The following is a 224,735-nucleotide window of genomic DNA, read 5'->3' on the forward strand; positions in this document are numbered from 1 at the left end:
TGAGCATGGGTGTTGGGAGGTTGGCGAGTGAGGCTGATTCGGTCATGTTTTTGATCGCCTCCATGACTCCGCTGTTGAGCATGGGTGTTGGGAGGTTGGCGAGTGAGGCTGATTCGGTCATGTTTTTGATCGCCTCCATGACTCCGCTGTTGAGCATGGGTGTTGGGAGGTTGGCGAGTGAGGCTGATTCGGTCATGTATTTGATCGCCTCCATGACCCCGCTGTTGAAGGATGTTGAGGCTATAAGCTGTCCCACTGATGACTTGACCGTGGCGGCTGTAAGTGCGGCTGTACTCAGCCCGGCTAGATCGAGTATGCGCTCCAGCAGTTCGTCACCGGCGCCGTATGGTGTGCGGTTGGCGACATGAGCCAGTTTTTCACGCAGTTTCGAGAAATCAAGTATGCCGGAGCGGTGCCCATCTCTTACGGCATCGGCTATGTGGGTAAGGTCGTGACCGCTCCGGACAAGATCAGCAATTGTCCGCTCGGGCGTTGTCGTAGGAAGAGCATCGACGAGAACGACATCGTCCGCGCTGAGGGAGAGCCGATGCAGGCGAATGGCACGGACAGTTTGTTTCCGTTGTCTGGTGGTGATCTCAGGAACGTCGTGCAGCAGATCTCCCATGGAGTGCAGTGCGGCTGCTGAAGTATGGGATGCCACGATGGCTTCACGGGACCTGGTTATCCGTTGTTCTACTGTGTTCCCGGGATCGAGGCTAAGCCACGATGCGTGAAGGGATCGAAAGTTATCCGTCGTGCTTGAGGCCATGGAGTAAATCCCTTGGTCTACACGATCAAGCAGTCCAGCTCCTACCAGGCGGACGAGTTGCATGCGTGTAACGCCGTGTGCTGCCGCTTGACTGGTGGTTAGCAGTCCCCATTGGGCGGCCGCGAGCTCGCTGACCGTCGCCAGAACATCCTTAGACATACTGAGATTGTATCACCTAACGTTACAAAATCAGCACTCAGGAAGATCGATAGATTCCTTATGCTGACTTTGTCCCCTTTATAGGTTACAAAGTCAGCATGAAGGGTAGTAGCGTGCCCGCCGTGCCTACACTCGTGTTCGAAGGGGCCTCTCGCCGTCCGTTCCTGGACGATCAGTTGCCAACAGGAAGCTGATTGACGGCAGTGCTGCGGCAAGACAATTATTGCTCGCTGCAAGTAAGAGGCATTCTCGCCGCGACTCACAGTCTGCAAATTGTGTGAGTCTCGGTGTGAACACCAGCCACGGTAGATGCCAGAGCGCGGGCACGACTCAGAAGTGCCACGTGCAAGGGACTGCGTGCGGACTCGGATTTATTGAGGCGTCTTGCATCCCATGGGTTGTGAGACACCGTGAAAGAGACAGTTTCGACGACGGAGTTTTCCCAGCGTTGAGTGTCTTGCAGCGGTGTAGCAAAAGTCCTCATCTAGCCTGTGGTGCACTCTTTGGATGCAAGACACTCTTGCTTTGACTGACTGGAAACCGAGAGTGGAGTCCAGTCGCTCCTCGAGATTGTTCGATTAATCGAGCACCTGGTCGCTCTTGACGTGACCCCCACCACATGCCACCCTCATCATATACGATTTCGTACTTGATCCAGGAGAGACATGGGCAACGACGCCACCACGGACACGCTCAAGCAGGCCGGCAAGGTCATCGCCGTCCACATCAACTACCCCTCGCGGGCAGCAGAACGCGGACGCACCCCGGAACAGCCCTCCTACTTCCTCAAGCCCAGCTCCTCACTGGCTCTGACCGGCGGCAGCGTGGAACGCCCGGCCGGCTGCGAACTGCTCGGCTTCGAAGGCGAAATCGCCCTCATCATCGGCAAGACCGCCCGCCGCGTCAGCATGGCAGACGCCTGGAGCTACGTCGGGGGAGTGACCGCCAGCAATGACCTGGGCGTGTACGACCTGCGCTGGGCCGACAAAGGCTCCAACCTCCGCTCCAAGGGCGGCGACGGCTTCACCCCCGTCGGCCCGGCCATCCTCAACGCGGCCGACGTCGACCCCGCCGGCCTCCGCATCCGAACTTGGGTCAACGGGGACCTCACACAGGACGACACCACCGCGGACCTGCTCTTCCCCTTCGCCCAGCTGGTGGCCGACCTTTCCCAGCTGCTCACCCTGGAACCGGGCGACCTGATCCTCACCGGCACCCCCGCCGGTGCCTCCGTGGCCGTCCCCGGCGACCGCCTCGAAGTGGAAGTGGACGTCCCCGGCACCGATCAGACCACCGGCCGCCTGGCCACCACCGTCACCGACGGCACGACCCCGCTCGCCCCCTTCGGCGCGCAGCCGAAAATCGACGACAAACAGCGCGAAGAAGCCTGGGGCTCCGCCGAAAAGGCCGGCCTCGCGCCGCAACAGGAAACACAGCAGGACCAGCTGCAAACCTTCACCCCGGAACTGAAGGCCAAGCTCGAATCCGTCGCCACCGCCACCCTGTCCTCGCAGATGCGGGTCCGTGGCCTGAACAACGTCTCCATCGACGGCCTCACCGGCACCCGCACCGGCCGCAAGGTGGTCGGCACCGCCCGCACCCTTCGCTTTGTCCCCAACCGCGAGGACCTCTTCAAGACCCACGGCGGCGGCTACAACGCGCAGAAACGCGCCATCGACTCCGTGGGCGAGGGCGAAATCCTGGTCATGGAAGCCCGCGGCGAAAAGGGCACCGGCACCCTGGGCGACATCCTCGCCCTGCGCGCCAAGCACAACGGCGCCGCAGCCATCATCACCGACGGCGGCGTGCGCGACTACTCCACCGTGGCCGGCATCGATCTGCCCGTCTACTGCGCCAACCCGCACCCCGCCGTCCTCGGCCGCAAGCACGTCCCCTGGGACACCGACATCACCATCGCCTGCGGCGGCGCCACCGTGCAGCCCGGCGACATCATCGTGGCCGACGACGACGGCATCCTGGTCCTCCCTCCGGCCATCGCCGAGGAGCTCGTGGAGGCCAGCATTCGGCAGGAACACCAGGAAGAGTTCATTGCCGAAATGGTGAAGGCCGGCCACGGCGTGGACGGGCTCTACCCGATGAACGCGGCCTGGAAGGAAAAGTACGAGGCCTGGGCAGCGGAACAAGCATGAGTGCAGCAGCCAGCAGCAACGGACAAGCCCCCAGCGCCGCACCCATCAGCGCGGGACAAACCAGCACCGCCACCGGCTCCAAATCGGAGCAGGCCTACACCCAGCTGAAGGACCGCATCCTCGGCGGCGAGATGAGCCCGGGCTACCGCTTGGTGCTCAGCAGCATCGCCACCGAGATGGGCTTCAGCGTGGTCCCGGTCCGCGAAGCCATCCGGCGGCTCGAAGCCGAAGGGCTGGTGCACTTTGAACGCAATGTGGGTGCGACCGTGGCCGGCATCGACCCGGACCTGTACCTGCACACCATGCAGACCCTCAGCATCATCGAAGGCGCCGCCACCGCGCTGGCCGCCCCGGACATCAGCGCCGAGGAACTGGTCCGGGCCAGGGACCTGAATGACCAGATGCGTGAGCTGCTGGCTGCCTTCGACCCGGTCCGCTTCACGCAGCTAAACACCGAGTTCCACGCCCTGCTCTACGCCCGCTGCCCCAACCCGCACATCCTGGACCTGGTCCACCGCGGCTGGAACCGGCTGGGCCGCATGCGCTCCTCCGTCTTCCGGTACGTGCCGGACCGGGCCCACGCGTCCGTTGCGGAACACGCGGCGCTGCTGGATTTTATCGAGGCGCATGCCGCTCCGCGCGTCATCGAAGTAGCCGCCCGTACGCACCGCACCAACACGCTGAACGCGTTCCTGGCCCAGACCAACCAGCCGCCGTCGCCGATCTAACCGCCGCCGATCCGACGAGCCCCGATCCAAACGGCCGCTGATCCAACGAGCCAGACCCAAACACCCCGCCGAGTTCGAGACCAGAGGAAACCATGAGCACGCACTTTGTCCCGGAGAACCTGCCCACCCACATCCAGCACTTCATCAACGGCAAGTTCGTGGACTCCGCCAACGGCGCCACCTTCGAGGTGCTGGATCCGGTGACCAACAAGACCTACGCCACCGCCGCCGCCGGGCAGAAGGAAGACATCGACGCCGCTGTCGCCGCCGCCCGTGAAGCCTTCGTGAACGGCCCGTGGCCCAAAATGAAGCCGCGCGAACGTGCCCGGGTGCTGAATAAGATCGCCGACGCCGTCGAGGCACAGGAAAACCGCCTGGCCGAAATGGAAACCTTCGACACCGGCCTGCCCATCACCCAGGCCAAGGGCCAGGCCCTGCGCGCCGCGGAGAACTTCCGCTTCTTCGCGGACCTGATCGTCGCGCAGTTCGACGACGCCATGAAGGTTCCCGGCTCGCAGATCAACTACGTGAACCGCAAGCCCATCGGCGTGGCAGGGCTCATCACCCCGTGGAACACCCCGTTTATGCTCGAATCCTGGAAGCTTGCCCCGGCCCTGGCCACCGGCAACACCGTGGTGCTCAAGCCCGCCGAATTCACCCCGCTCTCCGCCTCCCTCTGGGCGGACATCTTCACCGAGGCCGGTGTTCCCGCCGGTGTCTTCAACCTGGTCAACGGCCTGGGCGAGGAAGCCGGCGACGCGCTGGTGAAGCACCCGCAGGTCCCGCTGATCTCCTTCACCGGCGAAACCACCACCGGGCAGACCATCTTCCGCAACGCCGCGGAGCACCTGAAGGGCCTGTCCATGGAGCTCGGCGGCAAGAGCCCGTGCGTCATCTTCGCCGACGCGGATCTGGACGCCGCCATCGACTCCGCCCTGTTCGGCGTCTTCTCCCTGAACGGTGAACGCTGCACCGCCGGCTCCCGCATCCTGGTCGAGCGTCCGGTCTATGACGAGTTCTGCGAACGCTACGCCGCCCGCGCCAAGACCATCGTCGTCGGGGACCCGCACGATCCGAAGACCCAGGTGGGCGCCCTCGTGCACCCCGAACACTTCGAAAAGGTCGCCTCCTACGTGGAGATCGGCAAGACCGAAGGCCGCCTGCTCGCCGGCGGCGGCCGCCCCGAAGGCCTGGAGGAGGGCAACTACATTGCCCCCACAGTCTTCGCCGACGTCGCCCCCAACGCCCGGATCTTCCAGGAGGAAATCTTCGGCCCCGTCGTCGCCATCACCCCGTTCGATACCGAAGCCGAAGCCCTGGAACTGGCCAACAACACCAAGTACGGCCTGGCCGCCTACATCTGGACGTCCGACCTCACGCGCGCTCACAACTTTGCGCAGAACACCGAGGCCGGCATGGTCTGGCTCAACAGCCACAACGTCCGCGACCTGCGCACCCCCTTCGGCGGCGTGAAGGCCTCCGGCCTGGGCCACGAGGGCGGCTACCGCTCCATCGACTTCTACACCGACCAGCAGGCCGTGCACATCACCCTGGGCAAGGTCCACACGCCCAAGTTCGGGACCGACGACGCCGCCAAGGTTGACGGCTAAAGAATCCCGGACACATCGCCTTACTTTTGCAAAGGAGCAAAACCATGGAGATTGAAAACCCCATCCCCACCCCCAGCATCAACCCGCCGGACATTGTCCGCTGCGCCTACACCGAACTGGTGGTCACCGACCTGGAACGGTCCCGCCAGTTCTACGTGGACGTCCTCGGCCTGCACGTCACCGAAGAGGATGAAAACGCCATCTACCTGCGCTCCCTGGAGGAGTTCATCCACCACAACCTGGTGCTGCGCAAGGGCCCCGTGGCCGCCGTCGCCGCCCTGTCCTACCGCGTCCGCACCCCCGAAGACGTGGACGTAGCCGAGGCGTACTACAAGGAGATGGGCTGCCGAACCGAACGCCGGGCGGACGGCTTCGTCAAGGGCATCGGCGACTCCGTCCGCGTGGAGGACCCGCTGGGCTTCCCCTACGAGTTCTTCTACGAAGTGGACCACGTGGAGCGCCTCACCCAGCGCTACGACCTCTACTCCGCCGGCGAGCTGGTCCGCCTGGACCACTTCAACCAGGTCACCCCGGACGTGCCCCGCGGCCGCGCCTACCTGGAGGACCTGGGCTTCCGGGTCTCCGAGGACATCAAGGACTCCGATGGCGTCACCTATGCCGCCTGGATGCACCGCAAGCACACCGTGCATGACACCGCCCTGACCGGCGGCGACGGCCCGCGCATGCACCACATGGCCTTCGCCACGCACGAAAAGCACAACATCATCCAGATCTGCGACAAGATGGGCGCCCTGCGCATCTCCGACCGGATTGAACGCGGCCCCGGCCGGCACGGCGTGTCCAACGCTTTCTACCTCTACATCCTCGATCCGGACGACCACCGCATCGAGATCTACACGCAGGACTACTACACCGGCGACCCGGACAACCCCACCATCACCTGGGACGTCCACGACAACCAGCGCCGCGACTGGTGGGGCAACCCCGTGGTCCCGTCCTGGTACACCGAGGCCTCCCTGGTCCTGGACCTGGACGGCAACCCGCAGCCGCTGACCAAGCGCACGGAGACCTCCGAAATGGCGGTCACCATCGGCGCGGACGGGTTCTCCTACACCCGCGAAAACGACGAATCCGGCAGCTACAAGGGCGAGGCCGCCAAGGGCTTCAAGATCGGCTCCCAGCTCTAGCCCCGGCCCCGCCGGAAAGGCCCGACGACGGCGCGGTAACGACGACGGCGCGAGCCCGGCGCCGTCGTCGTCCTCCCGAACGCTGGTCCCACCACGCCCCACCCTTAGTTTTACCGAACAGAAAGCAGCACGGTGCTAGATAAAGAGACCCTGAAGGCGGTGGCCAACGAACTGGTCGAAGCCAAGCGGACCCGGACCCCGGTGCCGCTGCTGACCGCCCGCTATCCCGAGATGACCGTGGAGGATTCCTATGCGGTGCAGAACCTCTGGGCGGACCGGCTGCTGGCCTCCGGCCGGAAGCTGGCCGGGCATAAGATCGGCCTGACCTCCAAGGCCATGCAGGCAGCCACCGGCATTACCGAGCCGGACTACGGTGTGATCCTGGATGACATGGTGCTGGAGAACGGCGCCGTCCTGCAGTGGGATGCCTACACGCATCCCCGCATCGAGGTGGAGCTGGCGTTTGTGCTGGGCAGGCCGCTGGCCGGCCCGCACTGCACGCTCTTCGACGTCCTGGACGCCACGGACTACGTGGTGCCGGCCCTGGAGATCCTGGATTCCCGGATCCAGATGGATGGCCGGACCATTGTGGACACCATCTCCGACAACGCGGCCATGGGCGCCATGGTGGTGGGCGGCAACCCGGTGAAACCGGCCGACGTCGATCTCCGCTGGGTCTCCGCCCTGCTCTACCGCAACCAGGGCATCGAGGAAACCGGTGTTGCAGCAGGCGTGCTGAACCACCCCGCCGCCGGCGTGTACTGGCTGGCCAACAAGCTCGCCGTGCACGGCACCTCGCTGCAGGCAGGGGAAATCATTCTTGCCGGATCGTTCACCCGGCCCATGTGGGTCTACCAGGGCGATACCGTCTTCGCTGACTACGGACCGTTGGGAACCATCACATGCCGCTTCGAGTAGAGGAAACCTTCGGGGCCCGGCTTGCCGCCGGCGGCCGCCAGACGGGCATGTGGGTCTGCTCCGGCAGCCCGCTGGTCGCTGAAATCTGCGCCGGCTCCGGCTTGGACTGGCTGCTGATCGACGCCGAGCACAGTCCCAACGGGATTGAATCCCTGCTGGCGCAGCTGCAGGCCGTGCATGGCTACCCGGTCACCGCCGTGGTCCGCCCGCCCATCGGGGATGCGGTGCTGCTCAAGCAGTACCTGGATCTGGGTGCGCAGAACCTGCTGATCCCCATGGTGGACACCGCCGAGCAGGCCGCTGAACTGGTCCGCGCCGTCCGGTATCCGCCGCACGGGATCCGCGGGGTGGGCAGCGCCCTGGCCCGTGCCTCCCGCTGGAACCGGATCGAGGGCTACCTCGAAAATGCCGCCGAGTCCGTGACGCTGCTGGTGCAGATTGAGTCCGTGGCCGCCGTCGAGAACGTCGCCGAGATTGCCGCCGTCGACGGGGTGGACGGTCTGTTTCTCGGCCCGGCCGATCTGGCCGCCTCCATGGGGCTGCTGGGCCAGCAGGAGCACCCGGACGTGGTCTCCGCCGTCGAGCACTGCATCCGGGTGGTGAAGGCCGCCGGCAAACCCGTGGGCGTGAACGCCTTCGCCGAGGCCACCGCCCGCCGCTATATCGACGCCGGGGTGGACTTTATCCTGGTGGGCGCCGACGTTGCGATGCTGGCCCGGGGGAGCGAGGCACTGGCGGCGAAGTACATTCCCGCCGCGGATGGAGGGACGCGGGCCAGTTACTGAGCGGGCCGGAGGGTTCGCGGGAATCGAGAAGGCACAAATTACCGTTTTTCGGCTGAAAATCGGTAATTTGTGCCTTCTCGTTTGGCTGCCAACCTCGCGGTGACTCGGTTTTCCCACGCTCTGGTGCAGGTGGGGCGGATGTTTCCCCAAGCGTCGCACCAGTAACACTCCGTGGGAATCTGTGCGGGCCGGGGAGAGTCCCGGCCTGGAAAATCGACCGGTTCGGGAATCTGCTGCCGGTTTGGTTTTTTGCTGCCCGTTTAAACCGGCAGCACAAACCCAAACCGGCAGGGAATGCACAAACCGGCGGCAAAGTGCCGGGCCCGCACAGCCAGCCTGCCAGCCTGCCAGCCTGCCAGCCTGCCAGCCTGCCAGCCAGCCCGCCACCCACCGGGGCACCGTGAGCCGCCACGCACCCGCAGGGTATCCGCAACCCTTCGTCCCATGTATATTGTTTCGCATGCGAAATAATGACGTGACCTCGATCACTGCCGAACGGATTTCCATCCCGGTTCCCGCCGGCGGTGCGGTGGCCGGAACCCTGCGCCTACCCGACGGCGCGCCCCTGGCCGCCGTCGTCATCCATCCGGCAACGGCGGTGGCGGAACGGCTCTACACCGGCTTCAGCGAATACCTGGCCGAAAACGGGTTTGCCGTGCTGACCTATGACTACCGCGGCACCGGCGCCTCCGGCAGCCCCAAGGCCAACCGGCAGCTGAGGATGCGCGACTGGATGAACCAGGACGTCCCGGCGACGTCGGCCTGGATGAGGGACCGTTTCCCCGACCTGCCGCACCTGGCCGTGGGCCACAGCCTCGGCGCCCACGCCATGGCGCTGAACAACGGGCTGGAGGACCTGCGCGGATTCGTGGGCGTGGCCTCGCACGCCGGTGTCACCAGGGCCATTGAGGACCGGAAGGAACGGTTCCGGGTGGGACTGATCCTGAGCTTCCTCGGTCCGCTGACCGGCCGGCTGCTGGGTGCCGTGCCCGGCCGGAAGCTCGGCCTGGGGGAGGACATGCCCGGTGCCGCAATGCTGGAGTGGAGCGGCTGGAGCAAAAAGCCCAACTATTTCTTTGATGATCCGAGCATGGACGCCGCCCGGCGCACCGCGCAGGTGAAGACCGACGCCCTGGTGATCGGGTTCACCGACGATCTCTGGGCGACGCCGGGGCAGATCAACGCGGTCTTCACCCACCTGGTCAACGCCTCGGTGGAGCGGCGCACCTATTCACCTGCCGACGCCGGCATTCCGGCCATCGGGCACATGGGCTTCTTCCGCCGCAGTTCGCGTGAGAAGCTGTGGCCGGAGGTGCTGACGTGGTTGACGGAGAAAGCAGGGCTGAGCCCGCAGTAGGCGCGCCCCGCCGGAGTGCCGGGCCGGGGGAAGCAGTGCGTACGGCGAAACCGCCGCGCCTGTTTTTCCTTACGCTGACTGCCGAGCGCCGGCTGCGCCGATGGATTGCCGGCCGGGGCAGGGAGCATGGCATCAGTGCCTCCGCGGGCGGGGTGCTCCTGTACGTTGCCTCCCATCCCGGCGCGAGCACGGGCGAAGTGGCGGACGCGGTGCAGGCTTCCCCGGCCGGGATGAGCGGGCTGCTGGCCCGGATGGAGTCCGCCGGGCTCATCACCCGTGCACCTGATCCGGCCGATGCCCGGACTATCCGCCTGTCCCTGACGCCGGCCGGAACGGAGGCGCTCGGCGTCGTCCACGGGGCCATCAACGAACTGAATGCGCGCATCAATGACGGCTTCACCCCCGAGGAACTGGAAACGGTGGCCCGCTGGCTGCGGCACGTTTCCACGGCGTTGGACTGAGCGGGGCGGCCAAGCAACCGTAAATACGGATTGCTTGGCCGCCCCATGAGTCAGCCGCCTGGCTAACCGGCCTATTGTTCGCCGGAGACCCAGCGGATGATGCCGTCGAAGATCTGCTGGTATCCCGGCCATTCCTCGCAGAAGGCCACCGGAGCCCAGTGCGGGGAGCAGTCAGACGTGAAGACAGCGCTGCGTCCGGAACCATGCTCGGACAGCGCGATCAGCGGATCACCGTTAATGGATGCCACCAGCTCGGCACCGGGACGCAGCGTGGTGCGGTTGTAGCCCAGCAGTGCCGGCCACTGTTCGCCGGCGCTGCCCAGCACGGAATGCCCGGGCATCTCCACCTTGGCGGTCAGACCCGAGGGCAGCTCCCACCGGTCGTCCTCGGCCAGCATGCCAACCGGCAGCACCTCGGCGATAGCGGTATTGCGGAACGCGGCACGGGCCTGGAAGCCGGAGAAGGACAGGTAACCGCCGATCATCACCAGCCCGCCTCCGGCGCGGGTCCAGTCGGCGAGTGCCTGCAGCCGGTCCTCGCCCGGCGTGAAGCGTTCAAAAACACCGGGGGCGAGCTGGATGGAGTTGGCGCCGATGTCCGAGAGCACAACGACGTCGTAGCGGCCCAGCGCCTCGGCGCTGCCGGGAAACTCTGTCGGCACCAGATGGGCCGGCATGTGGGTGACCTCGTGCCCGGCGGCTTCCAGGGCGTTCTTGAGCGGACCCACACCTTCCACGTAGGAGTGCACGGAGAACTCGTCGACGCCCTTGACGTGTGTGGAGGTGGTCATCCAGCTTTCGCCGGCAATTAGTACTTTGGCCATGATTCCTTCTTGGATAACTAGTGGTCTTGTAACTGGTGGAGTGGTTTATGCGTGGTGTGAATGGACAAACAGCTGCGCCGGATTCCTGGTCATCAGTTCCCTGGCGGTTTCCCCGGATACCCCGCGTTCCGCCAGGAAGCGGGGGAAAACGGAGGGAACAAAGCCGAAGCCGTTGCCGCCGTAGCGGCTGAGCATCCCCTTGAGGAATACGTCGTGGCTCAGCAGGATCCGGTCCCGGTAACCTGCCTCGATCAGCCGGGCCACCGCGCCCGCAGCCTGGTCCGGGGTTGGCGAGATTCCTTCGCCCGGGTAGCTGTACGGCATGCCGAGCATGTCGAAACAGAGGTAGGTGCCGCGTTTCGCCAGCTCCAGCTGGTAGCCGGGGTCCTCCGATGAGGGGTCCATGTGGCACAGCACCACTGCCTCGGGCCGCACCCCGCATTCATCCAGCACGATGTCCAGCACCCGGTGGCCAACCCGCAACCAGCCGGGGAGATGGATAAACAGCGGCACCCCTAACTGCAGCTGGGCACGGGCGGCGGCACGCAGCGATTTTTCCTCCGCTGCGGTGAACGACGGCGAGACGCCGATTTCCCCGATCACACCGGGACGCACGCCCGGCCGCTCGAAGTCGGCGAGAATCTGTGCGGTGAGCTCCTCCTCGGAGGCCGCCAGTTCCTCACCAGCCTGGAATTTCTGCAGATACCATCCCGAGCCCATCACTACCCGGACCCCGGAGGCCTCGGAATACTTCAGCAGGGCCTCGGGATCCCGGCCCAGGCCGGGCGGAGTGAGGTCAATGACCGTAGCCCCGCCCGCTGCCCGGAAGGCACACAGATCCTCAACGACTGCTGCGGGGTCATGCAGGCCGCAGTTGTCTTTGCTGTTATACGGATGTTCGCGCAGAACCGGTGCCAGTTCTGCGGTCACCGGACCCGCCAGCAGGGTCCGGATCTGCGGGTCCTCAGCGGGAGTGAAGGCACGCGCCAGATCGTTTGCCAGGTGCTCGTGCGGCAGGACAAGCCCCAGCTCGGTGTGCTCAACCGGGCCGCCAACCGTCTGGACAGTGGTCATTTTCCGCTCAACCTGCTGACGAGATCGGAGAGTTTCTTGCCGCGCATATTGATCCAGATCGCGGCGAGGAGAACGAGGCCGGTAACAATCGGGGTGAGGAACGGACTCATGCCCACCAGGGTCAGGCCGTTGGCGATCAACCCGGTGAGGATTGCCCCGATCAGGGTTCCCACAACCGTGCCGCGTCCGCCGAACAGGTCGGTACCGCCGATGACGACGGCGGCGATCACCGTCAGTTCGAGCCCGACGGCGGAGTTCGCCGAACCTGACCCCAGGCGGGCTGCGATCATCACACCGGCGATGCCGGCGGCCAGGCCGGAGAGGGCCATGACCAGCATCTTGATGCGGCGGGTATTGACGCCGGCCCGGCGGATCGATTCCTCGTTGGAACCGATGCCGGTGACGTACTGGCCGAAACGCATCTTGTGCATAAGGATCAGTCCGGCGATGAAGACAACAATGCCGATCCAGGCCAGCCAGGAAATCCCGAGGAAGGACCCGGAACCGATCTGCCGCATCACGGTCTGCTCGCCGATGGGAATGGAGAACCCTTCGGTGGAGAGCAGCGCCAGCCCGCGGATCACGGACATGGTCGCCAGCGTGACGATGAAGGCCGGGATGCCCTGGTAACTGACCAGGTAGCCGTTGACCAGCCCCCAGGCGAGCCCCATGAGGCAGGCCAGCAGGATGACCACCGATGATTCCATGCCCGTGGCGATCAGTTCGGCACTGGTGGCTGCGATGAACGCGGCAATGGCGCCGACGGAGAGATCGATCTGTCCGGCCGTGATGACGAACGTCATGGCCACGCCGATCACCAGGACCGGAGCAATCTGGGTGGCCAGATTGGCCAGGTTGCCCAGCGACAGGAACGCCGGGCTGGCGATGGAGAAAATCACCGCGATGAGCACGGTGACCGCACCCATCAGCAGCGTGGGTTTATTCGAGCGTTCCAGCCACGAAGGGGAACTGGTCCGGACGGCGCGTGCGGTCGGTGTGGGGGTAGTCATCAGGATGCCTCCGGGTACTCTTCGTCCGACCGGGTGATCATGGCGACGAGGGATTCAATGTTCAGGGAGCTGATGGGCCGGTCATCCACGCTCTGGCCCTCGTACATGGCGGTGACCCGGTCGCAGACCCGGAAGATGTCCTGCAGCCGGTGGGTAATCAGGATGACGCCCACCCCCTCCGCAGCAACCTGGCGGATGAGGCGGAGGACCGACTCCACTTCGGCCACGGCGAGGGCCGCCGTCGGCTCGTCCAGAATCAGCACGTCCGGCTTGAAGGAAACCGCCCGGGCGATGGCGACAGTCTGGCGCTGGCCGCCGGAGAGGGTACCGATTTCCTGGTGGGTGGACTTGACCCTGACATGCAGGTCATCCAGGACCCTGGCGGCCTGTTCATGCATGGTCCGCCGGTCCAGGAACCTGCCCTTGACCGGCTCACGGCCAAGGAACAGGTTGCTCGCCACATCGAGGGTGTTGCAGAGGGCCAGGTCCTGGTAGACGATGCCGATGTTTTCCTTCTGCGCGTCACCGGGGCTGTTGAATTTCACGGACTTTCCGCGGATCAGGATTTCGCCTTCATCGTGCTGTTCGGCGCCGGCCAGTACCTTCATCAGCGTGGATTTGCCGGCGCCGTTGTCCCCCACCAGGCCAAGGACTTCGCCGCGGTGCAGTTTGAGGTCCACGCCCTGCAGTGATTTCACCGGACCGAAGGACTTCTTGATGCCTCGGAGTTCAACGAGGAGTTCGGGAGAGGTCATCGGGATCACTTCTTCAAGTAGTAGAGGTAATCGTCGACGTTCGACGGGGTGACGATCTGGGTGGGCACGGGAATGGTGCTTTCCACTTCGCGGCCGCAGCTCAGGTCCACGGCGGCGGTCATGGCGTCATAGCCGAACTGGAAGGTGTTCTGCTGGACCACACCCTTCACGTAGCCCTCCTGCAGGCCGTCAACCGCGGCGTCGGACAGGTCCCAGCCGACAATGCTGACCCGATCCTGGGCATTCTGGTTCTTTACGCCGGAGACGAGGCCGATCAGTGCCGGCTCACCGGTGGCATAGACGTATTCGAGGTTGGGGTTTCCGGTCAGGAGGTTTTCCGCGGAGCTCTGGGCGGTTTCCTGCACGTTCTTGCCGTCTACAACGGTGCCCACCTCCATGCCGCCGGACTTGATCGCGTCTTCGAATCCCTTCTGGCGTTCAAGCTGGATGGTGGAGTTCAGGGCGCCGACGATGCCGACGGGCCCGGCATCGCCGTCAGCTGCTTCCAGCAGGAACTCACCCATCTGGGCTCCGCTTTCCTCATTGGACGTGCCCACCTGGGTGGAGACCGCCGGGTCCTCGACGATGCCGTCAACGGCAACAACCTTCACCCCGGCCGCTGCGGCAGCCTTCAGCGCGGGCTTGATGCCCTCGGTATCGATGGCGGCCACGATCACTGCCTGCACGTTCTTGGCAACCAGGTTTTCCACGGCGTTGGCCTGCTGGATGGGGTCATCGTTGGCGCTGATGATCTGCAGGTCCACGTCCGCCTCATCTGCGATGGTCTGGGCGCCGGTGTTGATTTGGTTGAAGAACAGGGCCTGGAGATTCGGGGTGACCAGACCGATCCTCAGGTTGCCGCCGTCGGGGGCCTCGCATGTTTCGGGGATCCGTTCCGGCTGGGGGATTTCGGCAGCAACGGCGGCACCGGTGGAATCGGGGGTGTCAGCGGCCTCCGACGAGCCGTCGCAGGCCGAGAGGGTCAGGGCCAGAGCGGCGATGGACAGGGCGGCAGTAAATCGCTTTCGCATGGTGGGTCCTTTTCAGTGGGTGCCGTGGGTGGCAGGAACGGTCTGGAGGGTGGCAAGAAAGTCGCGAAGTTCAGCTCGGCCCGGTGATGCGCGGGCGCCGCGGCGGGTACAGGCCAGCGCTGCTGCGGCGGCTGCTGTTGTTGCAGCCGCAGCCGCGGTTTGTCCGAGGGCAAGTTCAGCGACATAGACTCCCGCGAAGCAGTCTCCTGCGCCGGTGTCGTCGACGGCCTCGACCCGGACGGCCGGAATATGGCGGACCGGCCGGCCGGGCTCGAGCAAATCCAGGCCGCCGGCGCCGCGGGTGAGCACAATGGTGGTTTCTTCGCGGCGGGACATTTCCTGCAGCTCTTCCAGTGAGAGCCCGCAGGTGTCCTCGAAGGTGCGGCGGCTGCCCAGCAGGTGCCCGGCGGCAGCGGCGGCATTGCGGACCTGGGCTGCAGTGTGACATCCGTCGATGTCCACGACGATGCGGGCCTCGGTGCGTGCCGGGAGCGGCTGTTCCCAGCGGTAACCGTCCACGTACAGCCAGTGCCCGCTACCGGGGTGGAGCCTGCCCAGGACGGCCTCGAGGTCATCACCGGTCAGGGCGTCATCCTCGCTGACGACGGCCCGCTCGCCATGCCGGTCCAGCAGGACGACGGCGTGGGTCAGGAAGGCATCGGTGCGGGACCAGGCGGTGGAGACACCTTCACGTTCCAAGGCGGCGAGGAACGCAGCGGATTCGGGATCCGCTCCCACCGCCCCGGCGAATACCGCGTCGGCACCGAACCGGGCTGCGGCCACGGCCGCATTCGCTGCCATGCCGCCGTCGTACAACCGGATAGACCGCGCCTGGAGGCGTTCGCCCGGTGACGGCAGCACGTCCATCTGCACAATGACGTCCCGGTTCGCGTAACCACAAAAGGCAATCATGGTTCCGGCTACATCCCGGCGGCTTTTGCCACCGCGCGGACTTTGCTGCCTTCGGCCCGTCCCCACCAGCGGCCGTTGTCCTTTACCGATGACGCCACAATGGCTCCGTTGCATTCCCCCAGCAGCTCAGCGGCGTTCTCAGCAGTGATGCCGGATCCGATGATGACGGGCAGGACAGTGCAGTCGCGGATACCGCGCACCTCCTCAACGCTGGCTGCATCCCCGGTCCGGGAACCGGTGGCAATCAGGACGTCAGCATCAAAGAACTCCGCGTCCTCGGTCTGCTCGGCGAGTGTGCGGTCGGCCACGATGGCATGGGCACCGTGCTTCACGTGGACGTCGGCGAACACCCGCACGCCCTGCGCCTGGATCCGTGAGCGGTAGCGCGTGGTGGCCGCGGCCTGGCCTTCGATGAACCCCTCGTTGGCGACGTAGGCGTTGGCCCACTGGTTCACCCGGATCCATCCTGCGCCGGCGGCATGCGCGGCAGCGACGGAGCACTCGCCGGCGTTGGAGAGGATGCTGACCCCGATTCGCGGACCGAATTCCTCCACCACGCGGCGCGTGATGACAGCCATGGCTGCCGCAGTTTCGTAACCGTGCTCGCCGGGTTTCTGGAACGGAATGTCCCAGTGGTTTTCCACAATCGCGGTGCTGAAACCGTTCTCCAGATAAGTGCGTGCCTCCTGCAGCCCGTAAGCCGCGATCTCCTCGACGGGCTGGCCGCGGTAATGCGGGCTGCCGGGCAGCGGCGGCAGATGAATGGCGCCGACGAGAACCTTGTCCGCGGCGAAGAGCTCGGCGATGGCGGACGGTTTGGGTGGGAACACGCCCAGTGCTGGTGTCGACATGGGAGCCTCTCGGAATAGGTGAGAAAACGTTTCCTCGGTTTTGGACGATGCTAGGCCGAGAGCCCGAAACGGTCAATACATTTCTTTTCCGCGTCGTCACATGTAAGTTCGTTGTAACGCCCCGGAAACAATGGTCAAACGAGGGATTTTTCCTCGGCTGGTTATCTCACCTGGAATGGGCCTAGTATCAGAAGACGTTTTCACAGCAGGGGGCTGAATTTGGAAAGGGTGACCATACGGACGGTCGCTGACGATGCAGGCGTTTCCATCGCCACGGTGTCCAGGGTCCTGGCAGGAGCCGAGACTGTGGATCCGGCACTGCGACGTGCCGTGCAGGTGTCAGTCCGAAAGCTCGGATATTCGCGCAACACCATCGCCAGCGCATTGCGCAGTTCCAAAACCCGCACCATCGGGATGGTCCTGCCGGAAATCGCCAACCCGTTTAATACGGACCTGGTGCAGGAGGTCGAAGACGCGCTGCACGCCCGGGGCTTCCAGCTGCTTCTGTGCAACGCCCATCAGGACGTCGAGCGGGAACGCGAAGCACTGCAGTCCCTGCTGGGCCAGCAGGTGGACGGTTTGATCGTCAGCCCCGTGGACGCGACAGGCAGCATGGAAGCCGTGCAGGCTGCCGCACGTGCACGGCCCCTGGTGCAGGTTGACCAGCGGATTGAAGGACTCGACGCCGACTGGGTTGGCGTGGACGATGAGCGGGGCATCCGGCAGGTCCTCGAACACCTGGTGGAGCAGGGGGTCACGTCAGTGGGCTTCATCGGAGCCCGGGAAACAGACTCCTCCGGGGCCGCACGCCATCAGGCCTTCCGCAGGCTGTGCCGGCACTTCGACCTGTCCTTTTCCGAGAACTGGATAATGCTGGGTGAGTACAGTGCCTCCTTCGGCCGGAGCGCGATGGCATCGATGGCCGAGCAGGGGACTCTCCCCGACGCGCTGGTGTGCGGAGCCGACATTATTGCCATTGGCGTGCTGCAGACCTGCCACCGGTCAGGGATTGCCGTGCCAAAGGATTTACAGGTCACGGGCTTTGACGACATTGAATTCGCCGATCTTTGCACGCCCCGGCTGACCACCGTCCGGCAACCGCTGGAAGCGATGGCCCGGCAGGCGGTGCGCCTGCTGCTGGAGGACGGAGACGAAGCCTCTGTCCGGCTCGCGCTGGCTCCGGAAATGACACTGCGGGAAAGCACCGGAAAACCCGCCTCCTGAATCAGCGGGCGGAACTACAACGAAGAGCAGCAAGGAGCGTTGATGACCGAGGAACAGACCGTGCAGCTCCTGCAGGATCTGGTCAGGAGACAAACAGACTCCGGCGACCACGCGGCGCAGGAAGCACTGCAGGGATTTGTGGCCGATCTGGTGGCTGCTTCGGCCCGGAATGTCAGGGTTCGCCGAAGCGGACCGGGCGAATATCCCTGGACCCTGCTCACCGCAGGCGCAGGGGACGGACCGGTCCTGCTGTTCGCCTGCCACGTGGATACCGTGCCCGTGGGGGAGCCGGCCCGGTGGAGCCAGGCGCCCTTCGCGGCACGGATCGCTGACGGACGTCTGTACGGACGTGGCTCCACGGACATGAAGGGAGGGCTTGCCGCTGCGGTGGCGGCCCTGCTGGAAGCGGACCGGCTGGGCCGCAACGTGGGTCTGCTGATGACTGCCGACGAGGAGATTGGCAGCCTCGGAGCCCCCGACGCCGCTGCGGGGCTGGCCGGGCTGGATCTGGGGGCGGTGATTATTCCGGAGGCTACGCAGAACCGGATTGTGCTGGGTCATCGCGGGGCGTTGTGGCTGCGGGTCACCGCAGAGGGTCTGGCCGCCCACGGAAGCACGCCGGAACGGGGCGTGAACGCCGCGCTGAAACTCGCCGATGTCCTGGTGCGTGCCGGCAAGGAACTGCCCCTGGGAGCAGACGGGTTCCTCGGCCCCGAAACGTGGAATCTGGGGACGTTCTCCTCCGGAACCGCACCGAACATTGTCCCCGACGCAGCCGAAGCGGTGATCGATATGCGTATAGCCGGTGAGGGCACCACACTGCTGCAGTGGTGGCAAAGCCAGCCGGAGATCTCCGGGGTGGACGTGCTTTTGGCGCTGCCCGCGCTGCGCTCTTCCGTTGACGGGATCGAAGCGCTCGCCGCCGTCGAGGTTGATTCCAGCCCCGCGCCCTACTTCACTGACGGTGCGGTGCTGGCGCAGGCGGCGCCCGGTGTGCCGGTGCTCGTCTGGGGGCCGGGATCGCCTGCCCAGATGCACGCCGTCGACGAGTTCCTGGAGCTTACGGCGCTGGAGGATGCTTCCAGGATGTTCCGCGCCCTGGTCGGCCGCTGGTCCTGATCCAGCCCTTCGGCGTTTCAACCTGATGCTTGGCACTAAAACCGGGGGAGGGCCAGCCTAGGATGGGCCGCATGAGTCAGAACCCCGCCGACTGGAGCCCCGCCACCACCCAGCATTTGCTGCTGCGCCGGCTGGAACGCACGGACTACGACGCCGCGCTCCGGATCCATACCGACCCCCGCACCAACCTGCACAATCCCGTGACGCCCACCGCGCAGTCCGCGGCGAAGTTGCTGCAGGATTTCCTGGACCACTGGGACCGCGAAGGGTTCGGCTACTGGGCCGTGGCGGAGCGGGACGCCCCCGGCACCGTCATCGGCTTCACTGGGCTGCAGCGGGCATTGGTGGATGACCGGGAGATCCTGAATCTCTACTACCGGTATGACCCCGCCGTCTGGGGCCGGGGCTACGCGAAGGAAGGCGCACGCGAAGCCGTCCGCCGCGGCCGGGAACTACTGCCGGAGCTGCCGGTGCTGGCCCGGACCACCGCGTCCAACATCCTCTCCCAGCGGACCGCGCAGGCTGCCGGGCTGCAGCACCGCCCGGAACTGGACCGGCATTATGCCGGGCTGCCGGAGGTCTATCTGGTGCTCGGCTGGCCGGAGGGCTCCGCTGACGGATCCGCGGAGACCGGAGCGGTGGCCCAGAAGGCCAGCGCCGCCACCGGCAGCACCACGCCAAGCCCGGTGAACAGCTCCAGCGCCACCGGCCCCTGACCGCTCACCGTGCCGGTGAGCATCATGGTGACCGTGATCGAGGAGAGCATAAACACCGGCACCAGCGCCACCAGCAGGGCCGTGCCCGCAGCACGCACCCCGGCGCGCCGCCGTCGTACCGCCACCCAGAGAGCGGGCAGAATCAGTGCGATCCAGACCCAGTGGTGGAACCAGGAGATCGGCGAAATGGTCAGCATCACCACGGCATTCGCGCTGATCGCCGCCACGGCATCGCCGCGGGCGTCCGAGCGCCGGATCGCGAGGAACCCCAGGACGACGACGGCGGCGGAGGCGAGCAGCCAGAGCGGACGCTGCAGCGCCTCGGGGGTGCCGAAATGGGCAATGAGCGAGTTCAGCGACACGTTGTACATATCCGTCGTGTCGCCGACCCGGTCCGCATTAAACAGCGAGTCGAACCAGAACGTCCGCGCCTGCTCCGGGGAGGCCAGCCAGCCTGCAGCCACGGTGGCGGCGAAGGTCCCGCCCATGGCCAGGATGGCCCGCCAGTCCTTCCGGACCAGGAAAATCAGCCCGAACGCCAGCGGCGTGAGCTTGATGCCCGCCGCCAGGCCGATCAGGATGCCGCGCGGGAACCTGGCGGACGCCGGGCGGAGCAGGTCCGCGACAATCAGCAGCATCAGCATCGGGTTGATCTGGCCGAAGCCCAACCCCTCCCGCCACGGTCCCAGCACGCCGATCAGCAGCACGGCCAGGACGGCGGTGCCGGCGCTGCCGCCGAGGGCATGATGCAGCTTCGCCGGGAGCACCTCGTTGCGTTCCAGGTAGCGGGCCACGAGGAACCCGGTGACCAGCAGGCAGGCGCACGAGGTGGCCGTGATCAGCACCAGCCCCACGGCTTCGGGCAGGAACGCGAACGGGGTCAGCAGCAGGGCGGCGAAGGGCGGATAGGTGAACGGCAGCCCGCGGGTATCCGTCTGCACCAGCGCCGGGTCATACAGCCGGTGTTCGCCCAGGCCCAGGAACGCCCGGGCGCCCTCACGGTAGACGGTGAAGTCCAGCCCGTGGATCTGCGCGCCCAGCACCACCAGCAGCAGTGCCACCGGAAGCCCGACGGCGAGCCAGAGGACCTGCGTGCGGGTGCGGGCGCGGGGTTCCGCCGTCGTTAGTGCCATGCCTGCCAGTTTAGTGGGCGGTCTCCTGCCGGCCGGGGACGGGGAACCGTCCGGAGGTATCCGCGTCCAGGGCCATGAACACGCTGTGCGGGTCCTCGGTGTAGCTGCCGAAGGGCGGGCATTCGGTGAACCCGTGCCGGGCGTAGAGCCGGCGGGCCGGGGCGAAGAAGTCCTCGGTGCCGGTTTCCAGCAGCACGGACCGGTACCCGCGCGCCTGCGCCTCGGCCAGGATGCCCTGCAGGATCCGGGTGGCGACGCCGAGCCCGGGGGCGGAGGCGGCGGTGCGCATGGACTTGATTTCACCCTGATGCGGGTTCAGTTCCCTCAGTGCGCCGCAGCCCAGCAGCAGGCCGTGTCCGCGCACGGTCCAGAACGTGACGGACGGATCGCGCAGTGCTTCCGGGTCCAGGGCATGCACGCTTTCGGCCGGGGAGGTGGCGAACATGTCTGCCAGGTGCTCCTCCAGCAGGGCCAGCACGTCCGGGGTGCAGGGGTCATCGAGCTGCAGGTTCACGGTTTGCCTGGCCTTCTCAGCGCACCGGCGGCCGCGCCGCCATGGCCCGCTGGGCGGCGAGGATGGCGGTCAGAGTGCCGGGCTTGGCATGCTCCCGTGCGGCGGGGGCTGCGGCGGCATCGGCCGTCTCCGCCTCCGCTCCGGCTGCGGAGGCGGCGGGCTGCAGGTCAAGGCGCATGAAGATGCTGCCCGGATCCGCCCGGTAGGTGCCGAACGGCCGGCAGTCGACAAAGCCGTGGCGCTGGTACAGCCGCCGGGAGGAGGCGAAGAAGTCCTGGGTTCCGGTTTCCAGCAGCAGGCAGGCGTAGCCGCGGGCGCTGGCATTGCTGATGATCTGCTGCAGCAGCACCTGGCCCACACCCAGTCCGCGGGCGTACGCGGCGGTGCGCATGGACGTGATTTCCCCGCACAGGCCGGTGGTGCCGCTGCCGGGGACCGGCGGGGTAAGTTCCTTGAGTGCGCCGCAGCCCAGCAGCGTGCCGTTTTCGCGCACGGTCCAGAAGCTCACCGACGGGTGCTTCAGGTAGGGAGGGGTCAGCCCGGCTGCGCCGGCTCCCAGCCCGGGATACAGCAGGTCGCGGTTCTGGGCCAGCAGCGACATAACGTCGGATTTGGCCGGATCATCGCGCAGCAGGGTCACCTGGCGGGCCTTCTGCCCGGCACCGTTCTGGGCGGAGCGGATGGTGCGCAGTGTGTCCGGCAGGAAGGGCCGGGGCGTGCCGCCCATGCCGGGCCGCTGTCCCGCGGCGGCCGGCTGTACCGGCAGGGTGACCTGCTGTGAGGCGGGGGTGAAGGGATGCATTTCTACTTCTTCCGGGAACGGGGCCAAGACGGGCTCCGGAAGGGTATCCGGCCGCCGGAGGGCCGGTATTTCTGTTGTAGTCCCGGGCCCCCGCCGCGTCTTCTGCGCTGATTCTAACTGCTGCCCGGGCCAGGGACGCGGTGCCGGTCCAACGTGTCAGGGCAGCGTCATAAAACGGCGGCGGCCGGGCATCGGCGCGGTGCCAGCTTCGGGCGGGCAGGGCTTACCGGGCTGCCATGACCGACTCGAGAACCGCCTGGAAGTCCGGGCCCACCCTCACTGTCAGGCCGCCGTCGTCGGACACCTCGGTGAGCTGTTCATAGCCCGTTCCGTTCCACCAATAGACGTGCGGGCTCAGCGGGCCGGGCGAGTTGGTGTATCCGGCCGCGGCGAACCGGGCCATGCCGCTGACCGCCCCGATCACGGAGTCATCCTCGATGACGTGCCAGGCGACCTGGTGCCGGTTCGGAATGCACATCAGCCAGCCGTAGTCCTCCCGGATCTGTTTGCCGGTGAGCTCGGTGGCCAGCCCGGGCAGCAGCAGTGCACGGCTTGCGGTGTAGAAGGACTCGCCGATCAGGGCGGTGACCGTGCCGCCTTCGGGTGGGGTCATGTGCTCCAGCCGTTCAACGTCCAGGCCGTGCAGGTTCGCCAGGCCCTGCTCCCGCAGCGCCGCATAGCCGCCGTAGGTTCTGGCGTTTTCATGCCGGAACACCGCGACGGTGTCCGGCAGGTCCAGTGCCAGCATTTCAATGACTCCGGGCGCGAATTCGCGGTGCGGGTGGCCGTCGAGTTCGGGAACCACGGATTCTTCATACAGCCGGGCGAAGGTCCGGCCCGGGATGTCCGCCGGGGACAGGCCCTGGAACGGGTCAGGGGTATCGAAGCTGGTCAGCAGCCGCTGCAGGTGTCCGCGGATCAGCCCCGGCCACACCTGATGAGGCTCGGACTGGCAGACTGCGGCGATGTTCCAGAACCCGAACTTTCGGCCCGCACGGTCCACGGCGTGGTCCGGATAAACATCAACCTCGTAGCCGAGCTCGGCAAAGACCTGCCGGGTTGCCGCCCGGAACTCGTTCGCGTCGGAAACTGAAAAGAATGTCAGGTGCGAATCCGGAGTTTCCGTTCCGGCGGACTTGTTGCCAAAAATACCCACAGCGGTTTCCTCTCAACCCGGCACCCCAACCTCCATTGGGGCCTCAGCCTAGGGGGTTCTGAGTCCTGCACGGGGAAAGACATGCCGGGCGGGGGGGCGGCGGGGGCCCCCCCCGCCACAGTGTCAGCTGTCCAGCAGGTCCTTCGCGGCCGCGGCAATCTGCGTGATGTGCGGGTTCAGCTTCTCCAGCTCCGCTGCGTGTTCCGCAACGGCGGCCTTCTTGGCCGCCAGGATCGACGCGGCAAATTCCTCCCGCACCCCGGTTTCCACGGAGCAGTTGTAGTACTTCACGGCCAGGGCCGCCTCCGCCGGGGTGGGCTCGTAGGAAATTTCGGTATCCGCGGGAATGATCTCCACCCCGGCGGACTGCTTCGGGCCGCTGCGTTCCGGGTATTCCACCGGGGCGCCGAGCTCGACCCCGGGCGCCATGCCGAAGAGCTGGTCCGGTGCGGCGGTTACCGGTTCCCCGGCGTCGGCCAAGCACTGCACCACTTTCGCCTGCAGCGGCTGCAGATCATCCATGGTGGGCTCGAAGATGCCCGAGAGCTTGCTGGCGAGCCGGTTGTAGTCGATCAGGGTATTCTCGGCGTCCTTCCCCAGCGCGGCCCAGGCCTTGGTGTCGCAGGCGGCGGCCACGGCGTCGAAGGCTGCATCGTGCACAAAGACTTTGGCGGGGGCGGGCGGCTGCGCCTCGTATCGCAGACCCCGGTCCGTGGCGTCCTGCACGCTGCCGAAGAAGGCGTCGGTGACGGTCAGCTGATCCAGCAGCTCGCTCCGGTACTGGGTCCGGGGTTCGGTGGGGATGAACTGGGCGTACTCGGAGTAGCCGTTGTCCGCGTAGCACTGGAAACGGAGCACGTCCTGGGCGAAGAACGCCTGGTCCATTTCCTCGGCCAGGTAGGCCTCGAACGGGTCGGCGGAGGAATCCGCCACCACGGTCAGCCCGGCATCAGCGGAGCAGCCGGCCAGTGTTGCCGTGCCGATCAACAGTGCGGAGCCGAGGCCGGCGAGATAACGACGACGGCGGCCGGGCGCCGGGGATACAGAGCCCTGGGCGCGGTCCGGCCGGCGGGAAGGTGTGCTCACGGAGCGGTTCATGATGTGCCTTTCGAGACTGGTGCGGGTGTGCGGCAGTACCGGACCGGCTCATCGGGAGCGTGTCCGTGGAACGTTATTCGGGAGGGAATGCGGTGGTGCGGGTAAGGCGGGTGGGCTCAAGCGGGCCACACGTCTTAGGTGGTGCGGGGGAAGCCTTGCCTACGGCGGGAGCCGATGCTTCCGAGACGCAGGCCGACGGCGGTCAGCGCCGCGGCCACCGGAGCCAGGAGCAGGAAGCCCCCGCCCCAACCGGCGTCAGCCGGCAGACCGGAACCGGTCAGGGCCGCGTCCAGTACCGCGCCGTCCAGCAAACCGCCGTCCAGCAGACCACCGGACCAGAGCCGGACCAGTAGGGGCACGGCAGCCACGGCCAGGCCCACGGTCCAGGGCAGGGCGCGCCGTCCGCTGGCCAGCAGCATGCCCGCCAGGAGCATCAGGAACACCGCCGCCAGGGTGAGGGAGCGGGCATCCACGGCCACCAGGCTGTCGGCGTCGTAAAAGAACAGGGCGGCACCGCCGGGGAGCCGGCTCACCGCGAGCATCACCCCACCCCATGAAACACCGGCGGTGACAACCGCCAGCAACAGCCGTCCGGAGGTAGTGGTGGCAGGGTTGCCGGCCAACGCCAGCAGCGCCAGTGCGCTCACCCCCAGCATGGGAACCAATGGGGGCGCCAGCACCTCCATCCAGGTGCCGGCCAGACTGACCAGGGGAGCCGCAGCTGCGGCGCTGAGGTACAGCGTCCGGCGCAGAGCCCGCTGGCCTGCCAACGTAGCCAGGAACCCGGCGATCAGTGCCAGATACACCACTGCGGCCGCCGTCGTGAACGGTCCCAGCGGCAACAGGGACTCGCCGAACCCTTCACCGGTGGGCCGCCAGCGCAGGGTTCCCGGGCGGACCCATGGTCCCCACTCGCCCAGCAGGGTCAGGGTGAGGGCCAGGTGGGTGGCCAGCACCGTGGCGGTGAAGGCGATGCCGTTGCGGCGCGTCCGTCCCACCGCGCCGAGCAGGGCCAGGGCGCGAGCGGCCAGGCCGTTGCCCACCAGGTTAATCAGCTCTGCCGGAGTGGGGTGGGTACGGTGTTCACTGCGTGCGACGTCGAGCAGCACGCCGATCATTTCCGCACCCTGTTCCCGGCGCCAGCTGCCGGGGTAGGCATACAGTGCCCTGGCGTAGGCGGCCTCCAGTGCGGTGGTGTCCCTGCCGGTTTCAGGAGCTGGGCTGCCGTGCGCCGGTCCGGATGTGCCGTGCGCCTGCCGGGAGGGGCGGGCGGCCTGCCGGGGCGCGCCGCCGGTGTTCATGCGCCGGCCTGCGCTGCGCGCAGCTTCAGCTTGGACATGGCCTGCCGGGCATTGGCCGCCAGCCGTTCGGCTTCGCGGCCCAGCGTGGCGGCACCGTTCTCGGTGATCCGGTAATAGCGGCGGGCGCGGCCGTCCACCACATCCTCGCCGGAAATCTCCACCAGACCGTCTTCGCGCAGCCGGTCCAGCACGCCGTACAGGGTGCCGGGCTGCAGCTTCACGCGGCCGCCGGAAAGACCCTTTGCCTCGGAGATCAGGGCGTAGCCGTGCTTGGGCCCGTCTGCCAGGGCGGAGAGGACCAGGAAGGTCGGTTCGCGCATCTCATGCTTGCTCATGCCCAGAACAATACTCAGGAAAACTGAATATAGGGAACAAATATATATAACGGTCGGGTCACGGTTTTGCCGGGCGTATTCCGGCCCGCGTCACTCATCCAGTTTGGCCAGCAGCGCGGCCAGTGCGGCGCGTTCATCCTTGTCCAGGGCGGCCAGCAACCGCTGTTCGGTGGCCACGTGGTCGGGGAGGGCGGCATCGACGGCGCTCCGGCCCGCATCCGTCAGCGAGACCAGCTTGCCCCGCCGGTCGGCGGAGCTGGGGGAGCGCCGCACGTACCCCTGTGCCTCCAACCGGTTCAGCCGCTGGGCTATGGCGGCGGAGGTGACCATGGAGCTGGCGCTCAGATCCTTGGGGGTGAGTGTGTACGGCGGGCCGGAGCGGCGCAGTGTGGCCAGGACGTCAAAGGAGGCCGCGTCCAGGCCGTGGCTGGCGAACGTTTCCGCCAGCTGTTCATCGAAGCGGCGTGCCACCCGCGACAGCCGCCCCACCACGGCCATCGGTGAGACATCCAGGTCCGGCCACTCCGCTGCCCACTGCTCCAGGACCCTGCCTACGTGATCAGTCATGATTGCACCCTAGCAATTTGCTAAGCACTTAGCTACATTAGCTAAGTGCTTAGCAAATCCTTGATCCTGACCCTAACGACGGCCCTGGCACCGATTGTTTGGGGAACCACGTACATCGTGGCAGCGGAACTGCTGCCGCCGGAGCGGCCCCTGCTGGCCGCCTTGCTGCGCTCCCTGCCCGCAGGGCTGCTGCTGCTTCTGCTCGTGCGGCGTCTGCCCCGCGGCCAGTGGTGGTGGCGTTCGGCGGTGCTGGGAGTGCTGAATATCGGGCTGTTCTTTGCGCTGCTGTTTGTGGCCGCCTACCGGCTGCCCGGCGGGGTGGCCGCCACGGTGGGTGCCGTGCAGCCGCTGCTGGTGGCGCTTTTTGCCTCGCGCTGGATCGGGGAACGGCTGACCGGACGGAAACTGGCGGCAGGTACCGCCGGGATGGCCGGCGTCGGGCTGCTGGTGCTGCAGGCACAGGCCCGTCTGGACGCGGTGGGTGTGGCGGCTGCGCTGGGAGGGGCGGTAGCCATGGCCGCCGGGGTGGTCCTGACCAAAAAATGGGGTGTCCCGGATACGCTGCTGGCCTCCACGTCCTGGCAGCTGATCGCCGGCGGAGTGTTCCTGCTTCCGCTGGCGCTGCTGGTGGAAGGACCGCCGCCCGCCCTGACCGGCATCAACCTCGCCGGTTATGCCTATCTCTGTCTGATCGGCTCCGCCCTGGCCTACAGCCTGTGGTTCCGCGGCCTGCACCGGCTTCCGGCGTCCAGTGCCGCATTGCTCGGGCTGCTCAGTCCGGTGGTTGCTGCCGCGGCCGGCTGGCTGCTCGCCGGGCAGGCGCTGAGCCCCGGCCAGTGTCTTGGCGCGGCTGTCGTTCTGGGTGCACTGGTGCTGGCCGGTCCGGCCGGCAGGGCACTGAGGAAGAAGCCCATCGGTGGGGAAAATTCCTCCACTTTGGGAAAACGCCTCCAGTTTGGGAAATCCCTCCGCTGCAAACCGGCAGCGATTTCCCAAACTGGAGGGAAAACGGACAAAGCGGAGCGAAACGCCATCAGCCGGAGGGGCTGAGCTGCACCCACCGGCCTGCCGCCGGGGCGCGGCCCGGCGCGCCGGCAGCCCTACACCGCCGGAGCCGGAGCGTCCCGTTCGCGCAGCCCGGCGGCCAGATTCCCGGCAGCCTGGGCGTCGCCGGACTGTACGTCGCCGGAATCCTCCCGGGCCGCCCGCATGCCCAGGTAGATGGTGTCCCGGGCAAACGGCAGCCGGGCGAACCGGATCCCCGTGGCGTCCCGCAGGGCGTTGGCCAGGGCGGGAGCCACCGGGTTGAACGGGCTCTCGCTCATGGACTTGGCGCCCATCGGCCCCAGCGCATCATCGGTTTCCGCGAAGAAGACCTCCGTGCGCGGCACATCGGCGAACGTGGGGATGTGGTACTGGCGCAGGATCCGGGTTTCCACCGTGCCCTCGGCGTCAATTCGCACCTCCTCATACAGGGCAGCCCCCAGGGCCTGGGCAATGCCGCCCTCAATCTGGCCGCGGCACTGCACCGGGTTCATCACGACGCCGGCGTCCGCGGCATGCACGCTCTGCAGGATCCGCAGCTCGCCGGTGCCGGCGTTGACCGCCACCCGGAAGCCCTGCACATTGAAGGCCACCGAGCGCGGCGTTCCGCCCCAGCGGCCCTCGGCGGACAGATCGATCTCCTCGGCCCGGGCGCGCGCGGCAACCTCGGCCAGCGGGATCCGCTCGCCGTCGCACTCCACACAGTCGGCCAGCAGCTGCACCTGGGCCGAGGTGTTGGAAAACAGGGACGCCGCGAAGCCTTTGAGCAGGGTGGCCAGTTCCTGGGCGGCGGCCAGCGAGGCCTTGCCCGCGACCACGGTGCCGGTGGAGCCGTAGGCGCCGGTGTCGTGGTCCACCAGATCGGTGTCCGACTGCCGGATCACGATCCGGTCCGCGGTGGTATGCAGTGCGGTGGAGGCCAGCTGCGTGTGCACGGTGGTGGTGCCGTTGCCGAACTCGGAGGTGCCCACGTTCAGCCCGTACCGGCCGTCCTCCTGCAGGGAGATCTTTGCGTGGCTGATGTGTCCGCGCGGCGGCACGGTGTCGATCATGGCGACGGCGGTGCCCTCGCCAATCAGCCAGCCGTCGACGTCGTCAGCCCCGACGTCGTCCGCCCCGCCGTCCTCCCCGGAAAGCCCCGACGCCGCGGGCAGCTGCGCCCCGGAGGTTTCCGGCCGCTGCCGTCCCTCGGCCAGGGCGGCGGAGACCAGGTCAATGCACTGGTCCAGCCCGTAGCTGCCGTAGTGCACGTCCTCGGCCGGTTCGGGGGCGGTGGAAACCATGTCATCGCCCTTGGCCACCACGTTGCGGCGGCGGAACTCCAGCGGATCCATGCCCAGCCCGCGGGCCAGCTCGTCCATGGCGGATTCGATGGCGTAGATCATCTGGCTCAGCCCGTAGCCGCGGAATGCGCCGGAGGGCAGCGTGTTGGTGTACACCGAGCGGGCGTCCACCTTCTTGTTCGCGCATTTATACACGGCCACGGATTCCCCGCAGCCGTGGAACATCACGCCGGGCGCGTGGTTGCCGTAGGCCCCGGTGTTCGCTGTGACGTCCACCGCGAGGGCGGTCAGGGTGCCGTCCGCCGCGGCGCCGGCGCGGACATGCACGGCAAACGGGTGCCGGGTGGTGGTGGCGGTGAACTGTTCCTCGCGGGTCAGCTCCAGCTGCACCGGCCGGTTCAGCTTCAGGGCCGCCAGGGCCACAATGTCCTCGGTGAGCATTTCCTGCTTGCCGCCGAACCCGCCGCCCACCCGGCCGGTGAGCACCCGCACCGAGGCCGGCTTCATCCCGAGCACCCGGCACAGTGCGCGGCGGATCAGGAACGGAACCTGCGTGGAGGTGCGCACCACCAGGCGTCCCTTCTCATCAAAGGACGCGATGGAGCCGTGCGTTTCCATTGCCACGTGCTGCAGCCGCTGGCTGACGTAGGTGTTCTCGTGCACGACGGCGGCCGCCGCAAGTCCGGCCTCCGCGTCGCCGAGCTCCGAGTGCAGTTCCGCCACGATGTTCCCGGCCGTGCCGGGGTGGACCTCGGGGGCGCCGTCGGCCAGTGCGGCGTCGGTGTCCAGCACGGCGGGCAGCAGCTCGTACTCGACCTTCAGCGCGCGCACGCCTTCCGCGGCAGCACCCACCGAGGCGGCGACGACGGCGGCCACCCGCTGGCCGCGGAAACGCACCACGGTGTCCAGGATCCGGGTGTCATCGGGATCGTCGGTGTGCAGTTCGTGCTGGGCGGTGGAGAAGAGCTGGTCCGGCGCGTCCTCGTGCGTGAGCACCGCTTCGACCCCGGGCACGGCCAGGGCGGCGCTCGCATCGATGGAAACAATCCGGGCGTGCGCGTGCGGGGAGCGGAGGATCTTCATGTGCAGCAGCCCGGGCAGGTCGGCTGCCGGAACGTCCATGGTGTAGCGGGCCCGGCCGGTGACAATGTCCGGGCCGGCCGGGGCGGGCACGCTGGTGCCGACGGTGCGCGGCGCAGGGGTGCTGGCTGCGCCGTCCTCCGGATCCGGGGCGCCGTCGTCGGGCACGTCCACATGCCGGTGCCCGCAGACCGCGTCCCCGATGGCGCGGTAGCCGGTGCAGCGGCAGAGGTTGCCCTTCAGGTTCCGCGGCAGGTTGGCCTTCTGCTCCTCGTCGAAGGTGGCGGCGGTCATCACCATGCCGGCGGTGCAGAAGCCGCACTGGAAGCCTTGGGCGTCCAGGAACTGCTGCTGCATCGGGTGCAGCCCGTCCTCACCGGCCAGGCCTTCAATGGTGGTGATTTCCCGGCCCTCGGCGCGCACCGCGGGGTAGAGGCAGCTGTGCACGGGTTTGCCGTCAACGTGCACGGTGCAGGCGCCGCAGTCCCCGGCGTCGCAGCCCTTTTTGACTCCCAGGTTGCCCTGTTCGCGCAGGAAGGTGCGCAGGCACTGGCCGGGGAAGGGGGTGGCCTCCACCTCGGCGTCATTGATCCGGTAGGTCACAGGGAACCCTCCTTCGGGGCAGGGGTGTTGGCGGAAGCGGAAGCAGCGGGGGGAGCCGGAGCGGCGAGTTCGGCGCGGATTTCCTCGGCCAGCCGGTCCGTCATGTAGTGCCGCCATTCGGGCAGGCCGTGCACGTCGTCATGCCAGAGCGCGGCGTCGATGCTGCGGTCCAGCTCGGCGCGCAGCTCGGCACGGGTGGGCACGGCGGCGAACCGCAGCTGGACCGGACGCTTGGTGGCGGCGGTGACGGTCAGGACAAACGTGCCGTCCTCATCCAGCCGGCCGATCACCAGCACCCCGGAGCGGCCAAGGTTGGTCAGGGACAGCCGCCGGAACGCGGTGCGGGCCCGCAGGGCGGACGCGGGCAGGGTGACGCTGCGCAGCAGTTCGCCCGGAGCCAGCGCGGTGCGGCCGTCGCCGATGACCAGCTCGGTCACGGGCAGCCGGCGCGAGGTGCCGTCCGGGGAGTGGACCAGTGCGACGCCGTCCAGTGCCGTGGTCAGCGACGTCATGGGTCCGGCGGGCAGGCCGGTGCAGATGTTCCCGCCCACGGTGGAAACATTCCAGACCTTAAAGGAGGCGACAAAGGAATCACAGCACAGCGGAATCAGGCCCAAAGCCGGCCACTGCTCCCGGGCCGCGGCCGGGGCGGCGCCGGGGAAGGCGAACAGCTCGGCGATGGTGCAGGTGGCGGCGATCTCCAGGCCGTCCCCGGACACGGTCAGGGATTCCCAGCCGGCGGCGGTGATATCCAGCAGCCGGGCCAGCGTGTCCGAACCGTAGGAGAACAGCACCGTGCCGCCGGCCATCCAGGCATCCCCGGGGCGCCACTGCTGCGGATCCGCGGTACGGATGACGTCGGAAACGGTAGGCATGTCCATAGGGGTCCCTTAGCTGGCGTGAAGTCGGTTGTACGGATGGATGGGCCCGCTGCGGGTCCGCAGCGGCTGCCCGCTGGCGGCAGCCCCGGAGCGGGCGGCAACAATTTCGGCGAAGACGGACAGGGCGGTTTCCTCCGGTGTGGCGGCGCCGATGTCCAGCCCGATGGGGGAGTGCAGCTTCGCCAGCTCGCGGGCGGTCAGGCCCGCGGCGCGCAGGGCGGCCATCCGCTGTTCGTGGCTGCGCCGGGATCCCATGGCCCCCACATAGGCGAGGTTGCCCCGCAGGGCCTCGGCCAGCACCGGGACATCAAACTTGGCGTCATGGCTGAGCACGCACACCACGGTCCGGGCATCCAGGTTCCCGCCTGCGGCTTCGCGGCGCAGGTACTGATCCGGCCACTGCACCTGTACATGGTGCGCCGCGGGGAACCGGTCCGGGGTGGTGAACGCGCGCCGGGCGTCGCAGATGGTCACGTGATAGCCCAGCAGCCGGCCCTGCCGGGCCAGCGCGGCGGAGAAATCATTGGCGCCGATCAGGATCAGGCGCGGCGGCGCGAGCCGGGATTCCAGGAACAGGACGGGGCCACCCGGCTCGCACACGGTATCCGGACCGCCGTCCGCCGATGCGCCCAGCTCCGGTACGCCCAGGCCCGGACCGTCCAGTTCGACGACGCCGGTCCGTCCGGCCGCGAGCAGCGGGGCGATCCGGGCAGCGGCACGCGCCGGATCCATGCCCAGCATCGCGGTCAGGGCCGCGCCGTGGGCGGCGAGGAGACCGGCATCGGTGGCACCGGCCGGGTCGGTGACAAGCAACGGGGCAGCAGGTACGCCGTCGGACGCTGCGGCGTCGATCCGCCGGATCAGGGCACAGGGGGCGTCGGGTCCGGGGATAAGGGGAAAGGTGCCGGCGGCGACCGGCTGGATCAGGACCTCCAAGGTGCCGCCGCAGCTGAGGCCGACGGCGAAGGCATCGGCATCGCTGTAGCCGAAGGCCTCCACCCGGGCACGGCCCGCGGCGAGGACCTCTTCGGCGGCGGTGACGACGGCGGCCTCAACGCAACCGCCGGAAAGGGAACCGGTGATCTCTCCGGTTCCGCTGATGAGCATGGAGGTGCCGACCTGGCGGGGCACGGAGCCGGACGCCCGCACAATGGTCGCCACCGCGCATGGGGCACCGTCCGCCGTGGCGGATGCCAGCGCATTGAGCATGTCCAACACTGCGGCCTACCCTCCAGCAACACCTGCCGGCGGCAACCGCCACCGGCTAACCCAGTAACCAAAGCGGTGAGTTCCCCCTGCCGGGAGAACCGGGCAGGGGCCTTAAATCCGCAAAACAATGACTAAAAGCGAAACATATTACGGCGCGCATTGATCCGCCCTGCAGGCGGAAAAGAATGCATATTCCGGCACCGCCGGGAAACGATGAATGCCGCAATTGCTCCGGTAATTGCACGGAAGCCTACCACGGTGTCCCGGCACGCGGGACACCCCGCCGGTTATGACGCGTACGGCTGCCCGGCCGCCTCGCCCCGCCCGCCCGGGCGCGTGCTGCACTGGAGACCCCTTGGACCGGAAACCCCTTGGACCGGAAACCCCTTGGACCGGAAACCCCTTGGACCGGAAAGTCCGCTGCGGGAAGGAGGGGCACAGTCGTTTGCTTCACATTTTCCGGGATGGCACCGTCATCTGGGTAGGGTGGGGCCGTGCGGACGGTCAGGCCACCGGCGCACAGATCGTCCGGCCCGCCGCCTGCGCGGACCGGAATGCGGAACCGGCCTCTTGGATCAGCAGACAAGCCCACTGAGCTGGCCCCGGGAGGGGTCTGTCTGCCCAAGGTTGTTCCATGAACGCTTCCACGCCCGCCTCAGCACCCACCGCCTCAGCACCCGCCGCCGTCGTCGTACCCGATTCACCCCGCGCCCGCCTTTGGATCAGGAACCCGCTGGCCGCCTTCACCGCCAACGGACTGGATGCCGCCGGCGGCCTGGTGATCGAGAACGGGATCATCGCCGAGGTGCTGGCGGCCGGGCAAACCCCGTCCGCGCCCTGCTCCGAGGTCTTTGACGCGTCCGGCCACGTGCTGCTGCCGGGGCTGATCAACACGCACCACCACTTCTACCAAACCCTCACCCGGGCCTGGGCGCCGGTGGTGAACACCCCGCTGTTCCCCTGGCTGAAGAACCTGTACCCGGTGTGGGCCAGGCTGACCCCGGCGGACCTGGAACTGGCCACCACCGTCGCGCTGTCCGAACTGCTGCTGTCCGGCTGCACCACCGCCGCGGACCACCACTACCTCTTCCCCGACGGGCTCGAGGACGGCATTGACGTGCAGGTGGACGTGGTGCGGAAACTGGGCATGCGGGCCATGCTCACCCGCGGCTCCATGACCCTGGGGGAGGACGACGGCGGCCTGCCGCCGCAGCACACGGTCCAGGCTCCGGAGGTGATCCTTGAGGACAGCCGGCGGCTGATCCGGGACTATCACGAACGCGGTGACGGCGCCGTGATCCAGATTGGGCTGGCCCCCTGTTCGCCGTTCTCGGTGACCCGGGAGATCATGCGCGACAGCGCCGCGCTTGCCGAGGAACAGGACGTCCGGCTGCACACCCACCTGGCCGAAACCATGGACGAGGAAGCCTTCTGCCTGGAGATGTTCGGGCTGCGGACGGTGGATTATCTGGAGAGTGTCGGCTGGCTGGGGGACCGGACCTGGCTGGCGCACGGCGTGCATTTCAACGACGACGAGATTGCCAGGCTGGGTGCGGCAGGCACCGCCGTTGCCCACTGTCCGACGTCGAACATGCGCCTGGCCAGCGGCATTGGCCGGATGGCGGAGCTGGAGGACGCCGGTGCCCCGGTGGGGCTGGGTGTGGACGGCTCGGCTTCCAATGACGCTTCGAACCTGATCCTGGAGGCCCGGCAGGCCCTGTATCTGCAGCGGCTGCGCTACGGCGCCGAAGCCATCACGCCCGAACGTGCACTGGGCTGGGCCACCAAGGGATCAGCACGGGCCCTGGGCCGGAAGGATGTGGGCGAACTGGCGCCGGGCCGGCAGGCAGACCTGGCGATGTTCCGGCTGGATGACCTGCGTTTCTCCGGCAGCCATGATCCGCTCTCGGCCCTGCTGCTCTGCGGCGCGGACCGCGCGGACCGGGTGATGGTCGGCGGTGCCTGGCGCGTAGTCGACGGGCAGCTGCCCGGCGTGGACCTGCCGGAGCTGATTGCCCGGCACACCGCGGCGGCCCGGCGGATGATGGCCGGGTAACCGGGCGGGGTGTGCCTGTGCGGTCGGTGCGGCCGGTGCTGGGGGCCGCGCCGCACAGGGTCCCACCGGGTGGGGTGCGTGTTGCCCAGTGGGACCACTCCAGTACCACTGGCATCAGTGGGTGGGAAGGTGCGCAGGGGCCGGCCGGTGCTGGGGGCCGCGCCGCACAGGGTCCCACCGGGTGGGGTGCGTGTTGCCCAGTGGGACCACTCCAGTACCACTGGCATCAGTGGGTGGGAAGGTGCGCAGGGGCCGGCCGGTCGGGGGCGACAGGAAGGTGTGCCGAAGCCCGGGATTGTCACCGAGACCCGGACGCTGGCGCAATACTTTCCCGGAAAAAGACGCACGGTTACCGCCGAATTTACCGGCGGGAAACATAAATCAGTTTTATTCCGCCGGAATGACATGTTTCTTGACAGATATGACGTACCTCACCCAGACTGACCGGCATATCAATTCCGTTTGCAGGAAACATCGAATCAAGTCGGCGCCGCCGATGGTCAAGGGTGTTCAGCGCCGGCAACGGACGAGCTCTACCTGAAAGCTGACACCCGTGCCCTCAGAACTCCGCCCCGACGACGCCGCCCCGGACTTCCTTACCGCGTTCAACGCCGCCCGGAGGGCCGATGCCGAAGCCATGCTGCGCCCCTGTGCGGACATCCCGCGCTGGTGCAACGAGGTAGCCGCAGCCCGCCCGTTCGCCTCCGCCGGAGAACTGCTCAGCTTCGCCGAACTGGCCGCCCCGGACTTCACCGAGGCGGAGATCGAAGCCGCGCTGGCGCACCATCCCCGGATCGGCGAGCGCCCGGCAGGTTCCGGCACCGAAGCCCGCTTCTCCCGCAGCGAGCAGGCCTCCGTCAGCGGACTCGAGGATGTGCAGGACCGGCTGCTGGCCGGCAACCGCGCCTACGAGGAGAAGTTCGGCCAGGTCTTCCTGATCCGCGCCGCCGGCCGCAGCGCCGAGGAAATCCTGGCCGCCCTGCAGGAGCGGCTCGGGCATACGCCCGCGGAGGAAGTCCCCGTCATCGCGGCCCAGCTGCGCGAAATAGCCATTCTGCGTCTGGAAGGACTGCTACACCCATGACCCGCAGCCACGTCACCACCCACATCCTGGACACCGGCGCCGGCCGGCCAGCCGCCGGCGTCGCCGTCTCCCTCTGGTCCGCCGGCGGAGACGGCTGGGACCGGGTAGCGGAGGGCACCACCGACGCCGACGGCCGGGTGTCCAGCCTGGGCCCGGAACAGCTCACCCCCGGCACCTACCGGATCGACTTCGCCACCGGCGACTACTTTGCCGCCACCGGCACCGAGACCTTCTTTCCCAGCGTTTCCCTCACTTTCGCCCTGACCGACGCGGCCCAGCACTATCACGTACCGCTGCTGCTGAGCCCCTTCGCCTACTCCACCTACCGAGGAAGCTAAACCCATGACAGAAACAACCCAGGCCACCACCGCAGCCCAGATTGTCCTCGGCAGCAACCAGTACGGGAAGGCCGAGGTGCGCCTGGTGAAGGTCACCCGCGACACCGCCCGGCACCAGCTCGAAGACCTCAGCGTCACCAGCCAGCTGCACGGTGATTTCGAGGCAGCGCACACCGAGGGCGACAATGCCCACGTGGTGGCCACCGACACCCAGAAGAACACCATTTACGCCTTCGCCCGCGACGGCGTCGGCTCGCCCGAGGCGTTCCTGCTGCGCCTGGAGCGGCACTTCACCGGCGGCTTCGAGTGGGTTTCCGGCGGCCGCTGGGCGGCTGAACAGTACTTCTGGAACCGGATCAGCGACCATGACCACGCCTTCGCCAAGGACAAGTCAGAAATCCGCACCGCGGTGCTCGTCTCCGAGGGCGGCCGGCAGCACCTGGTCTCCGGCATCAGCGGCCTGACCGTGCTGAAGTCCACCGGCTCCGAGTTCCACAGCTTCCCCCGGGACCGCTACACCACGCTGGCCGAAACCACCGACCGGATCCTGGCCACCGACGTGACCGCGAAGTGGCGCTACGCCCCGGACACGGACCTGGACGCACTGGATTTCAACGCCCTGTACGCCTCCGCCCGGACCCTGCTGCTGGACGCCTTCGCGAACACGCATTCCCTGGCGCTGCAGCAGACCATGTTCGAAATGGGCAAGGCCGTTATCGCCGCGCACCCCGAGATCGCCGAAGTACGGCTCTCCCTGCCGAACAACCACCACTTCCTGGTGGACCTAGCGCCGTTCGGCCTGGACAACCCCAACGAGGTCTTCTTCGCCGCGGACCGCCCTTACGGCCTGATCGAAGCCTCCGTGCTGCGCGAAGGCGTGGTTGCGGACTCGCCGGTCTGGAATACCGTGGGCGGTTTCTGCTGATGAGCCGCAAACACAGCCCCGCCACGGCCGGCAGCGCGCCCGCCCGCCCGGAAGACGCCAAACTGCCGCTGGGCAGCACCTTCGCCTACGGCTTCCAGCATGTGCTGACCATGTACGGCGGCATCATCGCCCCGCCGCTGATTGTCGGTACCGCCGCCGGACTGGATTCCGCCGACGTCGGCATGCTCGTCGCTGCCTGCCTCTTCGTGGGCGGCCTGGCCACCCTGCTGCAGACCGTCGGCATTCCGTTCTTCGGCTCCCAGCTGCCCCTGGTCCAGGGTGTGTCCTTCGCCGGGGTGGCCACCATGACCGCCATCCTCGACGGCGGCGGCGGCCTGCAGTCCGTGTTCGGTGCGGTGATAGTCGCCTCGCTGATCGGCCTGCTGATCACCCCGGTCTTCGCCAAGGTGATCCGCTTCTTCCCGCCGGTGGTCACCGGCGTCGTGATCACCACCATCGGCCTGACGCTGATGCCCGTGGCCGCGAACTGGGCCATGGGCGGCAGCAGCGCCGCCCCGGATTACGGCAGCGTCTCGAACATCGGCCTGGCCGCGCTGACGCTGCTGCTGGTGCTGCTGCTGAGCAAGCTCGGCAACTCCACCATCTCCAGGCTCTCCATCCTGATCGCCATTGTGCTCGGCACCGTCTTCGCCGTCGTCACCGGCAAGGCCGACTTCTCCGCCGTCGGCAGCGGCGCGATCTTCGCCGTCCCGGAACCCTTCGCGTTCGGCATGCCGACCTTCGAGGCCGCGGCCATCATCTCCATGGTGATCGTGATCCTGGTGACCCTGACCGAAACCACCGCGGACATCATTGCGGTGGGCGAAATTGTCGAAACCAAGGTGGACTCCAAGCGCATCGCCAACGGCCTGCGCGCGGACATGCTCTCCAGCGCCCTGTCCCCGGTGTTCAACTCCTTCACCCAGAGCGCCTTCGCTCAGAACGTGGGCCTGGTGGCCATCACCGGCGTCAAGAGCCGGTTTGTGGTCAGCGCCGGCGGTCTGATCCTGGTCATCCTGGGCCTGCTTCCGGTCCTGGGCCGGGTGGTGGCAGCGGTGCCGACGCCGGTCCTTGGCGGCGCGGGCATTGTCCTGTTCGGCACCGTGGCGGCCAGCGGTATCCGCACCCTGGCGAAGGTGGACTACCGCAACAACATGAACTTCATTATCGTGGCCACGTCCATAGGCTTCGGCATGATTCCGATTGCCGCACCCACCTTCTATGACGAGTTCCCCACCTGGTTTGGCACCATCTTCCACTCCGGCATCAGTTCCGCCGCCGTGATGGCGATCCTGATGAACATCCTCTTCAACCACATCCGCTCCGGCAACCCGGAGGACCCCTCGGTCTTCGCCGAAGGATCCAACCGGATTGTGCGCATTGAGGACCCGGCGGCGCTGAAGGATGGCGACCACATGCAGGACGGAAAACTGCTCGACGCCGACGGCCAGGAAGTCCCGCTGGCCACCACCGGCAGCACCGAAAACGACCCCCACTAGGACCGTGACCGTGAAACCCTCCACCGCCCCCGCACCCGCACCCGTCCTCGGTGACGGCCACCTGCACCGGCTGGACGCCGTCCTCGCGGACACCGACCGGCTGCTGGCCGCCGCCTACCCGGGCGACGCGGGTACCCGGCAGCCCGTACACACCGTCTACATTCCCGCCGACCGCTGCGTGCCGGCCCTGCCTGCCCACTGGGGCCGGGAGGGCCTGGCCGCCGCGGCGGCGCAGGGGTCGCTGACGGAGCTGGCAGAGGTGGCGGGGTTGGACGCGGACCTGGCCGCCGCCGTCGTGCCCCTGGTCGAGGCCAAACTGCAGACTGAACCCATCGAGGACCTGCGGCTGGACTTCGAGGACGGATACGGGATGCGGCCGGACGAGGAGGAGGATACCCACGCCCGGCAGGCTGCCGTCGCTGTCGCTGCCGCGGTGGCGGACGGCACCGCCCCGCCGTTCGTGGGTATACGGTTCAAGTGCTTCGAAGCGGCCACCCGGGCCCGCGGCGTACGCACCCTGGACCTGTTCCTGGCCGGCCTGCTCGCGGCGGGGGAGCTGCCGGAGGGCCTGGTCCTGACCCTGCCCAAGGTTTCCACCGTGGAGCAGGTGGAGGCCATGGTCTACACCTGCGAACGCCTGGAGGAAGCGCACGGACTGGAACCGGGACGGCTGCGGTTCGAAGTGCAGGTGGAAACCCCGCAGCTCATCCTTGCCGCCAACGGCACCGTGCCGGCGGCCCAGCTGATCCACCGCGGCAAGGGCCGGATCTCGGCGCTGCACTACGGCACCTATGACTACAGCGATTCGGTGCAGATCGCCGCCGAATACCAGTCCATGGAGCACCCGGCCGCGGACTACGCCAAGGCCGTGATGCAGGTGGCCGTTGCCGGCACCGGCGTCCGGCTCTCGGACGGTTCCACCAACATCCTGCCACTGGGCACCCCGGAGGAAATCCGCGCCGCCTGGCAGCTGCACGCCCGGCTGGTGCGCCGTTCCCTGGAACGCGGCTTCTACCAGGGCTGGGACCTGCACCCGGCCCAGCTGCCCACCCGCTTCCTGGCCACCTACGCCTTCTACCGGCAGGGGTTCGACGCCGCCGCCCGCCGGCTGCACACCTACGTTGCCAAGCTCGAGGGAACGGTGCTGGATGAACCGGCCACCGCCCGCGCGCTGGCCCGGTTTGTGCACCGCGGACTGCTCTGCGGCGCCCTGACCGAGGCGGAAGTGGCGGACGGCACCGGGCTGACCGGCGTCGAACTCGCCGCCCTGGCCCACCCCAAGGCCGCCGCAGCGGTCCCGGCAGCGCCCTCCGCACCGTCCACTTCCCGCCCCGCCCCGTCCTGACCGGCACCAATTCCCCACCCCAAAGAAGGTCCGCTAGATGAATACCCCCCAGTCCGACACCCCGCGCTACTACGCAGCCGCCGGCGGCCTGCCGGGCCAGACCGAGCTGCTCACCGGACGCGCCGTGGTGACCGAGGCCTACACCGTGATTCCGCGCGGCGTACTGCGCGACATTGTCACCAGCGTGCTGCCCGAATGGACGGACACCCGCACCTGGATCCTGAACCGGCCGGTAGCCGGCGGGGCCACCACCTTCGCCCAGTACCTGGTGGAGGTGGCACCCGGCGGCGGATCCCGCGCCCCGGAACCGGAACTGACGGTGGAATCCTTCGTGTTTGTGCTGGAAGGAGCCCTCACCGTCCGGCTGCTCGGCCGGGACCACGTGCTGACACCGGGCGGTTTTGCCTACCTGCCGCCGGAAGCCCTGTGGAGTGCCTACAACGAGGGCGGCGAGCCTGCGAAGTTCCAGTGGATCCGCAAGGCCTACCAGCCGCTCGCCGGCCACACCCCGCAGCCGGTCTTTGGCAACGAGCAGGACATTGAACCCGCCGCGATGCCCGGCACGGACAACAAATGGCGCACCACCCGGATGATCCCGGTGGATGACGTGGCCTATGACATGCACGTGAACGTAGTGACGTTCGAACCCGGCGCCGTCATCCCGTTCGCGGAAACCCACGTGATGGAACACGGACTGTACGTGCTGGAAGGCAAAGCCGTGTACCGGCTGAACCAGGACTGGGTGGAGGTGGAGGAGGGGGACTACATGTCCCTGCGCGCCTTCTGCCCGCAGGCCTGCTACGCCGGCGGCCCGTCCAACTTCCGCTACCTCCTGTACAAGGACGTCAACCGCCAGGTCCTGCTCGGCGGCCGGTAATGACGGCGTCCGACGGCGGCCCGCTGGCCGGGTACTCGGTGAACTGCTCCACGCTGTTCACCGAACTGCCGCTGCTGGAACGCCCCGCCGCCGCGCGGGCCGCCGGGTTTGGCACGGTGGAATTCTGGTGGCCGTTCGAGGAGCCGGTACCCGCCGAAGCGCAGGTCCGGGAGTTCGAAGCAGCCGTCCGCGACGCCGGCGTGCAGCTGGGGGCACTGAACTTCTACGGCGGGGACATGCCCGCCGGTGAGCGTGGCGTGCTGTCCCTGCCGGACCGGGGTGCGCAGTTCAGGGCCAATGCTGCGGTGGTGGCCGGGATCGGGAAGCGCCTGGGCTGCCGGCTGTTCAACGCCCTGTACGGGAACCGCAGCACGGACTTCAGCCCGGAGGAGCAGGACGCGGAAGCACTGCGGAACCTGCGTGCCGCCGCCGCAGCCGTGGCGCCCTTCGGCGGGACAGTGCTGCTGGAACCGCTCAGCGGTGCGCCGGACTATCCGCTGCGCACCGCGGCGGACGCGGCCGCAGTCCTGCAGCAGGCGCACGACGCCGGGGCGGAGAACACGGCGCTGCTTGCGGACTTCTATCACCTGGCGGTCAACGGCGAGGACGTGGCCGCGCTGATTGCCGCCGACGCAGCCCGGTTTGGCCATGTGCAGATTGCCGACGCACCAGGCCGTGGCGCCCCCGGCACCGGCAGCCTGCCCCTGGCCCGCTGGGTGCGGGAGCTGCGCGCCCGCGGCTACGCCGGGGATGTCTCGCTGGAGTACTTCGCGCCGGCGGACGGCCTGTCACCGGGCACGTTCCTGCAGGCGGCGGATTTTTTGGTAGCCGGTGACACCTCACCGGATGGTATTTCTTCAACGGAGGGTTCGTGATGGGTATGTCGTCAGCACAGGAAGCAGGGCACTTCGACCTGGTGATCCGCGGCAGTGCCGTGCTCACCCCGGAGGGGACCATTCCCGCCGAAGTGGGGGTGCGGGGCGGGGTGATTGCCGCCGTCGTACCCCTGGGCACCGGACTCGACGGGGACCGGCTGATGGAGCTGGCCGCGGACGAAACCCTGCTGCCCGGCCTGGTGGACACCCACGTACACGTGAACGAGCCCGGCCGCACCGAGTGGGAGGGCTTCGCCTCCGCCACCCGTGCCGCCGCGGCGGGCGGGGTCACCACGCTCATCGACATGCCGCTAAACAGCATCCCGCCCACCGTAAGCGTGGATGCGCTGGACACCAAGCGCGCCGTCGCCGCACCGCAGGCCGCGGTGGACGTGGGTTTCTGGGGCGGGGCCGTGCCCGGCAACCTGGCGGATCTGCGCCCGCTGCACGAGGCCGGCGCGTTCGGCTTCAAATGCTTCCTGGTCCATTCCGGCGTGGACGAGTTCCCGCACCTGGAACCGGCGGAAATGGAAGCGGCGCTCGCCGAACTGAAAACCTTCGACGCCCTGCTGATTGTGCACGCCGAGGATCCCGCCGCCATCGCGGACACCCCGCCCGGAGCACAGTACGCCGGGTTCCTCGCCTCCCGCCCGCCGGCCGCGGAAAACACCGCCATCGCCGGCGTCATTGACGCGGCCCGGCGCACCGGCGGCCGGGCGCACATCCTGCACCTGTCCTCCGCCGAAGCGCTGCCGCTGATCCGCACGGCCAAGGCCGACGGCGTGCGGCTGACCGCCGAGACCTGCCCGCACTACCTCACGCTGAAGGCCGAGGAGATTCCCGACGGCGCCACGGCCTTCAAATGCTGCCCGCCCATCCGCGAAGACGCGAACCGGGAACAGCTGTGGGCCGGCCTGGCAGACGGGACCATCGACTGCATTGTCTCCGATCACTCGCCCAGCACCCTGGACCTGAAGGACCTGGAGAACGGCGACTTTGGCGTGGCCTGGGGCGGGGTGTCCTCGCTGCAGTTGGGCCTGGCCCTGATCTGGACCGAGGCACGCACCCGCGGGATCAGCCTGGAGCAGGTGCTGCGCTGGATGTCCGCCGCCCCCGCCGACCTCGCCGGGCTGGACCACAAGGGAGCCATTGCCGAGGGTAAGGACGCAGACTTCGCCGTCTTCGCCGCGGAGGACACCTTCACCGTGGACCCGGCAGCCCTGCAGCACAAGAACCCGATCACGCCCTACGCCGGAAAGCAGCTGACCGGCGTTGTGCGGCGCACGCTGCTCGCCGGCGCCGATGTGGATCCGGCGGCACCCGCGGGCCGGCTGCTGCGCCGCGGCGAGGCCCGGAACAGCTAGGACCGGGTGACCGCGGCCGGGGACCGGGTCCTGGCGGCCGCGGTCACACGGGTGATGGTGGCCACATGACGCCCGTCGCATTTTAGTAACTGCCAAGCCTGAAAGTAGTGTCTTCTTATGGCCCCATTTCGAAACAGCCGCGCTGCTGCGCTCCCCGCGAAACTTTCCCGTTCCTGGCTGCTGGCTTCAGCAGCCGATGAAGCGAACTTTGCGCCGGCGCTGGCGTCCGAGGCCGATTCCGTGGTCTTCGACATGGAAGACGCGGTGCCTGCGGATGGCAAGGCCGAAGCCCGCGAGCGGGTGGTGGAGGCACTGTCCACCGGCATGACCGCCTGGGTGCGTGTCAACGGCATCGAAACCGATTACTGGGCCGATGATCTGGCCGCACTGTCCAAGGCCCCGGGCCTGCGCGGCGTGATGCTCGCGATGACCGAAAAGCCGGAGCAGGTCACCCACACCGCCATGCGGCTGCAGGCCGGCACCCCGGTGCTCGCCCTGGTGGAGTCCGCACTTGGCATTGAAAACGCCACCGCCATTGCCAGTGCTCCCGGCACCTTCCGGCTGGCCTTCGGCGTCGGCGATTTCCGCCGCGACACCGGCGCTTCGGATGATCCGATGGCGCTGGCCTACGCCCGCTCCAAGCTGGTGGTTGCCTCACGTGTGGGCCAGCTGCCCGGCCCCATCGACGGCCCCACCGTGGGTGCCGTGGGCGAGCCGCTGCTGGAGGCCTGCAAGGTCACCCAGAGCATGGGCATGACCGGCAAGCTGTGCCTGATGCCCGAGGCCACGGACTACATCAACCGCGGACTTTCACCGAGCGAATCCGAAATCACCTGGGCGCACGAACTGCTGGAGGCCCACGCTGCCGGCGCCGTGGTGGGCGACGGTTCCTACCTGCCGCGCCTTGCCCGTGCGCAGAAGATCTCCTCGCTGGCGGACTCCTACGGACTCTGGAACGCGTAGGGATCCCTTCGCCTGAACACAGAAGCTGCGGCACCCCGTGCGGGTGCCGCAGCTTCGGTGGTTAAGCGTCCCGGGGTTCCGCGTCAGCGGGTTTTGCGTCCGCGGGTTTTGCGTCCACCTGGTCCAGCAGCTGCAGCACCATCCGGGTGAAGGCGAAGGAGGCATCCATGTCAAAGTCCGGCTGGCTGATGTCCGCGAACAGGTGCGAAGCGCCCATATAGAGGATCAGGTCTGCGTCCGGGCTGGATGCGGCCAGGTTTTCCGCGGCGTCCAGGTCCCCTTCCTCCGCGAAGTACGGGTCCGCGTCCATGCCGTGGATCTGGACGGGCACACCGGCCGGCCACGTATCGCCATAGGTGCCCAGCGGGAGGCAGGCGCTGACCAGCACCGCACCGCGGGCGCCGGGCCGGGTCTGTGCCAGCCGCTGCGCCGGCATCACGCCCAGGGAGAAGCCGATGTAGACCATGTCCGGCGGAAAACGGCCGGCAATCTGCACGCCCAGTTCCTCAATGGCATCCATCCCGATCTCGGACGCATGCGCCACGCCCTCCTCCAGGTCACCGAACACGTGGCCGTCGTAGAGGTCGGGCACCGTGACCATGTGTCCGGCTTCGCGCAGCACGTCGGCAAAGGCATCCATGCCGGCCGTGAGGCCGAGCGCGTGGTGGAACAGCAGCACGTTGGCCACGGGGACTCCTAGGGTTCGACGAGGATGCCGTCCTCGTCGGCAAACAGTGTCGCGCCGGGACGGAAGGTGACACCGCCGAACTCTACGGGCACGTCCACCTCGCCGACAGAGTCCTTGGCGCTCTTGCGCGGGTTGGAGCCCAGCGCCTTGACCCCCAGCGGCAGCTTGGCGACGGCGGTGCGGTCACGGATGGGGCCGTTGATAACGACGCCGGCCCAGCCGTTCTCCACGGCGGCGGCGGCAATCATGTCCCCCATCAGCGCGGTGTTCAGTGATCCGGCGCCGTCGATCACCAGGACGGCACCGTTGCCGGGGGAGTTCAGCAGGGACTTGATCAGCCCGTTGTCCTCCAGGCACCGGACGGTGCGGATGGGGCCGGTAAAGGCGGTGTGTCCGCCCAGGTCCTGGAACTGCAGCGACACGGAGGCCAGTTCCTCGCCGCGCTCGTCATAAAGGTCAGCTGTGCTCAGTCGGGTTTCCATGGCTTCTACTGTGGCAGAGCGCACAACGCGATGCCGTCCTGCCACGCCGGACGCAGCGGCGTTGGCCAGGGGCTACGCGCTGGTCTGCTGGGCGTGGGACTTCAGCAGGTCCACCACTTCGAGCAGTTCGGGCACGGAGCGGGAACGGTCATTGCGGTGATCCTGCGGCCAGCCGCCGGGCAGGCCCTCGTTGTAATACAGTCCGTCCGCCAGGAGCATGATGGCCCGGGAAATGGCAGGGTCTCCGACCTCCTGCTGCACCAGGTCAAACCAGCTGCGGTGGATGTCCTTGAGCAGGTCCGAGGCCACCGGATCCGATGCCTGCGCCAGCCGCACCACACCGATCAGTGCCCGGTCCAGGTCGCTGCCCACGTAGACCGAGCCGCGCACCAGATACCGGGATGGTCCTTCCGGATCCTCGCGCATGGTCTGCAGGTCCGCGGCGGCCAGCTCGCGAAGCTTTTCGATCAGGGCACCGGCCATCGCTTCCTTGTTCTTGAAGTGATAGAGCAGGCCTCCCTTGGAGACTTCGGCGCGGGCAACCACGGCATCGAGGGTGGCGCCGCGGGGACCTTCATTGATGAGCAGCTCTTCATAGGCGTCAAGGATGCGGTCCCGGGCGGGACGAGGGGTGGACATGCTTTTACGCTACGCCATCAGGGCCCGGAAAGTCGGCAATTTGAGAACCGTACAGTCTAGACGGTACAGTAGCTAGTCGGGGTTTTCCCGTGCCCAAAAACAATGCTGATGTTTCAAGAAGGAGGATGCCGTGCTGGCCGTCCAGGAAAAGCCCGCAGTAACGCGTGCAGGTAAGCGCGAATGGTGGGGGCTCGCTGTCCTGATGCTGCCTGTTCTGCTGATCTCCATCGACAACAACGTCCTGAGCTTCGCCATTCCGTCGCTGTCCCAGGCGCTGGCGCCCACCGGCGTCGAACTGCTGTGGATCGTTGATATCTACGCCCTGGTCCTTGCCGGACTGCTGGTCCCCATGGGCAGCCTGGGGGACCGGATCGGGCGGCTGAAGCTGCTGATGATCGGCAGTGCCGGCTTCGGTGTCTTCTCCCTGGTGGCGGCCTTCGCGCCGTCGGCAATGCTGCTGATTGTGGCCCGCGCCCTGATGGGTGTCTTTGGCGCCATGCTGATGCCCGCCACGCTCTCCCTGATCCGCAACATCTTTGTGGACCCCTCCCAACGCAGGATCGCCGTGGCCATCTGGGCAGCCGGCTTCTCCGGCGGCGCGGCACTGGGCCCGATTGTGGGCGGCGTCCTGCTGGAGCACTTCTGGTGGGGTTCGGTGTTCCTGCTCTCCATTCCGGTGCTGCTGCCCCTGCTGATCTTCGCGCCGATCCTGCTGCCCGAGTCCAAGGATCCCAGCCCCGGAGCCGTGGACCGGCTCGGCGTGGTCCTGGTGATGGCCGCCATGCTCTCGGTCACCTACGGCATCAAGACCTTCGCGCACGACGGCGCGGGTGCCGGCCTGCCGTTCATCGCCGCCGGTCTGATCCTGGGCTTCCTCTTTGCCCGCCGCCAGCTTTCCCGCGAGAAGCCGATGCTGGACGTCCGGCTGTTCCAGAACCCCGTCTTCACCGGCTCCATTGCAGCGAACCTGCTCAGCCTGTTCGCCATGGTCGGCTTTATCTTCTTCCTGTCCCAGCACCTGCAGCTGGTGGTCGGCCAGACACCCATCGAGGCCGGTCTGACCATGCTGCCCGGCCTGGTGCTGACCATCATCACCGGCCTCGCCGTGGTGCCCCTGGTCAAGCGGGTCCGCCCGGCCGTAGTGGTGGCCGGCGGGCTGCTGTTCAACGCTGCCGGGTACGGCCTGGTCTTCGCCTCCGGGGAGAACGTCACCGTGATGACGCTGGTGGTTGCGTTCCTGCTGCTTGGTGTGGGCGTCGGTGCGGCTGAAACCATTTCCAATGACCTGATCCTGGCCAGCGTCCCGCCCTCCCGTGCCGGATCGGCCTCGGCCATTTCCGAAACCGCCTATGAGATCGGCTCCGTTCTGGGCACCGCCGTGCTGGGCAGCATCCTCACCGCCGCCTACCGCAGCGGCGTCTCCGTCCCCGGCGGACTGAGCCCGGAGCAGAGTGCTGCCGCCGGCGAAACCCTGGGTGGTGCGGTGCATGTGGCCGAGGACCTGCCCGCGGATCAGGCGGCATCGCTGCTGCATTCGGCCCAGGTGGCCTTCGATTCAGGCGTCAGCGTCACCACGCTGATCGGCGTGATCACCATGGTGCTCGCCGCCGTCGGCGCCGGGATCCTGATCCGCAAGGTGCCGGCCCACCGCTAGCGGATTGGGTTGGGGCTCCGGGGTCCGGGCGCGTGTCCGGGCCTGCCTGCACGGAGGTGCCCCGGTCCTGGTCCGGAGGTGCCCCTGCCCGCCTGCCCCGGAGGTGCCCCGCGCCTCTAGTCCCGGTGCGGCCGGGCAATCAGCACCGGGCAGTAGGCATGGGCCGCCACGGCCGTGCTCACCGAACCCAGCAGCAGCCCGGCAAACCCGCCGCGTCCGCGGTTGCCCACCACCAGCATTTCCGCTCCGCGGCTGGCCTCCATCAGTACCCGTGCCGGCTGTCCGGCCACTGCCTGCCGGGTCAGGCCGTCCGGAACCTCAGTGTCCGCAAATGCGGCGTCCACGGCCTCGGCCAGCGCATTCTCCGCCTCAATTCGCGGAGAGAACTCCGTGGTGGGAAACGGCGTTGCCAGCATGGCCGGGTATTCCCAGACAATGAGCGTCTCAATCCGGCAGCCGAGCAGCTCGGCCAGCCGGGCCGCCATCCGCAGTGCCTGCACGGACTCTTCGGAGCCGTCCATACCAACAACAATCCGTTTCCGGGGTGCCTCAGCCATGGGGTTCCTTCCCGAGGTTGGCCAGATATCCAGTAGTCTGCGCGTCATGCAGGCGTAACGGCCAGAGCAGGGCCGGGCATTGTTCCTAAGATGGCGTATATGTCCGCCCTTCGCCGTTCCACCGGCCCCGCCACCATGACCACGGGACTGCTGCTGGTCCTGGCACTGCTTTCGGCCACGGGCCCGTTCGCCACCGATCTGTATCTGCCGTCCTTCCCCCAGATGGCGGACGAACTGGGTGCCACCGCCACGGGTATCCAGCTCACCCTCACGGCCTTTTTGATTGGCATGGCGGCCGGACAGCTGTTCTTCGGCCCGTTCTCGGACCGGTACGGGCGGTTCCGTCCGCTGCTGATCGGCTCCCTGCTGTTTGTCCTGGCCTCCGTGGTCTGTGCCGTGGCGCCGAACCTGCCGGTGCTCATTGCCGGCCGGCTTTTCCAGGGCCTGTTTGCCTCCGCAGGCGTGGTGATTGCCCGCGCCGTCGTGGCGGACCTGACCTCCGGGCAGTCAGCGGCCCGCACCTTCAGCCTGCTCATGACCATTGGCGGCGTGGCGCCCGTGCTCGCACCGACCGTGGGCGGCATCCTGGCCGGCAGCATCGGCTGGCGCGGAGTGCTCTGGGTCCTCGCCGGGCTCGCGGCGGCCATGCTTGCCGGGGTGGCCGGTGTTGTCCGGGAGACCCGACCGCCGGAAAAGCGCAGCAGCGGCCCGTTCCTGGGCGGGCTGGCTGCGGTGCTGCGCCGACGCCGGTTCGTGGGTTATGCGGTGCTGTTCGCCTCCACTTTCGGCGTGCTGATGGGGTACATCTCCGCCTCGCCGTTCATTTACCAGAACCTGATGGGCCTTTCCCCGGCCGGGTACGGGGCGGCGTTTGGCATTAACGCGCTGGGCCTGGTGCTGGCCGGGTTCATTTCCGCCCGTCTGGCCCGAACGGTGCCGCCGCGACGCACCGTCAGGATCGCGGTCCCGGTGCTGCTGGGTGTCTCCGCAGTCCTTCTGGTGATGATCCTGCTGGACGTTCCGCCGCTGCTGCTTGCCGTGCCGATCTTCCTGGCCGCCTCCTCGGTGGGCTTCATCATGGGCAACACCACCAGCCTGGCCCTTGCCGAGGCAGGATTCGCAGCCGGCAGCGGCTCCGCCGTGCTGGGCAGCGGACAGTTCTTCTTCGGCGCCCTGGTCTCCCCGCTGACCGGCATCGCGGGGGAGGACACCGCGCTGCCGCTGGCCCTGGTGATGTGCGGCTCGGCATTGGTGGCGGTCCTGGCACTGCTGGCGACCCGGAGTCCGGACCAGCCGGACGGGGAACGACGCCGGCTGGCGCGGGGAGCGTAGGCACCGCTGTCGTCGTGCGCCGCCCGGGAACGCCCGCCGCGGCGTTGTTGTACCGGCCGCCGTGGTGCCGCCCCGGGGACACAAGCTGCGGCGTCGTAGTGCCCGCCGCCGTCGTGCGCCGTCGTCGTTGGGCGGCACCCCGACTTGAGCCGGACCGACCCTCGGGCATAGGGTAGTAAGCATACTTACGTAAGCGTGAGTGACCGCCTTTTGCGGCGGCCCCGACCGGACCGCCCGAATGGACTGACCTACCGAAAGTGGGAACTTCTATGACAAACGGCAACAACTCGGATCAGTACACCTTCCAGAACCCGGTGGACCGTTACCCGTCCATCGCCCCTCCCGTCCAGGACCAGTCCGAGCCCGGACTCGATAAGGACATGACCCCGCACGTGGACCACGGCGAGGACACCTACCGCGGCACCGGACGGCTGGAGGGCCGCAAGGCGCTCGTGACCGGCGGCGATTCGGGCATCGGCGCTGCCGTGGCCATCGCCTTCGCCCGGGAAGGCGCCGACGTCGCCCTCTCCTACCTCCCCGAAGAGGAACCGGACGCGCAGCACATCGCCGAAGTCATTGAGAAGACCGGCCGCAAGGTGGTTAAGCTCCCCGGTGACCTAAAGGACGCCGAGTACTGCAGCCAGCTCGTGGAAGATGCCGTAGCCGGCCTCGGCGGGCTGGACATCCTGGTCAACAACGCCGGCAAGCAGGTTGCGGTGGACAACCTCGAGGATCTCTCCGACGAACAGCTGGACCACACCTTCAAGACGAACATCTACTCGTTCTTCCGGGTGACCAAGGCCGCCCTGAAGCACCTGCCGGCCGGTTCGAGCATCATCAACACCACCTCCATCCAGGCCTATGAGCCGTCGCCGAACCTGCTGGACTACGCCAGCACCAAGGCTGCGATCAACAACTTCACCAAGGGCCTGGGCCAGCAGCTGGCTCCGAAGGGCATTCGCGTGAATGCTGTGGCGCCGGGTCCGTTCTGGACGCCGCTCCAGCCCAGCGACGGGCAGAACAAGGAAGACCTGCCGGAGTTCGGCCAGAGCGTTCCGCTGGGCCGCGCCGGCCAGCCGACCGAGCTTGCCCCCGCTTACGTTTTCCTGGCCTCCCCGGAGTCCAGCTACGTGATCGGCGAGACGCTGAACGTCAACGGCGGCACGCCTTCGCCGTAACCGTTTGGTTACACACCGTTGCACCCGGGCCCCGCGTTTGCGGGGCCCCGGTTTGTTTATACAGCGGGTTAGAACAGGTGCCGTGGACGATGATGTGAGGCCCGGCTCCAAGGGTTATGCAAGGTAGTACTGGTCGGGTGCACAGCATCCCACCCAGTGGTGTCGGTGGTACCGGTGAGGTCACAGCAGCCGCAGGGGTACCAGAGAGTGGGAAATCCTGCGGATCGGGCAGCGGAAAACCAGCCGCAAACCACCCGGCCACACAAACCGGCCGACCTACGAAAAACGGCCGCTGCACCCCCGGAAACCGGGAGGAGCAGCGGCCGTTTTGGATCCGAGGGCGCTCCGCTTAGCGGGTGACGGTGTCTTCCGTGCGGAAATCGGCACGGTCAATACGGCGGTGGAAGCGCATACCGGCCAGTCCGCCCAGCACGGCGCCGAGCAGTGTAACCACCAGGCTCGCGGCCACGGCGATCCAGGTGCCGGGGCTGACGTTGTTCAGATCCTCCGGCAGCGGAGCCACGGAGTTCAGCTGGCTGATGCTACGGATATCGCTGCCGTAGATCAGGCCCAGGATAATGACGACGGCGGCCGCGATCAGCGCCCACAGCCACACAGCCAGGCCCTGCTTGAGACCGTTGAAGCGTGCCATTCGGCCGGCAACGTAACCGCCGGCAAAGTAGGAAAGCAGCAGTACTGCGAGCATGATGACGGCGCCAATAATACCGGCGGACTGGTTGGCGGCGGCGGATTCGAGGGCCGCCCCCAGATCCGTTTCGGCGGAAAGGTTGATGGCGGCGCCGATCGCGGCGGCCAGCGCCGTCAGCAGCACCACCATACCGGTGGCCGTCAGCCAGCCGAAGAACGCCGAGCCGAACTTCATGCCGCCGAAACGTTCCTTTTCCAAGGCCAGGAGGGCGTCCCGGTTCGGCAGGGCGGCGTCGCCCGCCACACCGTCGCTGTGCCGATCGTTCCGCGCGTTCCTTGCATCGCCGTCCTCCGCAGTCCTGTGGGCGCGGCGGTCACCGCCGGAGTCGCCGGGCAGGTCGCGGCTTGCCGTTACCGGAGCGACCCGGGTGGAGGTGTCCTCGCCGGCGGTGTGCGTGGGGACGGCCCGGGTGCGGGTGTCCTCGCCGGTGGTGTGCGTGGGAACGGCCCGGGTGGAGGTGTCCTCGCCGGCGGTGCTGTCGTTGCGCATCTCTGCTGCCGGGACTGCGCGGGTATCGTTGCGCCCGCCGTCCGGATCCGTGGCGTAGCTACCGGCGTGGCTGCCCGTATGCCGGCCCGGTACCTGACCCTGATCGGCAGCTGAGGCGGAGGCTGCGTCGCTCACCCGTGTGCCGGTGTCTTCAACCCTACGACCGTCTGCGGGAACGGTGCCCGCGGTCTCAGCAGCTGCGGCAGACCGTTCCGAGCGGTCCCGCAGAGGGCCGCCGTCGTTGGCGCCGCGGCCGTTCGAGGAAGTGTTGGCGGGGTTCTCTGGGTCGGTGCTCATTACTGCATCTCCTGTTTCCGTCCGGGGAATCGGGCTGAAGATGCCAGCTTATAAGCCTCCTTACTAATTTCTCCACCTGAGGGAGGCAGTGCGTCCGGGTTTAGGGGGCCCTAGGAGCGCGATAACACTACGTTTGGGGATGAATCTGCCGGTTTGGGAAATCCCTGCCGGTTTGCAGCGGAGCGATTTCCCAATCCGGCAGCTGAAACCCAACCCGGCAGCAGGGCATGACCGTCCGGTGTACACATAACGGGCTTATTCGGCGGGTTTAAGCCCTGTATCTGTACATTCGCCGGCGCCGAACCACCCGAAAGGAAATACGCCGGTCGCGGGGAAGCGGTGCAAGACTGATGGAATGGATCCCGATCTCCTTGTAACCCTTGCGGCTGCCCTCGTGATTGCCGTGGGACTGACCGGCATAGTGGTGCCCGTGCTGCCCGGCAGCATCCTGATCATCATTGCCCTGCTGGGCTGGGCCTTCGGCGTGCAGAGCCCGGCAGGCTGGTGGGCTTTCGGGATCGGTGCGGTGCTGCTGGTTGCCGGTATGCTCGCCAGCTTCTTTCTCACCGGGCGGCGGCTGAAGCAGCGGCAGATTCCCACCCGCTCCATCGTTGCCGGCGTGGTGCTCGGCGTCGTCGGAATGTTCACCATCCCCGCCGTTGGCCTGTTCGTCGGGTTCGCCGCCGGCCTGCTGCTGAGCGAATGGCAGCGGCAGCGGAACCTGTCCACCGCCTGGTCCTCCAGCCTGGCCACCCTGAAGGCGATGGGGATCGGCATCCTGGCTGAACTCGCGTTGGCGCTAACCGCGGGCGGCATCTGGGGTGCGGGCGTCTGGGTGCACTTCGCCACCCGCTGATCATGTATAGGGTGTGGCGGTATGAGCGAACCCTCGATCAACCGCAGGATGCGGTCCGTTGAAGACCTCCTCGACCTGATGGACGGGCTCTTTGCGCGTGAATCGGTCCGCTGGACCAGCGACGCCGGGAGCGCCTGGTGGAACAACTTCTACGCAGACCGCACCCGGCCCGTTCCGTTTTTTGCGGACAAGCCCGATGAGAACCTGGCGCGGTGGGTCCGCGAAGGCGTGCTCTCGCCGACCCGTGTACTGGATCTGGGTTCGGGGCCCGGGCGCAATGCCCTCTTTCTTGCTGAGCGCGGATACGCCGTGGACGCCGTAGACCTCTCCTCGGCTGCGGTGAAGTGGGGGCGGGAACGGGCTGCAGACCGGCAGCTGGACGTCTCCTTCACCTGTGGCAACGCTTTCACGCTTCCGCCTGATGCGTTGCCTGGACCGTACGGACTGGTCTACGACTCGGGCTGTCTGCATCACCTTCCCCCGCACCGCCGGATCAGCTACCTGCAACTCCTGCAGCGGACCCTCGCGCCCGGCGGGTATTTGGGGCTGGCCTGTTTTGCCAGGGGCAAGATGGGCGCAGAAGCACCAGACGAGCAGCTCTACCAAGATGGGGAGTTTGAAGCAGGGATAGCCTTCAGTCCGGACGATCTTCGGTGGGTTTTCGCAGACCTGGGCGAGATCGAAATCCGCCCAATGGCAACCCAAGACCGGGATTCTCCGTGGTTTGGCGAATCTTTCCTGCTTACCGCCCTGTTCCGCCGCCCGGAGTGACTGCCGAGCCCTAAGCGCCGGCGACAAACTCCGCGAGATTGCGCAGCTGGTCCACCCGGCACTCCGGCTTGACGTACATCATGTGCCCGGCCTCGTAGTAGTGGTGTGAGAACCGTGCCCGGGCATCCTCGTCCAGGCGCATGTGCGCCCACACGTACTCTGCGGCGAAGTGCGGCGTGGCGCCGTCGTAATAGCCGTAGTCCACGTGCACCCGCAGTGCCGGGTTGTGCACCAGCAGCCGTTCCAGCGTGCCGGTGACGTCCACGGGAACCCCTTCAAAGTTCTTGTAGCTCCACGGCTGGACGCGGCCGGTGAGGATTTCGTACGGCAGGTCGTTCTCGTACCCCAGCTCCGCACGCACGTAGTGGTTAATCGCTGCCGAGTACGGCCCGTTGATGGCGGTGAGGCTGGGATCGTCCCAGTTGATCCAGTCCTGCTGGTGCGCCGGGGCGGCAGCGAACCGGCCGTCGATGCGACCCACGGACAGGTTCTCCCCGCGCAGCAGTTCGGCGGAGAACATGGCATAGTCCCAGCGCAGGTTGGTACGGCGGATGAAACCCTCGTCCAGGGTGGTGATTTCCGCGAGCCGGCGGACGACGTCGTCGTACTCCCCGGCGTCCAGCCGCGCCCCTTGGTGCAGGGCGTACACGTAGTCGCGGGAGGCGTACTCCTCGGCTTCGCGCACGACGTCGGCCAGTTCCCGTCCGGGATGGCGGCCGTGATAATGGGCAATGGCGGCATAGGTGGGCAGGTGCAGCGGATACGGGGTTTCCCGCCCGGGTGCGAAGTCCAGGGTGGCCATGTTCAGTACGGTGGAAATCAGGCCGAGGCCGTTGACCGCCAGGCCGTACGCGTCAAAGAGCTTCCCGGCCACAGCGACGGCGCGCAGCGTGCCGTAGGACTCGCCCACCAGGTACTTGGGGCTCAGCCAGCGGTTGTTGCGGGTGGTCCAGAGCCGGATCACCTCGGCCACCAGGTCCCGGTCCTCCTCGAAACCGTGGAACTCGCCGGCGTCGTTGCCGTCCACCACGCGGGAGAAGCCGGTGTTCACCGGGTCGATCATCACCAGGTCCGCGTGCTGCAGCAGGGTCTGCGGGTTGTCCACCAGGCCGAAGGGCGGCGGTGTGAGTGCCCCGGCGTCGCCCGAGTCCACCATCCGCGGACCCAGAAGGCCCATGTGCAGCCAGACGGAGGCGGACCCCGGCCCGCCGTTGAAAGCGAAGACCACGGGCCGGCGGTTGGGTCCACTCTCCGGGGCATCGGCGGCATAGGCGGTCATAAAAATCTCCGCCTTGGGCTGGAATCCGTCCGACTTCCCGTCCTTCACCTCCTCCTTCCGGAACACCAGCCGTCCGGTGGTAGTGGTGTAGCCAAGTCCTGAGGGGAGGGTGTGCCGGCGGACCGCGAAATCGTCGGTGACCTGCGGTGATGCACCGGCTGGATCGGAAGGCGGTGCGGGCGGGAGTTCGGGGGAGACCATGGCAAGCAGACTACCCGTGCCGGGAGCAATTGGCCGGTACCTGAAACGGGCGGTTCCCGTCTGGCCGCGGAAAGGGGCAGGTTTGCTCTTCCCTGCCTCCGGACACCGGTCTACGTTGGGACCACTGTGACCGGCCACGGCCCCAACAAACGGAGGCTCGTCTCACGCGGCGGTCCACAAGGTGCGGAGGAATGACATGTTTTTCCATAAGCAGGAGCTCCAATTCAAATCCACCCCGGACAAGCCCGACGCCGTTTATGCCCGGAAGCTGCAGGAGGTTCTGGGCGGACAATACGGTGAAATCACGGTGGCCATGCAGTACGGCTTCCAGTCCTGGAATTCCCATGTGCCGGGCAAGTACCGGGACCTGCTCTACGGCATCGCAGCCGAGGAAATGGGCCACGTGGAAATGCTGGCCGTGATGATCGCCCAACTGCTGGAAAAGGCCCCGCTGGGCATCACCAATGACGCGGTGCAGTCCGATCCGACGGTGGCCGCAGTGATGGGAGGCATGGATGTCCAGCACGCCATTGTCGCTGGTGCCGGCGCCCGCCCGGTGGACAGCAACGGCAACCCCTGGACCGGCGGCTACATCACCGCCAGCGGCAACATGCTCGCGGACTTCACCTCCAATGCCAACATCGAAATGCAGGGTCGCCTCGCGGTCGCCCGGCTCTATCACATGACGGATGACCACGGCGTGCGGGATCTGCTGTCCTTCCTGCTCGCCAGGGACACCATGCACCAGAACCAATGGACCGCTGCGGCCCTGGAACTTCAGGCGGAGAATATGGAACAGCTTCCGGTCCCCAGCAACTTCCCGCTCAATAAGGAATACCGAGAGGTTTCCTACCAGTACCTGAACTTCTCCGACGGCGAGCATGCTTCCGAAGGCTCCTGGGCGTCCGGACCCACGCCGGACGGACACGGCGAGTTCAGCTACCATGACGGGCCCACGACGTCGGCTCCCATGCCTCCGCCCACCCATCCGGACGCACGGTTCTACGGGACCACGGACGTGCCCAATGTGGTGGAGAAGGCTGCCGGAGCGGCGCAGGACAAACTGAAGAAGGAATAGCCCGAAGCCGGCCCCGGCGCGGAGGTCACCGCGCCGGGTCTTGGGCTGCCCAGGCTTGGATGGGCTCCCGCGACGGGTTTTTTGGGCTGCGCAAGCTCGGACTGGGCTGCCGCGTCCGGCCCGGACTGGGCTGCCTGCAGATGCTGACCGGCCAGCCTCCTACGCGGTCCGCCCGGATATGGCCGTGTCCGGTCCGTTCGCGGGCCGATCCGCTTTGCCGAAGTACCAGGCCAGGAAAAAGCCCATGGAGACGGTCCCCGCCAGTAGAGCGGCGCGATCGCGGGGTCCGGTCACACCCCCGCCAAGCAGCGCGGCGCCGCCTGCGGCGTTGAGGGCACTCCACGTGGCGTTGGCCAGGGGGCTGGAGAGCCCGACGCCGGGCGGGGAGGCAAACGGGGTGGGGAACTGCTTGCCCTGCACGGCACTGACGCCGTGTGGAACGGCGTTGGCCAGGAGCACCCCGGCGAAAAACTTCGAGACGATAGTCATGGCGCGAGCGTACCCGCCGACGCCGGTTTTACGGCCGATAAGCATTCTTTCGCACTATTTGAATTCTTTCGCGCAGTTTGGACTGGCTGAAAAAACGCAAACCGGTCGATTTGCCCACCGGTCGATTTTCCCGCCCGCGGCCGGACCAGCACCCGCCCGCCCGCGGGACCCTACGCCCCGCGGGCCCCGGCCGCCCGGCCGAAGTCTGCTAGGCCGCGGTGCTCTTTGCGGCATCCCCGCGGGCACTGCCGGGGGCGCCGCGGGAAGTCAGCTCAGGGGCCGGCTTGGCGTAGAACAGTGCCGCCAGCAGGGCCACGATGATCACGGCGGCGGGCAGGTACAGGGACTGGCCCATGGCCTCCGAATAGCCTGCCTTGAGCGCCTCCGGGAACGCACCGGCGGCAGGTGCCGTCCCGCCGTCGGCCGCCCCGGCGCCCAGGAGTGCGCTGAGGCGGGACTGCATGATGGCGGCGATGGCGCTGCTGCCGATCACGGCACCGAACTGGCGGGTGGTGTTGTAGACGCCGGATCCCGCGCCGGCGACATCAGCGGCCAGATTGCGGGTGGCGGTGAGCGAGACGGAGGGCCAGATGCAGGCGTTCGCGAAGCCCATCAGGAGCATCGGGAGCACGAGCTGCCAGTACGGCACATCCGGGCTGAGCAGTGCGCCGAGCCAGATCAGGGATGCCGCCATGGAGGCGAAGCCGACGACGGCGATGAACTTGGGGTTGCCGCGTTGCACGGTTTTTCCCGCCAGCGGGGCTAGGACACCGGACAGGACAGCCATCGGGGCCAGCAGCAGGGCGGCCTGGGTGGGGCTGAGTCCGCGAACGTTCTGCGCGAAGAGGATCAATGGCAGGGAGAACGCGGTCACGGCGAAGCCCATGCCGGTGATGGAGATATTGGCCAGCGAGAAGTTGCGGTCCCGGAAGAGCTTCAGCGGCAGCAGCGGTTCGGCACGGTTCAGGCGCTGCCAGAGCACAAACAGGGCCAGCAGGACAATGCCCGCAATGATCAGCGACCAGACCGAGATGGGCCCGGCGATGGTGCCCCAGTCATAGCTCTCGCCTTCCTGGATACCGAAGACCAGCGCAAACATGCCCGCCGCACTGAGCAGCACGCCCAGGTAATCGAAGCGGTGCACCGAGGTGGAGAGCCGGGGCACCAGCCGGTAGGCGAGGATAAAGCCCACCACACCCACGGGGATGTTAATGAAGAAGATCCATTCCCAGCCCAGGCCGTCCACCAGGACGCCGCCGAGGATCGGTCCCACCAGGGTGGCGACGCCCGCCGTGGCGCCCCAGAGACCCAGAGCGGTGCCGCGCTTTTCCGGTGGGAAGATCCGGGTGATCACGGACATGGTCTGCGGGGTCATCAGTGCCGCGCCGAAGCCCTGGAAGACACGGGCCAGAATCAGCGCATCCACGCTGTTGGCAAAGCCGCACCAAAGGCTGGACAGGGTAAAGACCACCAGTCCGATCAGGTAAACGCGGCGGGGACCAAAGCGGTCGCCCAGCCGTCCGGTAATCAGCAGCGGCACCGCGTAGGCCAGCAGGTAGGCACTGATCACCCAGATCACCTGGTCCAGGCCTGCGCCAAGGTCTTCCATGATGGCCGGGGTGGCGATGTTTACGATCGTGGAGTCCACCAGGATCATGAAGAAGCCGATGACCAGGGACCACAGTGCGGGCCAGGGCCTGACCGTCTCCGGGGAAAGGTTTTTCAAGGTGCTTGCTGCCGTTCTGGAGAGTGGGGGTGCCGGGCCGGGATGTGTCCCGGGACGGGCCGTAAAAGAGCCGAAATCCATTGTGCACTTAGGCTCCCTTAGGACCAACCCGGGACTGTCCTTCGGTATTCCGGCTTTCAGAAGCAGCGTCGGTGACCCGCGTCCAGCCCGCGTCGAGCCCGCGCCTAACCCGCGTCGAGCCCGCGTCTAACCAGCGTCGAGCCCGCGCCTAACCCGCGTCGAGCCCGCGTCTAACCAGCGTCGAGCCCGCGCCTAACCCGCGTCGAGCCCGCGTCTAACCAGCGTCGAGCCCGCGCCTAACCCGCGTCGAAAACCTCTCCGTTGCGCGGCAGCCACGGTCCGGCCCCGCCTCCGGGATGCAGAAAAGCCACCGGCAGGCCGCGGCAGGTGCCCCAGTCCATAGAGTCCGTGACCTGGAGATGGACATGCGGTTCGGTGCTGTTGCCGGAGTTTCCGCAGGCGCCAATCCGGACGCCTGCCCGAACCCGGGCACCCGGCACCGCCTCCACGGAGCCGCAGGCCAGATGCGCGAGCAGCACAAAGGGGCCCTCCGGTTCCAGGGCAATCACCACAGAATTGCCGGCAATTGCGTTCGGGCCCTGCCGCACCCGCCCGCGCTGCGTCAGGGCGTAGGCGAGCAATGCGGGCTGGGAGCGGCGTGCCTGATGGTCCGGTTCGCCGTCGTGCACGGAGACCACGGTGCCCGACGCCGGCGCCAGCACCGACACCCCGAAGCCGTGGAAGATCTCCGGCGCCTCCGTGGAGAGCAGGGACCGCCATCCGGGCGGTCCGGACCGGCCGTGTGCGTCCACGGCCACGAAGTCGATGGCGTAGGCGGTGCCGAACAGGTCGGTGCCGTGGCTGGGGACGCGGTTGGCAGGGCTGTTCTGCGTCAGCCAGCGGCCGGTGAACGGCAGCCGCAGGATGGCCGGTGCTGGTGGTGCTGCCTCGGACACGGCATCCCTTTCTCCCCGCCGGTGTTCCCTCTGTTAGGCCCGGTGTCTGTCAGGCCCCGGAGCGTGGACGCGCCAGGACCCCGATTTCGGTGCCGGCCTGGTTGTAGATCCGCAGGGTGTCGCCGTCGACGTCGGCCGCTGTACCGGCGGAAAGCCATTCATCCACGTCGTGGCAGAGCATCATGGTGGAGGCCATGTCCTGCAGGGTGACGCGGGTGCCCTCGATGCTCCAGTGGCCCATCAGCCGGTTGCAGCCGTCGGTGCCGCTTACCCGCCCGCCGGGATCAAACTCCAGCGACGGTGCCTTCGGGTTGGCCGTGTCTCCCCAGGCCCCGGTGACGTCGGCGTCCGGGGCGGTGCCGCCGTCGTCCGGTGAGGCGCTGTTGGCGGCGTCCCCGCAGGCCGCCAACAGCAGGGCGGCGGGCAGCACCAGTGCCAGCAGTGCCCGGCCCGTCCACCGGGACATCACAGCCACTTATTCCGCTTGAAGGTCAGGTAAAGGACTATCCCGGTCACCAGCATTCCCAGCAGGGCCAGCGGATAGCCGAACTGCCAGGACAGTTCCGGCATGTTCTCGAAGTTCATGCCGTAGACGGTGCCCACCAGGGTTGGCGCAAACAGGATGGCGGCCCAGGAGGAAATCCGTTTCACCTGCTCGTTCTGCTCAATGCTGGTTTCGGCCAGCCGGTTCGAGGCCAGCGTGGAGGACAGGGTCAGTGCGTTTTCCAGGATGGCGCGGTACGCGTTGGCCCGGTCGATCAGCCGCAGCACGTGGTCCAGTACATCGCCCAGGTTGTCCCGCAGCTCAGCCGGAACGCCGTACTGGTCAGCGTTGTTGCGCAGTTCTCCCACTACGGTTTGCAGCGGGGAGATGGCGCGCTGGAACTGGATCACCTCGCGGGAGAGTTCGTAGATGCGGCGGGAGACTTCGGCGTCGCCGCCGAACAGTTGGTCCTCAATCTCGTCAATGTCGTTTTCAAGTCCGGCTGCCACCGGAGCGTACTCATCCACCACCTGGTCCAGTACGGCGTACAGCACCGCCTGCGGCCCGAGCATCAGCAGTTCCGGTTCCTGCTCCAGCCGCTTGCGCACCCGGGCAAGGTCAGGGGATTCGGCGTGTCGGACGGTGACCACAAAGTTGGGTCCCACAAAGAGGTGCAGCTCCCCGAACTCCACGCGTTCGACGTCGTCCAGGTAGCGGGCGGGGCGAAGCACCACAAACAGCTGCTCGTTGTACTGCTCCAGCTTGGAGCGCTGATGGCCGGCCAAGGCGTCTTCGACAATCAGCAGGTTCAGCCCGAACTCTTCGGCCACGGCCAGCAGCTCTATTTCGTCCGGCCGGTAGAGGCCAATCCAGGCCATGCCGCCGGAGGTTCGGGTCAGCTCGAAGGTCTCGTCCAGGCTGTCCGGGTCGTGACTGCGTTTGCCGTCCACGTAGACCGCATTGTCGACCAGCGTCATGGACATTCCCCTAGCGTCGAAACCCTTAGTGCCGGCAGCATTACCGGCAGCGGTCCGGGCGCCGGACCATGGCCCATTATCCTCGTTCCCGCCCTGTTGCGGCCATCGGCGCCGCACCGTTACCCGGGATCAGGCATTTAGGCCCGGCGCCCCGAAAGCTCAGAACCGCCAGATGAGCGGCACGTACAGCACTGCGGCGGCGAGGAAAACCAACGAGAGCGGCAAACCGAGGCGCCAGTAGTCTCCGAAGCGGTATCCGCCGGGCTGCATCACCATGAGGTTGGCCGGGGTGGCGATGGGGGTGAGGAAGGCGGCGGCCCCGGCCACGCTGAGTCCCATCATGAAGGGCAGCACGCTGACCCCGAGCGTTTGCGCGAAAGTCACCGCTACCGGCCCCATCACAAGCACGGTGGCCACGTTTGAGATGAACTGGCCCAGGATGAGGGCGAGGACGCAGATCACCAACAGGGCCAAATGCGGGGACACGTCGCCGGCTGAATCCAGGACCAGAGCGGCGATCCCATCTGCCGCGCCCGAGGAAACGAAAGCCGAGGACAGCGGGATAAGCGCGCCAATGAGGACCACGGTGCTCCAGGAAATGGCCCGGAACCCCTGCGGCACGGTCACCACCCCCAGGAGGACCAGGGCGGCTGCAGCCAGCAGCCCCACCATTACCGGCGGGAGGAGGCCGGTTGCCAGCAGCAGGATCGTGGCGGCCAGCACGGTAAGGCAGCGGCGCCATCCGCGTCCCAGCGGTACGCCCCGCTGGAGGATATGCGGCGGTTCGACGGCGATGACATCAGCGGACTGCACGTAGCGGCGCAGCGCGTCCCAGGGGCCGTGGACCAGCACCGAGTCGCCGGCCCGCAGCGTCAGGGTCCCGGGCGGGGCGGGATCATCGGGAGCCGCATCGGCGGTCCCGCCGCGGTGCAGCGCGACGATGACCAGGTCTTCCCTCTGCGTGGTCATGCCTGGGCTGACGATCCGTCCGATCAGCGTTGAACGCGGAGCGACGAGGACCTCGACGGCACCCATCTTTCCCGTAAACAGCCGTTCCGTGTCGAGGTCGGCTGTATAGCTCTCGCGCCAGGACTTCACCCGGGCCCGCGGGTCGGCGCCCGCCTCCGCGAGCCGCTCGGGCGTGCGTCCGGGCAGGAGCCTGCGGCCGAGGAGCACTACCAGGAGCGTTGTCACCACAACCAGGGGGAGCCCCACCAGGGCAAATTCGAAGTACCCGAACTCCCGCCCGCCGGAGCTGGCGGAGAGGTCGGAGACGATGATGTTCACGGGAGTTCCGGTGAGGGTCAGCAGCGATCCCGCACTCGCGGCGAAGGCCAGCGGAATCAGCATGTGCGAGGGGACGACGCCGGCCCGCGCGGTTGCGACGACGACGACGGGCAGCAGTGCAGCGACGGCGCCGTTAATGCTGATCACCGCGGAGAGGAGTGCAGCGACGGCCATGATGGTGATGAGCAGGCCGGTGCGGCTCAGGGAGGAGCGAAGTTCGAGCTGCTGTCCGATCCAGGCAGTGATTCCCGTGGCGTCGAGGGCCTCGCTGAGAACGAACAACGAGGCAATAAACAGGGTGATCGGGTCACTGAAACCCTGCAGGGCTTCGTTTAGCGTGAGCACACCGGTGGCCCACAGTGCCACTGGAACAAAGAGCGCGACGATCACGAGGGGCACCCGGTTGGTCATAAATCCCGCGACTGCCAGAGCGAGGACCGCAAAGGTGGCGAGCATGGGCGGGATCATGCGACCGGGCTTTCGGTTGTATCCACTTCTCACCCCTGGGTCGGCGCCCGACGGCTGGAGAACGCGGGATTTTCCCCGTTTCAATAGCCTGCCTCCGGAACCCATGCAAAGCCATAGCGGCACCAACTGGGCGGCGCATTTCTCCTGTCATCGGCGTACCTGCTCATCGGCGTATCCCGATGCCGTTGTCCGGGTGGGGGAGAGAGGGTGCAGACCTATTCGGTCCGGAAAAACGGCTTTGTCGGTGCCGGCCCGTTGTCCTGCCCACTGTCTGGGCCGGAGCCCGTGCCGGTGCCTGCCCCGCCGCCCGTGCTGCCATCCGCTCCGGTGCCTGCCCCACCGCCCGTCCCGGTGCCTGCCCCGCCGTCCGTGCCGCTGTCTGTCCCGCCGTCTGTCCCACCATCCGCGCCGCTGCCTGCCGCGCCGCCGCCTGCCCCGCGGTCTGCCCCGGAGTGCGCTTCCCGGGCGGCGGCACCTGGCCGCCGGCCGCCATGCAGTGCCCGGAGGGCGTTGAGGATGGCCGCCAGGTCCACCGCTTCCTGCGTCAGGGCGCCGGCCACCGCGGGAATGAACCCGAAGGCGGCGGTCAGCATCAGCCCTACGCTCAGGATGATGCCCAACCAGATGCTGCTCAAAGCCACCCGCATGGTCCGGCGGCCGATCTCCACGGCGTCGGCCACCCGGCTGATGTCGTCGGCCACCAGCACAACGTCGGCGGATTCGCTGGCGGCGGTGGAGCCGCGCGCCCCCATGGCGATGCCGACGTCGGCGGCCGCCAGCACCGGAGCGTCATTGACGCCGTCGCCCACCATAATCACCGGCCGGGGCGAGAGCGTGCGTACCGCGTCCACCTTGTCCGCGGGCAGCAGCCCGGCCCGGACATCGGTGATCCCGAGTCCTGCCGCCACGGCGCCTGCCGTGCCAGGACCATCTCCTGTCAGCATCACGGTGCGCCGGATGCCGAGTGCGGCCAGGCGGTGCAGGGTGGCGGCGGCGTTTTCCCGCACCGCATCACTCATGATCAGGGTGCCGGCAAAGTGTCCGTCGATGCCGACGTAAACCACCATCTGGCCCGGTTCAAGGTGTGCCGGAACCGTGTCAGCGGCGGTTTCAGCCACAAAGCGTTCCTTGCCCACGCGCACGGTGTGCCCGCCCAGCACGGCTTCCACACCGTTGGTTGCCACTTCCCGGGCGTCCCGGGAGGACTGGAGGGCAAGTCCGCTGGCCGCGGCTGCCTGCTGCACCGCGGCGGCAAGGACGTGGGAAGAGTACTGCTCTGCGGAGGCAGCCAGGCCGAGCACGTCCTCCGCGCCAAAGCCGGGCTGCGGACGGACCTCCACGAGTTCGGGCTGCCCGTGCGTCAGGGTGCCGGTCTTGTCGAAGGCCGCACTCTCGGCTTTGGACAGCTGCTCCAGCACGGCTCCGCCCTTGACGATGATCCCGGCGCGGGCCGAACGGCTCATGCCGCCCAGGAATGCCACGGGAGCGGCAATCAGCAACGGGCACGGCGTGGCCAGGACCAGCACCTCGGCAAACCGCACGGGGTCACCGCTCAGCGCCCACGCCACCCCGGCGATCAGCAGCGAAACTGCAGTGAAGGGAACCGCGAAACGGTCCGCAAGCCGGACCACCGGTGCCTTGGACCCCGCGGCTTCGGCCACCAGTGCGACAATGCGCTGGTACTGGCTGTTCTCCGCCGTGGCGGTGGCCCGCAGCAGTACGGCGCGGGTGCCGTTGACCGAACCGCTGAGCACAGCGTCGCCGGCGTAGCGGGTAACCGGAAGCGGCTCACCGGTCAGCGAGGATTCGTCAAAGCCGCCTTCGGGGGAGACCAGTTCTCCGTCCACCGGCACCACTTCGGCCGGACGGATCAGCAGCAGGTCACCGGCAACCACCTCCGTGGCCGGAATGTCCTCGGCGGCCGCTGTGGTGTCGCCGCCGGGAAACCGGTGCGCACGCTGCGGTGCGCGTTCCAGCAAGGCATCCAGTTCACCGCGGGCCCGACCGGCGGCATAGTCTTCCAGGGCCTGCCCGCCGGAGAGCATCAGCACAATGATCAGCGCCGCCAGGTATTCCCCCACGGCAACCGTGGCCGCAATGGCGATAACCGCCAGAATGTCCAGCCCCCAGTTGCCGGCCCGGATGTCCCGGACCATGCCCGCAGCGGTTTTCAGTGCCACCGCCGAGGCGAAGAGGCTGGCGGTCCAGGCAGCGGCAGTGCCCGCACCGGCCCACTGCAGCAGCAGAACCGCCACACCCGCCAGCACGGTGGCGAACACCAGCGGATAGCGGCGGACCGCGCGGGGGAGACGGAACAGAGTGGCCATGTCTCTGTTGTAAGCCTGTCGGTGCAGGGTTTCCAGCAAGCGAAACCTCACCTAACTACCGCGCCAGGCATTCGGCGGGCTAGAGGACGCGGCGGCTGAGCAGGCCGGACGTCAGGAGCAGGAGCCCGACGGCGAGGGGCCAGAGCAAATACATGCTCAGGAGGGCGCCGAATGCGGCAACTGCCAGGCAGGTCAGCATGGTGCCGCACACCAGGATCAGGCCCAGGGTGATCCGGAGAAGGCCGCGGTGTGGTGACGGAAGGGGCGGAAGCCATGCGGGACGCTCGTCAGTCCAGCTCATCCGGCAATTTTAGGGCGGGACGGGTCCATGCGCACCCACTCTGCGCCGGTTTTTCTGCCCCAGCCAGCCACTTCGGCTCTTCACGGTGTGCCAGGCACGTGAAAGGATGGCGACACCCTGCCGCCAACCCTTCGGAGTTTGCCCTCATGGACCAGAGCGACCTGTTAATTGATGCCTTCGGACGCCTCCCCGACACGGTTCGCCGGACCGTCCAGGATCTGGACGCCGACGCCCTGAACCACCGCCCATACCCGGAAGGGAACTCCATTGCCTGGTTGATCTGGCACCTTGGCCGGGTGGAGGACGCCCAGATTGCCGACGTCGCCGGGCAGGAACAGGCCTGGACCGCGGACGGCTGGGCCAAACGGGTGGGGTTGCCGCTGGCCGTGGAGGACACCGGGTACGGGCATACCTCCGAGCAGGTGGCGCAGGTGCGGGTGCATTCCGCCGAGGTGCTGCTGGGCTATTACGACGACGTCCATGCCCGAACGGAAGCATTTGTTTCCGGGCTCTCCGCACAGGACCTGGACCAGGTGGTGGACCGGGCCTGGGATCCGCCCGTCACGTTGGGTGTCCGGCTGGTGAGCATCCTCGCGGACTGCCTGGAACACGCCGGTCAGGCCGCTTATGTTCGCGGCCTGGTGCTGTCCCGGCGTTCCTAGGTTTCCCCGGCAGCGGGGCCGGGTCAGCCCAGCGAGACCAGGAGTTTCTCGCAGGCGTTAAGGCAGCGCCGGCAGGCGTCGGCGCAGATCCGGCAGTGCTCATGCATGGACGCGTGCTGCTGGCATTCCTCCGCGCAGGCAGCGCAGGCTGCCATGCAGGCATGTAGCAGGGCGGCGGTCGCGGGGCCCGTGGTTGCTGTCCGGGACAGCACAGCGGCCGTGGCGGCGCAGATTTGCGCACAGTCCAAATTGGTGCGGATACAGGTGACCAAATCGCCGAGCATGTCCTCGCCCAGGCAGGCGTCTGCGCAGGCATTGCAGACGGAGGCACATTCGCCGCAGGCTTCGAGGCATTCGGCCAGCAGCCGGGGATCTGCGGCGCGGGGGCCGGCGGGGTGGCTTTCGAGCATTTTGGTGATCACGGACATGGGATTCTCCTTGATTCCGGTGAGCTTGCCTTCGGCCGTGCCCGGCCGTGGCCTTGCCACCACCGTAACGACACCTCGCAGGACTTCCAAAGGGGGCTTATGGTTTGGCCACGGCCCGGCGGCGTGATTAGAATCGATGTAGCCTAGCGGGTGGTTATCCGGCGTGATGTCGGCTTTGATGCCGAAGGCGATGCCGGACCCGCGCCGTGTGGCGCAGTTTGGGGCTTTAGCTCAGTTGGTAGAGCGTTTCGTTCGCAATGAAAAGGTCAGGGGTTCGATTCCCCTAAGCTCCACAGATCCGAAGGGGTCCGCTTTCCCTGTTAGCAAGGGGAGCGGGCCCCTTTTTCATGTTCCTCAGGGCCTGTCCATGCTGCAGGTCCTTTCCTGTTCCGGGTACCGGAAATATACCCCTACCGTAGGTAGTGTTCTATTGGTACAGTGCCAGCCATGGACACCACTACAGCCTCGTCAGGCACCCTCAACGCCCGCTCCCTCCTGCTGCCGTATCTGCTGGCCCTGGTTGCCGCCATGGCATTGGTCCAAGCCGTCATCGCCCTGACCGGGGGAGGAATCGGCGTTGCCGGCGGCGCATTGACCGCTGCGGTGGCCGCCGGAACCGCAGCCTGGATCTGGCGCAATTACCGCCGGCTGACCCGGATCCGCTTTGGACTGGCCATCGCCCACGTCATTGCCTTCCTCGCCGTCACCGCGTCCTTTAACCTGCACGCCGTCATTCGGCTGTTCGCCTTGGGATCAGACGGAACGGAAGCGCAGGCGGCGCAGGAGCTGCTGGCAACGCCCTGGTTCGGAGCCACGCTGCTGATGAGTGCCGTGTGGGGGACCGGCGTGCTGATCCACCTGGCCGGGTCCGTCCTGGGCCGTGGGTGGGAGGATTAAGGGGTGGCACATCCCTCAGAGGAAGAGGAATGGATCCGGGCGCGAATCGCCTCCTGGGTGGAGACTTACAAAAAATCGATGCTGACACCGGTGATTCTGCGGGTGGTGGCCGAGCACCAGCCGGTCACAGTGGCCGGCATTGCCGCAGGGGTTGCCTCCGGTACAGGATGGAAGATCACCGAGCGCAGCCTCTACCGGACGTTGAAACGGCTTCAGGACGCGGGACTCCTGCATGGTGAAGAGGTGGAGGTGCCCCGGACCGGAGCCCGGCGGAAGGACATTTCCCTGACCGGGCCGGGCGAGCAGTTCCTCGCCGGCATCAGGGCGAACCTCGTTGAATAGCCCGGTGCGGTGCCGGGCCTAAAGGGAATGGCGTGCAGCTCATGAGGATCCTCGTCACCGGTTCCACTGACGGACTGGGGTACGCCGCGGCGGATGCGCTGCTCGCCGCCGGACACGACGTCGTCGTTCATGCCCGCACCACTGAGCGGGCTGCCGCCCTCGAACCGCTGCTGGACCGCGGTGCGGAAGCAGTGGTGGCCGACTTTGCGGACCGGGACTCGGTACGGAACCTGGCCGGGACCCTGAACACGGGCAACCGCCTCGATTCGGTGATCCATAACGCCGGTGTGGAAACCGGTCCGTCCGTGCTGGAAGTCAACGTGGTGGCACCCTACCTGCTCACCGCCCTGCTCGAGGAACCGCAGCGGCACATCTACCTGAGCAGCAGCTCCCACTTCAGCGGCCGTCCCTCACTGTCCGGCGCCGACTGGACCGGCGGAAAACCGGGATCCTACGCGGACAGCAAACTCTACGTGACCACGTTCTCCGCCGCCCTTGCCCGCCGCCGTCCGCAGGTGCTGGCTAACGCGGTGGATCCGGGCTGGGTGCCTACCAAAATGGGCGGCCCGAACGCGCCGGATGATTTTGCCCTGGGCCACGAAACCCAGGAATGGCTCGCGGCCAGCGAGGATCCCGACGCGCTCACCAGCGGCGGCTACTGGTACCACAGGAGGCGCAGACAGCCCCACGCCGCTGTTCTGGACACCGCTTTCCAGGACGAACTGCTGCAGGCCCTCGCAGCGGAAACGGGTACTGCGCTCTAATACCCCGGGTCGGGGGATTCCGGCGGGGGAACCCGGCGGTGGGCTTCGGCGGATGCTTCCGGCGGGCTGGGGATTCGGCGGAGGCTTCCGGCGGGCTGGGGATTCGGCGGGTCGAGCTTCCGTCCGGGGAATTCCGGCGGGGGCTCGGCCGGTCAGGCCCGCTTGTTCAGGACGGCGCGCTCGGCTTTCTCCCGCCTCATTCGGGCCAGGAGCAGAATGATGATCGGCAGGCCGAAGAATGCGCTGAACAGTATGGGCCCTGCTGCCTCACGGAGGAAGGCGGTGAGGGCACCGACCGCAATCAGCGCCGCTGTAGTGCCGAGCAGGAGCATCGGGGCTTTCTTGTCGACGCCGCTGCGCCGGAGCAGGAGTCCAATCCCGGCTGCGAGCACCGCACAGGTCAGGACCAGCCACAGCACCGCCAGCACTCCAAGGGCCGGGGAAAGGGCCCGGTCACTGGTGAACATGGTGGCTGCGCCGAGCCCGTTGGCGATCATCAGCGGAATGGCCAGGACACCGGCAGCCACCCGCCGGCTGGAGGACTGCGGGGGCAGCGGAGGCTGGGGTGTTTCCCGGTAGCCGGTCTGGTGCGCATACGCGGGATACCCGGTGTCGCTGCGGGCCTCGGCCATGAGACGGACCTTTCCTTGTGCCTGGTACCTGGTACCTGCCTGGCGATTGTGTCCAGTGAGTACGTGATCCCCGGGAATCAGCGCAGGATGCACCGCCGGTGGAAACCCGATCCTACTAGGGGTGGGGGACACAACACCGGACGGCCCACGGTTGCGGGGCCGGGCTGCCTACGCTGGAAACATGAAAGTCACTGGCGTTATCCGTCCTGTCGAAACCCGGGAACTGGAAGCCGAGGGTGAGAGCTTCCTGGAAGCGCGCGAAGCGCTGCAGGCGCAGGTCCCCGAAGGCTGGCAGCTGATCATGGTGACCACCCACCCATAGCGGGGGCCGGTTAGACTCCCGGCATGAGCATCACCCTTCACCGGATGACGGCCGCAGACGCGGATGCCGTTACCGCATTCCTCTCCGCCAACCGCTTCCCCTTCCATATGAACCCTGCTCCAACGGGGGAGCAGGCCGCGTCGCGGGTGGCCGCCGGCGACTTCTGGAGCGGGGAGTCGCAGGGCTATTGGATCCGGTCCGACGGCGAGGACGTGGGCATGACGGTGCTGGAGGACCTCGAGGACGATAATCCGGTCTTCGACCTGCGGCTGGCGGAAGGCTGGCGCGGGAAGGGACTCGGCGTCGACGTCGTCCGGGCCCTGTGTCGCCTGGTCTTCACCGAGATGCCCGGGATAGTGCGGTTTGAGGGCCAGACCCGGGAGGACAACATCGCCATGCGTAAAACGTTTGTCCGCGCAGGGTTCGTGAAGGAAGCGCATTACCGTCAGGCGTGGCCCACGGCAGAGGGTTCCCGGGTCGCTTCCGTGGCCTATGCCATACTTCGGACTGACTGGGAAAACGAGACGGTCACACCCTTTGAATGGAACGATCTGCCCGGCTGATGGGTGGGACTGGAGCTAACGGTGCGCGGAGACTCGGCTATTGCGGTGCGGGGGCTGACCAAACGGTTCGGCCGGGTCGCTGCCGTGGACGATTTGTCCTTCGAGGTGGAGGCAGGCAGCGTGTTTGCCTTCCTGGGCGCCAACGGAGCAGGTAAATCCACCACAATCTCCTGCCTCACCACTGTGCTTCCCTTCGACGCCGGAACAGTGGAGGTGGCAGGGCACGATGTGGTGCGCCGCGGCAACGGAGTCCGCGAGGCCATCGGCGTGGTCTTTCAGGATTCGATGCTGGATCCCATCCTGACGGGCAGGGAGAACCTGCAGACCCGGGCGAGGTTCTACTCCCCGGACAAGGCCGCGAACAATGCCCGGATCCAGGAATTGAGCCGTCTGGTCGGACTCGAGGATTTTATTGACCGGCGCTACAGCACGTACTCGGGCGGGCAGCGGCGGCGCGTTGATATTGCCCGTGCCCTGCTGCACTCGCCGTCGATCATCTTTCTGGACGAACCCACTGCCGGGCTGGATCCGGCCAGCCGCGCAATAGTCTGGTCCACCATCCATGACCTGCGCGAAAACCAGGGCCTGACCGTTTTCCTCACCACGCACTACATGGAGGAAACCGAGGAAGCGGACCGGGTCTGCGTGATCGAGAAGGGCCGGATCATCGCGGACGGAACGCCCACCACGCTGCGGGCACAATACAGCCGCAGTGTCCTGTCCATCACCTCCGCTGATCCCGGTGCCCTGCGCATGCTGGCACGGGAGACGGGAGTGGACGTCATCGGCGGTGAAGCCAACATGGTCCGGCTGGCTGTGGAGCGCTCCGACACGGCCCGGGAGCTCCTCGCCGAACACGGCGGCAACGTGCTGGACTTCGAGTTCCGCCACGGCACCATGGACGATGTATTCCTGGCCCTCACCGGCCGGACGGGGGACGCCGAATGAACGTGGTTATGGACATTACCGGCAGGAACCTGCGCCTGTATTTCCGGGACCGGCTGAATGTTTTCTTCTCTCTGCTGGGCGCGCTGGTCCTGTTCCTGCTCTATACCCTCTTTCTGGGCAACCAGCAGACCCAGGGCCTGGCCGAGAGCTTTCCGCAGGCCTCGGAAGAGGACATCAAGGGCTTTGTTGACGCCTGGATGTTTGCCGGAATTGTCGGCATCACCGCCATCACCACGGGCCTGGCCGCCGTGAACGTCATTGTGGATGACACTGCCACAGGCCGCTTCCGGGACTTCCTTGTCTCGCCCATCGGCCGCGGGCAGCTGGTGCTGGGCTATCTTCTGTCCACGGTGGTGATTGCACTGATCATGACCACCGTGGTGTTTGCCGTGAGCCTGGCCTACCTGGCCCTGGCCGACGGCGTGTTCCTCAGTGCGGGAGAGCTGGCCCGCACCTATGGATACCTGGTGCTCAGCTGTACCGCCTTCGGGGCGCTTAGCTCGTTCATTGTCACGTTTGTCCGCACTCCCGGGTCCTTTGCTGCCCTGTCCACGCTGGTGGGCACCATCCTCGGCTTCGCGGCGGGCTCCTACATTCCGGTGGGGGCGTTCCCGGAGGGGGTGCGCAACTTCGTGAGTGCGCTGCCGTTCCTGCAGGCTTCCATGGTGGTCCGCCAGGAAATGACCGAAGGTCCCCTGAGCGCGGTGACGGACCAGCCGCAGGCGGTCGACGAGGTGGAGCGGCTGTTCGGCATCTCGGCCTATGTGGGGGACTGGGCGGTGCCCACGGGCTACGTTGTTCTGGTCCTGGTGGCCATGGTTGTGGTCTTTACCGTCCTCGCCGCGGTGCGGATCCGGTCCCGCATTCGCTGAGCGGGTTCGACGCCGGCCACAGTTACGTGCCGGCCGGTGTTCCGGTTGCTGTGCCGGGGCCGGCGTTGTGGACCGTCGTGCCGGTCGATGTGCCGGTTGCCGTGCCCGGGCCGGCGTTGCGGGCCGCCTCGATTCGCAGCCCCAGGTTTTCCAGACCTGCACGGATCATTGCGCCGTAGCCTTCGGTGCCCAGTACATCCGCGGCGGCGAGACCCAATACATGGTGGCGGCGTGCCTTGCCGGGCTCACCGCGGCGGAGGTAGCCGTCGCCGAGGTTCAGGTGCAGCGAGGGTGCAAACCCGCGGGCTGAGGGGATGCCGAGAGGCACCAGGTCCCCGTCCCGGACGCCTGCATACTCAGCCAGGGCGGCCTCGTCCCAGGCTATTTCAGCTGGCAGATCCGATTCCGTATCTGCCAGATAGTGCGCCAGGATGCATCGGTGGGCGTGCTCGCCCGGAACCGTACCTTCCCAGCACGCGAGGAGACGCTGTCTTCCTTCGGTCCGGTTCCCGCCCAGAGCCACTCCCACGGCGTCAGTGATTTCTGCCCACGATGTCATCCGGGAAGCCTAACCTGCTCCGGCGAGGAGCCTCCCTGTCACAGGGTCAGAACGGTGCCGGTTCGGGGCAGGTCTGATCGGTGTCCCGGTGTTCCATTTTCAGGAAGGGCTCAGTCCGGTAAACCCGGCCCGAGGGCGAGGTCCACTCCATCACGCCGGGTGCTGGTTGGCGTGCCGTCCAAAACCCCAACGTCTTGAACCGGTGGTGCCGGCGGCATAGGTGGGCGAGGTTTCCATGGTCCGTTGTGCCACCCTTTCCCCACTCCGTGGTGTGGTCGATTTCCGAGACTGCAGTGCTAACCCTGCAGCCAGGAAACCGGCAGGTCCCGTCCCGGGCCCTTAGCCATCGGGCCAATCCGGCAGGGACTTTTCGGCGCCTGCCAACCCCGAGGATCTCTCCGGTATCCGGATCCTGAACCAAACCGGTCCACCGGGTAGCTGTGCGGGCCAGCCTACGGGCCGCTTCGGCACTGATTGGGCCGTACCCGTGCAGCTCGGCCGGTTCCTCGTTGGCACCGAATAGAGTCTCGGCGCTGATGAGGACCATAATCTCTGCCCGCGGTAGGAACGCGTCGGGGTCGGCATCCTTGGATCCGCTGCCCCCTCCTGGCTGGGCTTCATTGCCGGCACCTGCACGGTTGCGCCCGCCGGACGGGACGGAACCCAGACCGCCCATAAGGAGCTGGGCCAGGATGTCTGCGCGCAGCTGGTCCGTGGTCCTGGAGTCCCCTGCCGTCCGTTCGCCGCGGGCCGCTGTGGAGAGCGCCGTGTAGATCTGCTGGGCGTCCGCCGCCGGCAGATGCGCGGACAGCCATGACATGCCGTCCTCGTCGCGGTCCAGAACAACCCGCCGCTTATCAAAGGCGGTCAGGTGCCGTTCGGGAATGGTCCGGGGATATGTCCGCTCCCGCAGTCGCCGGGCCTGGGCAGAGAACTGGGCACGGGTTGTGCCTTCGGCCTTGTCCAGCAGTTCGGATTCGAACCCGGGACGTTCCGACGCTGGAACGGTCTCGCACTGATCCAACACCACCTGGGCATGGGCATAGGAGAAGCGCCCTTCTTCGAGCCCGGACAAGGTAGCGGTATGGGCTTCGCAGAGCCTGGCCGCCTCCGACATCATGGCCTGCGCGGTGGTCTGCGGGACGGTCAAAACGGCGGCGCATTCCGAGGCTGCCAAGCTAAATGCCAGTCCGGGTTCTTCCCGGCCGAGATCTCTTGCAGAGACCTGAGCGGAAGAGTTCTTCCAAGTGATTGATCAGGCGCGTTTCCTGAGCCTGTGCCCAGCGGACCAAATGGGCCATGCGGGCCAGCACGTCGCAGGTGGCCTGTTCATCAAAACTGTCCCAATTCTTCAGCGTCAGGATCCCCGTGAACCCGTCCGGAAAATCTGCGCTGGCGTCTGCCGCTGCAGCAGGTCCACTGGTACGTCCGGCGTCGGCGGCCGTACCGTAGTCGGCCGTACCGCCGCCGTCGGCATGGAAAACCGCGAGCGTGCGCGGGGTGCCGGCGCCATCCTTATTGCCAGCATGGCCTTCGGCCGTCTGGTGTTGTGTCCCTGATTCTTCGGTTATCCGTTCGGTACTACCGAGCTGACCCATGCCTAAGGATTTCATCCGGCACTGACATTTTCGGTCCCGAAATGAGCCGAAAAACCGTTCGTCGTTGACCGAAAAATACCTGTCTTTAGGAGCAACCTACTTACTTTGAATCCGCCGTCGGGCTGCGTAGTCAGCTGGCCGCCGTCGTCGCACACGGCGCCGCCAGCGGCGTACTCGACCGGCCGCCGCCGCCGGTCACCCGCCCGCCACTCCAGAGCCTGCGCCCTCAGCCGCCTGAGCCAGCCTCCTCGCCGGCGTCCACCTCGTAAATGATCTCCAGCCCGTCCTCGTCATCCCACTGCTCGCCGTTGGCCACGAAACCGTACTGTTCCACCAGCCGGCGGGACGCTTCATTATCCGGGCTGATGGTGGCCCGGACTACGCGGATGGAGGGTTCCTGCGCGGCAACGGCCAGCAGCGCCTCCAACGCGGCCCGGGCATAACCCTGCCGCCGGTACGCCGGGTCCACCGAATATCCCACTTCCACCATCCCGGCATCGTCGGGCGGCCCGTGAAACCCGGCCAGTCCCACAGCCCGCCGCAGCTCGGGATCGTAAACGGCCCGAGTGATCCAGACAGCGTCGCCGGGGTGCTCCTGAAGCTGGGCACTGCGGATCCGCCACAGCGGCTGGCGGTCCCGGGAGAAATGCTCGGTCAGTTCCAGGGGTGCCTGACGGTTGGCGCCGTCCAGATCGCCCGCCGCCAACGCGTCGATTACCCCGCGGGGAAGCTGGATCAGCTGGATGCTCCTGAGTGCCGCTGCCAATGCTGGCTCCTTTGCCGGTTCCGATACCGCTTATCTGCGTCCGGGGTTACGACCCTAACCTGATCCCCGCCAGACTTGAAGAAACCCCGCAGCGGCACCGGAAAGGGACACTGAAATGGGCACCGATTCCGTACTGATCATCGGATCCGGTCCGGCGGGCTACACCGCGGGCATCTACGCCGCACGTGCCGGGCTGAAGCCGCGCATCCTGGCCGGGTCCGTCACGGCCGGAGGGGCCCTGATGAACACCACCGAGGTGGAGAACTTTCCGGGCTTTGCCGACGGCATCCAGGGCCCGGACCTCATGGAAAACCTGCGCAGGCAGGCGGAGAAGTTCGGTGCCGTGGTGGAGTACGACGACGCCGTGTCGGTGGATCTTGCCGGGCACACCAAGAAGGTGGCCGGGGGAAACGGGCAAAGCTACAAGGCCCGCTGCGTTATCCTCGCCACCGGCTCGGTGTACAAGGAACTCGGTCTGCCGGAGGAGAAGAAACTCAACGGCCGCGGCATCTCCTGGTGTGCCACATGTGACGGGTTCTTCTTCCGCAACCAGGCCATTGTTGTGGTCGGCGGCGGGGACTCAGCCATGGAGGAAGCACTGTTCCTGACCCGCTTCGGGGACTCCGTGACCGTCGTCGTACGGCGAGACACCCTGCGGGCCTCGCGCATTATGGCCCAGCGGGCGCGGGACCACGCCAAAATCCGCTTTGAATTCAACTCCGAGGTCACCGCCATCCACGGTGAGGACAAGGTCACCGGACTGACGCTTACAGACACCGTCACCGGGGCCACCCGCGAGCTTCCGGCCCGGGGAATTTTCGTGGCCATCGGGCATGCTCCGCGGACGGATCTGCTGGCGGGCCAGGTGGAGCTGGATGAGAACGGATACATCAGGGTGGCGGCGCCCACCACGCAGACCAACCTGGACGGGGTGTTCGCCTGCGGGGACGCGGTGGACCACCGCTACCGGCAGGCGATCACCGCAGCCGGGACCGGCTGCTCCGCGGCACTGGACGCCGAACGGTATCTTGCCGCTGTTGCCGACGCCGACAGCATCGCCACTGCCCTGGTGGAAGGCTCGCTCAACGGATAGCGCCGCTCCTGGTAGAACTAGGCGCCGGTGAAAGTCAGCACCAGCAGGGTGACATTCAGTCCCACCAGCAGCACGGAGACCACCACTCCCAGCGCCGTGGTCACCCAGTGGTTCCGGTACGCGCCCATCAGTCCCCGCTGCGCGGTGAGCCAGACCAGCGGGATCAGCGCAAACGGAATACCGAAGGAAAGGATCACCTGGCTCAGGATCAATGCCCAGGTGGGGTCGATGCCGACGGCGAGGATCGCCAGTGCAGGCAGCAGCGTGATCAGGCGGCGCAGGAGCATGGGGATGCGGACTTTCAGCAGCCCCTGCATGATCTCGGCGCCGGCATAGGCACCCACCGATGTCGAGGCCAGGCCGGAGGCCAGCAGGCCGACGGCGAACAGCGTCGCCACCGCGCCGCCCAAGGAAGCGCCGATGGCGGCATGGGCGCCCTCGAGCGAATCGGTGCCCTCCACGCCCTGCAGGGAACTGGCGGCCAGCAGCAGGATGGCGAGGTTGACCGAGCCCGCTACCGCAAGGGCTATGGTGACGTCCCACTTGGTGGCCTTGATCAGCCGGGGTGTGGTCAGCGTGGCGGAGCGCTGCGGGAAACGGTCCCGGGTGAGGGCCGAATGCGCGTAGATGGCGTGCGGCATGACCGTGGCCCCGAGGATCGAGGCGGCAAGCAGCACAGACTCGCTGCCTTCAAAGCGGGGCACCAGGCCCTCGACCAGTGAGGAACCGTCCGGCGGACTGATGAAGACACCGGCGGTGAAACCGACGGCAATAACGGCCATCATGGTCACAATCACGTACTCGAAGCCGCGCTGCCTGCCGGTGTTCTGCAGCTGGAGCACCACCATGGAAATGACTCCGGTGATGATCCCGCCCAGCAGCAGGGGCAGGTCAAAGAGCAGCCAGAGGGCCACGGCGCCGCCAATAACTTCGGCCACGTCGGTGGCCATTGCCACGAGTTCGGCCTGCAGCCAGTACAGCCGCCGGGCCGGCTTCCGCCCGATCCGCTCACCCAGCAGTTCGGGCAGGCTGCGTCCGGTGACCAGCCCCAGCTTGGCGGAGAGGTACTGGATGAGCCAGGCCATGATGTTGCCGACCACCACCACCCAGACAAGCAGGTAGCCAAACTTGGCGCCGGCGGTCATGTTGCTGGCAACGTTGCCGGGGTCCAGGTAGGCGACGCCGGCTACGAGTGCCGGGCCGAGAAGCAAGAGGATATTGCGCGGCCGGGTGGGTGGTTGCGGACGGGCGCCTGGGGCGGTGGGGGTCATCTGAGCGCGAGCCATGACAGCAACCTAGCAGTTTAAGTTCGGCATGCCTAACAATTATTGCGGGAGTGCCTCCACGCCGGTGAAATGTTGCCTCAGCCCCGGAACAACCCGGCCGGAACAACCCCGTTGGAACATCCCCGGGGACGGTTCCGGATACGCCGAAGGCGTGCACCTTCCGGTACACGCCTTCGATCGGTTGGTAGGGAAGGGGTTAGGCCTGCGGTGCGTAGGACGGCTGGCCGGGGTTGCTGGCCTGGCCAAACGGACCCTTGGTGGCCTGCGGGCCAAAGTAACGGACCGAGCTGTAGGAAAGGTAGAAGTACATGATGGTGCCGAAAAGGAACAGCAGGACCGCCATGATGGCCGTCTGGCCGAAGACCTTTGCAAGATTGATGGACAACAGCACCAGGGCCACGAGGTTCAGGACCGGCACCAGCATGGCGAGGAACCACCAGCCGGACATGCCGGCAATGCGGAAGAGCAGCACCTGGGCATACACGGGCACAAAGGCCTCCCAGGGCTTGCGCCCGGCCTTCTTGAACATGCCCATCATGGCTAGTCCGCCCAGGACTATGCCAATGATGCCGAAGACAAGCATGGAGCCAAACAGTGCACCGGCCCCAACGGTGGTCTCCGTGGTGGTTGTGCCGAATTCGGAGGCAGAAAGAACAGACGGAAGAATCGAGACTGGATTGATCATGCCGAGAACGATATTTGCTCCGGGGTAGAAGTCAAGGGCCCGGCTCGTGTTTGTTGAACGTTTATTTTTTCGTTTCATTACCGGTTACGGCAGGGCGTTTCCACGGGAGATATCCGGTGACTTCCAGCTGCAGGGAATAGCTCAGAAAAGTGCGGATAAGCACGATGACGGCCAGTATCCCCACCGATTCGAAAGTGGGGGTAACCGCCACGGTACGGATGATGTCCGCCGCGACCAGCAGCTCCAGCCCCAGCAGAATGCTTCGGCCCAGCCGCTGGCGGTATTCCTCGTATACCGGCCCGCGGTGCTGCAGAGCCGCCGCCGCCGCTGCAACGGTGGCGGCCAGGGCACCCAGCACAATGGCCGCCACGCCTGCCAGGTCCATTACCTGCCCCACGGCCTCGATCACATGCTGGAAATCCACTCAGCCCCGCCACCTTATGTCCGTCTGCGTACGTCCATCAGCACCCGCGGGCGGGCCGGCGTCAAGAGTGTGCGCCCGGGCGGGGGCCTCCGGCATGGGATCGCGTCCAGCAGCTGTCCGGCGGACGCTCAGGCAGCAGCAGGGACCGGACGGTAGTAGAAGCGGAAGTCGTCGTAGGGATCACGCCAGGCGGAGTCATCCCGCGGGATCCGGTGCACCGTAGCGGCGGGAGTCCACCGATTGTGCGCCAGCCCGTCGTCGTCGATCCAGTGCAGGAGGACGTGCGTCCGTGTCCAGGCCGCCGCTTTGGCGTCAACGGTGCCGCTGGCCGTGCGGCACCGGACATACGGCTCCCGCCGGTAATGGGCGTGGGTGACGGGTCCGGCGGGAACAACAGCGGCAGTGGAAGCCGTCAGGACGGAACGGGAGGTCTCGGAGGAGCGCATGCCTCCACTCTGGCAACCGGCACTGACATTCCCGGGCGGGGCCGCCTGGCCCTGCAGGTGCTAGGAGGCGAGGTCCCGCCACTTGGCGGCCGCACGGTTGGTCAGGTCCGTTCCGCGGGCCACGGCGCGGCGCGGCATCATGCGGATTACCGGTGCCAGCCCGTGCCCGGCCTCGTCGCTGTGTGCCGCGTTTTGCGCCGTCTGCACCATCGAGGCGTCCCGGGCCGTAGCCACGGGGCGGTTCAGGACCAGGTAGGCAATACAGATGGGGAGGAAGAGCAATGACACCAGGGTGAGTGCCCCCAGCCCGTACAGGGCCAGGGCGGCGTGGAAGGGAGACCCGAAGAGGGAGGCGATGAAGTCTGCGGCGCCGATCAGCATCCAGAGCCAGAAAACAGCGATCAGCACGAGCCCGCTGCGTGCCCGGCGGTAAAGCATGGTGGACCGCCTCCGCGCAGAAGGCATGGCCTGAGACTGACTGCCCATTCGGTTGTTCTCCCCAACTAATGTCCAAATGCGGACCTAATGCAGATAATAGCCGGTTTTTACCGAAATGGCGGATAGGATGTGCGCCCGTTCGCCGTGTTGCGGGCGTGTGCCGGTCAGCCTTCCGGCTGCGGATCCGTCCGCACCCGCCGCAGTCGCGGACTGTTGGGATTCAGCAGGGAGTGGCGGTACCCGTAGAACCCGTAAATGAGCATCCCGATGAGCAGCCAGATACCGAAGCGCAGCCAGGTTTCCCAGTGCAGCTGCAGCATCAGGAATCCTGATGCGAGGACGCCGAAGGCGGGTACCCAGGGCATCAGCGGCAGCCGGAATTCCCGCGGCGCATCGGGCTGGCGGTAGCGCAGCACAATCACGGCTACGCAGACCACCACGAAGGCGGCGAGGATGCCGATGTTGGTCAGGTCGGCAACGGCGCGGATGGGGAAGAACCCGGCGAGCAGGGTCGAGGCGCCGCCGGCTATCCAGGTCACCCGCTGCGGTGTGCCGTGCCTGTCCGTGCCGGCGAACCAGCCGGGCAGCAGCCCGTCACGGCTCATGGAGAACCAGACCCGGGTTACACCCAGCAGGAAGGTGAGCATCACAGTGAGGATGGAGAGGACGGCAAAGGCGGAAATCACCGTGGCAATGACCGGCAGGCCGGCGGACTGGAACGCGGACGCGAACCCCGCGGTGGGGCTGATGTCGCGGTAGTTCTGCATCCCGGTGAGCACCAGTGTGGCCAGCACGTACAGCACCATGGCCACGGCCAGGGACAGCAGGATGGCCTTGGGCATGTGCTTTTTGCCGTCCTTGGCTTCCTCGGCGGCAGTACTCATGGCGTCATAGCCGAACACCGCAAAGAACACGGTGGCGGCGCCGGTGAAGACCGCCCCGAAACCGCTGGGCATAAACGGGGTGTAGTTATCCGTGTTGATGTAGAAGATACCCAACCCGACAATGAACAGGATCAGCAGCACCTTCAGGCCCACCGCCACCAGCTCGAAGCGGCCGAAGGTCTTGGTTCCGCGGCTCAGGATCCAGGTGATGAACAGGCAGACGACGGCGGCGGGCAGGTTGATCACCCCGCCCTCCACGGTGTCCCCGGTGCCCTGCATCCACACCGGCATGTCAATGCCGAACCCGGCGAGAAACTCGGTGAAATAACCTGAAATGCCAATCGCCACCACAGCCACAATGGCGGTGTATTCCAGCAGCAGGTCCCAGCCGATGAACCAGCCGATGAGTTCGCCCAGAGCCACGTAACCGTAGGTGTAGGCGGAACCGGCACGCGGCACCATGCCGGCGAATTCGGCATAGGACATGGCAGCTGCGGCACTGGCCAGACCCGCCACGAGGAAGGAAATCAACACGGCGGGGCCCACCGGTGAGGCGTCCGGGCCGCCGTTGGCCACCAGCCCGGCAAGGGTAAAGATGCCGATGCCGATAATGCCGCCCACGCCGATGGCCGTCAGTTGCCACAGCCCCAGGCTCTTGAAGAGTTTGTTGCCGGTTTTTTCGTCGTCGACGTCGTCAATCGGCTTCCGCCGCAGGACTGAACCTTTCCCGCCTGAAGTGATGGCCATATCCGCTCCCATCCGTTTGCGGCGTCCGCCGCCGGGACCGGGTGCCGGAAGAGAGACCCGGCACCCGCTACGGCAGAAGTATGGACCCGCAGCGTTCGGGTGGGTACCCCGCCGGGGCACTTTTCCCCGGCCGGAGGGCAGCCCGCCGCAGCATCAGGGGATCAGATCATAAACAGGCTCAGCACCCAGACGGCGCCGAAGCCGGCAAAACCCTGCACCGCGGTGGCAGGCGTCAGCGTGCGGTAGGCCGTGGCCGTGGGGATCCGGCTGAACTGGGACACCACCCAGAAGTAGGAGTCATTGGCATGGGAGACCACCATGGCTCCGGCGCCGATGGCCAGAACCGCCAGCACCGGACCCGCGCCCGTAGCCAGGCCAAGGGGCTCCAGCAGCGGCAGCAGCATGGCCGAGGTGGTCACCATGGCCACCGTGGAGGAGCCCTGGGCGGTCTTCAGCGCGGCGGAAATGACGAACGGCACGGCGATGCCCAGGCCCAGCGTGGCGAGGTTGTCGGAGAGGAAGGACGTGATCGGGCTCTTGCCCAGCACTCCGCCAAAGGCCGCACCGGCGCTGGTGATCAGCAGGATGGGAGCGGCCAGCACAATGGAGTCGGTGATGTTGGTGTTGAAGGTGGCCAGCTTGCCCTTGCCCTGGAGCAGGAACACGGCTGCTACCAGACCGAAGGCCAGGGCGATGACGGGCGTGCCGATGAAGGTGAGGGTGGCGGCCAGGCCGCCGTCGCCCATCGGTGCGCCGGGCAGCTTGGCGATGGAGGACAGGCAGATCAGCAGGATCGGCAGCAGGATCGGCAGGAACGCCATAAAGCCGCTCGGCAGTTTGCCGTACTGCGTTTTCAGGTCTTCATAGCTGACATCCGCCTCTTCGGCGGGAACCGGCAGCAGCTCCACGTCCTTCTTCAGGAAGCGGTTGGCGAAGAGCAGTGCGGCGCCGGCGGATACTGCGGCCACCACCAGGCCCAGGCCGATCAGCAGGCCCAGGCTGTCCACCACGTTCAGGTTGGACGCCGCAGCCAGCGGCCCGGGTGTGGGCGGCACCATGGTGTGCGTGGCGTACAGGCCGGTCATCAGGGCGATGGACATGGCCACCAGGGACACCTTGGCCCGCTCCGCCATGGCCTTTTTCAGCGAGTTGAGGATGATGTAGCCGGAATCGCAGAACACCGGAATCGAGACAATGTAGCCGATGATGCTCATGGTCAGGGTGGGGAAGCGCGTGCCCAGTACCTTGATGAGCGCATCGGCCATGGCAATCGCTCCGCCGGAACGTTCCAGGATCACGCCGATCATCGTGCCGAACAGGATCACCAGGCCAATATTGCCCATGGTGTTTCCGAACGCCGTGGTAATGGTCGGAATGATTTCCTCAACGGGCAGCCGGAAAGCGAATGCGCCAATGAAGGCCGCCCCGAGAAGTGCCAGGAAAGGCGAGATTTTCAGCTTTGCCGTGACAAAGACAATGCCGATTACCAGCACCAGCAGTATTACCAGATCAATCATGGGGTTCCTTTAGAGTGAAAAACGTCGATGTTTATCAACAGGACAAATCATGGAATCACGCGTGTTTGGCAAGTCCAAAACGCCGCGGTGACCGCCCTGCGGCCGCCAGGCCTGAACAGGCGCGGGCCGCAGCATCCTCGATGAGGAGCTCTGCATCTTCGGTGAGCTCCTCAAGCGTTGCCGGTCCGCGGGCCAGGGACACCGCGGTGGTGATCCCGGCGTCCCGGCACTCGGCAGCACTGAGCCGAACCGTTCCGGCCACCACCACCAGGGGACTGGCCGCCGGCGCGAGGCGGCGGACCGCGTCCACCACCTTGCCGCCCAGTGACTGGGTGTCCAGGCAGCCCTCCCCGGTCAGGATCACGTCGGCGCGTGCCAGTGCGGCCTGCAGGCCAACAGCATCGGCCACCAGTTCCGCGCCGGGAACCGTTTCCGCTCCGAGGAGGGCAACCAGGGCCAGCGGCAGGCCGCCGGCCGCACCGAAGCCGGGGGTGGCGAGGTAGGTGTCCGGGTCCGCGTCAGGACGCAGTGCCGCGAGGACCCTGGCAAGGTTGGCCAGGCCAGCATCGAGCAGCGCCACATCCTCCGGTCCGGCCCCTTTCTGCGGTCCGAACACGGCTGCAGCGCCGTGGCTGCCGCAGAGGGGGTTGGCGACGTCGACGGCGACCCGCCACTTCACGGCCGTTGCGCGCGGATGCAGTCCGGACGTGTCCACGGTGCTGATCTTCGCCAGTCCGCCACCCCCGGGAGCCGCAGGGGCGCCGCCGGCTTCGAGGAAACGTACTCCGAGCGCGCTGAGCAGCCCGGTGCCGCCGTCGGTGCTCGCTGACCCGCCGATGCACAGCAGGATCTCTTCGACGCCTTCATCAAGGAGGCTGCGGGCAATGGTGCCCACGCCGTAGCTGTCTGCGCGCAGCGGCTGCAGGGGTACGTCCGAGACGGCGGGAAGCCCGTTGCCCTCGGCCGCTTCAATGATCCCGATGCGGCCGTCCGCGGAGATTCCGTAGCGGGCCATTTTCGCCCGTCCCAGGGCGTCCGTGGCGGGCACCAGCAGCGGCGGGCGGCCCCAGGCGGCGAGCAGGGCGTCGAGGGTCCCTTCACCTCCGTCAGCCATTGGAATCTCGATCATCTCGGCGTCCGGACCCAAAGCGAAACGCGCACCGCGGGCCATGGCTGCGGCGGCCCCGGCAGCAGAGATACTGCCCTTGAAGGAGTCCGGGGCAACGACGATGACGGGCGGAGGGAAATCAGGCACCCACCCAACTTTAGGGTGTCGGTACTCACAGGCCTATGTTTGGAGTAACCACTGATTACCGTTTATCCACGGCCGAAAGTAGGCACAACGCACAGTGTCAGGCCCGCGCTGCCACCAGGGCCAGCTGCAGGGTCAGCGCATGCCGGACGTCCCGCGGGTTCAGCGCCGTGACCTGCGCAATCCGTTCCAGGCGCTGGATCACGGTATTGCGGTGGGTAAACAGCCGGCGGGAGGTCTCCGAGATGGAACTGCCGGTGCCGAGGAACGCGGCGAGCGTTGAGCGCTGGGATTCGGACAGCTCTGCGATCCGGGCGGCCAGATGCCGGGCGCTTCCGCTGGGCATGCAGGCGACCGCCAGTTCTGCGCTCAGGTCCTGAAGCCCCAGGACGGCTTCATCCGCCGGCAGGAGCTCCGGGCGGGCCGCCAGCTGCCCCAGGGTTGCGGCGCTTTCGTGCAGCGGCCCGTCCGCGGTGCAGGCATCGCCCAGGAGCAGAACCGAACTGCTGCCGGCCGCGGCAGCCAGCGCGGCGTCGTCGTGCGCGTCCAGCAGGATCCAGAGGGCACCCTGAAAGGACGCCCAGCGGTAGCGGCCGGAGCGGGAGAGGAAATCGGTGAGTTTGCCGGCGTCAACCGGAAGGCGGTGGATGGGACGTCCGTCCGCGGCGCGCGCCAGGACCGCCGCGATGCGCCACGGGCCGGGCAGGGACGGCGAGCCGCCGGCCAGTGCACGCTGTACCGATCCGGGCTCGAACCCGCCGTTGAGCAGGCGTCCCAGCAGGTCTCTGTCGAGCGCTTCCCGCAGCGCTTTGGCATCCATTTCCCGCTCACGCTCGAGCAGCAGGCGGATGGTGAGGACAACCACGTCGGCCAGCGGCAGCACGACGTCGGGCGGTCCGGTGAGTCCCACCACCCCCACAACCGTGCCCTCAAGGGTGATGGGACAGTTCACGCCGGCGCGCATTCCGTCCTGTTCCCCGGGGTGCCGGATGACCACGGGGTTGCCGGTGGCTGCCGCCTCCCGGGCACCTGCATGCAGGCTGCCGATGCGGGCGGCATCCCGGGAGGCGATGATGATCCCGGCGGCGTCCATCACGTTGACGTTGTGCTGGAGCGTGGGAGAGATGCGGTCCACGACGCGTTGCGCCAAGGCACTGCTGAGCGGCGCTGACATGTCCCCAAGTCTAGAGGGGCGGACACATTGCTTCCCTTCCGGCGGTCCCGCCCGGCGCCCCCGTCCCGGCCCCGTTCCTGTCCCGGCCGGACCCTTGCGGGGCATGGGCCCGCGCCACACAATTGAGGCAGTTGTTCCACCCCGCCGCCGGACGCCGGCTGCGGAGAACCGTGGGAGACAGGGGAAACGCGTTGTCCATGGAACTTTTGCCGACGCACAGTATGCGGATCAATGACTGGCTGGGCACGTACGCAATGGACCTGAGCCGTTATCAGGGCGCAGATGAGGGAATCCATTCAGCAGTCCTGGCCCGGCTGGGCGATGACGGCCTGAATTACCACCACATCCAGCACCGGGTGAAGGAGGCGGACTCCCTGGGCCGGAAACTGGACCGGCGCACCGAAGACGGCACGCCCCGGTACGCCAACGGGCTTGAGGACATCGATGACCTGATCGGCGTGCGGATCATCCTGTTCCTGGAATCGGACATTCCGGCCGCCATGGAAGCGCTGGCGGGCGCCTTCGAGGAACTGGACCACGTAGATAAATCCGCCGAGCAGAAAGCCCGCGGCGACTTCGGCTACTCCGGCCAGCACCTGGTCCTCCGGGTGCCCCGGGACAACCCGCCTGCCGGCTGCGAAAACTTCTGCGGACAGCGTTTTGAAGTGCAGTTCCGCACCATCCTGCAGCACGCCTGGGCCGAGTTCGAGCATGAGATCCGGTACAAGGGCACCGGACCCGTCCCGCCGGAAGTCAACCGGGCGTTCACCCTGGCCTCCGGGCTGATTGAACTGGCGGACCGGGAGTTCGACGCCATTAACCATGTGGTCGCGCTGCAGCGGCTGCGCGGCGAGGCGCGGGTGGCCGGCGTGCAGAGCGGCGACGAGCTGAACGCGGCCGCCCTGCGCGAGGTGCTGGAACAGGAACTGCCCGAGAACCCGCGCAGCCGCGCCGAACACTACGACTGGCTGGTCCAGGTGCTTGAGGCCAACACCGTGTATTCGCTGTCGGAGGCCACGGCCCTGCTGCGCTCGGCGGACTGGACAGCCCTGGCTGACCGGCTGCGCTACCGCTTCCCGCCCGGACACGTGCGCGCCGCAGATGACTACCTGCTGGAGCAATGGGGCAGGGCGTATATCCAGCGCACCGCACACCTGAGCGAGGACGGCACCCGGCGCGGGAAACTCGAGTATCGCCTGCGCCGGTTAGTGTCCTGAACCTGTCCCCGGACCCGCTGGGGGCCGGGACGCAGGAGGGACACTAGCGCCCGGCGCGGAGGGCAGCGGCGGCGTCGGTAGCGGTGGTGCGGATCCGGTACAGGCTGGACGTGGCAGTCATGTACAGGGTCCGGCCGTCTGCGCCGCCGAAGCAGACGTTGCTGACCGTCTCCGGCACCGGAATGTGTTCCAGCAGTTCCCCGGCCGGGGAGAAGACCCGCACCCCGTCCCCGCCGGAGGACCAGATGTTGCCGTCCGTATCCACCCGGAAACCGTCCGGTACGCCAGGGGCTACCCGCACGAACACCCGGCCGTTCTTCGCCTGCCGGCCGTCCACGACGTCGTAGGCGCGGATCGGGTTGCCGTCGGCCTGGGCGGGACCGGCGGGGGAGACGGTCTCCTCGGCGGTGTCCGAGACATAGAGGACGGACTCATCCGGTGAGAATGCCAGCCCGTTGGGCGCCATGATATCCGTGATGACTGCGGTGAGTTCCCCGCTGGCCGGGTCAAAACGGAACACGTACCGGTCCCCGTATTCCAGCTCGCCGGGGTGGCCTTCGGCCGGGTTGTCGATGCCGTAGGAGGGATCCGAGAACCAGATGGTGCCGTCGGACTTCACAACGACGTCGTTGGGGGAGTTGAAGCGCACCCCGCCGAAACGGTCCACCAGGGTTTCCACGGCGCCGTCGCGGTCCCGTTCAATGGCGCGGCGCCCGTGCGAGCACTGGACCACCGACCCGTCCGCGTCCAGGGCGCGGCCGTTGGTGAACTCCACGTCCTGGCCGTAGACGCTGAGCTCACCGCTGGTTTCGCTGTATTCCAGGATCCGGTTGCTGCGCACATCGCTGTACCGTACGGCGTTGCGTCCGGGAACCCAGCAGGGTCCCTCGGCCCAGACCGCGCCCGTACCCACCTGTTCCAGTGCGGCTCCGGTTTCCAGCAGCGTCCGGGGGGATGCGTCTGCGTCCATGCTTTGTCTCCTGTTCGAGGCCGCAGGGGGCCCGGGTCAAGCGCGTACGGTCTGCGTCCTTTTATACGCGAGCGTGGGGCACGGCCCAAGCCGGGCAGTGATCAGGGCAGGTTACGGAAACCGCGGATCAGCACGTCGGCCCGCCCGCGGGAGGCCCGGACCAGCTCCGCGTTGGGCTGGTCCACCTCCTGTACCCAGGCAGCGGCTGCCTGCGGGCTTTTGCCGAAGCGGATATGCCGTTCCACCAGGCGCTGCACCCGCAGGTCCTCCTCCGGTTCGCAGTACCAGACCTCTGCGCAGCGGGCACGTACCTGTTCCCACTCGGGGCGGTCCAGCAGGAGATAGTTGCCTTCGGTGAGGATGATCCGGGCTGCCGGGAAAACCGGGATATCCCCGGCCAGCGGCTGCTCCAGAGTCCGCTCGAACCCCGGGGCGTAGACGACGTCGGTACGCCCGGCGGAGAGCAGCCGGTCCAGCAGGGCAGCGTAGCCGTATGCGTCGAAGGTTTCCGGGGCACCTTTGCGCTCCCGCAGGCCCTGCCGGTCCAGTTCCCGGTCCGAGAGGTGGAAACCGTCCATCGGCACATGGGCAAAGCGGCGGGACTCCACGGGCTGGTGTTCCGGGTTCAGGGCACGGACCAGGGCCTCAACCAGGGTGGTTTTGCCCGCCCCCGGCGCACCGGTGACGCCAATGACGAGGGTTCCGGTACAGGAACCGGCCAACGCCGTCAGCCTGTCCTGCAGCTGCCTCAGAGTAGGGAAGGACATAACCGCATTCTCCTCTGCCCACGTCTTTCGCCGCCCGGAAAGTGCCAGTCTACGGTGCCTTGGCAACGGGCGCCCGGACAGGAAAATGTCCGCCGGTTCTCCTATGGTGGTGGGCAAAGGCCGAGCACACGAGGAGGCAGATATGTCAGATTTCCGAGGACGCAAGCTCTTGAAAGCAGCAGGGCAGGGCGCAGTTGCCGGACTGGCCGGTGTCGCAGCAATGACCGCCGGCGAAAAACTGGAACAGGCTGTGACCCGGAGGCCCAATTCCTACGTTCCGGCCCGCACCCTGCTGAGCCTGCTGGGCCAAAAACCCGCCGCCGATGCCCGGCCCCCGCTCTGGAACCACGCCATGCACTGGGGGACGGGCGCGGTTCTCGGTGCCCTGCGCGGGATCTGGTCCGTCACCGGGATCCGCGGCCCGGTTGCGAACACGACCTTCAGCGTTGTCCGCCTGGCCACGGACCAGACACTTGAAAACGCCACCGGCATCGGAGCCCCGCCCACCTCGTGGCCGCTGTCCGAGACCGCAGTGGATGTTTGGCACAAGACGGTCTATGCCTGGATTACCGGTGTGGTCTCAGATGCCCTGATCCCGCCAGTCCTGGAATCCAGGCAGGGCACCACCAGCCACTAACCCGCCGTGCGCACAGTCCTTTGCCCGGCCTAAGCTGGGGTTGTTGTCTACCGGAGGAGAGATACGTTGTCCCTGCTGACCCCCCTGATTACCAGTGCCGGCCTGATCGGCGGCTACAAGACCGCCCGTGACACCGGCAACCGCCAGCTTGGTGGAGCCGTCCTTGCCGCCGCAGGTGCCGCTGCCTTTGCCCTGTGGAAGCGCGACGCCGGCACGGGCAAGGCTGCAGCCCTCACCGCCGGCTACGTGGCCGCGTTCGGCCTGTCCCACCCGCTGGCCAAGAAAATGGGGGCCTGGCCGTCCGTCTATACCGTGACCGGCGCCGTGGCCCTGGCCTCGCTGGTCTTCGGCCGCAAGCGCTGATTCTCTCTGGCTGCCGGGCGGGGACAGCGGTCCCGGCCCGGCGGCAGCCCCGGCGTCGCCTCACGCCGGGCCTCTGCCAGCCCCTTGCCGGCGGCAGCCCGCGCGGCAACAAGCCCGCGGCACAAGGCAGGGCAGAGCGGGAATCATCGGCCCGGCGTCGTCGTTATACCTGATGCGGGCGGAACAGGGCCCGCAGCGGAAGCCGGGACACCGGCGCCGTCGCTTGATTGGCAACTTGTTGATTGGTAATTCAATACGGGGATGATCGGTTTCGACGATGTTGGTTGTGCCAGGGGAAGCGGGCCGAGAACGCAGAGTTATCTCGTTAACGCTCTCTGCAAAAAAATAAGTGCCAAACCTATGCGCACTGACTTCGCTCTCGCTGCCTAAGCAGCCGGAGTAGTCCGTCAGCCCGGAGTCGCTCTCGCTCCGGATCCTGGCGTCGTTTAGAGGGCCACTGCTGAACACTTCCGCCGTCGGGGTGTTCGGGACTTTTTGACGGCTGGGCCCGGACCGGCCACCTGTATGCAGGATGGCCGGGGCCGAGAAAATCCGACGCATACTGCGCCCGGAGAAGCCCTGGCAAAACAACACCGGACGGGGGTTCGATTCCCCCCATCTCCACACCAGGCGAAAGGCCTGCCCCTGAAGGGGCGGGCCTTTCCGCGTGTCCGGCCCCGTGTACTGGCGTTGAAGCACCTTCTGCCTCCGGCACTAATGTGGGATGCAGAGGGCAAACGGCCCCGTGCGCGAAGGGATGGACATGCAGGCACTGACAATCAGCCCCGGACAAAAGGATTCGCTGGAGCTGAGGGACCTGCCGGAACCGGATGCAGCGGAAGGCAGCGTGCTGGTGGAGATCCTGTCGGTGGGACTGTGTGCCACCGACCGGGAGGTTATTGCCGCTGAGTTCGGCACGGCACCCGCCAACCGGGATTATCTGGTGATGGGACACGAGAACCTTGGCCGCGTGCTGGAGGCGCCGGAAGATTCCGGGCTTGCCGCCGGAGACCTGGTGGTGGGTATTGTCCGCCGGCCCTGTGCCGAGAAGTGCCCTGCCTGTGCTGCGGGCGAATGGGACATGTGCCATACCGGCACCTATACCGAGCACGGCATTGAAGGGATGGACGGTTTTGCCCGCGAACGCTGGCGCGGCGAACCGGAAGAGATGGTGAAACTGGACCCGTCACTGGACCGGGTGGGAGTGCTGCTGGAGCCGGCCACCATCCTGGCCAAGGCCTGGGAGCAGATTGACCGGATTGGCAGCCGTGCCTATTTCCGTCCGCGGGTAGCCGCCGTGACCGGCGCCGGACCGGTGGGCCTGCTGGCCGCCCTGTTCGGAGTGCAGCGCGGACTCGAAGTGCACGTCTTTGACCTGGAGGAAGACGGACCCAAGGCGGATCTGGTGAAGGAACTGGGGGCTGTGTTCCACACGGACAGCCTCACGGATTCAGGCATCAGCGCGGACATCATCATCGAATGCACAGGTGCGCCCGCGGTGATCCGGGAGGTCCTGCACCGCGGCGCCAAAAACTCCGTCACCTGCCTGACCGGTGTCTCCGAAACCGGTGCCGAGGAGCCCCTGGACCTGGGCGCCCTGAACCTGGGACTGGTCATGGACAACCGGGTGGTCTTTGGAACCGTCAATGCCAACCGCAGGCATTACCTGAAGGCCGCTGAAGTGCTGGCACGGACCGACACGGGATGGCTGGAGAAGATCATCTCCCGCCGGGTCCCGCTCGCTGACTATGCCCGGGCCTTTGAAGATCAGGGCGAGGACATCAAAGTGGTGCTTGACCTGCAGGACGCCTGACCGGTTCCGCAGGCTATTCAGCCGCGGAGGATTCGGTGATACACAGGAAGGACCAAAGCGGCCGCCGCCGCGGTCACGCCAGCTCGCATTGGAGGCACTCAGATGGATAAGGACACCGATCTTCCGCTGATTCCCGGCGGTTCCGAAGCTGACCGGGCGGAGCAGGACATTCCCGCCGTTCCCGGTGCAGGAGATGCCGGGCCCGCGGGGGAAATCCACCGGGACGGCACTGACGGTATCGAGCAGGAAATCCCGGAGGTGCCGGGGGCCGGTGACGCAGGTCCGGAAGGCCGGGTGTACCCCGACGGGTCCGAGGCCGACATCCTGGAACAGAACACCGACGTTCCGGGAAGCGACGAGGACTATCCGCAGGGGGACGGCTGATGCCGTGATGCCCTGCCCGCTCCAGCGGTACCGGACGTGCCGCATCAGGGTCCGCGGCCGCGGATTCCCGGCTGCGGCACCGCTGCCGGCGTGCCGGCCCGCGTAGAATGAACGGCGGCACAAGGGGCAGATCAACAGCAGGAGCGGCGTGAATTACTTTGACCCGGCGGCGGTCTTCGACGTCGTCGACCTGGCCGGTGTGCTGGCCAACGGCGTTTTGGGTGGAGCCGTCGCCCGGCAGCTGCGGATGGACCCGGTGGGGTTCATCGTGCTGGCCCTGACATCCGCCCTGGGCGGCGGTGTCCTGCGGGATACCCTGCTGCAGGAAGGGACACCGGTGGCGCTGACCAACCCCGCCTACCTCATCACCGCCCTCGCCGGTGCCTTCATCGCCTACGCCATTGAGCTCAAAGGCAAATGGGCCAACCGCTTCCTCATAGTGATCGACGCGTTCGCGCTGGGCTGCTGGGCCGCGACCGGCACTGCCAAGGCACTCGCCGTGAACCTGGACTGGCTGCCGGCCATCCTCATCGGTGTGGCCACGGCCGTGGGCGGCGGCATGATCCGCGACATTGTGGTGGGCCGGGTGCCCGCCATTTTCGGTGGCAACACGCTGTACGCCACCGGTGCACTGGTGGCCGCCGTCGAAATGGCTGTCCTGTACAACATGGGCCTGCAGAACGTGGGCATGGGCGTGGCCATCGGCACGGCCGCCGTGCTGTGCATCCTGGCCCGGCGGCGCGGCTGGCGGCTGCCCGGGCCGGGGGAGTTCAATGTCCGGCTGCCGCGGCGGGCACGGCCAGCGGAGCGTCCCGGAGCCGGCTGGCCGCGGCCGAAACTGAAGCTGCCGCGCCTGCGCCGGAACGGAACCGGCACCAGCGACGAATCGCCGGACGCGCCCCGGCATTCCTAGCAAAGAATGTCCGCCTAAACACTGAAACAACCGGATTTAGTCCCCGGAATCCGTGCTTTTACAGACGCGATATGCGCGGGTAGCGTGGCGCACATGACTGCTTACAAGAGCGTAAATCCGTCCACTGGAGAGACCCTTCAGGAATTCCCCACGGCCACCGACGGCGAAATCCGCCAGGCCATCGATTCAGCCCATGCCGCTTTTACCCACTGGCGTGCCGAACCGGTGGAAAACCGCAGCAAGGTTCTCTCACGCGTCGCCGAACTCTACCGGGAGCGTTCCGACGAACTCGCCGCCCTCATTGCCCTGGAAATGGGCAAGCCGCTGCGCGAAGCCAAGGGTGAAGTGGCGCTCTCCGCCAACATCTACGAGTACTACGCCACCGAGGGGCCCGGCTTTATGGCGGATGAACAGCTTGATCCCCGGGGCGGTGGCAGCGCCGTGGTGCGTACCCTGCCCGTTGGTGCCCTGCTGGGGATCATGCCGTGGAACTATCCCTACTATCAGGTGGCACGTTTCGCAGCGCCGAACCTGATGCTGGGCAATACGGTGCTGCTCAAGCACGCCAACAACTGCCCGCAGTCCGCGCTGGCCATGGAACAGATTTTCGCCGATGCCGGAGTCCCCTCCGGTGCCTACACCAACATCTTCGCCACCAACGAGCAGGCTGCGGACATCATTGCCGACCCGCGCATCCAGGGTGTGTCCCTGACCGGCAGCGAACGTGCCGGTGCCGCCGTCGCCGAAGTGGCCGGACGCAACCTGAAGAAGTACGTCCTTGAACTGGGCGGCAGCGACCCGTTCATTGTCCTGGACTCCGAAGACCTGGACGCGACGGTCAAGGCAGCGGTTGCCGGGCGGATGGGCAACACAGGGCAGGCCTGCAACGCGGCGAAACGGTTCATTGTGGTGGAGGATCTCTACGAGGAGTTCGTGGAGAAGTTCACCGCCCGCATGGCGGCCATCGAGCCCGGAGACCCGCTGCAGCAGGAGACGCGGTTTGGTCCGCTCTCCTCACAGTCCGCCGCGGACGGGCTGCTGGAACAGATCCGCGACGCCGTGGAGCGGGGCGCCACCCTGCGCACCGGCGGCGGGAGGATCGACCGTCCCGGATCCTACGTCCAGCCGACAGTCCTGACCGACGTCACTGAGGACATGCGTGCCTTCTCGGAGGAACTGTTCGGGCCGGCGGCCGTGATTTACAAGGTCGCCAACGCCGATGAAGCAGTGGAGCTGGCCAACAACTCGCCCTTCGGTCTGGGCGGGGCCGTGTTCAGCGCCGATGAAGGCCGGGCGCTGGAGGTGGCTGACCGGCTGGAGACCGGCATGGTCTGGATCAACGGCACTTCCGGTACGCAGGAGGACCTGCCCTTCGGCGGCGTCAAGCGTTCGGGCGTGGGCCGGGAACTGGCCCGGTACGGGATGGCCGAGTTTGTGAACCGGAAGCTGATCCGCATTCCCAAGAAGCGCTGAGCCCCCTGCAGCTCAGGCCGCGCGGCTGCTTTCCGGTTCCGGCCGGGAAGCATCCGCGTGCTCGCTGGGGCCGTTGAACACCACGTACCGGTAGGCGAAATACCGGAAGATGTTACCCAGCGCGATACCTACCACGTTGCCGGAAATGTTGTCCGCGAACTGGCTTTGGAAGCCCAGCAGGTAGTGCGAGACGTAGAGACAGCCGGCGGAGATCAGCAGCCCCACGAGGTTGGTCAGGGCAAAGAGCAGCGTTTCACTGCGGATGCTGCGTGTACGGAGTTTCCGGAAGGTAATGTACCGGCTGCCCAGCCATGACACCGTGGTGGCGGCCAGCACGGAAATGGTCTTGGCCAAGATGGGGCTGTCCTGGATCAGGGTGGCCGAGAGGATGTTGAACAGGCCCACATCCACCACAAACGCGACGGTGCCCACCACTGAAAATGAGCCCAGCCGGTGAGCAATCCTGCGCACCCCTGTGGTTCCTGCCATTACCGAAATCCGTTCAACCGCGCTCGCCCGGGAGGCTGCCTCCTGCCCGGGCCGGTGCGTACACACGGCCGGGCCTTTTACCTTCGGATGATTGCACACCGTGCATTCGGCCGCAAAATCAGTTCGCTGGCAAGCTGGATCAGGGCAGTGTGACCGTAAATACAGTGCCCTTGCCGGATTCGCTCTCCAAGGCGATGGTGCCGCCGTGCTCTTCCACAATGCGCTTGGAAATCACCAGGCCAAGGCCGACGCCGGGGATCTGTGCCCTGCGGGCCGTGCCCGAGCGGAAGAACTTGGTAAAGACCTCGGCCTGCTCGGCGCCGGTCATGCCGATGCCGGAATCGGCGACCCGCAGCACCGTGGTCCCGGCTTCCGTGCGCCAGGCGCTGACCGTGACCTGTCCGCCGTCGGGGGAGTACTTGACCGCGTTGGAGAGCAGGTTGTCCAGGACCTGCGCCATCCGCTTGGGATCCAGCATGGCCGGCAGGTTCTCGGGCAGCTCGGTGACAATGTCGACGCCGTTCATTTCCGCGCGCGGGGCCGCAGAGGTGATGCCTGCGCGGATGAGCTCGCTGAGGTCGGTGACCTCCAGCTCCATGCTGGCGGAACCGGCCGCGGCGGAGAGCAGGTCCGAGACCAGGTGCAGCAGTTTCTCGGAGTTCCGCTGCGCCACCTTCAGGGAGGACGCCACATAGGAGGGGATGGCGTCTTCCTCATCCAGCGCCAGTTCCAGGTACCCCATGATGGAGGTCAGCGGGGTGCGCAGCTCGTGGGACACATTGGCCACGAAGTCGTCCTTGGCAGCCACCGCATTCACCAGGCCCGTGACGTCGCTGTACGCGATCACCGAGCCCTGGAACGCGTCGTCGTCGCCGTGCATGGAACGGGCCGAGACGCTAAGTGCCTTTTGCTCCTCGCCCTCGCCGTACCAGACCAGCTGGTCGGAGAAGGAGTGCCCCTCCGATGCCCGCTGCACCGGACGCTCGGCCGGCGGAACCGGGGTGATGCGGTCCGGCCCGAAAATGAGCAACTCGGCCTCGGAGGGGCGCCGGGTGAAACTGGGGGCGGCCAGGCGTTCGTGGAACTGCTGGCGGGGGTTGGTGAGCAGGCGCCGCCCTTCCTCGTCAATGACCACCACACCCACCCGCACGGTGTTGAGGATGGACTCGAGCATCAGCTCCTTGCGCAGGCTCTCCAACAGGGAGGCCTGCAGCACCACGTCCTTCTCCTGCAGCACCACGGTCTGCGCGGTCAGAGTGGCTTCGGCCTCAGCGCGTGCCGCTTCGGCCTCTTCCGCGGTGCGCAGGGCGGAAATCAGGTCCCGTTCATACAGCCGCCGCTCATGCGCGTAGAACGCCACTACCTGGTCAAGCGCCGGGCGGTCGGCGGTGGCGGGGGTGCGGGTGGCGGAGAGCAGCACCGGAATGCGCCGGCCTTCGGGTCCCAGGAGGTCGACGGCGAGCTCGGCGAAAGTCGCTTTCATTCCCAGCTGCGGCATGGCGTGGGTGGTGTAGACAATGCGGTCGCCCACAGGGAGCAGCTTGAGCAGGCTGGTGCCGCGCAGCTCCTCCAGGGACTTGCCGATCCAGGAGAGGAGCATGGTGTTGGCGGACACGACGGTTCCGTCCGTCAGGGTCAGGATGTGTCCGGCCGGGGCGTTGTTGAACAACGCCTCGTAGTCGAGGGGGAAAAGCTGCTCCACGGTTACGTCGACTGCTGCAGATACTGCGAGATGATGCCTGCCGTCTCCTTGGGCGCGCTCACATGCGGAAGGTGGCCGGTGGCTTCCATCCGCACCAGTGTGCTGCCCGGGATGCGTTCCTGCAGATAGACGCCCACGTGATCCGGTGCGAGCAGGTCTGCGGAGGCCTGCATGATCAGTGTGGGAAGGGAAACGTCCTTCAGCAGGTGGCGGACGTCGGACAGGAAGGCCACCCGTGCGAACTGGCGGGCGATGGTCGGGTTGACCCGGCAGAAGCTGTCCTCCAGTCGGGTGCCCAGGGCGGGGGTGTCGGGGTTTCCCATGATGACCGGTGCCATGGTTGCTGCCCAGACCAGGTAATTGGTGTCCAGGGAGACCAGCAGGTCGTCGAGGTCGGCGCGGCTGAAACCGCCTGTATACCCGTCCTCCGGGTAGTCCATGTAGCTGGCGGAGGGGGCCACGAGGATGATCCGGCCCAGCCGGTCGGGCTTCCGTGCCGCCGCGGCCACGGCCATCATGGCGCTGACGCTGTGGCCGATGAAGGTGACATCCTCCAGGTCAAGGTCCTCACACAGTTCCAGGACGTCGGAAACGTAGCCGTCCAGGGTGGAGTATTTTTCCGGTTCATAGGCATCGAGGTCCGAGCCGCCCGCGCCCACGTGGTCAAAGACGACGACCTTGTAGTCATCGGTGAAATGCGGCAGTACATGCTGCCACATCCCCTGGTCGCAGCCGAACCCGTGCGCGAAAAGCAATACCGGACCCTCCGTGCGTCCGAGCACTCGAACGTTGTTCCGGGTCCGGATATCAGTCTTCATGTGTCCCAGCGCCTGCTTTTCTTCTGATGCAATAACCGCCCGGGGCCCAGAGCGGATTCAACTGCACACTTTACAGGTTCCGCACGGCTTTAATTGCCAGCCCGGGGTGCATAAATATGCCCTCTAATGTGTTCCGCAGCGGAGGATTCCAATGCGGTGAAAAACAGCATTCTTATGCCGCCGGATGAGGGAATGGACGGTCCGTTGGGTTTACCGCACGGAGAACCGGAGCTCGGCCGCCCCGCCGTTGAACTGGGTGGTGGCCACCAGCTGCATGGGCCGGGTGGGGCGGTCCACCGGAAGAAGCCGCCGCCCGCTGCCCAGGGCAACGGGCATGTAGGTCACCCACAGTTCGTCCAGCAGCCCGGCGTCAGCAAATTGGGCCGCCACATTGCCGCCTCCCACCACCCAGACGTTGCGCTCCCCGGCGGCGTCCCGGGCTTCGTCAAGTACCTGCTCCACGTCCCCGGCGGCAAACCGTATGTCGCCCTGCGGCGGCGGGGTTTCCTCCCGGGAAGTCAGCACCCAGCACGGCTGGCTGTAGGCCCAGGCATCCGGTTCCTCGGCGCGGAGCCAGCGGTAGGTTTCTCCACCCATAATCACCGCACCGACTCCGGCGATGAACCGGTCATAGTGCGCTTGGAAGGGCTCGAAGCCGAACTGCAGCAACCAGTCCAGGTTGTTGTCGGCTGTCGCAATAAAGCCATCCAGGGACGAAGCTACGTAATAGATGACCTTGGGCATGCTGCAAGATTACGCGCAGCGTCCGCCGAAAGGCAGGGGACGGGAGCCGGCGGTGGTGCCGGAACGGGATCAGGACGCCGGACATCATGGGCGGGTGAGGCGTGGACGCCGCGAAGGGGATAGGTTGAAAGGAAAGCACCATAAGCACCCTGACTATGTGCGCATCCGGCCGCCGGGCGGCTCCGGCCGGACGGAACGCGGAAGGACGAAACATGAGTGAACGGCTTGTTGCTGATGTGATTGTCGATCGCCTGAAAGCCTGGAACGTGCAGCGCGTCTTCGGGTACAGCGGCGATGGGATCAACACCGTGCTCGGCGCCATGCGCCGCAGCGGAGATCCCGAATTCATCCAGGTCCGGCACGAGGAAAACGCTGCCTTTATGGCTGTGGGGCACGCCAAATACACCGGCGGAGTGGGGGTGGTGATGTCCACGCAGGGCCCGGGAGCCATCCACCTGCTCAACGGACTGTATGACGCACGGCTGGACGGTGTGCCCGTGGTCGCCATTGTCGGCCAGCAGTCCCGCAGCGTGCTTGGGTCCTCCTATATGCAGGAGGTGGACCTGATGCACCTGACCCGGGACGTGGCCTCGGCCTTCCGGCAGCAGGTCAATTCCCCGGAACAGGTGCCGCTGGTCCTGGACCGGGCTTTCAAGAAGGCGCTCGCCACCGGCACACCCGCCGTCGTGATCATTCCGCATGATGTGCAGCAGGCCCCGGCCCCGGAGCTGGAACAGGAACACGGCATCCTGAACACCGTCCCGGTGTTCCGTCCCGCCCGCACCCAGCCCGGCGAGGCTGATGTGCAGGCCGCGGCAGACCTGATCAATTCCGGGCAGAAGGTGGCGCTGCTGGTAGGCCAGGGCGCCCGGCACGCGCGGGCGCAGGTCCATGCCCTGGCGGAGAAGATTGGTGCGGGTATCACCACCAGCCTGCTCGGCAAGCCCTACGTGGATGAAACGGCGCCCCTGGCCGCGGGGACCATGGGGCATCTGGGCACCGCGTCCGCAGGCTACGTGCTGGATAACTGCGACACCCTGCTGATCATCGGCTCCAATGACCCCTGGACCGAGTTCTATCCAACGCCCGGATCGGCCCGGGCCGTGCAGATTGACCGGGATGCCTCGGCCATCGGCAACCGGTACCCGGTGGAGGTGGGCATTACCTCAGACGCCGGTCCCGCACTGGATGCCCTCATTCCACTGCTGGAGGCCAGGCCGGATACACCCTGGCGGGGCAAGGTGGAGGAAAGCGTACGCCGCTGGCACGAACTGGCCCGGGTCCGCGCCATGACCGACGCAGATCCGGTCAACCCGGAACGCGTGGTCTGGGAACTGAACCGGCGGCTGCCGGACAACGCGCAGGTGGCGGTCGACGTCGGCAGTTCCGTCTATTGGTACGCCCGGCAGCTCCAGCTGCCGGAAGGGGTGCCGGCGCACCTCTCCAGCACCCTGGCGTCCATGGGCTGCTCCGTGCCGTACGGACTGGCGGCGAAACTTGCTGCTCCCGACCGTCCGGTGGTGGCGCTCTCCGGGGACGGTGCCATGCAGATGGCCGGCGTGAGCGAGCTGATCACCCTGAGCCGGCTCTGGCAGAAGTGGGAGGACCCGCGGTTTGTCCTGTGTGTGCTGAATAACCGCGAACTGGCGGAGGTGACCTGGGAGCAGCGCGAGATGGAGGGGGACCCGCGGTTCGAGGACAGCCAGTCGCTGCCGGACTTCAGATACGCCGAATACGCCAAACTGCTGGGCCTGGAAAGTGTCCGGGTGGAGGACCCGGAACTGCTGGGGGAGGCCTGGGACGTGGCGCTCGCCGCCAAGCGGCCGTTCCTGATCGAAGTCGTGACCGATCCGGCTGTGCCGCTGTTGCCGCCCTTCCCCGCCGGAGCTGCCCAGGCGCAAACCATGAAGGACGGGCTGGCACAGGAGGGCGCCGCGGGCGAACATTCCCGGCGGCTGCTGGATACCTACCTGGCGCAGGAGGAGGGGCTTTACGACGATCTCTGAGCCGGGATACCGGAACGGACGCACCCGTGAAGGGTGCGTCCGTTCCTCCTTTCAGCGGACCGGCCTGCCCTTTGAGGAGGCTAGGAGCGGGCCGGTGCGCCGAGTTCCACGGGTTCTTCGTCATTGCGGTAGGCGGATTCGGAGTGGGCGATCAGGTCAATGCCCTTGAGTTCGCTCTCCTCCGGGATGCGCAGCCCGATGGTCAGCTGCAGCACCTTGGCAATCAGCCAGGTCACCGCGAACGAGTACACCAGCACCGCCAGGCAAGCCAGCGCCTGGATGCCCAGCAGCGAGAAACCACCGCCGTAGAACAGGCCGCTGACCCCGTTGGGTGCCGCGTCGGTGGCGAACAGGCCGATCAGCAGAGTGCCCAGCAGGCCGCCGACGGCGTGGACACCCACCACGTCCAGGGAATCGTCAAAGCCCAGCCGGAACTTCAGCTCAATGGCCAGCGAGCAGACCAGCCCGGCAATTGCCCCAATGGCTACGGCTCCCAGCGGGCTGACGGCACCGCAGGCCGGGGTGATGGCCACGAGGGCGGCAATCAGTCCGGACGCCGCTCCGAGGCTGGAGGAGCGGCCCAGGCGCATACGTTCCATCAGCGCCCAGCCGAGCAGGCCGGCCGCAGCGGCCACAGCGGTATTCAGGAAAACGACGGCGGCCGAGTGCCCGGCGCTCAGCGCAGACCCGGCGTTGAACCCGTACCAGCCGATCCACAGCAGGCTGGCTCCGAGGAGGATCAGCGGCCGGCTGTGCGGCTGGCCGTGTGAGTGCGGCCAGCCCTTGCTCCGGCCCAGGACAAGGGCCAGTGCCAGGGCGGCAACCCCGGCGTTCAAATGCACCGCGGTGCCGCCGGCAAAGTCGATGGCGCCCAGCTGGTTGGCAATCCAGCCGCCGGTCACCGTTCCGTCGGCATTGTCGAAGGCGAAGACCCAGTGCGCTACCGGGAAGTAGACCAGCGACGCCCAGAGGCCGGCGAAGACCATCCACGCGCCGAATTTCATCCGCCCGGCGGCGGACCCGGCCACCAGGGCCGTGGTGACGCACGCGAACATCAGTTGGAAGGCGGCGAATAGTGCCAGCGGGATGGATGCTGCGGGATCCTCGGTGAGCAGTTCAGACAGTCCGAAGAACTCCAGCGGGTTTCCCAGCAGCCCTACGCCGCCCAGTGAGTTGCCGAAGGCCGCGGAATAGCCGTACAGCACCCAGAGGACGGCTACCAGGCTGGCTCCGCCAAAGCACATCATCATCATGTTCAGGATTCGCCGTGAACCCACCATGCCGCCGTAGAAAAAAGCGATGCCGGGGATCATCAGACAGACCAGCGCGGAACTGGCCAGCAGCCAGGCCGTGTTTCCAGAGTCCATGGAGGTACTCCCGTTCGGGTCGGGTGCCCGCTGTTTACGTGCCCCCCGGAACACAGGCCAGACATTCAGGGAAGGGCAGGTGCAGCCGGCGGGGCAAGGGATGGATCAGCCCCCATTACTGACCGGCAGTCCCGCCGCAGCCGCGGCGGAGACGCTCCCTCAAGGGTGGCGGCCCGATGTTACGCGCGGCAGCGCCTGCAGGTTAGCGCTGTGTTAACACCCGCTGGGTGTCCGCTGTAAGAACGCTGGATGCTGTGTGCACCGCGGGGACAGGGGCTGGCAGGCTATGCCGTGCGCGGCAGCCCGCGGCCGAAGGTAAATGCCCGAATCAGCTGGAGGGCGCCGAGGACGATCAGGAAAATGCCGCCGTAAATCACCAGCACGGCAAGGGAGCCCAGCGGCAGGATCAGCACCGCAATTCCGGCGAGGATGCTGAGGATGCCCAGCACAATGGCGAACCAGCGCGAGCCCCCGCGGTCGGACTCGGCCAGGCTCATGACGCCCTCCACGATCCAGGCGATGCCCAGCAGCAGTGCGAGCGCAGTCAGGGTTGCCGCCGGATTCCGGATGGCAATAACGCCAACCACCAGCAAGGCCAGCCCTACAAGAATGTTCAGGATCTTCAGGCCGACGCCGATTCCGGTAAAGATGCCCAGCAGCACACGGATAATGCCGGCAACCAGGAAATAGAGCCCAAAGAGAAAAGCGAGGACCTCCAGTGTCGCTCCGGGCCAGAAAAGGACCAGCAGGCCAAGAATTACGGATACCAGGCCGGTGATTCCCAGCCCGATGCGGATCCCGCGGATGGCGGATCTGGCAAGATTCAGGGCGTCCAGTGCAAACCCGTTGTCCTGACGATATGAACTGCTTCCTGATGCGGACATGCTTAGGACCTCCAGAGAGATTGCCCCCACGGACCGGCTGGACCCGCCTCAAGTATCCGCCGGGCACGCCCTGCTTCTCTAGGGAGCGGCGCCGGAACCCGTCAGCTCCGCCCCGATCATTGCGGCCACGGCCGCCATGCCTTCCGTGTTCGGGTGAAAGGGCAGCGGGCCGCCCGGCCGCGGACGGATGCCCGCGGTGGTCCAGGGGTCATCGGACCAGGCATGGTGGTCCGCACCCGCAGCGGCTACCGGAACCAGAGTTGCCCCGGTAGCCGCGGCCGCACGCGCCGTTGCACCGGCCAGATGCGTAAAGAACCTCCGCCCGGACGCTGCCTGCCGGGTACTCATCCGCGGCACACGGACCACGGGGTCCGGCGGCAGCACGGGAAGGTACTGGACAAAAAGGACCCGTGCCCGCGGCGCGCGCCGGCGGACCAGTTCGCCCACCATGGTGAGGGAGGCTTCGAGCAGAACCAGCTGCCGGTCCAGGCCCCCGGTGCCCAGCCGCTGCAGTCCGCCTGCCAGCCCGGCGAGCCGGGCCGGACCGGGCGGCAAACCGGCGGCCACCAGACCCGTGACGTAGCCAATGTCATTGCCGCCCACAGTGATGGTGACCAGGTCCGTGTCCGGGGTCAGCGCGTCCGCCTGGGGCGGCTGGCCGAACTGCCGGCGGTACAGAATGTCCGCGGTGACCGCCCCGGAACTGGTGACGTCGGTGAGCATCAGGTCCAGCGCGGACGCCAGGCGGTGGGGATAGTTCGCGTCGGTGCGGCGGGCGCCGGGCGCTGAGCGGGGGACCGGAATCCCCAGCCCCGGGCCGGCAGCGTAGGAGCTGCCCAGGGCGACATACCCGGCACCGGAGAAGTTCGGACGCGGCTGTGCACTGCTCTGCTGGGTCTCCATAAGCGGACAGTCTGCCCGTGCGCGTTCCCAGCGGCCAGAGTTACTGCAGCCACGGAGGTCCGCCCACCCCCAGAAAGGCCCGGACCTCCGCGTCCGTGGTCTGCGGAAAACTGTCATAGGCCAGTCCGACGGCGTCCAGTCCGCTGTGTGCCCACGGCACCACGACGTCGTCGGCCAGCGACGCCGGGATGTCCGCTGCGCTGCCGCAGGCCACGGGGGCGGCAGCCACCAGCCAGGCCGGGGCCAGCCGGCGGACCACCCCCAGCGCCGCGCGCATAGTGGAGCCGGTGGCCAGGCCGTCATCCACCAGGATCACTGTTGCCCCCGGCACCGCCCGCACCGGGGTTCCGGGCCGGAACAGCTCTTCCCGCCGCCGCACTTCGGCCAGCTCGTCCTCGGCGGCAGCCTCAAACATTGTGTCCGCCCGGCTGCTGCGGCTGCGCCAGTAGCTGAGCACGTCATGGTTCCGCACCACTTCGGTGATTCCCGCTATCCCGGCGACCGCCCCGGCGGCGAGCTCGGGCTGCAACGCATATCCGATTTTGCGGACCACCACCACATCCAGCGGGGCGTCCAGGGCGGCCGCCACCTCCGCTGCCACCGGCACACCGCCGCGGGGCAGGCCCAGCACCAGCAGCTGGGGTGCATCGGCATAGGCCGTCAGCGCTGCGCCGAGCTGACGGCCGGCATCGGTGCGGTCCCGCCATCCGTGCGGGGGGACGGGGCCAGGAGGGGTGGCGGATTCCGGCATGGGGCCCATTTCCGGCAGGTGGTGTTTTCTTCACGCTAGGCCCGCGCCGGGAGGGCGGCAAGCCCGTTCGGGAAGGAGCCTGCCGCGTTGCCAAAGCTGCAGGGACATAGCAAAGTGGCGGCTATGACGCAGACAGCAGTAATCACAGGGGCAACCTCCGGCATCGGTGCGGAATTCGCCCGCCGTCTGGCCGAACGCGGCTACAACCTGGTGCTCACCGGCCGGGACACCGGGCGGCTGGCGGATGCCGCCGCACGGCTCGCGGAGCAATACTCGGTAAAAACGGAATACATCGGGGCGGACCTTTCCACCGAGGACGGCGTGGCCGCAGTGGCCCGGCGGGTGCAGGAGCCCGACGTCCGGATCCTGGTGAACAACGCCGGCTATGGGTTGAAGAACGACTTTGCCCGGAATGACCTTGATGCCGAGGTGGACCACCTCAATGTGCTGGTGACGGCTCCGTTGAAGCTCAGCCATGCGGCGCTGAACGCCATGCAGGCGGGCGGCGGCGGCCGGATCATCAACGTGGCCTCCCTTGCCGGCCTGCTGCCGCGCGGGACCTACAGTGCCGCCAAGGCGTGGCTGATCAACTTCAGCCGCTGGGCCAACATCTACTACAAGGACCGCGGCATTACCGTCACCGCCGTGTGCCCGGGATTTGTGCACACCGAGTTCCACCAGCGCATGCAGATGGACAAGAGCGTCTACCCCAAGTGGATGTGGCTGCAGGTTGAGCAGGTGGTGCGTGAGGGGCTCGCCGATGCCTTTGCCGGGAAGGGCATGTCCATCCCCTCCAGGCGGTACCGGGCAGTGGCGGCCGTGAGCAAGCTGGCGCCGCAGACGCTGGTAGCCAAACTCGCCGGCAGGGGACGCTAGGCCGCTTCCGGGCGCCCGCCCCCGCCGTCGTGCAGCGTCACATGGGCTGGCGGGAGAACGACGGCGGGCCTAGGGTGGCGGTGCGCCCCACCGGGACGCATCAGACCAACGAGAACACCGGCGAAAGCGAACCCCATGAGCACCCCCACGGTTTATGCCCTGCATGAGAATCCCGAATGGTTTCCGCCCTTTGCGCGCGCCTTCGAGGCGGAGGGGATCCACGTGGAGGAATGGCTGCTCACCGACGGGGTGCTGGACCTGGACGCCGTACCGCCGGAAGGGATTTTCTGGTCCCGGATCAGCGCCTCCGCGCATACCCGCGACCACGGGCTGTCCAAGGACTATGCCCGCTCCGTGCTGTCCTGGCTCGAGGCCCACGGCCGGCGCACGGTGAACGGCCGCCGCGTGCTGGAGATGGAAATGAGCAAGGTGGACCAGCTGACCGCGCTGCGCGCTGCGGGCATTGACACCCCGCGCACCGTGGCAGCGGTGGGCCGCGGCCAGATCCTGGCGGCTGCAAAGGAATTTGAAGCCCCGTTCATACTCAAGCACAACCAGGGCGGCAAGGGGCTCGGGGTGCGGAAGTTCGAGTCGCACGGCGAGCTGGCGGATTACGTTGCCTCGGAGGAGTTCGAGGAACCTGTGGACGGCATCACCCTGGTCCAGGAATTCATTGTTGCCGCCGAACCCTTTATTACCCGGGCGGAGATTGTCGGCGGCGAGTTCATTTACGCGATCCGGGCGGACACCGCCCGCGGCGGCTTCCAGCTTTGCCCGGCCGACGCCTGCGCCATTGACCCGGTCACCGGCCGGCCCGTGATGCCCCCGGGGGCCACCATCGCCCCCGACGCAGACACCCAGCTGTTCAGCCTGCGCGAGGACTTCGACTCGCCGGTGATCGCCAAGTACCTGGACTTCGCCCGGCGCAACGGGATTGAGGTCTGCGGCATCGAATTCATCGAAGCGGCCGACGGCCGGCTGCTCACCTATGACGTGAACACCAACACCAACTACAACGCCGCCGTTGAGGCGGTGGCACCCCGGTCCGCGCCGCGGGCGCTGGCCAGGTACCTCGCAGGCCTCGCCGGCCAGGACGCCTAGCCGGCCAGGACGCCTAGCCGCCCGGCTCCCGGCGCCGCCAGCCCGGCGCTTCTGCGCCACTTCTCCGCCACAGCAGGTGTGATCTGCGCCGGAAGCGGGCACCAGGGTGGCCCCGGCCTCGTTTTTTATCTCCGGAAGCGGTGCCTCGATATAGTCGTTGTTAGCCAAACTAAGGAGCCTATCCATGTCCGCTGCTGCCGAATCTGTGTCTGAACCGCTGTGGGTGAAGAACTATCAGAACGGTGTTCCGGCGCAGATTGACCTGCCCACGGAATCCCTCACCGCCATGATGGAAGACGCGGTGGACCGTTTCGGCAGCAAGGTGGCACTGGAATTCTTCGGCGCTGAGACCACTTACAAGGAGCTGGGCGACCGGATCAACCGGGCCGCCGAAGGCCTGCGCCGCCTGGGTGTGCGCAAGGGCCACCGCGTAGCCGTCATCCTGCCCAACTGCCCGCAGTACCTCATTGCGTTCTACGCCGTGCTCCGCCTGGGCGCCGTCGTCGTCGGCCACAACCCGCTGTACACCGAGCGGGAACTGCGCCACCAATTCGAAAACCACGGTGCCAAGGTCGCCATCGTGTGGGACAAGGTGGTGGAAAAGGTCCAGGATTTCCCGGACGACGTCGCTGTGGACACCATCGTGGCCGTGAACATCACCAAGGCCATGCCCCGGCTGAAGCGGATGGCGCTGACCCTGCCGCTGCCGTCGGTACGCCGGACCCGCCAGGGACTGACGGCGAAGACGGAAAACACCCTGGCCTGGGAGGAGCTGCTGGACACCGCGCCGCTGGCGAAGGACCACCCGCGCCCCAAGGTCACCGACCTGGCGGCACTGCAGTACACCTCGGGCACCACCGGTGTGCCCAAGGGGGTAATGCTCACGCACTTCAACCTGCGCTCGAATGCCCTGCAGGGCAAGGCCTGGATGCACGGAGCGCAGGAGGGCAAGGAAGTCATCTACGGTGTCCTCCCGATGTTCCACGCCTTCGGCCTCACCCTGTACCTGACCTTCTCCGTGCTCACCGGCTCGAGGCTGGTGCTTTTCCCCAAGTTCGATGTGGATCTGGTGATGACCGCGGCGAAGAAGTCCAAGCCCACCGTCTTCTGCGCCGTGCCGCCCATCTATGAAAAGACCGCGCTGGAGTCCAAGAAGCGAGGTGTGGACCTCTCCACCATCCGCTACGCCATTTCCGGTGCCATGACCCTGCCGGCAGCTACCGTCCAGCTTTGGGAAGAGGTTTCCGGCGGGCTGCTGGTGGAGGGCTACGGCCTGACCGAATCCTCGCCCGTGGCACTGGGCAACCCCTTTGCCCCTTCCCGGCGCAACGGCACCATCGGCGTTCCGTTCCCCAGCACCGAGATGCGTGTGGTGGATCCGGAAGCTCCGGAGAACGATGTTGACCCCGGCACCCCCGGCGAACTGCTGATCCGCGGACCCCAGGTGTTCGCCGGATACTGGAACAATCCCGAAGGCAGCGCCGAGGTACTGCTCGACGGCGGCTGGCTGCGGACCGGTGACATTGTCACCGTTGATGAGGACGGGTTTGTGAAGGTGGTGGACCGGCGCAAGGAACTGATCATCACCGGCGGGTTCAACGTTTCCCCGACGGAGGTGGAGGAAGTGCTGCGCACCCACCAGCTCATCCTCGACGCCGCCGTCGTGGGACTGCCCCGCGCCGACGGAGGCGAGCAGGTGGTGGCCGCCGTCGTGCTCCAGGAAGGTGCGGAACTGGACGAGGCCGCCCTGCGCGCCTACTGCCGGGAACGGCTTACCCCCTACAAGGTGCCGCGGAAGATCCTTGCCATCGAGGAGCTGCCCAAGTCCATGCTGGGCAAGGTGCTGCGCCGGCAGGTCCGCGACAGCCTGCTGAAGGACGCATAGGCTTTTTTCTTCCGGGCGGACGGGTCGCCTGACTGTCTGTGCCCCTCCTGCCTGCGCCTGGTTGCCCGTGCGGTTGCCCGTGCCGGCCTGCCTGTCCTGCAGAGTGCCCGTCCCACCGGACGGGCACTCTGGTTCTTCGGGCTGCCGGTACCTATTGACGGGGTCCCGGCAGCGGGTTGGAATTGTAAGTGGGCTTGGTATCTGCCAAGTCACTTCCAAACCAACTGGCCGCCAGGGATGCACGTGGACAAGCCAGTGTCCCCCTCCTGCGGTCTGTGGTGAACCGCCGCCGGTCAACCGACTCGGCGGATTCGCTGTCGCGAGGAGAACACGATGATCACGAATCAGCAGGTCGAAGGGCTTATGGCCGGGTCCGGCAATGTGCTGGGCCCCAACGGTGACAGGATCGGCTCAGTCGGCACGTTCTACCTGGATGACCAAACGGACGAGCCGGCCTGGGTCACGGTGAACACCGGTCTTTTCGGTACGTCGGAAACGTTCATCCCCCTCACCGAAGCAAGCGTTGACGGTGTTGACGTCCTGGTGCCGTATTCCAAGGAAGAGGTCAGGAACGCGCCGCACATCGACAGTGACGGCTCCATCAGTCCGGAAGAGGAAGTGACCCTCTACCGGTACTACGGGTTCGCCTACGACGACGGTTCGAGCGAGTCCATCACTGAAACGGAAACGATTTCCGCCGACGACGGAACGCTGACCGACGGCGGCACCACCTCCAGCCGTAGCTCAGGCGGTATGTCCGGCAGCGATGCGGACGCCGGGCTGGTCTCTGACGAGCGTACTGCCGGCACCTCGAGTGGCGCGGGCACGTCAGACCTTTCGGATCAGTCCCGGTCCGGAGCCAACATTGATGACGCCATGACCCGGTCCGAGGAGCGACTGAATGTTGGCACCGAAAACCGTTCCGTGGGCAAGGCTCGGCTGCGCAAGTACATCGTGACGGAAACGGTGACCCAGCAGGTTCCGGTCAGCCACGAGGAGGTCCGGATTGAGCGTGAGCCCATCACGGATGCCAACGCGGGTGACGCCCTTTCCGGTGCCGAGCTGACCGAGGATGAGCACGAGGTCACCCTGCATGCCGAGGAACCTGTGATCTCCAAGCACACCGAACCGGTGGAGCGTGTGCGGCTGGAGACCGAGACCGTCACGGACACGGAGAGCATTTCCGAGGAGGTCCGCAAGGAGCAGATCGATACGGATGTGGACGAGACCAACATCCGGCGCGGCACCTCGGGCGGGTCCGGGTCCGGCGGCTCAGGCGGTTCGGGTTCCGGGGGCTCGGACTCCGGCAGCTCGGACTCCGGCAGCTCGGGCAGCTCCGGCGGCAGCCGCTAGTACGGTTTCACCGCGTGTAGTTATCGGTTTCACCGCGTGCAGCCACAACGGCGCACAGCCACAGCGGCGTAGAACCGCAACAGCGCAGAGCCACAGCGGCGTAGAACCACAGCGGCGGGTCCTGGGTTTCCCGGGGCCCGCCGTTTGCTGCGTTCCCCTCCCGCACGGAGGGAAAAATCGACCGGTTTGGTGAATTCCGGACGGTTTGAACCGTGCGGATAAGCCCAAACAGTGCGAAAAAATCTGAACCGTGCGGAAAACATGCCGGGCAGGCGAACCCGCATCGTGCCTCAGGCAACGCGTTCCGCGATCAGCGACTGCAGTCCCAATCGGCGCAGCGCACGGCTGGAGTCCAAGCTCCGGCCTAAGGGTTCTGGGTTGGGCTGGGGCAACTGTCCACGGAGCCCGGGGGAACCTATGCGAAAAACCGCTGCCAACATGGCCCTTGCCCTGATGCTGCTGACCGGGTGCAGTTCGGCAACGGAAGAAGCCTTACCCGCTGCAGCGCCGTCGGATTCCTTCCCGGCCGCCCCTTCTGTAACCCCGGTAGCCTCGGCGAAGGATCCGTTGGAGGAATCCTGCCGCAAGCTCGCCGGACCGGAGAGCAAAGCGCCGCTTTCCCAGGCCGTCTATTTTGTCAGAATCCAGGAGGGCATCTACGGATTCAATGCGCCGCCGGAGAGCGCCCGCACAGTGGCGATGCAGATCCGCAGCATCGCCGCCAGCGCGCCGGAGGGCTTGAAAGTGCACTTGGAGGAGTTCATTTTGTCCTTGGGCACGGCCATTAGCGCTGCTGAAAGCCCGGATGCCGCGTCGGGCTTCGATATGTTTGCGTGGCAAAGCACCATTGCCGACATTCAGGCAACGTGTGGGCTCTAAGGGCAGGCTGAGTCCGTCCGGCAATAACCTCAGTCCTCCCGGGGAATCGGGGAGACAAACCACCGGAAACCCTCCCTGCCGCTTTGTGGTTTCCCTGCCCGTTTGGGAAATCCCTGCCGGTTTGCGGAGGAGCGATGTCCCAAACCGGCAGCAGAAACCCGAACCGTGCGGAAAACCCCATCCCGGCAGACGGAGGCGCCCAAACCCCATCCCGGCAGACGGAGGCGCCCAAACCCCCACCGGCAGACGGAGGCGCCGGAACCCCATCCCGACAGACGGACGCGCCCAAACCCCCATGAGCAGACGAACCCGCACCGGCCCTTACGCCACTAGCCGGGCCCTTACGCCACCAGCCGGGCCGTCCGCTCCAGGACCTCGCGGCAGGCCCGGATGGCGGGACGGCGGCTGCCGGCTTCCCGGACCGACGTGAAGATGGTCCGCCGGGGCATGCCGGGCAGGTCCAGCAGCCGCACGGTGGGGGTGCGGCCGGTCCACACCAGTTCGGGCATCAGGCCGACGGCGTTGCCGGACTCAATCAGCCGGATCTGCGCCTGCAGGTCTGCCGTTTCATAGCGGACATCCGGTTCGAAGCCGGCCTGGCGGCAGGCCTGCTCCGCCCAGTGCCGGGAGGCCGCTCCGCGGGGCTCCATCACCCAGGCGCAGGAGGCGGTGTCGGCAATGGACCGGATATCCGCTCCGCCCAGCCGGTCCTCGGGTACGGCGAGCTGGATGGCGTCAGTGGTGAGCTGCATCCTGTCCAGCCCCGGATACCGGGGAGCAGCATGTCCGGGGTACTGTTCCGCGATCACCAGATCAAAATCCCGTGCCCAGGTTTCGTACAGAGCCGTTTCCGGTTCGCGCTGGGTCATTTCGATCCGCACTTCGGGGTAGTCCCGCCCCAGGATGGTGAGAGCATCTGGAACCAGGGCCAGTGCCGCGGACTGGAAAACCGCCAGCCGCACCGTACCGGTGACCGTAGTCAGGGACTCCGCCAGATCCGCCTCCGCACGTTCCATTGAGTCCAGGATCTGCGCCGCGTGATCCACCAGGATCTCGGCCTGTGGGGTCAGTGTGACCCGCCGTCCGGTTTTGCGCAGCAACTCAACGCCCACCTCTTTTTCCAGCAGCGCCAGCTGCTGTGAAACCGAGGACGGGCTGAAGTTCAGGGCGGTGGCAACCGAGGCCAAAGTGCCCCGGACCTTCAGCTCGCGCAGCAGCCGCAGGCGGCGGATATCGAGCATGCAGAGCACCCCTTCGATTGTTCGGAAGACCTAACCGGTATTGGTGGGAAAAGATCGCTTTATCTAATTGAACTACAAGCGGATGATTGGTCAGTACCCCGGGGGGATAGCCACTTGTTAGACGAAAAGAGCACCAGCTTATGACCGAAATCTTTGAGGACCGCGACGTCGCCGGCGCAGTCCCCAATCCGCAGCTCGCAGAGCAGTCCGTGGCACTTGTGCGCCGCTGGCTTACCGAGGCTGCAGCCGTCCCCGTGGATGCCTCGGCAGCACAGCTGGCCGGTGTCCTGAAGGACCCTGACGGCCTCGGTTTCACCGTGGGTTTTGTGGACGGCGTGGTCCGTCCCGAAGACATCCGCGTGGCCGCCCGCAACCTCGCGGCCCTGGCCCCCCGCGTACCCGGCTTCCTGCCCTGGTACATGCGCGCTGCCGTGCGAGCCGGCGGCATCCTCGGCCCGGTCATGCCGCAGGTGGTTATTCCTGCCGCCCGCAAGGTGCTGCGCGAAATGGTGGGCCACCTGATTGTGGACGCCACCGATGCCAAGCTCGGCAAGGCCATCGCCGGCATCCGCAAGGAGAACATCCGGCTGAACATGAACCTGCTGGGCGAAGCAGTTCTCGGACAGCACGAGGCTGCCCGCCGGCTCGAGGGCACCCACGCCCTGCTGGCCCGCGACGACGTCGACTACGTCTCCATCAAGGTTTCCGCCACGGTGGCCCCGCATTCCCCCTGGGCCTTCACCGAAGCGGTGGAACACGTGATCGAGTCCCTGACCCCGCTCTTCCGCCGTGCCGCGCAGTCACCGGTGAAGAAGTTCATCAACCTGGACATGGAAGAGTACAAGGATCTGGAGATGACCATGGCGGTCTTCACCGGCATCCTCTCCAACCCCGAATTCAAGGACCTGGAAGCCGGCATTGTGCTCCAGGCCTACCTGCCGGACGCCCTCTCGGCCATGATCCGGCTGCAGGAATTCGCCGCCGCCCGCCGTGCCGATGGCGGCGCCGCCATCAAGGTGCGCGTGGTCAAGGGTGCCAATCTGCCCATGGAGCAGGTCGAAGCCTCCCTGCACGGCTGGCCGCTGGCCACCTGGCACACCAAGGCAGACAGCGATACCAACTACAAGCGCGTGATCAACTACGCCCTGCACCCGGACCGGATCGGCAACGTGCGGATCGGCGTGGCCGGACACAACCTCTTCGACGTCGCCTTCGCCTGGCTGCTCGCCGGGGAACGCGGCGTGCGGGACGGCATTGAATTCGAAATGCTGCTGGGCATGGCCGCCGGCCAGGCCGAGGTGGTACGCCGCGACGTCGGCAGCCTGCTGCTCTACACCCCGGTGGTGCACCCGGCGGAATTCGACGTTGCCATCGCCTACCTCATCCGCCGGCTCGAAGAAGGAGCCAGCTCCGAGAATTTTATGTCCGCCGTCTTCGAACTGGCGGAGAATGAAGCACTCTTCGAGCGCGAAAAGCTGCGCTTCCTGGCCTCGGTGGAGAACCTGGACACCACGGTGCCGGCTCCGCACCGCGTGCAGGACCGCACCCTGCCCGCCGCCGCAGCCGCCACGGACAGCTTCGACAACACCCCGGACAGCGACCCGTCGCTGCCCGCCAACCAGGCCTGGGGTCGGAACATCCTCTCCCGGGTGCCCGGCTCCGAGCTGGGCAAGGCCGCCGTGGCTGCCGCCGCCGTCGGCACCGAAGCCGAACTGGAAACCGTCATCGATACAGCGGTAACCAGGGGCAAGGCCTGGGGTGCGCTCAGCGGTGCCGAGCGCGCCGAAGTGCTGCACCGTGCCGGTGAGGTCCTGGAGGCCCGCCGCGCGGATCTGATGGAGGTTATGGCTGCCGAGACCGGCAAGACCCTGGACCAGTCGGACCCCGAGGTATCCGAAGCCATCGACTTCGCGCATTACTACGCCGAACTGGCCCGTGAGCTGGACACGGTCGAAGGCGCCACCTTTGTGCCGTCCAGGCTGACCGTGGTCACCCCGCCGTGGAACTTCCCGGTCGCCATCCCCGCCGGCTCCACCCTGGCCGCGCTGGCCGCCGGATCCGCCGTCGTCATCAAGCCCGCCCGCCAGTCCGCCCGCTGCGGCGCCGTCATGGTGGAGGCGCTGTGGGAAGCAGGTGTGCCCCGCGACGTGCTCCAGATGGTGCAGCTGGGCGAGCAGGAACTGGGCCGCCAGCTGATCTCCAACCCCGCCGTGGACCGCGTGATCCTCACCGGCGGCTACGAGACCGCCGAACTGTTCCGTTCCTTCCGCCCGGACCTGCCGCTGCTGGCAGAGACATCCGGCAAGAACACCGTGATCGTCACCCCCAGCGCGGACTTCGACCTCGCCGCCCGCGACGTCGCCGCATCCGCCTTCGGCCACGCCGGGCAGAAGTGCTCGGCCGCGTCACTGGTGATCCTGGTGGGTTCCGTGGCGAAGTCCCCGCGCTTCCGCAACCAGCTGGTGGACGCAGTGCAGTCCCTGAAGGTCGGCTACCCGGAGGATCCCACCACGCAGATGGGTCCGGTCATTGAACCGGCCGCCGGCAAGCTGCTGCGCGGCCTCACCGAGCTCGGCGAGGGTGAGACCTGGCTGCTGCAGCCCGAACAGCTCGATGACAGCGGCCGGCTGTGGAGCCCGGGCATCCGCACCGGTGTCCGCCGCGGCTCGGAATACCACCTCACGGAGTACTTCGGCCCGATCCTGGGCGTGATGACCGCCGCGACGCTGGAAGAGGCCATCGACATGGCCAATGACATTGACTACGGCCTCACCGCGGGACTGCACTCGCTGGACCCGGCGGAAATGGATGTCTGGCTCAACCGCATCCAGGCGGGCAACCTGTACGTGAACCGCGGAATCACCGGCGCCATTGTCCGCCGCCAGCCGTTCGGCGGCTGGAAGAAGTCCGCCGTGGGCGCCGGCACCAAGGCCGGCGGCCCGAACTACCTGATCGGCCTGGGCAACTGGGAAACCGCGGCAGGCACCGGTGCCCCGGAGCTGGGCACGGAAAGCACCGCCGCACGCCTGGTCTCGGCTGCGGAATCGGCCGGTACGGTCTTCGACGCCGCCGACGCCGCGTTCCTGCGCCGCGCCGCCCACAGTGACGCCGCTGCCTGGGTAGCGGAGTTCGGCACCGCGAAGGACGTTTCGGCACTGTCCGCCGAGCGCAACGTCTTCCGCTACGTGCCGGTGCCGGTGACGGTCCGCCTCTCCGAGGGCGGGTCCGCAGCTGAACTGGTTCGGGTCCTGGCCGCTGGCGTGACCGCCGGGTCGGCCGTGACAGTCTCCTCCGCGCTCGACCTGCCCGCCGGTGTCCGCGCCGTACTCACCGAACTCGGCATCGGGTTCACCGTGGAGAACGACGCCGCGTGGTTGGCCTCAGCCGCCGCGCTGACCTCCGGCCGGGTCCGGCTGATCGGTGGATCCCCGCTGGCGCTGGCCGAAGCCACCGGCGGTACCCCGGATATCGCCGTGTACGCCCAGCCGGTCACCGAAGCGGGCCGGGTGGAGTTGCTGCCGTTCCTGCACGAACAGGCCGTCAGCATCACGGCGCACCGCTTCGGCACGCCGAACCACCTTTCGGACGCGCTGATCTAGCTCCGCCTGAGGTTGGCCGGCAGACCTGCCAACCTCAGGAACCGGACGCCGGGTGGGAAGCACGCAGCAGGAAACGCTGCAGCTTTCCACTCGGCGTTTTTGGCAGTTCGGCAACAAAGTGCACCGTCCGCGGATAGGCATGCGCGGAGTACTGCGTCTTCACCAGCTGCTGCAGCTCCGCGGCCAGCTCCGGCGAGCCGGAACCGGACCGCAGCACCACGTATGCCTCCAGGCGTTCCCCGCGCAGTTCGTCCGGTACGCCGACCACCGCGCTTTCCGCGACGTCGGGGTGGGTGGCCAGAACCGATTCCACTTCAAACGGCCCAATCCGGTAGCCGGCCATAATGATCACGTCATCGTCCCGGGCGGAGAAATAGGTGTAGCCCTGCTCATCCCGGGAACCGGTGTCCCCGGTAAAGTACCAGCGCCCGTCGCTGCTGTACCGCTCGGCGCTCTTGTCCGGATTGTCCGTGTAACCGCTGAACCACATCAGCGGGCTGGCGGGCACGTCGATGGCCACCCGGCCCTTCACGCCCGCCGCTGCGGCTTCCTCGTCCTCGAGATTGAGGACCTCGGTGTGATAGCCCGGCAACGCGTGGCCCATGGAGCCGGGCCGGATCTCCCGGTTCACCGATTCCTCCCAGCCGTTAACAATGCACATGCCCATTTCGGTCTGCCCGTAATGGTCCCGGATCACGGTGCCCAGGGTGCGCCCGGCCCAGCCGATGGTCTCGGCGTCGAGCGGTTCACCCGCACTGGAGGCACGCTGCAGGGACAGCTGCCCGACGCCGTCGGGCGCCTCCGCGCGCAGCGAGCGGAAAATGGTGGGCGCGGCGGCGAAGTTGGTCACGGCGAAGCGGTCCAGGATGTCCCAGCAGAGCTTCGCATTGAAACCTCCGCGCAGCAGCAGGTTGCGCCGCCCTGCCGCCAGCGGTGCCAGGATCCCGTAATAGAGCCCGTAGGCCCAGCCGGGATCGGCGGCGTTCCAGAACACGTCATCCTCCCGCACGTCCAGTCCGTAGTGGAAATAGGCGGAAAAGGCGTCCAGCGCCTTGAGCGGTACGGGTACGCCCTTGGGGTCCCCCGTGGTGCCGGAGGTGAAGATTTCCACCAGCAGCTCAGCCGGGTCAAGCACGGCGGGTGCCAGTCCCGGCTGCTCGGCGAGCAGCAGCTCGTCCCAGTCCCGTGCCTCCACCGGGCCGGTAGTTCCCCGACCGGCGGCATTACCTCCGTCGCCACCCGCGGCCAGCACCGTCAGCCCCAGGTCCTGTACCAGGGGCGTCACCTTGTCCAGCTGCCCGGCGTCGGCCAGTACTACCGCGGCGCCGCTGGCCGCCAGCCGGACCTGAATGGCGGGGGTGGCAAAGGCGGTAAACAGCGGCACGTGGACGGCGCCCAGGCGCCACAGGCCCAGCAGGGCGGTTACCAGCTCGGCACTCTTGCCCATCAGGGTGGCCACCCGGTCTCCCCGGCGTACCCCGAGCCGGGCGAAGGCGGCAGCGGCCCGTTCGGAGCCTTCCCGCAGTTCGCCGTAGGTCAGGTCCACGGACGTGAGATCCGGATCAATAACGGTAAAGGCCACCGCGTCCGTCGGGTGGCGGTCGCACAGCAGGACGGCAGGGGCCACCGGCCCCGGGACAGTACGGGAAATGGACATAAATGCAGCTCCGTTCCATCAGGTGTGCCATGGATCACTCCACGGCCATGGTGTCCATGCTAGGTGAGGGAGCTTTTGAAGCGGACATTGTGTTTCCTCCACTGCCCGGTTCATGATGGCTGTCGCAGGCCAATCCCGGGAGGTCCCCATGGAGCCCATGCTCATCGGCAGGAACGCGGTCATTTACGGCGGAGGCGGGGCCATTGGCGGTGCCATAGCGCAGGCCTTTGCCCGGGAAGGTGCCCGGGTGTTCCTTGCCGGCCGCACGGCGGAACCGCTCGAGGCAGTTGCGGAGCGCATCCGCCGGGCCGGGGGAGAGGTGCAGACGGCATTGCTGGACGCCACCAATGAGAGCGCCGTCAACCGGCATGCCGATGATGTGGCCGCCGCGGCGGGCAGCCTGGACATCTCCGTGAACGTTATCCAGCACGGGGATGTGCAGGGCACCCCCATGGCGGAGATGGCCCTGGCGGATTATCTGCGTCCGGTCTCTACCGCCGTGCAAACCCTGTTCCTGACCGCCCAGGCAGCGGCCCGGCACATGATGCGCCAGCGTTCGGGAGTGATCCTGGTGTTCGGCGGCTCCGGGAACCCGGTGCCCGGGATGTACCTGGGCGGACTCCAGACGGCGTTCGGAGCCATGGAGTCCATGCGCCGCCAGCTCTCCAGTGAGCTGGGCCCGTTCGGTATCAGGGTGGTGACACTGCGCTCCGGCGGCATTCCGGAAAGCCTGCCGGAAAACATGGAAGGCGCCGGCGAAATCGCCGACGCCATCACCACCGCCACCATGCTGGGCCGCGCCGCCACCTTGGACGAGGTCGGCTATGCAGCGGCGTTTGCCGCTTCCGACCGGGCTGCCAGCATGACAGCTGCAACTTTGAACATAAGTGCCGGAAGCCTCATCGACTGACGCGTCCGGGCATGCAGGGGACCGGAAGGACCCTAGGCAGGGATCTTCCAGAGGGTGAAATCATCCATGCTGAGTGCGGTCCGCAGTCCGCTGGATTCATCCCGGATCCAGACCGTGGACAGACCGGGGGCCGTGTCCTGGACCTCACCGTGGAAATAGGTTTCGCCACCGCTGCGGGCTTCTATGGTGTCCCCGCGGCGAAGGGTACGGATGCTGCGCACGCGCTTGGCGCGGGCAGTCGTGGGCGGAGTGGGAGCGTTAGCTACCGGCAAAGGGCGCCTCCTGAGATTGTTGATATTTATGCCAACAGACGTATACCCATAAAATATTCCCGATCACGCATAGGACCCTCTCGCTGGGGCGCCCCCGGCCGGTAAGCTTCGGCCATGGATATCGTGGATTTCCTGGTCACACGCTTCCAGGAGGACATCTCCGAGGCCCGCAAACTACTCGCATCTTCCAATGTTTCCCTCTCCGACCGCTGGTACGAAGAGCGTCTGTTGAAGGAATGCGAAACCAAGCTCATGCTCATCGAGATCATTGGGGGCGCCCGCCGCCATGCCCTCTCACGCATGGTTCTGGATGAGGATGACGACGAGGATCCACGGTTCCGCGAGGAACTGGAATGGACCCGCCTGGCACTCTCCGCACTGGCAGCCGTCCACGAGGACCATCCGGATTTCCAGGACGGCTGGCGGCTCACGCAGGAGAGTCCCTAGCCGGTTCCGGCACGCCCGCAGCCGGAAGCTGCGGATGCGGCGGCCGGACAGGGGCCATAGATTGGGTGCATGAGTGAAACGCCAAACACCCAGCCCGCCCCCACAACCGGCGACCCGCTCCACCGGCTAGCCGGCCTGCACAAAGTTGCGACCACGTTCACCGGATGGGACGGGGCCGAGCAGCAGGTTTCGGAGAAGACCCTGCGCAGTGTCCTCACCGCACTCGGGCTCGCCGTGGACACAGAGGAGGACCTGCTCCGGTCCCTTGCCGAGTCGGAGACGGCCGGCTGGAAGCGTCCGCTGCCGCCCACCGCCGTCGTCCGCCGCGGCCGGCCCGGCGCCGTGCCCGTACACCTGCCCCGGGACACCGCAGCGAAGCTGCGCATCCGGCTGGAGGACGGCAGCGAACTCAGCCTGGACTGGCCTGCGGAGGCCGACGCGGAACTCGACGTGGAGGGCGCGGTGCTGGCCCGCACCCAGGTTCCCCTGCCGAGCGGCCTGCCGCTGGGATGGCACCGGCTGGAGCTGGAAGCCGGCGAGACCCGTGCCGCCTCGACCCTGGTAGTGACCCCGGACCGGCTGGACACCGCGGACGCCCTGCAGGAGCAACCGGCGTGGGGGCCACAGGCCCAGCTGTACTCGCTGCGCTCCCGCCGCTCCTGGGGCATTGGCGATCTGACGGATCTGGCGGACCTCGCCGCCGTCGTCGGCGCCGACTACAACGCCGGGTTTGTGCTGATCAACCCGCTGCACGCCGCGGAACCCGTTCCGCCCATTGAACCCTCCCCCTATCTGCCCACCACCCGCCGGTTCTTCAACCCGCTCTACATCCGGGTGGAGGCGGTACCGGAATTCGCCTACCTCGGTGACGCGCAGCGGAAAGCTGCAGGGGAGGCGGCCCGTGCCCTCTACCCGGCCAACTCCTCCGCCGAGGAGCTGAACCGCGATGCCACCTACGCCGCCAAGCTGGCGGTGCTCCGCGACGTGTTCGCTGTGGAGCGCACGCCGGGACGGCAGCGCCAGTTCGAGGCATTCAAGGCCGACGCCGGGCAGGGCCTGGAGAACTTCGCCCGCTGGTGCGCCCTGGCCGAAGACCTGAAGCCCGGCGCCCCGGAATGGAACGAGGCCACCGGCCCGGACAGCGAGTACGTGCTGGCGCAGCTGCCGCGGCTGCAGGACCGGATCGAGTTCTTTAATTGGCTGCAGTGGATCTGTGACGAGCAGCTGGAGAACGTGCAGCGGGCCGCCAAAAAGGCGGGCATGGGCATCGGCATCATCCACGACCTGGCCGTGGGCGTGCACCCCGGCGGCGCCGATGCGTGGATGCTGCGCGACGTACTGACGCAGGGCATCTCCGTGGGCGCCCCGCCGGACATGTTCAACCAGCGCGGCCAGGACTGGAGCCAGCCGCCATGGCACCCGGGCCGGCTGGCCGAATCCGGCTACGCCGCCTACCGGGACATGATCCGCACCATCCTCCGCCACGCCGGCGGCATCCGGGTGGACCACATCCTGGGCCTGTTCCGGCTCTGGTGGATTCCGCAGGACGCGGAGTCCCCCGGCGAGGGCGCGTACGTGTACTACGACCACGAGGCGCTCATCGGCATCCTGGCGTTGGAAGCGCAGCGGGCCGGCGCCGTCGTTATCGGCGAGGACCTGGGCGTCTTTGAACCGTGGGTGCAGGAGTACCTGGCCGAGCGCGGGGTGCTGGGCACCTCCATCCTGTGGTTCGAGCAGACCGAAGACGGCCCGCGTGCCCCCGAGGAGTACCGGGTGGGCGCGCTGACCAGCGTGAACACCCACGACCTGCCGCCCACCGCGGGGTACCTGGCGGGCGAACACGTGAACCTGCGCGAATCCCTGGGCCTGCTCAACCGGCCGGTGGAAGAAGAACGCCGGGCGGACAGCGAGGCGCAGGAAGCCGTGCTGGCCGTCCTGCGTGAACGCGGGCTGCTGCCCGCGGATGCCTCCGGGCAGACGGCGGGACAACTCGAAGGGGAGGAAGTGCAGCGGACCGTGGAGGCGCTGCACCGGTTTGTGCTGCAGACCCCGTCGGTGCTCCTGGGAGTGGCGCTGGCGGATCTGGTGGGGGAGAAAAAGACCCAGAACCAGCCCGGGACCGCCGATGAGTATCCGAACTGGCGGATACCCCTCAGCGGCCCCGATGGTGAAGCGGTGCTGCTTGAGGACCTGGAGCACAACGAACGGTTCCGTTCGCTGGCGGTCCTGATGCAGGAAGGCCTCTAAGCCCTACTGCTCCAGCTTCATGGCCTTGCGCAGCGTCAGCGAACCGCCGCTCTGCATCACTGCCCGGCGGTAGATCCGCTCGCCGAAGCGCAGCAGGCCGTAGGCGGCGGCCAGGGCAATAACCAGGGACACGAGGGTCTGCCAGAGCGGCACGTCGCCGTTGAGCATCCGCACCGGCATGGCCACGGAGGAGACCACCGGAACAAAGGACGCGGCGACCAGCAGCTGGCCCTTGGCGAACAGACCGGCGAACAGGGCCACGATGATCACGGTGAGCACGGGGGCCGAGCTGTTGTTCAGGTCCTCGCTGCGGCTGGCCATGGAACCGATCATGGCCCAGGCAGAGGCGAGGATCAGGAACCCGGCCAGGAAGAAGACCAGGAACCAGCCCGACGCCGGCACAATGGCCCCCACGGTTTCCGCGGTGCCGGTGAGGTTCAGGGCCAGCAGGGCGGCACCGGCATAGAGGGCAAGCTGGACCATGGCCAGGATGGTGTTGCCGGCGACCTTGCCGTACAGCAGCTGGCGGATGGGAATGGCGGTAGCCAGGATTTCCACCACCCGGTTCTGCTTTTCCTCCAGCACGGAGGTGGCAATGGCCATGCCAAACACAATTGCTGCCATGTAGAACAGGAACGCGAAGACAAAACCGACAATGGTGGCCAGCAGCTGGTTCTCCGCACTGCCTTCCAGCAGCTCGGATTCCAGCTCCGAGCCGGCCAGCAGTTCCGCGGAGGTGGTGCCTGCGGCCGCCGCATTGCTCTCCAGTGCGTAGCTGCGCAGCGCCTCCGCCAGGCCGCCCTGCAGGCCGTTGCCGATTTCGGTCAGCCCGGTGAGGGTCCAGGTGCCGTCCACGCGCACCAGGGCTGCGTCCGCGTCATCCTCCCTGACCAGCTGCAGGGCGGCGTCGGGCGAATCCGCGGTGACGGCTTCGAAGGCGGTGTTGCCGCCGTCGGCCTGGCCGGCCTCATCCGCGAGGGCTACCACCGACTGGCCTTCGGTGCCGGTGACAGCAACGGTGTATTCCTCGCCGCGGGAACTCATAAACGCGTTGAACAGGACCGTGCCCACAATGATCAGCAGAGTGACCAGGGTGGAGATGAGGTAGCTGCGGTCCCGGGCCTTCACCATCACCTCGCGGAGGGTGACGATGGCCCAGGGGGCGGTGCTGCGTTCGGTGCTCATGCTGTGACCTCGCGGTAGATCTCGCTCAGGGACGGACGGATGGGGGAGAACTGTTCAACGCTGCCGCGGCGGAGGGCGGCGGCGAGCAGGCGCTGCCCGGCGGCGTCGTCGTCGAACTCGACGACGGCGTCCGGGCCGGCGACGTCGAGCACGCGCACGCCGGGCTCTTCACGGATCCAGCCGGCGTCGGGATGGACGGTAAGCCGGTGCCGGTTGGCGGCGCGGGCCCGCAGGTCCTCGCCGGTGCCGGAAGCAATCATCCGGCCCTGCTGCAGGACCACCAGGTTGTCGCAGAGCCGGTCCACCAGGTCCAGCTGGTGGCTGGAGAAGAGCACCGGCACGCCCTGCGCGGTGTAGTCCCGCAGCAGTTCCACCATGGAATCCACGGCCACCGGGTCCAGGCCGGAGAACGGTTCATCCAGGATCAGGGCGGTGGGCCGGTGCATCAGGGACGCGATGATCTGCACTCGCTGCTGGTTGCCCAGGGACAGGGATTCGAGTTTGTCCTTGGCCCGGTCCGCCAGGGTGAACCGTTCCAGCATGTCCTTGGCCGCACTGCGCGCATCATTCTGGCTCATGCCGTGCAGCTGGCCCAGGTAAACCAGCTGGTCCAGGATCGGCTGCTTGGGATACAGGCCGCGTTCTTCGGGCATGTACCCGAAACGTGAGCGCATCTTCGCGGTCAGCGGCACGTCATCCATCAGGACTTCGCCGTCACTGGGGGTGAGCACCCCCATGATCATCCGCATGGTGGTGGTTTTGCCGGCACCGTTGGCGCCCACGAACCCGGTCATTTTGCCGGAGGGGACGTCGAAGCTGACGTTGTCCACGGCGGTTTTGTCGCCGAACCGCCGGGTGAGGCTGCGTACCTGCAGCATGGTGGCCGCTCCTTTTCCCGGCAGGCCGGGCTCAATGGGGAATCGTTTCCATTAAGCCTAGTCAGGGCACCGCAGCGGAGGATCGGCCGTCCGGGGGAGAGCCGTGCGGGTTAGTCCGCGGCGGGTTTGTCCCCCGCGAGGATGAGCCCGGATTCGTAAGCGAAGACCACGGCCTGTACCCGGTCCCGGACCTGGATCTTGGCGAGCAGGTTGGACACATGCGTTTTGACGGTTGCCTCGGCCACGAACATGCCGGCGGCAATCTCGGCGTTGCTGCGCCCGGCGGCCACATTTACCAGGACCTCGCGTTCGCGGGAGGTCAGGGAATCGAGGAGTTTCTGCGTCTCCCTGGCGGCCGGGGACGGGACGGGCGACGCCGGCCCGGCGGCATCCGCAGCGGCGGTTTCGTCCCGCTGCTGGCTGGCGAAACGTTCAATGACACGCACCGTCATCTCCGGCGCCAGCAGGGCATGCCCGCAGGCCACGGCGTGCACCGCAGCCACCAGGTCATCCGGGTCCGCGTTTTTGAGCAGGAAACCGCTGGCACCTGCACGCAGGGCGTCAAAGAGGTAGTCATCGCGCTCAAAGGTGGTCAGGATGATGACCTTCGCGGTCCCTGCCGCCACCACCTGTTCCGTAGCGCGGATCCCGTCCAGAACCGGCATCTGCACGTCCATCAGGATGACGTCCACCGGATTCGCGGCGGCAAACTCCACGGCGTCGCGGCCGTTGGCCACTTGGCCCACCACCTCGATTTCCTCCTCGACGGAGAGCATCATGGCGAAGCCGGCCCGCACCAGTGCCTGGTCATCTGCCAGCAGGACACGGATCGGTTCCATCTGTTTATCCTCCCTTTCCACGGGATTACCCCCCCACAGCGCGGACCATGCCTGCACAGACCGCGTACCACCACGGTAGCGGCACGGGCGGCCGTACCCGGGGAGGACCGGCGGCCGGGGCGGGGATGTGACAGGACTGTGTCATACGCGCCGGGTCATACGTGCCGGGTTCTCGGCGTTGGGTCCCCAGCGTTGCGTCCCCAGCCCCCGTCCTCCGCGCCGGTCAGGACAGCGGAAAGCGGACCCGGACGCGCCAGCCGCCGCCTTCCCGCGGACCGATCTCAGTGTGGCCACGGTGCAGGGCCGCCCGTTCCCGGATACCGCGGATACCGAACCCGGAGCCGGCGGTACTGCCGCTGCGCGGACGGCCGTCATCCACGGTTTCCACCTCCACCCATTTAGCGGCACCGGTGGAACCGGTCGCACCGGTGGAGCCGGTGCGCAGGGCGACGACGGCGGCTGACGCCGTGGAGTGCCGGCGGACGTTGGCCAGGGATTCCTGCACCGTGCGGTAAATGGACAGCGCCAGCGGCGCCGGGATGCGGTCCAGGGCACCGGGCTCCTCCTCGGAGCGGTGGTAGGCGACCCGCAGGCCCAGCTGTTCGTGCTCGGCCACCAGGGCGGGCAGATCGGCGAGGCCGGGTTCCGGGGTGCGCCGCGCACCGCCGTCGGACTCCGCCGCCGGCTGGTCCTCGGCGCGCAGAACCCCCAGCAGTGCGCGCATTTCGGCCACCGCTTCACGGGAGGACGCTTCAATGGTCTGCAGGGCACCGGCCGCGGCATCGGGTTTTTTCTCCAGCACACGGCGTGCGGCACCGGCCTGCACACCGATGACGGCGATATGGTGCGCCACGACGTCGTGCAGTTCACGGGCGATGCGCAGCCGTTCATCCAGCACCGCCTGGCGTGCCAGCTCCGCGGATTGGGCCTCCAGCTGGGCGGATTGCTTCACCAGCAGCTCGCGCTGGTGCGCGCTGCGCCAGGAACTCATGCCGAACATGATCGCCCCGCCGAAGTAGGCCCCGTTGATGGCGAGGTTGTAGATGGCCAGCGACGTGAGCGGGGGCAGGAAGCCCCGGTAGGTCTCATCGCCTTCGTTCAGCCGTTCGAGCATGCCGTCATAGGAGGAGGAGACGGTGAAGGACAGCAGCACCCACAACGCCATCACGGCTATGACCACCACGGTGCCGAGCCAGAGGATCCTGCGGTCACGGGCCCACGCCACGGCGGTGTAGAGGGAGGCAAAGTAGGCGGCCTGGAACGCTGCCTGCCCGGCAATGCTGGGCACCAGCAGGGACAGGGACAGGAAGGCGGCGCTGCTGACGAGCATCACCAGGACGGGGTAGCGGCGCCGCACCACCAGCGGCAGGATCATCAGTGCCAGCGCGGCGTGCTGCGCCCAGATGGGGCGGGTTTCACCGGCTGCGGCGCCGATCCCGCGGCTGACCTCCAGAATGACGGCAGCCACCAGGAGCAGGATCAGCGTGCCGATCACGTCATTGCGCTGCTGCTCCTCAGTGGGGCCCGGGCGTTCCCAGTCCTCGCCGGTTCGCCAGGGCAGCAGGGGCCGACGGCGCGGGCGGTCTGAGCCGCGGTGCCCGGCCTCCGGGCCGGCTGTCTCGAAGGCCAAAGTCTCCATCATGCTGACCAGTCTAGGATCCGGGCCGGTGCCGCAGGCTCCGCCGCAGGGATGAACGTCGCCGGTCCGCCGCAGGGATGAACGTCGCGGGCTTGGGGCCCGCCGGCCGGCAGCATTTCCCATCCAGTGGTGCTGGTGGGGCGACTGGTTCCCCCAGGGGGACATCAGTACCACTCGATGGGATTGGCCGCTGGATTACCGTCCGGGACGGTAGCGGACCGTCTCGAAGGCTGTGCCTGCGGGAAAGGAGTGATTTACTGCGTAAGTAACGGCAGCCGGAGACCCCGGAGCCGGGCATCAGCGCGGATGACAGGACTAGAAGCATGTTTGTAGAAGAAGCACAGGCGATCCTCCCGGAGCTCGTGGCGCTGCGGCGGTCCCTGCACCGCGAACCGGAGACCGGCCTGGACCTGCCCCTGACGCAGGCGAAGGTCCTGGCAGCGTTGGAGGGCCTTGACCTGGAGATCACGCTGGGAGTGAAGTCCACCTCGGTGATTGCCGTGCTGCGGGGCGCAGAGCCCGGACCGGTGGTGCTGCTGCGCGGGGATATGGATGCCCTGCCTGTCGCCGAGCTGACCGACCTGGACTATGCCTCCGGCAATGGCAATATGCACGCCTGCGGCCATGACCTGCACGTCGCCGGCCTGGTGGGTGCCGCCCGGCTGCTGTGCGCGCAGCAGGAAGACCTTTCCGGCAGTGTCATCTTTATGTTCCAGCCCGGGGAGGAAGGCCATGACGGGGCCAGCCTGATGATTGATGAAGGAGTGCTCGACGCCGCCGGTGAACGTCCCGTCGCGGCCTACGGGATCCACGTCCGGCCCGGCCCGCTGGGTGTTTTCCGGACCAAGCCCGGCACTTTGATGGCCGGAGCAAACGAACTGCGCATCACGGTGAAGGGATCCGGCGGGCACAGCTCCCAGCCGCAGACCGCCGTTGACCCGGTGCCCGCGCTGACCGAGATTGCCACCGCACTGCAGACCATGGCCACCCGGCGGTTCTCCGCCTTTGACCCGATCGTGCTGACCGTTACCCAGCTCTCCGCCGGTGAAGCCATCAACGTCATCCCGGACACTGCGCGGCTGGGCGCCTCGGTGCGGACCCTGTCGGAGGAATCCCTGGACCGGGTCATTGTGGAGTCCAAGGCGCTCGCCGAGGGCATCGCCACCGCCCACGGCTGCAGCGTCGACGTCGACTTCACCATCCGGTATCCGGTCACCACCAATGACGCCGGGCGGACCAGCGAAGCCATGATCGGGCTGCGGGAGATCTTCGGCGAGGACCGGGTGATTGAATCACGGGACCCGCTGATGGGCTCGGAGGACTTTTCCCTCATCCTGAACGAAGTACCCGGCACCTTCCTCTTCCTGGGCGCCACCCCGCCGGAGGTCAATCCCGTGACCGCGGCCTGGAACCACTCGCCTCGGGTGGTGTTCGACGATTCGGTGCTGGGGGACCAGGCCGCGGCACTGGCGCAGCTGGCCTATAACCGGCTGACCTAGCCCGGCACATGGCGTGATCTGTGCGGGGCTTGCGGTATGCGCGAGGGGCCGGGTGCGGGTGTGGGGCCGCGCAGCGGATGCTAGCGTCGGGGCATGTCTGCACTTTCCAAGCTTCGTGCCGTTGCTGTCCGCCCTGCCCCGCCGACGTCGAAACCCCGGCGGGCCGGCGCCGTCGCCCTCGGTGCCTTCCTGGCTTTTGCCGGGACCTCGCACCTGACCTTTGCCCGGCAGGAATTCCAGGCCCAGGTGCCGGACTGGGTGCCGTTGGACGAGGACGCCGTGGTGCTGCTCTCCGGCGTCGCCGAACTCAGCCTCGGGGCCGCGCTGATGCTGCTGCGCAAACGCCGGGTACCTGTGGGACTGGCTGCTGCCGCGTTCTTTATTGCCATTTTCCCGGGCAACATCTCCCAATACGTGACGCATACCGACGCCTTCGGGCTGGACTCGGACCGCGCGCGGCTGGTCCGGCTCTTCTTCCAGCCGCTCCTGGTCATCTGGGCGCTGTGGTCCACCGGTGCATGGAAGGCGCTGCGGGACCAGGAAGGCCGCCGGCGCTAACGCCTGGCGGCGTCTTTTTCTTTCCGGCGTTTCTCCCGGCGGCGTTGGCGCCGGGCACGGCGTCGTTGATCCTCGCGTTCCTCGCGCTCAAACTGGGCAGCTTCCCACTCCCGGTACCACTGCGGCAGCAGCACGGGCCGGAGGAATTTCGGCAGGAAATACTGGTGCATCATGGCGATCGGCAGGCCAATGGACCATGAAAGCACGGCAATCACCCGGACGAGGGTTTCCGGCATGCCCACCAGGCCCAGGCTGATCGCCGCCAGGGCCCCGGTAAACATCAACCCTCCCCAGAAGCAAACGAATCCCAGACGGGAGTGCTTGGCGGTGGAGCCTGTCGCCACCCTCAGCGCAAGCCATGACGTATAGCGTCCGGTGTAGGCCCGGATGCCCATCACGAGGGACACAGGCCCAAGAACCACAAGGCCGACGCCGAAGACGATGTAGGCGATCAGCGGCGGGGAGTCCATGGACAGACACTCTAGGGGACGTCGGGGGCATATCCGGGGATTCTCACGGGCAGTATGGAGCCTTGCGGCGGCCCTTTCGGCCTGGCTGGCTGCGCATGGAGGACCTGCCGTGACCATCGTCACTGTGTATGGTGTGCACCACGGAGCGTCCTGTGCCGAGAGTAATGTAGGACGGCACCTAAGGTGCCTGAGCGAATCCCGCTTTGTGGCCTTTCCCAGAAATGAACAGCACCATGCAAGAACGCAGCCCCGACCACATCCCTTCACCTGCGATGCCGCCGCCGCCCGCTCCGCCCGCCTCGGATACCCCCGTCAGCGAGACCGGCAAGAAAGCCAAGGCGGGCAAGCGCCGCAAAGCGGCAAAGGCGGCGAAGCAGGTCGGCCCCGATGCCCCAGGCGCACGGAAAGGCAAGCGGATCTGGCTGGCAGTGGCCGGCGTCGTGCTGCTGGCAGGCGGTGCCGTGGGCGGGCATTTCCTGACTGACCCGACCCGGAGCGACGAATACGTGGCGCTGAGTGATGAGTCCGCACAGCGCCAGACCCAGCTGGAGAAGTCCCAGAGCGACTACAACGCAATGAAGACGGACTACAACAAGCTCTCCGCCGGGATCTATGACCGGGAGAAGAAGGTCGGCGAGCGGGAGGACGCAGTTGCCGCCGCGGAAACCGCAGTTAAGGCGCGTGAAACGGCCGTGACCTCCGCCGAAGCCAAAAAGGCCGCCAACACCATCACCGACGGGACCTGGACGGTGGGTAAGTCCATCAGTGCCGGCACCTACACCACGACGACGGACGTTGGGTCCAGCTGTTACTGGGGCATTTACCGCAGCGGTTCGAACGGCGACGACATCATCGAAAACGACATTCCCGGCGGCGGCCGGCCGTCAGTGACAATCTCGGAGGGCCAGGACTTCAAGTCCAGCCGCTGCGGCAAATGGGAGAAGCAGTAATGAAGGAAAACAATATGACGCCGGACCCGCAGACCCCTGCACCAGCCAACGCCGACAGTGGCAGTGCGGTACCGCCTCCTCCCGCCGCCGGCGGCATGACAGTACCGCCGCCTCCGCGCGCCGAACCGCTGAACTCTTCCTCCGCACAGACGGCACCGTACCGGCCGGAACCCTACCGGACAGCGCCCGAACCGGTATCCCACCGGCGGAACTATGCCCTGTTCGCCGGTGCTGGACTCGTGGTGGGCCTGGGTGCGGGGCTCCTGTTCGCCCAGATCGATCTCTCATCTGAGCCCGAGCCATCGATGGCCCTGACCGAGGCTGTACGCGGCTGCGGCCTAACCGAGCAGGCCGGTATCGAGCTGGGGGATGAAGGCCAGAGCCTGACCATGGACACCGAAGGCTACGACGATTACCTCGGCGGCGATGAAGCGGACGACGCCCAGGTGGATTGCGTATTGCGTGCCTTGAGTATGCCCGATTCCGTGAACAGCCGGATGGGCAACACCCGTGCCCTGGACGGCCGGCAGAGCGCCGAGTGGGGAGAATTCACCGCCTCGTGGAGCTACCACCCCGACAGTGGAACCAACGTGGTCATCGAGATCGTGAAGCCCCGCGAAGACTAGCTGCAGGGTTCTGCGCCGCCCCAAAGGGTTCAGCGAGCACACGCCTGCGTAGCGCGAAGGCGTCTCCGGAAGCTCGCAAGGGATGGTTCGCCGTGCCACCGGTGGTGCCGGACGTCAGCACAGCGGTTTCGCTCCGGTTTGTGTGTTTCCCTGCCAGTTTGGGAAATCCCTCCGCCGCGCAGTGGCAGTTATTTCCCAAACCGGTCGATTTTTGCAGACCGGGTAAACCCGCCTGTGCTGTGGCGCTATGAACCGGGCGGAGCGCGTCGGAAAGCATGGAGTCCGACCCAGTGGTGCTGCACCCACACCGGCCCCACCCGGACTCATGAACCTGAAGCCGCGGCAAACGCCCGGGCCGGAAACCCCGCCAAACCCGCTGTACAAGCACGGGGTTGTTCCGGTTCCGGGCCGATCAGCGCTTAATGGGAAGAAGCAACTGGAAAGCAGCGGCCCGGCCGCGTGCACGGCAACCGTTCAGCAGGACCGGAACGGAGCCCAGGGTACTTTCCTAGCCAGAGCGAAGAGGTCTTGATGTGTGGGAATTCGTGGCGGACCGGTATCAGCAGATCCTCTTCGCCGGATGGCAGCACTTCAGCCTGGTGGTGCAGTGCCTGATCCTGGCCACCGTCATTGCCGTGCTTATCGGGGCCTTGGTCTACCGTAATAAGACCCTTACCGGCGTGGCCAACGCCGTCTCGGCCGTAGGCCTGACACTGCCGTCCTTTGCCCTGATCGGCCTGCTGATAGCTCCGGTCGGATTCGGGGCCACACCGGCGGTGATTGTGGTGGCGTTCTACGCGACGCTTCCGATCCTCCGCAATGCGGTGGTGGGCCTGTCCGGGATTTCACCCGCCGTCGTGGAATCCGCACGCGGAATCGGCATGAGCCGGCTGCGTACCCTGCTGCGGATTGAACTGCCCCTGGCCTGGCCGGTCATTCTGGCCGGGGTGCGGGTTTCTGCACAAATGGTCATGGGCATTGCCGCCATCGCGGCCTATGCCCTGGGCCCCGGCCTGGGCGGATTCATCTTCTCGGGCCTGTCCCGGCTGGGCGGTGCCAACTCCCTCCAATCGGTGGTGGTCGGCGTCGTCGGCGTAATCCTGCTGGCTCTGATCCTGGACCTGCTCCTGGTCGGCCTCGGCCGGCTCACAACCCCGCGAGGTATCCGTGTCTGAGACTGAAATCCCCTCAAACGGCGGTAGGGCCGCCGGTGCCGGCATCCTGCTCGAAGATGTCACTAAGCGATTCCCGGGGCAGGAGAAACCGGCGGTCGGCGGACTGACCATGGAGATCCCGCAGGGCAGCATTGTGATGCTGGTCGGCCCTTCGGGCTGCGGGAAAACCACCACACTGAAAATGATCAACCGGCTCATTGAACCCACCAGCGGCCGGATCATCCTCAACGGCGAAGACGTCACCGGAATCGACGGCGACCAGCTGCGCCGCGGCATTGGCTACGTGATCCAGGCAGGCGGGCTGTTTCCGCATATGACCGTGGCCGCGAACATCGCCGTGGTTCCGAAAATGCTGAACTGGGACAAGGAACGTATCCGGTCACGGGTGGACGAACTGCTGGAACTGGTGTCCCTGGACCCGGCGTTGTACCGGGACCGGTATCCCAAGGAGCTGTCCGGCGGACAGCAGCAGCGGGTGGGTGTGGCCCGTGCCCTGGCCGCCGACCCGCCGGTACTGCTGATGGATGAACCGTTCGGCGCCGTGGACCCGATCACCCGCCAGCGGCTGCAGGACGAACTCCTGCACATCCAGTCCGAGCTGCACAAGACGATTGTCTGCGTCACCCATGACTTCGACGAGGCGGTGAAGCTGGGCGACTGGATCGCCATCTTTGACGAGGGCGCCCAGCTGGTGCAGTACGACTCCCCGGAACGCATCCTGGCCAGTCCGGCCAACGAATTTGTGGAGAACTTCATCGGCTCCGGCGCCGGGCTGAAGCAGCTGACCCTGACCCGCGTCAACGAAGTGGATCTGGTGATGCCCGTGACGGCATCTGTCGGGGACCTCACCAGCGACACCCTCTCGCGCCTGCAGGGAGCCGGCGAACAGAATGCTGTGGTGCTCGATGAACGCGGCCGGCCCATCCAATGGCTTTCCCGCCGCCAGCTCAGCCGCCTGGACCGGCACACCGACGCCGTTGATCCGCGGCTTCCGGTGATCGGTAACCAGGCAACTTTGAACGACGCCCTGGACACCATGCTGGTTTCCAGCACCGGCGCGGCACTGGTCACCGGTCCGCGCGAGAGTTTCCTGGGCATGGTGACAGTCCAGACCGTGATGGAGGCCATCACTGCAGCGAACGACGCCGCGCAGCAGGGGTCATCGAGTGCGCCGGTGGGCATCAACAGCGGCATGATCCAGCGTGCCGGGGACCCGGTCCCCGTCCAGGACGTCGCCGGCACCGGAGCACCGCAGTGAGCGCGGTGGCTTCGCAGGCGGCGGCCCAGACCCAGGCACAGGATGGTGCCGCGCCGGCGTCGTGGCGTCCGCTGATCCTGCAGCTGGCAGGAATCGCGGTCGCCTTTGCACTGCTGACGCTGTGGCTGAGCACGGCGGAGCTGAGTGCCTCCGAGCGCACCACCCTGGCCCCGGCGGCCCTCTGGGACTACACCGTGCAGCATCTGCTCCTCACCGGCGTTGCCGCGGTGATTGTGCTGGTGATTGCCATCCCGCTGGGCGTGGTCCTGACACGCGGGCGGCTGCACCGGATCACCGGGCCCGTGATGGCCGTGGCCAATATAGGGCAGGCGGCACCGGCGATCGGGCTGCTGGTACTGCTGGCCTTCTGGCTCGGATTCGGATTCCGGGCCGCAGTCACTGCGCTGGTGGTGTATGCCCTGTTACCCGTTATGCGGAACACCATGGTGGGGCTGCAGCAGGTGGACCCGCGCATCGTAGAAGCCGGCCGCGGCGTGGGAATGAGCTCGACTGGCGTGCTGTTCAGACTTGAGCTTCCGCTGGCCGTGCCGATCATGCTCTCCGGGGTGCGGACCGCACTGGTGCTGCTGGTAGGCACCGCCACCCTGGCGACCTTCGTCAACGGCGGCGGGCTGGGCATCCTCATCACCACCGGAGTGAACCTGAACCTCACCACCGTGTTGGTGGCCGGTGCCGTGCTGGTGGCCCTGCTCGCCCTGATCGTGGATTGGATCGGGCGCGTTGTGGAACACATGGCCCGGCCGAAAGGACTCTGATGAAGACGCCGTCAACGGCCCGTTTACGGTTCGCAGCAGCAGGTGCCGCCTTCGGCCTGCTGCTCACCGGATGCGGCCTGCAGCCGGCAGATTCCTACGTTCCGGACGCCGAACCCGGGTTGATCCAGCCGCTCGAAGGCCTGCCTGATGACGCGAAACTTACCGTCACGGGGAAGAACTTCACCGAACAGCTGATCCTGGGCAAAATCTCCGTGCTGGCCACCAGGGCCGCCGGGTTCGAGGTCACCGACCTGACCAACATTCCCGGCAGCCAACCGGCCCGCGAACTGATGGTCTCCGGACAGGCGGATGTGACCTGGGAGTACACGGGTACCGGCTGGATTGCGTACCTGGGGATGACCGAAGGCATAGCGGACAAACAGGAGCAGTGGCAGGCGGTGCATGACGCGGATCTGGCTAACGGCCTGACCTGGGGAGCGCCCGCCCCCATGAACAACACCTATGCGTTTGCCATCCGCAATGAGGCCGCGGAGGAACTGGGAGTGGAGAGCATTTCAGACATTGCCGCCCTGCCGGTGGAGGAACGCACGTTCTGCCTGGAGGCGGAATTCAACTCCCGACCCGACGGCATGAACCCGATGCTGGAACGCTACGGCCTGCTCCGCGGCTCACCGGAGGGTGTCCCGGAGGGCAACATTGGCATTTACGACACCGGCGCCGTGTATTCGGCGACCGATACCGGCGAATGCAACTTCGGCGAGGTCTTTGCTACGGACGGGCGGATCGACTCGCTGGGGCTGACCGTTCTCGTGGATGATCTGGCGTACTTCCCGGCCTACAACGCCTCACCGGTTTTTTACACGGAAGCGTTGGAGGAATTTCCTGAGCTCGCGGAGGTCTTCGCCCAGATCGCACCGTTGCTGACGGACGAGGAACTGCGGAAAATGAACCTGGCAGTGGACGTGAACGGCGAGGAGCCGGCCGACGTCGCCTATGACTGGATGGTTTCGAAGGGCCTGATTACCACTCCCGAGTGAGGTGGACACCGTGGACTTGCCAGCAATCCTGGATGCCAAGCACATCGACGACGCCGCGGACCTCCTGGACCGCTACTACCGGCAGAAACTCACCTCCGGGCATGTGCGGACCGGCGCGCGGTTCGATACGTGGGCCGGCGGAGGGGACGCACCGGGTGTCGCGAACCGCATCACCGCCGATGACCTGGTGGCCCTTGCCCTGCTGGGTGAGGAAATTACCGGTCCGGCGGTGGTAGGCCTGCTCGAAACCAAGGCAGCCCAGATAGGTGAGCTGCTGGAACTCATCCCGGCGGACCTTGCCATGGAGGATGTCACACCCGTGGAGTACTTCCACGTGCTGGGCAAGGAAAGCCCGGCCTGGCTGCTCTGGGATCTTTTCCGCGGTTACAAGGGCGGGCAGTGGAAGACGGGGGCCGGCAAGGCCAGCAAGCTGCTGGCACGGAAGCGGCCCAAACTGATCCCCATCTGGGATGCGACGGTGGCGAGAAGCGCCGGTCTGGGCACTTCACTCACGCAGTGGGAGGAATGGCATTCCCTGCTGACCATGGACGACAGGGACCTGGCCCGCCGGCTAGCAGTCGTTCAAGCCCGCGCGGACCTGCCCGCCCCGGTCTCCACCCTGCGGGTCATGGATGTCATCCTGTGGATGGACGGCCGCCGCCGCGGGTACAAGCACATGGCAGGGGAGGACTGACAGCTCCCGCGAAGCTAGCGCCGGTAGGTGAAAACGGTCACCCCGCCGCTGGCGAAGTTGGGAATGTCGGCATTGGCCAGCTGGCCCTCGGCGGTGGTCATGGCCTCCTGCATGGCCGGCTCGTCGTCGAAATCCGCCTCGAACAGGGCGAAGTAGGGTGCCGTACCCTCCGGTGCAGTGAGCCGGTGTGAGTGCCGGAAGCCGCGGATGCCGGGAATGTTCCGGGCCAGCGGCAGGTGCACGGTGGTGAAGTGCGTCCGAAACGCATCGTGATCCAGCGGGTGCCCGTACAGGACAACAAGGGTATGCATGCCGGGCAGGCTAGCGCGGCCGACGACGGCGGGACAGAGTGGTGTGGGAACTCACGGAAGGGCGGGTGCCTGGCAGCGGCGGCGACGCGGGAGGAAAAGAAAGCGCGCCGTCTACCGGACTAAGTTACTGAGCGGTAATATAGCGGCCATGCACCTGATTCTGCGCACCATCCTGATCCTCTTCCGCGCCCGCCGCCGCCCCAAGCTGGGGTTCTTTGAGTCCTCCTCCGTGCCCATGCGGGTGCTGGTCACGGACATTGACGTGGCGATGCACCTGAACAACGGCATGTACCTCTCGCTGATGGACCTGGGCCGGTTCGACCTGCTGGTGCGCAGCGGCATGTGGGATCTGATGAAAAAGCACAAGTGGAGCCCGGTGGTGAACAACGAGACCATCAGCTTCCGCAAGTCGCTGCAGTTGCATCAGCGCTACACCATCGAATCCCGGATTGTCGGTTTCGATGACCGGGCGATCTACCTGGAGCAGCGGATGGTCGCCGACGGCGAGATTTACGCCAGCGCGCATATTGGCTGCCGGTTCCTCTCCAGGAACGGCCCGCTGTCCAACGAGGAGATCTTCAAGAAGGTGGGCGCGGTTCCGCCGTCGGACCTCGTCCTCCCTGAATGGATCAAGGAATGGCGCGCCAGTGTGGCCCTGCCGAGCACCCGCCGTCCTGCTCCCCACATCTGGTAGGACGATGGCGGCGCCCAGGCTGCCCGCCGACCGTTGACACCCGCCCTCCCCGGGCCGACGCTGGAACGAGTGCGAGGAACAGGGGTGTCCGGTGAAACTGACTGTCAATACGTTCCTGACGCTGGACGGCGTGATGCAGGGCCCGGGCAGCGTCGATGAGGACACCTCCGGCGGATTTACCCACGGCGGCTGGATGATTCCGCACATGGACGCCGAGGTTGCCCGCATAGGCGGGGAGTGGTTCGGCCACGGGGATGCCCTGCTCCTGGGCCGGAACACCTACGAGATGTTGTGGCCATTCTGGGAAGCGGACACCGATCCGTTTGATTTCGTGGCCACCCACCTCAACCACATGCCCAAGTACCTGGTCTCCTCCACGCTGGAGAACCCGGGCTGGCACAACACCCGCGTGATCCGCGGCGACGTGATGCACAAAGTGGAGGAGATCAAGTCCCACGGCATGGGCGAAATCCAGGTGCACGGAAGCTACCAATTGGCCCGCTCCCTGTATGAGGCCGGCCTGGTGGACGGTTACCGGCTGATGGTGCTGCCGGTAACCGTGGGTGAGGGCAAGCGGCTGTTCAGCAGCCCGGCCGATTTGGGCGGATACACCCTGACCCAAAAGGAAACCACCGAGTCCGGTGCACTGGCGGTCACCCTGATGCGCAGGGGGACATAGCTCCCTCAGAGCGAGAACGCTTTTCCGCGATGCGATAAACTCCGGGGAGAGTATCGGGAGGGTCAACTATGGCTGAACGAGCCGCCGGATCCGGCGTGCAGTCGGTGGAACGTGTCTTTGAACTGCTGGAACTGATTGCCGATGCGGGCGGTGCAGTGACGCTGAGCGAACTGTCCGCGTCCGCCAGCCTGCCCCTTCCCACCATTCACCGGCTGCTGCGCACCCTCGTGGCACTGGGCTACGCCCGGCAGCTGCCCAACCGGCGCTACGCCCTGGGCCCGAAGCTGATCAGGCTGGGCGAGGGGGCAAACCAGCAGCTTGGCTCGGTGGCCCTGCCGCATCTGAAGGAACTGGTGGACGAGCTGGGCGAGACCGCCAACATGGCGGTGCTCGACGCCGACATGGTGGTTTACATTGCGCAGGTCCCGTCACAGCACTCCATGCGGATGTTCACTGAAGTGGGGCGCCGCGCACACACCCATGACACCGGCGTCGGCAAGGCCATCCTGGCACAGCTGCCCGATGCGAAGGTGCGCAGCATGGTGGAGCGGGCCGGCATGCCTACCCCTACCGTTTACAGCCTGGGCAGCACCGAGGCGCTGCTGGCGGACCTGGCACGCATCCGGGAGCGCGGCTATTCCATCGACGAGCAGGAGCAGGAACTCGGCGTGCGGTGCTTCGCGATGGCGGTACCGAACGCGCCCACACCCGCCGCTGTTTCCGTCTCCGGTCCGGTGTCGCGTGTGGATGAAGGGTTTGCCGGCCGTGCCATCCCCGCCCTGCGCAGAGCGGCGGAACGCATCTCCGCAGAGCTGAACCTCGCCGCACGCTAGGCATCACATTTCCCGTTAACGGGGAAGGGCAGGAACCGCGGCTGCGGTTCCTGCCCTTCCTTTAGTGGTGCGAGGTGATGCGGTGGTGCTCCGAAACGCTAGTGCTGTGCGTTGCGGCGGGTACCGGCGACCAGCATACCGATCGGAACCAGCAGCAGCAGCAGCGGGATCAGCACGGCGAGGATCTTCGGGGAGGTGAGGATCTCGCCCGGAGTCAGGGCCGTGGTGCTGGCCCGCATGGTGTCGGCGCCGTCGGCGATGTCCCCGTTGCCGTTGGCCAGCGTCTCGCTGCCTTCGGCGAGCTTGGCATTGCCGTCAGCCAGGTCCGCTGCACCCTTCTTCAGGTCCTTGGTGCCTGCGGTCAGCGTCTTGCCGCCGTCGTCGAGCTTGGTGACACCCTCGTCCAGGGACTCGGTGCCGGTGGTGAGGCGGCCGGTGCCGTCAGCCAGGCTGATGGTGCCGTCGTAGATCTTGTAGTTGCCATCGGCCAGCGTGTACGCGCCGGTCTCCAGCGTGCTCAGCCCGGTGGCCAGGGAGCCTGCACCGGCGGCGATCTTCCCGTTGCCGTCGGCCAGCGTGTAGGCACCGTTTTCCAGGGTGCCGAGGCCGGTGGCGAGGCTGCCTGCGCCGGCGGCGAGCTTGCCGTTGCCTGCAGTGAGGTCCTTCGAACCCTTTTCCAGGGCGCCGAGGCCGGTGGCGAGGGTGCCTGCGCCGGCGGCGAGCTTGCCGTTGCCCTCGGCAAGGGCATCAGCGCCCTGCTTCAGGACGACCAGGCCCTTATCGAGTTCCGTCGCGCCGGCGGAGAGCCGGCCTGCCCCGGCGTAGAGCTGTTCGATACCTTCCGCGGCCTGTCCGGCTCCCGCAGCAAGTGCGGGCGCAGCGGCAGGATCGTTGAGCTGGGCCAAGCCGTCGGAGACTGCGGCGGCACCGTATTTGAGGCCCGGCTGCTGGGGGGTTCCGTTGCCCTGAAGGCCAAGATCGATGGTGGCAACCAGGCGCTCGAGTCCCTCAAGCTTTGCTGCGGCGAGGCGCAGGCGATCGGCGGGTTCCTTTCCGCCTCCGAAAGCTTCCGGCAGGAGCTGAATGCGGTCTGCAGCGGCTTCGAGTTCTGCGGCGCCCATGGACTCGCCGTTCGGGCCGTAGGGGACGAGGTCAGCCTTGATCTGATTGGCCACCGTGTCGGACTGGCCTTCCTGAACCGTGTTGATGCCGGCATCAATCTGCAGCACTCCACCGTTGACGGCGGCAGCTCCCGGAGCCGCCTTTGCAATCCCATCTGCAACCTGCTGTGCGCCCCCTGCGAGGGCGGGTGCCTTCTCGTTGAGAGGCTTCATCTTCGTGTAAAGCTCGTTGGCCCCGCCAGCCACCTGGGTCGACCCGTCCTTCGCCGACTTAGCGCCGTCAGCCAGCTGCTTAGCGCCGGATGCGGCCGAGCTGGCGCCGGTCTTGAGTTCCTTGACACCGGCGTTTGCCGCGGTGGCGCCGGCGGCCAGTTTGCCCGCACCGTCAGCGGCACTGTTCGCACCGGCCTGCAGCTCCTTCGCACCGTTGTTGGCGGTGGTAGCGCCGTTGGCGAGCTGGTTGGCGCCCTCGGATGCGCTGTTGGCGCCCACGACCAGCTGACCGGCACCGCTGTTGGCAGTGGTGGCACCGGCAGCAAGCTTGTTGGCGCCGGTGTTGGCAGCCTCGGCACCGGTGAGGAGCTTCAGTGCACCCTCATCGAGCGTGGTGGCGCCTTCCTTCAGCGTGGTCACGCCGGCCTTGGCGGAGGAGATGCCGTTGGCCAGGGTGTTTGCGCCGTCGTCGACCTTCTTGGAGCCGGCAGCAACTTTGTCTGCACCGTCCTTGGCCTTGGCTGCGCCTTCCTTTAGGTCCCCTGCACCGGTGGAGGCACGCTCAGCGCCATCGCTCAGCTGCACCGCGCCGTCGGCCACCTTGCCGGTAAACAGCACAAAGAAGGCCAGCAGGAGGATCAGGAACAACGCCAAAAGGGCGGTTAAAAGTGTGTGCGGGCGGGATGATGCGCGCCCGGACGTGGAACTCGTCATTGAATATCCTTTTTCTGCTTCATACGGGTCGAGACTGACTGAGCTGCGTGCAGCACGCCGGTGGGCGCAGCCTTCGCGAATGCATGGTGTCCGGTCCGTTTCCGCAGATGACGAAACCGACCCGGGTGAGTGTGATGTCTGTTACATCTAAGCTACCCAGCGGTAACAAAGCAAGCGTTTTGGGAAATTAGTTACCGGTGAGTAGGTTGCACGGTATGTTTTCCTGCGATACGGCAAAACGCGTGTCATTCCGGGACACGGCGTTCTTCAGGGCGCATCCTGACTCCTACACACAGTCTGAGCACGACGCAGCCTGACAAGGGAGTCCGTATGAGTTGGCTGGATCGCAACCGCACCATCGCCCCGCCCGGTTTCAACCGATGGCTCATCCCGCCGGCCGCTTTGGCCGTCCATCTGTGCATTGGCCAGGTCTACGCCACCAGCGTCTACAAGACGGCGCTGGTGGACTATTTCGATGCCAGCCTCACGCAGATCGGTGTGATCTTCTCGATTGCCATCGTGATGCTGGGGCTTTCGGCAGCTGTGATGGGTACCTGGGTGGATGCCAACGGACCCCGAAAGGCGATGTTTGTCTCGGCCATGTTCTGGGTGGGCGGCTTCGTGGTGGGAGCGGTGGGGATCTTCACCCACCAGCTTTGGCTGCTGTATCTGGGATACGGGGTGATCGGCGGCATCGGCCTGGGCATCGGCTACATCTCCCCGGTGTCCACCCTGATCAAGTGGTTCCCGGACCGGCCCGGGCTCGCCACGGGCATGGCGATCATGGGATTCGGCGGTGGTGCACTGATTGCCAGCCCGCTGTCCTCGGCGCTGCTGGCCTTCTACGATCCGGCCTCGGGTACCCCGGGATGGGTGGCCAGCGGGGACGCGGTGGGCAAGCTGTTCCTGACCCTGGCGGCCATTTATCTGATCTACATGCTGTACGGCGCCGCGACCATCCGGGTTCCGGCCGCGGACTGGAAACCGGCGGGCTTTGATCCCTCCGCCGTCGCCGCCAAATCCCTGGTCACCACCAACCACGTCTCGGCAGCCAACGCCATCAAGACCAGGCAGTTCTGGCTCGTCTGGATTGTGCTCTTCTGCAACGTGACGGCCGGTATCGGCATCCTGGAACAGGCCGCGCCGATGATCCAGGACTTCTTCCGCCAGCCCGACGGCGCTTCCCTGGTCACAGCCGCCGTTGCCGGCGGATTCGTGGGCCTGCTCTCGATCGGCAACATGGGCGGCCGCTTTGTCTGGTCCGCCACCTCGGACCTGATCGGCCGCAAACGCATCTACATGCTCTACCTCGGCGGCGGCGCCATCCTGTACGCCCTGCTCTCCTTCTTCGGAGACACCTCCACCATCCTCTACGTAGCGCTGGCCTTCGTGATCCTGTCCTTCTACGGCGGCGGATTCGCCACGGTTCCGGCCTATCTGCGGGACCTGTTCGGCACCTTCCAAGTGGGCGCCATCCACGGCCGGCTGCTCACCGCCTGGTCCGCGGCCGGGATTGCCGGACCGCTCATCGTCAATTCATTCCTGGACGCGCAAGGCACTCCCGGCGAGCTGACCGCGGGGGCCTACTATCCCGCCCTGCTGACCATGGTGGGCCTGCTGATTGTCGGGTTCATCGCGAATCTGCTGGTGACACCGGTCCACTCCCGCCACCACGAACCGAAGTCCGAGCCGGAGGCTCCGGCGCAGACACCAACCCCGGACGGAGAGCACGCATGAGCAACAAAGCGATGGTCACAGTGAGCTGGCTGCTGGTGGGAATTCCGCTGGCGTACGGCGTCTTTCAGACCCTCAGCCGGGCAGCGGCACTGTTCGGCTGACGGCTGTCCGGTGTGCGGATAGGGGGGGGCTGGTCAGCCCTTGGACTTCCCGGAGTCCCCGGAGTCCGTTGCCTGGTCCAGAAGCAGGGAAGAGGCGGCGGCGGCCGCCGCCATCACCCACCGGGGACGGGCCACCCCGCGCCGGATCAACCATTTCTCAACCTGTTCATCCAGTGCCAGGGTCAGTGCCAAAACGCCGCTGACGGTGACCCCCACGAGCGCAGCCATGCCGGCCAGTGCGATGGCCGGGGTTCGCGGCGCGGAACCGGCTGCACGCAGATAGGAAGGCGCGGTTGCCTCACCCGCAGCGCCGTCCTCACCCGCAGCGCCGTCCTCACCCGCAGCGCCGTCCTCAGCCGCGGCCGTGAACGGGGTCACCAGGTCAACCGTTGAGGCGGCCGCCAGTTCCCTGCCCTTGCGGGTGCCCTTCTGCACTGCCACAACGCTGATGGCGCCGATGGCTGCGCCCGGTGCCAGGATGTAAAGGCGGCGCAGGGACGGGGACCAGTCGGCGGGCCGGCTGAGCGTACCGGCAGCAGACACAGCGGCAAGGGCAAGGGAAAGCGGCGGATTCTTCATGCCCCTCACGGTACCGGGGCCGCGCAGGGGCTGTGCAACCGGAGCCCGGGTGCAACGATTAAGGTGCTAAAGCCATCCACCCGTACCTGCGGCGGAGCTTCGCCGGTGCGGAGAGTAGGAGCACGCCATGAAGGCTCTTCAATACCGCACCCTGGGCGCGCCGCCCGAAGTGGTGGAAATCGAAACCCCCGAACCGGGACCGGGCCAGGTGCGGCTGAAGATCACTGCCGCCGGGGTCTGCCACTCGGATGAATTCATCATGAGCCTGCCGGCGGGCGAATACATCTACGGACTGCCCCTGACGCTGGGACATGAGGCCGCCGGGGTGGTGGACCGGATCGGCGACGGCGTGCAGAACATCGACGTCGGCACCTCCATGGCCGTCTACGGTCCCTGGGGCTGCGGGATGTGTTACGAATGCTCCAGCGGCAAGGAGAACTACTGCCGGAACGCCGCGGCACTTGGCATCGCCCCGCCCGGGCTGGGCGCCCCCGGGGCCATGGCGGAATACCTGATTGTGGACAGCCCGCGGCACCTGGTGCCCCTGGGGGACCTGGACCCGGTGCAGAATGTCTCCCTGACGGACGCCGGCCTCACTCCGTACCACGCGATCAAAGGGTCGCTGGATAAGCTGCCCTCAGGCTCCACCGCCGTAGTGATCGGCGTGGGCGGGCTGGGCCACGTGGGGGTGCAGATCCTGCGGGCCATGACGGCTGCCACCGTGGTGGCACTGGACATTGACGAGGCCAAGCTGAACCTGGCCACCGACGTCGGAGCGCACTACACCTTCCCGTCCGAGCCCGGGGCGGTGGCCTTGGTCCGGGACCTGACCGGCGGCCGGGGTGTGGACGCCGTCTTTGACTTCGTGACCAACCAGGCCACCCTGGACCTGGGCCAGGCGATGCTTGCGGCGCAGGGGGATCAGGTGCTGGTGGGTGTCGGTGCCGGCACCCTGCCGGTGGGCATGGCGGCGACCTCTGCCTGGGAAACCTCCATCCGTGCCCCCTACTGGGGCTCGCGCTCGGAGTTGTTTGAGGTTTTGGATCTCGCCCGCAGCGAAGGAATCAACGTGCACACCGAGACCTTCAGCCTGGATGATGCCCCGGCCGCCTACGAGAAGCTGAAGAACAACCAGCTGTTGGGCCGCGCCGTCGTCGTTCCCTGACCAACGCCGGGCGGCGGACCGCGTGGCGGCTACAGTGCAGCGCGGTCCAGCCCGGCGAACTGCGCCGCGGTGCGCAGCAGCTGCGGCACGCCTTCCTCCAGCGAGGGGCCGAACACGGTGTCATGCGGGCGCTCGCCCTTGAGCCAGCGGGTGTAGATGGCTTCGCAGAAGATGGATGCCTTCCACAGCGCCAGGGCCTGGTACCAGGGCAGCGCGGTCAGGTCCAGGTCCATCCGCTCCCGGTAGGCGTTAATGACATCCTCCCGGGTGAAATACCCGGGGTGCCGGGTCACGCCGGTGAGCTCCAGCGGGGTGGACTCGCTGCCGGGCTCGGAATACGTGGCGGTGAGGTACCCCAGATCCGCGAGCGGATCCCCGATGGCGGACATCTCCCAGTCCAGGATGGCGATGACGCGGGCCGGGGACTGCGGGGCAAACATCAGGTTTCCCGGCCGGTAGTCGCCGTGCAGCACCGCGGCGGCCTGGCTGTCCGGCACGTTGTCGGCCAGCCAGCCGCCGATGCGTGCCACGTCGGGCAGGGTGCGCATGGTGTTGACCTCCCAGAGGGAAGAGAACCGGGACACCTGGCGGCTGAGGTATCCCTCGGGTTTGCCGAAACCGGCCAGATCCCCGCTGCTCACGTCCACTGAGTGGATGCGGACCAGCGCGTCGACGACGGCGGCGCTGGTGGCCCGGCGGTCCTCGGGCGAGGAGAGGGCGGGCGGAATGGTGTTGGTGATGACCAGCCCGTCGAGGTAGTTCATGACGTAGAAGGGCACGCCGAGCACCGACTCGTCCTCGCAGACGGCCAGGATTTCCGGCACGGGTACGCCCTGCACGCGCAGCAGCTGCTGGATCCGTGCCTCGCGGACCATGTCATGGGTGGAGCGCGGCAGCGGCGGACGCGGGCCGCGGCGCAGCACAAAGTCGTCATTGCCGCGCCGGATCCGGTAGGTGACGTTGGACTGCCCGTCGCCAATGGAGGCCCAGGCAAGTGGCCCGGCGCCAAGACCGTGGGCGTCGAAAAACGCGGTGACTTCGTCGAGGATCAGCAGCGGCGGGGAAGCCAGAGCCTCTGCCTCGGCGCGGGTGGCTACTACTTCGGTGCCGTCAGGGGTGGTGTGCATGGGTTCAGGCTTTCGCATCGGCGGGGAACGCGGCGTCGTCGGTCAGTGTGCTGCCGGCCGCGGGACCGGCCGCGTCCGTGACGTCGGCAAGATAGGGGGCGCCGTGCTCCACCTCGCGGCGGCGGCCGGACGAGGCCCGGCGGGCAATGGCCCACTTGTGGGTTTCATTGGAGCCGTCGTAAATGCGGAACGCCCGCACCTCGTTGAGGTAGGAGGCCAGGGGCAGCCGGTCGGTGACGCCGTCGCCGCCGCAGAGCTGCAGGCTGCGGTCGATCACGCGGTAGACCGCCTCGGAGGTGTGTGCCTTGGCCACGGAGGACAGGGCGGAGCCCGCCTTGGCATCGGCCTCCAGCAGGGCGGCGGTCTTGGTGATGATGGCGTCGGAGGTTTCAATGTCAATGACTGACTGGGCGATCATTTCCTGCGCCAGGCCGAGTTCGTTCATGACGGAGCCGAAGATCTCGCGCCGGTTGGTGCGGTCCAGGGCTATGTCCAGGGAGCGGCGGGCCAGGCCGAGCCAGCGCATGCAGTGGGTAAGGCGTGCCGGGCCCAGGCGTACCTGTGCGTAGCGGAAGCCTTCGCCCGGCGCGCCGAGGACGGCGCCGTCGGGCACAAAGACGTCCTCGAAATGCACGTGCGGATGTCCGCCGCCGATGGCCCGGTCCATGGTGTGCAGCTGCTCGCCGATCCGTACCCCGGGGGCGTCCATATCCACTAGCAGCATGGTGGCTCCGGCCGGTGCGCCGTCCACGGCATCGGTGCGGACCATGGCGATGCAGAAGGTGGCGTTGTTGGCCCCGCTGGTAAAGCGTTTGTGGCCGGTGATCCGCCAGCCGCCGTCGACTTTCTCCGCACGGGAGCGCAGGGCCGCCGGATCGGATCCGGCGCCGGGATGGGGCTCGGTCATGCCGAAGCAGGAGCGGGCATCCCCGGCGACCAGCGGGGCGAGATAGCGCCGCTTCTGCTCCTCGCTGCCGATCAGGTGCAGCATGTGCATGTTCCCTTCATCGGGTGCCATGCAGTTCAATGCGGACGGTCCGATCAGCGAGTAGCCTGCCTCCTGGAAGATGGGGGACCAGTGTTCCAGCGGCACTCCCTGGCCGCCGTATTCGCGCGGTGCATGCGGGGCGAAGACGCCGGCCGCCTTCGCGGCTTCGCGAAGTTCCTTCAGCAGCGGCTCCGGCACCACCTCGCCGGGACGCGGTTCTGCGGGCATCACCGTGCCGCGGATGAAGTCACGGGTGCGCAGGCGCAGGTCTTCGATCTCCGGGGGCAGGGATGCGGGGCTCATGGCGGGTCCTTTGGGTTTGGCGGGGAACGCGGCGGGAACGCGGCGAAGGAAGCGGGGGAGAATGCGGAACCAGCGGCGTTTAGGCTGAGCCACCGGCCGCGAGCAGCCCGCCGTCGAGGTTCAGGATCTGCCCGGTGATCCAGGCGGCGTCCTCGGAGACCAGGAAGGCCGCGGCGCCGGCAATGTCTTCGGGGGTGCCGAGCCGTTTGAGGGGATAGGAGGCGCTGACTTTTTCCTCCCGGCCTTCGTACAGGGCGCGGGCAAACTGTGTTTTGACGACGGCGGGCGCCAGAGCGTTAACGCGCACGCTGGGGGCCAGTTCCACGGCGAGGGTCCGGGTGAGCTGTTCAACCGCGGCCTTGCTGATGCCGTAAAACCCGATGCCGTGCGCCGGGGTCTGGGCGGAGACGGAGGAGAGGTTCAGGATGGCCCCGCCGCGGCCGGTGAAATCCAGGGCCGCGTAGGCACAGACGTCCTGTACCCAGCCCAGCGTGCCGAGCAGATTGACGTCCAGGATCCGCCGGCCGGCGGCCGGATCCAGCTCGGTCAGCGGACCGTAGACCGGATTAACGCCGGCGTTGTTGACCAGGATGTCCAGCTGCCCCCAGGCGCGGGTTACCGTCTCCAGTACCTCGGCGCGGTGGTCCGGGTCATCGGACTTGCCGGCAACCACCAGGACGCTGCCTTCCGGGAACTCGGCGGCAGCTTCCTTGAGCGGGCCGATATTGCGGGCGGTGATGCAGACGCGGGCGCCTTCGGCGGCCAGACGGCGGGCGATGGCGAGTCCGATACCGCGGCTGGCGCCGGTGACAATGGCGGTTTTGCCTTCCAACCGTGCGCCGGTTCCGGGTATGTGCTGCTCCGGTGTCTGTTCCGTCATCTGCTCCGCCAACTTCCGTCATCCACTACCGAGCGACCGCTCGGTATGGGTAGTCTGATGGAGACACCGCAGCTGTGTCAAGAGTCACAGAGTGCCGGAGAATCCATCGAAAGGGTGCCATGACAGCCGCCGGGACGCCGCCGAACTGGCGCGATTTCTCCGTTCCTGCCCTGCCGCCCCTGCTGGGCGCGGCCCTGGACTGCTTTGTCGAGCACGGTTACCACGGCACCGCCATCCGCACCGTTGCTACCCATGCCGGACTCTCGGTCCCGGGTCTCTATCATCACTATCCGTCCAAGCAGGCATTGTTGGTGGGCATTGCGGAATCCGCGATGGCGGACCTCTACGCCCGCAGCAGCGCGGCGCTCCGCGAGGCCGGGGAAGACGTGGAGGCTCGGTTTGCACTGCTGGTCGAATGCCTGGTGCTGGTCCATGCCTACCGCTGGGAGCACGCCTTTATTGCCGCCAGCGAGATCCGCAGCCTGGAAGGCCCCGCCCGCGCCGGCCACATTGCCGCCCGCGACCGGCAGCAGAAGCTGCTGGACGACGTCGTGGCCGAAGGGTCCCGGCTGGGCCGGTTCGCTACCCGGTATCCCAAGGACGCCAGCCGGGCGGTCACCACCATGTGCACCGGTGTTGCCCAGTGGTACCGGGCCGGCGGTCCGCTCAGCCCGGAGGAACTGGCGGCGCGCTACGTGCAGATCTGCCGGGGCACGGTCCAGGCGCGGTAGCGGTCCCCGCCTGTCACGCCGCCTGCCGTCCTGCCGGCCACCATCCGGCAGAACCTCAGGCAGAACCTCAGCGGTACCGGCGGTTTAGCGGTACCAGCGGTGCAGGTTCTCCTTGGGCTCGGATCCGAGCGCCGTTTCGGAGATCCACGGTCCGGTGCCCTCGGAAGCGTCAAGCACACCCTTCTCGAGCCACGTGTACCGTCCGGCGAGGACGCCCTTGGCGAGCTGCCGGTCGGCGTCGTCCGAATTCCGCCACAGTTCGTCAAAGAGCGATTCGATGCGCACCCGGGACTCGGCACTGAATGTATCCGCGAGCTCGAAGGCACCCTGGCCCTCCGCCGGATCCTCCCGGCGGATAGCCAAGGCCCGGACGCAGGAGGCGGAAATCGCGAAAATCTCCGCACCGATGTCCACTATCCGTCCCAAAAACACCTGGTGCTGCTCCAGCCCCGCCTGCCAGCGGGCCATCCCGTAGAACGTTGACCGGGCGAGCCGGCGCGAGGCCCGTTCTGCGTAGCGCAGATGCTTGCCGAGGATGCCGAACTCGGCGTACGACGTCGGCACGCTGCCCTTTCCTACGGCCAGCGTGGGCAGCCACTTGCCGTAGAAGCCGCTGGCCTTCAGGGCGGCACGGCCCTTGGCGCTCAGCGGTGCGTCGGCCACCGCCAGATCCCCGGCGGCCGTGAGGTGGGCATCCACCGCTTCGCGGGCGATGAACAGGTGCATGATTTCCGTTGACCCTTCGAAAACCCGGTTAATGCGCAGGTCCCGCAGTTGCTGTTCCGCCGGCACGGCGCGCTCGCCCCGGGCTGCAAGGGAATCGGCGGTCTCGAACCCCCTGCCGCCGCGCATCTGAACCAGCTCATCGGCAATGTTGTAGGCCATCTCGCTGGCCCAGAGCTTGGCGAGGGCCGCTTCGATCCGAATGTCCTTGGTGCCGGCGTCCGCCAGCTCGGCGGAGAGTTCGAAGACCGCTTCGAGGGCGAAGCTGGTCGACGCAATGTAGGCGAGCTTCTTGGCAACGGCCTCGTGCCGGCCGATGGGCCGGCCCCACTGTTCACGTGCCCCGGCCCAGCCGCGGGCAATCTTCAGCGACCACTTGCCCGCCGCCGCGCACATGGCAGGAATCGACAGCCGGCCGGTGTTCAGCGTGGTGAGGGCGATCTTCAGCCCCTGTCCCTCCCGGCCCAACCGGTTTGCCGCCGGGACACGCACATTGGTGAAGCGGGTAACCCCGTTCTCAATGCCGCGCAGCCCCATGAAGTTGTTGCGGTTTTCCACGGTGATCCCGGGGGAGGACATCTCGACGACAAATGCGCTGATGCCGCCCTTGTTCCCGCCGTGCGGCGGGACGGCGGCCATTACCACCACCAGTTCTGCGATCACGCCGTTGGTGGTCCACAGCTTCACGCCGTCAATGATGTACTCGCTGCCGTCCTCCGACGGGATGGCCGTGGTCCGCAGCCGTGCCGGGTCGGAGCCGACGTCGGGCTCGGTGAGCAGGAAGGCGGTTACCGCTCCGGCGGCGCAGCGGGGCAGGTACTCCTCTTTCTGCGCGTCATTGCCGAAGACCTTCACCGGTTCCGGCACACCGATGGATTGGTGCGCGGAGACCAGTGCGCCCATGCTGGGGTGTACCGTGCCGAGGATCATCAGTGCCCGGCCGTAGTGCAGCAGCGACAGGCCGAGTCCGCCGTAGCGCCGGGGGATCTTGATGCCGAAAACGCCCAGGTCTGCCAGACCGCGCAGGTACTCGTCGGGAATGACGCCCGTGCGCTCGATCAGCCGGCCGTCCAGGGTCCGGCAGTATTCGGTGAGCGCTTCCAGAAACAGGTCGGCGCGGGCTTCCTCGTCCGGGTCGGCGTCGGGCAGGGACCGGATCAGGTCCAAGTTGTAGTTGCCCAGATAAATGCCCTTGGCAAAACTCGGGCGGGATTCACCGGTGTCCCGGGCCGCTTCGGTGGCATTGCGTGCATCCTGCTCGGTGACGACACGGTCCTTGATTTTGCGGGCACTGCCGTTTCGGCCGGCGTCCTGGGCATCCTGGATATCGGTGGCACTCATGGGATTTCTCCTCGTTCAGGGCCGCACCGTGCTCGCAGCCTCGGCTCGCTGTGGGGACCATGCTACGCCGCGGTAGGTAAGCGTAAAGGGGGTTCGCGGCTAATGTGGGGCGCAGACCGTATTGCCGTGGAAATCCGCTGGAACGGATGCGAGTATCCCGGCAGACCAATCCGAAGGAGACAGTCATGGCATGGGTGGAAACGGAACGCGCGCAATTGGTCCGGACGCTGCGGGAGACGGACCCCTTCGCGCCAACCCTGTGTGAAGGGTGGGACGTGCGCAGGCTGCTGGCGCATCTGGTGCTCCGGGAACATGCTCCGTGGCGGATTGCCGCCGACGTGGCCCGCCGGCCCAAACCCGGACAGGAGAAAAACCTGGGGGCCGAGGCCAATGCCGCCGGCACCCCGCAGGGCTACGCAGCACTGGTGGACAGGTTCGCTGCGGGGCCGGGCCGGTTGTCACCTTTCCGGACAGACGCAGCCAACCTGGTGGAATACGTCATCCATCACGAGGACATCCGGCGCGGGGCAGGGGCGGCCGTCGCACGCCAGCTGCCGGCCGGGCAGCAGCAGGCGCTGTGGAAGCAGCTGGGCATGATGGCCCGGATGGGCTATCGCAGCAGCCCGGTCGGCGTTGAGCTTGCCCTGCCCGGGTTCGGGCGGCGCCGGGTCAAGGCCGGATCGCCCTCGGTGCTGGTTTCTGCCGACGTGGTGGAGCTGGCGCTTCATGCCATGGGCCGGCGTGCAGCGGCGAATGTGAGCATTGAAGGCGGTGGAGACGCCGTGCGCGCCTTCCGCGAGTGGGCGGCCCGGTAGCCGTCACCGGCTTGACAAGCACACCCCCTGTCACGTTGAAATAGTAAGCACGCTGATTGTTTCAGCCGGGCCGGATCGCTTACCGACGACGTATCAGGGAAGCAGGATGATGCAGAACGAGGGGGACTGGGAACCCGTGCGGCTGCTCTCAACCGCCGCACGGCTGGTTAGGCGCCAAGTGGACAACAAGCTGCGGGCCGTGGGCCTGACTCAGGAACGGGTCACCGTTCTGCGGGTCCTGCTGGTGGACGGGCCCATGCGCCGGGCGGAACTGGCCAGGCGTCTGCGCGTCACGGCGCAGACCTTGGGGACGGCGCTGGTGAGCATGGCGGGGCAGGGCCTCGTGGAAGAGGTAGCCATCGCTGCGGGGAAAAGCGGCCGGCTGATGGCCATCTCGGAGCGCGGGCAGAAGTTGCTGGCCGACGCGGAGAACCTCGAACAGGACAATTCCACCGTCGGGATCGGTCCGGAACTGAGGGCGGAGCTGATCACGCTGATTCGAAGCCTTGAGCCCGGGGCCAGGGCGGAGGAAGCCATGGTGCTGCGGCCGGAAAGCGTCGGGAACGGATCCTCTCCGACGGTCCCCGCCGGGGAGCAGGCCGGGCCGGGGTAACGTGTTGAGGTAAGAGCAGCACACGTTAGTGGCATGGCGCCGGGGAAGGAAATGGCATGAGCGAGGGTATCCGCGTTGCCGATGTCGATGAAATAAGCGAGGGCGAGGCCCTGGTGGTGGATGCCGAAAAGGCCGGCACCGCTGATGACATTGCAGTGTTCCACAGCGACAACGGGCGCTTCTACGCCCTCAACGACACCTGCACGCACGAAGAAGCCTCTCTGGCCGAAGGCTGGATCGAAGGCGACGAGGTGGAGTGCCCCATCCACTCGGCACGGTTCTGCCTGCGCACCGGTGAAGCACTGTGCCTGCCGGCGATGGTGAATGCCAAGGCGCACCGCGTGGAAGTACGCGAAGACCAGGTATGGCTGTACCCCAACGAGACGCCGCAGGACGCTTGAGCGAGGCGGCAGGCCCCGCCTCGGTGGCGGTGGTAGGCGGCGGCATAGCCGGATTCAGTGCGGTCCGTGAGCTTCGCCGCCGAGGGTATGCCGGCACGCTCCAGTTGGTGGATCCGGACGGGCTGCCATACGACCGCCCGCCGCTGAGCAAGGCCTTTCTCGCCGGCAGCCTGGACCGGGAACGGCTGCAGCTGGCGCCGGCACGGTGGTATGCAGACAACGGCGTTGACCTGCTCGCGGAGAGTGTCTGCAAGCTCAATCCCGGAAGCGCTGAATCTGTCCTGACCCTTTCCTCGGGCGCGGAGCTGGCGGCCGACGTGGTGCTGCTGGCTACCGGAGCGCGTGCCCGCCGCCTGCCACTGCCAGGCATGGACCTTCCCGGCGTCCTGACGCTGCGCACTGCAGGGGATGCCGGGCAATTGCGTGCACTGATGGGGCCGGAGGCCCGGCTGGTTATCCTCGGAGCGGGGCTGATCGGTGCCGAAACCGCTGCGACGGCGCGGGGTCTGGGGGCCGAAGTGACACTGGTGGACCCGGCGGAGCTCCCCTTCGAGCGGGTGGTGGGGCCGGAGATGGCTGGATACCTGCACGGTCTGCACGCAGCGCACGGCACCGGCTATGTCCGGGGCCGGGCAGTGGGAATCGCGGCGGATGGCCGTGCCCTTTCGGTGGATCTGGAAGATGGCCGCAGGCTGACGGCGACAGCGGTGCTGGTGGCCGTGGGTGGTGAGCCGGTCACCGCACTTGCCGAGGACGCCGGGTTGGAGGTGGACGGCGGCATTCTGGTGGACCGGGCAGGCCGCACTTCGCATCCCCGGGTCTTCGCCGCCGGCGACTCGGCACGCCTGAGGGGTGGCGGCAGCCTGTCCGGACGGCACTTCGAGCACTGGGATGCCGCCAGGCGGACCGGCGAGACAGCGGCGGCCGGAATCCTTGCAGACACGCCGCCCGCCCCCGGCGCGGACTGGTTCTGGTCCGACCGTTACGGCGTGCACCTTGAAGTGGCAGGCAGCCTTTCAGTGCCGGGCCGGACAGTATTGCGCGGGGCACCCGGCCCCGGTTTTATGACGTTCCGTGTGGCCGATGACGGGACGCTTGCCGGAGTGGCCGCCGTCGACGCCGGAACCAGCGTCCGTGCGGCCCGGAGGCTGATCGAGTCGGGGCGGGCTGTCGATCCTGCGGCACTGGCGGATGCGGGAGCGGACCTGCGGCGGATGGCCCGCGCGAGGCCCTGAATCGGGACTCATTCGGGTGCGTGGCACATTACGCAACGTTAGCGTTGCGTAATTGGGCTCAACCTAGGCTAACCTTACTTTTGGGTCCACGCCTGAGCGGATCCGCTTCGTCCGTTAACAGTGAATTCTCATTACAAGGAGCCCCCTATGGCCCTGTCCCGGATGCGCCGCGCCGCTGCCGCGGCCGCCGTCGCCGTCCTCTCCCTCTCCGCCTGCTCCACGGGTGCCTCCGGGGAAAACGAATCGACCGGCAGCGCTGCCGCCGCCGATCAGTTCCCCGTCACCATTGAACATGCCTTCGGTGAGACCGTCATTGAAGAGGCGCCGGAGCGGGTAGCCGCTGTGTCCTGGGCCAACGCTGAAACGGCCCTGGCCCTCGGCGTGGTTCCGGTGGGCATGCCGCTGATCGAGTTCGGCGGCAATGAGCAGGGAACCACACCCTGGATCGACGAGGCGCTGGAAGAACTGGACGCGCCGATCGGCTCGGACAATGCCCCGGCGCAGTATTCCGAGGCTGACGGCATCGCCTTCGACGACGTTGCCGCAACCAACCCCGATGTCATCCTCGCCGCGTACTCCGGGCTCTCCCAGGAGGACTACGACAAGCTGGCCAAGATCGCTCCCGTGGTCGCCTACCCGGACGCTGCCTGGGGCACCTCCTGGCAGGACACCGCCCGGATGACGGGCCAGGCGCTGGGACTGAGCGACAAGGCGGACGAACTGGTCGCCGAGACTGAAAAGAGCATCACCGACAAGGCCGCCGAGTACCCGCAGCTCGAAGGGAAAACCTTCATCTACGGCAACCTGGCTCCGGGCGCCGAGAACGGCGTCTACACCGCGCTCGATAACCGGCCGCGGTTCATGGAATCGCTGGGCCTGACCCAGGCTCCGGTGGTCGCCGAGAACAGCAAGGGCGATGAGTTCTACATCCCCTGGTCCGACGAGAACCTGAACCAGCTGGACTCCGACATCTTTGTCAGCTGGGTCGCCAGCGAAGAGGTGGCGGACAGCATCGCCTCGGATCCGCTGCTCAGCCAGATCCCCGCGGCCAAAAAGGGCAGCCTGGTGGCTGATGCCGATGCAACCCGCGTCTTCTCCACCTCGGCCATCAACGTCCTGAGTATCCCTTACGCCCTGGACAACGTGGTGCCGATGATTGCAGACGCCGCCACTGCCGCGGATAACGCCAAGTAGAAACACAGCCGCAGAAGTAACGGACGCCCCGGGGACCTCCCGGGGCGTCCGTTTGTTTTCAGCCGGCAACGAACAGCGGATTGGACAGCCCCCCACCGGGGTTTGCAATCATCGATTGCATGGAAGACCTGCTTGAGCTTGCTGTTCGACTGAAACCGCTCTTCGCCGTACTCGTGGCGGTAGGTATCTCCCTGATCATTGCCTTTGCGGCCCGCGTGGCAGCCAACAAGGCATTCCGGAAGGTGCCCGGCATTCGGGATGTTTCCGTCCGCGCGCGCAATCCGCTGCGGCTGGTGCTGAGCCTGATCGGCATCCGGATAGCCCTCGGAGCCACGGCTCCGGGTGCCTCCTGGCTTCCCACCCTGGACTACCTGCTGGTGGTGGGGCTGATCGGTGCCGTGGCCTGGTTCGGCGTCGTGATGCTGCTGATCATCGAGGCCATGATCCTCACCAAATACAGCACGGACACCCGGGATAACCGCCGGTTGCGGCGCCTGAAAACCCAGGTGATCCTGGGCCGGCGGATCGGCATTGCCGTGCTGATCACCATTGCCGTGGCCTTTGTGCTGCTGACCATTCCGGAGGTCCGCGCACTTGGCGCCGGTATCCTCGCCTCCGCCGGCCTGCTGTCCATTGTGGCCGGCCTCGCCGTGCAGGGCACCCTGAGCAATGTCTTCGCCGGACTGCAGCTGGCCTTCACCGACGCCATCCGCGCCGACGACGTCGTGGTGGTGGAGGGCGAGTGGGGCACCATCGAGGAAATCACCATGACCTATGTGGTGGTGCATATCTGGGATGACCGCCGGCTGATCCTGCCCTCGACCTACTTCACCACCACACCCTTCCAGAACTGGACCCGCCGCCAGTCGGCGATCCTGGGGACCGTGGAGCTGGACCTGGACTGGCGGGTGCCCGTGGGTGACCTGCGGGCCAAGCTGAAGGAGACCCTGGCCGGCACCGAGCTGTGGGACGGGCGCACCAGCGTACTGCAGGTGACGGAGGCGGTGAACGGGCTGGTGCGCGTGCGTATCCTGGTCAGCGCTGCAGACAGCGGCACGCTCTTTGACCTGCGCTGCCTGATCCGGGAAACCATGGTGACCTATCTGCAGGAGCGGCATCCGGATGCACTGCCCCGCCAGCGGTGGGAGGAAGTCAGCATCAGCAACCCTGCACCGGAGACCCGTGCTGCTTCCCCAAAGCTCCCTTTGCCGCGCAGTTCGGACACCAGCGATTCGCAGCTCTTCACCGGCAGTATCGACGCCGTGGAACGCCGGCAGGTCTTCTCCGGCCCCGGCGAGGAAGTGTTCGCCGAGCGTGAGGAGAACGCGGGGGAGGACGCCCGGCGCTAATCCCGATTTCCGTTGTCGGGGACCGGTGGAACCCTCCCGCTGTTGACACCGGCCGGTGCCGCGCGCACCAATGGGATAGCCCGGCATCCCCGCCGGGTCCGGGAAGGGAGGGGTTATGACGGACGCTTTTGTGCTCCACCAGATCCAGGGATCAAATGTCTGGGCCAACGACGGCGAGCGGCTGGGCCTGGTGGGCGAAGTTCATCTGGACCGTGCCACCGGCCAGCCGGTGTGGATCACCGTGGATCTGGGGCTCTTCGACACCGGCGAACACTACGTGCCCCTGGCTGCGGCCCGGCGTGACGGCCAGGACATCTTCGTGAACTACTCCAAGGACCAGATTTCCGATTCCCCCGGCGCAAATCCGGAAAACCCGCTGAGCCCCGAAGAGGAAGCGGTCCTGATGGACTATTACGGCCTGCGCACTGCCCGGTAGCCGGCTTCCCGTTGCGGGCACCGTGTTGGTGCTAAGGACGCTTACTAATACGATGGGAAGCTGAACACCGATTCCCGCAGGAGGCCGTAGTGGCGCAGGACAGCAAAAGCAAGGCCGAGACTGCTCCCAGTCCGGATGATGCGAGCAAACCGGATAACCCCACCGAGGTCTCCAAGCCCACTTGGAAATACACCCTGAAGAAGACCATCAGGGAATTCTCCAAGGATCAGTGCACCGACCTGGCCGCGGCCCTGACGTACTACACGGTCCTGGCGATCTTCCCGGCCCTGCTGGCCATGGTGTCCATCCTGGGCCTGGTGGGGCAGGCCGAAGCCACCACCAACGCGATGCTGGACCTGCTGCGGCAGTTCGCCCCGGAGGATGCCGTGAAGGTGATCCAGGGTCCGATTGAGCAGCTGACCTCATCCAGTGGTGCCGGGCTCGCCCTGATTGTCGGTATTCTCGGTGCCCTGTGGTCCGCCTCCGGCTATGTGAAGGCGTTCGGCCGGTCCATGAACCGCATCTACGAAATCGACGAGGGCCGGCCCATCTGGAAGCTGCTTCCCACGCAGCTGCTGGTCACCCTGGTCATGATCCTGCTGGCAGCGGCGCTGCTGCTGATGCTGGTGATCAGCGGTCCGATCGCCGAAGCGATCGGCAACGTGATCGGACTGGGAAGCCAGGCCGTGACCGTCTGGAACATTGCCAAGTGGCCGGTCATGGTGCTTTTCGCCGTGCTGATCATCGCCATCCTTTACTACGCCACGCCGAACGTGAAGCAGCCCAAGTTCCGCTGGATGAGCATGGGGTCGCTGATCGCACTGTTGATCCTGGCCGTGGCCACCCTCGGCTTCAGCTTCTACGTCGGCAACTTCGGCAACTACAATGCTACCTACGGAGCCATCGGCGGCGTGATTGTCCTGTTGCTGTGGATTTGGCTGGCAAACCTGTCCCTGCTCTTCGGCGCCGAGTTCGACGCAGAGGTGGAGCGCGGCCGCGAACTGCAGGCCGGGATCCAGGCCGAGGAATCCGTGCAGCTGCCTCCGCGCGACACCCGCCAGACGGAGAAGCGGCAGGAGCAGGAGGAAGAGGACATCGCGGAGGGCCGGAAGCTGCGCCAGGAGCACGCCGGCAAGGACTACGACGACGACCTGCACGAGTAACCACGCATAGGGAACGCCCCGGACCACGCGGTCCGGGGCGTTTTCCATGGTGCGGGGGCCCTGGCCTCAATCGAAAAGGCACAAAGTGCAGGTCTGCTAAACGAGAGGGCACGACTTACCGTTTTCCGGCTCGAAAACGGTAAGTCGTGCCTTCTCGATGTGCGGGGCTTACTGCTGCGCCGCGGATTCCTTCCCCTTGGCTTCCTTGGCTCCGGGGCGTTTTGAGCCCAAGGTCTTGCCCTTGGTCAGCCGGCGGGCGGCGAACAGCACCAGGCCGATGGCCATCAGGATCCCGGCCCGCAGCCAGACGGCGGCGTCCTGCTGGGTAAGCAGCAGGATGCAGGAGGCGATGGCGAGGTAGGGAACCACAATGGGGGTGCGGAAGTGCTTTTCCTCCACCTTGTCCCTGCGGAGCACAATCACGGCAATGTTGGTGCTCAGGAAAACGAACAGCAGCAACAGGACCACCGTTTCGGCCAGGGACGCCAGGCCGCCGGTGGTGGTCAGGATCATGGCCACCACTGTCGTGGCGGCGATGGCCACCCACGGGGTCCTGCGGTTGGGCAGGACCTTGCCGAACACACCGGGCAGGAGCCCCTGCTCGGACATTCCGTAGGTGAGGCGGGAGGACATGATCATGGTGAGCAGGGCACCGTTGGCCACTGCCACCAGCGCGATCAGGCTGAAGGTCCAGTCCGGGATACCGAATCCGGTGGCGCTGACTACATCAAGGAGGGGCCCGGAGGATCCGGCCAGGTCCTCCGTGGGCAGTGCCACGGACGCGGCCAGCCCAATCAGGACGTAGACCAGGCCCGCGGTAAGCATCGCGCCGAAGATGGCCTTCGGGTAGACCCGGCGGACATCACGAACCTCCTCGGCGATATTGGCGGACACTTCGAATCCCACAAATGAGTAATAGGCAATTACCGAAGCGGCCAGGACGGCGGTGCCCGGGTTCACGCCGGCGGGGAACTGCGTGATCTGCTCGGTGTAGCCCTCACCCTTGCCCAGCATCAGGCCCACCAGCACAATCACCAGGACCAGCCCGGAGACCTCGATGATGGTCATCACGACATTGCTGCGCACGGATTCGGAAATGCCGCGGGCGTTCAACAGAGCCACCAGCAGCAGGAACACGATGGCGGCCGGAACCGCCGGCACATCCAGGAAGGGCGCCAGATAGTCCCCGGTGAAAGCCAGTGCCAGTCCGGCCGCGCTGGTGACTCCGGCGGCCAGCATCGCGAAGCCCACCAGAAAGGAAATAGCCGGCACCTTGAACGCCCGTTCGGCAAAAACAGCCGCGCCTCCGGCGCGCGGATACTTGCTCACAAGTTCCGCGTAGGATGCCGCGGTGAGCAGCGCGAGGACCAGCGCAACAACGAGCGGCACCCAGATGGCGCCCCCCACTTCGCCAGAGACCTCTCCCACCAGTGCATAGATGCCTGCGCCGAGAACGTCGCCAAGGATGAACAGATACAGCATGGGGCCGGTGATGCCCTGCTTGAGTTTGGATGCAGGCTTCTCCTGCGTAATTTCTCCCATGAAGGAAAGTGTAAAGAATTTACTAAGAATGCTGATGATCGCGTCCGCGTCCGGTAAAAATTTCCTATGGCAACTTCGCAAACCCTCTCCGAAGAGTACGACGTCGTTATTATCGGCGGAGGCATGGCGGGCCTCACCGCCGCGCTGGTCCTCGCCCGTGCTCTCCGCCGCGTGCTGGTTATCGATGCGGGCAGCCCGCGCAACGCGCCGGCCGGCCACGTCCACGGCTTTCCGACCCGGGACGGGGTTCCTCCGGCTGAACTGCTGGAGCTGGCACGGGCGGAGGTGGCCGGCTACGGCGTCGATCTGGTGGACGCAACCGTCACCGGCCTGGAACCCCCGGCTGCGGTGCGGACCGCAGACGGACGCAGCTTCCGCGGGCGGCAGCTGATTCTGGCCACCGGGCTGCGCGACGTCCTGCCGGACGTTGACGGTCTTGGTGGGCGCTGGGGAGTGGACGTGCTGCAGTGCCCCTACTGCCACGGGTACGAGGTGGCGGGCAAGGTGCTGGCCGTACTGGGCACTGCCCGGACATCCATCCAGCAGGCCCAGCTGGTACGTACCTTCTCCGAGGACGTGACACTGGTGCTGCCCGGGGACATTGAGCTGGGGGAGGAGGGCGCGGGCGGGCTTGCCGCCATGGGCATCCGGACACTTCGCGGAGAGGTTGCCGGTCTGGCAACGGAAGGCGGCGCCCTGACCGGACTGGTGCTTGCCGACGGCCGTACGGTCCCCTGCGAGGCGCTGTTCCTTGAACCCGAGGCTGAGCTCGAGCCGGGCCTGACGGAACACCTTGAGCTCGATGGGGACGGCTGCATAGTTACTGACGAACTCGGCCGCACCAGCCAGAAGCGGGTGTGGGCCGTCGGCAATGCCACCGACCCCTCGGCCCAGGTGGTCGCAGCAGCCGGAGACGCCTACCGGCTGGCCGTGGTGGTCAACGCAAAGCTGCTCGAAGAGGACCTCGGGCTGGCCGTGGCCTCGGCTGCGGACGGCACTGGGGGGCAGGACGGCGCAGGTAAGCAGCACAGCGCAGGCGAGCAGGACAGCCCGGAAGAGCCGGCCGGACTCGAGGAAGCAGCGGTCCGGGAAGCCATCTGACCCTTCCCGGACCGGCAGCTGCCGGCTAGCGCTGCCGGTTGCGGGGAGCCAGCAGCGGCGAGCCGGCCACGCCGTCGCCCCCGCTCATCCCGTTCAGGACAAACTGCAGGGATTCCAGCGAGGTGCGGCGCGGTTCCCAGCCCAGCACTTCGCGGGCCCGTGAAGTGTCCATCACCGGCGCTCCGGCCGCCATGTCAACCCAGCCGGGATCGGTGGCCTGCAGGCCGGCCGCCCAGGTAAGGCCGACGACGGCGCGGATGAACTTCACCGGTACGTCCAGGATCCGCTTTGCACCCAGCACGCCGGCGAGCAGGTCCGGTGTGATGATCGGATCCGCGGCAATGTTAAACGCTCCCTCGGCCCGCCGGTCCACCACCCGCCAGTACGCATCGGCAATATCGTCGGCATGCACGGCCTGGAAGATAAAGGAGGAGGGCAGCGGTATCAGCGGCAGTGAAAGCCTGTTCAGGAAGAACTTCGGGACCAGGCGGCCGAGGAAGTAATGGCCAATCTCGCTGCCGGCATCCGAGGAGAAGATCAGTCCGGGCCGCAGGCGGGCCACGGGAATCTCCGGATACTCCGTTTCAAACCGGTCCAGCAGGGCCTCCTGTTCACCCTTGTGCCTGCTGTAGTGCGAGCTGGCAATGCCGCGGGCCGGCCAGGACTCGTCAGTAAGCCGGTCCTTGGGGGCGGGACTGTAGGCACCCACCGAGGAAGCGCAGACAAACTGGCGCACCCCGGCTGAGGCAGCGGCGGCGAGGGCGTTTTCCGTTCCCCCGACGTTGACCCGGTGCAGCTCGGCCTCGTCGCGGTTGGGCTGGATCAGCCAGGCCAGGTGGATCACTGCATCGGCACCGTTTAGTGCTTCGGTCAGGGCGGCCGTGTTCCCCCGGTCGCCAATGTCGATGCTGTGCCACTCGACGTCGTTGTAGGGCGGCTGCTGCGTGTCGGGGATGCGGCGGGCAATGCCCACCACCTCCAAATCCCCGCCGCGTTCCCGGCGGGCATCCGCCAACCGGCGCAGCACCGCAGTCCCGACATTCCCGGTTGCTCCGATTACGGCTACTCGCATGGTGAAGGTCCTTCCGTTGCACTGCTGCCGGCGTTGAAACCGACTCTACCGGTGCCGCCGGTTTGCGGCAGCCTAGGGACGCAGAGGCCTGCAGGGGAGGGGCAGGGCGCGTAGTCTGATTGCCATGACTTCCCACAGCACCAAGGGTGCCTACGTTACCGGCGGAACCGAATACACCCGGGATACCAACTACATAGAAACCCGGATCACCCGCGACGGCCGGGACGGCTATCCGGTGGAAGCCGGCCGCTACCGGCTGGTCGCAGCGCGGGCCTGCCCGTGGGCCAACCGGACCATCATTGTCCGCCGGCTGCTGGGACTCGAGGACGCGATTTCCCTGGGGCTGCCCGGCCCCACCCATGACGCGCGCAGCTGGACCTTCGACCTGGACCCGGACGGCAAGGACCCGGTGCTGGGCATCGAACGCCTGCAGGAAGCCTTTTTCAAGCGCGTCCCCGACTATCAGCGCGGCATTACCGTCCCCGCGATAGTGGATGTTCCCACCGGCGCGGTGGTTACCAACAACTTTCCCCAGATCACCCTGGACTTCTCCACCGAGTGGAAGGACTTCCACCGCGAGGGTGCGCCGGACCTGCTGCCTGCCGAGCACATGGAGGAAATGGAGGCGGTGAACAAGCGGATCTTCACCGAGGTGAACAACGGCGTGTACCGGTGCGGGTTCGCCGGATCGCAGGAAGCCTACGACGCCGCGTATGACCGGCTGTGGACTGCCATGGACTGGCTGGAGGACAGGCTCTCAACGCAGCGCTACCTCATCGGGGACACCATTACCGAGGCTGACGTCCGGCTCTTCACCACGCTGGTGCGCTTCGACCCGGTTTACCACGGCCACTTCAAATGCAACCGGAACAAGCTCACCGAAATGCCGGCTCTGTGGGGCTACGCCCGGGACCTGTTCCAGACCCCCGGCTTCGGTGACACCGTGGACTTCGAGCAGATCAAGGCGCATTACTACGTGGTGCACGAGGACATCAATCCCACCGGCATCATCCCCAAGGGCCCGGATACCTCCAACTGGCTTTCGGAACACGGCCGGGAGGCCCTTGGCGGAAGGCCGTTTGGGAACGGAACAGCGCCGGGACCGGTACGTGAATCCGAGCGCGTGACCCCCGGGCACGGGGCCGGCGGAAACTAGGGCGGGCCGGGCGGAAGGGCCCGGCCGGAAAAGGAATCCGCGCCGGGTCCTAATACGCAACATAAACGTTTCTTAAACACCCTGAGCATAGGCTAGCCTTACTTAAGCAAATCGCATTGCTACTGCCCGGGGAGGTGCCTACGTGAGCGTTGCCGCACGCCCCGCCGGCGTTCCCTCCGGCGCACCCGGACAGACCCGGGCAGCAGAGGGACGTCCCGCCCCCGCAGGGCGAAAGCGCCCCGGCACCCGCATGATGCTGCTGCTTCTCACGGTCGCCGTTCTGGTGCTGGCCTGCGCCGCATCCGTGGCCGTCGGCGCCCGCCCGATAGCCCCCGGCACGGTGTGGGACGCCTTCACCGCCTTCGACCCCGCGAACGGCGACCACGCCGTGGTGATGTCCCGGGTACCCCGCACCGTCCTGGGCCTGGTAACCGGCGCAGCCCTGGGCCTCGCGGGTGCCGCGATGCAGGGCGTGGCCCGCAATCCGCTGGCTGATCCCGGCATCCTTGGCGTTAATGCCGGAGCGGCCTTTGCCGTGGTGCTCGGCATCTACATCTTCGGCATTACCAACCTCACCGGTTACATCTGGTTTGCCCTTGCCGGCGCCGCCCTTGCCGCCGTCGTGGTGTACATGGTGGCCAGCATTGGACGCGAGGGCGCCACCCCGGTGAAGCTGGCCCTGGCCGGGGCCGCGCTGAGCGCCGGACTGATGTCCATGCTCAGCGCCGTGCTGGTCTCCAGCCAGCAGACGCTGGATACCTTCCGGTTCTGGCGGGTGGGCAGCGTTTCCGGCCGTGACTGGGACACCATCCTCGCCGTGCTGCCCTTCCTGGCCGCAGGCGCCCTGATTGCGCTACTCTCCGGACGTGCCCTCAACGGGCTGAGCCTGGGCGACGACGTCGCGCGCGGGCTGGGCCAGCGCGTGGGGCTCAGCCGCGGCATCACTGCCCTGGGTGTGGTGCTGCTGTGCGGTGCCGCCACCGCCGCCGCCGGTCCCATTGCCTTCGTTGGCCTGGTCATTCCCCATGTGGTGCGCAGCTTCACCGGTCCCGACTATCGCTGGATCCTGCCGTTTTCCATGCTCCTCGCCCCCGCCCTGCTTGTCATCGCGGACGTCATCGGACGGGTCCTGCTGCCGCCGGGGGAGATCCCGGTAGGCATCACTACTGCCGTCATCGGCGCCCCCGTCTTCATCTGGCTGGTCCGCCGTCGGAAGCTGGCCGAACTGTGAACATTGCTGCCGAAACGAACACTGCTGCCGAAACGAACACCGAAACCCGCGCCGTGCGGACCGCACCCGCCGGCGCCGCCGAGGCCGTCCGCGCCGCCCGCAAGCAGGCCCGCAGACACCGTGTCCTGGTCCCGTCGCTGCTGGGCGCTGCCGTTCTGGTCCTCTTCGCGGTCTACGTCCTGCTCGGCACCTACACGTTCACCATCCCGGATTTCTTCCGCATCCTCTTCGGCGAGCAGATCCCCGGCGCCACGTACATCCTGATGGAGAGCAAGCTCCCGCGGGCAGTCATCGGCACCCTCATTGGGGTGGGCTTCGGAATTGCCGGAGCCGTTTTCCAGACCCTGCTGCGCAACCCGCTGGCCAGTCCCGACGTGATCGGCATCAGCTACGGAGCCAGCGCCAGCGCCGTTGCCGCCATTGTGCTGTTCGGTGCTGCCGGGACCACCGTGTCCGCCGTAGCGCTGGTCGGGGCACTGGCAGTGGCCCTGGCCATTTACCTGCTGGCACGCCGCGGGGGAGTGGCCGGGTACCGGCTGATCCTGGTGGGCATCGGCTTCGCCGCCGTGATGCAGGCACTGGTCAGCTTCCTGCTCACCCGCACCGATATCCGTACCGCCTCCGAGGCACTGGTCTGGCTGAACGGTTCCCTGAACAACAGCAGCTGGGACCGTGCAGCAGTGCTTGCCGGCTCCCTGCTGGTGCTGCTGCCCGCCGCCGCCGTGCTTGCGCGCAGCCTGCGCGGCCTGGAACTGGGCGACGACGCCGCCGCCGGCCTGGGTATCCGGGTCGAAACAGCGCGGCTGGCACTGATCATCGTGGCCGTGGCGCTGGCCGCCGTCGCTACGGCCGCTGCCGGGCCGGTGGCCTTTGTGGCGTTCCTGTCCGGACCCATCGCCCGCCGGCTGATGCGCGGGGAAACCACCCTGCTGACCGCAGGGCTGGTGGGCGCCTGCATCGTACTCGCCGCCGATTTTGCCGGCGCCAACCTCATCCCCGGGGTCACCCTGCCCGTAGGCGTGGTCACCGGCGCTCTGGGTGCACCTTTCCTTCTGTGGCTGCTGGTCACGTCCAACCGCGTAGGCCAAGGAGGCTGACATGGAGAACCTGCTTTCCGCACAGAAACTGGAGCTCGGCTATGACGAGCGCAAGGTGGTGGAATCACTCTCGCTGGAGCTGCCCGCGGGAAAGATCACGATCATCGTGGGGGCCAATGCCTGCGGCAAGTCCACCCTGCTGCGCGGGCTTGCCCGGCTGCTGAAGCCCACCGGCGGTACCGTCTACCTCAACGGCAAGGACATCCACAGCCTGCCCAGCCGTCAGGTCGCCCGCACCCTGGGCCTGCTGCCACAGACCCCCACCGCACCCGAAGGCATCACCGTGGCGGACCTGGTGGGGCGCGGGCGCTATCCCCACCAGGGCTGGTTCCGGCAGTGGACACCGGAGGATGACACCGCCGTCGCCGCCGCCCTGGCCGCCACGCAGACCGACCAGCTGGCGTCGCGGAACGTGGACGAGCTGTCCGGCGGCCAGCGCCAGCGGGTCTGGATTGCCATGGCACTGGCACAGGAAACGGACATCCTGCTGCTGGATGAACCCACAACGTTCCTGGACGTGACGCACCAGATCGAGGTGCTGGACCTGATCACGGACCTGAACCGGCGCTCCGGCACCACCGTTGCCATTGTGTTGCATGACCTGAACCTGGCCGCTCGCTATGCGGACCATTTGGTGGCCATGAAGAACGGCCGGATCGCCGCGGAGGGCGCCCCGGCCGACGTCGTGACCGAGGACCTGGTCCGCGACGTTTTCGGCCTGGCTTCCCGGGTCATCCCGGATCCGGTCTCCGGAACGCCCATGGTGGTCCCGCTGGGCCGCCACCACAGCACCGTGCCGGAACCGGAACCGGACGTCAGGCAGGGATACCTGCCCAACCCCGGTGACCACCGTTCAAGCATCAACGAATCCATGGAGGCAGCATCATGAGCCACGTGTCCGCCAACGGGGCAACGGCTGCTGCCGTCAGTACCCCGGCCCGGCCCAGGCGTGCCAAGGCCGCCGGTGCCGTTATGTCCTTTGACGTGGAGGTCAAGCGGACGGTGCAGCTGGGCGCCAACTTCCGGCGGATTACGTTTGCGGGCGAGAGGCTGGCCGAGTTCGGTGTCCAGGGCGACACCCACGATCTGCGGATCAAGGTGATTGTGCCCTGCGTGGACGACGACGGCACGTCCCTGCCGTTGCCGGACCTCTCCACCCTGGAAGCGGGCTGGTACCAGGACTGGCTGAGGCTGGACCCGGCCACCCGCGGCTGCATGCGTACCTATACCGTGCGCGGCGCCCGCTGCTCGGGACCGGAACCGGAGATCGACGTGGACTTCGTGCTCCATTTCGACGACGAGGGCAACGGCGGGCCGGCGTCGAGCTGGGCCGCTGCCGCACAGCCCGGAGACCGGGTCTGCATCATCGGCCCCAACAGTGCCCACTGCGTGACGGCAGAATCCTATGGCGGCATCGAATGGCGTCCCGGCATGGCCCGGCACGTGCTGCTGGCAGGTGATGAAACGGCCGTTCCCGCGATTACCTCCATTCTGGAATCCCTTCCCGCAGACGTCACCGGCCACGCCCTGATGGAGATTCCCTCCTCAGCGGACCGGCAGCCCGTTACCACCGCCTCCGGGGTGCAGATCATCTGGCTGGCCCGCGGCTCCCGCCCGCACGGGGAACTGCTGGACGCCGCTGTACGGCAGTCCGTGGCGCTGCCCGGCTGGGCCTCGGTGGAAACGGCGGACGGCCTCCCGTTCAGGACCCGGACGCTGACCGAGCCCGAGGAAATCAACGTGGATGAAACCATCCTTTGGGAAACCCCGCAGCGACTGGACCAGGCCGCAGTGCAGGCTTCACCTAACCCGGGGACCCCTTCCGGCGCCCTGCCGTTCTACGCCTGGATTGCCGGTGAAGCAGCCGTGGTCCGCGGACTGCGCCGCTATCTGGTCCGCGATGTCGGCATCGACCGCAAGCAGGTGGCCTTTATGGGCTACTGGCGCAAGGGACGCGCCGAGTCCTAGCCGCGTCCGCGGAACGCCCGTTCCGTGCCGCCTTCCGCTTCCACCGTTTTGTGTTTTATTACCGGCCCGCCGCTCGGCGGGCCGGACTTCTGAGAGGAAAAATTCATGCAACGTGCCCCGAAAGCCGCCGCTCTGCTGGCGGTTCCCGCTCTCCTGCTGGCATTGAGCGGCTGTGGTGCCGACGCAGCCGGGGATACGGCGCAGGAGGACTCCGGCCAGGCGTCCGGCCAGTTCCCGGTAACCGTTGACTCCGCGCTGGGCGAGGCCGTCATCGAAGCCAAGCCGGAACGGGTAGTAACCATCGGCTGGGGCTCCGCGGACACCGCCGTCGCGCTGGGCACCACCCCCGTGGGCGTGGAGGAAGTCAGCTGGGGCAACGATGAACACGGGAACTACCCCTGGGTCACGGAAGCCATCCAGGAGCGCGGCGATGACCTTCCGGCCACCTTCACCGGCGGCACCGACATTGACATTGATGCCATTGTGGCGCTGGAACCGGACCTGATCCTGGCCCCGAACTCCGGTATCACGCAGGAGGACTTCGACATCCTCAATGACCTGGCACCCACCGTGGCTTACCCGGAGAAGGCCTGGAACATTGACTGGGATGACCAGATCACCGTGATCGGCAAGGCCCTGGGCGAGCCGGACGCCGCAAAGGAAGCGGTGGCAGGCATCGAACAGTCCCTGGCGGACAGTGCCGCCGAGCACCCTGACTTTGCCGGCAAGAGCTTCGCCTACGTCTGGGGCGGCGGCGCCCCGGGATCCCTGGTGCTCTACAACGAGGGTGACGCACGGGTTGACCTGCTCACTGCACTGGGAATGACAGTGGCACCGGAGGTGAAGGACATTCCCTCCTCCGAAGGAAGCTTCACGTCGGAACTCGGCCTGGAGAACGCAGGAAAGCTCAACGACGTTGATGTGCTGTTCACCTGGTACAACGACGAAGCCGAGCAGCAGCGCACCGAGGAGCAGCGGCTCTTCGCCCAGATTCCCGCCGTCGAGCGCGGCTCCGTGGTTCGCAACCTGGACCGCCAGGTGGGAATGGCCTCCAGCTTCCTCACCCCGCTGAGTGTTCCGTGGGTCCTTGATCGGTTCGAGCCGATGATTGAAGAAGCAGTTGCCAAGGTCGGTTAGTTCCACCCCCTTGCAGGTTCCGGCGGAAACCGCGGACCTGGCGGCCGGCGCAGGTGCACCGGCCGCCGGGCGTATTGCCCCGCGCGGGCCCGTGGGCCCTGCCCGCGGGACAGCGCTGCTCGCTGCCGGAACAGCACTGCTGGCAGCAGCAGTGCTAACGAGCCTTGCGGTAGGTGCCCACCAGCTGGGACCCGCCGACGTGGCAGCCTCCCTCTGGGCGGAGCTCAACGGCACGGGCAGCTCCTACGCCGACGACGTCGTTGCCAGCCGGATTCCCCGCACAGTCCTGGGCATCATGGCAGGGGCCGCCCTGGCTCTTGCCGGGGTGATCATGCAGGGGCTGACCCGCAATCCGCTGGCTGACCCGGGCATCCTGGGCATCAACGCCGGCGCGGCAGCCGCCGTGGTCACCGGCATGGCCTTCTTCGGCGTGGGAGCCACCGGCGCCAACGTGTGGATTGCCCTGCCCGGCGCAGTCCTTACCGTCTTGGTGGTGTACGGATTGGCCTCGGGCCGGCGCGGTTCCTCACCGGTACGGCTGGTGCTGGCCGGAACCGTGATGTCCGCAGTGCTGATGTCCTATATCCAGGCCATCGCCCTTACCCGCCCGGACGTCTTCTCCCTCTACCGGTTCTGGGCGGTGGGTTCCCTGAGCGGCCGCACCTTGGAACAGGCCCGGGACATTCTTCCGTTCTTCCTGGTGGGCCTGGTGGCAGCGCTGGCCACCGGCCGGTCCCTGAATGCCCTGGCACTGGGCGAGCAGGCTGCCGCCTCGCTGGGCGTACGCCCGCAGGCAGCCAAGATCACCGGCGCCCTGGCGGCCACGCTGCTGTGCGCCTCGGCCACTGCCGCCGTCGGGCCCATAGGTTTCGTAGGACTCGCGGTGCCGCACATTGTGCGCAGCCTTACCGGTCCGGACCACCGCTGGCTGCTGATCCTCAGCCTCCTGGCCGGGCCGTCCCTGCTGCTATTCGCCGATGTCCTGGGACGCCTCGTCGCCCGGCCCGGCGAAGTGCTCACCGGCGTGGTGACCGCGCTGCTGGGTGCACCCCTGCTGATCCTGGCCGTGCGCCGGATGCGGGCAGTCGCATGAGCCCGGTCCGGAACCCGCCGGCGGTATCCACGCTCCGATGGGGACGGAAGCTGAGCTTCAGGTACCGCAGGCGCAGCCTGGTCCTTTCCATCCTCTTGGCCGCTGCCGTTGCCCTGGTAGGTGCGTTTACGCTCACCGCCGGCCAGCTGGGCCTGGACTGGCAGGAACTGTTTGCCCTGGCCGTCTCCCCACCGGAGGGGAGTGCTGCCTTTGTCCTTGAACGCCTGCGCGGACCCCGGTTCCTGACCGCCGTTGGCGCCGGCATGGCACTGGGGGTGGCCGGATCACTCTTCCAGACGGTGACCCGCAATCCGTTGGGCAGCCCGGAAGTAGTGGGCCTGACCAGCGGGGCTGCCGCGGGGGCAGCGGCCACCGCCCTATGGCCCGGATACGTGCCCGTTCCCGTTGCTGCCATCCTTGGCGGCGGCCTGGCCGTGGCGCTGGTCTGGCTCAGCACCGGACGCGGGTTCGCCCGGCCCGGACGGATGATCGTCGCAGGCATCGGTATCTCAGCCGTTGCCTCGGCCCTGACGTCGCTGGCCATGACAACGCTGGGTGAACAGCAGGCCCAGACACTGGCGTTCTACCTCAACGGGTCGCTGGCCTCCCGGTCCTGGTCCCACGCGGCGACCATTGGCCTTGCGCTGCTGGTGGTACTGCCTCTGGCGGCCGCGTTGCAAAGGCGGCTGAACCTCGTCGCCATGGGGGATGAGCTGGCCGAGTCCCTCGGCGTCCGGGTGGACCGGACCCGAACGCTGGCGGTGATTCTGGCTGTGGTGCTGGCAGCGACGGCTGTCAGCGTCTGCGGGCCGGTAGCCTTCGTGGCACTGGTGGCGCCGCAGATTGCCCTGCGGCTGCTGCGGACGTCTGCTCCCGGTGTCGTGGCTCCGGCGCTGGTGGGCGCACTGGTGCTGACCCTCTCGGACTTCGCCGTCCAGCACATTGAATTCGGTGCGGCGTCGCTGCCGGTCGGAATCTTCACCGCTGCGCTGGGCAGCGCCTATCTCGGGTATCTGCTGTTTGCGGAGGCGCGTAAAGGAAGGTTGTGAGAGGGCGGCCACAGGAGGAAACGCAGCAGGTCACCCGGGAGTTTGGGATTGGCCACAAAAGGCGGACACAGCCATTGTGGATTTCCTACCATGGAAGTGGTGCCGCCTGCGGGAATCAGGGCGGCTCCCACCGGTCCCCGACACAGGAGTCCGGGGACAAAAGAGTCCTTGACCAATACTCACACTGAGGTGATTGTTGACCGAGCACTTTTTGGAACCCGCACGAGCATATGAAACCGTTTCCTCCCGGATGATGCTGCGCACGGTTCAAAACCTCCGGAACCGGGCTGCTGACCTGCTGGAGCGGCGTCCGCCGGGCGAGCACGCCGCACTGCGGAAACCCCGTGACTTTGCCGCTGATGCCGAGCAGCTGCGTGTCCGCGCCAAGGCGCTGCGGGGCAGGACCCGGGCCTGGCTTCAGGATCATGACACGCCCAACCGCCGCACCGGTGCGCTGGGGGTGGCCGCCGCCGTCGCCCTGTCCGGGGTGGTTGCCGGCACCGCGGCCACCGCAGAGCCGGAGCTAAAGCTTGAACGCCAGGCTATGGTGACCGCACTGGACGCCGATGCCGGGCGCGAGGCCGGCGAAGGCGCGGCTGCCGCCCCTCCCGCTGAACCCGCAGCCGAACCTCCCGTCAATGACGCTCCCGCCCCCGAGCCTGCCGCCCCTGCAGAGCCGGGCCCGGTGGCCCCGGTGGATGACATGGTGGTTACTTCCCCGTTTGGTGACCGCATCAATCCGCTGGCACCCGGCTACATGGAGTTCCATACCGGCACGGACTTCGGTGCGGTCACCGGCACCCCGGTGAAGTCCATGCTCGGCGGGACGGTGGTTGAAGCCGGCTGGCACACCACCGGCGGCGGGGGACTGCGTGTGGTGGTTGATCACGGTGACGGGCTGCAGACCACCTATAACCACCTGAACAGCATCGATGTCTCCGTGGGGCAGAACCTTGACGCCGGCGCGGTGGTAGGAGGTGTAGGCAGCACCGGTAACTCAACCGGCCCGCACCTGCACTTTGAAGTGCTGCGGCACGGGGACTACGAAGATCCGATGGGCTGGCTGTAGCCGGCCCGTCAGGGTTCCGGATTAGTCAGCACCGCCGGGTCCTTCTTGCCGTGCGGCATGCGGATGCGCAGGGCACCGGCGTCCGTCTCGAAGAGAATGTGGGTGGCCGTCCCCAGATGGTCGCCGTCCATTTCAAAGTCCAGCGGAGACTCGGTCCAGACCTCGGCACGTTTGCACTGGTAGTACTCCACCGATGTGCTGCTTCCCTTCCCTCGGCGGAGCAGGCCAGAGATCACGCCCAGCCAGCCCAGCTTGCCTTTGGGGGCCAGGGTCAGGATGTCCAGCAGCCCGTCATCCAGTTTCGCGCCGGGGAAAATCTCCAAACCGCCGGTGATCTTGCCGCAGTTCCCGCCCATCACACTGCGCAGCCGGCGGTGGATGGGTTTGCCGCCGTCAATTGAGATGGTGGTTTTCACGGGCTTGCCGGGCAGGTTTCGGATCCCGGCGTCAACGTAGGCCAGCCAGCCGATCTTGTCCTTCAGCACGTCCCGGGTGTCCGCCATCATGCCGGCGTCGTACCCCAGTCCGGCCATAACCAGGAAGGTGTCACTGTCCACCGACTCGTCCACGGTCACACGGACGACGTCGATGCGCCGCTCGGTTCCGTTCAGGGCGGCGCGGACAGCCTGCTCAGGGTCATCCACGCCAATGTCCAGGTTCCGCGCCAGCAGGTTGCCCGTGCCCAGCGGCAGCAGGCCCATGGCGAACGAGGTGCCGGCCAGTTCCGCCGCAACGCACCGCACGGTGCCGTCACCGCCGGCAGCGATCACCAGGTCAACGCCGGCCTCCATGGCCTTCCGTGCCATCGAATGCCCGGGATCGTCTTCCTCGGTTTCGAAGAACAGCGGCTCGTCCCAGCCTTCATCCGCGCAGATTTCAGCCACCCGCACGCGCACGTCAAAATCCGTTTTCTTGATTGGATTCACAATGACAGCGGCGCGCTGGCGGGCCGGGGTCTCTTGGCTGGTCATGGGGTCCTTATCGTAAGCAGGCGAACTAGTACCGGCTCTGAGTCTAACCGGGGATCCGGCGCAACGGACTGAGGCGCTGTGCCGGACCCGGCCCTGTCCCCGGCCGGTTGCTTGTACGCTGTGGTGGTGACTTTTACGCAGCGATATGTGGCCCTGGGGGATTCGTTTACGGAAGGCGTGGGGGACGAGGACGAGTCCCGTCCCAACGGCGTGCGCGGCTGGGCGGACCGCGTGGCCGAGCAGCTGGTGCTCGCCGATGATTCGTGGGGCTACGCCAACCTGGCAATCCGCGGCAAGAAACTGCACCAGGTCCTGAATGAGCAGGTGGACGCCGCGATCGCCCTGTCACCCACCCTCGTCACCGTGTATGCCGGCGGGAATGACATCCTGCGCCCCAAGGTGGATATCGACGCAATAGTTGATGCCTACGACGGGGGAATTGCCAAGCTGCGCTCCAGCGGCGCGGCGGTCCTTGTTTTCACCGGATTCGACTCCGGCCAGTCGCCGGTTTTCGGCCGGACACGGGGCCGGACAGCCCTTTATAACGAACTGGTCCGGGAGATCGTGGATAAGAATGACGCCGTGCTGGTGGACTACTGGCGGATGAAGATCCTGCAGGACGAACGCTACTGGGCGGTGGACCGGCTGCACATGTCTCCGGCGGGCCACATGCTGACTGCCAAGAAGGTCCTCGAAGTGCTCCGCAGCACCGACGCCATTGACCTTCCGGAACTGGAGGAACAGCGCTCACGGAACCGGGTGGAACAGCTGCGCCGGGATGCCCAGTGGGCACGCGAATATCTTGGCCCGTGGGTCAGCCGGCGCCTCCGTGGCGTCTCCTCCGGAGACAACCTGAACCCGCGCTATCCGGAGCTGATCCAGCCTACTTTGCCCGCCTGATCGGGCCGGTGTGCCCCAACTCACAGAATTAAAAATAAGTCCGCGTGTTATCTGATAAGCGGCCGGGTGGATGGCTACCTAAAAGGGCTAAAAACCGGCTTTCAATTCGGCAGGGGGAGTGCATTTTTCTAAACTTGTAGGTCTGCCCGGCACAACTGTGCGCCGCGCGGTTGCTTCTGTTCACAGCCGCTGACTTCAAATTGAGGGAAGACCGACATGCCGAAAGATGCACCACCCCATATTTCCGAGGCCCCGGACGCACCGTCTGCAACAACGGCGAAAAAGCCGCGCTTCCCGTCCCGGCGCCGCCGCCGGCTCGAGGTTGATGACGTAAATGTTGTAGACAAATCCATGCTGAAAAAAGCCGTCAGCGGCACCGTCGTCGGTAACACCATGGAATGGTTCGACGTCGGTGTTTACGGCTACCTGGCCGTCACCATGGGTGCCGTCTTTATGTCCGACGCCGACAAGGACGTGCAGCTGCTCTTCAGCCTTGGCGTCTTCGCCTCGACCTACCTCGCCCGTCCGCTTGGCGGAGTGGTCTTCGGCCGCCTGGGAGACCGGGTGGGCCGGCAGAAGACACTGGCCATCACACTGCTGCTGATGTCCGCGTCCACGTTCGCCATCGGCCTGCTGCCCGGCTACGCCACCATTGGCTTCTGGGCGCCGGTCCTCCTGGTGCTGATGAAGATGCTCCAGGGCTTCTCCACTGGCGGTGAGTATGCCGGTGCCACCACCTTCGTCACCGAATACGCGCCGGACAAGCGCCGCGGCTTCCTGGCCAGCATCCTGGACCTTGGCAGCTACATGGGCTTTGCCTTGGGTGCCGGTGTTGTCTCCATCATGCAGCTGAGCCTCTCGGAAGAGGCCATGCTGGACTGGGGCTGGCGGGTCCCGTTCCTGATTGCGGGTCCGCTGGGTGCCATTGCGGTGTACTTCCGTCTCAAGATCGAGGAATCACCGGCCTTCCAGGCCACCCTGGACGCGCAGGAAGAGGGCAACACCTCGGCTGCCGGCGACGGTCAGGCGCTGGGTACCTTCGGCATCTTCCGCTCCTACTGGCGTCCAATTGTGCTGGCCATGGTCCTGGTGGCCGCCGCCAACACGGTGGGCTACGCCCTGACCTCCTACATGCCCTCCTACCTGACGGACTCCAAGGGCTACGACCCGCTGCACGGCACGCTGCTGACCATTCCCGTCCTGGTGCTGATGGCCCTGTGCATCCCGCTGACCGGCCGGCTCTCGGACCGTATCGGCCGCCGCCCGGTGCTCTGGATGGGTGCCGGATCCACCATCGTTCTGGCCATCCCGGCGTTTGTGCTGATTGACCAGGGGCCCATCGCCACCACACTGCTGGGGCTTGCGCTGCTGGCCGTGCCGGTGACCTTCTATGTCTCCAACCTCGCGTCCTCGCTGCCGGCCCTCTTCCCGACCGCCAGCCGCTACGGCGCCATGGGCATCTCCTACAACTTCGCCGTTGCCATCTTCGGCGGCACCGCGCCGCTGATCATGCAGGGGCTCATCACGCTCACCGGTGATGACATGATGCCCGCGTACTGGCTGATGTTCACCTCCGTCGCCGGCGCCATTGCCGTGGGCATTATGAAGGAATCGGCGAACCGCCCGATGCCCGGGTCCATGCCCAGCGTGGACAGCAGCGCCGAAGCCCGCGAGCTGGTAGCGGGACAGGATGAGAACCCGCTGCTCGACGTCGATTCGCTGCCCTTCGACACGCTGGGCAGCAAGCCCGCCGAGCCCGCCGAGCGCTAAGCTCCCGCCGCTTACCGGCCGCATCCGGCACGCGCCGCCGGACTGTTCCTCCCCAGGGATGGTTCGGCGGCGCTGTCGGTTAAGGCGCGCTGCCGGCCCCCCGATCCTGGTTCCATGACGGTCCCGGACCTGAGATAATTGAAGCGTAAAGTTTTGATCGAGACGAGGGCCGTTATGACTGAGAATGCACCGCGCTGGCTAAGCGCAGAGGAACGGCAGGCCTGGTTGGCGCTGTACGCGGTGTCCAGCCGGCTCCCCGCAGTCCTGGATACAGACCTCTTCCGCCGGGCGCGCATCACTCTCTTCGACTACCACGTCCTGGCCATGGTCTCCGAAGCGGAGGAGCGGAGCCTGCCCATGAGCGAACTGGCAGCCCGGTCCAATGCCTCCCTGTCGCGGCTTTCACACGTGGTCAAAAAGCTTGAACAACGCGGCTGGATGTCCCGAACGCCCTCTCCGGAGGATGCCCGGGTCACCACGGCGGCGCTGACGGACGAGGGAATGGCCGCCCTGGTGGAACTGGCCCCGGACCACGTGGCATCCGTGAGGGATGCGGTCTTCGACGGCCTTACTCCCGCTGACGTGGCGGACCTGGAACGTGTCGGGAAAAAGATCCTGGCCCGGATCGACCCGGAGAACGGCATCCTGGGCCCGGACCAGGCACCCTAGCGGTTACGGCTCCGGTGTCCGTCCTTGTTAGCGTGGTAGGTATCGCAGACGGCACGACGAGAGGCACCAAAGCATGCGCTTTCCCCGAATCCTGGCCGTAATCCTCGCCGGCGGCACCGGCGGGCGCCTGGGCAGCCTGACTGATCACCGGGCCAAACCGGCCATGCCGGTTGCCGGCTCCTACAACCTCATCGACATTTCCCTCTCCAACCTGCATAACAGCGGATTCGGTGATGTCTGGATCGTGGAGCAGTACAAACCGCAGTCGCTGAATGACCAATTGGTCAGCGGCCGCCCGTGGGACCTGGACCGTACCAACGGCGGCCTGCGTGTGCTCCCTCCGTTCCAGGGCGGTGAGGGGGAAGGCTTCGCGCAGGGCAACGCCGATGCCCTGTACCGGCAGGTGGACTACATCCGGGAATTCGATCCCGACCTGGTGCTGGTGCTCAGTGCCGACCACCTCTACCGCCTGGACTTCCGGGATGTGGTGCAGACCCACCAGCAAAGCGGCGCGGCACTGACCGTCGTCACCACCCGGGTTGAGCACAATCCCGGCGACCACGGTGTGGTCGAAGTGTCCGACGACGGCGCCGTCACCGGATTCGAGTACAAACCCGAAAAGCCGGCAACCGATCTCGTGGCTGCGGAAATCTTCCTGTACGACGCCGATGTCCTGCTGGACTCACTGGAGAAGCTGGTGAAGCGTGACGGACAGCTGGAGGACTACGGCGACCAGCTCATCCCGTACCTCGTGGAAAACACAAAGGTGGTGGAGCACCGGTTGCCGGGGTACTGGCGGGACATGGGTACTCCGCAGAGCTACCATCAGGCACACATGGACCTGATTGAGGGCCAGGGGCTGGACTTCGATGATGAGCAGTGGCCTATCCTGTCAGCCAGCCCGCGGCGGCTTCCGGCCTATATAGGCCGGGACGCGGCGGTGCGGGAGAGCCTGCTCGCCCCCGGAGCCCGTGTGGACGGTTCGGTTCGCCGCAGCGTCCTCAGCGCCGGGACCGTGGTCGAGGCAGGGGCGGAGGTGGATTCCTGCGTGCTCCTGGACGGTGTTACGGTGCGTTCCGGCGCGCGGCTGGCCAACCTGGTGGTGGATTCCGGGGCGGTGATCGGTGCAGGGCGGAAACTGGACGGCGCGCAGGAAGATCCGGAGAAGGGTGTGGCAGTGGTGGCCCGGGATTCAAAGGTGGACCCGCCGTCGTCGTGACGGCCGGCACCCGGGTATCTGCGAGTTTGAACGAAACGCCGGATGGCCCTAGGATAGAGAGGCGTTAAGTCATGCGTGTGTTAATCTGCCTGCCCCGTGCGGACAGCTGAACATTTGCGTGGCCACCCGTATAAACCTAGAATTGAAGGCTGTCGAGCCGGGTTTCCCCGTTCGGCTGCCTGAACTTCACCGTCTTCCCCGCGGCGAGGCACTTCGGCTGGATCTCACCCCGCCAGGTCAACCTCCGGAAAGTCGCAGTAATAACGGTGTCAAAACTGGTGGCGGGACGCTCTTTATGGCAGGTGCTTAGGCGCTTTGGCCTTGTGTCTGTTTTTTGAGGACCGTCATATTTACTACAACTGGAGGAGAGATCATGGCAGCTTACTGCCAGGTAACCGGAGCCATCCCCGGCTTTGGTCACAGCATTTCGCACTCGCACCGCCGCAACAAGCGTCGGTTCGACCCGAATATTCAGAAGAAGCGCTACTGGGTTCCGTCCCTGCGCCGCAACGTGACGCTGCAGGTTTCTGCACGCGGCATCAAGACGATTGACATCCGCGGCATCGACGCTGTTGTTACCGACCTGATCGCGAAGGGTGTGAAGCTGTAGTGGCTAAGGATAAGGACGTACGTCCGATCATCAAGCTGAAGTCCACTGCGGGCACCGGCTACACCTACGTAACTCGCAAGAACCGTCGCAACGATCCGGATCGTATGGTTCTGAAGAAGTACGATCCCAAGATCCGCCAGCACGTCGAATTCCGTGAGGAGCGCTAAGAATGGCAAAGAAGTCCAAGATTGCCCGCAACGAGCAGCGCAAGGTCGTTGTTGAGCGCTACGCTGCAAAGCGCCTCGAACTGAAGAAGACCCTGGTAGACGAAAACGCTACCGACGAAGCCCGCGAAGCTGCACGCCTCGGCCTGCAGAAGCTCCCGCGCAACGCTTCCCCGGTCCGCCTTCGCAACCGCGACCAGATTGACGGCCGCCCCCGCGGTACCCTCCAGAAGTTCGGTATCTCGCGCGTGCGTTTCCGCAACATGGCCCACGCAGGCGAACTGCCGGGTATCAAGAAGTCCAGCTGGTAATCACCGGTTGAAAAAGGACGGCTCCCTGAACGGGAGCCGTCCTTTTGTCTTTAACGCCGCCGGACCGGCCCGGCGGCGGGGCACGGCGTGCCGCCGTACTGATCGGCGAGCCGTTGGGCGCCAGCGGCCTGATCGATGCGCTGGAAGGCAGAAAAAGCGCGTTTTCAAGCCTAAAAACCCGAAAAATCCCCGAAAATCAGGGGTTTTTGCAGGAGTTGGGGGTGCAAGCTGGTAAGTTTTCGAACAGCGGCGGTTTCGCATCCGCGTTTCCGCACGAGTAATCCCAGAGTCCAGGAGGACATAAATTGGCTATGAACCGCAGTGAACTTGTTGCCGCAGTTGCAGAAAAGTCCGGCAACAGCCAGACCGCAGTCAACGGCGTGCTGGATGCCGTCTTCGACATCTTCGCAACCTCCGTTGCAAACGGCGAAAAGATCACCATCCCGGGCTGGCTGGCAGTTGAGCGCACCGACCGCGCCGCACGCACGGGCCGCAACCCGCAGACCGGCGAAACCATTCAGATCCCGGCAGGCCACAGCGTCAAGCTGACCGCCGGCTCCAAGCTGAAGGCTGCTGTCTCCAAGAAGTAGTAACCACAGCGGCAGGATGCCGCAGTAACGGAAGGGCCGGCATCGTCGATGCCGGCCCTTCCGCTGTCCCGGGACCGGGACAGGTACCGGACCCACCCGTTTACCGTGAGAGGGGCAACAATGATTGGCCCTATTTTTACAGCGGGTAGAGAATAGGTACTGTGCCAAAATCCGCCAAAACCCAGACCGACCGCTCCGCAGGCAGTTCGCTGCCCCCGAACGCCGGAAGCCGGGACAAATCCGCTGCCCCGAGGGGTAGCGGCAACGCCGTTCCGGCGGTACGCAACGGCTGGCTGGCGGCGGCCGGGGCACTGGTTCTCGTGGCCCTGGTGGCAGCGCTGCTCTTCACCGGCGCAGCAGGCGCCTCACAGCTGGGCGATCCCGGTGCACTGACACGCTGGGCGCTGCCCGTGGCCAAAGCGGTGCAGAACGTTTCCATGGCCGCAGTGATCGGCTCACTGGTGTTCGCCGTGGCCATCCTGCCCAAGAACCTGAACTACAAACGCAGCCGCAAGTCCGCCACGGAACGGACGGCATCGGCGGAACCCGAACATCCGGCCTTCACCCGCACTCTGACACTGACCTCGGCGGCGGCTGTCACCTGGACCCTGTCGGCGCTGGCAGTCATGGTGTTCACCTACTCCGACGTCTCCGGGCTGCCGCTGAGCGGGGACCCCACCTACACATCCGGTCTGGCGTCCTTCCTGACGGACTTCGCCCCCGGGCGGGCCTGGCTGGCCGTGAGTATTATTGCGGCCGTTGTCACCGCACTGTCCTTCGGCGTCCGGTCCCTGAACATGCTGGCCTTTACCGGCATCCTCGCCGCCGGCGCACTCCTGCCCACGGCCCTGATCGGGCACTCGGCCGGCGGTGATGACCACAGCGCGGCGGTGAATTCCATCGGTCTGCATCTGCTCGGCGTCTGCCTCTGGATCGGCGGCATGATCGTGCTGGCCGTGATCTCCCGGCAGCTCGGATCCATTACCGGGGTAGTCCTGACCCGGTTCTCCGCACTGGCCGGTTTTGCCTTTGCGCTCGTCTTCCTCTCCGGTGTCGTTAATGCCTCCCTGCGTATTACCTCTTTGGACCAGCTCGCCACGGAATGGGGCGCACTGGTAATCACCAAGGCCGCACTGACGCTCCTGCTGGGCCTCCTGGGGCTGATGCACCGCCGCTGGATCATTCCCCGGCTTGCCGGCGCCAACCCGGCGCGCACGCCGTCAGCAGCCGCGACGGGCACCGCCGCCGTCCCCGGGTCGAAGGGTGAGCTTTCAGCCCAGCGCGTGCTGTGGCAGCTGATCGCCGTGGAACTGGCGGTGATGGGCGCCGTTTCCGGCGTTGCCGTGGCCCTGGGCCGCACCGCGCCGCCGCGCTCGGAAGAGCTTCCCCCGGATGCCTCCCCGGCCCGGATCCTCACCGGCTACGACCTTCCGCCCGAGCTGACGCCCGAACGCTACCTGACCGAGTGGCGGCCGGACTGGCTCTGGGTGGCCATCATCCTCACCCTCGCCACGTCCTATCTGATCGGCGCGGTCAAGGTCCGCCGGCGCGGAGACAAATGGCCGGTGCTACGCACCATCTGCTGGCTCGTTGGCCTGGTGGCCCTGTTCTACATCACCTGCGGTGCACCCCAGGTGTACGGCATGGTCCTGTTCAGCACCCACATGCTCGGCCACATGGCCCTGACCATGGTGGTTCCCCTGTTCCTGGTGCTCGGCGCCCCCGTGACCCTTGCGCTCAAGGCTCTTCCTCCGCGGCCGGACGGCACCCGGGGTATCCGTGAATGGATCCTGATCGGCGTGCATTCGCGCTACTCGAAGATCATCACCAATCCGATCTTCGCTGCCGTGAACTTTGCCGGATCAATTGTGGTCTTCTACTACTCTGACCTGTTCGGATTTGCCCTGCGGGAACACGTGGGCCATGAACTGATGGTGGTGCACTTCCTGCTCACGGGCTACATCTTCATCCTGACGATGATCGGGATTGATCCGCTGCCCAGCCGGGCACCGTACCCGCTGCGCCTGGTCATCCTGCTGGCCACCATGGCCTTCCACGCCTTCTTCGGCGTGGCGGTGATGGGCGGAACCTCGCTGATCCAGGCCTCCTACTTCGGCAACATGGGCCGGGAATGGGGTCTCTCCGCGCTGGAGGACCAGCAGCTGGGCGGTTCCCTGATGTGGGGGATCGGCGAAATCCCGACCCTCTTCGTCGCCATCGGCGTCGCGTATCAGTGGTCCAAGTCCGATGCGCGGGAGACCCGCCGCTCGGACCGCGCAGCGGAGCGGAATAATGATGCCGACCTCGCTGCTTACAACAACATGTTTGCAAACCTGGCGCAGCGTGATGCCAGGACCCCGGACCAAGGAGATCGTTAATGACTGAAACCGTGCGCGCCGGATACCGGGTGCGGGCCTCTGAGCTTGAGGGCCGGAACTGGCTGAACACCGGCGGCCGGCAGCTGACCCTTGAAGATCTCCGCGGCAAGATCGTGCTGCTGGATTTCTGGACCTTCTGCTGCATCAACTGCCTGCACGTGCTGGACGAGCTGAGGCCCCTGGAAGAGAAGTACTCCGATGTGCTGGTCACCGTGGGCGTGCATTCGCCCAAGTTCGAGCACGAAGCTGACCCGGTAGCGCTGGCTGCGGCCGTGGAACGCTACGAAATCCACCACCCGGTGCTGGATGATCCCGAGCTGGTCACCTGGCAGGCCTATACCGCCCGCGCCTGGCCCACCCTCGTGGTGCTGGACCCGGAGGGCTACATCGTGGCGCACCTGTCCGGTGAAGGGCACGCAGCGGGCCTGGAATCGCTTGTAGCCGAGCTTGTGGAGGAACACGAGGCCAAGGGCACCCTGCACCGCGGCGACGGCCCCTACGTGCCTGCAGAGCCTACTGCCGGTGACCTGCGCTTCCCCGGCAAGGTCACGGCACTGCCGGGCGGCACTTTCCTGGTGGCAGACACCGGCCACCACCGCCTCGTGGAACTGGAGGCGGATCTCACTACCGTCCGCCGGGTCATCGGCGACGGGACCAAGGGCTGGGCCGACGGCGACGCCGGTACTGCACAGTTCAATGAACCGCAGGGTGTGGCCCTGCTGCCCGCTGCAGTGGCGGAACAGGCCGGGTACGACGTCGTTGTCGCGGACACCGTGAACCACCGCCTGCGCGGCGTGAACCTCGAAACGGGCACCGTATCCACCCTCGCCGGCAACGGCGTGCAAAGGTTGCTCGATGCCGGGAACCAGACCAAGGCCGGTTCAGCTGCCGAATCCGCTGAGCCCGCGGTACCCGGCCTCGCGGACAGTGCTCCGGCGGATGCCTCGGATCTGCTCGGCGCGGACCCGCTGAAGGTCTCACTGTCCTCGCCGTGGGACCTTGTGTGGTCCGCACGGCTGCAGCGCCTGGTGGTCGCCATGGCCGGCACCCACCAGATCTTCGCGTTCGATCCGCTCACCGGTGCGGTCAGCGTCCTCGCCGGCACCGGCTTGGAGGGCCTGCTCGACGGAGCGGCGGCTGAATCCTGGTTTGCCCAGTCCTCCGGGCTGGCCGAAGACGCCGACGGCAACCTGTGGGTGGCTGATTCCGAAACGTCGGCCCTGCGCCGTCTCACGGTCAGCGACGCCGGGGTCACGGTGGAAACCGCGGTTGGTGCCGGTCTGTTCGACTTCGGGTTCCGTGATGGTGAGGCAGCTGCCGCCCGGCTGCAGCACCCGCTGGGCGTTGCAGTGCTGCCCGATGGCTCCGTAGCCATCGCCGACACGTACAACGGCGCGGTGCGCCGTTACGACCCGGCTACCGGCACCGTCTCCACCCTGGCCCGCGGCCTGTCCGAACCCTCGGATGTCCTGGTGGACAGCAGTGCCGGGGAGCCCCTGCTTATTGTGGTGGAATCCAACCGGCATCAGCTGCTCCGGCTGCCGATCCCCAAGGAAGCCCAGTCCGTGGACGAGGGGGCCCGCCAGACACAGCGCCCCAAGACCGCCGTGGAGGCCGGCCCGATGGCCCTCACCGTCCGCTTCGCAGCTCCCAAGGGACAGAAGCTCGACGACCGCTGGGGTGACCCCACGCAGCTGAAGATCTCCGCCTCCCCGGAAGAGCTGCTCGTCTCCGGCGGCGGCACGGCCACGGGGCTGACCCGGGACATCGTCCTTTCCGACACGGTTACCGAAGGCGTCCTGCACATCACTGCCCGTGCGGCGGCCTGCGACGGCGAGCCCGGCGGAGAGATCCCCGACCACGCTGCGTGCCACATGTACCAGCAGGACTGGGGTATCCCGGTTGTGATCACCCCGGGCGGGGAATCCGAACTGGTCCTGGACCTGCGCGGACTGGACTGACCCTCCGCGGAACCGAAACGTAGAACAAAACCGCCCCGGCCGTAAATGGTCGGGGCGGTTTTGTTATGGCATGCGGTGCTGTGCTGCCGGGGTTGTCAGTTCACCTGCGGGCTGAGGGTTACATCCTCGCCGTCCACCCGCAGTGCGGCGTTGAACGTGAATTCCTCCTCGGCTACCAGCGGGCTCTTGTCGCCGGTGAACAGATCCACCTGGGTGGCAGTGACCCGGGCCGTGCCGGTCAGCGGGCTCAGGATCCAGCGGCCCTCTGCCTGCGTCAGTTCCACCTCCGGATAGCTGGCGATGCTCCACTTGATGGGCTGCTCCACCCGGTTATTGGTCAGGTGGTAGAACGGGCATCCGGGCGGCGCCAGGCGGTCTTCGGCCGTGCAACCGTCCAGGAATTCACGGATTCCCGTGTCCACCTTTGAGAGCAGTTCATCGGTGGCTTCGGGTGCCAGCGTGAGCTGCCGTCCGGACTCGGCGGTGACCACCGCGGACTCTTCCGGTGCAGCCAGGTACTGGCTTTTGTATGAGGCGGCTACCCGCGAGAGCGGGAAGGCGGCGAAGGTGTTGCTGCCCTCGGGCAGCGTGACCCGGACACCGTTCAGCGACGCTTCGCGCAGTACGGGGGCAGTGATCTGGACGGTGGGCAGTGTCGAGGGAACGAAATCCCACGTATCGAAGAACAGCCAGCGTTTGCCAGTGTTCTCCAGAACGAAGGTGGCCGTTTCCTCCGTGTCCCCGTAGGTGTAGGTCACGGGTACCTCGACCCGGTTCTCGCCGATGTCCTTTACGTCGCCGAACCCGGATATGGCCAGCCCCTCGACAGATGCGCGGAGGGCGTCGTCGTCGAGCAATGCGGCGTTGGCCTCCGGGACGTCGGCGTGGAGCAGACCCAGGGCCTGACCGCCGTCACCGTCAGTGAGCGTCCGGACATAGTCGTGGATATGCTGCTCGGGCCCGTAAGCCTTGGCATTGACGAAATAGACCGCCACGATGGCGGCGGCGATAGTGAGCATGAGGGCTAGCAGCCATGCGGCCACTGCCTTGATTACCGGTGATGTTCCCTGCACCGGTATTACGTTACCTGTCCTGACAGGCGAAGGCCGGATCGGTGTCCCGCTCCGGCCTTCGTGTCAGGTGGGCCAGGCGTCGTTAGGAAGCGGCGGGAACCTCGTCACGTGCGGCCGCGATTTCCTCGGCCCGGGCGGCGTTGGCTTCCTCGGTCAGGCGGGCGCCGGCGTCCGCATCGCGGGTCAGGTTCTCCCCTGTCTCCGGATCGAACAGGTGCACCTTGCGGGTGTCCAGCCACAGCTCAGCGTCCCGGCCGCCGCGGATCCGGCTGGCGGCGTCAAGGGTCACCACCACCTGCGGGCGCAGCTCGTCGGCATCCATATCCCGGGCCAGGCTGTCGAGCAGCTCCCTGACCTCGGGGGTCGGATCGAAGTGGATGTACCCGTACTGCTCGTTGCCAAGCCACTCGGTGTGGGTGATCGGTGCGGTGAACGTGGACCCGTGGTGCAGCTTGCTCTCCTCCACAAGGGACGCATCTTCGAAGAACTCGGGGCGGATCCCGACCAGTACCACCTTTTTGCCGGCGGCTTTGGCGGCCTTTTCCTCGGGGATGCGGATGTCACCCACCGCGGTCTTCAGCACATTGTTTTCAAGGGTGGCCGGCAGGAAGTTCATGGACGGTGAACCGATGAAACCGGCCACAAACAGGTTGACCGGCTGTTCATAGAGTTCCCGGGGAGAAGCCACCTGCTGCAGAACGCCCTTCTTGAGTACGGCCACCCGGTCACCGAGCGTCATGGCCTCGGTCTGGTCGTGGGTGACGTACACGCTGGTGGTTCCCAGCCGGCGCTGCATCTGTGCAATTTCGGACCGCATTTGTCCGCGCAGTTTGGCGTCCAGGTTGGACAGCGGCTCGTCGAACAGGAAGGCATCAGCTTGCCTGACGATGGCACGGCCCATGGCCACACGCTGCCGCTGCCCGCCGGAAAGGTTGGCGGGTTTGCGTTCCAGGTGGTCGGTCAGCTCCAGGGTGGCGGCCGCATCGGTCACCAGCTTCTTGACCTGCTCCTCCTTGTACTTGCCCTTGTTCAGGCGAAGCGGGAAGGCGATGTTTTCGTACACGGTCAGGTGCGGATACAGCGCGTAGTTCTGGAACACCATGGCCAGGTTGCGGTCCCGCGGTGCCTTGTCATTGACGCGTTCGCCGTTGATCAGCAGGTCTCCGGAGGTGATGTCCTCCAGGCCAACGATCATGCGCAACAGGGTGGACTTGCCGCAGCCGGAGGGGCCCACCAGAATGATGAACTCACCGTCGGCAATGTCCAGGCTGACGTCGTTGACGGCCGGGAAACCGTCGCCGTACTTCTTGACGAGGTGGTTGAGCGTAATAGATGCCATGGTTAGGGATCCTTTTCTGAGTCCGGATGCTGAAGGGCGCTAGCCCTTGACGGCGCCCTGGGTTAGACCGGAGACGATTTGGCGCTGGAACGCCAGCACCAGGACAACTACGGGAATGGTGACAATGATGGCTGCCGCGGAGATGGCACCGGTGGGCTCCTCGAATTGTGACGCCCCGGTAAAGAACGCCAGCGCTGCCGGGACGGGGCGGGCAGCCTCTGTTGAGGTCAGCGAGATGCCGTACACAAAGTCATTCCACGCGATGAAGAACGCGATGATGGCGGTGGTGAAAACACCCGGCGCAGCCAGGGGCACGATGGCCTTGCGGAACGCCTGCCACGTGGTGGCGCCGTCCACCTGTGCGGCCTGCTCCAGCTCCCACGGGATCTGCCGGAAGAACGCTGCGAGCGTCCAGATGGAGATCGGCAGGGTCAGGGACAGGTAGGGGATGATCAGGCCCGGCCAGGTGTCATACAGGCCGATATTGCGCCACAGGTTGAACAGCGGCGTCACGATGGAGATCACCGGGAAGATGGAAACACCCAACGCCGTGGTCAGGACCAGTTTCTTACCGGGGAAGTCCAACCGGGCAATCGCGTACGCGCACAGCGTGGCCAGGATGACCGCGATGAACGTCGCGATGAGGCAGATGCCGATCGAGTTCCGGAGCGAACTGAGGAACAGTCCCTGGGCGTCGCCCACCAGGATCTGCTCGTAGTTGCTCGTTGACCAGTTGGTGGGAAGGAAGGTCCCGGAAGTCAGGTCACTGGGGAGCTTGAACGAGGTCGCGAAGATCGAGGCCACCGGGAAGAGCGCGTACAGAACGACCAGGACCGAAATGATGGTCCAAATGACCCGCCGTTTGACTGGTGAGGACTTCACTAGTTACCCCCTCGTGCGCCGGAAAGGTCCACTTTGAACAGTTTGATGGCGATGAAACAAATGATGATGACGCAGATGAACAGCAGGACGGACACGGCCGACCCCATGCCGATCTCCAGGCGCGTGATCGAGGTCCGGTAGGCCAGCAGCGAGAGCACCTCGGTACCGTACGCGCCGTTGGTCATGATGTAGACGTTGTCGAAAATGCGGAAGGCATCCAGTGCCCGGAACAGCACCGCAACCATAATGGCCGCCTTCATATTCGGGATGATGACCCTGGACATCCGCTGCCACCAGGTCGCGCCGTCCACTTCCGCCGCTTCGGTCAGCTCCCCGGGCACCTGGGCCAGGCCGGCCAGAAGCAGCAGGGAGATGAACGGGGTGGTTTTCCAGATCTCCGATGCCATGATGACAAACAGGGCCGTCCAGGTGTCGGCAAACCAGTTCAGGTCCGGATCTATGCCCGGCACCCAGCTGAACCAGCTGTTGATGTACCCGGAGTTGATGTCGAACGCGTAGAACCAGGCGAAGGCCGAAACAACGGTAATGATGCCGTACGGCACCAGGATGGCGGTTCGGAGCCAGCCACGGACGGCCTTCAACGCGCTGTTCATGACCAGCGCCAGCGCGAAACCCAGGATGAGTTCCACCACCACCGTGATCACCGTGATCAGCACCGTGACCCCCAGATCCCGCCAGAAGAGCCCGTCCGTGAGGATGGTGGCGTAGTTGCCCAGACCGACGAATGCGCGGTCGTCCGGGGCCGTCAGCCGGTACTTGAACAGGGAATCCCACAGCGCCAGCAGGATGGGATAGGCAGTGACGGCCAGCATGATGATGAAAGCCGGTCCCGCCAGCCAGAAACCAAGCCGCCGTTCAGCCTTGGCACGGTCACTGAGAGGCTGTTTGCGCGGTGCTGCTTCGGCCGGCTTGTTGCGGACCGCATCTACGGATGTGCTCACAGCAGTTTCTCCCCTCGAAGGACCTCAGTGATGAACTCCTGGCTGGTGGCCGGGGTGGTATCCGGATTGACGTCGCTCGGCGGAGTCCACGTCTGCTGGATACCGGTGGAGATTTCGTTGTAGTACGGGGTCTGCGGGCGCGGTACGGCCAGCTCGAGCGAATCCCGGATGGTCGGGGCCATCGGGAAGGTCTCTTCGATCCCCGGAGTCTCATAGGCCGCCTCATTCGAGGGCGGGTTGCCGTTGGTCTCAAAGTACTGGGCCTGGTTTTCCGGCGACACGATGCACTCAATGGCCTCGTAGGCCAGGTCCGGGTGCTGGCTGCTGGAACCCACGCCAAGGTTAATGCCGCCGAGCGGGGGAGCGGTGTCCTCACCCTCGTTCATGGCCGGAAACAGCGTCCATCCAATGTCGTCAATGAGGGACTCCGGCAGCGCACCTTCCTCCACCGATGCATTGGTGGCAGGCCAGACGAACGGATAGTTCACCATAAAGGAGCCCTGATCACCCTGGAACTGGACCATGGACGTGTTTTCGGTCTGGGTGGGCAGACCGGGACCGCCCAGTCCTTCCTTGCCAATGGTAGAGACCACCTCGGCCGCCTGCTTGCCGGCATCACTGTCCAGGCCAAGCTGGATTTCATCAGCCGAGGCATCGGGATTCTCCACGATGGTGCCGCCGGCCGATGCCACCAGGGCATTGACCCAGACGGTCATGGACTCCGCACGTGCCCCCTGCACGCCGATGTATTTGTCCTGGCTCTTCGCGGCTTCGATGATCTGGTCCCAGGTCACCGGCTTGCTCATATCGAGCCCTGCGGCTTCAGCCACGGATTTGCGGTACCAGAGGATCTGCGTGTTGGCCCAGAACGGGACGGCCACCACTTCGTCCTTCCACTTCGCACCTGTCAGGGCACCTTCCAGGACCCCCTCCGTGGTGCGCTCCGCCACGTCGTCGGGAACCGGAGCGAGATAGCCCGGTTCCGCGTACTCCGGGACGTTCGGCGGGTCCAGGCTCATGATGTCCATTGACTTATCCCCGGCAGCCAGGCGCCGTGCCAGCTGCTCGCGCTGCGAAGCGGCGTCGTTGGGGAGCAGGGATGTTTCGATGGTGTAGGCGCCGTTGGACGCGTCGCTGCACTGTTTGGCCAGTTCGGCCTGTCCGCCGGCGTCCGGGTTGATGTACCAAGTCAGTGTTGGTGCTGCGCCCTCATCGGATCCGCAGCCGGTCAGGAGAGTCGCACCGAGGGCCAGGGCAACGCCGACGGCGGACCGGGCCCCTTTCCGGGAGCGCCCCCAGTGTCTTGCATCCTTTGGCATCGGTACAGTGCCTCCACCTCGTCGTAGGCATCCGCTGACGGACAGCGGACGGGCCGCAACACTAAGCAGCCTTTGATTTGACCATATGCCCTGATCGTAATTTACGCCACACAAAAGCGGGTAGCCGAAATGCGGTTCAGGCGAGCAGGGCTGCAGCCAGAACCAGGATGGGCAGGGAAGCCACGGTGGTCATCAGCACGGTGTCTTTGGCAACGAGGACGCCCTGTCCGTATCTGGCGGCGGCTACGAACACATTCTGCGCTGTGGGCAGGGCTGCCGTCACTACTACGGCAAAGAGCAGGTGCCCGTCCATGCCAAGCAGGTAGCGGCCAAGCAGGTATGCCAGCAGGGGCTGGAGTACCAGCTTGAACCCGGAGGCGAGGGCAACGTCCACCCGGCGTCCGCCGTCGGCGTTCATCGGCCGGGAGCCCACCAGGGAGAGGCCAAAGGCCAGCAGCATGGCAGGCACAGCGGCACCGCCGATAAGGCTTACCGGTTCATGGATGATCTCCGGAAGGCGGGTGCCGGTGGCGGCCAGCAGGAGGCCGATCAGGGAGCCGACCACAATCGGGTTGCGAACCACCTGCCCGGCGAAAACGGTGACCGACGTGCGGCGGCCGCTGGTGGCTGAATCCAGCATCATCAGGAACAGCGGCGTGAAGAAGGCGAGCTGGAAAATCAGGACCGGGGCAATGTACGCCGCGTCCCCGAGCACATACACGCAGATGGGCAACCCGAGGTTCGCGGCGTTGACCAGCGAAGCCGACATGGAGGAGACAAGCAGTTCCGGCACCGGCCGCCTCAGCCACCAGCGGGTCACCAGCACATACAACCCGGCTGTGGCCAGTGCGCTGGCGGCGGCCACAAGCAGGGGCAGTGAGAACACGGTGTGCAGATCCGCTTCACTGAGGGTGGTCAGGAGCAGCGCCGGCGAGGCGACGAAGAAGGCCAGGCGGCTCAGGACTGTCTGCGCGTTCTCGCCCAGCACCCCCAGCCTGCCGATGACATAACCGGTCAGGATGATGAGCCAGACAACGGCGAATCCGGTGAGTACCCCCAGCACCGGCTGCGCTTATCCGGCGGTGGCGATGTCCGGGGTGTTGCCCTGGACGAGGGTGTTGTTCAGGGCGAGCGGCGGACGCTCGGTGCCTTCCGTGACTGCTTCGGCGGGATCGGTTCCCAGCTCCAGGATGCGGTTGGAGGAATCCACGTGGACCACTGTCGGCACAAAGGAGCGGGCTTCGTCGGTGGTCATGTCCGCGTAGGTAATCAGGATGACTGTGTCGCCGACATGCACCAGGTGGGCGGCGGCGCCGTTGATGCCCAGCACCCCGGAGCCACGCTCACCGGCGATGGTATAGGTTTCCAGCCGGGCGCCGTTGTCGACGTCGACAATGGAGACGAGCTCGCCGGGGAGGATATCCGCGGCTTCGAGCAGGTCGAGGTCAACCGTTACGGACCCAACATAGTGCAGGTCTGCATGGGTCACCGTTGCACGGTGAATCTTGGACTTAAACATTTTCCGGTTCATCGCGGACAAGTCTACGCCGATCACAGGAGAGTTCGAGCCCCCGCTCTTGACAGGCTGCCGTGGGATTGGCGGGGGAGGGAGCCGGCTCTGCGGGGAACCCCGGCCGGTGCTGTGGAGCGGGCGACGGGAATCGAACCCGCGTATCAAGCTTGGGAAGCTAGCGCTCTACCATTGAGCTACGCCCGCAGCGCCGGAGATTTCCGGCACAGTTCCCTACTTTACATGGAAGCGGGCGGTTGCGGAATTTACGCGCCGGGCTGATCCGTTTACGCGTTGGGCGGAGCGGCCCGCCCGGTCACTTACCCCTATTCCCGCCGGTGTCCGGGCCGGCACGGTGTGTGTTTCCTTCGGGGGAGGCGTCAGAAGGCTCCTCTGCCGCAGCCGCGTCAACGGGTGCCCCGCTGCGGGCACGTTCCACAAGCTCGCGCCACCTGCCTTTGACCTGGCGCTCGGGAATGGTCACCGCTGCGGGACCGACGGAAATCTCGTAGGTAAAGCGGTCCGGTTCGTCATCCGCAGTCTCCGGCGGGTCGCTCAGGAGGGGCAGCCACTGGTCCCGTGCTTCCTCGGGGCTGACCTGTGTGCTCCACTCACGCTGCATTCCCGCGAAGCCGCCGCTGCGCACTACTACCAGTCTCATACCATGACGTTAACCTCTTTCCATGCGGACTGAACAGCAGAACTTTCCTCGGTTCCCGCTCCGTAGCGTTTTTCGGCGGCCGTCAGGGTGGCAGCCGCGAAGACTGCGAACGTGGCGTCGGCCGGGAAATTGGGTTCGGTAATGGTGTCGTACCAGATCTGTCCTGCGCGTTCCCAGGCATACCCGCCCAGTGCGGCTGCGACCAGGTAGAAGGCGCGGTTGGGGATGCCCGAGTTGATGTGCACGCCGCCGTTGTCCGCTGCCGTGCGGACGTAGTCGTCCATGGAGCCGGGCTGCGGGTCCTTGCCCAGCACGTCGTCGTCGTACGCCGTTCCGGGTGCTTTGAGTGAGCGCAGGGCCTGCCCGCCCACATGTTCGGTGAACAGGCCCTCGCCCACCAGCCAGCTCGCCTGGCCGGCTTCCTGGCCCAGCAGCTTCTGCTCCACCAGTACGCCGAAGACATCGGCGATGGACTCGTTCAGGGCACCTGACTGGTCCCGGTATTCCAGTTGCGCGGTGTACTGGATGAATCCATGTGCAAGTTCGTGGCCGATTACGGTGAGGGATTTGCTGAAGCGCTCAAAGACCTCGCCGTCGCCGTCCCCGAGGACCATGCGGGACCCGTCCCAGAAGGCATTGTCGTAGTCGCGGCCGTAGTGCACCGTGGCTTCCAGCGTCCGCCCGGCGCCGTCCACAGAGGAGCGGCCGTAGGCATCGCTGAACAGGTGGTACGTGGCACCGAGCCCCTCATACGTTTCGTCGACCGCGGCGTCTCCGGTTGCGGGCTGCCCCTCGGACCGCACCGGGGTGCCGGGCAGCTCCTCCTGGCCAAGGGCATCCGAGACGATGCGTCGCAGAGTGGGAGTGAACGCGGTCCCCGTGCTGCGGGACGGGGGCGGGTGCGGCAGGGACCGGGCCGCTTCGACGGTTCCGAGGGTGGTCAGGGTGCGACGCGCGGCGGCGGCCGCTGCAGCCCGGCCCGGGTCTTCCGCGGCGGCGAGACGGGTCAGCAGATACGGCGGAACGATGGAACAGATTGAATGTGTCACGCGTGAGTTGGTCATTTGTCAGCCCTCCTGGTGAGGATCACCAGCGTAGGCCCCGTCACTGACACTTCAAGGGCTGAGACCGCAAAATGCCATCAAATGGCCATAACGCAACCCAACCTGCCCGATTCGGTCCTTATCGGGGTGGATTAGCCGTCCGTCCCGGGGCGTTCCGGACGCACTGAATTTTCCTGTGCCGCCTGCTCGGCAGCCTGGTCATAGGCGGCGGTCAGCGACGCCACCACGTCCGGGCCGATCTCCATGCCGACGTCGTGCCCGGGGTTCAGTGCCATGCCGTAGCCGGGTGCGATGCTGCGGATGGTGGCCTCGCCGGTAGCCTTGACGACCACCGGTGCCGCCTCGCGCAGCTGCTGGGGGATCCGGTCTGCAGTGGAGAACACGGCGGCCACGGAATACTCGGAATCGGGGGCCTTGAGCACCAGTGCCTGGAAGGAGGAGGAATCGTCCTCCTTTGCCAGCCGGCCCACGCTGAGCAGCTCGGACGTCCAGATCACGGACATGACCTCACGGTTGGAGAGGCGTCCCTCGCGGCCGGCTTTGACGGCTTCCTCGAGGGCTGCGCCTGGGGCGGGTGCGTCCTCGTTGGCCAGCGGCATTGCGGGGACGTCGGGAGTATTGTCCGGTTCCATCTGGGACTCCTTGGAAAGATCGGGGTCAAAACCCCAAGTCTGGCATACCCAGCGGATACCGTGGTGGGCATGGAAGCCAACGAGAACACCCGCAGCCTTGAAGCTGGTATTGAACGGGATTTCAGCGACAAGATGAGCTACGGGTCCTACCTTGCACTGGATGAACTGCTTTCTGCGCAGCATCCGGTCAGCCGGCCCGAGCACCACGACGAGATGCTGTTCATCATCCAGCACCAGACCTCGGAGCTGTGGTTGAAGCTGGTCCTGCATGAGCTGCTGGCCGTGCGGTCCCGGCTGCAGGAGGATGACCTTCGTTCAGCAATGAAGGGGATTGCCCGGATCAAGCACATCCAGCGCTCGCTGACCGAGCAGTGGTCCGTACTGGCAACCCTGACCCCCTCCGAATATGCGCAGTTCCGCGGAGATCTCGGGGCTTCCAGCGGGTTCCAGTCCTACCAGTACCGTGCCGTGGAGTTCCTGCTGGGGAACAAGAACGAGTCAATGATTGCAGTATTCTCCGCTGACCCGCAGGCGCAGGCACTGCTGTCGGGGCTGCTGGGGGAGACCAGTATCTATGACGAGTTCATCCGGTATCTGCACCGCCGCGGCTACGCGGTGGACGCTGCCCTGCTTCAGCGGGATGTGCGCAAGGCCCATGTCTACGACCAGTCGCTGCTGGAGGTCTACAAATACGTCTATGAGAACCACGAGGCGAACTGGGATGTTTATGAGGCCTGCGAGGAGCTGGTGGACCTGGAGGACAATTTCCAGCTGTGGCGTTTCCGACACCTCAAGACCGTGGAACGCACTATCGGCATGAAGCGCGGCACCGGCGGTTCCAGCGGTGCGGGCTTCCTCCGGCGGGCACTGGACCTCACGTTCTTCCCGGAGCTTTATGCCGTCCGTACGGAGATCGGGCGCTAGGGGTATGCGCTATTTTTGAAGAGTGCTGATATCTGATCGTGACATCCGAGCCGAGATTGCCGAAAACCGGATCGCCCTGGACCCGTATGACCCCGCAATGGTCCAGCCTTCCAGCGTCGATGTGCGCATCGACCGGTTCTTCCGGCTCTTCGATAACCACAAATACGCCCACATTGATCCGTCGCAGGACCAGTCGGAGCTGACCCGCCTTGTCGAGGTGGAACCGGACGAGCCCTTCATCCTCCACCCCGGCGAGTTTGTGCTGGGTTCCACCTATGAACAGGTCACGCTGCCGGACGATATCGCCGCACGGCTGGAGGGGAAATCCTCGCTGGGCCGGCTGGGGCTGCTGACGCACTCCACCGCAGGCTTTATTGACCCGGGCTTCTCGGGGCATGTCACCCTGGAGCTGTCGAACATGGCCACGCTGCCGATCAAGCTCTGGCCCGGGTCGAAGATCGGCCAGCTGTGCTTCTTCCGGCTGAGCTCGCCGGCCGAGTTTGCCTACGGTTCGGGGCAGTACGGCAACCGGTACCAGGGCCAGCGTGGTCCGACGGCGTCGCGCAGCCACCTGAACTTCCACCGCACCAATGTGGCCGACGACGCCGCGGTCAGCGCCGCCGGCCAGACGGAAGTCCGCGCTTCCTCCTAGCGGTTCCCTTTATGCCGGGCGCCGTCGGAGCCCTTGCGGGGGTGTCCGGCGGCGGCCGGGGAGCGCACCGGCAGCAGCACGAGCAGGCCGGCCAGCAGCACGGCAATAATGCCGATGATTCCGTAGCGCTGCGCGCCGAAGATCACGATGCAGGCGGAGAACAGCGTGGGTGCCAGGAAGCTGACGGCACGGCCGGTGGTTGCATAGAGGCCGAAGAGTTCGCCTTCCTCACCCTCCGGGGCAAGCCGGGCAAGGAACGCCCGCGACGCTGACTGCGCAGGCCCCACAAACAGGCAGAGCAGCAGGCCGAAGATCCAGAAAGTCGTGTCCCCTGTCCACTGCAGGCCAAGCATGTCCTGGTCGCCCGGTCCCAGCACCACGACGGCGGTGCCGGCCAGGATAAGTCCGATCAGCGAGCCCACAATAACGGCCTTCGGGCCGGCACGGTCGTCCAGGAATCCGCCGATCACCGATCCCACTGCTGCCACCACATTGCCGAAGATGGCGAACATAATCACCCCGGACAGTTCCCAGCCGAAGGTGCCGGCCGCGATGACTCCGCCGAAAGTGAACACTGCGGCCAGTCCGTCACGGAAGACGGCGCTGGCGAGCAGGAAGTAGATGGTGTGGGGGCTGCTTTTGAGCAGGGACCGGATGCGTTTGAAGAGCAGTTTGTAGGAGGCAATGATACCCAGCCGGGCCACTGCTTCCTGGCGCGGCACCTCGGGGACCGCGAACATCAGGGGCAGGGCGAAAAGCAGGAACCAGACGGCTGAGAACAGGGCCACGGACCGCAGGTTCAGTCCGTCTTCGGATGTGACACCGAACCAGCCGACGTCGGGCTGGACAAAGCCCACCAGAACCAGTGCCAGGGCGGCAATGCCGCCCACATAACCCATGGCCCAGCCGAGCCCGCTGATTCTGCCCACGGATGCCGGGGTGGAGATCTGGCGGAGCATGGCGTTGTAGTTCACGCCTGCAAACTCGAAGAACAGGTTTGCGAGGGCAATGAGCGTCACGCCGAGGATCAGGTAATTGGGGGAGGGGAAGACAAACCAGCACCCGGCCATCAGGGCGCAGGTGAGGAGCGTGTTGATGGTCAGCCATTTGCGGCGCCGGCCGCCGGCGTCGGAGCGCTGTCCGGTGACGGGGGCAAACAGGGCGACGGCCACACCGGCGATCGCCAGGGCAGCGCCGAGCACCGCCGAGTTCTCGTCCGTATCGCCAAAGGAGGAGGAGGTGAGGTAGACGGTGAACACAAAGGTGGTCATCACCGCGTTGAAGGCAGCGGATCCCCAGTCCCAGGAGGCCCAGGCGAGCACCTGCTTCCAGCGTGCGGGTTGCGGGGAGGGCGCCGCCACCGCGGGCTCCTTGTGTGTGCTGAGACTCATGCGCAGAGCCTAACCGCAACCGGGGTTTTCCCGTGTATTCCACGCCGCTGCGCGGATGTGTGCCCCCGGTGCGGAAGAGCCCGAATAGGAAGTGGCGTCTATGCCATGGGTAGAATGTATAGACCGACCTTGACCGCCCCTTGATAAGTACAGCCTGATAACTACAGCTCTGTAACGCTGCAACATCGACAAGAGAGTCCGGGAGATCATCGTGCTATTTGTGCTCACCGTTCTGTTTACGGTGGCACTGGTTGCGCCCTTATTGTTCCGGAAGGTGGGCCGGTCGGCGTTCTACGTTCTTGCGGCCTTCCCTGCCGCCGCCTTCATCTGGCTGGTGGCCACCTTCCCCCGGTACACAGGTGCTGACCAGACGCTTGCCTCGGGTGCCCCGAACGCACCCCCGTCAGTCACTATTCCGTGGATCCCTGACCTCAGGGTAGAGCTGGCGTTCAGGATGGACACGCTCTCCGCGGTTCTTTCCATCCTTATCCTCGGTGTTGGCGCGCTGGTCCTGTTCTACTGCGCCCGGTATTTCCGGCCCAATGATCCGAAGATGGGTTCCTTTGGTGCGCAGCTGCTGGCTTTCGCAGCGACGATGTTCGGGCTTGTTACGGCAGATGACCTCATCCTGCTGTTCATCTTCTGGGAACTGACCACCATCCTGTCCTACCTGCTGATCGGCTACGCAGCACACCGCCTGTCTGCACGGCGTGCGGCATTGCAGGCGCTGATCGTGACGACCTTCGGCGGTCTGGCGATGCTGGTGGGCATGATCATGCTCGGCTCCGCAGCGCAGACCTACCGGATTTCGGAGATCCTGGCGCAGGCCCCGGAGCTGGTCTCCCAGGGCACGTTGGTCAACGTGGCCATCGCCCTGATGCTGGTGGGTGCTGTCTCGAAGTCCGCGCTGGTGCCGTTCCACTTCTGGCTGCCGGCCGCCATGGCCGCCCCCACTCCGGTCAGCGCGTACCTGCATGCCGCGGCCATGGTGAAAGCCGGTATCTACCTGATTGCGCGGCTGGCCCCCGGGTTCTCCGAGACCCTGCTGTGGCACCCGATCGTGCTGATCCTGGGCCTGCTCACCATGCTGGTCGGCGGCTGGCGGGCGCTGCGGCAGTTCGACATCAAACTGATCCTTGCCTACGGGACGGTGAGCCAGCTCGGTTTCCTGACCCTGGTGGTGGGCCTGGGCAACCGTGAAGCGGCGGTGGCCGGAATGGGCCTGCTGCTTGCCCACGGGTTCTTCAAGGCCACCCTGTTCCTGGTGGTGGGAATCATTGACCATCAGGCCGGAACGCGTGACATCCGCAAACTCTCCGGCATCTTCCGCGCTGCGCCGAAACTGGCGGTGGTTGCCGTCATCGGCGCCGCCTCCATGGCAGGCATCCCGCCGTTCCTGGGCTTCGTGGCGAAGGAATCCGTGTACGAGACCTACGTGCACTATGGCGAGGAGCAAGGCACCTTCGCGGGCTGGATCCTGCTGGCCGGCGTCGTTATCGGTTCCGTCCTTACCTTCGCCTACAGTGCGCGCTTCATCTGGGGTGCCTTCGCCACCAAGGGCGGATGCGCACCTACCCCGTTCAAAGCGGTTTCCTGGTCCTTCCTCGCCGCGCCGGCCATCCTCGCCGCGGCCACCGTGGTTTTTGGTCTCTGGCCGGGACCGCTGGATACCGCGATTGCCTCCTACGCCGACCTGTTCCCGGCTGACGGCCCGCCCACGCACCTGGCCCTCTGGCACGGGCTGACGCCGGCCCTCGGGCTGACCGGACTGACCATTGCTGCCGGCGTTGCACTGTTCCTGCTGCGCCGGAACGTGGAGTCCTTCCAGCGGGACATTGCCTTCCCGCTGGACGCGGAGCGTTCCTACCGCGGCACCATCGGCGTGCTCGACGACGTCGCCGTCTGGGTCACCGGACGCACCCAGCGAGGCTCGTTGTCCTTCTACCTCTTCGTCATCCTGTCCATGGCGATTGTGACGCCGTTGTCGGCGCTGCTGGTTCGTGCCGCACCCATGCCGCAGGATTTCCGGCTGTACGACAATCCCCTTCAGGCCGTGATCGGCGCAGCAGTGATCCTCGGCGCCGTTGCCGCCGCCCGGGCCAGCAAACGCTTCCTCGCCGTGCTGATGGTCTCCGTCAGCGGATACGGCATTGCGCTGATCTTCGCGCTGCAGGGGGCCCCGGACCTGGCCCTCACCCAGATGCTGGTCGAAACCATTGTGCTGGTGGCCTTTGTGCTGGCCCTGCGGTCCCTGCCGGCACGCCTGTGGAAGCGCGAACCGAAGCGGCACCGGCTGCTGCGGGCCGTCCTGGGTATTGCCTTCGGTGCCAGCATGGTGATTTTCGCGATGACCGCCATGGCGTCCCGGGTGGCCACGCCCATCTCCCTGGACTTCCCCAAGCTGGCCTACGAAATCGGTGGCGGGAACAACATTGTTAACGTCACGCTGGTAGACATCCGCGCCTGGGACACCTTCGGGGAGATCTCCGTGCTGGCCATTGCCGCCACCGGGCTGGCCTCCCTGATCTTTGTCCGCGGCCGCGGCGACAAGCGGCGCCGGGCCGAAGGGGTTGCCAGCGGCTCGGTGGACCGCGGCCGGGAGCACTTTGCCTCCACCGGCCGGCGCCAGGCCACCCTGGCTCTGGCCCGCAAGTTCTCCAACGTTGGCCGCGAGGCCTGGCTGGTGGCAGGCCGGACGCTTGCCCCGGAACGGCGCTCCATCATCTTCGAGGTGATCACGCGGCTGCTGTTCCACTCCGTCATCATCTTCTCGGTCTACTTGCTTATCGCGGGCCACAATGCCCCCGGTGGCGGATTCGCGGGCGGCCTGATGGCAGGGCTCGCCCTGACCATCCGCTACCTGGCCGGCGGCCGGTTCGAGTTGGCGGAAGCCAGCCCCGTCAGCGCCGGAACCCTGCTCGGCGGTGGCCTCGGCCTCGCCGCCCTGTCCGCCGCAGCGCCGCTGTTCTTCGGCGGACAGGTCCTGCAAAGCGCCATCATCAAGTTCACCTGGCCGATTTTCGGGGAGGTCAAGTTCGTCACCTCCACGATCTTCGACATCGGCGTCTACCTCATTGTGGTGGGACTCGTGCTGGACGTCCTGCGCAGCCTGGGCTCGGAGATCGACGAGCGCAGCGAAGGTGACAGGGATGACGAGGACACCATAGTGGAGGAACCCCAGATCATTAGTGCGGACGAAAACGCCGGCGACACCACCGGAACACGGGCCGGCGAAGAGGAGGTGGCACGGTGACGGTCAACCTCACCCTCCTTCTGGTCATGGGCGCCCTCTACGCAGCCGGGATCTACCTGCTGCTGGAACGCAGCCTTACCCGCGTGGTGCTGGGCCTGACCATGCTGACCAATGCCACCAACATCCTGCTGCTGGCGACCGGTGGTCCGGCAGGGCTGGCCCCCATGTTCAACAAGGACCTGCCGGCGGACGCCTACAATGATCCGCTGCCGCAGGCCTTTATCCTCACCTCGATTGTCATTTCCTTCTCGGTGACTGCCTTCATGCTTGGCATCATCTACCGGTCCTGGGTGCTGGGCCGCCAGGACGAGGTCCAGGACGATATTGAGGACCGCCGCGTGGCCAGCCAGAGCAGTTTTGACGCCGAGGATGACGCGGACGTCCCCGAGGACACCACGGAATTCACTCCGCCGGACGAGGCGGAAGAGGCCGCAGGCTCGCAACGGGGAAACACAACAACGAACGGACCGGAGGTGAACCGATGAACACAGCAAGCCTTGCCCCACTGGCCGTGGTGCTGCCGTTCTTCGGCGCAGCCCTGGCCTTCATCCTGATCCGGCACCAGCGCTCCCAGCGGGTGGTCAGTGTCAGCATCCTGGCAGTGACCCTGGTGCTGGAAGTGATCCTGCTGCTCTCCGTCTGGAACACCGGCGCGGTGGCCGTAAACCTCGGCGGCTGGCTGCCACCGTTCGGCATCACCATGGTGGTGGACCAGTTCTCGGCACTGATGCTCGTAGTCTCCTCCGCGATCAGCCTGGCCGTCCTGATTTACGCCGCGGGCCAGGGCATGGCCGACGGCGACGAAGACGGACCCATCTCGATCTTCCACCCGACGTACCTGATTCTGGTGGCCGGCGTTTCCAATGCCTTCCTTGCCGGTGACCTGTTCAACCTGTACGTCGGATTCGAAATCCTGCTCACCGCCAGTTATGTCCTGATGACCCTGGGCGGAACAACTCCGCGGATCCGGGCCGGCGTGACCTACGTGGTGGTCAGTGTTGTCTCCTCGCTGCTCTTCCTGATTGCCATTGCCATGATTTACGCGTCCACCGGGACGGTGAACATGGCGGACCTGGCACTGAAGCTGGGCGAGCTGGATCCCGCCACACAGATGATGCTCCATCTGATGCTGCTGGTGGCCTTCGGCATCAAGGCGGCGGTCTTCCCGCTCTCCTTCTGGCTGCCGGACTCCTATCCCACCGCGCCGGCCCCGGTGACCGCCGTGTTCGCCGGACTGCTGACCAAAGTAGGGGTCTACGCCATGGTCCGCACCGAAACCCTGCTGTTCCCGGGGGACCGGATCAACACGCTGCTGATGGTGGTGGCGGGCCTGACCATGCTGGTGGGCATCCTCGGTGCACTGGCGCAAACGGACATCAAACGTATGCTCTCCTTCACCCTGGTCAGCCACATCGGCTACATGGTGTTCGGTCTGGCGGTCGCTTCGGTTGTTGGCATCGGGTCCGCCGTGTTCTACGTGGTCCACCACATCACCGTGCAGACCTCGCTGTTCCTGGTCACCGGCCTGATTGAACGGCGCGGCGGCACGGCCAACATGGACCGCCTGGGCGGACTCGCCAAGCTCTCACCGCTGCTGGCCGTGCTGTACTTCATCCCGGCCATCAACCTCGCCGGCATCCCGCCGTTCTCCGGCTTCCTCGGCAAGCTTGGCCTGATGCAGGCCGGCGTTGAGCTGGGCACCCCGCTGGCCTATCTGCTGGTGGCTGCTGGTGCCGCAACGAGCCTGCTGACGCTGCTGGTGATGGCACGGGTCTGGAACCGGGCATTCTGGCGGACCCCCGAGGACGCGGTCCACCCGGACCCGATCCTGCTGGCCACCGGCCCGGACGGATCACGGCTGCGGAACTCGGAAGACGTCAGCGAGATCACCAGCGGCCGGTTCTCCTCTCGCGATTCCGTGGACCTGCTGCCGCGGACCATGGTGTACCCCACCGTCGGACTCGTGGCGCTTGGCGTGTCACTGACCGTCCTCGCCGGACCGCTGTTCTCGCTCAGCGACAATGCGGCCCGGGACCTGCTGGACCGCACGCCCTATATCGAAGCAGTGCTGGGAGAGGGGGCCGCAGAATGACGAAGGAAGCGCCCATGCGCAACCGCGCCCGCGTTCCGCTCCTGAAGGAACTGCCGCTGCTGATCTGGCTGGTGTTCCTGTGGGGCGCTTTGTGGCAGGACTTCAGTGCCGGAAACCTGATCTTCGGGGCGGTGATCGCCTTCATCGTGGCGAACATCTTCTACCTGCCGCCGGTTGAGCTCAGCGGACGGTTCAACCCGCTGTACGCGCTGGTCTTTGCCGGCCGTTTCTTCTACAAACTCGTGCATGCCAGTTTCCACGTGTTCTGGCTTGCGCTGGTCCGCGGGCCGCGGATCCGCAACGGGGTGATCGGGGTGAAGCTGCGCAGCCGCTCGGACCTGCTGGTCACCGCCACCGGCCACGCCCTGTCGCTGATCCCGGGCTCGCTGATTGTCGACGTCGACCGCTCCACATCGACGCTGTACCTGCACGCACTGGACGTTTCCACCCCGGAACAGGCAGAGAAAGCGCGTACCGAGGTGCTCAATGCCGAGGCGTGGCTGATCCGCACAATGGGCACCAAGAAGGAACTCGAAGCACTGCGTGCCGAGACGGCAGAGGCGCGGCAGCGCAAGATCGGAGGACAGGCATGATGACCGCAGCAGTGGTGGCCGTGAGCCTCATGCTGGCCGTGGCCGGTGCAGGAGCCATTTACCGCATCGCCAAGGGTCCCTCGATCCTGGACCGTGTGCTGGCGGCTGACGTTCTGCTGGCCATAGTCGGCGCAGCCCTGGCCACCGACATGATTGTTTACCGCAACCTTGATTACCTGGCGCTGCTGGTGGCCATTTCACTGGTCGGCTTTATCGGCTCCGTAACCGTTGCCCGCTTTGTCACGGACAGGAGGTAGGCAATGGAAGAGACCGTGTATGACGTGATTGTCGCCGTGCTGATGCTCGGCGGTGCCCTGATGTCCCTGGCTGCGGCCATCGGCCTGATGCGCTTCCCGGACCTGCTGAGCCGGATGCACGCTGCGTCCAAGCCGCAGGTGCTGGGCCTGCTGCTGTTCCTGCTGGCCATGGCCGTTGAATTCCGCAGCTGGAAACTCCTTCCGGTCCTCGCCGTCGCCTGGATCTTTATGCTCCTGACCGCACCTGTATCCGCCCACATGGTGGGCCGGGCAGGCTACCGGACCAAGCACCTGCGCCCGGAACTGCTGGTGATCGACGAGCTTGACGACGTCGTCGAACGCGCCCAGCGGCTGCTGAAAGAGGCGGAGGAGGAGCAGGCTCTCGAAAATGACGAGGACGACCCGCTGGTGGATGACGATCCGGACGGGACCGCCCCCGAAGCGGACATGTACACCGGAGAGCTCGACGACGATGAACTGTTGCGGGCCCGCGACGGCGCAGCTGCGGGCGACTTAACCACAGACGCCCAGCGCCCGGGGAAAAACCCCGAGGGCTGAGCGCCGCGGTTCCGCCGGCCTGGCGGCAAACCGGGTTAGACGACTTCCGGCGTCTTCTTGTAGCGCTGGATGGCACGCTGTGTACCGCGGTTGGTGAGCACCCGGATGACGGAGCTGACCGCACCGGAGACAAGGGCAAACGCCACGGCCGAACGCAGGCTGTTTTCCAGGCTTCCTTCGGCATCCTTGGGCGGCTCGTTGCCCGTGGCCTTGGTCCAGATGAAATCAAGTGCCTTGGCGGCGACGATTCCGGACAGAATGCTGGCGCCGGTTCCCAGCAGTTTGAGGATCAGGTTCATGAGTAACTCCTAGCTTCGGGCGATTTCCCTAACCCTACGGTACCGGTGGAACACGCGGATCTGCTGATGCCTGTGTAGATCCGGAGCCCGTGTGTAGAGTGGAACCGCAAACATACGACAGGGGAGCGCCGTCCCGCAGCAGGTCCAACGGATCTGGGTGACGGGCGCTGAGAGTGCGGACATCCGCAGACCCTCGAACCTGATCCGGTTAGTACCGGCGAAGGGAGTCGAGAGCTCAGGGAATCTTCCCGCAACGGGCCGGCAACCGCCGGTGCGGGCGGGAAGCTGTGCCGGTATACCGGCCGTCCCTCCCCTCCTGATTCACAGGAGGATATCCATTGAAAGACCGTTATTCAGCAGCGGCACCGTCCGCCAACCAGTTCCCCCCGGCACGCCCTGCCGTGTCCAACCGTCGCTGGCGGGTGGTGGACATTGTTGTGGCCTCCGTCCTCGCCGTGGCGGTAGGCGTCATTTTCTGGGCCTGGTCCCTGGGCTACGCGGGGGTCAGCGCACTGACGGCAGCGTTTCCGCCACTGGCCGGGCTCTATACCGGCGGCTGGCTGATTGCCGGGGTGCTCGGCGCGCTGATCATCCGCAAACCGGGCGCGGCGATTTACTGTGAAATGCTGGCCGCAGCCGTCTCCGGTGTACTGGGCACGCAGTTCGGCCTCTCCGTGCTGCTCTCCGGTTTTATCCAGGGGCTGGGTGCCGAGCTCGTGTTTTTGATCTTCCTTTACCGTCGGTTCACGCTGCCCGTGGCGCTGCTGGCGGGCCTTGGCTCCGGTGTGTTCCTGGGGCTGAGCGAAAACATCCTTTACAACCTGGAGTGGGCAGCGCAGTGGCAGCTGCTCTACGTCATCCTGACTGCGGTTTCGGGTGCGGTGATTGCCGGCGGACTCTCCTGGCTCGCGGTGCGGGCGCTGGCCAAAACGGGTGCGCTGGCCCCCTTCGCGTCGGGACAGACCGGAAAGGCGTAGCCGTGCTGTTTGGCAGAAAAGCCGGACGGAGCCCGGTTGCCCTCCGCAGCCCGGCGCCGTCCGGTTCCCCTGCGCCCTCCGGTTCCCGGGCCCGGCCGGCCGCTGTCACTGCCCGCGGCTGGGGCTGGCGGCATGGCGGCCGCAGTGCCTCCGCGGTGTCCGGACTGGACCTGACCATTTCCCCCGGCGAACGGGTGCTGCTGCTTGGCGCCTCCGGTGCGGGGAAATCCACTGTCCTGCACGCCCTGGCAGGGGTTCTCGGACCGGATACCGGCGGCATGGAACACGGCACGCTCGCGGTGGACGGCGCGCATCCGTCCGATCCTGCCTCCCGTGGCCGGACCGGGCTGGTCCTGCAGGACCCGGACAGCCAGACCGTGCTGTCCCGGGTGGGGGATGAGGTGGCTTTCGGGGCGGAAAACCTGGCCGTGCCCGCCGGGGAGATCTGGCCGCGCGTGCGTGCGGCGCTGGCCGACGTCGGTTTGGAGGTGCCGCTGGAAAGCTCGACGGCGGCCCTGTCCGGCGGACAGAAGCAGCGCCTTGCCCTGGCCTCGGTGATGGCCATGGAACCGGGACTGCTTCTTCTGGACGAGCCCACGGCCAACCTTGACCCCGCGGGCGTTGTGGAGATCCGCGACGCCGTAGGCCGGGTACTGGACCGCACCGGGGCCACACTCATTGTGGTGGAACACCGGGTCCAGGTGTGGGCCGAGCTGGTGGACCGCGTGGTGGTGCTGGCCGCAGGTGGCGGGGTTTTGGCGGACGGCCCGCCCGGCCAGGTGCTGGGTGATCCCGGGCACCGCGAAACCCTTGCCGCGGCCGGCATCTGGCTGCCCGGGACCGCGCCGGAGATACCGGAGGACTCGGGGGCCTCCTGGCACCCCGGCCGTGGTGACGGAAGCCTGCTGCTTTCAGCGCGCGGGCTGGCGGTGAGCCGGACGAATACCGGGCCGCCCGTGCTCACCGGGGCGGATCTGAGCCTGGCGGCCGGCACCGCGGTAGGGATCACCGGGCCCAACGGCGCGGGAAAATCCACCCTGGCCCTGACACTGGGCGGCCTGCTCCGGCCGCATACCGGCACGCTCGAGGCGGCAGCGGAGCTGGCCGGCGCCGCCCGGCGCGAACCTTTCCGCTGGAAATCAGGGGAACTGGTGGAACGGATCGGAACGGTATTCCAGGAACCGGAGCACCAGTTCCTTACGGCCACTGTGCTGGATGAACTGGCGTTCGGTCCGCGGCGCGTAGGCAGGGAAACCGACGGGAAAACGCTGGACCGGGTGCATGAACTGGCGCAGCGCCTGCGGCTGGACCACCTGCTGCAGGCAAACCCCTTCACGCTTTCGGGCGGGGAGAAACGCCGGCTGTCGGTGGCCACCATGCTCGCCACCGCGCCGCGGATCCTGTTGCTGGATGAACCGACGTTCGGGCAGGATGCCCGCACCTGGGCCGAGCTGGTGGCGCTGCTGCGTGGTCAGCTGGCGCAGGGACAGTGCGTGGTCTCCGTGACGCATGATGCGGAGTTCGTCCAGGCACTTGAGTCCCGGACGCTGCGCGTGGCGGACGGCGCTGTGACCGAGCTTCCTTCGACACCGGCCGCCGCAGTGCAGGTGAACCCGTGAACGGGGTCCAGGTACGCCCGGACGGCACCGCCGCGGCACCCGCACGGCCGGGCGGCAGCTTGCTGAAACGCGCAAATCCGCTGTCCAAACTGGCTTCCGCGTTGCTGCTGACCCTGGCTGTCCTCGTCACCGTGGACTGGGTAAGTTCCACCGTGGTCCTGGCGGCCGAGCTTGCCCTGCTGCCGCTGCTGCACATCCGGATCACCACCCTGATCCGGAGGACCTGGCCCCTGCTGGTGGCCGCGCTCATCGGCGCGTGGGGTACGGCCCTGCTGGCGGAAAAGACCGGAACGGTGCTGTTGGAGGCCGGCCCGCTGGTCTTCACTTCCGGGTCCGTGGCCGCCGGAATAGCGATTGGACTGCGCGGCCTGGCCATTGCCCTGCCCGGTATCTATCTGCTGACCACCACGGATCCCACGGACCTGGCGGATGCGCTGGCGCAAAAGCTGAAGCTGCCGCACCGCTTTGTCCTGGGAGCATTGGCGGCGATGCGGCTGGTGGGATTGCTGGTGGAGGAGTGGCGCACGCTCGGACTCGCCCGGCATGCCCGCGGGGCCGGACCGGATACCGGTGCCGCTGCCCGGCTCAAGGGTTTCGGCGGACAGTCGGTGGCCCTGCTGGTCCAGGCCATCCGCCGTGCCACCCGCCTGGCCGTGGCCATGGAGGCCCGCGGATTCGGGGCAGCGGAACGGACCTGGGCAAGGTCTTCCACATTCAGCGGGGTGGATGCGGCGGTTTTCGGTGCAGGCCTGGCCGTGTCAGCGGGAGCTGTCGCGGCCGCCGTGGCGGCAGGGACCTTCAATTTCATCCTGACCTAGCGCCGCGGAGCCGGGACGCCGGCGGACGCGGCTACAGTGCTGCGTCCGCCAGTTTCACCAGTTCGGCGTTCAGTGTTTCGGAGAAGGGCAGCCCGCGTCCGTCGATGGAACGGACCGGCACAAGCATCCGGATGCTGGAAGCCAGCCAGACGCCGTCGGCCTGGAACAGGTCCTCGGGGACCAGCGGACCGTAGCCCAGCTCCCAGCCGGCAGCCTCAGCCGCCCTGAACAGTGCGTCCTGGGTGGTTCCGGCCAGGATGCCGGAGCGGCGCTCGGGCGTGAGCAGCGTCCGCACCCCGTTGCGTTCGGTGGCCAGGACCACCGTGGAGGTTGGACCTTCCAGGACCTTGCCGTCGGAGGACGTGAAGATGGCGTCATCCGCACCGTTGGCCTTGGCGTACCGCAAAGCGGCCATGTTTACCGCGTAGGACAGGGTTTTGGCTCCCAACAGCAGCCACGGCGCCCGGGATGCGGCCAGGCTGTCATAGCCGCGGTCCAGCAGCAGCACGCGAATGCCGTCCTTCTGCTGCGCCGCATTGTCCGGTGCAGACGTGACCTGAACCCATGCGGTGGCTTCCCCGGCGCCTTCAACACCCCTGGTGGCCACCAGCTTCACCGCGGCCCGTCCGGTGGGACCCGCATCCCCGGCATGCAGCGCCAACGCGGTGGCAATGGCCCGCTCCCAGGCGGCACGCTCCGGAATCCGCAGGTCCAGCAGGTCCGCGGAGGAACCCAGGCGGTCCAAGTGGGCATCGGGTTTGCGCGGTACGCCGTCCACCGCCAGCAGGGATTCGAAGATCCCGTCGCCCCGCGTGACGCCGAGGTCATTGATCATCAGCGCCGGGACACCGGCGTCGGCCGGGCGTCCGTCAGGGTAGGCAGGATCCAGGAAAACCAGAACAGTCATGCCACCAGACTAGCCACAAAGACCCGGCCGGGCCGCCGTACAGATAGGCTGTTCACAGGTGCGGCTGCTGGGAGGAGCTTGAGTGTGTACTGGTCTCTGACCGGCCTGGACCCGTCCGGGTGGATAACGGTCGTACTGACCGTGGTGGATTATGCCATCCGGATCATTGCGCTGGGTGTGGTTCCCGGCAACCGCCGCCCCACCACGGCCATGGCCTGGCTGCTGTGTATCTTCTTCCTCCCCATTCCCGGAATCATCCTGTTCTCCCTGTTCGGCAACCACCGGCTTTCCGAACAGCGGGTGCGCCGGCAGGCCGAAATCAACCGTGCCGTCCGCGAAAACACCAAGGAACTGGAAACCGAAGTCAGCACCTATGCCGGGCCTGAATGGGTACTCAACGCCGCCGAGCTCAACCGCCGGCTGGGCTCCTTCCCCACGCTGGACGGCAACAAGGTGGAACTGCAGCGGGACTACCACGCGTCCATCGAGGAGATGACCCGCGCAGTGGAGAAGGCTGTCCGCTACGTACATGTGGAGTTCTACATCATGGGGTACGACGCCGTGACCCGGGACTTCTTCCATGCACTGAAAGAGGCAGCGGGCCGCGGGGTGACCGTCCGGCTCCTCTTCGACCACATCGGCACGCTGCGGGTCAAGGGCTACCGGAAGCTCCTGAAGGAGCTGCGCAGCAGCGACATCCAGTGGCGGCGGATGCTGCCCATTGAACCTTTCCGCGGACACTGGCGCCGCCCGGACCTGCGCAACCACCGGAAACTGCTGGTGGTGGACGGCGCGGTGGGGTTCACCGGGTCCCAGAACCTGGTGGAGCCGGCCTACCACAAAGCCAAAAACCGCCGTTCCGGACGCAACTGGGTGGAACTGATGGCCCGCGTGGAAGGGCCGGTGGTGGATGAACTCAACGTTGTCTTCGCCACGGACTGGAACGCCGAAACGGATGAGAACCTGGAACGGGAACTGAGCCTGTACGAGTGGACGTTCGATCCCGGTGACGTCACCTGCCAGGTGGTCCCCAGCGGTCCCGGTTTCAGCACGGAAAACAACCTGCGCCTGTTCGCCTCCCTGATCTATTCGGCCTCCGACCGGATCTCCATCACCAGCCCCTACTTCGTCCCCGACGACACCCTGCTGTATGCCGTGACCACGGCTGCCCAGCGCGGAGTGGCCGTGGAACTGTTCGTTTCCGAACAGGGCGACCAGTTCCTGGTGGACCACGCCCAGCGCTCCTACTACGAGGCGCTGCTGGAAGCGGGGGTGCGGATCTACCAGTACCCCAAGCCGCTGGTGCTCCATGCCAAACACTTCACCATCGACAACGAGGTGGCTGTCCTGGGCTCCAGCAACATGGACATGCGGTCTTTCTCCCTGAACCTTGAGGTATCCGTGATGATGTTTGACGGCACCATCGTGGAGCAGATGCGCCGGATCGAGGACACTTACCGTGCCTTGTCCAAGGAACTGCTGCTGGAGAACTGGGTGGGCCGTCCCGTCTGGCAGCGCTACATCGACAACGTTGCCCGCCTGACCGCGACACTGCAGTAACCCTTCCGGGTGTCTGCCCGGACCCTATCCGGCGGCGCCCGCCGGGTCGGCGCCGGACAGCTGTGCCAGCACCTGGCCGAGTGCGGCCGCGGGGTTTGCGCCTGCGCCAACCATCCGCACGGTCAGGGAAGCAGCGGCAGGCACATCATCGGTGGCGGCCCAGCAGCGTTCCTGCGCCGCCCACCGCTCCCAATGCGGGGCATACGTGCTGCCGTCGCGGTCAAGGGCGTACCGCTTGCGGACGGCTTCCTCGCCGTCCACCCACACAACGGTGTCCAGGAGTGCGCGCGCCTCGCGGTGGGCTGCCCCGACGCCTTCCAGAACGACGGCGTCGGCGGGCTCGGTGACCCGCGCGGCGCCGGGCCGGCCGGTATCCCAGTCCCACGCCTGCCAGCGTGCCGGCAGCCCGCGGGAGAGCGGGCGCAGGATGCGCTCCCGGTAATAGGCCATACCGGATTCCAGCCCGTCCCAACCGGGATAAATGTCCTCCAGATGGAACAGGCGAACGGAGCCGCGGCTGCTGAGGGCAGCGGCCACTTCGGTGGCCAGGGTGGTTTTGCCGGCCCCCGAGAAGCCGTCAACGGCGATGAGCAGTGGAGAAGGGGCTGTGCGTAGCGAAGACTCAGTGCTCATCACGGCTTTCGGGCCGGTTCGCATGCAGGGACGCCACGTAGTCCACTACGCCCGGAACTGCGGCGTCGATCAGCGCGTACGCGGTTTCAAAGTCCTTCCGGTTCCCGTACCAGGGGTCCTCGATACTGAGCCCGGGTGAGGGTTCGGGGCGGCCCGCGGAGGTCTGCAGGGCGGGATCGAAGGCCCGCAGCATCATCACCTTGGCGCGGTCCGCCGCGGTGGGTGCCTGCAGCGAGAGTTCCAGGTAATGCCCATAGTCCATGGCCAGGATGAGGTCGAGGCTGCTGAACCATTCCGGCTGGAACTCCCGGGCACGGAATGCTGAGATTCCGGCGTCGGGGTAGCCGTGCCGCCGCAGTTCCGCAGCTGCCCGGGTGTCCATGGGCTTGCCTGCTTCCCATCCGGTGAGGCCGGAGGAATCCACGGCCACCCTGGCGCCGGCGCCGGTGAGGGCGCGGTCGAGGGCGAACTGGGCCATGGGGGAGCGGCAGATGTTTCCCGTGCAGACGGTCTGGATGCGGAACATGGCTTAAACCCTACGCACAAACCGCGGGCCCAGCCGGATGGACGTGCAGGCTAGGCGCGAGCCAGCAACTCGCCGCAGGGCATCAGGAACCAGCCGTCCGGCGCCTCCGCCCACGCCTGCCAACCGGCCGAGATGCGTTCCAGCGCCGCCTGATCCGCCAAACCACGTTCCAGCGCCTGTTCGGCGAACGCGGACTGAAGGACCCGCTCGGACCAGGAACCGGCATGCCACGCACGCTGTTCCGGTGTGGCATAAAGCCAGTTGGAGGAGGACGGGGTGATGTCGGTGAACCCGGCCTCCAGCGCCCAGGAGAGCAGGTGCCGGCCGGCATCGGGTTCGGCCTGGTTGCCGCGGGCAATCTGCTGGTAGGTCTGCATCCATTCCGTCAGGGCGGGCGAGGCGGGATACCAGCTCATGCCGTGGAAATCGGCGTCTCGCACTGCCACCAGGCCGCCCGGTTTGGTGACCCGGCGCATTTCGCGCAGGGCTGCCACCGGGTCCATCAGGTGCTGCAGCACCTGGTGGGCATGAACCACGTCAAAGGTTTCATCCGGGAAGTCCAGGTCATACACGTTTCCGGCCGTAAAGGTGGTGTTCTGCAATCCCCGTTCGGCAGCCAGGGTGCGGGCCTGCGTCAGCACGTCTTCGGACTGGTCCAGGCCCGTCACGGGTCCCGGAGCGGTGAGTGCCGCGAAATCCGCGGTGATGCTTCCCGGCCCGCAGCCGACGTCGAGCACGCTCATGCCCGGCTCGAGTTCGGGCAGCAGGTACGCGGCGCAGTCCTTCGCGGTGCGGACCGCGTGGGCAGCAACCACGCTGCGGTGATGGCCGTGGGAGTACGTTTCGGGACCCATAGCAGGACCCTACCGCCCGCGCCGGACCGCCGGTATGCAGGCGTCATACCGTGTCACGCAAGACCCCCGGGCGAAGTTGAGTGCGGAAGGCTCAAGTTTGTTGACAAAGAATCAGGGCTGAGTAGAGTTGAGTCCAGAACGCTCAATTGCACTGCCGCGATGTCGGAAGGGGCTCCCCGCCTGGGGATCCGGTCCGCTGATGTCACGGAAGATGCGGGTTTTTCCAAGGAAAGAGGAAGCAAATATGTCACGTGCAGTAGGTATTGACCTCGGAACCACCAACTCGGTTGTCTCGGTCCTGGAAGGCGGCGAGCCCACGGTCATCGCCAACGCCGAAGGCGGCCGCACCACCCCCTCCGTTGTTGCCTTCGCCAAGTCCGGCGAGGTTCTGGTCGGTGAAATCGCCAAGCGCCAGGCCGTCAACAACATTGACCGCACCATCGCTTCGGTCAAGCGCCACATGGGCACTGACTGGAACGTGGACGTGGACGGCAAGAAGTACACCGCCCAGGAAATCTCCGCCCGTATCCTGATGAAGCTGAAGAACGACGCCGAGTCCTACCTGGGTGAAAAGGTCACGGACGCCGTGGTCACCGTCCCGGCCTACTTCAACGACGCAGAGCGCCAGGCCACCAAGGAAGCCGGCGAAATTGCCGGCCTCAACGTGCTGCGCATCGTCAACGAGCCCACCGCTGCAGCCCTGGCCTACGGCCTGGACAAGGGCAAGGAAGATGAACTGATCCTCGTCTTCGACCTCGGCGGCGGTACGTTCGACGTCTCCCTGCTCGAAGTCGGCAAGGATGAGGACGAGTTCTCCACCATCCAGGTCCGCGCCACCTCCGGTGACAACCGCCTCGGCGGCGATGACTGGGATCAGCGCATTGTTGATTACCTGCTGGGCCAGGCCAAGGCCAAGGGTGCGGATCTGTCCAAGGACAAGATCGCCCTGCAGCGCCTGAAGGAAGCTGCGGAGCAGGCCAAGAAGGAACTCTCCTCCGCCACCTCCACCAACATCTCCCTGCAGTACCTCTCGGTCACTCCCGAAGGCCCGGTCCACCTGGATGAGCACCTCTCCCGTGCCAAGTTCCAGGACCTGACCAAGGACCTGCTGGACCGCACCAAGAAGCCGTTCAATGACGTCATCGCCGAAGCCGGCATCAAGGTTTCCGACATCGACCACATCATCCTCGTGGGCGGTTCCACCCGTATGCCCGCCGTTTCCGAACTGGTGAAGGAACTGGCAGGCGGCAAGGAGCCGAACAAGGGCGTCAACCCGGACGAGGTCGTCGCCGTGGGCGCCGCACTGCAGGCCGGTGTGCTGAAGGGCGAGCGCAAGGATGTGCTCCTTATCGACGTCACCCCGCTGTCCCTGGGTATTGAAACCAAGGGCGGAGTGATGACCAAGCTGATTGAGCGCAACACGGCCATCCCCACCAAGCGGAGCGAAACCTTCACCACGGCTGATGACAACCAGCCCTCGGTGGCCATCCAGGTCTTCCAGGGCGAGCGTGAGTTCACCCGGGACAACAAGCCGCTGGGCACCTTCGAGCTGACCGGTATTGCACCGGCTCCGCGCGGTGTCCCGCAGATCGAGGTCACCTTCGACATCGACGCCAACGGCATTGTGCACGTGTCCGCCAAGGACAAGGGCACCGGCGCCGAGCAGTCGATGACCATCACCGGCGGCTCCTCGCTCTCCAAGGACGACATTGACCGGATGGTCCGTGAAGCCGAAGAGCACGCTGCGGAGGACAAGAAGCGCCGCGAGGCAGCCGACGTCCGCAACTCGGCAGAGCAGCTCGCCTACTCGGTGGACAAGCTCCTCACCGACAATGACGACAAGCTGCCCGAAGACGTCAAGACCGAGGTCCGCGGCGACGTCGACGCGCTGAAGAAGGCGCTCGAAGGCACCGAGAACGACGACGAGGTCAAGAGCGCGTTTGAGAAGCTGCAGGCTTCCCAGACCAAGCTCGGCGAAGCCATCTACGCTTCGGCCTCCGCTGCGGGTGCCGAAGGCGCTCCGGGTGCGGCCGACGGCGCAGCAGGCGACGGCGCGGCAGCCGGCGGTGCAGGCGATGAAGACATCGTTGACGCCGAGGTTGTCGACGACGAAGAGAAGAAGTAACCATGGCTGCTGGAAACGAGCACGGGAACACCCCCGAAGGCGAGGATCCGATCAGCGGCCAGGACCAGTCCGCGCCGGATGAAGCAGCACAGCAGGACGCAGCGGCAGCCGGGGAGGGCGTTTCCTCCCCGGCCGCCGGGCCGGACGGCGACGCACTGTCCCAGGCCGAGCAGATCCTGAACAACGCTGACGTACCGGCACAGCCTGCGGATACGGGTTCGCCCGAAGCCGCGGAACTGCGCAATGACCTGCTGCGCCTGCAGGCCGAGTACGTGAACTACCGCAAGCGGGTGGAGCGGGACCGCGACGTTGCCCGGGAAATGGCAGTCATCGGTGTGCTGAACACGCTGATGCCCGTCCTGGATGACATCGATGCCGCACGCCAGCACGGTGACCTGGCGGAGGGACCGTTCGCCGCCATCGCCACCAAGCTGGAAAACTCGCTGAAGACGTACGGACTCAGCCGCATCGACGAGACCGGAGTGGAGTTCGATCCGAATATCCACGAGGCACTCATCCAGCAGCAGAGCGCCGATGTCACGTTTGATACGGTCACGCAGATCCTGCGCGCCGGCTACAAGTCCGGCGACCGGGTCCTGCGTGCCGCGCAGGTGATTGTTTCGGTTCCGGAACAGTAGTTCCACAGTGTCCGGGGCTGCCCTTGAAGGCAGCCCCGGACATTTCCATAGGCAGGTCCCGCAGCAGGGCCGGCAGTAAGCCCGTCGGCCGGCTCAAACGGCAGCGACGCGGGATCAGTGCACAAGAAAGGGGACGCCAATTGGCTAGTCAGGATTGGGTCGATAAGGACTTCTACAAGATTCTGGGTGTTCCCAAGGATGCGTCAGACGCCGACATCAAAAAGGCCTACCGCAAGCTGGCACGGAAATACCATCCTGATCAGAACCAGGGTGACGCCAACGCGGAGCGGATGTTCAAGGATCTCTCCGAGGCATACTCGGTGCTCTCCGACGCAGAGGAACGCCAGCAGTATGATGCCATCCGCGCAATGGGCAGCGGTGCCAGATTCTCTGCAGGCGGTGCCCCGGGCGGCGGCGGAGCAGGCGGCGCAGGATTCGAGGATATCTTCGGGGACCTGTTCGGCCAGACCGCCCGCGGCGGCGGCCGGCGGACCACGTTCAACGCCGGCGGCAGCAACATCCCGCCGGAGTTCGCCGACCTCTTCGGCGGCGGCGGTTTCGGCGGCGGAGGCTTCGGCGCCCCGCCGCCTACCAAAGGCGCGGACCGGACAGCCAGCACCACCATCTCCTTCGCGGGGTCCATTAACGGCACCGTGATCGGCCTCCGCGAACCCAGCGGAGAAGTAGTGGAGGTCCGGGTTCCGGCCGGCGTCAAGGACGGCCAGAAGATCCGTGTGCGCGGCAAGGGGCAGCCCGGCGCCGCCGGTGCCGGGGACCTGATGGTCACCGTGCATGTCACACCGCACGACTTTTTTGTCCGCGACGGCAACAACATCCGGATCCACGTTCCGGTGTCCTTCCCGGAGGCCGCACTGGGCGCCACCATTGAGGTGCCCACGCTGACCTCAGATACCGTGCGCCTGAAGGTACCCGCCGGTACGCCGTCCGGCCGGACACTGAGGGTCAAGGGCCGCGGCGTGCACACGTCCAAGGGCAACGGCGACCTGCTGGTCACCGTGGACGTCGCCGTGCCCTCACGGCTGAACAAAGAGGCCCAGGCCGCGGTGGAGGCGTTTGCCGAGGCCACCAAGGGTGAGGACCCCCGGGCCGGGCTCGCCGCCAAGGCGCGGCTCTAGCCGGCTCCCCGGCGGATTGACCCGCCGGGGTTAGGATTTCAACCAGCAGTGAAGGAGGAACAATGGGCATAGACGTCAACGCGCCTATTTTTGTGATCTCCGTTGCCGCTGAGCTCGCGGAGATGCATCCGCAGACCCTCCGGCAATATGACCGGCTCGGAATAGTCCGGCCCAGCCGGGCGCCCGGGCGGTCGCGCCGGTATTCCCAACGGGATATCCAGTTGCTCCGCGAGGTCCAGAAACTCTCCCAGGAGGGTGTCTCGCTGGAGGGAATCAAACGGATCATGGAGCTGCAGAACCAGGTCACCGGGCTGCGGCAGCGGGTCAGCGAGCTTTCCTCCGAGCTGGAGACTGCCCGCCGCCACACCTCGGACCGCAGCCGTGTCTTCGCGGCCGGCCGGGCCGGCGATGTGGTGACCCTGAGCCGCGGGCAGCGGCCGCCGGCGGCTCCGGGCTCGGTGCAGCAGCTGGGACTTGTGTCCCTGATGCAGCGCAGCGGCAGGCTCCGCGCACTGCCGGCCGGCAAGTCTGCGGACCGGAACTACGCCGAAGAAGGCTACATCCAGTCGCTCTGAGGGCCTGCAGCACGTTCGCAGCACCAGCCCGCGCGGCATGAGATGATGCCCGGATGCGACAGATGGGAAGTCCGGTCGGTACCGTGCGCGCGCTGTACCGCTACCCGGTCAAATCAACCGCAGGCGAGGCGCTGGCCGCCGTCGAGGTCACCCGGCGAGGCCTGCGTGATGACCGCCTCTGGGCGGTTTATACGAACGACGGCGGGATTGCCAGCGGCAAGCGCACCCGCCGCTTCCGGCCGGTGCCCGGTCTGATGCAATGGTCCTCCAGCACCGCGGAGGACGGCGTGCCGCTGCTGACCGGCCCCGATGGGCGGTCCTACCGGGTCGATGAGCCGGCGGCATCCACTGCCCTGAGCTCAGCCCTGGGCCGCGAGCTTCGCGTGCAGCCTGAAACCACGGTGCAGCACCATGACGAAACTCCGCTGCACCTGCTAACCACATCTTCCCTTGCCGCCCTGGACGACCTCACCGGCGCACAGGTGGACGAGCGCCGCTTCCGGGCCAACATCATCATTGATACCGGTCCGGAGCGGGTATTCACCGAGGACGCCTGGATAGGTGCCGAACTGGCCCTGGGCCCGGAGGTGCTCCTGCAGCTGGGGCCGGGCATGCCGCGCTGCGTTATGGTCGACCAGCCCCAGGCCGGCGTCGATGCGGGGGCGAAGGCACTGAAGGTGCTGGGTGCGCATCACCGGGCCGAACTCGGCCTGCAGGCCCATGTGCTGCGCACCGGGATGCTGCGGGCCGGTGACACCGTAACCCTGCACCTTGGGTCCGGTGCTGCCTGAAGGGCAGCATGTCCCTGCCGTGAGGTGACCGCCAGGGCGTAGCGGGCCGACGGGTCAGCGCAGGCGCCGTGCCCGCAGGACCACATCCTCGACGTGGTGCGCTCCGGCGCCGGCCGTGACGCTCCGGGGGCGGGTCTCATTCACCTCCACCGCCCAGTCCCCGTCCAGGGCGGCAGCAATATCGCCGGGCAGGACGTAGGCGCGCATGTCGACGGGAGCCTGGTCCTGCGGTTCATGAACGGCGGGCATCGCATGATGCACCACCAGAAGGACACCGCCGGGGGCGACCGCATGCAACAGCGCCTGCTCGGCGGCATTATTCCCCGTGCGCAGCAGCGCCGGATACTGGGCCGAGACCAGATCGAAGCCTCCGGCCGGAAGGTCCGCTTCAACCAGTCCCGAGTGCAGCCACGTCACCTGCAGGGACCGCTGGGCGGCCTGACGGGCGGCCCGGTCCAGCGCTACACGTGAAACGTCCAGCGCAGTGACGTCCCAGCCCCGGGCCGCCAGCCACAGCGCATCCGCGCCCTCGCCGCAGCCCACGTCGAGCACCCGGCCCGGAGCCATGCCGGCAACCTCGGTGAGAAGTGCGCCATTGGGCTCACCGCTCCACAGCGCATCCCGGCCGGCGTATCGCTGGTCCCAGTCTTCCTGAACGGTTGCCGGGTCCGGTGTGGCGGCGGGATCTTGAGTCGGTTCCATACCTTGCATGCGTCGCCCGGAGGCCGGGCTGCAAACCCCGTTGCCGGACCGGCAAAGGCTGCAGGCCCACTCCGGCCGGGCCGGCTGCTATTCCCGGGCGCCGGCGTCCGGCCGAAGCCGGATGAGCCGCTGCGGGCCGTCGTCGTCCAGTTCCACCAGGTCACTGTGCGAGGAGAGGAAGTCGGTAAAGGAACGGAAGCCAAGCGGCTTCTCGTTGAAGGAGGGGTCCATCCGCCGCATCTGGTTCTTCACCGTGCCGGTGTTCAGCCATTCATCATCGCCCTTGGCATGGCCGATCTTCAGCGCCCGGACCAGCAGTTCCGTGGCGAGCGTCCGCGGATCAATGTCCTCGGCGACGTCCGGTTCCTCGAAACGGGCATCCTCGGTGTGCGAGAACATGGGCACTACGGTGAGCTTGCGCGCCTTGCTGGGGGTCTGGTCCATCGCGGCCTCAGCCGGGGATGGTGATGATCCCGGAGCGGCCTGTGCTGCCTCCGCCTTCACAATGCCGGGCAGGGAATCGTAGTCTTCGAATTCGTCACAGGCCGCGGCCAGGGAGGTGCTGGTGGACCCGGCGACACCAATGCCTACAACAAACCGGCCAAGGCGCTTCGACTTCTGTGCCAGGGCAATGTAGTCCGAATCCCCGGCCACAATAATGATGTGCGTGAGGTCAGGGAGGCGGAAAAGGTCCTCGACGACGTCCACGGCGAGGCGGATGTCGGCGCCGTTCTTGGTGCCCCGGGTGGTGGTGGTAAAAAGCTGCGTGAGGTCCACGGCCCGGGACATCAGCTGGCGCTGGTAGCTGGCATTGACCGGCACGGACCAGTCCGCGTAGGCACGGTTAACCACCAGGGTGCCGAAGGACGCGGCGAAGTCGATGATGGCGTTGAAGTCCACGGTGGCCGCGGCGAGCCGGGCAGCGACCTCCGGATCCGCGTCCCTGCTGGTCTTGTCGAAGTTGCGGATCCCGTCACGTTGGAACGCGTTGCGGCCGTGCAGCTGCTGGTAGCGGGAGATCACAATGTTGTCGAAGTCGATGTACAGGCCGACGCGCGGATCGCTCGGTTCATGCATGGGGGAATTCCTTCTGGACGGCGGACGGCTTGCTGCCGCCCGTACCCCCAGTTTCCTGCGGCCGGTACGGCTGGGGCAAACCGGCGTCGGCAGAGCCGGCGGTAAAAGCCGTCACCCTTGCACAGCAGGCCACCCGGAGACACCAGCGGGGCCGGGCAGGGTATCAGCGATCCCGCGTGAACCGCTGCTGGCCAATGACGGCGAGCAGGCCGAGCTTTTGTGCCCCTTCACTGCGTGGGGGCGCGGTCAGCACCAGCAGCGCCTGCCCGCGATCCTCGCTGTACAGCGTCTGGCAGTCCACCTCGATTTCGCCCAGCTCAGGATGCAGGAGTGTTTTATGGTCGGCGAAACGGGTGGCCACCGCGTGGGACTTCCAGATCCGGTCAAACTCCCGGGAGCGGTGCAGCAGCGCCTCAACCACATCCCGTCCTCCCGCAGCGTTGCCGGAAACGGCGACCCGCAACCCGGCAACCTGCGCCCGGCCCTGCCGTTCCTGGTCACCTGCCGGATAGATGCTGCGTTCGGCGGGGTCCGTAAACCAGCGGTAAACGCTGCTGCGGGCGTGGCCGGTAAACCGCGAATGGTCGCCCAACAGCAACTTGGCGAGCCGGTTCTGGGCCAGCGTTTCCCCAAGCGCGGAAAGGACGAGGGCCGGCGTATCCTCCAGCCGGTCCAGCACCCGCAGGAGGGCGGGCGCCACGTGGGTATCCGGGAAGGTCCGAAGCGGAGGATTCCGATCCGCCAGACGGAACACGTAGTCCCGCTCGTCATAACTGAGCCGCAGGGCCCGTGCCAGGGAGCCCAGCAGCTGCTCCGACGGCTGGGGGCCGCGTGCCTGCTCCAACCGGGTGTAGTAATCAACCGACATGCCCGCCAGGAGGGCAACCTCATCCCGGCGCAGCCCGGAGACCCGGCGCCGCAGGCCGGGGGAGAGTCCCACGTCTTCGGGCAGCAGTGCGTCCCGGCGGGACTTCAGGAAATCGGCGAGTGCGGCGCGGTCCATGGCTCCATCATGATCCACCGCAGCCGTTCCATACAGGGACCGGGAATCCTACGACAAACGCTCCTCTGCCGCCCGTCGGCCGCCCGGCCAAGACTTGGAGCATGAACATTTTACGGAAACACCATCTTCATTCCCGGCGCCACCTCCGGTATCGGCCTCGCGCTGGCCCTCCGCCTGCAGGCTGCCGGCAACAAAGTCATCATCGGCGGGCGGCGGACCGACGTCCTGGCAGAGCTCGCTGCCGATCACGGCTTCGGTACCGTGGTTATTGACACCACGGACCCGGACTCCGTGCCGGCGGCCCGGGATGCGGTGCTGGAACGCTATCCGGAGCTGAATGTCCTGATCGCCATGGCGGGAATCATGGCACCGGAGGACGTCCACGACGGTGGGTTCCTGGCCCGGGCCGAGCGGATGGTGAACACGAACATCAACGGACCCCTGCGCCTGATGGCAGCATTCATCGGGCAGCTGCAGACCCGGGAGGAGGCTGCGATCATTACTGTTTCGTCCGGTCTGGCCCACACACCGCTGATGTCCACGCCCACCTACAACGGCACGAAGGCCTTTATCCACCGGTTCACCGAAACCATCCGCCTGCAGCTGGCAGATACCCCGGTCCAGGTGATTGAGCTGGTGCCGCCGGCGGTGCAGACCGAGTTGATGCCCGGCGGGTCGGTGAACGAGCGTTACCTCCCGCTCGACGATTTCGCCGACGAAGTCATGGCCCTGCTCGAGACACAGCCCGACGCCCGGGAAATCCTGGTCGACGCCGTGAAATTCCTTCGTTTTGCCGAAACGGAGGGACGCTACGCGGATGCGGTGGCCGCCGTAAACCCGGCCGTACCCGCGGGGGAGCCGGGCTAGGCGCCGCTAGACGCGCCGGTAGGCGAGGTCGAAGATGAGCCGGCCTGCCTGGTGCGCCTTGTTCTCGAAGCTGGTGAGCGTGCGGCCCTCAAAGCGGGGGGCCCAACCACCGCGCTCATCGACGTCGTCCTCCGGGGCCTTGTTTTCCAGGCCTTCCCGGCGGACCCGCGTCAGCGGGCTGTCCGCCCCGGCCCGCTCACCGGCGTGCAGGTTCCCGAACAGGGAAGAGGCATCGAGGACCTCGCGCATCTGCACGGCGTAGTCGGACCAGTCCGTGGCCAGGCGCCACGTGCCACCGGGAACCAGGACCCGCGCCACCAGTTCGGCGAAGGATTCCTTGACCAGGCGCCGCTTGTGGTGGCGGGTCTTGTGCCAGGGGTCCGGGAAGAATACCCAGACCTCGTCAACGGACCCGGCGGGCAGCATGGTGGTCAGCACCTCCGGCGCGTTGGCCTGGACCACCCGCACGTTGGTCAGGCCCTTCTGCCCGATCCGCTGCAGCGTCTGCGCCAGACCCGGCAGATAGACCTCCACGGCCAGGAAGTCCTTGTCCGGATTTGCCTCGGCAGCGTGCGTGACTGCCTCGCCAAGGCCGGACCCGATCTCGACGACGAGGGGAGCGGTGCGGCCAAACTCGGCCGTGGCGTCGAAGACATAGTCCGGGTGCACGGAGGTGTCTGCTTCATCACGCGGCACGTCCACCACGAAGCGGTCCGAGAGTTCATCCCACGCCTGCTGGCGCCGGCCCTGCAACCGGGAGCCGCGGCGGACAAACGAGACAGGCGAGCGGAAATGCCGGTCCTCGGTGTCAGCGGTGTCGGTGGCGTCGGGCAGGGCTGGTTCAGTAGTCATTACCCTTAATGCTATCGGCTGGCGTGCCCCCAAAGTTCACTGCGGCTGGCCGTCGAATTAGGAAACTTCCCCCCAGCAGGTAAGCTGGTGGGAGATGTTGGTCCTGCCACGGCGTAAAAACCGTGTGTGTAAGCAGTCCAGCCTGCGTCGATGAACGCTTTCTTTTGTCCCGCCTGTTAGTGCGGTAGACACTGTCTGACTTTTCTTCGGCGAACCCCCGGCCCAAACGGCGTTGGGGGCCACTTACCGAAAGTTGCCTGTCTTTTAATGACTACTTTTGCTGCCCTTGGCGTGCCCAAGGCGCTTGTTTCCTCCCTCGCCGCTGCCGGAATTGCCGAGCCTTTCCCCATTCAGGTGGAGACCCTCCCGGACACCCTCAAGGGACGCGACGTCCTGGGCCGCGGCCGCACCGGCTCGGGCAAGACCCTCGCATTCTCGCTCCCGCTGGTTGCCCGGCTGGCCGACGCCGAAGCCGCCTACCGCCGCCGGCCCAACCGCCCGCTGGGCCTGGTCCTGGCACCGACCCGCGAGCTGGCCACCCAGATCAACAACGTGATCGAACCGCTGGCCAAGGAACTGGGCCTGAACACCACCGTGATCTACGGCGGCGTCTCCCAGCAGCGCCAGGAAAAGGCGCTGAAGGCCGGCGTCGACATCGTCATCGCCTGCCCCGGCCGGCTCGAAGACCTGATGAAGCAGAAGGTCATCAGCCTCGAGTCCGTGGAAATCACCGTGCTGGACGAGGCCGACCACATGGCCGATCTCGGCTTCCTTCCGGTGGTCCAGCGACTGCTGGACCGCACCCCGGAAAAGGGCCAGCGTATGCTCTTCTCCGCCACCCTGGACAACGGCGTGGACAAGCTCGTCCGCCGCTACCTGTCCAACCCGCTGACGCACTCCGTGGATGACCCGCAGGCCGCAGTCACCACCATGGAACACCACGTGCTGCTGGTCCAGGACCAGACCGCCAAGAAGCTGCTGGTCAAGGAACTGGCCTCCGGCCAGGGCCGCCGCATCATGTTCATGCGCACCAAGCACCACGCCCGCAAGATGGCCAAGTTCCTTACGGACAGCGGCATCCCCACGGTGGATCTTCACGGCAACTTGTCCCAGAACGCCCGTGACCGGAACCTGGCCGAATTCGCTTCCGGCGATGTCCGCGTCCTGGTCGCCACTGACGTCGCCGCCCGCGGCGTGCACGTGGATGACGTGGAGCTTGTGGTCCACATCGATCCGCCCACGGAACACAAGGCGTACCTGCACCGCTCGGGCCGTACCGCCCGCGCCGGTTCCGACGGCACCGTGGTGACCCTGACCCTTCCGGAGCAGAAGAGCGAAGTGTCCAAGCTGATGAAGGCAGCCGGTGTGGACGTCTCCATTGAAAAGGTCAGCCACAACTCACCGTCAATCGCCAAGCTCATCGGCGAACGCGCTGCCGTGGTGGACCCGCACGTCCGCGCCGCGCAGCTCGCGGCCAAGTCCCCGCAGCAGGGCGGCGGCCGTTCCACCGGCGCCAACGCCCAGCGCAAGCGCGCCGCCCGCGGCACCAGCGCCCCCCGCGCCGGCGGACGCGGCGGCAACGGCGGACGCGGCCGCGTCTCTGCCGAACGCCCCGAGCGGATGGACCGCAGCGAACGCAATGACCGCGCAGCCGCCGGTGACGGCGCACGCACCCAGCGTCCGGCCCGCGCCGTGGAAGGCCGCCGCACAAGCGCCGGCGCAGCCACGGCCTCCGGACGCAACCGCCGCCCCGCCACGGGCCAGCGCGCTGAAGGTGCAGGCGCCGGCCAGCGTTCCGGCGGAACTGCTGCCGGCCGTCCGGCACGTGCCGCCGGTTCCCGCCGCGCTACCGCTCCGGCATCCAACGAGCGCCGTTCACGCTAAATAATTGCCAGTGCCCCAGGCACTGGCAAAGAAAAAGGCGCCGCCTCCCCTCGGGAAGCGGCGCCTTTTCGTTGTGTCCGGGCAGCGTACCTACTCGGTGTACAGGCCCATGCCGCGCAGGACGTTGCGGCGCGCGACGTTGGAAATGATGAACCGGCGTCCGGAAGTCACCTCCGGGTCAATCCGCACAAATGCGTTTTTGGTACCCGCCTGCCAGGGGAACAGTGGCAGGTCTTCGGAAGCCAGAAGGTCCTCATTGTCCGCCAGCAGGGAAGCGGTGCCCTTGAGGACCACGCTCCAGGCGGAGGAAAGGTTGTCATCATAGCCGTCGATTTCGAAGGCGACGGTGTTTCCGGACAGTGCGCCGGAGAGCTTGGTGCCCGCGGCGGTGCGGAAAACCACGCTGCCGTGGTCCACGGCAAAGTTGATCGGGAAAATCTCCGGCCGCCCGTCCACAATGACGGCCAGCCGGCCGAACTGTGCCCGCCGGATGTAGTCCCAGCACTGGTTGGAAGTGAGTTGGTCTGCGGTGGCTTCTTCGGAGGTCGGCATGCCGCCAGTCTAGGCCAGCGGGGCCCGGCGCGGCCAAGCAGGCCCGGGGCCGTGGCTTAACAATGGCCGGTGGAGAAGAATGGGTGGATGAAAGCGATCCTGAATGTCATCTGGCTCCTGTTCGGCGGCATCTGGCTGGCGCTGGGGTATGCGCTGGCAGGGGTGCTCTGCTGCCTGCTGATCGTGACGATTCCGTTCGGCATAGCCTCCTTCCGGATCGCTAACTACGCCCTCTGGCCCTTCGGCCGGACAGTGGTTGACCGCGGCGGATTCTCCGGTCCGCTGAGCCTGGTGGGCAACATCATCTGGCTGCTGCTGGCAGGGATCTGGATTGCCATCGGCCACGTGGTCACCGCCATTCCGATGTTCGTCAGCATTGTCGGCATTCCGCTGGGGATCGCGAACCTGAAGATGGTGCCCATTTCCCTGATGCCGCTGGGAAAGGTCATTGTGCCTACGGATAGCTGGCAGATCACTCCCTATGCAGGAAACGCCTACCGGCAGCCGGGGTATGCCGGGCGGACGGTGCCGGGACAGTACCCACAGCCCGGGCCGTACCAGCAGCCGGGGCAGTACTAACCCCGGGCAGGCCTAACCCGGGGCGGCTAGCGGGCAGTACTAACCCCGGGGCACGCCTTCCAGGAAGGCCTTCATCAGCGGTCCGCCCGAGGTGGAACCGCGTTCGCCCTGCTCCACGAACACCGCCACGGCCAAATCGCCCTGGAGGGCAAGCACCCAGGCGTGGGTCTGCGGCGGATCCTCGCTGCCGAATTCCGCGGTGCCGGTCTTGGCCAGCACCGGATCCCCGGGCACCTCACCCAGCATCTGCACACCGCCCTCGGTGACCACCGCGCGCATCATCTGCCGCAGTGACTCAGCCTCGGCCGGAGTCAGGTTGCCCGGCGCAGCGGCGGACGAGGTCGTGTCAGGGGAGGGGGCAGCAGAATCGCCGTCAGCCGTGCCGTTGCGGATGAGTGAGGGGGCAACGCGTTCGCCGGTGCTGATGGACGCGCCTGCCACGGCCATCGCCAGCGGGCTGACGAGTATTTCGCCCTGGCCGATCAGCGACGCCGCATGGGCGGTTCCCTCTGCAGCGGCAGGAACGGACCCGAAGAAGGCCGGCGTGCCGAGGGACGCCTCAACACCTATCCCCAGATCTGCCGCTGCTGCCGCGAGGTTCTGCTGGGACACGCTGTCCCGTGCATTGAGGAACGCGGTGTTGCAGGAATTGGCGAACGCAGTGCGCAGTGGAATGTCGCCGGTCGCCGCGGCCGGGTAACCGGGTACGTTGGCGAACCGCCGCCCGTCCACGGTGAGCTCGGCCGGACACTGGACGGTGGTCTCCTCCGTGGTGCCGGTGCGCAGCATGGCAAGCGCCGTAGCGGTCTTGAAGGTGGAGCCGGGCGGGTACTGGCCCAGCAGGGCCGTCTGCTGGCCTTCGCTGCCGGGGCCGTTGGCGACGGTGAGGATCTCACCGGTGGAGGGCTGGATGGCAACGATGGCCGACGCCGAGGGCTCATCTGCCAGGACGGACTCGGCGAGCGTCTGCAGCCCGGGATCGAGGGTTGTCTGCAGGCTGGTGCCGGGCTCGGGGTCAAGGGTCATCACGCTGGTGCTGGCACCGTCGGCGCTTTCCACCGTGATTTCCACTCCGTCGCTGCCCCGCAGCTGTTCGTCGTACTGCTGCTGCAGGCCGGAGAGTCCGGCGGTGTCACCGGGCGCCAGCCGGCCTTCGGAGTTTTCGATCAGTTCCGCTGTGGCTTCGCCCACGGTCCCCAGCAGCGCCCGTGCAAACTCCCGGGTGGGTGCCAGGACCCGTTCGGACGGCAGGGCAACCGCGCCGGGAATGGCTTCGACGTCGGCGACGGTGACCGGGCCCTCCGCCTCCGCGCGCTGGACAATGGCTTCGACGAAGGCCTCCGGCCCGGAGGCCTCAACCTGTGCGGTGTAGGCGGCCGGATCCAGTCCGGCCAGCTCGGCGAGGGCAGCGGCGGAGGTTGCCTGCAGCCCCTCCGGCACATCCGGTTTGCTGATGCCGATCCGCAGCACCGGCCGGGCGCCCATCAGGGGTTTCCCGTTGCGGTCCAGGATGTCCGCGCGGGGGATCAGGGCATTGGCGGTGCGGACCAGCTTATCGCCGTCCTGCAGTGAATCGAACAGGACTGAAGGTGACCACTCCACCAGCCAGGCGCCGTCGTCGCCGCGGCGAAGCTGGGCGGTGCTCTCGTAATTCCAGTCGGGTGTTGAATCGCCGTTGACGTCCCAGGCATAGGCCAGCCGGGCGGTGGCGGCGTCGTCATCCCCGGGATCCTCGTCCACACCGGCCACGGTCACGGCGGGACGGACCGGGCCCATACCCGCCAGCAGGGTCTCCAGCTCGGTGTTCACCTCTGCGGCGGTCCCGGCGGTGAACGCCGACCCCGAAACATCGGCACCGCTCAGTCCGCGTGCCAACTCGGCGGCGGCGTCGTCCGGGGCAGGTTTGTCCGCGGAACAGGACACCAGAGTGAAGGCCAGGGCAGCGGCGAGTACGGAAACGGTTGCACGGTTTTTCCCCATCCGGACAGGCTACCCGTGCAGGGTGACGGAAGATGCCCGCTGACACGCACAAAGGGCGGCCGGATGCTCTCCGGCCGCCCTTTGTTACGTCGCGCGGAATACTAGGCGGTGCGGTCTGCCTTCACCAGCTCCGCGCAGCGCTCACCGATCATCATGGTGGTGATGTTCGGGTTGACGGTCACCAGTTCCGGCATCGCCGATGCATCGGCGACCCGCAGTCCGGTGACGCCCTTGACCCGCAGCTGCGGGTCCAGCGGAGCCATCGGATCGTCAGCGGCGCCCATCCGTACGGTTCCGGCCGGGTGGTAGACGGTGTTGTGCGTTTTTTTGATGTACTCGGCGATCTGCTCGTCCGTCTGCACCTCCTTGCCCGGGTACAGCTCCTCGCCGGCCCATTCGGCCATGGCCGGCTGGGCCACGATCTCGCGGGCCTTTTTGATGCCGGCCACCATGACCCGCATATCGTGCGGGTCGGTGAAGTAGCGCGGATCCACCATCGGCTTGTCCCGGAAGTCCCGGCTCCGCAGCCGGACCGTGCCGCGGGAACGGGCATGGGTAACATTCGGAGTCAGGCAGAAACCGTTCTCCGTGGTGGGGTAGCCGTGGCGCAGGGTATGCATGTCAAACGGCACCGAACCGTAGTGGAACATCAGGTCCGGACGGTCCAACCCGTCCTCGGTGGGAGTGAAGACACCGATCTCCCACCACTGGGTGGAGGTTTCGGGCATCGGCTTCTTCGCCTCCCACTGGATCACGCCTTCAGGATGGTCCTGCAGGTTCTCGCCGACTCCGGGGGAATCCACCCGGACCTCAACGCCCCGCTCCTGAAGATGTTCCTTCGGGCCGATGCCGGAGAGCATCAGCAGCTTCGGGGAGTCGATGGCTCCGGCGGAAACAATGACCTCCCGGCGGGCACCCAGGTGCTTGGCACGGCCAAACGGGTTGTCAACGACGTCGACGCCGGTGCAGCGGTTCGCGTCGTCGAAGGTCAGTTCCTTGGCCAGGTACCCGGTGAGCAGGGTGAAGTTCTTCCGCTCCATGATCGGGTGGATGTAGGAGACGGAGGAGGAGGAACGGGTCCCGTCGGCACGGCGGTTGATCTGGAAGAAGTTGGCGCCGTTAATCACGGTTTCCCCGGTGTTGAACTTAACCCGCGGGATGCCGGACTGCTCGCAGGCGTCCAGCAGGGCGACGCCGCACGGATCATTGGCGGGGATGTTCATCAGGTGCACGGGACCGGAATCGCCGTGATGGGGTGCATCGGGGCCGGCGTCCTCATTGGACTCAAGCTTCCGGTACAGCTCCCAGGCCATCTTGGCGTTCCATCCCTCGGCGCCAAACTTGGTTTCCCACTCGTCAATGTCTTCGCGGGGAGCCCAGAAGGCAATGCAGGAGTTGTGGCTGGAACACCCGCCCATCACCTTGGCCCGGGCATGGCGCATAAAGGAGTTGCCGTTTTCCTGCGGTTCAATCTGGTAATCCCAGTCGTAGCCGGATTCCAGGAGCTCCATCCAGCGGTCCAGCTGCAGGATCTCATCGAGCCCGCGGTCATCGGGCCCGGCCTCGACCAGTGCCACCTCGACGTCGGGATCTTCGCTCAGGCGGGCCGCTACAGCCGCGCCGGCGGACCCGCCGCCGACCACGATGTAGTCGAATTCCGTCTTCTCAGCCATAAGGTCCTAGCCCTTTCCGTGATCGGTGAACCAGCCGGTCACCTGCGGGTTGATGTTCTGGTAAATGTGCTTGGCTTCCTGGTATTCGCCCAGTCCCGTGGGGCCCAGTTCACGGCCGATGCCGGACTGTCCGTAGCCGCCCCATTCGGCCTGCGGCAGGTACGGGTGGAAGTCATTGATCCAGACGGTGCCGGCGCGCATCCGGCGGGCAACGCGCTGGCTCTTGCCGGCGTCCTGCGTCCAGACGGCTCCGGCCAGCCCGTAGTCGGTGTCATTGGCCAGTTCCACGGCCTCGTCTTCGCCGTTAAAGGTTTCCACCGTGACGACCGGGCCGAAGGCTTCATCCATCAGGGAGGAGCCGCCGCGCTTGACGTTGTCCAGCACGGTCGGGGCGTAGTAGAAGCCCTTTTCCAGGTCCCCGGTACCCCAGGTGCCGCCGCAGCGGATACGGGCGCCTTCCTCCACTGCCTTGTTGACGTAGGCGGTGACCTTGTCACGGTGCGCGGCGGAGATCAGCGGCCCGGTTTCGGCCTTTTCGTCGAAGGGTCCGCCCATCCGGATCATTTCGGCGCGGCGTACCAGCTCATCTACGAAACGTTCGGCAATCGGTTCCTCAACCAGCAGCCGGGCACCGGCTGAGCAGACCTGGCCGGAGTGGACAAAGGCGGCGTTCAGGGCGTTGTCCAGTGCGGCGTCGAAGTCGGCGTCGGCGAAAATAACGTTGGGGTTCTTGCCGCCCAGTTCCAGGGCGACCTTCTTCACGGTCTTGGCCGCGGCGGCGGCGATGATCTTGCCGGTGGCCACGCCGCCGGTGAAGGAGACCAGGTCCACGTCCGGGGACTCGGAGAGCGGTGCTCCGGCCACGGGCCCGGCGCCGAGCACCAGGTTGGCAACGCCGCGGGGCAGGCCGAGTTCCTCGAGCACCTGCATCATCAGGATGGCGGTGTGCGGGGTCAGCTCGGAGGGCTTAAGGATGAAGGTGCAACCGGCTGCCAGTGCGGGTGCGATCTTCCATGCTGCCTGCAGCAGGGGGTAGTTCCACGGGGCGATCAGCCCGCAGACACCCACGGGTTCGTACTCGATCCGGCTGACGACGTCGTTGTTGCCTGCGTCCACCATCCGGCCCGCGTTGGATGCGGCGATCTTGCCGAAGTAGCTGAAGCAGGCAGCGATGTCATCCATGTCGATTTCGCTTTCCACCAGGCGCTTGCCGGTGTCCAGCGTCTCCGCACGGGCAAATTCATCCTTCCGCTCGCGCAGCCGGGCAGCGACCTTCAGCAGGAAGTCCCCGCGCTCCGGAGCCGGCACGGAGGACCATTCCCCGCGCTCCCACGCCGCCTTGGCCGCGGCGATCGCCCGTTCGGTGTCTTCACGGGTCGCCTCGGAGACAGCGGCGACGAACTCGCCGTCGGCCGGGTTGTGGATCTCGCGGATGCCGCCGTCGGATGCGGGCACCCATGCTCCGTCGATGAACAAAGTGGCCGTTGTCATGCTCGTCCCTCCTCGCTGACAAAGTCAGCTTCCCAGTTGTCTTTCGGAACCTGGTCCTCCGTGATGGAGGTATTGCCCGGCACCTCTCGGTTGAGGTGCAGGAACTCCAGGTGGGTCTCGTAGTGGTCCAGGACATCGGTGATGACCTGTTCCTTCGTGTAGCCCATGAGGTCGTAGCCGTGGCTGCCCTCAAGGGAGAACACCTCCATGCGGAAGTACTTGCTGTCCGCCGACGCGTTGGTGGCGTAGGACGGGGTGTC

Annotated in this window: 216 protein-coding genes, 2 tRNA genes, 1 other RNA gene, 3 pseudogenes and 1 riboswitch (1 of these 223 running past the window's edge); of the genes and pseudogenes, 120 read left to right on the forward strand and 102 right to left on the reverse strand. The window is 66.6% G+C overall.

Translation table 11 applies throughout. The features are described 5' to 3' along the window. The coding region (locus tag QWJ37_RS02230) for a type IV toxin-antitoxin system AbiEi family antitoxin domain-containing protein (RefSeq protein ID WP_290243780.1) at positions 1-928 on the reverse strand (928 nt) is incomplete at its 3' end. Between the two features lie 665 nt (positions 929-1,593). Between QWJ37_RS02230 and QWJ37_RS02235 the strand changes: the two genes are divergently transcribed. The 8 genes from QWJ37_RS02235 (at position 1,594) to QWJ37_RS02270 (ending at position 10,085) form a co-directional block, all read left to right on the forward strand. Beyond that, positions 1,594-3,078, forward strand: coding sequence for a fumarylacetoacetate hydrolase family protein (locus tag QWJ37_RS02235; protein ID WP_290243782.1), 1,485 nt, complete (start codon positions 1,594-1,596; stop codon positions 3,076-3,078). Beyond that, on the forward strand, positions 3,075-3,806 hold the full coding sequence (locus QWJ37_RS02240; protein ID WP_290243784.1) for a GntR family transcriptional regulator: 732 nt from the start codon (positions 3,075-3,077) through the stop codon (positions 3,804-3,806). The genes QWJ37_RS02235 and QWJ37_RS02240 overlap by 4 nt, the downstream gene beginning before the upstream one ends. A gap of 92 nt (positions 3,807-3,898) precedes the next feature. Next, positions 3,899-5,416 carry a 5-carboxymethyl-2-hydroxymuconate semialdehyde dehydrogenase gene (hpaE, locus tag QWJ37_RS02245; RefSeq protein WP_290243786.1) on the forward strand — a complete coding sequence of 506 codons (1,518 nt, stop codon included), beginning with the start codon at positions 3,899-3,901 and terminating at the stop codon, positions 5,414-5,416. 50 nt (positions 5,417-5,466) lie between these two features. Then, positions 5,467-6,564, forward strand: coding sequence for a 3,4-dihydroxyphenylacetate 2,3-dioxygenase (gene hpaD / locus QWJ37_RS02250; RefSeq protein ID WP_290244819.1), 1,098 nt, complete (start codon positions 5,467-5,469; stop codon positions 6,562-6,564). Positions 6,565-6,696: 132 nt separating this feature from the next. Beyond that, positions 6,697-7,482, forward strand: a complete 786-nt coding sequence (gene hpaH, locus QWJ37_RS02255) for a 2-oxo-hept-4-ene-1,7-dioate hydratase (protein WP_290243788.1) — start codon at positions 6,697-6,699, stop codon at positions 7,480-7,482. Further along, a complete protein-coding gene (locus tag QWJ37_RS02260; RefSeq protein WP_290243790.1) occupies positions 7,467-8,267 on the forward strand; it encodes an HpcH/HpaI aldolase/citrate lyase family protein in 801 nt (266 codons plus the stop codon). Before hpaH ends, QWJ37_RS02260 begins: the two co-directional genes overlap by 16 nt. Before the next feature lie 460 nt (positions 8,268-8,727). Further along, the gene (locus tag QWJ37_RS02265; RefSeq protein WP_290243791.1) at positions 8,728-9,624 is read left to right on the forward strand and encodes an alpha/beta fold hydrolase; all 897 of its coding nucleotides are present in this window, start codon (positions 8,728-8,730) and stop codon (positions 9,622-9,624) included. 35 nt (positions 9,625-9,659) lie between these two features. Continuing rightward, the gene (locus tag QWJ37_RS02270; RefSeq protein ID WP_290243792.1) at positions 9,660-10,085 is read left to right on the forward strand and encodes a MarR family transcriptional regulator; all 426 of its coding nucleotides are present in this window, start codon (positions 9,660-9,662) and stop codon (positions 10,083-10,085) included. 71 nt (positions 10,086-10,156) lie between these two features. On the opposite strand, the gene QWJ37_RS02275 is transcribed toward QWJ37_RS02270, so the two are convergent. The 7 genes from QWJ37_RS02275 to QWJ37_RS02305 are packed head-to-tail and all read right to left on the reverse strand — an operon-like array spanning position 10,157 to position 16,542. After that, entirely contained in the window at positions 10,157-10,909 is a 753-nt protein-coding gene (locus tag QWJ37_RS02275; RefSeq protein WP_290243793.1) for a glutamine amidotransferase, read from the reverse strand. 45 nt (positions 10,910-10,954) lie between these two features. Continuing rightward, on the reverse strand, positions 10,955-11,983 hold the full coding sequence (locus QWJ37_RS02280) for a hypothetical protein (protein ID WP_290243795.1): 1,029 nt from the start codon (positions 11,981-11,983) through the stop codon (positions 10,955-10,957). Continuing rightward, positions 11,980-12,993 carry an ABC transporter permease gene (locus tag QWJ37_RS02285; protein WP_227902886.1) on the reverse strand — a complete coding sequence of 338 codons (1,014 nt, stop codon included), beginning with the start codon at positions 12,991-12,993 and terminating at the stop codon, positions 11,980-11,982. The genes QWJ37_RS02280 and QWJ37_RS02285 overlap by 4 nt, the downstream gene beginning before the upstream one ends. Then, positions 12,993-13,748 (reverse strand): ATP-binding cassette domain-containing protein, encoded by a 756-nt coding sequence (locus QWJ37_RS02290; RefSeq protein WP_290243800.1) that lies wholly within the window; start codon positions 13,746-13,748, stop codon positions 12,993-12,995. Before QWJ37_RS02290 ends, QWJ37_RS02285 begins: the two co-directional genes overlap by 1 nt. Positions 13,749-13,753: 5 nt before the next feature. After that, positions 13,754-14,779, reverse strand: coding sequence for a substrate-binding domain-containing protein (locus QWJ37_RS02295; protein ID WP_227902884.1), 1,026 nt, complete (start codon positions 14,777-14,779; stop codon positions 13,754-13,756). A 12-nt stretch (positions 14,780-14,791) separates the two neighbouring features. Then, complete coding sequence (locus QWJ37_RS02300; protein ID WP_227928374.1) at positions 14,792-15,691, reverse strand: PfkB family carbohydrate kinase; 900 nt, start codon at positions 15,689-15,691, stop codon at positions 14,792-14,794. 8 nt (positions 15,692-15,699) lie between these two features. Next, complete coding sequence (locus QWJ37_RS02305) at positions 15,700-16,542, reverse strand: BtpA/SgcQ family protein (RefSeq protein WP_227928375.1); 843 nt, start codon at positions 16,540-16,542, stop codon at positions 15,700-15,702. Positions 16,543-16,770: 228 nt separating this feature from the next. Between QWJ37_RS02305 and QWJ37_RS02310 the strand changes: the two genes are divergently transcribed. From QWJ37_RS02310 to QWJ37_RS02320, 3 genes are all read left to right on the forward strand, one after another. Further along, positions 16,771-17,766 carry a LacI family DNA-binding transcriptional regulator gene (locus QWJ37_RS02310; RefSeq protein ID WP_227902881.1) on the forward strand — a complete coding sequence of 332 codons (996 nt, stop codon included), beginning with the start codon at positions 16,771-16,773 and terminating at the stop codon, positions 17,764-17,766. A 42-nt stretch (positions 17,767-17,808) separates the two neighbouring features. Continuing rightward, positions 17,809-18,885 carry a M20/M25/M40 family metallo-hydrolase gene (locus QWJ37_RS02315; protein WP_290243802.1) on the forward strand — a complete coding sequence of 359 codons (1,077 nt, stop codon included), beginning with the start codon at positions 17,809-17,811 and terminating at the stop codon, positions 18,883-18,885. A gap of 71 nt (positions 18,886-18,956) precedes the next feature. Beyond that, positions 18,957-19,601, forward strand: a complete 645-nt coding sequence (locus QWJ37_RS02320; RefSeq protein WP_290243803.1) for a GNAT family N-acetyltransferase — start codon at positions 18,957-18,959, stop codon at positions 19,599-19,601. Between the two features lie 191 nt (positions 19,602-19,792). Here QWJ37_RS02320 and QWJ37_RS02325 read toward each other — a convergent pair. The 8 genes and pseudogenes from QWJ37_RS02325 to QWJ37_RS02360 form a co-directional block, all read right to left on the reverse strand. Next, positions 19,793-20,734 (reverse strand): annotated as a pseudogene (locus tag QWJ37_RS02325) (glycosyltransferase 87 family protein); the annotation flags it as partial. Positions 20,735-20,744: 10 nt separating this feature from the next. Then, the gene (locus QWJ37_RS02330; RefSeq protein WP_290243805.1) at positions 20,745-21,248 is read right to left on the reverse strand and encodes a GNAT family N-acetyltransferase; all 504 of its coding nucleotides are present in this window, start codon (positions 21,246-21,248) and stop codon (positions 20,745-20,747) included. Between the two features lie 16 nt (positions 21,249-21,264). Continuing rightward, entirely contained in the window at positions 21,265-22,050 is a 786-nt protein-coding gene (locus QWJ37_RS02335) for a GNAT family N-acetyltransferase (RefSeq protein WP_290243807.1), read from the reverse strand. A 223-nt stretch (positions 22,051-22,273) separates the two neighbouring features. Continuing rightward, a complete protein-coding gene (locus tag QWJ37_RS02340) occupies positions 22,274-23,206 on the reverse strand; it encodes a hypothetical protein (protein WP_290243809.1) in 933 nt (310 codons plus the stop codon). A gap of 123 nt (positions 23,207-23,329) precedes the next feature. Beyond that, positions 23,330-24,304, reverse strand: a complete 975-nt coding sequence (locus QWJ37_RS02345; RefSeq protein ID WP_290243811.1) for a hypothetical protein — start codon at positions 24,302-24,304, stop codon at positions 23,330-23,332. Positions 24,305-24,438: 134 nt separating this feature from the next. Next, entirely contained in the window at positions 24,439-25,605 is a 1,167-nt protein-coding gene (locus tag QWJ37_RS02350; RefSeq protein ID WP_290243813.1) for a hypothetical protein, read from the reverse strand. Further along, the gene (locus QWJ37_RS02355; protein ID WP_290243814.1) at positions 25,602-25,940 is read right to left on the reverse strand and encodes a PadR family transcriptional regulator; all 339 of its coding nucleotides are present in this window, start codon (positions 25,938-25,940) and stop codon (positions 25,602-25,604) included. Before QWJ37_RS02355 ends, QWJ37_RS02350 begins: the two co-directional genes overlap by 4 nt. A gap of 90 nt (positions 25,941-26,030) precedes the next feature. Then, the gene (locus tag QWJ37_RS02360) at positions 26,031-26,507 is read right to left on the reverse strand and encodes a MarR family transcriptional regulator (RefSeq protein ID WP_290243816.1); all 477 of its coding nucleotides are present in this window, start codon (positions 26,505-26,507) and stop codon (positions 26,031-26,033) included. A gap of 45 nt (positions 26,508-26,552) precedes the next feature. Here QWJ37_RS02360 and QWJ37_RS02365 point away from each other — a divergent pair, with 45 nt between their 5' ends. Next, positions 26,553-27,557: an EamA family transporter gene (locus QWJ37_RS02365; RefSeq protein ID WP_290243818.1), complete on the forward strand. Its 1,005-nt coding sequence runs from the start codon at positions 26,553-26,555 to the stop codon at positions 27,555-27,557. A 50-nt stretch (positions 27,558-27,607) separates the two neighbouring features. Here QWJ37_RS02365 and QWJ37_RS02370 read toward each other — a convergent pair whose 3' ends face one another. Genes QWJ37_RS02370 through QWJ37_RS02380 form a run of 3 tightly spaced genes read right to left on the reverse strand, consistent with a single transcriptional unit; the run spans position 27,608 to position 32,607 of the window. Further along, the gene (locus QWJ37_RS02370; RefSeq protein WP_290243820.1) at positions 27,608-30,517 is read right to left on the reverse strand and encodes a molybdopterin cofactor-binding domain-containing protein; all 2,910 of its coding nucleotides are present in this window, start codon (positions 30,515-30,517) and stop codon (positions 27,608-27,610) included. Next, on the reverse strand, positions 30,514-31,398 hold the full coding sequence (locus QWJ37_RS02375; RefSeq protein WP_290243822.1) for an FAD binding domain-containing protein: 885 nt from the start codon (positions 31,396-31,398) through the stop codon (positions 30,514-30,516). The genes QWJ37_RS02370 and QWJ37_RS02375 overlap by 4 nt, the downstream gene beginning before the upstream one ends. 9 nt (positions 31,399-31,407) lie before the next feature. Continuing rightward, entirely contained in the window at positions 31,408-32,607 is a 1,200-nt protein-coding gene (locus QWJ37_RS02380) for an XdhC/CoxI family protein (protein WP_290244820.1), read from the reverse strand. Positions 32,608-33,241: 634 nt separating this feature from the next. On the opposite strand from QWJ37_RS02380, the gene QWJ37_RS02385 reads away from it, so the two are divergent. The 10 genes from QWJ37_RS02385 to QWJ37_RS02430 all read left to right on the forward strand — a co-directional run bounded on the left by QWJ37_RS02385 (position 33,242) and on the right by QWJ37_RS02430 (position 43,933). Then, positions 33,242-34,663, forward strand: a complete 1,422-nt coding sequence (locus QWJ37_RS02385) for an 8-oxoguanine deaminase (RefSeq protein WP_290243824.1) — start codon at positions 33,242-33,244, stop codon at positions 34,661-34,663. Positions 34,664-35,216: 553 nt separating this feature from the next. Beyond that, entirely contained in the window at positions 35,217-35,747 is a 531-nt protein-coding gene (uraD, locus tag QWJ37_RS02390) for a 2-oxo-4-hydroxy-4-carboxy-5-ureidoimidazoline decarboxylase (protein WP_290243826.1), read from the forward strand. Then, complete coding sequence (uraH, locus tag QWJ37_RS02395) at positions 35,744-36,085, forward strand: hydroxyisourate hydrolase (RefSeq protein WP_227902865.1); 342 nt, start codon at positions 35,744-35,746, stop codon at positions 36,083-36,085. The genes uraD and uraH overlap by 4 nt, the downstream gene beginning before the upstream one ends. Positions 36,086-36,089: 4 nt before the next feature. Then, entirely contained in the window at positions 36,090-37,010 is a 921-nt protein-coding gene (gene pucL / locus QWJ37_RS02400; protein WP_290243829.1) for a factor-independent urate hydroxylase, read from the forward strand. Next, positions 37,010-38,509 (forward strand): nucleobase:cation symporter-2 family protein, encoded by a 1,500-nt coding sequence (locus QWJ37_RS02405; protein WP_290243830.1) that lies wholly within the window; start codon positions 37,010-37,012, stop codon positions 38,507-38,509. The genes pucL and QWJ37_RS02405 overlap by 1 nt, the downstream gene beginning before the upstream one ends. A gap of 10 nt (positions 38,510-38,519) precedes the next feature. Beyond that, positions 38,520-39,854 (forward strand): aldolase/citrate lyase family protein, encoded by a 1,335-nt coding sequence (locus tag QWJ37_RS02410; RefSeq protein WP_290243831.1) that lies wholly within the window; start codon positions 38,520-38,522, stop codon positions 39,852-39,854. Positions 39,855-39,891: 37 nt separating this feature from the next. Continuing rightward, on the forward strand, positions 39,892-40,731 hold the full coding sequence (locus tag QWJ37_RS02415) for a bifunctional allantoicase/(S)-ureidoglycine aminohydrolase (RefSeq protein ID WP_290243832.1): 840 nt from the start codon (positions 39,892-39,894) through the stop codon (positions 40,729-40,731). After that, positions 40,731-41,606 (forward strand): TIM barrel protein, encoded by an 876-nt coding sequence (locus tag QWJ37_RS02420; protein WP_290243834.1) that lies wholly within the window; start codon positions 40,731-40,733, stop codon positions 41,604-41,606. The genes QWJ37_RS02415 and QWJ37_RS02420 overlap by 1 nt, the downstream gene beginning before the upstream one ends. 5 nt (positions 41,607-41,611) lie before the next feature. Then, positions 41,612-42,970 carry an allantoinase AllB gene (gene allB, locus QWJ37_RS02425; RefSeq protein WP_290243836.1) on the forward strand — a complete coding sequence of 453 codons (1,359 nt, stop codon included), beginning with the start codon at positions 41,612-41,614 and terminating at the stop codon, positions 42,968-42,970. Between the two features lie 117 nt (positions 42,971-43,087). Continuing rightward, on the forward strand, positions 43,088-43,933 hold the full coding sequence (locus QWJ37_RS02430) for a CoA ester lyase (RefSeq protein WP_227902858.1): 846 nt from the start codon (positions 43,088-43,090) through the stop codon (positions 43,931-43,933). A gap of 61 nt (positions 43,934-43,994) precedes the next feature. Here the strand turns inward: QWJ37_RS02430 and QWJ37_RS02435 are convergent, their stop codons facing one another. The 3 genes from QWJ37_RS02435 to QWJ37_RS02445 all read right to left on the reverse strand — a co-directional run bounded on the left by QWJ37_RS02435 (position 43,995) and on the right by QWJ37_RS02445 (position 45,742). Beyond that, positions 43,995-44,621, reverse strand: coding sequence for a dienelactone hydrolase family protein (locus QWJ37_RS02435; RefSeq protein ID WP_290243839.1), 627 nt, complete (start codon positions 44,619-44,621; stop codon positions 43,995-43,997). An 8-nt stretch (positions 44,622-44,629) separates the two neighbouring features. Continuing rightward, positions 44,630-45,103 (reverse strand): ribonuclease E activity regulator RraA, encoded by a 474-nt coding sequence (gene rraA / locus QWJ37_RS02440; RefSeq protein WP_290243842.1) that lies wholly within the window; start codon positions 45,101-45,103, stop codon positions 44,630-44,632. 72 nt (positions 45,104-45,175) lie between these two features. Beyond that, positions 45,176-45,742, reverse strand: coding sequence for a TetR/AcrR family transcriptional regulator (locus QWJ37_RS02445; protein WP_290243844.1), 567 nt, complete (start codon positions 45,740-45,742; stop codon positions 45,176-45,178). A 130-nt stretch (positions 45,743-45,872) separates the two neighbouring features. Here QWJ37_RS02445 and QWJ37_RS02450 point away from each other — a divergent pair, with 130 nt between their 5' ends. Further along, on the forward strand, positions 45,873-47,396 hold the full coding sequence (locus tag QWJ37_RS02450; RefSeq protein ID WP_227902855.1) for an MFS transporter: 1,524 nt from the start codon (positions 45,873-45,875) through the stop codon (positions 47,394-47,396). A 116-nt stretch (positions 47,397-47,512) separates the two neighbouring features. On the opposite strand, the gene QWJ37_RS02455 is transcribed toward QWJ37_RS02450, so the two are convergent. Beyond that, the gene (locus QWJ37_RS02455) at positions 47,513-47,953 is read right to left on the reverse strand and encodes a universal stress protein (protein ID WP_290243848.1); all 441 of its coding nucleotides are present in this window, start codon (positions 47,951-47,953) and stop codon (positions 47,513-47,515) included. A gap of 99 nt (positions 47,954-48,052) precedes the next feature. Between QWJ37_RS02455 and QWJ37_RS02460 the strand changes: the two genes are divergently transcribed. Further along, a complete protein-coding gene (locus tag QWJ37_RS02460) occupies positions 48,053-49,285 on the forward strand; it encodes a multidrug effflux MFS transporter (protein WP_290243850.1) in 1,233 nt (410 codons plus the stop codon). A 269-nt stretch (positions 49,286-49,554) separates the two neighbouring features. Next, the gene (locus tag QWJ37_RS02465) at positions 49,555-50,463 is read left to right on the forward strand and encodes an SDR family oxidoreductase (protein ID WP_227902852.1); all 909 of its coding nucleotides are present in this window, start codon (positions 49,555-49,557) and stop codon (positions 50,461-50,463) included. Between the two features lie 349 nt (positions 50,464-50,812). On the opposite strand, the gene QWJ37_RS02470 is transcribed toward QWJ37_RS02465, so the two are convergent. Then, positions 50,813-51,958, reverse strand: a complete 1,146-nt coding sequence (locus QWJ37_RS02470) for a TIGR04086 family membrane protein (protein ID WP_227928398.1) — start codon at positions 51,956-51,958, stop codon at positions 50,813-50,815. A 355-nt stretch (positions 51,959-52,313) separates the two neighbouring features. Between QWJ37_RS02470 and QWJ37_RS02475 the strand changes: the two genes are divergently transcribed. Both QWJ37_RS02475 and QWJ37_RS02480 read left to right on the forward strand, forming a co-directional pair. After that, on the forward strand, positions 52,314-52,814 hold the full coding sequence (locus tag QWJ37_RS02475; RefSeq protein WP_227902850.1) for a DUF456 domain-containing protein: 501 nt from the start codon (positions 52,314-52,316) through the stop codon (positions 52,812-52,814). A gap of 21 nt (positions 52,815-52,835) precedes the next feature. Next, complete coding sequence (locus QWJ37_RS02480; RefSeq protein ID WP_290243853.1) at positions 52,836-53,585, forward strand: class I SAM-dependent methyltransferase; 750 nt, start codon at positions 52,836-52,838, stop codon at positions 53,583-53,585. 10 nt (positions 53,586-53,595) lie between these two features. On the opposite strand, the gene QWJ37_RS02485 is transcribed toward QWJ37_RS02480, so the two are convergent. Continuing rightward, a complete protein-coding gene (locus QWJ37_RS02485; protein WP_290243855.1) occupies positions 53,596-55,065 on the reverse strand; it encodes a peptidase S10 in 1,470 nt (489 codons plus the stop codon). A gap of 196 nt (positions 55,066-55,261) precedes the next feature. Here QWJ37_RS02485 and QWJ37_RS02490 point away from each other — a divergent pair, with 196 nt between their 5' ends. Beyond that, positions 55,262-56,143: a manganese catalase family protein gene (locus tag QWJ37_RS02490; protein WP_290243857.1), complete on the forward strand. Its 882-nt coding sequence runs from the start codon at positions 55,262-55,264 to the stop codon at positions 56,141-56,143. Between the two features lie 159 nt (positions 56,144-56,302). On the opposite strand, the gene QWJ37_RS02495 is transcribed toward QWJ37_RS02490, so the two are convergent. From QWJ37_RS02495 to QWJ37_RS02530, 8 genes are all read right to left on the reverse strand, one after another. After that, entirely contained in the window at positions 56,303-56,632 is a 330-nt protein-coding gene (locus tag QWJ37_RS02495; protein ID WP_290243859.1) for a hypothetical protein, read from the reverse strand. Between the two features lie 208 nt (positions 56,633-56,840). Then, complete coding sequence (locus QWJ37_RS02500; RefSeq protein WP_290243861.1) at positions 56,841-58,358, reverse strand: DHA2 family efflux MFS transporter permease subunit; 1,518 nt, start codon at positions 58,356-58,358, stop codon at positions 56,841-56,843. A gap of 317 nt (positions 58,359-58,675) precedes the next feature. Further along, on the reverse strand, positions 58,676-59,335 hold the full coding sequence (locus QWJ37_RS02505) for a M23 family metallopeptidase (RefSeq protein WP_290243863.1): 660 nt from the start codon (positions 59,333-59,335) through the stop codon (positions 58,676-58,678). Between the two features lie 49 nt (positions 59,336-59,384). Then, the gene (locus QWJ37_RS02510; RefSeq protein WP_290243866.1) at positions 59,385-59,801 is read right to left on the reverse strand and encodes an META domain-containing protein; all 417 of its coding nucleotides are present in this window, start codon (positions 59,799-59,801) and stop codon (positions 59,385-59,387) included. After that, positions 59,801-60,796 carry a magnesium/cobalt transporter CorA gene (gene corA, locus QWJ37_RS02515; RefSeq protein ID WP_227902843.1) on the reverse strand — a complete coding sequence of 332 codons (996 nt, stop codon included), beginning with the start codon at positions 60,794-60,796 and terminating at the stop codon, positions 59,801-59,803. Before corA ends, QWJ37_RS02510 begins: the two co-directional genes overlap by 1 nt. Positions 60,797-60,955: 159 nt before the next feature. Next, positions 60,956-62,539, reverse strand: coding sequence for an SLC13 family permease (locus QWJ37_RS02520; RefSeq protein WP_290243869.1), 1,584 nt, complete (start codon positions 62,537-62,539; stop codon positions 60,956-60,958). A gap of 227 nt (positions 62,540-62,766) precedes the next feature. Beyond that, positions 62,767-64,878, reverse strand: coding sequence for a heavy metal translocating P-type ATPase (locus QWJ37_RS02525; protein ID WP_290243871.1), 2,112 nt, complete (start codon positions 64,876-64,878; stop codon positions 62,767-62,769). Between the two features lie 79 nt (positions 64,879-64,957). Beyond that, positions 64,958-65,179 (reverse strand): hypothetical protein, encoded by a 222-nt coding sequence (locus tag QWJ37_RS02530; RefSeq protein ID WP_290243873.1) that lies wholly within the window; start codon positions 65,177-65,179, stop codon positions 64,958-64,960. A 146-nt stretch (positions 65,180-65,325) separates the two neighbouring features. Between QWJ37_RS02530 and QWJ37_RS02535 the strand changes: the two genes are divergently transcribed. Continuing rightward, positions 65,326-65,841, forward strand: coding sequence for a DUF664 domain-containing protein (locus tag QWJ37_RS02535; RefSeq protein WP_290243875.1), 516 nt, complete (start codon positions 65,326-65,328; stop codon positions 65,839-65,841). Between the two features lie 23 nt (positions 65,842-65,864). Here the strand turns inward: QWJ37_RS02535 and QWJ37_RS02540 are convergent, their stop codons facing one another. Next, positions 65,865-66,251: a four-helix bundle copper-binding protein gene (locus tag QWJ37_RS02540; protein ID WP_290244821.1), complete on the reverse strand. Its 387-nt coding sequence runs from the start codon at positions 66,249-66,251 to the stop codon at positions 65,865-65,867. Between the two features lie 238 nt (positions 66,252-66,489). On the opposite strand from QWJ37_RS02540, the gene QWJ37_RS02545 reads away from it, so the two are divergent. The 4 genes from QWJ37_RS02545 (at position 66,490) to QWJ37_RS02560 (ending at position 68,272) form a co-directional block, all read left to right on the forward strand. Further along, positions 66,490-66,562, forward strand: a tRNA-Ala gene (locus tag QWJ37_RS02545). A 154-nt stretch (positions 66,563-66,716) separates the two neighbouring features. Further along, entirely contained in the window at positions 66,717-67,166 is a 450-nt protein-coding gene (locus QWJ37_RS02550) for a hypothetical protein (RefSeq protein WP_290243877.1), read from the forward strand. A gap of 3 nt (positions 67,167-67,169) precedes the next feature. Beyond that, positions 67,170-67,508, forward strand: coding sequence for a PadR family transcriptional regulator (locus tag QWJ37_RS02555; protein ID WP_290243879.1), 339 nt, complete (start codon positions 67,170-67,172; stop codon positions 67,506-67,508). 41 nt (positions 67,509-67,549) lie between these two features. Further along, complete coding sequence (locus tag QWJ37_RS02560; protein WP_290244822.1) at positions 67,550-68,272, forward strand: SDR family NAD(P)-dependent oxidoreductase; 723 nt, start codon at positions 67,550-67,552, stop codon at positions 68,270-68,272. A gap of 152 nt (positions 68,273-68,424) precedes the next feature. Here the strand turns inward: QWJ37_RS02560 and QWJ37_RS02565 are convergent, their stop codons facing one another. Beyond that, positions 68,425-68,904 carry a hypothetical protein gene (locus QWJ37_RS02565; protein WP_290243880.1) on the reverse strand — a complete coding sequence of 160 codons (480 nt, stop codon included), beginning with the start codon at positions 68,902-68,904 and terminating at the stop codon, positions 68,425-68,427. A gap of 181 nt (positions 68,905-69,085) precedes the next feature. Between QWJ37_RS02565 and QWJ37_RS02570 the strand changes: the two genes are divergently transcribed. The 4 genes from QWJ37_RS02570 to QWJ37_RS02585 are packed head-to-tail and all read left to right on the forward strand — an operon-like array spanning position 69,086 to position 71,609. Then, positions 69,086-69,226: a hypothetical protein gene (locus QWJ37_RS02570; protein WP_227902833.1), complete on the forward strand. Its 141-nt coding sequence runs from the start codon at positions 69,086-69,088 to the stop codon at positions 69,224-69,226. A gap of 23 nt (positions 69,227-69,249) precedes the next feature. Beyond that, positions 69,250-69,789, forward strand: coding sequence for a GNAT family protein (locus QWJ37_RS02575; RefSeq protein WP_290243883.1), 540 nt, complete (start codon positions 69,250-69,252; stop codon positions 69,787-69,789). 3 nt (positions 69,790-69,792) lie between these two features. Then, the gene (locus QWJ37_RS02580) at positions 69,793-70,737 is read left to right on the forward strand and encodes an ABC transporter ATP-binding protein (RefSeq protein ID WP_290243885.1); all 945 of its coding nucleotides are present in this window, start codon (positions 69,793-69,795) and stop codon (positions 70,735-70,737) included. Next, the gene (locus QWJ37_RS02585; protein WP_227902830.1) at positions 70,734-71,609 is read left to right on the forward strand and encodes an ABC transporter permease; all 876 of its coding nucleotides are present in this window, start codon (positions 70,734-70,736) and stop codon (positions 71,607-71,609) included. Before QWJ37_RS02580 ends, QWJ37_RS02585 begins: the two co-directional genes overlap by 4 nt. A gap of 22 nt (positions 71,610-71,631) precedes the next feature. On the opposite strand, the gene QWJ37_RS02590 is transcribed toward QWJ37_RS02585, so the two are convergent. The 4 genes from QWJ37_RS02590 to QWJ37_RS02605 all read right to left on the reverse strand — a co-directional run bounded on the left by QWJ37_RS02590 (position 71,632) and on the right by QWJ37_RS02605 (position 74,532). Next, positions 71,632-72,168, reverse strand: a complete 537-nt coding sequence (locus tag QWJ37_RS02590; protein ID WP_290243887.1) for a hypothetical protein — start codon at positions 72,166-72,168, stop codon at positions 71,632-71,634. Positions 72,169-72,214: 46 nt separating this feature from the next. Beyond that, positions 72,215-73,345, reverse strand: coding sequence for an HNH endonuclease signature motif containing protein (locus tag QWJ37_RS02595; protein ID WP_290243888.1), 1,131 nt, complete (start codon positions 73,343-73,345; stop codon positions 72,215-72,217). 1 nt (position 73,346) lies between these two features. Next, complete coding sequence (locus QWJ37_RS02600; RefSeq protein ID WP_290243890.1) at positions 73,347-73,766, reverse strand: hypothetical protein; 420 nt, start codon at positions 73,764-73,766, stop codon at positions 73,347-73,349. Positions 73,767-73,992: 226 nt separating this feature from the next. Then, positions 73,993-74,532 (reverse strand): GNAT family N-acetyltransferase, encoded by a 540-nt coding sequence (locus tag QWJ37_RS02605; RefSeq protein WP_290243892.1) that lies wholly within the window; start codon positions 74,530-74,532, stop codon positions 73,993-73,995. A gap of 115 nt (positions 74,533-74,647) precedes the next feature. Between QWJ37_RS02605 and trxB the strand changes: the two genes are divergently transcribed. Further along, positions 74,648-75,625: a thioredoxin-disulfide reductase gene (gene trxB / locus QWJ37_RS02610; protein ID WP_290243894.1), complete on the forward strand. Its 978-nt coding sequence runs from the start codon at positions 74,648-74,650 to the stop codon at positions 75,623-75,625. Between the two features lie 17 nt (positions 75,626-75,642). Here the strand turns inward: trxB and QWJ37_RS02615 are convergent, their stop codons facing one another. The 9 genes from QWJ37_RS02615 to QWJ37_RS02655 form a co-directional block, all read right to left on the reverse strand. Continuing rightward, entirely contained in the window at positions 75,643-76,911 is a 1,269-nt protein-coding gene (locus QWJ37_RS02615; protein WP_290243896.1) for an Nramp family divalent metal transporter, read from the reverse strand. A gap of 196 nt (positions 76,912-77,107) precedes the next feature. Continuing rightward, complete coding sequence (locus QWJ37_RS02620; protein ID WP_290243898.1) at positions 77,108-77,596, reverse strand: DUF5684 domain-containing protein; 489 nt, start codon at positions 77,594-77,596, stop codon at positions 77,108-77,110. A 61-nt stretch (positions 77,597-77,657) separates the two neighbouring features. Next, positions 77,658-78,020: a DUF1622 domain-containing protein gene (locus tag QWJ37_RS02625; RefSeq protein ID WP_227902823.1), complete on the reverse strand. Its 363-nt coding sequence runs from the start codon at positions 78,018-78,020 to the stop codon at positions 77,658-77,660. Between the two features lie 128 nt (positions 78,021-78,148). After that, a complete protein-coding gene (locus QWJ37_RS02630) occupies positions 78,149-78,466 on the reverse strand; it encodes a hypothetical protein (protein WP_227928417.1) in 318 nt (105 codons plus the stop codon). Between the two features lie 60 nt (positions 78,467-78,526). Continuing rightward, positions 78,527-78,952: a hypothetical protein gene (locus QWJ37_RS02635; protein ID WP_290243903.1), complete on the reverse strand. Its 426-nt coding sequence runs from the start codon at positions 78,950-78,952 to the stop codon at positions 78,527-78,529. Positions 78,953-79,068: 116 nt separating this feature from the next. Then, positions 79,069-80,535, reverse strand: coding sequence for an amino acid permease (locus tag QWJ37_RS02640; protein WP_290243905.1), 1,467 nt, complete (start codon positions 80,533-80,535; stop codon positions 79,069-79,071). A gap of 161 nt (positions 80,536-80,696) precedes the next feature. Further along, entirely contained in the window at positions 80,697-82,052 is a 1,356-nt protein-coding gene (locus QWJ37_RS02645; RefSeq protein WP_227902819.1) for a GntP family permease, read from the reverse strand. A 55-nt stretch (positions 82,053-82,107) separates the two neighbouring features. Further along, positions 82,108-83,307, reverse strand: a complete 1,200-nt coding sequence (locus QWJ37_RS02650) for a glycerate kinase (RefSeq protein ID WP_290243909.1) — start codon at positions 83,305-83,307, stop codon at positions 82,108-82,110. Between the two features lie 97 nt (positions 83,308-83,404). Continuing rightward, positions 83,405-84,478, reverse strand: coding sequence for a sugar diacid recognition domain-containing protein (locus tag QWJ37_RS02655; RefSeq protein WP_290243910.1), 1,074 nt, complete (start codon positions 84,476-84,478; stop codon positions 83,405-83,407). A gap of 197 nt (positions 84,479-84,675) precedes the next feature. Between QWJ37_RS02655 and QWJ37_RS02660 the strand changes: the two genes are divergently transcribed. After that, a complete protein-coding gene (locus tag QWJ37_RS02660; protein WP_227902816.1) occupies positions 84,676-85,695 on the forward strand; it encodes a hypothetical protein in 1,020 nt (339 codons plus the stop codon). 43 nt (positions 85,696-85,738) lie between these two features. Here QWJ37_RS02660 and QWJ37_RS02665 read toward each other — a convergent pair whose 3' ends face one another. Together QWJ37_RS02665 and QWJ37_RS02670 are read right to left on the reverse strand one after the other, a co-directional pair. Further along, entirely contained in the window at positions 85,739-86,665 is a 927-nt protein-coding gene (locus QWJ37_RS02665) for an SMP-30/gluconolactonase/LRE family protein (protein WP_227902815.1), read from the reverse strand. 101 nt (positions 86,666-86,766) lie between these two features. Further along, positions 86,767-87,432, reverse strand: a complete 666-nt coding sequence (locus QWJ37_RS02670; RefSeq protein WP_227902814.1) for a nucleoside/nucleotide kinase family protein — start codon at positions 87,430-87,432, stop codon at positions 86,767-86,769. Positions 87,433-87,574: 142 nt separating this feature from the next. On the opposite strand from QWJ37_RS02670, the gene QWJ37_RS02675 reads away from it, so the two are divergent. The 7 genes from QWJ37_RS02675 to QWJ37_RS02705 all read left to right on the forward strand — a co-directional run bounded on the left by QWJ37_RS02675 (position 87,575) and on the right by QWJ37_RS02705 (position 93,015). Further along, positions 87,575-88,069, forward strand: a complete 495-nt coding sequence (locus tag QWJ37_RS02675; RefSeq protein ID WP_290243914.1) for a hypothetical protein — start codon at positions 87,575-87,577, stop codon at positions 88,067-88,069. A 66-nt stretch (positions 88,070-88,135) separates the two neighbouring features. Then, the gene (locus tag QWJ37_RS02680) at positions 88,136-88,432 is read left to right on the forward strand and encodes a hypothetical protein (RefSeq protein ID WP_227902812.1); all 297 of its coding nucleotides are present in this window, start codon (positions 88,136-88,138) and stop codon (positions 88,430-88,432) included. 257 nt (positions 88,433-88,689) lie between these two features. Next, positions 88,690-89,059: a transfer-messenger RNA gene (ssrA, locus tag QWJ37_RS02685) on the forward strand. Positions 89,060-89,195: 136 nt separating this feature from the next. Beyond that, positions 89,196-90,245 carry a glucose 1-dehydrogenase gene (locus tag QWJ37_RS02690; protein ID WP_227928431.1) on the forward strand — a complete coding sequence of 350 codons (1,050 nt, stop codon included), beginning with the start codon at positions 89,196-89,198 and terminating at the stop codon, positions 90,243-90,245. 102 nt (positions 90,246-90,347) lie between these two features. After that, the gene (locus QWJ37_RS02695; protein WP_227928432.1) at positions 90,348-90,629 is read left to right on the forward strand and encodes a hypothetical protein; all 282 of its coding nucleotides are present in this window, start codon (positions 90,348-90,350) and stop codon (positions 90,627-90,629) included. A 148-nt stretch (positions 90,630-90,777) separates the two neighbouring features. Further along, the gene (locus QWJ37_RS02700; protein ID WP_227902809.1) at positions 90,778-91,542 is read left to right on the forward strand and encodes a trimeric intracellular cation channel family protein; all 765 of its coding nucleotides are present in this window, start codon (positions 90,778-90,780) and stop codon (positions 91,540-91,542) included. A gap of 93 nt (positions 91,543-91,635) precedes the next feature. Continuing rightward, entirely contained in the window at positions 91,636-93,015 is a 1,380-nt protein-coding gene (locus tag QWJ37_RS02705) for an NAD-dependent succinate-semialdehyde dehydrogenase (RefSeq protein ID WP_290243919.1), read from the forward strand. A 12-nt stretch (positions 93,016-93,027) separates the two neighbouring features. Here QWJ37_RS02705 and QWJ37_RS02710 read toward each other — a convergent pair whose 3' ends face one another. The 4 genes from QWJ37_RS02710 to QWJ37_RS02725 all read right to left on the reverse strand — a co-directional run bounded on the left by QWJ37_RS02710 (position 93,028) and on the right by QWJ37_RS02725 (position 96,768). Continuing rightward, positions 93,028-93,504, reverse strand: a complete 477-nt coding sequence (locus QWJ37_RS02710; RefSeq protein ID WP_227902807.1) for a GtrA family protein — start codon at positions 93,502-93,504, stop codon at positions 93,028-93,030. A 139-nt stretch (positions 93,505-93,643) separates the two neighbouring features. Continuing rightward, entirely contained in the window at positions 93,644-95,206 is a 1,563-nt protein-coding gene (locus tag QWJ37_RS02715) for an ATP-binding protein (RefSeq protein ID WP_290243922.1), read from the reverse strand. Between the two features lie 2 nt (positions 95,207-95,208). Further along, positions 95,209-96,024, reverse strand: coding sequence for an alpha/beta hydrolase (locus QWJ37_RS02720; protein WP_290243923.1), 816 nt, complete (start codon positions 96,022-96,024; stop codon positions 95,209-95,211). A gap of 210 nt (positions 96,025-96,234) precedes the next feature. Then, positions 96,235-96,768: a dihydrofolate reductase family protein gene (locus QWJ37_RS02725; protein WP_290243925.1), complete on the reverse strand. Its 534-nt coding sequence runs from the start codon at positions 96,766-96,768 to the stop codon at positions 96,235-96,237. 212 nt (positions 96,769-96,980) lie between these two features. Here QWJ37_RS02725 and QWJ37_RS02730 point away from each other — a divergent pair, with 212 nt between their 5' ends. Beyond that, positions 96,981-98,774 carry a thiamine pyrophosphate-requiring protein gene (locus QWJ37_RS02730; RefSeq protein WP_290243927.1) on the forward strand — a complete coding sequence of 598 codons (1,794 nt, stop codon included), beginning with the start codon at positions 96,981-96,983 and terminating at the stop codon, positions 98,772-98,774. Positions 98,775-98,854: 80 nt separating this feature from the next. On the opposite strand, the gene QWJ37_RS02735 is transcribed toward QWJ37_RS02730, so the two are convergent. The 4 genes from QWJ37_RS02735 to QWJ37_RS02750 all read right to left on the reverse strand — a co-directional run bounded on the left by QWJ37_RS02735 (position 98,855) and on the right by QWJ37_RS02750 (position 102,679). Beyond that, the gene (locus QWJ37_RS02735; RefSeq protein WP_227902802.1) at positions 98,855-100,141 is read right to left on the reverse strand and encodes an ammonium transporter; all 1,287 of its coding nucleotides are present in this window, start codon (positions 100,139-100,141) and stop codon (positions 98,855-98,857) included. A 284-nt stretch (positions 100,142-100,425) separates the two neighbouring features. Beyond that, entirely contained in the window at positions 100,426-101,025 is a 600-nt protein-coding gene (locus QWJ37_RS02740; RefSeq protein WP_227902801.1) for a DUF308 domain-containing protein, read from the reverse strand. Between the two features lie 78 nt (positions 101,026-101,103). Beyond that, positions 101,104-101,928, reverse strand: coding sequence for an SGNH/GDSL hydrolase family protein (locus QWJ37_RS02745; protein ID WP_290243931.1), 825 nt, complete (start codon positions 101,926-101,928; stop codon positions 101,104-101,106). 40 nt (positions 101,929-101,968) lie between these two features. Further along, positions 101,969-102,679, reverse strand: a complete 711-nt coding sequence (locus QWJ37_RS02750; RefSeq protein WP_290243932.1) for a phosphoribosyltransferase family protein — start codon at positions 102,677-102,679, stop codon at positions 101,969-101,971. Positions 102,680-102,802: 123 nt separating this feature from the next. On the opposite strand from QWJ37_RS02750, the gene QWJ37_RS02755 reads away from it, so the two are divergent. From QWJ37_RS02755 to QWJ37_RS02775, 5 genes are all read left to right on the forward strand, one after another. Beyond that, a complete protein-coding gene (locus QWJ37_RS02755) occupies positions 102,803-103,555 on the forward strand; it encodes an SDR family NAD(P)-dependent oxidoreductase (RefSeq protein ID WP_227902798.1) in 753 nt (250 codons plus the stop codon). Positions 103,556-103,690: 135 nt separating this feature from the next. After that, positions 103,691-104,656 (forward strand): alpha-L-glutamate ligase, encoded by a 966-nt coding sequence (locus QWJ37_RS02760; RefSeq protein ID WP_290243935.1) that lies wholly within the window; start codon positions 103,691-103,693, stop codon positions 104,654-104,656. A 184-nt stretch (positions 104,657-104,840) separates the two neighbouring features. After that, complete coding sequence (locus QWJ37_RS02765) at positions 104,841-106,541, forward strand: long-chain-fatty-acid--CoA ligase (protein ID WP_290243936.1); 1,701 nt, start codon at positions 104,841-104,843, stop codon at positions 106,539-106,541. A gap of 333 nt (positions 106,542-106,874) precedes the next feature. Further along, the gene (locus QWJ37_RS02770; RefSeq protein WP_290243938.1) at positions 106,875-107,894 is read left to right on the forward strand and encodes a PRC and DUF2382 domain-containing protein; all 1,020 of its coding nucleotides are present in this window, start codon (positions 106,875-106,877) and stop codon (positions 107,892-107,894) included. A 417-nt stretch (positions 107,895-108,311) separates the two neighbouring features. Then, the gene (locus QWJ37_RS02775; RefSeq protein WP_290243940.1) at positions 108,312-108,773 is read left to right on the forward strand and encodes a hypothetical protein; all 462 of its coding nucleotides are present in this window, start codon (positions 108,312-108,314) and stop codon (positions 108,771-108,773) included. A gap of 341 nt (positions 108,774-109,114) precedes the next feature. On the opposite strand, the gene QWJ37_RS02780 is transcribed toward QWJ37_RS02775, so the two are convergent. After that, positions 109,115-110,014, reverse strand: coding sequence for a LysR substrate-binding domain-containing protein (locus QWJ37_RS02780; RefSeq protein WP_227902792.1), 900 nt, complete (start codon positions 110,012-110,014; stop codon positions 109,115-109,117). Between the two features lie 140 nt (positions 110,015-110,154). On the opposite strand from QWJ37_RS02780, the gene QWJ37_RS02785 reads away from it, so the two are divergent. Next, positions 110,155-113,613, forward strand: a complete 3,459-nt coding sequence (locus tag QWJ37_RS02785) for a bifunctional proline dehydrogenase/L-glutamate gamma-semialdehyde dehydrogenase (protein WP_290243942.1) — start codon at positions 110,155-110,157, stop codon at positions 113,611-113,613. 34 nt (positions 113,614-113,647) lie between these two features. Here the strand turns inward: QWJ37_RS02785 and QWJ37_RS02790 are convergent, their stop codons facing one another. After that, positions 113,648-115,270, reverse strand: a complete 1,623-nt coding sequence (locus QWJ37_RS02790) for an AMP-binding protein (RefSeq protein WP_290243943.1) — start codon at positions 115,268-115,270, stop codon at positions 113,648-113,650. Positions 115,271-115,418: 148 nt separating this feature from the next. Here QWJ37_RS02790 and QWJ37_RS02795 point away from each other — a divergent pair, with 148 nt between their 5' ends. After that, positions 115,419-116,180 carry an SDR family oxidoreductase gene (locus QWJ37_RS02795; RefSeq protein ID WP_227902786.1) on the forward strand — a complete coding sequence of 254 codons (762 nt, stop codon included), beginning with the start codon at positions 115,419-115,421 and terminating at the stop codon, positions 116,178-116,180. Positions 116,181-116,212: 32 nt separating this feature from the next. Here the strand turns inward: QWJ37_RS02795 and QWJ37_RS02800 are convergent, their stop codons facing one another. Beyond that, positions 116,213-116,452 (reverse strand): hypothetical protein, encoded by a 240-nt coding sequence (locus QWJ37_RS02800; RefSeq protein WP_227902784.1) that lies wholly within the window; start codon positions 116,450-116,452, stop codon positions 116,213-116,215. Positions 116,453-116,566: 114 nt separating this feature from the next. Here QWJ37_RS02800 and QWJ37_RS02805 point away from each other — a divergent pair, with 114 nt between their 5' ends. Together QWJ37_RS02805 and malQ are read left to right on the forward strand one after the other, a co-directional pair. After that, positions 116,567-116,899: a DUF6221 family protein gene (locus QWJ37_RS02805; protein WP_290243947.1), complete on the forward strand. Its 333-nt coding sequence runs from the start codon at positions 116,567-116,569 to the stop codon at positions 116,897-116,899. Between the two features lie 69 nt (positions 116,900-116,968). Then, positions 116,969-119,146 carry a 4-alpha-glucanotransferase gene (gene malQ / locus QWJ37_RS02810; protein WP_290243949.1) on the forward strand — a complete coding sequence of 726 codons (2,178 nt, stop codon included), beginning with the start codon at positions 116,969-116,971 and terminating at the stop codon, positions 119,144-119,146. A 3-nt stretch (positions 119,147-119,149) separates the two neighbouring features. Here malQ and QWJ37_RS02815 read toward each other — a convergent pair whose 3' ends face one another. The 4 genes from QWJ37_RS02815 to QWJ37_RS02830 all read right to left on the reverse strand — a co-directional run bounded on the left by QWJ37_RS02815 (position 119,150) and on the right by QWJ37_RS02830 (position 123,690). Further along, positions 119,150-120,331 (reverse strand): ABC transporter permease, encoded by a 1,182-nt coding sequence (locus QWJ37_RS02815; protein ID WP_290243951.1) that lies wholly within the window; start codon positions 120,329-120,331, stop codon positions 119,150-119,152. Continuing rightward, the gene (locus QWJ37_RS02820) at positions 120,328-121,209 is read right to left on the reverse strand and encodes an ATP-binding cassette domain-containing protein (protein ID WP_227902773.1); all 882 of its coding nucleotides are present in this window, start codon (positions 121,207-121,209) and stop codon (positions 120,328-120,330) included. Before QWJ37_RS02820 ends, QWJ37_RS02815 begins: the two co-directional genes overlap by 4 nt. A 110-nt stretch (positions 121,210-121,319) precedes the next feature. Continuing rightward, positions 121,320-122,048 (reverse strand): response regulator transcription factor, encoded by a 729-nt coding sequence (locus tag QWJ37_RS02825; RefSeq protein ID WP_227928454.1) that lies wholly within the window; start codon positions 122,046-122,048, stop codon positions 121,320-121,322. A 223-nt stretch (positions 122,049-122,271) separates the two neighbouring features. Beyond that, entirely contained in the window at positions 122,272-123,690 is a 1,419-nt protein-coding gene (locus QWJ37_RS02830) for a histidine kinase (protein WP_290243953.1), read from the reverse strand. Between the two features lie 320 nt (positions 123,691-124,010). Between QWJ37_RS02830 and QWJ37_RS02835 the strand changes: the two genes are divergently transcribed. Beyond that, a complete protein-coding gene (locus QWJ37_RS02835) occupies positions 124,011-125,186 on the forward strand; it encodes a M20 family metallopeptidase (protein ID WP_227902764.1) in 1,176 nt (391 codons plus the stop codon). 93 nt (positions 125,187-125,279) lie between these two features. Beyond that, the gene (locus QWJ37_RS02840) at positions 125,280-125,744 is read left to right on the forward strand and encodes a hypothetical protein (RefSeq protein WP_290243955.1); all 465 of its coding nucleotides are present in this window, start codon (positions 125,280-125,282) and stop codon (positions 125,742-125,744) included. Here the strand turns inward: QWJ37_RS02840 and QWJ37_RS02845 are convergent. Continuing rightward, positions 125,741-126,214 carry a hypothetical protein gene (locus QWJ37_RS02845; RefSeq protein ID WP_290243957.1) on the reverse strand — a complete coding sequence of 158 codons (474 nt, stop codon included), beginning with the start codon at positions 126,212-126,214 and terminating at the stop codon, positions 125,741-125,743. The two genes, QWJ37_RS02840 and QWJ37_RS02845, sit on opposite strands and share 4 nt — an antisense overlap. A gap of 233 nt (positions 126,215-126,447) precedes the next feature. On the opposite strand from QWJ37_RS02845, the gene QWJ37_RS02850 reads away from it, so the two are divergent. From QWJ37_RS02850 to QWJ37_RS02880, 7 genes are all read left to right on the forward strand, one after another. After that, a complete protein-coding gene (locus QWJ37_RS02850) occupies positions 126,448-127,164 on the forward strand; it encodes a hypothetical protein (protein ID WP_290243958.1) in 717 nt (238 codons plus the stop codon). Beyond that, the gene (locus QWJ37_RS02855; protein WP_290243960.1) at positions 127,164-127,790 is read left to right on the forward strand and encodes a hypothetical protein; all 627 of its coding nucleotides are present in this window, start codon (positions 127,164-127,166) and stop codon (positions 127,788-127,790) included. Before QWJ37_RS02850 ends, QWJ37_RS02855 begins: the two co-directional genes overlap by 1 nt. A gap of 533 nt (positions 127,791-128,323) precedes the next feature. Next, positions 128,324-128,965 carry an ABC transporter permease gene (locus QWJ37_RS02860; RefSeq protein WP_227902756.1) on the forward strand — a complete coding sequence of 214 codons (642 nt, stop codon included), beginning with the start codon at positions 128,324-128,326 and terminating at the stop codon, positions 128,963-128,965. After that, positions 128,958-130,223 carry an ATP-binding cassette domain-containing protein gene (locus QWJ37_RS02865; RefSeq protein WP_227928462.1) on the forward strand — a complete coding sequence of 422 codons (1,266 nt, stop codon included), beginning with the start codon at positions 128,958-128,960 and terminating at the stop codon, positions 130,221-130,223. Before QWJ37_RS02860 ends, QWJ37_RS02865 begins: the two co-directional genes overlap by 8 nt. A 71-nt stretch (positions 130,224-130,294) precedes the next feature. Next, the gene (locus QWJ37_RS02870) at positions 130,295-130,999 is read left to right on the forward strand and encodes an ABC transporter permease (RefSeq protein WP_227903050.1); all 705 of its coding nucleotides are present in this window, start codon (positions 130,295-130,297) and stop codon (positions 130,997-130,999) included. Beyond that, on the forward strand, positions 130,999-131,997 hold the full coding sequence (locus tag QWJ37_RS02875; protein ID WP_290243965.1) for a glycine betaine ABC transporter substrate-binding protein: 999 nt from the start codon (positions 130,999-131,001) through the stop codon (positions 131,995-131,997). The genes QWJ37_RS02870 and QWJ37_RS02875 overlap by 1 nt, the downstream gene beginning before the upstream one ends. Positions 131,998-132,007: 10 nt before the next feature. Then, entirely contained in the window at positions 132,008-132,691 is a 684-nt protein-coding gene (locus tag QWJ37_RS02880; protein WP_290243967.1) for a DUF6308 family protein, read from the forward strand. A gap of 14 nt (positions 132,692-132,705) precedes the next feature. On the opposite strand, the gene QWJ37_RS02885 is transcribed toward QWJ37_RS02880, so the two are convergent. Beyond that, positions 132,706-133,002: an EthD family reductase gene (locus QWJ37_RS02885; RefSeq protein ID WP_227928466.1), complete on the reverse strand. Its 297-nt coding sequence runs from the start codon at positions 133,000-133,002 to the stop codon at positions 132,706-132,708. A 148-nt stretch (positions 133,003-133,150) separates the two neighbouring features. Between QWJ37_RS02885 and QWJ37_RS02890 the strand changes: the two genes are divergently transcribed. The 3 genes from QWJ37_RS02890 (at position 133,151) to QWJ37_RS02900 (ending at position 135,208) form a co-directional block, all read left to right on the forward strand. Next, positions 133,151-133,696, forward strand: a complete 546-nt coding sequence (locus QWJ37_RS02890) for a thioesterase family protein (protein ID WP_290243971.1) — start codon at positions 133,151-133,153, stop codon at positions 133,694-133,696. A gap of 91 nt (positions 133,697-133,787) precedes the next feature. Further along, a complete protein-coding gene (locus tag QWJ37_RS02895; protein ID WP_290243974.1) occupies positions 133,788-134,375 on the forward strand; it encodes a dihydrofolate reductase family protein in 588 nt (195 codons plus the stop codon). A 68-nt stretch (positions 134,376-134,443) separates the two neighbouring features. Then, a complete protein-coding gene (locus QWJ37_RS02900) occupies positions 134,444-135,208 on the forward strand; it encodes an IclR family transcriptional regulator (RefSeq protein ID WP_227902742.1) in 765 nt (254 codons plus the stop codon). A 98-nt stretch (positions 135,209-135,306) separates the two neighbouring features. On the opposite strand, the gene QWJ37_RS02905 is transcribed toward QWJ37_RS02900, so the two are convergent. Continuing rightward, positions 135,307-137,256 carry a hypothetical protein gene (locus tag QWJ37_RS02905; RefSeq protein WP_290243977.1) on the reverse strand — a complete coding sequence of 650 codons (1,950 nt, stop codon included), beginning with the start codon at positions 137,254-137,256 and terminating at the stop codon, positions 135,307-135,309. A gap of 330 nt (positions 137,257-137,586) precedes the next feature. Between QWJ37_RS02905 and QWJ37_RS02910 the strand changes: the two genes are divergently transcribed. Then, positions 137,587-138,993 carry an OFA family MFS transporter gene (locus QWJ37_RS02910; protein WP_290243979.1) on the forward strand — a complete coding sequence of 469 codons (1,407 nt, stop codon included), beginning with the start codon at positions 137,587-137,589 and terminating at the stop codon, positions 138,991-138,993. Positions 138,994-139,127: 134 nt separating this feature from the next. Here the strand turns inward: QWJ37_RS02910 and QWJ37_RS02915 are convergent, their stop codons facing one another. Next, the gene (locus QWJ37_RS02915) at positions 139,128-139,673 is read right to left on the reverse strand and encodes a hypothetical protein (RefSeq protein WP_290243981.1); all 546 of its coding nucleotides are present in this window, start codon (positions 139,671-139,673) and stop codon (positions 139,128-139,130) included. Between the two features lie 127 nt (positions 139,674-139,800). Here QWJ37_RS02915 and QWJ37_RS02920 point away from each other — a divergent pair, with 127 nt between their 5' ends. Continuing rightward, positions 139,801-140,838 carry an NAD(P)-dependent alcohol dehydrogenase gene (locus tag QWJ37_RS02920; protein WP_290243982.1) on the forward strand — a complete coding sequence of 346 codons (1,038 nt, stop codon included), beginning with the start codon at positions 139,801-139,803 and terminating at the stop codon, positions 140,836-140,838. A gap of 29 nt (positions 140,839-140,867) precedes the next feature. Here QWJ37_RS02920 and QWJ37_RS02925 read toward each other — a convergent pair whose 3' ends face one another. The 3 genes from QWJ37_RS02925 to QWJ37_RS02935 form a co-directional block, all read right to left on the reverse strand. After that, entirely contained in the window at positions 140,868-141,965 is a 1,098-nt protein-coding gene (locus QWJ37_RS02925; RefSeq protein ID WP_290243984.1) for a phosphotransferase family protein, read from the reverse strand. Between the two features lie 4 nt (positions 141,966-141,969). Then, positions 141,970-143,256, reverse strand: a complete 1,287-nt coding sequence (locus tag QWJ37_RS02930; protein WP_290243986.1) for an acyl-CoA dehydrogenase family protein — start codon at positions 143,254-143,256, stop codon at positions 141,970-141,972. A 79-nt stretch (positions 143,257-143,335) separates the two neighbouring features. Continuing rightward, entirely contained in the window at positions 143,336-144,136 is an 801-nt protein-coding gene (locus QWJ37_RS02935; protein ID WP_227902733.1) for an SDR family oxidoreductase, read from the reverse strand. Positions 144,137-144,255: 119 nt separating this feature from the next. Here QWJ37_RS02935 and QWJ37_RS02940 point away from each other — a divergent pair, with 119 nt between their 5' ends. Further along, positions 144,256-144,867, forward strand: a complete 612-nt coding sequence (locus tag QWJ37_RS02940; RefSeq protein ID WP_227902731.1) for a TetR/AcrR family transcriptional regulator — start codon at positions 144,256-144,258, stop codon at positions 144,865-144,867. A gap of 84 nt (positions 144,868-144,951) precedes the next feature. On the opposite strand, the gene QWJ37_RS02945 is transcribed toward QWJ37_RS02940, so the two are convergent. Beyond that, on the reverse strand, positions 144,952-146,931 hold the full coding sequence (locus tag QWJ37_RS02945) for an acyl-CoA dehydrogenase family protein (protein WP_290243989.1): 1,980 nt from the start codon (positions 146,929-146,931) through the stop codon (positions 144,952-144,954). A gap of 185 nt (positions 146,932-147,116) precedes the next feature. Between QWJ37_RS02945 and QWJ37_RS02950 the strand changes: the two genes are divergently transcribed. The 8 genes from QWJ37_RS02950 to QWJ37_RS02985 all read left to right on the forward strand — a co-directional run bounded on the left by QWJ37_RS02950 (position 147,117) and on the right by QWJ37_RS02985 (position 154,137). Then, positions 147,117-147,746 carry a TIGR03085 family metal-binding protein gene (locus tag QWJ37_RS02950; RefSeq protein ID WP_290243991.1) on the forward strand — a complete coding sequence of 210 codons (630 nt, stop codon included), beginning with the start codon at positions 147,117-147,119 and terminating at the stop codon, positions 147,744-147,746. Between the two features lie 106 nt (positions 147,747-147,852). Further along, positions 147,853-148,359 carry a MarR family winged helix-turn-helix transcriptional regulator gene (locus QWJ37_RS02955; protein ID WP_227902725.1) on the forward strand — a complete coding sequence of 169 codons (507 nt, stop codon included), beginning with the start codon at positions 147,853-147,855 and terminating at the stop codon, positions 148,357-148,359. A 56-nt stretch (positions 148,360-148,415) separates the two neighbouring features. Further along, positions 148,416-148,760 carry a bifunctional 3-phenylpropionate/cinnamic acid dioxygenase ferredoxin subunit gene (locus QWJ37_RS02960; protein ID WP_227902724.1) on the forward strand — a complete coding sequence of 115 codons (345 nt, stop codon included), beginning with the start codon at positions 148,416-148,418 and terminating at the stop codon, positions 148,758-148,760. Continuing rightward, positions 148,757-149,995 (forward strand): FAD-dependent oxidoreductase, encoded by a 1,239-nt coding sequence (locus QWJ37_RS02965; protein WP_290243993.1) that lies wholly within the window; start codon positions 148,757-148,759, stop codon positions 149,993-149,995. The genes QWJ37_RS02960 and QWJ37_RS02965 overlap by 4 nt, the downstream gene beginning before the upstream one ends. Before the next feature lie 147 nt (positions 149,996-150,142). Further along, positions 150,143-151,189: an iron-siderophore ABC transporter substrate-binding protein gene (locus QWJ37_RS02970; protein ID WP_227928482.1), complete on the forward strand. Its 1,047-nt coding sequence runs from the start codon at positions 150,143-150,145 to the stop codon at positions 151,187-151,189. A gap of 119 nt (positions 151,190-151,308) precedes the next feature. Beyond that, positions 151,309-152,538 carry a mechanosensitive ion channel domain-containing protein gene (locus tag QWJ37_RS02975; protein ID WP_290243997.1) on the forward strand — a complete coding sequence of 410 codons (1,230 nt, stop codon included), beginning with the start codon at positions 151,309-151,311 and terminating at the stop codon, positions 152,536-152,538. A gap of 115 nt (positions 152,539-152,653) precedes the next feature. Next, entirely contained in the window at positions 152,654-152,974 is a 321-nt protein-coding gene (locus QWJ37_RS02980; RefSeq protein ID WP_290243999.1) for a PRC-barrel domain-containing protein, read from the forward strand. An 89-nt stretch (positions 152,975-153,063) separates the two neighbouring features. Then, positions 153,064-154,137 carry a YhjD/YihY/BrkB family envelope integrity protein gene (locus tag QWJ37_RS02985; protein ID WP_290244001.1) on the forward strand — a complete coding sequence of 358 codons (1,074 nt, stop codon included), beginning with the start codon at positions 153,064-153,066 and terminating at the stop codon, positions 154,135-154,137. A gap of 168 nt (positions 154,138-154,305) precedes the next feature. Here QWJ37_RS02985 and QWJ37_RS02990 read toward each other — a convergent pair whose 3' ends face one another. Beyond that, complete coding sequence (locus QWJ37_RS02990; RefSeq protein ID WP_227928489.1) at positions 154,306-155,679, reverse strand: amino acid permease; 1,374 nt, start codon at positions 155,677-155,679, stop codon at positions 154,306-154,308. A 66-nt stretch (positions 155,680-155,745) separates the two neighbouring features. Between QWJ37_RS02990 and QWJ37_RS02995 the strand changes: the two genes are divergently transcribed. Continuing rightward, positions 155,746-156,780: an NAD(P)/FAD-dependent oxidoreductase gene (locus tag QWJ37_RS02995; protein ID WP_290244005.1), complete on the forward strand. Its 1,035-nt coding sequence runs from the start codon at positions 155,746-155,748 to the stop codon at positions 156,778-156,780. Between the two features lie 25 nt (positions 156,781-156,805). On the opposite strand, the gene QWJ37_RS03000 is transcribed toward QWJ37_RS02995, so the two are convergent. Beyond that, positions 156,806-157,852, reverse strand: a complete 1,047-nt coding sequence (locus QWJ37_RS03000) for an NAD-dependent epimerase/dehydratase family protein (RefSeq protein WP_290244007.1) — start codon at positions 157,850-157,852, stop codon at positions 156,806-156,808. Positions 157,853-157,976: 124 nt separating this feature from the next. Between QWJ37_RS03000 and QWJ37_RS03005 the strand changes: the two genes are divergently transcribed. The 9 genes from QWJ37_RS03005 (at position 157,977) to QWJ37_RS03045 (ending at position 167,652) form a co-directional block, all read left to right on the forward strand. Continuing rightward, positions 157,977-159,008, forward strand: a complete 1,032-nt coding sequence (locus QWJ37_RS03005; protein WP_290244009.1) for a glutathione S-transferase C-terminal domain-containing protein — start codon at positions 157,977-157,979, stop codon at positions 159,006-159,008. A gap of 250 nt (positions 159,009-159,258) precedes the next feature. Beyond that, on the forward strand, positions 159,259-160,239 hold the full coding sequence (locus tag QWJ37_RS03010) for an iron chelate uptake ABC transporter family permease subunit (RefSeq protein ID WP_227903049.1): 981 nt from the start codon (positions 159,259-159,261) through the stop codon (positions 160,237-160,239). Between the two features lie 125 nt (positions 160,240-160,364). After that, positions 160,365-161,336 carry an iron chelate uptake ABC transporter family permease subunit gene (locus QWJ37_RS03015; RefSeq protein ID WP_290244823.1) on the forward strand — a complete coding sequence of 324 codons (972 nt, stop codon included), beginning with the start codon at positions 160,365-160,367 and terminating at the stop codon, positions 161,334-161,336. Between the two features lies 1 nt (position 161,337). Beyond that, positions 161,338-162,225: an ABC transporter ATP-binding protein gene (locus tag QWJ37_RS03020; protein ID WP_227928493.1), complete on the forward strand. Its 888-nt coding sequence runs from the start codon at positions 161,338-161,340 to the stop codon at positions 162,223-162,225. 83 nt (positions 162,226-162,308) lie between these two features. Then, a complete protein-coding gene (locus QWJ37_RS03025) occupies positions 162,309-163,304 on the forward strand; it encodes a siderophore-interacting protein (RefSeq protein ID WP_227903047.1) in 996 nt (331 codons plus the stop codon). Between the two features lie 105 nt (positions 163,305-163,409). Continuing rightward, complete coding sequence (locus QWJ37_RS03030) at positions 163,410-164,441, forward strand: iron-siderophore ABC transporter substrate-binding protein (RefSeq protein ID WP_227928494.1); 1,032 nt, start codon at positions 163,410-163,412, stop codon at positions 164,439-164,441. A 10-nt stretch (positions 164,442-164,451) separates the two neighbouring features. Then, positions 164,452-165,534: an iron chelate uptake ABC transporter family permease subunit gene (locus QWJ37_RS03035; protein WP_290244014.1), complete on the forward strand. Its 1,083-nt coding sequence runs from the start codon at positions 164,452-164,454 to the stop codon at positions 165,532-165,534. Continuing rightward, positions 165,531-166,583, forward strand: a complete 1,053-nt coding sequence (locus QWJ37_RS03040) for an iron chelate uptake ABC transporter family permease subunit (protein ID WP_290244016.1) — start codon at positions 165,531-165,533, stop codon at positions 166,581-166,583. Before QWJ37_RS03035 ends, QWJ37_RS03040 begins: the two co-directional genes overlap by 4 nt. Positions 166,584-166,779: 196 nt before the next feature. Further along, positions 166,780-167,652, forward strand: a complete 873-nt coding sequence (locus QWJ37_RS03045; protein WP_290244018.1) for a M23 family metallopeptidase — start codon at positions 166,780-166,782, stop codon at positions 167,650-167,652. An 8-nt stretch (positions 167,653-167,660) separates the two neighbouring features. On the opposite strand, the gene QWJ37_RS03050 is transcribed toward QWJ37_RS03045, so the two are convergent. Beyond that, the gene (locus tag QWJ37_RS03050) at positions 167,661-168,623 is read right to left on the reverse strand and encodes a diacylglycerol kinase family protein (protein WP_227902700.1); all 963 of its coding nucleotides are present in this window, start codon (positions 168,621-168,623) and stop codon (positions 167,661-167,663) included. Positions 168,624-168,749: 126 nt separating this feature from the next. On the opposite strand from QWJ37_RS03050, the gene QWJ37_RS03055 reads away from it, so the two are divergent. The 11 genes from QWJ37_RS03055 (at position 168,750) to QWJ37_RS03105 (ending at position 179,195) form a co-directional block, all read left to right on the forward strand. Continuing rightward, positions 168,750-169,523: an SGNH/GDSL hydrolase family protein gene (locus QWJ37_RS03055; RefSeq protein WP_290244021.1), complete on the forward strand. Its 774-nt coding sequence runs from the start codon at positions 168,750-168,752 to the stop codon at positions 169,521-169,523. 216 nt (positions 169,524-169,739) lie between these two features. Beyond that, on the forward strand, positions 169,740-171,293 hold the full coding sequence (locus QWJ37_RS03060; protein ID WP_290244022.1) for an MFS transporter: 1,554 nt from the start codon (positions 169,740-169,742) through the stop codon (positions 171,291-171,293). A gap of 174 nt (positions 171,294-171,467) precedes the next feature. Continuing rightward, positions 171,468-171,962 (forward strand): MarR family transcriptional regulator, encoded by a 495-nt coding sequence (locus QWJ37_RS03065; protein WP_227902695.1) that lies wholly within the window; start codon positions 171,468-171,470, stop codon positions 171,960-171,962. A 73-nt stretch (positions 171,963-172,035) separates the two neighbouring features. Continuing rightward, positions 172,036-173,181, forward strand: coding sequence for a glucose-1-phosphate adenylyltransferase family protein (locus QWJ37_RS03070; protein ID WP_290244025.1), 1,146 nt, complete (start codon positions 172,036-172,038; stop codon positions 173,179-173,181). A gap of 373 nt (positions 173,182-173,554) precedes the next feature. Beyond that, positions 173,555-173,791, forward strand: coding sequence for a 50S ribosomal protein L28 (rpmB, locus tag QWJ37_RS03075; protein WP_146360594.1), 237 nt, complete (start codon positions 173,555-173,557; stop codon positions 173,789-173,791). Then, positions 173,791-173,958 (forward strand): 50S ribosomal protein L33, encoded by a 168-nt coding sequence (rpmG, locus tag QWJ37_RS03080; protein WP_013602737.1) that lies wholly within the window; start codon positions 173,791-173,793, stop codon positions 173,956-173,958. Before rpmB ends, rpmG begins: the two co-directional genes overlap by 1 nt. Before the next feature lie 2 nt (positions 173,959-173,960). After that, positions 173,961-174,266 (forward strand): 30S ribosomal protein S14, encoded by a 306-nt coding sequence (rpsN, locus tag QWJ37_RS03085; RefSeq protein WP_227902692.1) that lies wholly within the window; start codon positions 173,961-173,963, stop codon positions 174,264-174,266. A gap of 44 nt (positions 174,267-174,310) precedes the next feature. Beyond that, positions 174,311-174,547, forward strand: a complete 237-nt coding sequence (locus QWJ37_RS03090; RefSeq protein ID WP_290244031.1) for a hypothetical protein — start codon at positions 174,311-174,313, stop codon at positions 174,545-174,547. A 24-nt stretch (positions 174,548-174,571) separates the two neighbouring features. Continuing rightward, positions 174,572-174,856 (forward strand): HU family DNA-binding protein, encoded by a 285-nt coding sequence (locus tag QWJ37_RS03095; RefSeq protein ID WP_269436319.1) that lies wholly within the window; start codon positions 174,572-174,574, stop codon positions 174,854-174,856. Positions 174,857-175,185: 329 nt separating this feature from the next. After that, on the forward strand, positions 175,186-177,234 hold the full coding sequence (locus QWJ37_RS03100; protein WP_290244824.1) for a cytochrome c oxidase assembly protein: 2,049 nt from the start codon (positions 175,186-175,188) through the stop codon (positions 177,232-177,234). After that, positions 177,234-179,195: an NHL domain-containing thioredoxin family protein gene (locus QWJ37_RS03105; protein WP_290244037.1), complete on the forward strand. Its 1,962-nt coding sequence runs from the start codon at positions 177,234-177,236 to the stop codon at positions 179,193-179,195. Before QWJ37_RS03100 ends, QWJ37_RS03105 begins: the two co-directional genes overlap by 1 nt. Positions 179,196-179,290: 95 nt before the next feature. On the opposite strand, the gene QWJ37_RS03110 is transcribed toward QWJ37_RS03105, so the two are convergent. The 11 genes from QWJ37_RS03110 to QWJ37_RS03160 form a co-directional block, all read right to left on the reverse strand. Continuing rightward, positions 179,291-180,268 (reverse strand): hypothetical protein, encoded by a 978-nt coding sequence (locus QWJ37_RS03110; RefSeq protein ID WP_227928517.1) that lies wholly within the window; start codon positions 180,266-180,268, stop codon positions 179,291-179,293. Between the two features lie 82 nt (positions 180,269-180,350). Then, complete coding sequence (ugpC, locus tag QWJ37_RS03115) at positions 180,351-181,607, reverse strand: sn-glycerol-3-phosphate ABC transporter ATP-binding protein UgpC (RefSeq protein WP_227902666.1); 1,257 nt, start codon at positions 181,605-181,607, stop codon at positions 180,351-180,353. Positions 181,608-181,646: 39 nt separating this feature from the next. Continuing rightward, the gene (locus QWJ37_RS03120) at positions 181,647-182,489 is read right to left on the reverse strand and encodes a carbohydrate ABC transporter permease (RefSeq protein ID WP_290244041.1); all 843 of its coding nucleotides are present in this window, start codon (positions 182,487-182,489) and stop codon (positions 181,647-181,649) included. Continuing rightward, positions 182,489-183,451, reverse strand: coding sequence for a sugar ABC transporter permease (locus QWJ37_RS03125; protein WP_290244044.1), 963 nt, complete (start codon positions 183,449-183,451; stop codon positions 182,489-182,491). The genes QWJ37_RS03120 and QWJ37_RS03125 overlap by 1 nt, the downstream gene beginning before the upstream one ends. Next, positions 183,448-184,770: an extracellular solute-binding protein gene (locus QWJ37_RS03130; protein WP_290244046.1), complete on the reverse strand. Its 1,323-nt coding sequence runs from the start codon at positions 184,768-184,770 to the stop codon at positions 183,448-183,450. Before QWJ37_RS03130 ends, QWJ37_RS03125 begins: the two co-directional genes overlap by 4 nt. A gap of 136 nt (positions 184,771-184,906) precedes the next feature. After that, a complete protein-coding gene (locus QWJ37_RS03135) occupies positions 184,907-185,833 on the reverse strand; it encodes an AEC family transporter (protein WP_290244048.1) in 927 nt (308 codons plus the stop codon). A gap of 9 nt (positions 185,834-185,842) precedes the next feature. Then, positions 185,843-186,301: an aspartate 1-decarboxylase gene (gene panD, locus QWJ37_RS03140; protein WP_227928519.1), complete on the reverse strand. Its 459-nt coding sequence runs from the start codon at positions 186,299-186,301 to the stop codon at positions 185,843-185,845. Positions 186,302-186,413: 112 nt separating this feature from the next. Beyond that, positions 186,414-186,487 (reverse strand) — tRNA-Gly (locus QWJ37_RS03145). Between the two features lie 109 nt (positions 186,488-186,596). After that, entirely contained in the window at positions 186,597-186,941 is a 345-nt protein-coding gene (locus QWJ37_RS03150; RefSeq protein ID WP_290244050.1) for a protealysin inhibitor emfourin, read from the reverse strand. Continuing rightward, positions 186,938-188,005, reverse strand: a complete 1,068-nt coding sequence (locus QWJ37_RS03155) for a M4 family metallopeptidase (protein ID WP_227902655.1) — start codon at positions 188,003-188,005, stop codon at positions 186,938-186,940. Before QWJ37_RS03155 ends, QWJ37_RS03150 begins: the two co-directional genes overlap by 4 nt. A gap of 131 nt (positions 188,006-188,136) precedes the next feature. Beyond that, entirely contained in the window at positions 188,137-188,637 is a 501-nt protein-coding gene (locus QWJ37_RS03160) for an SseB family protein (RefSeq protein WP_227902653.1), read from the reverse strand. A gap of 69 nt (positions 188,638-188,706) precedes the next feature. On the opposite strand from QWJ37_RS03160, the gene QWJ37_RS03165 reads away from it, so the two are divergent. Beyond that, positions 188,707-189,561, forward strand: coding sequence for a tryptophan 2,3-dioxygenase family protein (locus tag QWJ37_RS03165; protein ID WP_227902651.1), 855 nt, complete (start codon positions 188,707-188,709; stop codon positions 189,559-189,561). A 22-nt stretch (positions 189,562-189,583) separates the two neighbouring features. After that, on the forward strand, positions 189,584-190,213 hold the full coding sequence (gene dcd / locus QWJ37_RS03170; protein WP_227902649.1) for a dCTP deaminase: 630 nt from the start codon (positions 189,584-189,586) through the stop codon (positions 190,211-190,213). Here the strand turns inward: dcd and QWJ37_RS03175 are convergent. Next, the gene (locus QWJ37_RS03175) at positions 190,210-191,604 is read right to left on the reverse strand and encodes an MFS transporter (protein WP_290244055.1); all 1,395 of its coding nucleotides are present in this window, start codon (positions 191,602-191,604) and stop codon (positions 190,210-190,212) included. The two genes, dcd and QWJ37_RS03175, sit on opposite strands and share 4 nt — an antisense overlap. A 211-nt stretch (positions 191,605-191,815) precedes the next feature. On the opposite strand from QWJ37_RS03175, the gene QWJ37_RS03180 reads away from it, so the two are divergent. The 6 genes and pseudogenes from QWJ37_RS03180 to mnhG all read left to right on the forward strand — a co-directional run. Then, complete coding sequence (locus tag QWJ37_RS03180; protein WP_227928523.1) at positions 191,816-194,857, forward strand: Na+/H+ antiporter subunit A; 3,042 nt, start codon at positions 191,816-191,818, stop codon at positions 194,855-194,857. Further along, entirely contained in the window at positions 194,854-195,342 is a 489-nt protein-coding gene (locus tag QWJ37_RS03185) for a Na(+)/H(+) antiporter subunit C (RefSeq protein ID WP_227902642.1), read from the forward strand. The genes QWJ37_RS03180 and QWJ37_RS03185 overlap by 4 nt, the downstream gene beginning before the upstream one ends. Next, positions 195,339-196,949 (forward strand): Na+/H+ antiporter subunit D, encoded by a 1,611-nt coding sequence (locus tag QWJ37_RS03190; protein ID WP_227902639.1) that lies wholly within the window; start codon positions 195,339-195,341, stop codon positions 196,947-196,949. The genes QWJ37_RS03185 and QWJ37_RS03190 overlap by 4 nt, the downstream gene beginning before the upstream one ends. 14 nt (positions 196,950-196,963) lie before the next feature. Beyond that, positions 196,964-197,542, forward strand: a complete 579-nt coding sequence (locus QWJ37_RS03195) for a Na+/H+ antiporter subunit E (RefSeq protein ID WP_227902636.1) — start codon at positions 196,964-196,966, stop codon at positions 197,540-197,542. Beyond that, positions 197,539-197,799: a monovalent cation/H+ antiporter complex subunit F gene (locus QWJ37_RS03200; protein WP_227902633.1), complete on the forward strand. Its 261-nt coding sequence runs from the start codon at positions 197,539-197,541 to the stop codon at positions 197,797-197,799. Before QWJ37_RS03195 ends, QWJ37_RS03200 begins: the two co-directional genes overlap by 4 nt. A 3-nt stretch (positions 197,800-197,802) precedes the next feature. Continuing rightward, positions 197,803-198,144, forward strand: a pseudogene (mnhG, locus tag QWJ37_RS03205) (monovalent cation/H(+) antiporter subunit G); the annotation flags it as partial. A 248-nt stretch (positions 198,145-198,392) separates the two neighbouring features. Here the strand turns inward: mnhG and QWJ37_RS03210 are convergent. Then, a complete protein-coding gene (locus QWJ37_RS03210) occupies positions 198,393-198,656 on the reverse strand; it encodes a DUF4235 domain-containing protein (RefSeq protein ID WP_227902630.1) in 264 nt (87 codons plus the stop codon). Positions 198,657-198,765: 109 nt separating this feature from the next. Beyond that, a riboswitch (TPP riboswitch) is annotated at positions 198,766-198,899 on the forward strand. 179 nt (positions 198,900-199,078) lie between these two features. On the opposite strand from QWJ37_RS03210, the gene QWJ37_RS03215 reads away from it, so the two are divergent. The 3 genes from QWJ37_RS03215 to QWJ37_RS03225 are packed head-to-tail and all read left to right on the forward strand — an operon-like array spanning position 199,079 to position 202,070. Beyond that, on the forward strand, positions 199,079-199,633 hold the full coding sequence (locus QWJ37_RS03215) for an ECF transporter S component (protein ID WP_227902685.1): 555 nt from the start codon (positions 199,079-199,081) through the stop codon (positions 199,631-199,633). Between the two features lie 2 nt (positions 199,634-199,635). After that, on the forward strand, positions 199,636-201,252 hold the full coding sequence (locus QWJ37_RS03220) for an ABC transporter ATP-binding protein (RefSeq protein ID WP_290244059.1): 1,617 nt from the start codon (positions 199,636-199,638) through the stop codon (positions 201,250-201,252). Beyond that, positions 201,249-202,070, forward strand: coding sequence for an energy-coupling factor transporter transmembrane component T (locus QWJ37_RS03225; RefSeq protein WP_290244061.1), 822 nt, complete (start codon positions 201,249-201,251; stop codon positions 202,068-202,070). The genes QWJ37_RS03220 and QWJ37_RS03225 overlap by 4 nt, the downstream gene beginning before the upstream one ends. Before the next feature lie 31 nt (positions 202,071-202,101). Here the strand turns inward: QWJ37_RS03225 and QWJ37_RS03230 are convergent, their stop codons facing one another. Then, complete coding sequence (locus tag QWJ37_RS03230; protein ID WP_290244062.1) at positions 202,102-202,977, reverse strand: aminodeoxychorismate lyase; 876 nt, start codon at positions 202,975-202,977, stop codon at positions 202,102-202,104. A gap of 84 nt (positions 202,978-203,061) precedes the next feature. Here QWJ37_RS03230 and cls point away from each other — a divergent pair, with 84 nt between their 5' ends. Further along, complete coding sequence (gene cls, locus QWJ37_RS03235; protein ID WP_227928534.1) at positions 203,062-204,537, forward strand: cardiolipin synthase; 1,476 nt, start codon at positions 203,062-203,064, stop codon at positions 204,535-204,537. A gap of 24 nt (positions 204,538-204,561) precedes the next feature. On the opposite strand, the gene QWJ37_RS03240 is transcribed toward cls, so the two are convergent. Genes QWJ37_RS03240 through QWJ37_RS03250 form a run of 3 tightly spaced genes read right to left on the reverse strand, consistent with a single transcriptional unit; the run spans position 204,562 to position 206,550 of the window. Then, a complete protein-coding gene (locus tag QWJ37_RS03240) occupies positions 204,562-205,170 on the reverse strand; it encodes a hypothetical protein (RefSeq protein WP_290244063.1) in 609 nt (202 codons plus the stop codon). After that, complete coding sequence (locus QWJ37_RS03245; protein ID WP_290244064.1) at positions 205,160-205,696, reverse strand: low molecular weight protein-tyrosine-phosphatase; 537 nt, start codon at positions 205,694-205,696, stop codon at positions 205,160-205,162. The genes QWJ37_RS03240 and QWJ37_RS03245 overlap by 11 nt, the downstream gene beginning before the upstream one ends. A 50-nt stretch (positions 205,697-205,746) precedes the next feature. Further along, entirely contained in the window at positions 205,747-206,550 is an 804-nt protein-coding gene (locus QWJ37_RS03250) for a methyltransferase domain-containing protein (RefSeq protein WP_290244065.1), read from the reverse strand. 244 nt (positions 206,551-206,794) lie between these two features. Between QWJ37_RS03250 and dnaK the strand changes: the two genes are divergently transcribed. The 5 genes from dnaK (at position 206,795) to QWJ37_RS03275 (ending at position 211,815) form a co-directional block, all read left to right on the forward strand. Then, positions 206,795-208,675 carry a molecular chaperone DnaK gene (dnaK, locus tag QWJ37_RS03255; protein ID WP_227902616.1) on the forward strand — a complete coding sequence of 627 codons (1,881 nt, stop codon included), beginning with the start codon at positions 206,795-206,797 and terminating at the stop codon, positions 208,673-208,675. A 2-nt stretch (positions 208,676-208,677) separates the two neighbouring features. Next, complete coding sequence (locus QWJ37_RS03260; protein ID WP_227902615.1) at positions 208,678-209,313, forward strand: nucleotide exchange factor GrpE; 636 nt, start codon at positions 208,678-208,680, stop codon at positions 209,311-209,313. Positions 209,314-209,453: 140 nt separating this feature from the next. Further along, positions 209,454-210,449: a DnaJ C-terminal domain-containing protein gene (locus QWJ37_RS03265; protein ID WP_227902614.1), complete on the forward strand. Its 996-nt coding sequence runs from the start codon at positions 209,454-209,456 to the stop codon at positions 210,447-210,449. 62 nt (positions 210,450-210,511) lie between these two features. Beyond that, a complete protein-coding gene (locus tag QWJ37_RS03270) occupies positions 210,512-211,024 on the forward strand; it encodes a MerR family transcriptional regulator (protein ID WP_227928538.1) in 513 nt (170 codons plus the stop codon). 53 nt (positions 211,025-211,077) lie between these two features. Continuing rightward, on the forward strand, positions 211,078-211,815 hold the full coding sequence (locus tag QWJ37_RS03275; protein WP_227928540.1) for an MOSC N-terminal beta barrel domain-containing protein: 738 nt from the start codon (positions 211,078-211,080) through the stop codon (positions 211,813-211,815). Positions 211,816-211,869: 54 nt separating this feature from the next. Here QWJ37_RS03275 and QWJ37_RS03280 read toward each other — a convergent pair whose 3' ends face one another. The 3 genes from QWJ37_RS03280 to QWJ37_RS03290 all read right to left on the reverse strand — a co-directional run bounded on the left by QWJ37_RS03280 (position 211,870) and on the right by QWJ37_RS03290 (position 214,597). Then, the gene (locus tag QWJ37_RS03280) at positions 211,870-212,517 is read right to left on the reverse strand and encodes a class I SAM-dependent methyltransferase (RefSeq protein ID WP_227928541.1); all 648 of its coding nucleotides are present in this window, start codon (positions 212,515-212,517) and stop codon (positions 211,870-211,872) included. Positions 212,518-212,604: 87 nt separating this feature from the next. After that, positions 212,605-213,594, reverse strand: coding sequence for an NYN domain-containing protein (locus QWJ37_RS03285; protein WP_227902603.1), 990 nt, complete (start codon positions 213,592-213,594; stop codon positions 212,605-212,607). A 163-nt stretch (positions 213,595-213,757) separates the two neighbouring features. Then, positions 213,758-214,597 carry a helix-turn-helix transcriptional regulator gene (locus QWJ37_RS03290; protein WP_290244066.1) on the reverse strand — a complete coding sequence of 280 codons (840 nt, stop codon included), beginning with the start codon at positions 214,595-214,597 and terminating at the stop codon, positions 213,758-213,760. 129 nt (positions 214,598-214,726) lie between these two features. Here QWJ37_RS03290 and QWJ37_RS03295 point away from each other — a divergent pair, with 129 nt between their 5' ends. Next, complete coding sequence (locus QWJ37_RS03295; protein WP_290244825.1) at positions 214,727-215,464, forward strand: SDR family NAD(P)-dependent oxidoreductase; 738 nt, start codon at positions 214,727-214,729, stop codon at positions 215,462-215,464. A gap of 6 nt (positions 215,465-215,470) precedes the next feature. On the opposite strand, the gene trmB is transcribed toward QWJ37_RS03295, so the two are convergent. Continuing rightward, positions 215,471-216,316 carry a tRNA (guanosine(46)-N7)-methyltransferase TrmB gene (gene trmB / locus QWJ37_RS03300; protein ID WP_227902596.1) on the reverse strand — a complete coding sequence of 282 codons (846 nt, stop codon included), beginning with the start codon at positions 216,314-216,316 and terminating at the stop codon, positions 215,471-215,473. Positions 216,317-216,583: 267 nt separating this feature from the next. Here trmB and QWJ37_RS03305 point away from each other — a divergent pair, with 267 nt between their 5' ends. Continuing rightward, positions 216,584-218,200 (forward strand): DEAD/DEAH box helicase, encoded by a 1,617-nt coding sequence (locus tag QWJ37_RS03305; RefSeq protein ID WP_227902594.1) that lies wholly within the window; start codon positions 216,584-216,586, stop codon positions 218,198-218,200. Between the two features lie 90 nt (positions 218,201-218,290). Here QWJ37_RS03305 and QWJ37_RS03310 read toward each other — a convergent pair whose 3' ends face one another. Then, on the reverse strand, positions 218,291-218,752 hold the full coding sequence (locus QWJ37_RS03310; RefSeq protein WP_290244069.1) for a pyridoxamine 5'-phosphate oxidase family protein: 462 nt from the start codon (positions 218,750-218,752) through the stop codon (positions 218,291-218,293). Positions 218,753-218,839: 87 nt separating this feature from the next. Between QWJ37_RS03310 and QWJ37_RS03315 the strand changes: the two are divergent. Then, positions 218,840-219,211 (forward strand): annotated as a pseudogene (locus tag QWJ37_RS03315) (YccF domain-containing protein); the annotation flags it as partial. 159 nt (positions 219,212-219,370) lie between these two features. On the opposite strand, the gene QWJ37_RS03320 reads toward QWJ37_RS03315, so the two are convergent. The 4 genes from QWJ37_RS03320 to betT form a co-directional block, all read right to left on the reverse strand. Further along, a complete protein-coding gene (locus QWJ37_RS03320; protein WP_290244071.1) occupies positions 219,371-221,311 on the reverse strand; it encodes a penicillin-binding transpeptidase domain-containing protein in 1,941 nt (646 codons plus the stop codon). A 101-nt stretch (positions 221,312-221,412) separates the two neighbouring features. After that, entirely contained in the window at positions 221,413-222,984 is a 1,572-nt protein-coding gene (locus QWJ37_RS03325; RefSeq protein WP_290244073.1) for a GMC oxidoreductase, read from the reverse strand. Between the two features lie 6 nt (positions 222,985-222,990). Continuing rightward, a complete protein-coding gene (locus QWJ37_RS03330; RefSeq protein WP_227902576.1) occupies positions 222,991-224,475 on the reverse strand; it encodes an aldehyde dehydrogenase family protein in 1,485 nt (494 codons plus the stop codon). Further along, positions 224,472-224,735, reverse strand: partial view of a choline BCCT transporter BetT gene (gene betT, locus QWJ37_RS03335; protein WP_227902574.1) — the 3' end only. Its footprint extends 1,845 nt past the window's final position; the window shows 264 of its 2,109 coding nt (coding positions 1,846-2,109); its start codon lies beyond the right edge, outside the window — the gene reads right to left on this strand; it ends in the stop codon at positions 224,472-224,474. Before betT ends, QWJ37_RS03330 begins: the two co-directional genes overlap by 4 nt.

Origin of the sequence: Arthrobacter sp. YD2 (assembly GCF_030410475.1) — a bacterium.
Lineage (GTDB): Bacteria > Actinomycetota > Actinomycetes > Actinomycetales > Micrococcaceae > Arthrobacter_B > Arthrobacter_B zhangbolii.

Excerpts from the sequence above, each read along its gene's own strand:
- QWJ37_RS02825 (WP_227928454.1), bottom strand. The coding sequence starts at position 122,048 with ATGGAACCGATCCGTGTCCTGCTGGCAGATGACCAGGCACTGGTGCGG.
- QWJ37_RS03030 (WP_227928494.1), top strand. The coding sequence starts at position 163,410 with ATGCAACGTGCCCCGAAAGCCGCCGCTCTGCTGGCGGTTCCCGCTCTC.
- QWJ37_RS02945 (WP_290243989.1), bottom strand. The coding sequence starts at position 146,931 with ATGAGTGCCACCGATATCCAGGATGCCCAGGACGCCGGCCGAAACGGC.
- pucL (WP_290243829.1), top strand. The coding sequence starts at position 36,090 with ATGACAGAAACAACCCAGGCCACCACCGCAGCCCAGATTGTCCTCGGC.
- QWJ37_RS02315 (WP_290243802.1), top strand. The coding sequence starts at position 17,809 with ATGACCGAGGAACAGACCGTGCAGCTCCTGCAGGATCTGGTCAGGAGA.
- QWJ37_RS02480 (WP_290243853.1), top strand. The coding sequence starts at position 52,836 with ATGAGCGAACCCTCGATCAACCGCAGGATGCGGTCCGTTGAAGACCTC.
- QWJ37_RS02730 (WP_290243927.1), top strand. The coding sequence starts at position 96,981 with ATGAGTGAACGGCTTGTTGCTGATGTGATTGTCGATCGCCTGAAAGCC.
- QWJ37_RS02655 (WP_290243910.1), bottom strand. The coding sequence starts at position 84,478 with ATGTCAGCGCCGCTCAGCAGTGCCTTGGCGCAACGCGTCGTGGACCGC.
- QWJ37_RS02890 (WP_290243971.1), top strand. The coding sequence starts at position 133,151 with ATGCACCTGATTCTGCGCACCATCCTGATCCTCTTCCGCGCCCGCCGC.
- QWJ37_RS02725 (WP_290243925.1), bottom strand. The coding sequence starts at position 96,768 with ATGCCCAAGGTCATCTATTACGTAGCTTCGTCCCTGGATGGCTTTATT.
- QWJ37_RS02770 (WP_290243938.1), top strand. The coding sequence starts at position 106,875 with ATGATCACGAATCAGCAGGTCGAAGGGCTTATGGCCGGGTCCGGCAAT.
- QWJ37_RS03025 (WP_227903047.1), top strand. The coding sequence starts at position 162,309 with ATGTCCTTTGACGTGGAGGTCAAGCGGACGGTGCAGCTGGGCGCCAAC.
- QWJ37_RS02665 (WP_227902815.1), bottom strand. The coding sequence starts at position 86,665 with ATGGACGCAGACGCATCCCCCCGGACGCTGCTGGAAACCGGAGCCGCA.
- QWJ37_RS02750 (WP_290243932.1), bottom strand. The coding sequence starts at position 102,679 with ATGCCGGAATCCGCCACCCCTCCTGGCCCCGTCCCCCCGCACGGATGG.
- QWJ37_RS02760 (WP_290243935.1), top strand. The coding sequence starts at position 103,691 with ATGAGCACCCCCACGGTTTATGCCCTGCATGAGAATCCCGAATGGTTT.
- QWJ37_RS03065 (WP_227902695.1), top strand. The coding sequence starts at position 171,468 with ATGACTGAGAATGCACCGCGCTGGCTAAGCGCAGAGGAACGGCAGGCC.
- malQ (WP_290243949.1), top strand. The coding sequence starts at position 116,969 with ATGAGTGAAACGCCAAACACCCAGCCCGCCCCCACAACCGGCGACCCG.
- QWJ37_RS02830 (WP_290243953.1), bottom strand. The coding sequence starts at position 123,690 with ATGATGGAGACTTTGGCCTTCGAGACAGCCGGCCCGGAGGCCGGGCAC.
- QWJ37_RS03165 (WP_227902651.1), top strand. The coding sequence starts at position 188,707 with ATGGAAGCCAACGAGAACACCCGCAGCCTTGAAGCTGGTATTGAACGG.
- QWJ37_RS02815 (WP_290243951.1), bottom strand. The coding sequence starts at position 120,331 with ATGAGCACCGAACGCAGCACCGCCCCCTGGGCCATCGTCACCCTCCGC.
- QWJ37_RS02710 (WP_227902807.1), bottom strand. The coding sequence starts at position 93,504 with ATGGCAGGAACCACAGGGGTGCGCAGGATTGCTCACCGGCTGGGCTCA.
- QWJ37_RS03070 (WP_290244025.1), top strand. The coding sequence starts at position 172,036 with ATGCGCTTTCCCCGAATCCTGGCCGTAATCCTCGCCGGCGGCACCGGC.
- QWJ37_RS02775 (WP_290243940.1), top strand. The coding sequence starts at position 108,312 with ATGCGAAAAACCGCTGCCAACATGGCCCTTGCCCTGATGCTGCTGACC.
- QWJ37_RS02705 (WP_290243919.1), top strand. The coding sequence starts at position 91,636 with ATGACTGCTTACAAGAGCGTAAATCCGTCCACTGGAGAGACCCTTCAG.
- QWJ37_RS02780 (WP_227902792.1), bottom strand. The coding sequence starts at position 110,014 with ATGCTCGATATCCGCCGCCTGCGGCTGCTGCGCGAGCTGAAGGTCCGG.
- trmB (WP_227902596.1), bottom strand. The coding sequence starts at position 216,316 with ATGACTACTGAACCAGCCCTGCCCGACGCCACCGACACCGCTGACACC.
- QWJ37_RS02675 (WP_290243914.1), top strand. The coding sequence starts at position 87,575 with ATGTCAGATTTCCGAGGACGCAAGCTCTTGAAAGCAGCAGGGCAGGGC.
- QWJ37_RS02540 (WP_290244821.1), bottom strand. The coding sequence starts at position 66,251 with ATGCTCGAAAGCCACCCCGCCGGCCCCCGCGCCGCAGATCCCCGGCTG.
- QWJ37_RS03150 (WP_290244050.1), bottom strand. The coding sequence starts at position 186,941 with ATGAGACTGGTAGTAGTGCGCAGCGGCGGCTTCGCGGGAATGCAGCGT.
- rpmB (WP_146360594.1), top strand. The coding sequence starts at position 173,555 with ATGGCAGCTTACTGCCAGGTAACCGGAGCCATCCCCGGCTTTGGTCAC.
- QWJ37_RS02460 (WP_290243850.1), top strand. The coding sequence starts at position 48,053 with ATGTCCGCCCTTCGCCGTTCCACCGGCCCCGCCACCATGACCACGGGA.
- QWJ37_RS02995 (WP_290244005.1), top strand. The coding sequence starts at position 155,746 with ATGGCAACTTCGCAAACCCTCTCCGAAGAGTACGACGTCGTTATTATC.
- QWJ37_RS03160 (WP_227902653.1), bottom strand. The coding sequence starts at position 188,637 with ATGGAACCGGACAATACTCCCGACGTCCCCGCAATGCCGCTGGCCAAC.
- QWJ37_RS02445 (WP_290243844.1), bottom strand. The coding sequence starts at position 45,742 with ATGTCCACCCCTCGTCCCGCCCGGGACCGCATCCTTGACGCCTATGAA.
- QWJ37_RS02520 (WP_290243869.1), bottom strand. The coding sequence starts at position 62,539 with ATGCTCGCCACCTTTGCGGTCCTCGCTCTGGCAGTCGCGGGATTTATG.
- rpsN (WP_227902692.1), top strand. The coding sequence starts at position 173,961 with ATGGCAAAGAAGTCCAAGATTGCCCGCAACGAGCAGCGCAAGGTCGTT.
- QWJ37_RS02930 (WP_290243986.1), bottom strand. The coding sequence starts at position 143,256 with ATGAGCCCCGCATCCCTGCCCCCGGAGATCGAAGACCTGCGCCTGCGC.
- QWJ37_RS02275 (WP_290243793.1), bottom strand. The coding sequence starts at position 10,909 with ATGGCCAAAGTACTAATTGCCGGCGAAAGCTGGATGACCACCTCCACA.
- QWJ37_RS02970 (WP_227928482.1), top strand. The coding sequence starts at position 150,143 with ATGGCCCTGTCCCGGATGCGCCGCGCCGCTGCCGCGGCCGCCGTCGCC.
- trxB (WP_290243894.1), top strand. The coding sequence starts at position 74,648 with ATGGGCACCGATTCCGTACTGATCATCGGATCCGGTCCGGCGGGCTAC.
- QWJ37_RS02380 (WP_290244820.1), bottom strand. The coding sequence starts at position 32,607 with ATGCTCAATGCGCTGGCATCCGCCACGGCGGACGGTGCCCCATGCGCG.
- QWJ37_RS03200 (WP_227902633.1), top strand. The coding sequence starts at position 197,539 with ATGATGACCGCAGCAGTGGTGGCCGTGAGCCTCATGCTGGCCGTGGCC.
- QWJ37_RS02790 (WP_290243943.1), bottom strand. The coding sequence starts at position 115,270 with ATGTCCATTTCCCGTACTGTCCCGGGGCCGGTGGCCCCTGCCGTCCTG.
- QWJ37_RS02805 (WP_290243947.1), top strand. The coding sequence starts at position 116,567 with ATGGATATCGTGGATTTCCTGGTCACACGCTTCCAGGAGGACATCTCC.
- QWJ37_RS02470 (WP_227928398.1), bottom strand. The coding sequence starts at position 51,958 with ATGAGCACCGACCCAGAGAACCCCGCCAACACTTCCTCGAACGGCCGC.
- QWJ37_RS02590 (WP_290243887.1), bottom strand. The coding sequence starts at position 72,168 with ATGACATCGTGGGCAGAAATCACTGACGCCGTGGGAGTGGCTCTGGGC.
- QWJ37_RS03190 (WP_227902639.1), top strand. The coding sequence starts at position 195,339 with ATGAACACAGCAAGCCTTGCCCCACTGGCCGTGGTGCTGCCGTTCTTC.
- ugpC (WP_227902666.1), bottom strand. The coding sequence starts at position 181,607 with ATGGCATCTATTACGCTCAACCACCTCGTCAAGAAGTACGGCGACGGT.
- QWJ37_RS03020 (WP_227928493.1), top strand. The coding sequence starts at position 161,338 with ATGGAGAACCTGCTTTCCGCACAGAAACTGGAGCTCGGCTATGACGAG.
- QWJ37_RS03285 (WP_227902603.1), bottom strand. The coding sequence starts at position 213,594 with ATGCATGAACCGAGCGATCCGCGCGTCGGCCTGTACATCGACTTCGAC.
- QWJ37_RS02345 (WP_290243811.1), bottom strand. The coding sequence starts at position 24,304 with ATGAACCGCTCCGTGAGCACACCTTCCCGCCGGCCGGACCGCGCCCAG.
- QWJ37_RS03270 (WP_227928538.1), top strand. The coding sequence starts at position 210,512 with ATGGGCATAGACGTCAACGCGCCTATTTTTGTGATCTCCGTTGCCGCT.
- QWJ37_RS02735 (WP_227902802.1), bottom strand. The coding sequence starts at position 100,141 with ATGGACTCTGGAAACACGGCCTGGCTGCTGGCCAGTTCCGCGCTGGTC.
- QWJ37_RS03320 (WP_290244071.1), bottom strand. The coding sequence starts at position 221,311 with ATGGGGAAAAACCGTGCAACCGTTTCCGTACTCGCCGCTGCCCTGGCC.
- QWJ37_RS02355 (WP_290243814.1), bottom strand. The coding sequence starts at position 25,940 with ATGAGCAAGCATGAGATGCGCGAACCGACCTTCCTGGTCCTCTCCGCC.
- QWJ37_RS02640 (WP_290243905.1), bottom strand. The coding sequence starts at position 80,535 with ATGGCCATCACTTCAGGCGGGAAAGGTTCAGTCCTGCGGCGGAAGCCG.
- QWJ37_RS02405 (WP_290243830.1), top strand. The coding sequence starts at position 37,010 with ATGAGCCGCAAACACAGCCCCGCCACGGCCGGCAGCGCGCCCGCCCGC.
- QWJ37_RS02360 (WP_290243816.1), bottom strand. The coding sequence starts at position 26,507 with ATGACTGATCACGTAGGCAGGGTCCTGGAGCAGTGGGCAGCGGAGTGG.
- QWJ37_RS02820 (WP_227902773.1), bottom strand. The coding sequence starts at position 121,209 with ATGCTGCAGGTACGCAGCCTCACCCGGCGGTTCGGCGACAAAACCGCC.
- QWJ37_RS03000 (WP_290244007.1), bottom strand. The coding sequence starts at position 157,852 with ATGCGAGTAGCCGTAATCGGAGCAACCGGGAATGTCGGGACTGCGGTG.
- QWJ37_RS02385 (WP_290243824.1), top strand. The coding sequence starts at position 33,242 with ATGAACGCTTCCACGCCCGCCTCAGCACCCACCGCCTCAGCACCCGCC.
- QWJ37_RS02600 (WP_290243890.1), bottom strand. The coding sequence starts at position 73,766 with ATGGGTCAGCTCGGTAGTACCGAACGGATAACCGAAGAATCAGGGACA.
- QWJ37_RS03250 (WP_290244065.1), bottom strand. The coding sequence starts at position 206,550 with ATGGGTCCCGAAACGTACTCCCACGGCCATCACCGCAGCGTGGTTGCT.
- QWJ37_RS02920 (WP_290243982.1), top strand. The coding sequence starts at position 139,801 with ATGAAGGCTCTTCAATACCGCACCCTGGGCGCGCCGCCCGAAGTGGTG.
- QWJ37_RS03105 (WP_290244037.1), top strand. The coding sequence starts at position 177,234 with ATGACTGAAACCGTGCGCGCCGGATACCGGGTGCGGGCCTCTGAGCTT.
- QWJ37_RS02285 (WP_227902886.1), bottom strand. The coding sequence starts at position 12,993 with ATGACTACCCCCACACCGACCGCACGCGCCGTCCGGACCAGTTCCCCT.
- QWJ37_RS03195 (WP_227902636.1), top strand. The coding sequence starts at position 196,964 with ATGCGCAACCGCGCCCGCGTTCCGCTCCTGAAGGAACTGCCGCTGCTG.
- hpaE (WP_290243786.1), top strand. The coding sequence starts at position 3,899 with ATGAGCACGCACTTTGTCCCGGAGAACCTGCCCACCCACATCCAGCAC.
- QWJ37_RS03325 (WP_290244073.1), bottom strand. The coding sequence starts at position 222,984 with ATGGCTGAGAAGACGGAATTCGACTACATCGTGGTCGGCGGCGGGTCC.
- QWJ37_RS03210 (WP_227902630.1), bottom strand. The coding sequence starts at position 198,656 with ATGAACCTGATCCTCAAACTGCTGGGAACCGGCGCCAGCATTCTGTCC.
- QWJ37_RS02415 (WP_290243832.1), top strand. The coding sequence starts at position 39,892 with ATGAATACCCCCCAGTCCGACACCCCGCGCTACTACGCAGCCGCCGGC.
- QWJ37_RS02850 (WP_290243958.1), top strand. The coding sequence starts at position 126,448 with ATGCAAGAACGCAGCCCCGACCACATCCCTTCACCTGCGATGCCGCCG.
- QWJ37_RS03275 (WP_227928540.1), top strand. The coding sequence starts at position 211,078 with ATGCGACAGATGGGAAGTCCGGTCGGTACCGTGCGCGCGCTGTACCGC.
- QWJ37_RS02840 (WP_290243955.1), top strand. The coding sequence starts at position 125,280 with ATGTCTGCACTTTCCAAGCTTCGTGCCGTTGCTGTCCGCCCTGCCCCG.
- QWJ37_RS02570 (WP_227902833.1), top strand. The coding sequence starts at position 69,086 with ATGAAAGTCACTGGCGTTATCCGTCCTGTCGAAACCCGGGAACTGGAA.
- QWJ37_RS02510 (WP_290243866.1), bottom strand. The coding sequence starts at position 59,801 with ATGTCCCGGTGGACGGGCCGGGCACTGCTGGCACTGGTGCTGCCCGCC.
- QWJ37_RS03010 (WP_227903049.1), top strand. The coding sequence starts at position 159,259 with ATGATGCTGCTGCTTCTCACGGTCGCCGTTCTGGTGCTGGCCTGCGCC.
- QWJ37_RS02835 (WP_227902764.1), top strand. The coding sequence starts at position 124,011 with ATGTTTGTAGAAGAAGCACAGGCGATCCTCCCGGAGCTCGTGGCGCTG.
- QWJ37_RS02320 (WP_290243803.1), top strand. The coding sequence starts at position 18,957 with ATGAGTCAGAACCCCGCCGACTGGAGCCCCGCCACCACCCAGCATTTG.
- QWJ37_RS02530 (WP_290243873.1), bottom strand. The coding sequence starts at position 65,179 with ATGAGCTGGACTGACGAGCGTCCCGCATGGCTTCCGCCCCTTCCGTCA.
- QWJ37_RS02560 (WP_290244822.1), top strand. The coding sequence starts at position 67,550 with ATGAGGATCCTCGTCACCGGTTCCACTGACGGACTGGGGTACGCCGCG.
- QWJ37_RS02940 (WP_227902731.1), top strand. The coding sequence starts at position 144,256 with ATGACAGCCGCCGGGACGCCGCCGAACTGGCGCGATTTCTCCGTTCCT.
- corA (WP_227902843.1), bottom strand. The coding sequence starts at position 60,796 with ATGACGCTGGTCGACAATGCGGTCTACGTGGACGGCAAACGCAGTCAC.
- QWJ37_RS03330 (WP_227902576.1), bottom strand. The coding sequence starts at position 224,475 with ATGACAACGGCCACTTTGTTCATCGACGGAGCATGGGTGCCCGCATCC.
- QWJ37_RS02935 (WP_227902733.1), bottom strand. The coding sequence starts at position 144,136 with ATGACGGAACAGACACCGGAGCAGCACATACCCGGAACCGGCGCACGG.
- QWJ37_RS03175 (WP_290244055.1), bottom strand. The coding sequence starts at position 191,604 with ATGAGTCTCAGCACACACAAGGAGCCCGCGGTGGCGGCGCCCTCCCCG.
- QWJ37_RS02690 (WP_227928431.1), top strand. The coding sequence starts at position 89,196 with ATGCAGGCACTGACAATCAGCCCCGGACAAAAGGATTCGCTGGAGCTG.
- QWJ37_RS02925 (WP_290243984.1), bottom strand. The coding sequence starts at position 141,965 with ATGCACACCACCCCTGACGGCACCGAAGTAGTAGCCACCCGCGCCGAG.
- QWJ37_RS02645 (WP_227902819.1), bottom strand. The coding sequence starts at position 82,052 with ATGATTGATCTGGTAATACTGCTGGTGCTGGTAATCGGCATTGTCTTT.
- QWJ37_RS02950 (WP_290243991.1), top strand. The coding sequence starts at position 147,117 with ATGGCATGGGTGGAAACGGAACGCGCGCAATTGGTCCGGACGCTGCGG.
- QWJ37_RS02740 (WP_227902801.1), bottom strand. The coding sequence starts at position 101,025 with ATGTCCGCATCAGGAAGCAGTTCATATCGTCAGGACAACGGGTTTGCA.
- QWJ37_RS02755 (WP_227902798.1), top strand. The coding sequence starts at position 102,803 with ATGACGCAGACAGCAGTAATCACAGGGGCAACCTCCGGCATCGGTGCG.
- QWJ37_RS02575 (WP_290243883.1), top strand. The coding sequence starts at position 69,250 with ATGAGCATCACCCTTCACCGGATGACGGCCGCAGACGCGGATGCCGTT.
- QWJ37_RS03155 (WP_227902655.1), bottom strand. The coding sequence starts at position 188,005 with ATGACCAACTCACGCGTGACACATTCAATCTGTTCCATCGTTCCGCCG.
- QWJ37_RS02350 (WP_290243813.1), bottom strand. The coding sequence starts at position 25,605 with ATGAACACCGGCGGCGCGCCCCGGCAGGCCGCCCGCCCCTCCCGGCAG.
- QWJ37_RS02420 (WP_290243834.1), top strand. The coding sequence starts at position 40,731 with ATGACGGCGTCCGACGGCGGCCCGCTGGCCGGGTACTCGGTGAACTGC.
- QWJ37_RS02455 (WP_290243848.1), bottom strand. The coding sequence starts at position 47,953 with ATGGCTGAGGCACCCCGGAAACGGATTGTTGTTGGTATGGACGGCTCC.
- rraA (WP_290243842.1), bottom strand. The coding sequence starts at position 45,103 with ATGGAAACCCGACTGAGCACAGCTGACCTTTATGACGAGCGCGGCGAG.
- QWJ37_RS02900 (WP_227902742.1), top strand. The coding sequence starts at position 134,444 with ATGGCTGAACGAGCCGCCGGATCCGGCGTGCAGTCGGTGGAACGTGTC.
- QWJ37_RS02980 (WP_290243999.1), top strand. The coding sequence starts at position 152,654 with ATGACGGACGCTTTTGTGCTCCACCAGATCCAGGGATCAAATGTCTGG.
- QWJ37_RS02915 (WP_290243981.1), bottom strand. The coding sequence starts at position 139,673 with ATGAAGAATCCGCCGCTTTCCCTTGCCCTTGCCGCTGTGTCTGCTGCC.
- QWJ37_RS02875 (WP_290243965.1), top strand. The coding sequence starts at position 130,999 with ATGAAGACGCCGTCAACGGCCCGTTTACGGTTCGCAGCAGCAGGTGCC.
- allB (WP_290243836.1), top strand. The coding sequence starts at position 41,612 with ATGTCGTCAGCACAGGAAGCAGGGCACTTCGACCTGGTGATCCGCGGC.
- dnaK (WP_227902616.1), top strand. The coding sequence starts at position 206,795 with ATGTCACGTGCAGTAGGTATTGACCTCGGAACCACCAACTCGGTTGTC.
- QWJ37_RS02475 (WP_227902850.1), top strand. The coding sequence starts at position 52,314 with ATGGATCCCGATCTCCTTGTAACCCTTGCGGCTGCCCTCGTGATTGCC.
- QWJ37_RS03005 (WP_290244009.1), top strand. The coding sequence starts at position 157,977 with ATGACTTCCCACAGCACCAAGGGTGCCTACGTTACCGGCGGAACCGAA.
- QWJ37_RS02240 (WP_290243784.1), top strand. The coding sequence starts at position 3,075 with ATGAGTGCAGCAGCCAGCAGCAACGGACAAGCCCCCAGCGCCGCACCC.
- QWJ37_RS02535 (WP_290243875.1), top strand. The coding sequence starts at position 65,326 with ATGGACCAGAGCGACCTGTTAATTGATGCCTTCGGACGCCTCCCCGAC.
- QWJ37_RS02295 (WP_227902884.1), bottom strand. The coding sequence starts at position 14,779 with ATGCGAAAGCGATTTACTGCCGCCCTGTCCATCGCCGCTCTGGCCCTG.
- QWJ37_RS02955 (WP_227902725.1), top strand. The coding sequence starts at position 147,853 with ATGATGCAGAACGAGGGGGACTGGGAACCCGTGCGGCTGCTCTCAACC.
- QWJ37_RS02375 (WP_290243822.1), bottom strand. The coding sequence starts at position 31,398 with ATGGACATGCCTACCGTTTCCGACGTCATCCGTACCGCGGATCCGCAG.
- QWJ37_RS02495 (WP_290243859.1), bottom strand. The coding sequence starts at position 56,632 with ATGACTATCGTCTCGAAGTTTTTCGCCGGGGTGCTCCTGGCCAACGCC.
- QWJ37_RS03060 (WP_290244022.1), top strand. The coding sequence starts at position 169,740 with ATGCCGAAAGATGCACCACCCCATATTTCCGAGGCCCCGGACGCACCG.
- QWJ37_RS02280 (WP_290243795.1), bottom strand. The coding sequence starts at position 11,983 with ATGACCACTGTCCAGACGGTTGGCGGCCCGGTTGAGCACACCGAGCTG.
- QWJ37_RS02550 (WP_290243877.1), top strand. The coding sequence starts at position 66,717 with ATGGACACCACTACAGCCTCGTCAGGCACCCTCAACGCCCGCTCCCTC.
- QWJ37_RS02335 (WP_290243807.1), bottom strand. The coding sequence starts at position 22,050 with ATGCATCCCTTCACCCCCGCCTCACAGCAGGTCACCCTGCCGGTACAG.
- QWJ37_RS02660 (WP_227902816.1), top strand. The coding sequence starts at position 84,676 with ATGGAACTTTTGCCGACGCACAGTATGCGGATCAATGACTGGCTGGGC.
- QWJ37_RS02300 (WP_227928374.1), bottom strand. The coding sequence starts at position 15,691 with ATGATTGCCTTTTGTGGTTACGCGAACCGGGACGTCATTGTGCAGATG.
- QWJ37_RS02490 (WP_290243857.1), top strand. The coding sequence starts at position 55,262 with ATGTTTTTCCATAAGCAGGAGCTCCAATTCAAATCCACCCCGGACAAG.
- QWJ37_RS02975 (WP_290243997.1), top strand. The coding sequence starts at position 151,309 with ATGGAAGACCTGCTTGAGCTTGCTGTTCGACTGAAACCGCTCTTCGCC.
- QWJ37_RS02670 (WP_227902814.1), bottom strand. The coding sequence starts at position 87,432 with ATGTCCTTCCCTACTCTGAGGCAGCTGCAGGACAGGCTGACGGCGTTG.
- QWJ37_RS02620 (WP_290243898.1), bottom strand. The coding sequence starts at position 77,596 with ATGATCAATCCAGTCTCGATTCTTCCGTCTGTTCTTTCTGCCTCCGAA.
- uraH (WP_227902865.1), top strand. The coding sequence starts at position 35,744 with ATGACCCGCAGCCACGTCACCACCCACATCCTGGACACCGGCGCCGGC.
- QWJ37_RS02630 (WP_227928417.1), bottom strand. The coding sequence starts at position 78,466 with ATGCGCTCCTCCGAGACCTCCCGTTCCGTCCTGACGGCTTCCACTGCC.
- QWJ37_RS02745 (WP_290243931.1), bottom strand. The coding sequence starts at position 101,928 with ATGGAGACCCAGCAGAGCAGTGCACAGCCGCGTCCGAACTTCTCCGGT.
- panD (WP_227928519.1), bottom strand. The coding sequence starts at position 186,301 with ATGAACCGGAAAATGTTTAAGTCCAAGATTCACCGTGCAACGGTGACC.
- QWJ37_RS02430 (WP_227902858.1), top strand. The coding sequence starts at position 43,088 with ATGGCCCCATTTCGAAACAGCCGCGCTGCTGCGCTCCCCGCGAAACTT.
- QWJ37_RS02845 (WP_290243957.1), bottom strand. The coding sequence starts at position 126,214 with ATGGACTCCCCGCCGCTGATCGCCTACATCGTCTTCGGCGTCGGCCTT.
- QWJ37_RS02885 (WP_227928466.1), bottom strand. The coding sequence starts at position 133,002 with ATGCATACCCTTGTTGTCCTGTACGGGCACCCGCTGGATCACGATGCG.
- QWJ37_RS02465 (WP_227902852.1), top strand. The coding sequence starts at position 49,555 with ATGACAAACGGCAACAACTCGGATCAGTACACCTTCCAGAACCCGGTG.
- QWJ37_RS02265 (WP_290243791.1), top strand. The coding sequence starts at position 8,728 with ATGCGAAATAATGACGTGACCTCGATCACTGCCGAACGGATTTCCATC.
- QWJ37_RS03245 (WP_290244064.1), bottom strand. The coding sequence starts at position 205,696 with ATGTTCCGCATCCAGACCGTCTGCACGGGAAACATCTGCCGCTCCCCC.
- QWJ37_RS02960 (WP_227902724.1), top strand. The coding sequence starts at position 148,416 with ATGAGCGAGGGTATCCGCGTTGCCGATGTCGATGAAATAAGCGAGGGC.
- QWJ37_RS03130 (WP_290244046.1), bottom strand. The coding sequence starts at position 184,770 with ATGCCAAAGGATGCAAGACACTGGGGGCGCTCCCGGAAAGGGGCCCGG.
- QWJ37_RS02765 (WP_290243936.1), top strand. The coding sequence starts at position 104,841 with ATGTCCGCTGCTGCCGAATCTGTGTCTGAACCGCTGTGGGTGAAGAAC.
- QWJ37_RS02525 (WP_290243871.1), bottom strand. The coding sequence starts at position 64,878 with ATGGCCACTCTGTTCCGTCTCCCCCGCGCGGTCCGCCGCTATCCGCTG.
- QWJ37_RS02290 (WP_290243800.1), bottom strand. The coding sequence starts at position 13,748 with ATGACCTCTCCCGAACTCCTCGTTGAACTCCGAGGCATCAAGAAGTCC.
- QWJ37_RS03240 (WP_290244063.1), bottom strand. The coding sequence starts at position 205,170 with ATGAGCACTGAGTCTTCGCTACGCACAGCCCCTTCTCCACTGCTCATC.
- QWJ37_RS02910 (WP_290243979.1), top strand. The coding sequence starts at position 137,587 with ATGAGTTGGCTGGATCGCAACCGCACCATCGCCCCGCCCGGTTTCAAC.
- QWJ37_RS02795 (WP_227902786.1), top strand. The coding sequence starts at position 115,419 with ATGGAGCCCATGCTCATCGGCAGGAACGCGGTCATTTACGGCGGAGGC.
- QWJ37_RS02720 (WP_290243923.1), bottom strand. The coding sequence starts at position 96,024 with ATGAAGACTGATATCCGGACCCGGAACAACGTTCGAGTGCTCGGACGC.
- QWJ37_RS03290 (WP_290244066.1), bottom strand. The coding sequence starts at position 214,597 with ATGGACCGCGCCGCACTCGCCGATTTCCTGAAGTCCCGCCGGGACGCA.
- QWJ37_RS03260 (WP_227902615.1), top strand. The coding sequence starts at position 208,678 with ATGGCTGCTGGAAACGAGCACGGGAACACCCCCGAAGGCGAGGATCCG.
- QWJ37_RS02305 (WP_227928375.1), bottom strand. The coding sequence starts at position 16,542 with ATGTCGACACCAGCACTGGGCGTGTTCCCACCCAAACCGTCCGCCATC.
- QWJ37_RS03280 (WP_227928541.1), bottom strand. The coding sequence starts at position 212,517 with ATGGAACCGACTCAAGATCCCGCCGCCACACCGGACCCGGCAACCGTT.
- QWJ37_RS03040 (WP_290244016.1), top strand. The coding sequence starts at position 165,531 with ATGAGCCCGGTCCGGAACCCGCCGGCGGTATCCACGCTCCGATGGGGA.
- QWJ37_RS02785 (WP_290243942.1), top strand. The coding sequence starts at position 110,155 with ATGACCGAAATCTTTGAGGACCGCGACGTCGCCGGCGCAGTCCCCAAT.
- QWJ37_RS03230 (WP_290244062.1), bottom strand. The coding sequence starts at position 202,977 with ATGACTGTTCTGGTTTTCCTGGATCCTGCCTACCCTGACGGACGCCCG.
- QWJ37_RS02695 (WP_227928432.1), top strand. The coding sequence starts at position 90,348 with ATGGATAAGGACACCGATCTTCCGCTGATTCCCGGCGGTTCCGAAGCT.
- QWJ37_RS02990 (WP_227928489.1), bottom strand. The coding sequence starts at position 155,679 with ATGGGAGAAATTACGCAGGAGAAGCCTGCATCCAAACTCAAGCAGGGC.
- QWJ37_RS02485 (WP_290243855.1), bottom strand. The coding sequence starts at position 55,065 with ATGGTCTCCCCCGAACTCCCGCCCGCACCGCCTTCCGATCCAGCCGGT.
- QWJ37_RS03050 (WP_227902700.1), bottom strand. The coding sequence starts at position 168,623 with ATGACCAGCCAAGAGACCCCGGCCCGCCAGCGCGCCGCTGTCATTGTG.
- QWJ37_RS02635 (WP_290243903.1), bottom strand. The coding sequence starts at position 78,952 with ATGGGCAGTCAGTCTCAGGCCATGCCTTCTGCGCGGAGGCGGTCCACC.
- QWJ37_RS03310 (WP_290244069.1), bottom strand. The coding sequence starts at position 218,752 with ATGCCGACCTCCGAAGAAGCCACCGCAGACCAACTCACTTCCAACCAG.
- QWJ37_RS02615 (WP_290243896.1), bottom strand. The coding sequence starts at position 76,911 with ATGGCTCGCGCTCAGATGACCCCCACCGCCCCAGGCGCCCGTCCGCAA.
- QWJ37_RS02585 (WP_227902830.1), top strand. The coding sequence starts at position 70,734 with ATGAACGTGGTTATGGACATTACCGGCAGGAACCTGCGCCTGTATTTC.
- QWJ37_RS02260 (WP_290243790.1), top strand. The coding sequence starts at position 7,467 with ATGCCGCTTCGAGTAGAGGAAACCTTCGGGGCCCGGCTTGCCGCCGGC.
- QWJ37_RS02855 (WP_290243960.1), top strand. The coding sequence starts at position 127,164 with ATGAAGGAAAACAATATGACGCCGGACCCGCAGACCCCTGCACCAGCC.
- QWJ37_RS02565 (WP_290243880.1), bottom strand. The coding sequence starts at position 68,904 with ATGGCCGAGGCCCGCAGCGACACCGGGTATCCCGCGTATGCGCACCAG.
- QWJ37_RS02235 (WP_290243782.1), top strand. The coding sequence starts at position 1,594 with ATGGGCAACGACGCCACCACGGACACGCTCAAGCAGGCCGGCAAGGTC.
- QWJ37_RS02905 (WP_290243977.1), bottom strand. The coding sequence starts at position 137,256 with ATGACGAGTTCCACGTCCGGGCGCGCATCATCCCGCCCGCACACACTT.
- QWJ37_RS03305 (WP_227902594.1), top strand. The coding sequence starts at position 216,584 with ATGACTACTTTTGCTGCCCTTGGCGTGCCCAAGGCGCTTGTTTCCTCC.